This window comes from Nesterenkonia sp. K-15-9-6, from assembly GCF_052656005.1.
The window spans coordinates 1-228073 of the sequence record NZ_JBQYEY010000002.1 but is presented as its reverse complement, the minus strand read 5'-3'; the positions used below and the strand labels follow the sequence as shown (position 1 = coordinate 228073).

Below are 228073 nucleotides of genomic sequence, written 5' to 3'. Positions count from 1 at the left end.
GCCGTGGGGGCCAGCTCGGACGTCATCGCGCTCTCCGTGGCCGCCGGGCTGGTCAAGGCCGTGGTGGTCATGGTCGGCACTCCGCTGATCGCCCCGTTCATCGGGCTCAACAACCCCAAGTCCGCGATGGCCTACGGCGGCCTGATGGGCACCACCTCTGGGGTGGCCGGGGGACTGGCCGCCACCGACAAGCGGCTGGTGCCCTACGGAGCGATGACCGCCACTTTCTACACCGGCATGGGGTGCCTGCTCGGGCCCTCGGTGCTGTACGTGGCGCTGCGGGCGATCGCCGGCTGAGCCAGCCGGGAGGGCCACCACATCCGCCGGCCCAGCTCCAGGCCGAGCGCCGGCACCAGCAGAGTCCGCACGACGAACGTGTCGATGAGTACGCCGAGGGCGACCAGGAAGGCCAGCTGCACCATGAACATCAGCGGCAGCACGGCCAGGGCGGCGAAGGTCGCCGCGAGCACCAGCCCGGCCGAGGTGATCACCCCGCCGGTGACGACCAGGGCATGCAGCAGACCCTCCCGAGGGTCGCCGCGCAGGGTCTCCTCCCGGGCCCGGGTCATCAGGAAGATGGTGTAGTCCACGCCGAGGGCCACCAGGAACATGAAGCCGAACAGCGGGACCGTGGGGTCCGCGCCGGGGAAGCCGAGGACGTGGTTGAACACCAGCGCGGAGACTCCCAGCGCGGTCAGATAGGACAGGACGGTGGCGACCACCAGGATCACCGGCGCCACCACGGAGCGCAGCAGCACCATGAGGATGATCAGGATCGCGACCAGCACGATCGGGATGATCACCATCAGGTCCCGCTGAGCCGTGGTGGTGGTGTCCAGCTGAGTGGCGGTGGTGCCGCCCACCAAAGCCTCCCCCTCCAGGGCGTCCAGCTGGTCGCGCAGTGCGACGACGGCGGACTCGGCCTCCGAGGAGTCGGCGGCTGAGTCCAGGGTCGCAGAGATCTCCACCTGCCCGTCCACCTGGCGGGCCTGCGTGAGATCCCCGGCGGGAGCGCCGTCGGCGTCCACCAGGTGCGCCTCGGCCACTCCCTCGACGCCGGCGACCAGCTCGAGGGCCTGATCGGCCTCCACCGCCGGGACGAAGATCTCCGTGGGGGCACCGGTGCCCGCGTCGAAGTGCTTCTCCAGCATGGTCTGGCCGGCCTTGGTGTCCGTCTCGCCCAGCACCACCTCGGACTGGTCGATGCCGTCGGCGCGCAGCTGGGTCACGCCGGCCGCGCCCACCAGGAGCACCAGGGTGACGACCACCCAGATCGGACGGGGGTGGGCTCCGACCCACGAGGCCGTCCGGGCCCACAGGCCGCGGGAGGGGGTTCGGTCGGCGTCGTCGGTGCTGTGCCTGGTGGGGGAGTCGGTGGCGTGCGGGACGCGCGGCCAGAAGACGCGCCGGCCGGTCAGCGCCAGCAGTGCGGGCAGGAAGCTCAGCGTGGCGAGCATGGCGAAGACGATGCCCGCCGCGGCCACCGGGCCGAGTGCACGGTTGGAGTTCAGGTCCGAGACGAGCAGGCACATCAGCGCGACGGCCACCGTGCCTCCGGAGGCCAGAATCGGTGGAGTGGAGCGCTTCAGCGCGGTCCACAGGGCGGCGTGCCGGTCGGCCGCCCGCAGCAGCTCCTCCCGGTAGCGGGCCACCAGCAGCAGCGAGTAGTCCGTGGCCGCACCGATCACCAGGATCGACAGGATCCCCTGCACCTGGCCGTTGAGCTGGATCCACTCCAGCCGAGCCATCAGGTAGACCACGGTGATCGCCGTGCACAGCGCGCCCACCGAGGAGAGCAGCACCAGCAGCGGGAGGAACGGCGAGCGGTAGACCACGATCAGGATCAGGAACACCGCGACCACCGCCACCAGCAGGAGCATCCCATCGATGCCGGCGAAGGCCTCGGAGAGATCGGTGGACAGCGCCGCCGGCCCCGTGACATGGGCTGACCACGCCGCCTCGTCCAGCTCCCCGGCGACGGTGGCGCGCAGCGCGTCCACCGCGCCGTCGTCGACAGCGCCCTCGGCCAGCAGTACGATCAGCTGCACTGCGCCGGAGTCCTCGGCAGGCACCGGCCCGATCACGTCGGTCACCCCGTCCAACCCCTCGAGGGTGGACGCCAGCTCAGCGGCCTCGCCCATCGCGGTCTCGTCCAGCGAACCGGAGGTGCCGCCGTCGTGCTCTGCGATGACCGTGGCCGGCACAGCATCGGAGTCGGCGAACTGCTCCCGGAGCTCACCGGCTCGGGTGGACTCGGCATCGGCCGGGAGGAAGGTGGCCTGGTCATCGGTGGTGACCTCGGAGATCGCCCCGAACGTGGGGCCGCCGGCGCCGGTCCACGCCAGCCAGGCCAGGACGAGGACCACCGGCAGGAGCAGCCGTCGACCCCAGCGGGAACGGTGGGAGAGGCGAGAGGGATCGGCGGCGTGCAGCATCGAAGGCCCTGTTCTGTGTGGGGAAGGTCGGGATGGAGAGGGAAGAGGGGTCAGTTCATGACCGCGATGGAGAGGTTCAGCGTGGACGCGTAGAGGATCCACGCCAGATACGGCAGCAGTAGCATGGAGGCCAGGCCGCGCACGCGGCGGAAGGCCAGGATGGTCGCCACGACGGCGGCGATCATGGCCACGATGACGGCGAAGGCCAGCCACAGCGCGGCGGAGCCCCAGAGCGGGTATGCGCCGAAGAAGATCGGAGTCCACAGGCCGTTGAGCACCAGCTGGACTGCGAAGAGGCCCAGGGCGCGGGAGCGTCCGGGCGAGGTGCGTTCCCGCCACACCAGCCAGGCTGCGAGTCCCATCATCAGGTAGAGCACCGTCCACACGGGTCCGAAGACCCAGTTCGGCGGGTTCCATGGGGCGACGTCGGCCTGGGCGTACCAGCCGTCGATCTGCTCGGAGGTCAGGGCGCTGCCCAGGAACCCCACTCCCACCGGGATGGCGAGGAGCACCAGCAGCGCGAGGAGCTGGCCGGCCAGGCCTGGCCGGCGTGAGGTGGCGTCCGCGGAGTATGTCGTCATGAGTCCTCCTGGGGTGAGGCTGTGGTGGGTTCGGGCAGCGGGGCGACCATCGAGTCCGCCAGTGCGGTGAGGAACTCAGCGATGAGCTGGAGCTCCTCGTCGTTGCGAGCGTCGATGACCTCTCGCATGGCGGCCAGTCGTGCGCCGAAGTGGTGCTGGAAGGAGCGGCGAGCCAGGTCGGTGAGCTCCACGACACGCGAGCGCCGGTCACGGGGGTGGGGGCGCCGCCGCGCGTGGCCGGCGTCCACCAGCCGATCGACCAGCACGGTGGCCGAGGCCGTGGAGATCTGCAGGTGGCGGGCGATGTCCTGAGGCGTGACCGGCTGCCCCTGACGCTCGCGGATCACCAGCATCCGCAGGGCGGCCACGTCTGACGGGTTCATCTCCAGGGGGCCCTTGAGGGTGTTGTGCATGCGGTCCATGGAGTCGCTGAGCACCTGCACCGCCTCCAGGGTGTGCAGGACCTCGGGTCGCGCCCGGCCGTGTCCGGCGGAGTCCTTCGGTTGGTCTCTCACGCATCCATTTGACTAGATAATCTAGCTAATCGTCAAGCGCGGAGTGGGCGAAACGCCGGTGAAACATGCTCCGCACACACTGGTGCCATGCACATCCGCACTGATGACCCGCATACGCCTGACGTTCAGGGGCTGATCCTCGAGCATCTGCAGGAGATGCACGCGACCTCACCTCAGGAGAGCGTGCACGCCCTCGGCCTGGACCAGCTGCGCGCCGACGGCGTCACCCTGTGGACCGTCCGTCAGGACGACGGCGAGCTGCTGGGCTGCGGGGCGCTCAAGCGGCTGGACTCCCGGCATGGTGAGATCAAGGCGATGCGCACCGCCGTCGTCGCCCGCGGGCGGGGAGTGGCCGGTGCGCTGCTGGAGCACCTGATCGGCCACGCCCGCGGCCACGGGCTCCGGCGGCTGAGCCTGGAGACCGGCACGCAGGGGCACTTCGCCCCCGCGCGCCGGCTCTACGCCCGGCATGGCTTCACCGAGTGCCCGCCCTTCGGCGAGTACACCGAGGATCCGCACAGCGTGTTCATGACGCTGCCGCTGTGAGTTGGCTCAGGGCCATGGAGGTGCTCAGGACCTCGCGTGGGCGCGCGCCTGGTGCTCCAGCGGGACGGTCCACCGCTCGCCCGGGCTGAGCTGCTTGCGCTTGCCCTCCACATTGAGGTCGATCGGCTCCGCCGATCCCTCGGAGAGCTTCAGCGTCACGTTCTGGTGGTCCATGTGCACCAGGATCGGCTGGTTGCGGTACCGCATGCGGAACGTGGCCTCCGGCAGCTCGTCCGGCAGCAGCGGGTGCAGCCACAGCGCATCGGCGCGGGTCTCGACCCCTGCGTAGCAACGGATCACCATGTCCACGGTGCCGGCCATCGCGCCGAGGTGGATGCCTTCCCGGGTGGTGCCGCCCTGGGTGTCGGCGAGGTCGGCCTCCAACGCCTCCTTGAACAGGTTCCAGGAGCCGGAGCGGTCGAAGCGCGCGGCCACCCAGCCGTGCACCAGGCGGGAGAGCGTGGAGCCGTGCGAGGAGCGGGCCAGGTAGTACTCGATGGTCTTCCCGAAGTCCTCGATCGGCACCTCGTAGCCCATGTGCCGCATGGTGTCGATGAGCTCCTCGGAGGAGAACAGGTAGCACAGCATCAGCACGTCGGCCTGCTTGGAGAGCTTGTACCGGTTGGTGGCGTCACCCTCGGCCTGCAGGATCAGATCCAGACGTCCGATGTTGCCGTACTTCGCCTTGTAGCCCTCCCAGCCGAACTCCAGCAGGTCCTCGTAGCCGTCGAACTGGCTGATGACCCCGTCGGCATGGAAGTGCACGCGCAGCCGCCGGGAGATGTGCTCCCAGTGGTCCAGTTCGTCCTCGAAGATGTCCAGCCACTCGGAGAGCGGGTCGTCCCGGGAGTCCAGCTCGCGGACCAGCCGTGCGGTGTGCCGCAGCATCCAAGAGGTCAGCACATTGGTGTAGGCGTTGTTCCGCAGACCGGATCCGGGGGTGTCCGGGTAGCCGTCGTGGTACTCGTCGGGGCCCATCACACCCTCGATGTCGTACCGGTCGGCCTCGGTGTCGTACTGGGTCAGGGAGACGAAGAAGCGGCTGATCTCCACCAGCATCTCCGCGCCGTAGTCCGCCAGGAACGTGTAGTCCTGCGTGGTCTCGAAGTACTGCAGCACCGAGTACGCGATGGCCAGGGAGACGTGCCGCTGGCGGTGCGAGTTGTCCGGCATCCACGCCTGGGACCGCGGGTTCCACAGCTCGGTAGGGGTCTCCTCGCGGCCGTCGGAGCCGGCCTGCCAAGGGAACATGGCGCCGGCGTGCCCCTCGGCGCGGGCCATGGCGCGGGCTTCGCCGAGGCGCCGATACCGGTACATCAGCAGTCCGCGGGTCAGCTCCGGACGCCGCAGGGTGAGCATCGGGTAGACGAACATCTCGTCCCAGAACAGATGCCCCCGGTAGCCCTCGCCGTGCAGGCCGCGGGCGCCGACTCCGGCGTCGAGGTCGCGGCGGGCGCCGAAGGCGGTCTGCAGGACGTGGAAGGTGTGCAGGTTCAGCGCCATCTGCTGGCGGGAGGAGCGGGAGCCGATGGAGACGGCGAAGCGGTGCCACAGCACGCCCCACATCTCCTCGTGGTAGGTCAGCATGGTGCGGAAGCAGGAGGCCCGCTGGACCCGCTTGACCGCGGAGTGCCACACGGTGGAGATCGCGTGGTCGTGGGAGTTCGCCACCGAGGCGATCTTCTCCAGGGTCACCGGCGTGCCGGCCTCGAGGTTGATGGAGATGTCATGCCCGGCCACGAACTCGCCCTCCGAGACGGGGCGGCGCATCGGGTTGGTGTTCCCGGTGGAGGTCACCGAGGTGCGGGTGGCGACGGCGACCCGCACCTGGGACTGGTTCGTCATGGTCTCCAGCAGGACGGTCTCGCCGTCGATCTCCCGGGAGTCCACGGCGTCGAGGTGGTGTCCGGCGAGCTCCCGGTCTGCGGCGACGTTGCGGTTGGCGACGCGCCCGTCGATCATCGAGCGGACGGTGACGTTGCCGGACCAGTTCTCTGCCTCGATCTCCATCTCCAGGGCGGCCAGCTGGACCCCGGCCATGGACTGGAACTGGCGGGTGGTGAGGCGGGTGCGGCGGCCGTGCAGGTCCTGGAAGCGGGTCACCCGGGTGAGCAGCCCGCGGCGCATGTCCAGCTCCTGGCGGTAGTCGATGAGCTCGGGGGAGCCGGGCAGCAGCGGGTTCCCCGCCTCGGGGGTCACCTGCAGGTAGGTCCAGTCCGGGATGTTGACCATGTGCTCGGTCTCGACCGTCTTGCCCATGATGTCGGTCTTGAGCCGGTTGAACACTCCGGCGATGTAGGTGCCGGGGTAGTGGGTGGCGTCGGCGGAGGTGCCGGGGACGGCGCCACGGGTGCCCCAGTAGCCGTTGGCCAGGGCGCACAGGGCCTCCCGGGTGGGCTCCTCCTTGGGGTCGTACTCGTCATAGGCGAGCACCCAGTCCGGGTCGAAGGGCTTGGTGGTGCGTGTCGCCAGGTTCATCACGGACAGGTCCGTGACGACGACGTCGGCGCCGGCCTCCTTCAGGCGCCGCGGGTCCTCGCCGCGGTTGAGCCCGACGACCATCCCGTAGTTCCCGCGGTGTCCGGCCTGCACGCCGGAGGCGGCGTCCTCGATGACGATGGAGTCCTGGGCCTCCACACGCAGCAGCGTGGAGGCGTGCAGGAACATGGCCGGGTTCGGCTTGCCCGGCAGGTTCATCTCCAGGGCGTCGGTGCCGTCGACGATGGCGGTGAAGGCATCGAGCAGCCCGGCCACCTTGAGCACGTCGCGGCCGTTGCGGGAGGAGGTGACCAGGGCGGTGGGGATGCCGTCCTCGCGGAGCTGGTGGATCAGCTCCACGGTGGTGGGGAAGACGTCGACGCCGTCGCGGGCCAGCACCGCCTCGAAGAAGCCCTGCTTGCGGGCGGCCAGGCCGTGGATGGTGAGCTGGTCTGCGGCGTCGCCCGGCTCACCCTCGGGGACGAACACGCTGCGAGCCTGCAGGAAGGTCCGCACCCCGTCCTCGCGCGGGCGGCCGTCGACGAAGTTCAGGTAGTCCTCGTCGGTGAACTCGGGCTGCGGCTCCCCGGTGATCTCCTCCAGGGCGGTGTCGAAGAGCTCCTTCCACGCCGCGGCATGGACGCCGGCGGTGTCGGTGACCACCCCGTCCATGTCGAACAGGACGGCGCGGAAGTGCCGCAGGGCGTGACGCTTGGCCTCGGCGGAGTGCCGGAAGGGGTTCTCGAACGGGTGCATGGATACCTCACGGGGACTGTGGGCGATCAGGGCAGGGTGATCAGGTCGGCGTTCAGGACGGGGAGCCGGACCGGGGGTCCGGCGGGGTCGTGATGCGGAGCTGAGGTCTTCCTCATGCCGTACCGTCGGCAGGTGCCCATCACGGGGCCTGGTGCCTCGGCGGCGTCTCATCGGACGCCGGGCTGGCCTTGGGCTCGAACCCCATCGTAGGCAGTTTCGGCGCCGGGCCACAGGGTCAGCAGGATATCGGCCCATGAGCGTCCGGTCACATCGACGCCCTGGCGTGTTGTCGGGGCGTGCTGCCCGGGGTGTTGCCGGGTGCAGGATGCCGGGTGGTTCCGCCCGGGTCTCTCGTGCCGTCCCTGCCGTGCGGGCGCCGGTGGTGCTAGCGTCAGGGACATGTCGCGGCGCAGCACGATCGAACTGACCTTCCAAGAGGTCAAGGGCACCTCCAAGGAGACGACGGTGGCCGGCGGCGTCGTCGTGGACTGGATCGACAAGACCGCCTATGCGTGTGCGGCGTCGTGGACCCGCACCGCGTGCGTGACCTCCTATGTGGGCAATATGCACTTCACCACGCCGGTGCCGCGGGACACGCCTGTCACCGTGCAGGCGCGGGTGGTCCACACCGGGCGCACCTCCGTGCACATCCAGACCCGGGTGCTGGTGCAGCACCCGGAGCAGGGCTGGCTGGTGTGCACCGAGTGCTACATGATCTACGTGGCCGTGGGCGACGACGGCGAGGCGGTCACCGTGGCGCCCTTCGAGCCGAGCTCCGATCTGGAGCTGCGGCGCAGCGTGGACGCCACCCAGCGGATGGTCTACCGCCGACAGGTGGAGGAGACCATCAGCTCCATGCCCGAGGACATGGGCACCTCCGAGGCGCTGACCCTGCGGTTCCTGGCCGACACGGATGAGAAGTACCCGGACGGCAAGATCCGCGGCGGTGCGGTCATGAAGTGGATGGACCGGGCCGCCGAGATCTGCGCCGAGCGGTACTCGGGCTATGACGTGGCCGCGGTGCTCACCGGGGGCGTGCGGTTCTACCGGCCCATCACCACCGGGGACCTGGTGGAGGTGGACGCCCGGCTGGTGCTCACCGGCTCCAAGTCCATGCACGTGCTGGTGAGAGTCCGGGCCGGGGCGCGCTGGGAGAAGCATCCGGAGGTGGTCGCCTACGGCCTGCCGGTGATGGTCGCACCCGACGGCGCTGGCTCTGCCCGGCACATCACCCCCTGGCAGCCGATCAGCGACGAGGACCACGCCATCGCGGAGAAGGCCCGTCGGTTGCGGGACCTGCGCAATGCGACGCTGCTGTCCCCGAGCCCGCTCATCAGCTCCGGCTGAGGGCCGCTGGAGGCAGAGGGGCTAGACGAGGCAGAGGAGACTGGTGATGCGGCAGACCAGGAGCCAGCGGCGGTGGGGCGCCGTCCAGGGTGCCATCGCCGGGGTGGCTGTCCTGCTGCTGGGCCTCGCCCTCGTCTCCGGTGACGTTCACGTCGGGTCGGTGACGGTGGAGCGCAGCGTGCCGGTCGGCGTCGTGGTCCTGCTCTGCGGAGCGGCCTACGGAGTGGGCTCCGCCCTGACGTGGAGGCGTGCCCGACCAGGCCGGACGGAGGATCTGGCCGACTCTGGACGCCCTCGGTAGGATCACTGTCCTCGCAGCGTGAGGCGCCTGAGGCAGTGCGCCGGGGGAGGGGACGATCATGACGCAGCCGCCGCAGCACCAGCCCTACGGACAGCACCAGCCCTACGGACAGCACCAGCCCTACGGACAGCAGTCCGGCTGGTCCCAGCCCGGGTATCCGGGGCCTCCGCCCGGCGGTCCGCACCCCGGCTACCCGATGCCGAGCAGGCCGCGTCCGACGCGCGGGCCGTTGCCCATGACACTGGGCATCATCGGCGGCGTCCTCCTGCTGGGAGCTGTGGTGCTGTTCGTGCTGGCGGTGACGGTGTTCCGCTCCACGGTGCCGTTGGGGGTGTTGGACAGCGACGGCGGGCCCGGCGCCGATGCGCTGATCAGCGGGGATCCGCCCCTGGTGGCCGAGGCGCAGCTGGAGGCGGGGGAGAGCTACATGCTCTATGTGGTCCGCCCCACCGGTGCCAGCGCTCCGGGGCTGAGTGAGACGCCCGAAGTCGTCTCGCCCAGTGGGGAGAGAGGGTCGATGCGGTGGGCGGAGATCAGCTCCACCGCCACCCAGGGCGGCTCGAGCGCGGTGGGGGTGAACAGTTACTCCGCCGAGGAGTCCGGCCTGCATGAGTTCTCGATCAGCGGTTTCACCGACCCCGCCCTGGACGGATCGGGGGAGGCCTTCGTGGTGCTCGCCCCCGGCGGGGACTTCGCAGGTCTGGCCAGTGGGGTCTTCGGCGTGCTCGGTGCCGTCTTCGGCGGCATCGCCCTAGGGACCATCGGCCTGGGGCTGCTGATCGCCGGGATCGTCGTCGGCGTCGTGCGGCGACGCCGGCGCCGCGAGCAGGAAGGCGGGACTGGTCCGGGTGGGCTCCTAGGGCAGGGGCCTCGCCCAGCGTGGTGAGTCTCCCGCTGGCCACCTGTGATCACAGCGCGCCCACTAAGGGCAGTCCTGCCTCATCACGAGGGTCTGGTCGTGGGAGTCGCCCTGTCAGATGATGCTGGTAGGAGACTCGTGACCTCCTAGGTTCGGGGTGCCCTCTGACGTGGGCGGATATGACCTTTTGGGCAATGGTGCCGCCATGATTCACCTCTCTATTGTGAAGGGGGACGTTGAGGGGAGCAGGTCGTGGTGCCGATGGTCGAGGTGGTGAGGCAGGACGCCGCTGGTCTGCTGCGCCGCCGCTGCGTCCGACGCGGAGCCCTGTTCGGTGCGGTGCTGTACCTCGTCCCCGGCACGTCGCTCTCGGCCATCATGGCGTGGAGTCCTTCGGAGGGCACGGCCGCGGGGCAGTCCTTTCTTCTCCAGTGCGCAACGTTCGGGATGGTCCCTGCGCTCTGTGTGGTCGTTCCGCTCGTGGCACGACTGCTGCACCCGGCGGTGCGGCCCCACGGAGAGCTGGGGACGTACACGCTGGCGAGTCCGCATCACCGCTGGTGCGTCGTCGTGGGAGGCGCAGCGCTGGTGACGGGCGCGTCGTGGAGAGGCACGGCGTGCCCGAGATGTCGGGTGCTGTCCTCCAGGACGATGGGTGAGCTGCTGATCTGCTGTGATACTGAACAGTGACGAGTGTCGACCAGGACGAGTGTCGACCAGGACGAGTGTCGCCCAGGGCGAGACGGCGAACATGATGAGACGGAGGAGATCTGGTGGCCGAGGCCGAGACGACGCGGGTGCTGATCGTCGATGACCATGCGCTGGTCCGTGACGCCCTGCGGCTCTACCTGATGTCCGCGGAGGACATGGACTGCGTCGGAGAGGCCGCCGACGGCGCAGAGGCTGTGGAGCAGGTCGCCGACCTGACCCCGCACGTGGTCCTGATGGACATCCAGATGCCACGGGTGGACGGCGTGGCCGCCGCTCGCGAGATTCGCCGTCGATGGCCGGAGGTCGCGGTGCTGGCGCTGAGCACCTTCTCCGCGGAGCATCGGGTGGTGGAGATCCTGCGGGCAGGCGCCGTCGGCTACCTCATCAAGGATGCCCGCAAGGACCGCATCCTCGACGCCGTGCGGCAGGCTCGCGAGGGAGCGGTTCCGCTGTCCGCACGGGTCGCAGAGCTGCTGGCGCTCAGCGTGCTCGCTGACCGCTCGGCCTTCGAGGCTGCCGTGCAGCGGGCACAGCCTGTGCCGCAGCTCCCCCCGCGGGAGAGGGAGGCGCTGGGTCTGGCCGCCCGCGGGTTGAACAATGCCGAGATGGCGGCGGCGATGACGGTCACCGAACGGACGATCAAGGCGCACATGGCGAGCCTGTGTCGACGTCTCGGCGTCCGGGACCGCGTCCAGCTGGTGATCCGGGCCTTCGAACTCGGGATCGTCGAACCGCAGCTGGGACGCTGATGGTGGGCCCGCCGAAGGAAAGACTGTCCTTTCGGCCAATGTTCAGGAATCGTTCAGCTCAGTAGACTCGGGGCCGCTCGTCATGCCTCGATCCGCAGCGCGTGATTGTCGGCCTCATCACCATCCTGAGGGGGAGAATCCCATGTCTGTCTCACCGGTCCTATCACTCGTCTCCGTCCTGCTGCTCATCGCCGGAGGGCCGGTGAGCAGCAGTGGGGCGACGACTGCTGCGCCTGACCATGGGTCCGCGCCGAGTCATGTGATCGCCACGGCCGGGGCGGAGAACGTGCGGGCCGTCGTGGAGCGGATCGAATCGATCCCTGACTCTCGCTGGCTGCTCTGCAAGCGAAACTTCCTGCCCCCGGCCTTCTGTCGGTGACTCGCCGCCGGGAGCCGCCCACCAGGGTGAGCGAAGAGACGCTGCAGCCAGGCCGAGGACTTCTGGTGCCCTTCACTCTGGCGGTCTGCGGCTTCGTCCTGGTCGACCTGGTCGCTGCGTCGGCGACGGAAGGCTTCGGCCACGCCGCTGCCGACGTCTGGGGCCTCGCGCTGCTGATCTGCTGTGCCGCGCTGACCTGGGTGCGGGTGGAGGCCGCGGCATGGACCGCCGTCGTCGGCTCGCTGGTCCTGACCGCATTTCCCGGGATCTCCGTGCCCGGCTGGCTGCTGCCCCTGGCCTTCTTGGCCCTGATGTCCACGTGCGTCGGGCGGTGGCACAGCCGGTCCTATCTGGTCGCCGTCCTGGTCCTCGGAGTGCCCTATACCGTGGCGGACTACGGGGTCGTCGAGCGTGTGCTGTGGTTCCTCTGGACCTTCCTCATCCCGGGACTCATCGCCTACGCCCTGGGGCGAGGGTTCCGGCGGAGCCGCGTGGAGCGTCGGCGGCAGGAGGAGCGCCTCGAGGAGCAGCAGGTGGCCCGGGACCGGGCTCTGCAGGATCAGAAGAGGCACATCGCCCGAGACCTGCACGACATCGTGGCCCATGACCTCACGGTGATCTCCATGCACGCCCAGGCGCTGGACGTGGACTCCGCGGATCGGCTGACGCGCGCTGCCCTGGAGACCATCGGGGCGTCGTCGTCACGGGCGCTCCAGGATCTGCGACGCCTGCTGGACGTGCTGGACGATGAAGGTCTCATCGACGCAGAACCTTCGGACGCCGCTGTCATCCACCTCGAGGACGAACTGCAACGGTGCTCGGCGACCCTCCAGGACCTGGGATTCCGCGTGGAGTGTGACGTGCAGGGGAATCTCGACGGGCTCCCGCAGTCCCTGCAGACTGCCCTCAGTCGGATCCTTCAGGAATGCACCACGAATGTGATCAAGCATGGCGCCGCCGATCGGGACGGGCTGGCTTCGCCGGACTCCGAGCCGGACTGTGTGGTCCTGCTCGACGCCTCGTCCTACGAGGTGACCCTGGCTGTGAGCAACAGGGTGCCGCAGTCTCCCAGGCCCTGCGACGGGGGAGGCCTGGGCCTGGTCTCGCTGGCCGAGCGGGTGGACCAGCTGGGCGGCCGCTTCGCCGCTGGTCTGAGGGAGGGCGGCCGCTGGGAGGCCCGAGCGGAGAGCATCAGCATCTGTCGCTATGAGAAGTGACGGAAGGAAGCAGAACACTGTCCTTGAGGACGATGTGAGCAGTCTGCGCCGCGGCCTAACGTGGTCGCATGGTATTGCCCCTGATCCTCCTCGACATCGACGACCCTCGCGCCGCCTCGTCGGCTGAACGGCAGGTCCAGGCACTGGGGTTCTCGTGGCTGCGGGTCGGCTCCGGAGGTCGGCTGGGACATCACGTGGCGAAGTCCCAGAGTTCGGTGGCCGCGGCCGTCCTGGATACGTGCGACGGGCCCTGTGCGACCGTCGAGGCGGTGCGCTCCTTGCGCGGCGCGTTCGGGGCGCACCTGCCCGTCGTCGTGCTCCTCGATGAAGGGGGCGAGTCAGCCTTGCGGCCGCTGATCCGCGCAGGGGTCGAGAGCCTCATCGATCCTCGTCGTGTGGCGCAGGACGTGGGGCGGGCTGTCACGCATGCACTCCGCGGCGAAGCGTTCATGTCTCCTCGGGTGCTCGCAGAGGTCTGTGACCTGCTGAGGAGGACTTCCGAGCCTCGTCATCGCAGGAGGCTCAGCCCGGCGCAGGACCTGACGGCTCAGGAAGGCTGCGTGGTCGACCGGCTGCTGCTCGGCATGTCCAATGGGGCCATCGCTGAGGAGCTGGACGTCACCGAAGCGACCGTGAAATCGCATCTGAGCCAGGTGATGAAGAAGTGGCGCGTGTCGAGCCGTCTTCAGGTCGTGCTCCACGCGATGCGGGCGGAGATGGACGTCAGTCCTGTCGTGGAGACCCGCATCTTCCCTGAAGACTCCCCAGCTGCGACGAAAGTATGAATAAAATGGGTATTGAGTACAGTTTTTGGAATGAGGCAGTATTCATAGATTTGTTGACGTCATCCAGGAGATTGGATGATCTAAACATGTCTATGAAAGGTGTAATACATGCTGAGCTTCATCAGGTACGTTCTGCAGCAGGGGTGGCGCTACGGTGCGCGGGCGGTGCGGGCCGCCGCCGACTGGGCACGGGCGAACTGGCCGAGGGTGCGCACCTGGCTGCAGGGTGCGTCCGCGGCCGAGGTTCTGCGGATGATCCTGGAGATCCTGGGGTACCTCTGATCCCGGACCGCATCGACGGCGGCCGGCAGGCGTCCCGCTCGGGGTGCGCCGGCCGCCGCGGCGTGGAGACGGCATCGTGAGCGGACACGCTGTGACAAGGACAACGACAACGACAGCGACAGCGACAGCGACAACGACAACGACGACGGCGCCCGCGGCGCCGGATGCCGAGGAGTGCGCTCTGCCGCATCAGACCCTGAGTCTGATGAACCGCGTCGCCGTCGTCGCCGGCATCGCATTCTCCACCGGTGGTGCTGGCCTCGCACTGCTGCTGCTGTCCGGGGACCTCGCTCTCTGGTGCGCCGTCGGCGTGCTGGTCCTGGGGGCGCTGTCCACGGTGATCGATGTCATCGTCATCAATCCGCTGCGCGTGCGGCACACCCGCTACAGCATCACGCCCTGGGTCATCAGAATCCGACGAGGACGGCTCCTGCGTCGCGGCACGGCCATCGCCACCGCTCAGCTGCTCAACGTCACGGTGGTGCAGGGGCCGCTGCTGCGACGCTGGGGCCTCGCCCGCGTTCGATTCACCTGCATCGCGCATGTGGAGCCGCTCGGGCCTGTGCGGCTCGAGGAGGCGGAGCGGATCCGTGCTGAAGCGCTCGGCATCTATCTGGGGGTGGGCCGATGACCAGGCGTCACCAAGGACGACGGCTTCGTCCCTCCACGATGGCCGCCGCGTACCTGGGGGAGGCTCCTCGCCTGGTTCTCCTCGCCTGCGGCCTGGTCATTGCGATCAGGGTTCCCCCCTCCTGGCTGGGACACGCCCCCATGGTCGTGCTCGCGCTTCTCCTGCTGGGAGGGCTCGTCGGTCCGGCCTATGGCTGGGGGTCGCGGCGCTATGCCGTCACCAGCACCGGCCTCACCGAAGTCCGGGGCCTGTTCCGCATCCAGACCCGCAGCCTCGCATGGCGGGACATCTCCTCAGTGGAGGTCCTCGCTCCCTGGAATGCGCGCCCCTTCGGTCTGCGGGTCGTGGTGCTCGGCGCGGACGGCTCGGCGGACAGCACGATCCGGATCGAGGGGGTCCCCGTCGCGGATGCCGAGGACATCTCGCAGAGCGCGCGCCTGGGACACAGGGGGCCTCGGGGCGGCGAGGATCCTGCGCGCGTGCAGACCTCACGGTCGCAGGCTCCCGCCGACGAGGACCGCATCCACCGATCCAGCAGCCTCGACCTCATCATCTCAAGCCTCTGCTACGGACAGGCGGTCGTTCTCGCCGGCGCCGTCGTCGGAGCGGCAGTGCAGATCATGGAGCTCGCCGGCCACAGCGCCGAGGTGGTGCAGGCGCTGGCGACCCGTCCTGGTCCTGTCCTGGCGCTGCTGTGTCTGGTCGGTCTCACTGCAGGGGCGGTGCTCACCGCCGTCCGGTTCCATGGGCTCACGGTCGCCGTCGAGGATGGCAGGACCGTGCTGCGCCACGGACTGATCTCGACGACCACTCGGATCATCGGTCGAGACCAGGTCGTGGGGGTGCAGGTCCGGCGCAATCTGGTGGAGATGCTGCTGGACCGGGCGCGGGTCTCCCTGATCACTGCGGACTCCTCTCAGCAGTGGGACAGCAACCTGGCTCTGCCCTCGTTGTCGCGCCGGCGGATCCTCGTGCTGATGGCACGGCTCACCCCCGGTGCGAGGATCCCTCCGCCCTTGGTCGCGCCTGGGCCGGCGGTCCTTCCGGTGAGCCTGGCACTGGCCCTCCTTCCCGTCGCCGCGGGATCGGCCGTCGCATGGGGCGCGGCGCAGTGGTGGCCCGGCCGGGCCCTCATGACCATGGCCGTCGGGGCGGTGGTGCTGCTGCTGGGGCTGCTGATGACGCGGTGGTGCGCCGCACGGCTGGACACCGGCGACGCAGAGGCCGGCGTTCTCGCGTGGAGCACCGAGCTGGGCGGACAGACCATACGACTGCTGCGGTGCTCCGCAGTTCACGTGCTGACCACCGCCCATGTTCCGGGGCGGCGTGGGCTGCGTCTGATCACCGTGCACTACCACTCCGGGATGCCACGCGCGTGCCCGGCACTGACCACGTCCTCGGACGCCTCCGAGGCCATCACCCGTGCGGTGGGGGAGGCCGGTCCGAGGATCGCCCTGCACCGCACTCGAGGAAAGGCCGCATCATGTTCATCATCGACAGCCTGACGAAGACCTATGGAGGCAGCACCGTCCTCGACGACGTCTCCTTCTGCGCACCCGACGGCGCGATCACAGGCTTCGTCGGCCCCAATGGGGCGGGCAAGACGACCACCATGCGTATCATCACCGGGCTCACTCATGCCACCGCCGGGCATGTGGAGGTCGGCGGGGAGCCGTTCCCAGCAGCTCAGCGCCCGGCACGGCGGCTCGGGGTCTTCCTGTCGGCAGAGGGCATCCCGCCGAGCATGACCGCCCATGCCTACTTGGACTACGCCTGCCGGACCCAGGGAATGCCCACCTCCCGGGTCGCCCAGGTCCTCGCCGACGTCGACCTGAGCTGGGCGGCGCACCATCGGGTCACGTCCTTCTCCTTGGGGATGCGGCAGCGGCTCGGAATCGGAGCCGCAACTCTGACCGAGCCGTCGCACCTGATCCTGGACGAACCAGCCAACGGTCTGGACCCTGACGGCATCAGGTGGTTCCGAGACTTCGTGCGAGCCTCGGCCGACTCCGGGGTGAGCATCCTGCTCTCCTCACATCACATGCGGGAGCTCGGTGCGGTGGCCGACCAGGTCGTCATGATCGACGGCGGCCGCATCCTCGCCCACGGGTCGCTGCAGGAATTCCTCGCCGCCGCCCAGGCGCAGCACGGTGAGCAGCAGGTCGTCTATCTGGAGGTCTCGGATCCAGACACCGCCCGGCATGCGTTGCTGGCCCAGGGCATCACGGTGGAGCGGCAGCATCACGGGCTCATGGCGCACGGCGTGCCCCCGGAGCGGCTGGCCGCGCTGGTGGTGGAGTCCGGCGTCGGGCTCACCCACCTGGCCGCGCAGGCCCAGTCCCTGGAAGACACCTATTTCACCCTGCTGGGTGCCTCGAACGGAAGGAACTGACCCATGCACACTGCTCAGAAAGAGGCGCGTGGGAGCATCGGAGACGTCCGCGGACGGCAGACGGCCTTGATGGTCACTCGCGCCGAGATGCGCCGACACCTGCGGCGGGGCGGCATGCGCGGCGGCATCATCACGGCTGCTTCCCTGGGCGGAGGCCTCGGGCTGCTGATGCTGCTGATCGACAACGCCATGGATGGCGAGAGCATGCTGTTCCCGGTGATCGCCGTGGGAAGCGGTGCTGCGCTCGCGGCCTTCGTCCTGGCAGTGGCCACCGTGTTCCGCGTGGGAAGAGATGAGCAGGGGCAGATCGCACTGGCACTCACCTTGGTGCCGGACCGTCGGCGGCTCTACCTGGCCCGGGCGGCCGGATTCAGCCTCGTCGGAGCTGCGACATGCGCCGCCGTGGCCGTGGTGCTGTGCGCGACGGCTCTGCTCCTGCACGCCGGCGAGCCCGAGGTGCGGTGGAGTCTGCTGGCCATCCCCCTGGCGCTCTGCGGAGGGAGCCTGGCGGTCCTGTTCGGCTTCGGCCTGACCTCCCTGGTGCGTCGGTCCTCCGCCGGGATCCTGCTGTTCATCGGCGTCGTCGTGGTCCTGCCGCTCGGCTTCTTCGCGGTCGGATTCTCGCTGCCTGAGAGCATCGCCCCGGCGGCCGAGCTGCTGGCGATGAACACGCCCCTGCCGCATCTCGCCGAAGCCTTCGACGCCTCCTCGATGCCGAACCCCGAGTCCAGCGGGACGGACATCTTGGCGGGGATGACGGGTCTGCTGGCCTGGGGTCTGCTGCCGACCCTCGCGGCATGGCCGATCTTCAACCGCGGGGAGGCGCGATGACGCGGGACGAGCCCACTGGCCGGACGAGCGGTGCCGCACCGGAACCTGTGGCGCGCCATCGACAGGGCCCCTCCTCGGCAGGAGCAGTCAGCGCGGTGGTGCTGTTCGTCGTCATGCTGTCCATGCATCTCCTGCTGGCCCAGGCCACCGAGCTGGCAGGATGGGCGCGCACCGTGCTGGCGTTGGGAGCGGGTCTGGTGGCGGCGACGGCCACCCAGCACCTGGTGAGCAGGTCTCGCCGTCGTCGCTGAGCGGGGCCGGGCGAGCAGGGCCGGGACGTGCCCACGAGTCTCCGCCCTGAGGCTGACGTGGAGGTCAGCTCCATCTTCTACGCTGGGGCGATATGAGCACACCTCCGCAGGAGCCGGAACGCCACGGCCCCCCGCCGCACCCGCCTGGCCCCCCGCCGTACCCTCAGGCGCCCCATCTCTACGGCCACCCTCCCACCGGACAGCCCCACGGTCAGGGACCCTATGCGCCATCTGGGCCTGGGGCGGCGCCCTGGGGGACCCCCTACGCTCAGGGGCAGCACCCTGCGCCTCAGTACCCGACTCACCACCCGTCGCCGTTCCCCCCTCAGCCGCCGGCCCAGACGCCCCCGGACTCGAAGGACCGGTACTCGCGCGGCATCTGGCGGCAGCCGGACTCCCGGCCCGGTCGCTTCCTGTGGTGGGACCTGCTGCCGACGGTGCCGTATCTGGCCATCATCCTCGGCGCGAACCTCGTCACCATGATGTTCTTCCCCGGTGGGGACGAGGTCACGCTGACCAGCGCGGAATCGCGTCAGGAGTTCCTCATCAACGGGCTGATCTTCGGTTCGCTGACGGTGCTGATCCTGGCCGTCGCGGGCAAGGCCCTGTGGCGCTCACTGGTGGTCTTCACCCACCACGCCTTGGCCTGGCTGAAGCTCTTCCTCATCCCCGCGATGTGGCTGTCCATCGTGGTCCTCAATGTGATGCTGATGGCCCTGATCATGACGGTCACGGGGCAGGAGCCTGAGACCAGCGCCAATCAGGCCGGCATCGAGGCGATGCTGCAGGCCGTCCCGTTCTGGGCGGCTCTGCTGGTGCTGGGGCTGCTCGGTCCGCTCGTGGAGGAGTACATCTTCCGTCACCTGCTGATCGGCAAGCTCTCCCGGCATCTGAACATCTGGCTCTGCGCGGTGATCTCCGTGCTGCCGTTCGCGCTCATCCACGTCTCCTCGGAGATCATCTCCGGAGACCTGATGGGCGTGCTGACCACCGTGGTGCCGTATCTGACGATGTCGATCATCTTCACCCTGGCCTACATCTTCTCCGGCCGGTCTCTGCTGTTCGTCTGGTTGGTGCACGCGTTCAACAACTGCATGGCCGTCACCCTGCAGTACTGGCTCTCGCCGTTGCTGGAGGACATCGACGGCCTGGAGCCCACCGGCGTGATCCCGGCCCTCCTCCAGGCGGCCGCCGTGCCGCTGGGCGGGGCATGATCGCCTCCCCATGAAGGAGCTCACCACCGACCCGCGGCCCCTGCCGCGGCAGATCCTGGCCCTGGCCGTCCCCGCCCTGGGGGCGCTGGTGGCCGAGCCGCTGTTCCTGCTGGCCGACACCGCCATCATCGGCCGTCTCGGCGTCGATGAGCTCGCCGGCGCGGCCCTGGGCATCACCGTGATGCACACCGTCACCGGGCTGATGATCTTCCTGGCCTACTCCACCACCCCGGCGGTGGCCCGTTACGTGGGTGCCGGGAAGCTGGCCAAGGCGCTGGCCGCCGGGCGGGACGGGCTCTGGCTCGCGCTGATCCTGGGCGTCGTGCTGGCCGCCGCCGGCGTCGCCTTCGGGGAGGGTCTGCTGGCCTCCATGGGCAGCTCCGGGGAGATGCACAGCCATGCCTGGGACTACCTGGTGTGGTCCATGCCGGGGGTGCCGGCGATCCTGCTGGTCTTCGCCGCCACGGGGGTCCTGCGCGGCATGCAGGACACCACCACTCCGCTGATCGTCGCCGCGGCCGGGTTCGGCGCCAACATCGTGCTGAATCTGGTGCTGGTGCACCCGGTGGGACTCGGCGTGGCCGGCGCGGCCATCGGCACCTCCATCGCCCAGTGGGGCATGGCGGCGGTCTACCTGGTGATCATCGTGCCCCGGCTGCGCGCCCAGGCGGTGTCGCTGGGGGTGGACCCGATCGGCCTGCGCCGTGCCTTCTCCGTGGGGTCCTGGATGATGCTGCGCACCGTCAGCCTGCGCGCGGCCATCGTGGCCACGGTGCTGGTGGCCACCGACCTCGGTCCGGACACCCTGGCCGCCCACCAGGTGACCTTCACAGTGTTCTCCACGCTGGCCTTCGTGCTGGATGCCCTGGCCATCGCCGCTCAGGCGCTCATCGGCAAGGAGCTGGGCGCCTCCCGCCTCGACGTCGCCCGGCGGCTCACGCGTCTCATGATCCTCTGGGGGCTGGGCTTCGGCGTGGTCACCGGAGCCGTGATCGCGGCGCTCGCGCCCGTCTCGGCGGGTCTGTTCACCCCGGACGCCCACGTGGCGGCCATGATCACCGCCGCCCTGTTCGTCGTCGCGCTCGCCCAGCCGATCTCCGGCTACGTGTTCGTGCTCGACGGCGTCCTGATGGGCGCCGGCGATGTGAGATACCTCGCGATCGCGGGACTGGTGAACCTGGCGCTGTACTTCCCCGCCCTGTGGTGGATCTCCACCCGCGGGCTCACCGGAGTGGAGGCCGTGGTGTGGCTGTGGGTCGGCTACGCGGTGGTGTTCATCGGGGCCCGCGCGCTGACCCTCGGCGTCCGGGCCGCCGGTGGCCGATGGATGGTGGCCGGGGAGGCCCGCTGAGAGCTCGGCCGATCGGCTGAAGCCTCTGCGGACAGCGAGTAGACTCGCCTGCGTGCCAGTGAAGAGAATCCCCGCCCCCACCGCTGAAGCGCTGATCCGGCCGGTCTGGGTCCGCGCGGTCATCACCGCCGTCTTCGCCGCGGTGACCGTGTTCTGGCAGGACGAGACGCTCACCCTGCTCAAGGTCGCCGTGGCCGGCTACTTCGCCCTCGGCGCCACCGCCGTGTGGGACTACGCCAAGGACGAGGAGCTCGTGCCCGCCACAGTGCGCGGCCCGCTGGCCCTGGGCGCGGCGGCCTGGGTCCTCTCGGCCGTCGCAGTGATCTTCGTGGGCACGACGACGGCGGCCGCCGTCATCGCCGGTGTCGGTTTCGTGGCGATGGGTGTGGCCGAGCTGGTGGCCGGGATCCGCGGACGAGGGGCGTTCGTCCCGGCGCGCGACCAGCTGCTGCTCGGCGCCGTCGGGACCCTCACCGGGGCGGCGCTGCTGGTCGGCATGCAGCTCGACGTCCACGGCATCCTCGGCATCGCCGGCATGGGCGTGATCATCATGGCGGTGCTGCTGATGATCAGCGGCGGCGGCATGGTGCACGACGCCCGCCGCGGCCGGGACTGAGCACGACTCGCACGCGGTCTACTACACGGCGTAGAATGGCCGGGCGTCCGACGCGGACGCCGAGACCATCACCGGACGTCCTGGCAGACGTCCCCGTCTGACGAGGAACGAGGAGCCCTGTGGCAGAGGACAAGAAGGAGCGCCGCTCGCTGATCGAGTCGGTCAAGGCTCCGCTGATCTTCTCTGCGGCCCTGGCCTTCGTGGCCGGATTCGTCACCCTGATCTCCGCCTCCGGCGGCACGGACAACCCGGCCCGGGTGGACCTGGCGCTGATCGCGTTCGGCGTGGTGTTCATCGTCGCGCTGCTGGTGGTCTCCATGCTGCAGCTGGCCTCCCGGGACAATCCCGAGCACCTCTCCCAGGGGGCCGGGGTGAACCGGAAGTCTGAGGACCTCTACCGGCGGCAGGTGGCCGAGCGGCGTGCCGAAGCGGCCCGCAAGAAGGCCCAGGAGGCCCGTGAGGCCGAGGGCGACGAGCCGCGCTACGGCCGCGCCGAGGACGCCTGAGCGCTCGCACCGCCGTCGGGCTCTCGACACTGCGGCGAGTTGGTCTGACGTTCCCCATACTCGACTCGATCGACTCGAGTATGGGGAACTCTGGACCAACTCGCCGCAACGGTGGACGGAGCGGAGGAGCCGCTCAGGCGCTCACTTCTTCGCCTTCTTCTTGTCCTTCTTCTTCTTGGACTTCTTGTCCTTCTTCTCGCGCTTCTCCATCAGCTCATCGCGCATCCGGTCGCGGAACTCCTTGGCCGCCACCGCGGACTCGGAGGTGGGCTCGTTGATCTGGGCCGCCTTCTCCGCCGCACTGGGCTTGGCCAGCGTGGCCGAGGGCTCCGCCGCTTCACCGGCCAGCGCACGACGCCCGGCCTCCCGCAGGGCCGCCTGGCGGGCGCGGTAGGCCCGCACATGGGCCCGGTTGGCGCAGTTGCCGAAGTCGCAGAACAGCTTGGACCGGTTGCGCGTGAGGTCCACGATGACAGCGTCACACTCATCACCCTTGCAGGTGCGCATGCGGCCGGTCTCATCGTTGACCACCAGGAACTGGAGGGCGTCGGCGATGGCGGCCGTCATGACGTCGGCCAGCTGGGTGCTCACCGGGATCGGCACGGCACGGAACTGCGGTTCCTCGCCCCCCGAGGTGCGGACCACGCGAGTGCCCACTCCCTCCAGCAGCGTGTTGATCTTCTCCACCGGCTCCTTGGTGGTGATGGGGGCCGCACCCCAGATCTGGTGGACGGTGTCGCGCAGGTCGCGGACGGAGTCCACCTGGGCGCGGTCAAGGGTCGACGTCGGCCACTTCAGCTCCGAATCCTGGGAGGACAGGAACTTGCGCAGGCTCTCGATGCTGGTCAGCTGATCGGGTGAGGCCTGGGCGCTGTGAAGCCCCTCAGAGGTGTTCATGAGGTTGACGGCCGCCGTCAGGGTGCGATTGATCTCTGCGTGGAACATGCAGTGTTCTCCTGACAAGGTATGCGGGCGCAGGGGCCGGAAACGGCGGCCCCTGACCCTGGTGCAACGGGTCCTCCCAGTGTAACGATGTGACGCGTTGACGGGCTGAATGTGATGGAACTGTCACAATGTCCCCGCCCGTCCCGCGCAGTTGCCTTGTGCAACGAGGTTCGTCAGGGTGGGTCCTGTGCCCGTCAGGAGGAGGCGAAGCGGTCATGCAGCCGCTGCAGGGAGGCGCGGATGCCGCCGTCGTTCTCCCGGTGGACGCCGGCGATCTCCAGGGCCTTCCGCAGGGGAGCGGCCTGGCCGCTGAAGTCGTAGGACTCGGTGACGAGCGTGCCGCCGTCGTCAGCCGGCTCCAGCTCCCAGCGCCAGCGGTGTCCGCCGGGATGCCGCCACTCCACCACCCGATGCGGCTGGGCCCGGGTGGTGTGCATGGTGATCGCGTAGGGGATGCCGTACTTGCGCATGTCCACCCGGAACCTGTCGCCGGGCTGCAGCTCGCGCGGCCCGATCGCCGTGGTGCGCACCGTCCCTGAGCCGTCGAGCTCATGATGACGGTGCGGGTTCGCGATGATCGCGTACAGCTCCTCGGCCGAGGCCTCCACACGGATGCAGTGGGCGATCACCTGCGGTCCGCGCTCCACCGGTTCAGGGGTCATGCTCATGGTGCGCCAGTCTACGGCGAACCGGGGTGCGGGCGTGCGCCGCGTCCTCTGCGGTTGCATCCGCGCACCGGGCAGGTGAATCTGGTGGAGAGCATCGGCGTCGACAGGGTCGGGAGGGTCTTGGAACGATGGCACGGTCCCGCAGGTGGCAGGTCCGCCTGGATGACGACGCCGCCGAGACCGGCGAGCTTCCCGAGGTCACCGACACCACCCCCACCCACGGTGCGGCGCGGCGTCTGGCGGCCTTCGCGGCCAGCGAGGAGGCCGCCCACCCGGCGACCACCACCCCGGAGCAGCGGGAGTCTCAGGCCAAGCTGCAGGTGCTCATCGAGTCCCGGGCCATCTGGAGCGCCATCATCGGCGGAGTCCTGGGGCTGGGCTTCGGCCTGGTGGTCTTCCCCGGGGAACGGCCCGCGCTGGCGGGTGACGGGTCCATCCAGTTCTTCGGCGCGATCGTCGGTGGGGTGACCGCCGGGCTGGCGTTCCTGCTGGGCTATTCCCTCAACGCCCGCATGGCCAACATCTGGCTGGGGGAGCGGCCCCGGATCCGGCAGCTGCTGGACACGGTCTCGCTGTTGGTGGTGCACTCCTCCATCGCCGTCATGGGCGCCCTGGGCCTGTTCCGCGTGTTCCAGGAGGCCTTCGTGGGACTCACGGTGGACTACATCGCCGGCGCGGTGCTGCTGTGCATCGTCGGTGCGGTGGCCGCCTACTTCAGCTTCAACTCCGGCGCCCGCATCAACGCGTTCTCCCTGTCCACCCTGCTGGGGGTGTTCATGGCCTCCGGTGTGCTAGTGTCGATGCTGTTCGCAGAGAACCCGTTCTGGTGGCATGTGATGTTCTCCGAGCTCGGCACCGGACAGGCCGGACTGACCTCCTTCTGGACGTTCAACACCACCCTCGTCGTCTCCGGAGCGATCATCACCACGCTGACCGCGTTCATCACGCGGGACCTGGAGACCTGGGCCGAGCATGTCCGACGGCGGCACGTCCGCAGGCTGCAGCACGAACGGGAGGCCCGGCGCGCGGTCCGCGGAAAGGTGCCCCTGAGCCTGCCGCTGCGGCAGGCCGTGAGCAGACACATCCGCTCCCCGCGCATCCGGATGGTGCGGATCGGAATGATCGGCATGGGGGCCTCGCTGGCCGGAGTGGGGCTGGTGCCGGTGAACCTGCACAATGAGGTCCACGCGACCTTCACCGCCCTGTTCGGGCTGTTCTTCCTGATGCTGCTGATCGGCATGCCCTACTGGCTGCCCGGCTTCCCCCGCACCTTCTACCTGCTGAGCATCATCGCCGCCGGAGTGCTGCTCTTCGCCGGGAGCCTGTGGTGGCCTATCGGGTACTACAACCTGACCTCTCTGGAGCTGATCGGGGCCGCGATCCTGTTCTCCTGGCTGATCGTGTTCATCCGCAACATCGCCGCTGTGGTCGCCGAGCTGCAGGGTGAGGCGGATGCCGCCCGGCATCTGCCGGACGAGGAGCGGTCCGCGGGCGGCGGCTGAACGTCGCCTTCGGCCCAGGTGTCGCCAGTGGGCTGGCAGCGGGGCTGGTGCTGGCTGGGTGCCGAGGCCGCCGGTTCGGCCCCGGAGATCTCACCCCCAGAGCCCGGTGAAGTGCGCCACCGAGAGCAGCAGGGCCGCGCCGCTGGCGGCCACGGAGACCCCCAGCAGCCGGTGCGAGCCGTCCTTCCAGGTCAGCGCGCAGATCACCAGAGTGCCCAGGGCGACGGTGATCGCGAAATGCGGCATCCAGAACACCGTGCCGACGGCGATCAGCGAGGCGATCACCGGCAGCAGGGAGCCGGTCGGACGCGGTGAGGCGGTGGCGTGGGGAGTGTTCTCCGGGGTGCTCATGGGCACGACTCTAGAGCACCGGCCGGGCCTGTCTCCCGGCGCCAGGAGAAGGGGCCGGGTCACGGCACCGGTGACCCGGCGGCCAGACCGCGTTCGGCGGCCGAGGCCCGGACGGCGTCGATCACCAGTTCGAGGGAGCGTCGGGTCTGGGCGGTGCTGCGGTGAGCGATCGACACGGTACGCAGCACCGGCTCGGTCAGCGGTACGACGTCGACGCCGTCGGGCACCGAGTCCAGGACCAGGTCCGAGACCAGCGTGACCCCCAGGCCCCCGGCCACCATCGCCAGGGCCGTGGTCTGCTCCTCCACCTGGTGGACGATGCGCGGTTCGAAGCCATGGCGCCGGCAGGCGATGCGGATGGCCCGCCCGAAATGGGACGTCGGCCCCGCCAGCACCCAGGGGTGGTCGGCGAAGGCGGCCAGCGAGACCGGAGACTCCGGCGTCGCGCCCGAGGTGACCGCCGCATGCAGGCGCTCCACCGCGATGACGTCCCGGACCAGCCCCGGATCCCAGGGCAGGGCGTAGTCGGAGTACTCGATCACGAAGGACAGGTCCAGGCTGCCGTCCAGCACCGCGCTCGCCGTGGCCTCCGGAGGCAGCTCCACCGTGCGCACCTCGATGCCGGGGTGCTCCTCGGTCAGGCGGGTCAGCGCGGTCGGCAGCAGGCCCGAGGCCACCGAGGCCCACACGCCCACCCGCAGGCGCGAGGTCACGCCGCCCTGGGCCTGTTCCAGCGCCATCTCGGCATCCTCGACGGCGCCCAGGATGTCCTCGGCGTGCTCGGCCAGCACCGCCCCCAGCTCGGTGAGTCTGATCCGGCGGCCGAGGCGCTCGAACAGCGAGGCCCCCACCTCACGTTCCAGCTGCGCCAGCTGCTGGGAGACGGCCGAGGGGCTGTAGTGCAGACTCGCCGCCACCCCGGTGACCGTCCCACGCCGCTGCAGCTCGCGCAGCATCCGAAGTCGACGCAGTGACAGCTCCATGCGGTCAGCGTACCTGCGCGACCCCTATTCAGGACCCCTCTGCGGCCCTGGGCCATGGCGTGCTGAGGAGGGGTGACCGTCCCAGTTCACAAAAGCTGCAAGGTCCTGTGCATGAACCCGCATGGTCAGGCTATAGACCCCGGCATGCCCGGGGGCCCACAGTGAGAGTACTGGTGCAGGACCGCCGGACGGCGGCCACTTGACGCCACAACATCCGTAGATCTGGAGGTGATCGTGGTGACTCTCGACACGCGGTGGCAGACCCCCGCAGATGATGGGCAGGACGTCCTCGGCCTCGGCGTCGAGCAGGCGCCGCGGGACACCGAGCCGTATCGCAGGATCCACTGGACCGACCCCGTCACCGGGGCGCAGGGCCACCTGGTGGTCCACTCGCTGGTCGGCGGCCTCGCCACCGGCGGCACCCGGATGCGCAAGGGGTGCACGCTCCACGAGGTGGAGGACCTGGCGCGTGGCATGTCCGCCAAGACCGCGGTGTTCGGGCTGCCGGTCGGCGGAGCCAAGGGCGGCATCGACTTCGACCCCACCGACCCGCGCGCCCCGGAGGTGCTGGCCCGCTTCTTCGCCGAGATGAAGCCGTGGCTGGACGCGCACTGGGTCACCGCCGAGGACCTGGGGGTCACCCAGCAGCGCATCGACGAGGCCTTCGCCGCCGTCGGGCTCGGTCAGAGCTTCCACGCCGCCATCCAGCGGTCCACGGATCCTCAGGCCACCCTGCAGCGGGTGCGTGCGGGCCTGGAGATCCGCACCGACGACGGCTGCATCCTGGGTGACGTGATCGGCGGCTACGGCGTGGCCGAGGCCTGCCTGGGCGTGGTGCAGCACCGTGGCTGGAACCGCGCCACCACCGACGTCGCCGTCCAAGGTGTGGGCACGATGGGCGGGGCTGCTGCCTACTACCTGCACGGTGCCGGCGTGCGTGTGGTGGCCCTGGCCGACGTCCAGGGCACCCTCTACGACCCCTCCGGACTCGACGTCCCCGCCCTGCTGGACCTGCGGGACGACTACGGGGTCATCGACCGGGCCGGGGTCCCCGCCCATGTCACCCAGCTGCCGCGCGAGGCGGTGCTGGCCACCGACGCGGACATCTTCGTCCCGGCCGCGATCTCCTATGCGGTGCGGCCGGAGAACGCGCAGGACGTCGTCGCCTCAGTGATCGTGGAGGCCGCCAACACCGGCGTCACCCGGGAGGCTGAGGAGCTGCTGGCCCGCCGCGGGGTGATGGTCATCCCGGACGTGGTGGCCAACACCGGCGCCGCCGCCTGGGCCTGGTGGATGCTGTTCGGGGAGGTCGGCACCGACCCGGAGGACTCCTTCCAGCGACTGCACCTGGAGATGCGGGCCAAGGTGGCCCGGCTGCTCGCCGAGGCCGACCGGGCCGGCGTCTCCCCGCGGGACACCGCGTGGGACATCGCCGGGGTCAACCGGGCCGCGATGCAGAACCGTCCGCCGGCCTACATCCCCTGAGGCTGGCAGTGGTACGGCTGGGGCTGGTGCGGCTGCGCTGATGGAAGGCGTCACCGGCCGGGACTAGTCTGGAGCCATGGCACAGACTCCGTCCGAGACTCCGGCTGGCGCGACGGCGCGCCCCCACCCCGCGGTGGACCGGGTCACCGCCGAGCTGACGCGGCTCGGCGTCACCCCGGAGGTCCGGTGGTTCGACGACGCCGTCACCACGGCGCAGGCCGCCGCCGACGCCCTGGGCATCGACATCGGCCAGATCGCCAACTCGCTGGTCTTCCTGCGCGACGAGGTCCCCATCCTGGTGATGACCTCCGGGGCGCACCGGGTGGACACCGACTGGCTGGGGGAGCGGCTCGGCGGCACGATCAGCCGCGCCCCGAAGGACCGGGTGAAGCAGGCCACGGGTCAGACCATCGGGGGTGTCGCACCGGTGGGCCACCCGGCACCGGTGCCGACCTTCGTGGACACCATGCTGGCCGAGCACGAGGAGATCTGGGCCGCGGCAGGTCACCCCCGCACGGTCTTCCGAACCACCTGCGAGGAGCTGCTGAGGATCACCGGAGGCACCCCGGTCTCCGTGCGCCCGGCGGCCGGTCAGCCAGAGGCGGGCGCCTGAGATGGCCGCACGTCGTGGCGCGCGCCGTGCCGCCGTCGTCGGCTCCGGACCCAATGGGCTGACCGCGGCCTGCGTGCTGGCCCGCGCCGGCTGGGAGGTCACCGTCTATGAGGCCGCCGACGAGCCCGGCGGAGCGCTGCGCTCGGCCGAGCTGCTGGGCCCGGGTGTGGTCAGCGACCTCGGCGCCAGCGTGCACCCCTTCGGTGTCGGGTCCCCGGCCTTCGAGGAGCTGGATCTGACCGCCCACGGGCTGGAATGGATGCAGCCGGGCATCCAGGCCGCCCACGTCCTCGACGACGAGCCGCCGGCCCTGCTGCACAGCTCCCTGGAGCAGACCGCCGCCGAGCTCGGTGTGGACCACGACGCCTGGCGCCGGATCATCGGGCCGGTGGCCGCCCATTGGGAGGAGGTGCGGCGCGCCGCCATGGCCCCGGCGGTCCAGACCCTGCAGCACCTCGGCGGCGACTCCGCGCTCACCCGGATCGGCGCCCTGGCCCGGCTCGGGCTCGTCGGCGCCTGGCCCGCCGACGTCGCCGCCCGATGCTTCCGCACCCCGCGCGCCCGGGCGCTCTTCGCGGGCATGGCCGCCCACTCCACGGTCCCGTTCTCGCATCCGCTGACCGCCGCGTTCGGGGTGCTCTTCAGTGCGGCCGGACACGGCACCGGCTGGCCCGTGGCCCGTGGAGGGTCCCAGGGCATCGTCGATGCGCTGGTCTCGGTGCTGCATGCTGCCGGCGGGCGGATCGAAACCGAGTTCGAGGTCACCGGCGTCCGGCAGATCCCCGGACGCCACCGGGCCGCCCACCGGATCAGCGGGCGCCGCTCCGGCAGCGGTGCCGGCCGCGCCGTCGTCGCGGAGGAGCCGGCCGACGTCGTCATCGCGGACCTGACGCCCGCCCAGCTGCTGCGTCTCGAGGGACTGGAGCTGCCGGTCCGGTACCGGCGCGCCCTGAGCCGCTGGACGTACGGGCCGGCGATCGTGAAGATCGACTATCTGATCAACGGGCCCATCCCCTGGCGGGACCCGGAGGTGGCACGCGCGGGGACCGTGCACCTGGGCGGATCCCATGCACAGATCGGCGCCGCCGAGGCCGCCGCTGCGCGCGGTGTGCTGCCCGGACGGCCCTATGTGCTGCTCGCCCAGCCGTCCGCGGCGGACCCGTCCCGCGCGCCGGCGGGGCAGACGGTGGCGTGGGCCTACGCCCACGTCCCACACGGCCTGGCCGGGGGAGCCGCAGACCGGGCGGCGTCGATGATCGACGCCGAGATCGCCGCCGCCGCGCCCGGGTTCCGGGAGGCGGTGCGCGCCCGGACGGTCTGGACGCCTCAGGATCTGGAGGCCTTCGACGCCAACCTGGTGGGCGGGGCGATCAGCGGCGGCATGCCCACACTTCGCCAGTTCGTGGCCCGACCGGCCCTGCGCTGGGACCCCTACAGCACCGGGGTCGAGGGTGTGTGGCTCGGTTCCTCGTCCACCCCGCCCGGAGGAGGGGCCCACGGCATGAACGGCTATCACGCCGCGCAGGCGGCGCTGCGCGAGCATGGGTGAGGAGGAGCGCATGAGCCACGACGTCGAGGAGATCCTGACGGAGCTGCAGCAGCTCGCCGAGTATGAGGAGCGGGAGAAGACTCGGCGCCGCGTCCCCGAAGAGCTGGAGATCGTCGGGGTGCGGATGAAGCACGTCTTCGACCTCGCGGCCCGGGTGGAGCGCCAAAGGCAGCCCGTCGGCGACCTGGTTCCGCAGCTGCTCACCTGTCCCGACTACGAACGCCGGATGGTGGGGATCAGCATCCTGGACTTCCGAGCCCGCCGTCGGCTGACGGCGCAAGAGCGTGCCGAGCTGGCGGGCATCTACCTGGACCACCACGACCAGCTCGTGGTCTGGGACCTGGTGGACCGGGCGGCGCCGCGGGTGATCGGCGCCCACCTTTCTCTGGACCACCCACCGGAGGCTCGTCGCGCCCAGCTGGTCGCGCTGGCCGACTCACCGGACCCGATGCGCCGCCGGACCGCCGTCACCGCCACGTTCTGGATGGTCCGCCAGGGAGACTGCGACGACGCCCTGCATCTGGCCGAGCGTCTGGCGGCGGACACCTCGGAGCGGGTCGCCCAGCCGATCGGCACGGCGCTGCGGGAGGTCGGGAAGGTGGATCAGGACAGGCTCGTCGCGTTTCTGCGAGAGCAGGCGAGCCGCCTGCAGCGGGTGAGCATCCGGTTCGCCGTGGAGCGGCTGCCGCAGGAGCTGCGGGAGGAGTTCGTGCCGCCGCGGCGATGATCAGCCGCCGAAGGCCAGCAGGCCCGCCACCACCAGCATGGTCACGCCGACGCCGGCGTCGATGACCTGCCAGGTGCGCGGCCGGTTCAGCAGCCCGGCCAGGGCGGAGCCGCCGTAGCCCAGCAGGGTGAACCACAGGCACGAGGCGCCCAGCGCGCCGGCGGCGAAGAACCACTTCTCCGCGCCGAAGGAGTTGGCCATGGTGCCCAGCACCACCATGGTGTCCACCCAAGCGTGCGGGTTCAGCACGCTCACCGTCAGGCCGGTCCCGACGACGGCGCCCACGGTGCTCAGCGGACGGGCGCGGCGGCGTGTGCGCCCCTTCTGCGCCTTCCGCTCCACGCGCGGCAACGTCGCGGTGGTCGTGGCCGGCTCTGAGGAGGTGCCGCCGTGCTCGCCGGTGCCGTGCCCGCCCGGGACCCGGCCGGCGGACCGCTCGGCGTCAGGCTGGCCGACGTCGTCGCTGTCCAGGCCTGTGCGGGCCGTGGCCGCCGAGGCGAAGGACCGCCAGGCGAACCACAGCAGGTAGGCCACCCCGGCCCAGCGCAGCACCTGCAGCAGCCAGGGAGCGTGCTCCAGGACCGCCCCCACCCCGGCGGTGCCGAGGCCGATCAGCAGCAGGTCGCCGACCACGCAGCACAGCACCGCCAGGCCCACGCGATCGCGCAGCAGGCCCTGGCGCAGCAGCCAGGCGCTCTGCGGGCCGATCGCGACGATGAGGGCGAGGCAGGTGAGGAATCCAGTCAGCAGCACGGTCATGGTGACCATGCTCCTGGGAATCAGGCATCCGCACCAGCGCATGATTCTTCATCATCTGAAGGGGTCCTTCAGATGTGACGCGTATCATCGACGTCTATGAATACCGATCATCTTCGGGCCTTCGTGCTGGCCGTGGACGAGGGCACCTTCGAGGCGGCCTCGGCGCTGCTGGGGATCTCCGGCTCCGCCTTCTCCCAGCGGATCAAGGCGTTGGAACGGGAGGTCGGGCAGGTGCTGCTGACCCGCACCATCCCGGTGCGCACCACCGACGCCGGGGCGGTGCTGCTGCGCACGGCTCGGCAGATGATGCTGCTGGAGGACGAGGCCCGGCGCAGTCTGGGCTTCCGCGGGGAGGCCGCCGAGGTGGTGACGCTCTCGGTGGCGGTGAACGCGGACTCGCTGTTCACCTGGTTCCAGCGGGTGCTGCAGGAGGCCGCCACCTGGGACGACGTCGAGCTCCATGTGCACGCCGAGGACCAGGAGCACTCCCATGAGCTGCTGCGCAACGGCACGGTGGTGGCCGCGGTGGCCGAGACTCCGGTGCCGGTCTCCGGCTGCCGGTCCACCGCGCTGGGGACCATGCGGTATTGGCCGGTGGCCAGTGGAGAGCTGCTGGACCGGCATCGGCGTTCCGACGGCGTCGTCGACTGGGAGCGCGTCCCGCAGGTGGACTACAGCATCCGGGACTCGCTGCAGCGCAGCGGGCTGCGCCGGTTGGGCGTCACCCCGCGGGTGACGCATCTGATCCCGTCGGTGGAGGCCTACAATGCCGCCGTCGCCCACGGGCTGGGCTGGGGGATGATCCCGGAGGGGATGATGCCGCCCGGGGTGATGGAGGGTGAGCATCCGGATCTGCTGGTGGTCCAGGAGATCGGACCCACCGAGGCGCATCTGCACTGGCAGCGCTGGACCACCGGGACGCCGGCGCTGGACCGCCTCACCGAGAGTGTTCGACGTGCGGCGGCGCGCATGAAGTGAGGGTGAACAGAGTTGACCCCGGAACGATGGTCGGAATCCACGCACTGAAGCGAGGTTTAGCGACCAGCCCTCCGGGGTCAACGGATGTGGGAGATCAGCGGGAGCTGGGGGCACCGCTGGGTGCGGTGGCCCGGCGCGGACCACGACGGCGGCTGGTCGGCTGGGAGCTGGGGTCGGCCTCGGCCTGGCGTCGGGCGCCCTGGGCGGGGCGCGACTCCTGAGGGGAGGCGTGCGAGGGTCCGGACTGGGCGCCGGAGCGTCCCCGTCCGCCCGAGCTGCGTCCGCCCGAGTCCCGTGCTCCGGAGCGAGCCTGCTGGCCGCCACGTCCACCCTGGCCGCCACGTCCGTTCTGTCGGCCGCGTCCGCCCTGGCCGCCGCGTCCGCCCTGGCCGCCGCGTCCGCCCTGCGGGGCAAGCGCCGGCTGCACGGGGGCGGCGATCTCGCCGACCAGCTCGGCCACGGCCTCGGAGTCCGGGGACACCCGCTGCGGGGTGACCTTGATGGCGGCCTTCTTCAGCAGCGTCTGGGTGTCCCGGCGCTGTTCGGGCAGCATCACGGTGGCCACGTCGCCGGCGCTGCCGGCGCGGGCGGTGCGGCCGGAGCGGTGCAGGTACGCCTTGTGCTCGGCCGGCGGGTCCACGTGGACCACCAGCTCGATGCCGTCCACGTGCACGCCGCGGGCGGCGACGTCGGTGGCCACCAGCACCTGGACGCCGCCCTGGCCGAAGGCGGCCAGGTTCCGGTCGCGCTGGTTCTGGGAGAGGTTGCCGTGCAGGTCCACGGCCGGGATGCCCTGGCCGGTCAGCTGCTTGGCGAGCTTCTTGGCCTGGTGCTTGGTGCGGGTGAACAGGATGCGCTTGCCCGTGCCGGAGGCCAGGGTGCGCACCAGGTCCTTCTTCTCGTCGGGGTCGACCTCGAAGACGTGGTGGGTCATCGCGGAGACGTGCGAGGTGGGGTCGTCCACGGAGTGGAGGATCTGGTTGTGCAGGAACTGGCGGACCAGCTTGTCCACGCCGTTGTCCAGCGTGGCGGAGAAGAACATCCGCTGGCCGTGCTCGGGGGTCTTCTTCAGGATGCGGGTCACGCCGGGCAGGAAGCCGAGGTCGGCCATGTGGTCGGCCTCGTCCAGCACGGTGACCTCGACGGCCTCGAGGCTCAGGGCCTGCTGCTGCAGGAGATCCTCCAGGCGGCCGGGGCAGGCGACGACGACGTCGACGCCGGCGTTGAGCGCGTCGACCTGGCGCTTCTGGCTGATGCCGCCGTAGATGGTGGTGGTGCGCATCCCGTAGGCGGCGGCCAGGGGCTGCAGCACGGCGTCGATCTGGGTGGCCAGTTCCCGGGTGGGGGCCAGCACCAGTCCACGGGGGCGGCGCGGACGGCGGCGGGAGGCGGCGTCGTCGGTGCCCAGGCGGGCGATCATCGGGATGGAGAAGGCCAGCGTCTTGCCGGAGCCGGTCTTGCCGCGGCCGAGCACGTCGCGCCCGGCCAGGGTGTCGGGCAGGGTGTCCTGCTGGATGGGGAAGGCGGTGAACTTGCCTTCGGCTGCCAGCGACCGCACGAGGGGGGCGGGCACGCCGAGGTCAGTGAACGTGGTGTGTGACAAAGCGGTGTCGGGGCCTTTCATGGCGCCAGACGGCGGCGGCCCTGCGGTCCGGAGGACGGCGAGCGGCAGCTCTGGCTGAGGGGGCGGGAGCACCGGTCGGTGCTCTCGTTCGCCGCTAGAGAGAGGCTTCTTCGGCCGTGGACCGTGATGGCTCCAGAGGGCGAGGCGTCCTGGCGACGCAGGGAACCCATGAGAGGTTCGCAAGGATTCCCACTGTACCTGCTCGGACCCTGGAACAGCGATTCGTGCGTCTGGCGAGGCGTTCGAGTATGAATTTCAAATTTTGAGGAATGGAGGTGCGGCTCCTGTGGTTGTGCCTGCCATGACCACCTCGAACACTCCCCGCAGCGACCTCCAGGCCAGCGCCGACGTCGGCGGCCCCGACCGCTCCACCGAGCGGCAGGCGCCTCATGTCGAACTGGGACTGCATACCTTCGGCGACGTCACCGAGAGTCCCGACGGCACCCGTCGGCTCTCCCAGCCTGAGGTGCTGCGCAATGTCCTGGCCGAGGCGCGGTTGGCCGACTCGGTCGGCGTCGACGTCTTCGGTGTCGGTGAGCACCACCGTCCCGACTACGCGATCTCCGCACCGGACGTGGTCCTGTCCGCCATCGGTGCCGTCACGGAGCGGATGAAGCTCATCTCCGCGGTGACCGTGCTGTCCTCTGACGATCCGGTGCGTGTCTATCAGCGCTTCGCCACGATCGACGGGCTCACCGGAGGCCGGGCCGAGGTGTCCCTGGGGCGGGGATCGTTCATCGAGTCCTATCCCTTGTTCGGCTACGACCTGTCCGACTACGAGACGCTCTTCGAGGAGAAGGCCGAGCTGTTCACCGCCCTGCGCTCGGAGGGTCCGGTCACCTGGAGCGGCGCCACCCGATCGGGGCTGAAGGCGCAGCGGGTGTTCCCCACCACCGATCACGAGTTCGGCCTGCCCACCTGGGTGGCCGTGGGTGGGACCCCGGCCTCGGTGGTGCGGGCCGCGCGCCTGGGCGCCGGGCTGGAGCTGGCCATCATCGGCGGCGCGCCCGGGCGGTTCGCCCCGCTGGTGGAGCTCTACCACAAGGCCCTGCGCGAGTTCGGGCAGGAGGGTCCGCGGCGCATCGCCGTGCACTCGCACGGCTTCGTGGCCGAGACCGACCAGCAGGCGCGTGACACCTTCTACCCCTCCTGGGCGGACTCCATGGAGAAGCTCGGCGCCGAGCGCGGCTGGGGCACCGGCCGCCCGGGGCGTGACCAGTTCGACCAGGAGGTCGAGCACGGGTCGCTCTACGTCGGCTCTCCGGAGACCGTGGCGGCCAAGATCGTGAAGACCGTGCGGCTGCTCGGTGCCTCCCGCTTCGGCATGAAGTACGGCAACGGGTCCCTGGCGCATGAGCACATGATGCAGGCCGTGGAGCTCTACGGGGCGAAGGTCAGGCCGCTGGTGCTCGAGGCGCTCGGTCGGTGACGCTGATGGTGCCGGAGCGGCGACATCGCTGCCGGCACTCGCTAGGCTCGTAGTCGTGCCCGGCTGACGGGCGCGGACACGACGGCGGCGCACCACCACAGGGAGGCGAGCATGGCCGAGCAGACCCCCGAGGGAGTCTCAGCACGTGACGCGGAGGATCAGGGCGGACAGGACCAGCGCGGGCAGCAGGAGACGTCCAATCAGGGTCAGCGCACGCAGCACGAGGCCGAGCCCTCGGCCGAGGCAGAGGAGAAGCCGACCCTGGCGATCTACTCGGACCCGGGTCGCACCTCGATGCACGTGCGCAGACTCATCGAAGGGCGCACGCCCTGGGGTGAGGACCATGAGATCACCCACCAGCAGCTGCTGCTGCCGCTGCGCTCCGACGGCACCTTGGACCTGGACGAGGTCATCCGTTGGGCGGAGGAGGACGGCAGTGAGATCACGATCGTCGTCACCGAGATCCCCCGGCTGCAGGCCGGGCTGACCAAGAGCGTGGAGCTCGACTTCGAGAGTCAGCTCGCGGTGATCTCCATGGCCAGCCTGGGGCCGGTGGCCGTCATGCACTCGCTGCGCCGCGAGGCGGACCGAGCGGTGGAGGCCCTGGCCCACCGGTCCCTGGAGGAGGCCCGTGCCAAGGGCGGCCACGGCGTCCGGCTGGAGGAGGGCCGGGAGGGCCAGCGGGCCTACATCACGCCGAAGCACTCGCTGCCGGGTCGGGTCTGGATGACCCTGGGCATGGTGGCGAACAACGAGCCGCTGCTGTCCCTGCCGCGGCTCTCCGGCGTCTTCGCGGCGGCCTGCGCCACCGGCGCCTTCGGCATCTTCTACGACTCCATCTGGGACATGGCGATCAGCCTGCCGGGCTGGCGGCTGGCGGTCATCTCCTGCGCCGGGGTCATCTTCCTGGTGCTGTGGCTGATCTCCCGGAACCGACTGTGGGACCGGCCCTCCGCCGTCGGGGGCAAACGCCTGGCGCTGATGTACAACACCTCGACCGTGATCAGCCTGCTGGTCAGCGTGCTCTCGCTGTACGCGCTGCTCTATCTCGGGGTGCTGGTGATCTCCCTGGTGCTCATCGAGCCCGGGTACATGGCCGAGAGCCTGCAGGTGGAGGCGGCCTTCTCCAACTATCGGGACATCGCGTGGCTGGCGGCCTCCCTGGGGACCTTCGCCGGGGCGATCGGCTCCAACTTCGACGCCGATTCGGACCTGCGCAACCTCACGCAGGGGACCCGCGAGCGGCAGCGCTACCCGCGGGACGAGGAGCAGCAGTGAGGCGGGGCCAGGGTCCGCTCAGCTGATCGCCTCGTTCAGGTGATCAGCTGCAGGAAGCCCAGGCCCAGCAGGCCGAAGCCCGCACCCCAGAGGATGACGGAGACCAGCATCCACAGCATGACCGCCTGCCGGGAGGCGCCCAGCGAGACCATCAGCGGCGCGGTCACCTGGGAGGGCAGGGCCAGCGGCCCCAAGATGGAGACCCCCGGCACGCCGAAGCGGTTGAAGATCCGCATCACCCGCTCACGCTTGGCGGTCTTCTTGGTCTCGGCCGCCTCCGGGTCGCGCTTCTTCAGCACCGAGCCGCGCACCCAGTGCGCCGCGTAGACGACCAGAGCCAGGGAGAGCATGTTCCCGACGACGGCGGCGACGATGGCCACGGCCGGGTGGATCCCGGCGAGCACGCCCAGGAACCCGCCGCCGTAGGACTCCACCATGGGGATCGCGGCGATGAGGATGATGCCCAGCCACTGCCAGGCCGGGTGCAGCGCCATCGTCCACGCCTGGAGTCGGCCGTAGAAGCTGTCCTCCGGGACCATGGGGACGGCGGTGTCGGCGACGGCGGCGCCGGCGTGGGTCAGGTCAGCGAGGGCGAGGATGTCCATGGCCCTCATCCTTCCGGACGGGTCGGCGGAGGGCATCATCCTGAAGAAGGATCATCCGGATGATCCGTCATCCGCTCCGCCCGGCGGCTCCCCCGGGTGTTCCGCTCAGCGCTTCACTCAGCGCTTCACTCAGCGCTTCACTCGGCGCTGCACTCAGTGATCCGCCCAGCGCCGGTAGAGCTCCGGGCGGCGGTCCCGCAGGTACCAGGGTCCCTCCGGCGCCTCCTCGGGAGAGCGTCCCCCCTGGGCGGGGCCGACCTCGACGATCAGCAGCTCAGGTCCTGCACCCGCGGAGGCGAGCACCACGCCGTCGGGTCCGGCGACCACGCTGGCGCCGTCGAAGAGCAGCCCGTCCTCCATCCCGGCGTGGTTCGTGTAGGCCACGGTGAGCTGGTTCTCCAGGGCGCGGGCCGGGATCAGCGTGCCGGTGACCCCGGCGAAGCCCCCGGCCAGGGCAGTGGGGACCAGTACGACGTCGGCGCCGCGCCGGGCGAGCTCGCGCACCGTCTCCGGAAACTCGACGTCGTAGCAGACCACCAGCCCCAGCGTCAGACCGCCGAGCTCCGCCACCGGAGGGGCGCCCTCCCCGGGGACGAATGCGGCCCTCTCCTCGGGCCCGAAGAGGTGGATCTTGGTGTGGACGGCCAGGGTCTCGCCGTCGGGGGAGACCAGGGTGCCCTGGATGGGCCGGGCCTCGGCCGGGCCGTCGCCGGGGAGGCTGTGCACCAGCGCGATCCCCGCCTCGCGGGCGATGGTGGTGAGGCGCTCGCGGGCGTCGAGCACAGCCTCCGGCGTCACCGAGGCGCGGATCAGCGCCGGAGCGTACCCGGTGGCGAAGAGCTCCGGGGTGACCAGCAGCTCGGCGCCGGCGGCGCGCGCACGCTGGGCGGCGTCGGAGATCAGGCCCAGGTTGTGGTCGATGTCGAGCGGGACGGCGGTGTCCTGCAGCAGGGCGATGCGCATGCCTCCAGTGTGCCACCAGGGACCGTCGGGCGGCGCGCCGTGACGCGTGTGCTGTGACGCTTGACACAGCGATTCTGAGCGTTGATAGTTGGTCGGGAATGTTCAGTCCTGTTGGAATCGTGGGGTTGTGGAGGCGACTGTCCAGGGCCGGCCGGCCGGCGTCACTGCCTGACGGCACTGTTCCCTGACGGCACTGTTCCCTGACGGCTCGATCCCCTGAAGCACTGTGAGGTGACCGCTGATGACATCGCTCTCCCGCCGTCAGCTGCTCCGCGGCGGTCTCGGCCTCGGTCTGGGTGCCGGAGCGCTGGCGCTGTCCGGATGTGCGGTGCCCGGCACCACCTCCGTCAACGCCGAGCCCACCCGCCCGCCGGCCGGAGCAGGGGAGACCGTCACCCTCACCTACTGGGCGTGGCTGAAGGACCTTCAGCGGGTGGCCGACATCTGGAACGCCCAGAACCCCCACATCCAGGTGGAGATCGCCTGGATACCCGGCGGCAACGACGGCGGGTACCAGAAGCTCTACAGCGCGCTCGCCGCCGGTGCCGGGCCCGATCTGGCCCAGGTGGAGATGCGCACCATCCCCGAGTTCCTGATGGTCAACGGGCTGGTGGACCTCAGCCGCTATGACGTGGCACAGCACGAGGGCCGCTTCGACCCCACCCTCTGGGGGCAGGTGAGCTTCGCCGGCGGCGTCTATGGGATCCCTCAGGACTCCGGTCCCACTGCCATGTATTACCGCCCCGACCTGCTGGAGGAGGTCGGCGCGGAGCCGCCGCAGACCTGGGAGCAGTGGGCCGAGGTCGCCGCCGAGGTCCGCCAGGCGGGCATGTATATGGACTCCTTCCCGCTGGCGGACACCTCCGTGTTCACCGCTCATGCCATGCAGGCCGGAGCCACCTGGTTCCAGGCGGAGGAGGACGGCTGGGTCATCGACATGGCCGGGGAGCGCACCCTGGAGGTGGCCCGGTTCTTCGACGAGATCGTCGACGACGGCCTGGTCACCACCCAGCATCAGCCTTACAGCCCCGGCTGGTTCGCCGCCGCCGCGAACGACCAGATCGTCTCCCTGGCCTCCGCGAGCTGGGGCGACGCCCTGCTCTCCGGCGTCTCCGGGGCCGAAGGACGGTGGCGGGTCGCCCCGCTGCCCACCTGGCCCACCGGGTACGGCTCCTCGCATCTGGGCGGCTCCTCCACCGCCGTGCTGGCCAACAGCGCCCACCCCCATGAGGCCATGGAGTTCGCCGTCTGGCTCAACTCCAGCCCGGAGGGCATCGACGCGCTGATCGAGAACAGCGGCATCGGCTGGTCCACGAACCCCGATCACATCGGGACGCCGCGGGAGGGGTCCAGCGAGTTCTTCGGCGGGCAGCACTACAACACCGAGGTCTTCGAGCCCGCCGCAGGTGATCAGAACGGGGACTGGCAGTGGTGGCCCATCACGCAGCAGACCTTCAACATCCTCGCCGACGAGTTCCGCGGCAAGGCCCGCGGCGCCTCCCTGGTGGACGCCGTCGTCCGTGCCGAGCAGAGCACCATGGAGGTCTTCGCGACCAAGGGGCTGACCATCCGGAGGGCAGAACGATGAGCACACCCACCACGACGACGGCGGCCCCCGACGTCGCCCGATCGGGTGTCAGGAGGCGTCCGAGCCCCACGGCGGTGGCGCCGTGGATCCTGGTCACCCCGTTCCTGCTGCTGTTCCTCTTCACCTTCGTGCTGCCGATCCTCATGGCGCTCGGGCAGAGCTTCACCCTGGTGGAGCGGGAGGGACTCTTCGGCGAGGAAGGGGTCACCAGCACTTTCGCCTGGTTCGAGAACTACCGGCTGGCCCTGGCCGACGGGCAGTTCATCGCCTCCATCGGACGGATGCTGCTCTTCGGCGTGGTGCAGGTGCCGATCATGATCACCCTGGCCACCGTGCTGGCGCTGCTGCTGGAGTCGGCCTCGGCCCGCTGGCCGGGCTTCTTCCGAGCGGCCTATTTCATGCCCTACGGCGTGCCCGGGGTGTTGGCCACCATCCTGTGGTCCTTCCTCTACGTCCCGGGGCTGAGCCCCATCGTCGACACCGCCCATGCCTGGTTCGGACTGGAGATCGACTTCCTGGGTGCGGGCACCGTGCTGTGGTCCATCGCGAACATCGTGACCTGGACCTACACCGGCTACAACATGCTGATCATCATCGCTCAGCTCAAGGCGATCCCGCCCGAGCTCTACGAGGCCGCGCGCGTGGACGGCGCCGGGCCCGCCCGCCTGGCGTTCAGCATCCAGCTGCCGCTGATCCGCCCCGCCCTGGTGCTGACCACCGTCTTCTCCATCATCGGGACCCTGCAGCTCTTCGCCGAGCCGCAGCTGCTGGCCCAGGTGGCGCCGACCATCGACTCCCAGTACACGCCCAACCTGTCGGCATACACCACCGCGTTCGCCTACAACGACTACACGGTCGCCGCCGCCCAGGCGGTGCTGATCGCCCTGGTGGCGTTCGTGCTGTCCTTCGCCTTCCTCCGGCTGACGAACAGGAGCTCGCGATGACCCCGGCCGCCAGCACCGCCGAGACCGCCGCCGCGAAGGCCCACGAAGCCGACGTCGGGCCCCCTCCGCAGGGCGCCCGCGCTGAGCAGCCCCGCGGCACCGTCGTGCCGGGCGGCCGCGCCCGCGCGGCCCGGACGATCATCGTCACCGGGGTGCTGACCATCGTGGCCCTGTACTTCCTGGTGCCCGTGTACTGGGTGATCGTGGCGGCGTCGAAGACCACCGACGACCTCTTCGGCACCCACGGGTTCCTCTTCGCCGAGAACATCGCCCTGCTCAGCAACCTGAGCCAGGTGCTCAGCTACGACGGCGGCGTCTTCCTCCGCTGGCTGGGCAACTCGCTGCTCTACGCCGGCGTGGGCTCGCTGATCGCCACCTACCTGGCCGCCGCGGCCGGCTACGCCCTGTCGAAGTACATGTTCCGCGGCCGGAACCTCATCTTCGGCCTCGTGCTCGGCGGAGTGCTGGTGCCCGGCACCGCCACTGCGCTGCCGCTGTTCCTGCTGTTCAGCCAGCTGGGCATGGTCAACACCTACTGGAGCGTGCTGATCCCCTCCCTGGTCTCGCCGTTCGGCCTGTTCCTGTGCCGCATCTACGCCGACGCCACCGTGGACACCTCGCTGATCGAGGCGGCGCGGCTGGACGGGGTGGGGGAGATCCGCATCTTCCACGTCCTCGGCCTGCGGATCATGACCCCGGCGCTGGTGACGGTGTTCCTCTTCCAGCTGGTCGGGATCTGGAACAACTACTTCCTGCCGCTGGTCATGCTCACCGACGAGCGGCTCTTCCCCATCACCCTGGGGCTCAACCATTGGCGCAGCCAGACCGACCGGCTGCCCGAGTTCTACGAACTGACCACCGGCGGGGTGCTGCTGTCCATCATCCCGCTGGCCCTGGCCATGATCGTGCTGCAGCGCTTCTGGCGCGGCGGCCTGACGGAAGGTGCTGTGAAGTGACCTCTGCCCCGATGTCCACCCCGGTGTCCGCTCCCGTGGACCACGTCTCGTACCGGCCCGGCGCCGGTGCCCTGGAGGCTCCGCGGTCCTGGCTGGTGGAGGCCAGCGACGCCGAGAGACGGGACCTCAGCGGTCCCTGGCGGTTCCGCCTCTCTCCCGCCGTGCCGGGGACCCCTGGTGGACACGGTGTGCTGGGGGAGGAGGAGCCGGAGGCCTTCGCCGCCCCGGACTATGACGACGCCGGCTGGGACACCCTCGAGCTGCCCTGCCACTGGGTGCTCGACGGCCGGTACGGCAGTCCCGCCTACACCAATGTGCAGTACCCCTTCCCGGTGGAGCCGCCCCATGTGCCCGACGAGAATCCCACCGGCGACCACCGTCGGCAGATCGAGGTCCCGCAGAGCTGGCTGGACACCGGCCGAGTGCTGCTTCGCTTCGACGGGGTGGAGTCCTTCCTGCAGCTCTGGGTGAACGGGCATCGGATCGGGGAGGCCTTCGGCTCCCGGCTGGCCCATGAGTTCGACGTCACCGACGCCGTCGTCGCCGGCACCAACACGGTGGCGGTGCGGGTGGTGCAGTTCTCCGCCGGCAGCTACCTGGAGGACCAGGACCAGTGGTGGATGCCCGGCATCTTCCGCGAGGTCACCCTGCTGCATCGGCCCGCCGGCGGCATCGACGACGTCTGGCTCACCTCAGACTGTGACCCGGCCACCGGCCGGGGGATCGTCATCCCCGAGATCACGGCGGATCCTTCGGCCTATCCGGTGCGCCTGCAGATCCCTGAGCTGGCGGTGGACGTCCGATGGCAGGCCCCCGAGGAGGTGGCCGCCGTCGTCGTCGGGGGTGAGGAGGTGGGCGAGCAGGCGCAGGTGCGGCCCTGGTCCCCGGAGGAGCCGGTGCTCTACGACGTCCTGGTCTCCTCCGCCTCCGAGACCCTGACGCTGCGCACCGGGTTCCGCCGGGTGGAGATCGACGGCGACCGGCTGCTGGTCAACGGCAGGCCTGTGGTGTTCTCCGGGATGAACCGCCACGAGACCCACCCGGACCGGGGCAGGGTCTTCGACGAGGACCACGCCCGCGAGGACCTGGCGCTGATGAAGCGCCACAACGTCAATGCCATCCGCACCAGCCACTACCCGCCGCATCCGAAGCTGCTGGACCTCGCGGACGAATACGGCCTCTGGGTGGTGCTGGAGTGCGACCTGGAGACCCACGGGTTCGAGGCCGACGGCTGGGTGGACAACCCCAGCGACGACCCCCGCTGGCGGGAGGCCTACCTGGACCGGATCCGCCGCACCGTGGAGCGGGACAAGAACCATCCCTCGATCGTGCTCTGGTCCCTGGGCAACGAGTCCGGCACGGGGGAGAACCTCGCCGCCATGGCCGAATGGGTGCACCGCCGGGACCCCGGACGGCCCGTCCACTACGAAGGCGACTACACCGGGGCCTACACGGACGTGTACTCGCGCATGTACGCGAAGGTCCCAGAGACCGAGTCCATCGCCCGCGACGACGACCTCCGCCCGCTGCTGGGCTGCTCGACCGCCGAGTCCGCCCGGCAGCGGTCCAAGCCGTTCATCCACTGCGAGTACGCCCACGCCATGGGCAACGGCCCCGGAGCGCTGGACGCCTACCGGGAGCTGGTGGACCGCTACGACCGCCTCCACGGCGGGTTCATCTGGGAATGGCGGGACCACGGCATCCGCACCACGACGGCGGACGGTGTGGAGTATTTCGGCTACGGCGGAGACTTCGGCGAGGTGGTCCACGACGGGAACTTCGTCATGGACGGCATGGTCCTCTCCGACCACACGCCCACCCCAGGACTGGCCGAGTACGCCGCCGTCGAGCAGCCCATCCTGCTGGAGCCCGGGGAGGCGGCGCACGCTGCGGGGCAGGTGCGGATCCGCAGCCGGCGCTTCACGGCCGACACCTCGGACCTGCGGCTGCGCTGGGCCGTGGAGCTCGACGGCCGCCCGGTGGCCGACGGCGTCCAGCCCCTGACCGACGACGACGGCGCCCCCGTCCCGGCCGGAGGAGAGGGTCTGCTGACGCTGATCGGTGTGGGCGACCAGCTCGAGGTGCTCCGAGACGCCCCCCGCGAGGCCCCGTGGGGCGAGCTGCACCTGAGCCTCAGCGTCGAGCTGGCCGAGGAGACCTCCTGGGCGCCGGCCGGCCACGTGGTGGCCCGGGCCCAGTGGGAGCTGCCGGACCCGGCGCCGCGCATCCCGCAGCGGGGCGGTGCTCCGGCGGCGCTCGCGGACTCCCCGGCGCTGCTGGAGGGGCCCCGGCTGCGGGAGCTGGCCGGGGCCGCCGTCGTCGGCCCGGAGGTGGAGCTGTGGCGGGCCCCCACCGACAACGACGAAGGCGCGTCCTTCCCCAGCTACGATGCGGTGGACGCCGACGACTACCTGGCGGGAGAGGCCCGGCACGTCTCGGCGGCGGACCGCTGGCGGCAGGCCGGGCTCGACCGGCTGGTGCGCCGCGTGGTGTCGGTGGACGCCGGTGAGGAGGAGGTGACGGCGCGCCATCGGGTCTCCGCCGCGCAGAGCCGCGCCGCCCTGGACGTCACCGAGACCTGGACCGCCCAGCGGGCGGCGGACGGCGTCGTCGAGGCGGTGTGTGAGGTGACTGTGGTGCCGAACCGTGGCTGGCAGGACGTCTGGCCGCGCGTGGGGCTGCACCTGCAGCTGCCGGCAGACGTGGACGGCGCGTCCTGGTTCGGCCTGGGCCCGCATGACTCCTACCCGGACACGGCCCGGTCAGTTCGCGTGGGACGGTTCAGCGCGGGGATCGACGAGCTCACAGTGGACTACGCGCGGCCTCAGGAGTCGGGTCATCGCCCCGGGTTGCGGGAGCTGGTGCTGCGCCGGAACGGTGAGGACTGGCTGCAGGTGATCGCCGAGCCGGACGCCGCCGGTCGGCGCCCTGGGTTCACGCTGAGCCGGCACTCGGCCCACGAGATCGCCGCCGCCGGGCACCCGCATGAGCTGCCGGAGTCCGCGGTGACGCATCTGTACCTGGATGCCGCCCAGCACGGCCTGGGCTCGCGGGCCTGCGGTCCGGATGTGTGGCCCACCGCGATGCTGCGCCCCCAGGCGCGGACACTGAGGTTCCGGCTCCGAGCGCTCTGAGGGTCTCTTTCCCCGGTGGCCCCGGAGGGATTGTCGCTAAACGTCGCGTCAGTGGCGATATTCCGACAATCCCTCCGGGGCCACCGTGTGTGGGGGTGAATCGGGTCAACAGAATGCTCATACCCCGATGGGGTACACTGGTGCCGCACCTGAGGATGAGAGCGGTTCTCAGTACAGGGCGAAGCTCTCTGGAGCCGGAGTCCTCGGGTGGAACGATGCACTGCCGCCCACCCGAAAGGATGGATCACCATGCCCCGCCGCCGCACGCTGACCGCAACCACCTCTGTCGCTGCCCTCGGACTGCTGCTCCTCACCGCCTGCGACTCTGGGGAAGATGCCGCGCCCCAGGAGGAGCAGGGCCAGGAAGTCGAGCAGGAGGTCGAGCAGGATGAGGCTCACGACGCCGGCCATGACGCCGATCATGACGCCGATCGTGACGATGCTGCTGTCTCCGATGACCACAATGCCGCCGACGTCGACTACGCCCAGGGCATGATCGCCCACCACGAGCAGGCGATCGAGATGTCCGAGATCCTGCTGGAGAACGAAGGGCTCGATCCCGAGCTGGAGAGCCTGGCCGAGGACATCAAGGCCGCGCAGGGTCCCGAGATCGAGCAGATGAACTCCTGGCTCGAGGCCTGGGAGGATGGCGAGCATGCCGACCACGAGGCCGAGGGCCACGCCACGGACGGCCACGCCACAGACGGCCAGGACGGCCATGACGGGCACGGGGACTCGGAGGCGCATGGCGGGCACGACGGCATGCTCACCGAGGATCAGCTCCTGGAGTTCACCGATGCCGAGGGGGCGGAGGCCGAACGGCTGTTCCTGGAGGGCATGATCCTCCACCACGAGGGTGCCGTCGAGATGGCGGAGGAGCACCTGGAGCAGGGCCAGAACCCTGAGGCCCTTGAGCTCTCCGAGCAGGTCATCGAGGATCAGTCCGAGGAGATCGAGCTCATGGAAGGCCTCCTCGAGGACTACTGACCCCTCAAGAACGCGATGGCTCCGCGCTTTGGGCCCTTTTCAGCGCGGATCACGCGTCATAAGGGCCCAAAGCGCGGAGCCATTCTGTGTATGGGCGGGGGCTCAGTCTTCGACGGCCCAGAATCCGTCCATCAGGACGTCGGCCACCACGGTGTTGTCCACGTAGTCCCCGCGCACCGGATCGGTGCCCACGATCTCCTCGAAGAACGCCTCCGAGCCGGCGCCGCGGACGAAGAACGGCACCACCTGGTTGGTGTGGTCGCCCGAGTACCAGCCCAGGTCGGGCAGTTGGCCGGCCTCCCCGGTCATCGGGGTGAAGCCGGGTTGGTGATCGGGGCCGGCCAGGTATCCGGTCTCGTGGTCGGCGGTGACGATCACCAGGGTCTCCTCCCAGGAGGACTCGGTCTCCACCCACTCGACCACGGCGTCGACGGCATCGTTGAAGTCCTGGACCTCCTCGATGTCCCGGGCGGTGTCGTTGGCGTGGCCAGCCCAGTCGATGGCCCCACCTTCGACCATGAGGTGGAAGCCCTCGTCGTTCTGGCTCAGGATGTTCAGCGCGGCCTCGGACATGGTGGGCAGGTCCACCACGGTGTTCTGCTTCACGTCATAGGGCTCCTGTGAGTCCCCGGAGCGTCCGTGCTGCAGGGTGGAGGCGACCTGCGCGATGCCGAAGGCGCGCTCCGGCAGGTGCTGGGCCTTCCCACGGGCGTACGTGGCGAAGTCGGAGTCCTTGTCCGTGAACTCGAACTCCGTCTCACCGCCGGAGAGCCGCTCGTAGTCCTCTTCGGCGATGTAGGTGAACTCGGGGTCCTTGAGCTTCTTGCTGTCGTCGTCGTAGTGAGGGTGCCCGGCGCCGAAGATGACGTCCAGGTCGGAGTCGATCATCTCGTCGGCGATCTCGTGGTAGTTGTTCCGCGACTCATTGTGCGCAGCCCACGCGGCCGGGGTGGCGTGGCTGAAGGGGACGGAGGAGACGACGCCGGCGGAGCGGCCGGTGGCGATGGCCCGTTCGGAGAGGTTCTCGACGACCTCGCCGTCGGCGTCCAGCCCGATCGTGCCGTTGCTGGTCTTCTCTCCGGTGGCCATCGCGGTTCCTGCCGCCGCGGAGTCGGTGGCGCCGGTCTGCACCCAGTCGTGGTCGGACCATGCTGCCTGCGGGTCGTACTCTCCGCCGGCGGCGTAGGTGCTCAGGGCCAACATGTCCCAGTCCTCGTAGGTCTGCACCGCCTCGCCGGGGAGCTCCTCGAGAGTCTCGGGGTCGGCGTCGCCCTCGACCTGGTAGCGGGTCTGGCCGGTCTCGTACAGGTTGGTCGCGGCCAGGTGGTTGTAGCCCATGCCGTCGCCGATCATATAGATGACGTTCTTGGGGCCCTGTTCGGCATCGGCGCTGGCCGGTGCGGGGGCACCCACGCCGGCGAGGGCCGGGGCTGAGGCGCCCAGAGCTGCGGCGCCGAGCGCGACGGCGGCGGCGAGGCTGACGCCTCGGGACAGGTGGGACGGTGCGGGTGACATTCTGCTCCTTCATCGGGGCTGTGCGTTCCGTGGAGGACGTTAGGGCTCGGATGTTCACAGCCCATGGCGTGACGGTGAATCGATGGTGGCGGACGGGTGACCAGGAGATCGGGCGTCGCTGACACGGGCGTCAGGAGGCGGGGGTGTCAGGAGTCGAGGTCGTGTGAGGTGCCATCGGTGTGACGCATCAGACAGAAGTATGCACTTGTGCAAGTTTGCATGAGTGCATATTCTGTACGTGTGCAAGAACCAGTGATGTCTCAGCGAGAACGCAACCGGATCGACACGTGGAATGCGGTGCATGAGGCCGCCCAGGCCATCGCCTGGGACGAGGGCCCGCAGGCCGCCACGGTGGAGCGGATCGCCGCAAGCGCCGGCGTCTCCCGTCGGACGTTCTTCAACTACTTCCCCACCAAAGAGGACGCGATCCTCGGCACCCGGGCGCCCGAGGTCACCGAGGAGGCGATCCGGCGCTTCCGCGGCTCGGAGGCGGACGAGCTCACACGCGTCGTCCACCTCTTCGTCGCCGTCGTGCGCACTGCCATCCCGGAGAGCACCTCCGCGCAGCGGCGCCGCATCATCGCCGAACACCCGGGGCTGCAGAAGCGCGTGGCCCTGCTGCTCTCCGAGGTCGAGCGGCTCGTCGCCGAGGTGATCCAGGCGCGGGTCGACGACGGCGAGGACGTCGCGCTTGCCCAGCCTGACGACGACCAGCGCCTCGAGGCCCTGCTGATGCTCGCCGGCGTCATCGCCAAATTCGCCTTCCACCGTTATCAGGACTCTTCCTCCGCGGAGGACCCGCGCCACTTCCTGGAGGAGTCCATCGCCATGTTCAGAGAGGTCGTGGACACCACCCGATGAGCGCACCAGAGACTGACACGCAGGAGGAGCCCGCCGCACCGGCCCCCGAGTTCCCCCGGCCCGCGGGGCGCGGGCTGGCGCTGATCTTCGCCGCCCTGATGATCGCCATGCTCATGGCATCCCTGGGCCAGACCGTGCTCGCCACGGCGCTGCCCACGATCGTCGGGGAGCTTCACGGCGTGGAGCACATGGCCTGGGTCATCACCGCGTTCATCCTGTCCTCGACCATCATGATGCCGGTCTACGGCAAGCTCGGCGACATGTTCGGCCGCAAGCCGCTCTTCTTGGTGGCCATCAGCATCTTCGTCCTGGGCTCCGCCGTCGCCGGCGCGGCCCAGTCCATGGATGTGCTCATCGCCGCCCGCGTGGTGCAGGGCATCGGCGGCGGCGGTCTGATGATCCTCTCCCAGGCCACCATCGCCGACGTCGTCCCCGCCCGGGAACGCGGCCGCTACATGGGCGTCATGGGTGGGGTCTTCGCCTTCTCCTCGGTGGCCGGGCCGCTGCTGGGCGGTTGGCTCACCGACGGGCCCGGCTGGCGCTGGACCCTGTGGATGAACATCCCCCTGGGCGTGCTCGCGCTGCTCGGCGTTGCGCTGCTGCTGAAGCTGCCGAAGCCTCCGAAGGGCGAGGCAGGGCGGATCGACGTCTGGGGGATGACGCTGCTGGGTGCGGCCACCGCTGCCGTCGTGCTCGTGGCCACCTGGGGCGGAGGGGACTTCGCCTGGACGTCCCCGGTGATCCTGGCGCTGATCGCCGTCGCCCTGGTGGCCGGGCTGCTGTTCGTCTGGGTGGAGTCGCGCGTCGCCGAGCCGGTGCTGCCCCTGATGCTGTTCCGCAGCCGCAACTTCAACCTCACCATGGCCGCCGGGCTCATCACCGGGGTGGCGATGTTCGGCGCCCTGGGATACATGCCCACCTACCTGCAGATGGTCACCGGGTACAGCCCTGCCGAGGCCGGGCTGCTGATGATCCCGATGATGGGAACGCTGCTGATCACCTCGATCATCGTCGGCCGGCGGGTGACGATGACCGGACGGTACAAGCACTTCATGGTCATCGGCAGCATCATCACCGCCGCCGGCCTGGGGCTGCTCTCCACCGTCCACGCCGATTCGCCCATCGTGTTCGTCTGCCTGTACCTGGGTGTGATGGGCCTGGGGCTGGGCAGCACCATGCAGCTGCTGACCCTGGTGGCGCAGAACTCCTTCCCGCTGCGCGCCGTCGGGACCGCCACCGCCGGACAGAACTACTTCCGACAGGTCGGCGCAACCCTCGGTTCGGCGGTCATCGGCTCGCTGTTCGCCACGCGCCTGACCACCATCCTGGCGGACAAGATGCCGGCCGACGCCGTCGGAGAGGGAGGGTCCAGCTCGCTGACTCCGGCGCTGGTGTCTCAGCTTCCTGAGCCGATCCACACCCTGGTGGTGGAGTCCTACAACGAGGCGCTCATGCCGCTGTTCCTGGCGCTGGTGCCGCTGGCGCTGCTCGCCACGGTGTTCCTGCTCTTCGTGAAGGAGAAGGCGCTGGCCACCACCTTGGAGAGGTGAGTCAGACATCACCGTGGCGAGGTGAGTGAGACACTGGCACCGTGATGAGTCCGGTGAGGAGTCCAGCGTCGAGCCCCGTCATGAGGTCGGTGGTGGGCCTGTGGCGGTCCTCCCACCCCGGCCCGACGCTGGTCGTCACGACCCTGGCGGCGGCCCTGGCGCTCGCGGCGGGCGTGGAGACCTGGCGCCTCGTGATGCTCGCCGCGGCGGTGTTCGCGGGGCAGCTCTCCATCGGGATCTCCAACGACGCCATCGACGCCGACCGCGACCGGGCCGTGGGGCGGACGGACAAGCCGATCGCCTGCGGGGAGGTCGGTCTGCGCACCGCATGGACCGCCGCCGTCGTGCTGGCCCTGCTGGCCCTGGGGCTGTCGGTTCCCCTCGGTGCGGGGCTCGCCGCAGCCCATGCCGTGGTGCTGGTGAGCGGATGGTCCTACAACGCCGGTCTGAAGACGGGGCCGCTGTCCATCGCACCCTACATCCTCGCCTTCAGCTGCTTCCCCTCCCTGGCCACCCTGGCGGCCGAGGAGCCGCAGCTCGCTCCCGGCTGGGCGTGGCTCGCCGGAGGCGCGCTGGGCGCGGCGCTGCATCTGACCAACGTCCTGCCCGACCTGGACGACGACGCCCGCACCGGAGTCCGCGGCACGCCCCACCGGCTGGGGTCGAGGACCTCCGTCGGGCTGGCGGCGGCCGCGGTGCTGCTGGGCGCGGCCTCCGCCACATTCGGGCCCGCAGGGGGCAGCATCCCCGACGTCACGGTGATCGGCTGGGTGGTCCTGGTCCTCGTCGTGGCGGTCGTGCTGATCAGCCTGGTGCTCGCGCGGGCAGGGTCCACCGGCCGGGTGCTGTTCCGTCTCGTCATGCTCGCCGCCCTGCTGTTGGCCGCGCAGCTCGTGGCCTCCGGACACGCGCTGGCGCCGTGACATCACCTGCCGTGACATCACCTGCCGTGACATCACCTGCCCGGATCGCCCCCTGATCAGCCGTGACCGGGAGGTCGGCTCCACGTCCTGGCGCCGGCGTCGAATCCCATCGCGTAGGCGCGGGTGAAGAGCTCACGGGCTCCCGGACTCAGCATCGCCCGCAGGCCGCAGCGTCGGAGGGCGTCCCGAGCCGGCGTCGCTGGCCGGCCCAGACGCAGGTTGACTCCCGCCAGCAGCGCCGCCCGGCGGGCCGAGCGCATCCTGGAGAGCTCCCAGCGTCGCAGGTCGGCCTCAGGGGAGACGCCGGTGTGCAGCCAGGCGGCGAGCAGCGGAGCCAGGCCGACGGCGTCGAGCAGTCCCAGATTCATGCCCTGGCCCCCGATGGGGCTGACCTCATGGGCGGCGTCGCCGACGACGAACACCCGTCCCTGGCACATGGTCGGCGCCACCAGGCGCCGCACCGCGAAACCGGTGACCTCGCCGACGGTGGTCTCGCGGACGGTGATGTCGTCGCCGGTGGTCTCGCGGACGGCAGCCCGGCGTCCGGTGGCCGCTCCGCGGTCGGCCAGCGCCTGCTCCATGCGGCCCCGACGTGCGGGCGCATCCAGCGCCGCCCCCGGAGGGTCCCAGGCGACGAATCGCCGGCGCCCTCCAGGGAGGGGGAAGGACTCCAGCACGCCGGCCTCCGTGAGGTGCACCACGGCGGTGGCGCGGGAATCGTCGTCGGGCACCTCAGCATCGGTCATCAGGTAGCGGTCCGGGTAGGTATGGGCCTGCAGCCCCGGGTGTACGAGGTGCCGTGAGCGGGCCCCTCCGGCGAGGACGACCAGCGGGGCGTGCCGCTCCCCGGCGTCGGTGCTCAGCTGCACGGCATCACCGACGGAGGCCAGCCCGGTGACCCGAACCCCGCGCACCGGCTCCGGCGCTGATCGCGCCAGGACCGCCTCGGTGGCGGCCTGCGGGAGCGTCGCGACGAAGGGGAATCGCGCCGAGAGCCGGTCGAAGCGCACAGTGCCGAGCAGGCGCCCGCGGGAGCGTGCCTGCCCGTGGCCGACCCGTACGGCGTGCTCCAGGAGGCCTTCTGTGATCCCGGAGCCCTCCAGGGCGGTGAGCACCGGCGGGTGCACACCGATGGCGCGGGTGCCGGGGCTCGGCTCCGTCCGCTGTTCCAGCAGCTCGACGTCGACTCCGTGGCGCCGCAGCTCACCGGCCATCAACAGTCCCACGGGTCCCGCCCCGACGACGATCACCTCAGGCACGGCCGGGTGCCTCGGCGAGCAGGCGGAACGGTGTCGGCGCGGTGACGGTCCACTCCGGGCCCAGCGCGACCGCGAGCTCCTCGCGCCGGTGGCTGCGTCGGATCGAGCGCAGCCCGTCCGTCCGCAGGAAGGTGCCCGGAGCCAGCGGGGTGATGCCGACCGCGTAGAGCCAGTAGGCCCGTCGGCTCCGCGCGATGTCATTGTGCAGGACCACGCCCGAGGAGAGGGCGCGGGAGGCGCGGGCGAATTCGACCAGCTCGGGCGAGCCCAGGTGGTGGAGCACATGATTGGAGATCACGAGGTCGAAGACGTCACCCCGGTGGAGGAGGTCCTCGGCGTCGGCGCACACGAACGTGGCGCCGGGGATCGCTCGTGCGCATGCCGCCCGGTGCGCCCGCGGGTCCGGGTCGGCGCCCGTCCACTGCACGTCGAGCCGGTCTCGGGCCGCCAGGCCGGCCAGGCGGGCGATGACGTCCCCGCCGCCCGAGCCGAGGTCGAGCACCCGGGCAGGTCGGTCCAGGTCGGCCAGCAGGAGGCGCAGGCGAGCGCGGTAGAGGGAGTCCCAGCCGGAGACCACACGGTTGACGATTCCGAAGCGGCGAAGGGTCGCGTGCAGCCGCTCAGGGTCGCAGTCGGGATCGTCCATGAGTTCGCGCAGCGTGTCATCGCGTCGTGAGAGGTCCATCGGGGGAGGGATCACCTCGTCCTGTGCATCAGGGCGGACTCCACGGTCAGGCCGGGCCCGAAGGCAAGAGCGGCGATCGGACCCTCCACGGCCGGATCCTCCAGGAGTCGTCCCAGGATGAACAGGATCGTCGCGCTGGACATGTTGCCGCAGTCCCTCAGCACCGCGCGGGAGGCCTGCAGCGCCGTGGGCTGCAGCGCGAGCCCCGACTCGACCCTGTCCAGCACGCTGCGCCCTCCGGGGTGGACCGCCCAGATGCCCGGCCGGGCCTCGTCGCCCAGGAGGCGGTCCACGGCGTCGTGGATCTCGCGTCCGATGATCCGCGGGACCTCCGCCGAGAGGGTCATCCGGAAGCCGTGGTCCCCGATCGTCCAAGACATGTCCGACTCACCCTCCCTGGTCAGCGCGGTGGCGAAGCGGTCCAGGACCAGCCCGCCCGTGTCACGGGAGATGTCGCCGGCGGTGACCAGCGCCGCGGCCGCCCCGTCGGCGAACACGGAGGCCGCCACCACCTGCTCCGGGTCCGAGGTCTCGCGGACATGGAGCGAACACAGCTCCACGCACACGACCAGGACGACGGCGCGGGGTCGTCCCTCGGCGATCTGGGAAGCCAGGCGCAGCGCCGGCAGTGCCGCAGCGCAGCCCATGAATCCCAGGTGAGTGCGCTCGACGTCGGGTGGGAGGCCGAGATCACGCACGAGGTGGTAGTCGAGGCCGGGGGCGAAGAACCCGGTGCAGGACACCGTGATCACGTGGGTGATCTGATCGGCGGCGACGTCGCCGCGGGTCAGGGCGTCGCGGGCGGCTGCCGCGGCCAGCGGAGGGGCGGCGCGCCGGTAGAGGTCGTTGCGGACGCCGGTCGTCGGAGACAGCAGCGTGCCGTCCTCGTCGATGAACACCCCGTCGGGCGAACCTGCCAGGCTCTCCAGCGCGGTGTGCCTCGTCTGGATGCCCGAGGCGTCGAAGGCGCCCCCGATGAGGCGGCGGGTGAGCCGGTCCGCGCCGGGCTGACGGGAGAAGAAGGCGCGCAGATCCGACTGCGCCGCCGAGGTCCCCGGCAGCGCCGTCCCGATGGAGATGATCCGCGCAGACATGTGCCCACTTAACCATGCACACGACCTCGCCGTCGGGCTCCGGGGGAGGCGGCCCCCTTGCGTTAAATGAACGACAGTCATATTGTGAGGCATACCGCATGACGCGGGTCACAGGTGGCGGCCGCCTCAACGGCGCGGCGACCGTCACCCGACCCGCCCGCCCGGGCACCGCCGGGCGGGCGTCCCCTTCACCTGCGACGCCGCCGTCGAGCCGCACTCCGCCACCGCGCGGAGGTCCCGACTCGTCGCGCACCGTTCCACCGAAAGGCACCCCATGCCCGCCACACCCGTCGAGGAGCCGGAGACCCGGCTCGGACCGGCCGCGACCAGCGCCGGCGCCGCCCGACCGGCAGAGTCCGGAACACCCACCCAGCCGGAGACCCGAGGCATCGAGCTCATCGACGAGTCGAGCCGCCGGGGACGGCCCGGGGCCCTCTTCTGGGTCTGGGCCGCACCCAACGCCAGCTTCCTGACGTTCACCATGGGCGCGGTGATGATCGCCGTGCTGGGCCTCTCCCTGGTCCAGGCGTTCATCGTCATCGCCGCGGCCTCCGTGGGGTGGATCCTCACCGGGATCATCGCGGTCAGCGGCCCGGCCGCCGGCACCTCGGGGTCGGTCATCAGCCGAGCCATGTACGGCGTGCTGGGCAACAGGCTCGTCGTGGGCCTCTACGGCTGGCTGCTGGCCGCCGTCTACCTCTCGCTGACCTGGTCCGCGGCCTCCATCAACGGGCTCGGCCTGCTGGGCCGGATGGGTCTGGCGCAGACGGCGACCCTCGGGGTCGTCGTGGTGCTGGTGGTCTCCGGGCTCACCGTGCTGGTGGCCGTCTACGGGCATGGGCTGATCCTGAAGACCTACCCGTACATCACCAACTTCCTGGTGGTCATGTTCGTGATCACCTCGCTGTTCATGATCCCGCACTTCGACCTCAGCCACACCCCGGCCGAGCCGCTGGGCGGCATGCAGCTGGCCATGATGATGACCATCGGCTTCACCATGCTCGTGTCCACCCCGGTGTCCTTCATCAACAGCCCTGACATGGCCCGCTACCTGCCGAAGGAGACCCCCGGCTGGCGGGTGGCCGCCGCCACGGCCCTCGGCGGGTCGCTGCCCGGCATCGTCTTCACCTCGGTCGGGGCCCTGATCGCCACCGGGGCCGGCTTCGACATGGTCCTGGATCCCATGGGCGCCTTCGACGCCGGACTGCCCGGCTGGTTCTTCCCGCTGTTCACCATCGCGGTGATCGTGGCGGCCATCGCCCTGAACGCGATGACCACCTACAGCGCCTCGATGGCCCTGCAGGCCCTGGGCATCCCGATCCGCCGGATCCCCTCGGCGCTCATCATCGCCGTCATCGGCACCGCACTGACCATCGTCTCCGTGGCGATCTACGACTTCACCACGGCGGTCTCCCAGATGCTCCAGGTCATCGTGGTCGCCGCCGGTCCGCTCATGGCGGTCTTCGTGGCCGACGTACTGATGCGCCGCGGCCGGTACGACGGCGTTGACCTCCTGGACGCCTCGCCGTCGAGCAGCTTCTGGTACCGGAAGGGCTGGAACCTGGCCGGGCTGCTGAGCTTGGTGCTGGGCGGCGTCGCCTCCGCGATGTGCCTCAACAGTGAGGTCTACGTGGGTCCGGTGGCCGCGGCCACCGGGCTGGACCTGTCCATTCCGGCCGGGCTCGTGATCGCCGCCGGCAGCTACGTGCTGCTCTCCCGCACGCGCCTGACCGCCCATGTCGCCTGACCGCCCACGTCGCCTGACCACCTGTCTCGCCTGAGCCACGAGGAGCCTCACCCACCATGGTGACCACGATCTACCGCAATGCCACGATCTTCACAGCCGACGACGCCGGCACCCCCGGCGCCCCCGGTGCGCAGGCGGAGGCCTTCGCGGTCTCCGCGGGCCGGTTCACCCATGTGGGCGGCCTGGAACAGGTGCGGGAACAGGCGCGAGCCGGCGTCGCCGCCGACGGTGACGAGGTGCTCGAGGTGGACCTCGGCGGACGGTTCGTCGGACCCGGCATCATCGACTCCCACACGCACCTGACCACGTTCGGGGAGGCCGTGGGGAAGGTGCAGCTGCGGGACTGCCGCACGCTGGAGGAGATCCGCCAGCGGCTGCTCGCCGCCCATCGGGCCGACCCGCGGACGCCTCGGATCCTAGGTGCGGGCTGGCTCTTCGACGCCGTCGGGGACGAGCACCCCACGGCGGCGATGCTCGATGAGGTGCTCCCGGATGTGCCGGTGTACCTGGACGCCAACGATCTGCACTCGGTGTGGGTCAACACCGCCGCCCTGGAGGAGATGGGCATCGACGCCCACAGCCCGGACCCGGTGGGCGGACGCATCGCCCGGGACGCCGAAGGGCGCGCCACCGGCATGCTCTACGAGACCGCCGGCCGACAGTACGCGCGGAACTTCCTGGAGCGGATCACCACCCCCGAGGACCAGGTCCGATTCCTCGAGCTAGCCTTCGCGGCCTATCTGGAGTCGGGGGTGACCACAGTGACCGACATGGCCATGAACCGGGCCGACGTCGCCGCGATCCGTGCCCTGGTCGCCCGAGACGGCGGACTGCCGTTCCCGGTCACGGCGCATATGATCATCGAGCCAGGGGAGGACACCGCGGCGGATCTGGCCGGGATCGAGGAGATCGTGGCCCTGCAGCAGGAGATCGCCGTCGGGCCCGAGGCGGACTGGTTCCGGATCGCCGGGGTGAAATTCATCATGGACGGCGTCATCGACGCCTGCACGGCGACCATGCGGGCCCCCTACGCAGACGGGACGAACTGTGACCCGATCTGGACCGCCGAGCGGCTGCGTCCGGTGGCGCACGCGGCCGACGAGGCCGGACTGCAGATCGCGATGCATGCCATCGGGGACCGTACCAGCGAGATCGCCCTCGACCTGCTGGAGGACTGCGCGATGCGGCGGCACCCCCGGCGCCACCGCGTGGAGCACCTGGAGACCGTCACCGAGGAGACCATCGGACGCATGGCCCGACTCGGAGTGACCGCCTCCATGCAGCCGGTGCACTGCGACCCGGCCATCATGGACAACTGGAAGGCCGTGCTCGGAGACCACCGCAGCGAGGAGGGCTTCCCCTGGAAGATGGTCCGCGACGCCGGGGTGGCCATCACCCTGGGCACCGACGCCCCCACCGCGCCGCACGAGGCGCTGCCGAACCTCTACATCGCCCTGACCGGCGGCTCCGCGATGTCGCCCGAGCTGCCGCCGTACCACCCGGAGCGGGCCTTCACCCCGGAGGAGGCGCTGACCGCGCTCACCGCGGGGGGAGCCTGGGCCGGAGAGATGGAGCACCTGCGCGGACGGATCCGGCCCGGGCTGGAGGCGAACTTCCTGGTGCTCGACGCCGACCCGCGCCGGGAGGCGCCCGAGGCCCTGCTCAGCACACAGGTGCACAGCACCTACGTCCAGGGAGTGCAGCGGCACCGGCGCTGACTCGGAGCTGTCTCCCATACGGGGTGCGGAACGAGCCGGGACTCCTTCCTCGTGGGGCGGAGACGTGGTGGACTGCGCGGTGTGACCGAGTACAGGAGGTTCCCGCCGGCGGCGGCCCTGGCCCACGTCGTCGAGCACTACTGGTCTGTCGTCTCGGAAGCGCCGGTTTCGGAGGCGCCGATCCCTCCGGCGGCGTCGCCACGACTGGCCGCGGTGCTGGTCCCCAACGGTCGGCCCACACTCCAGTTCTGTCTCGGTGCCCCCGGGACCCGTCGCGCCCTGGACGCCCCGCCGGTGTCGAACGCGGACGTCTACCTGCCGGTGAGCACCCGCCCCTTGGTGATTGAGCAGGAGGGCCCCTCACACTATGTCGGTGTGCAGTGCACCCCGTGGGGAGGGCGGGCGCTGTTCCCGCAGCTCACGGGCGAGCAGCCCGTCCAGGTGGAGGACGCCGCCGGCTCGTTGCCGGACAGGCGAGGGCTCGCGGAGGACCCCATCGGCGCGCTCGACGCCTGGCTCAGCGCTCTGGGGTCCTCGCCGATCCCCCAGGAATCGCTGCTGGCCGCCGCCGTCAGGCGCATCGACGCCGATCCTTCCGAGGTGGAGGTCAGCGCCCTGTGCCGTGAGCTCGCGATCTCGGCATCCACGCTGTACCGCGCGTTCCGGCGCGGCATCGGCCTCGCCCCGAAGCAGTACATCCAGGTCATGCGACACCGGGCGTTCACCGACCGGCTCCTGGCCGAGACGGACGGGGAACCGGCCGCGCTGGCCGCCGCCCTGACCGGCTACGCCGACCAGCCGCATGCCGCGCGGGAGTTCGCCCGATTCACCGGTATGACGGTGTCCTCCTTCCGGGACACCTATGACGGCATCGCCCGGCTCATGGCCCGCACCGACGAGGTCGCCGCGCACTGACCGATTCGTTCAAGGCAGCCGCGCACGGCGTCCCTACGCTGGAGCCATGGGACACATCATGCACGTCGAGCTGACCAGTGCGGCGCCCCAGGCGACCGCAGACTTCTACTCCCGGGCCTTCGGGTGGCGCACGGAGGCGTCGCCCTTCCTCCCGGACTACCTGCTGGCGCAGACCGGTGACGGGCCCGGAATCGATGCGGCCATCATGAGCCGCGAGCACCAGGAGCAGGCCGCCATCATCTGGATCCAGGTGGAGGACATCGACGCCGCCCGCGCCGCCGTGACGGAGGCCGGAGGTGATGCGTCAGGAGAGGTCCATGACCTCCCCGGGGAGGGACGGGTCGGGTACGTCACCGACCCCGACGGCGTGGTGCTCGGACTCAAGCAGCCCGCCTGAGGGCTCCGGCGGCGGGCATGCCTCTACAGTGGAGGCATGGAGGAGACCCTCACCGGACGCCGCATCCAGCAGGTCGCCGCAGCCGCCGCCCGGCAGCTGCCCTGGGTCACGTGCACCCACCCGTTCGGGGAGGAGCACGACGTCTACAAGGTCCGCGAGAAGGTCTTCCTCATGGCCACCGACGTCACCGGAGAGCCGATCATCACCCTGAAGGCTCAGCCCGATGCCTCCGAGGTGCTACGCGAGGAGTTCCCCAGCATCCGCCCCGGCTATCACATGAACAAGCGGCACTGGATCTCCGTGGCCGAAGGACCGGGCGTGACCGCTGAGCTGATCGAGGAGCTGGTGGTGACCTCCTACGACCTGGTGGTCTCCACCATGGTCGTCTCACGCCAGCCGATCCGCTTCGGCCTGGGTCCCGACGACGGCTGATCGGGCAGGGTGCCCGTGGCGCCCGGGCGCCCGCTCACGGCGCCTCGGGGATCCAGGTCCCGCGCCGGGAATCGAACACGATGTGGGTCTCCGTGTTGCGGATCGCCGGGTGGACCGTGATGTGGTCCAGCACGAAGTTCTTCAGCTCCTCGGCGCTGCGCACCGCCACGGTGAGCATGAAGTCCGCCCGCCCGGTCAGGTGCACCACTTGCAGCACATGGGCCGTGGTGACCATGCTGTCCAGGAACTGGTCCACCGCTTCGCGGGAGTGGCTGCTCATATACACCGTGATGACGGCTTGGAGGGAATAGCCGAGCTGGGCATGGTCCAGGTCCAGCCGCGGAGGGCCGATGGTGCCCGCATCGCGCAGCCGCCGGCGTCGGTACGCGCAGGTGGACTCCGCCACGCCGAGCCGGGAGGCCAATGCCTTGTTGGTCAGCTCTGGGCTGGCGCTGAGTGCGGCGATGAGGGCGTGATCGAGCCCGTCCAGGGTCTCCGGCGTGAGTTGCCGACTCGACGACATGACCCCTCCTTCCGTTCGTCAACTATGCCGAGAACGCAGCATATCTCGTGATGGATGAGCATGTAAGCAAGATGTCTTGCTGAAGACTGTGTCCTCAGCAATCATCATGACCCATGAGACGCGAATCACACAGCCTGGACACGGCCGCGGTGCACGCCGGTCGTGACGACCTCGCCGCCCTCGGCGTCCACGCACTGCCCCTGGGCCTCTCCACCACGAACCCGCTGCCCGGCATCGAGGCCGGCGGGCTCTCCTATGAGGCGCTGGCCTCTGGGGGTGAGATGCCCGAGGGCGGCAGCGCGGTCTATGCGCGCCTCTGGAACCCGACCGTGGCGCGCTTCGAGGACGCCCTGGCCACCATGGAGAACGCCGAGGCCGGAGTGGCGTTCTCCTCCGGGATGGCCGCCGTCACCGCGTCGGTGCTGGCGCTGTGCCTGGGCGAACAGAAGCCGCATGTGGTCGCGGTCCGCCCACTCTACGGGGGCACCGATCACCTGCTGGCCTCTGGGATGGTGGGAACCGAGGTCACCTTCTGTGCCGCGCATGAGGTGGCCGCCGCGGTCCGTCCGGACACGGGGCTGATCATGCTGGAGACCCCGGCCAACCCGACCCTGGAGCTGGTGGACATCGCCGACGTCGTCGCCCAGGCCTCCGGCGTCCCGGTGCTGGTGGACAACACCTTCGCCACACCCGTGCTGCAGAACCCGCTGGACCACGGGGCCGCGCTGAGCCTGCACAGCGCCACCAAGTACCTCGGCGGCCACGGAGACGCCGTCGGCGGGGTGGTGGCCTGCTCGGAGGAGATCGCCGCCGGCCTGCGGCAGGTCCGGGCCATCACCGGCGGGATCCTGCACCCGCTGGCCGCCTACCTCTTCCACCGGGGGTTGGCCACGCTGCCGGTGCGGATGCGCGCGCAGCAGGACTCCGCCCGGCGGATCGTGGACTGGCTCTCCGGCCACGACGCCGTCGCCGAGGTCTGCTACCCGGGTCTCCACGGCGATCCCGCCGGGGTGCTCGGGAGGCAGATGCGGGGCACCGGTGCGATGATCGCCATCCGGCTGCGCGGCGGCTACGCGGCCGCCGAACGGCTCGCCGGGGACGTCTCCCTGTTCACCCACGCGGTCTCCCTGGGCGGGGTCGACTCCCTGATCCAGCACCCGGCGGCGCTGACCCACCGGCCCGTGGCCGCCGAGGCGAAGCCCGATGCCGACGTCGTCCGGCTCTCCATCGGGTTGGAGTCTCCGGAGGATCTGATCGCCGACCTCGCCGGTGCGCTGGTGTCTCCGGCGCTGATCGGGGAGGATCGGTGACGTGGACCACAGACCGATGACGACGCACCCGATGGACGAGGACCGGCAGTTCGAGACCTCGGACCAGTACGACCCGCCGACGACGAACTCGCGACCCCTGCGGGCCTCCTCCTCCGCCGACGCCACCGTGCTCGACGAGATCGCCCAGCGCGTGCTGTGGCTGGCCACCGGCATCATCGACGCCGCCAATCGCGGGCGGGAGAACACCGACGGGCTCAAGGTCGGCGGGCACCAGTCCTCCTCGGCCTCGATGGTCGGCATCATGACCGCCCTGTGGTTCTCCCAGCTGACCAGCCGGGACCGCGTCTCCGTGAAGCCGCATGCCTCCCCGGTGCTGCACGCCATCAACTACCTCCTCGGCGACCTCGACGCCTCCTATCTGACCCGGCTGCGGTCCCTGGGCGGGCTGCAGCCCTATCCCTCCCGGTCCAAGGACCCGGACACCGTGGACTTCTCCACGGGGTCGGTCGGCATCGGCGCCACCGCGCCCGTCTGGGCGGCCCTGTCTCACCGCTACCTGGCCAGCCGCATCGAGGACACCCCTCCGGCCGGGCGCTTCTACTCGCTGCTCGGGGACGCCGAGATGGACGAGGGTGCGGTGTGGGAGGCCATCATCGACCCCGAGGTGCGCCAGCTCGGCGAGGTCGTATGGATCGTGGACCTCAACCGCCAGTCCCTGGACCGCGTCATCCCGGACTCCCAGATCCAGCGGCTGCGGGGCATGTTCGCCGCCGCCGACTGGCAGGTCATCACCTGCCCGTGGGGCCGCCGACTCCAGGAGACCTTCTCCCGCCCCGGCGGCGAGGTGCTCGAGCAGCGCATGCGCACCATGCCCAACGAGGAGTACCAGCGGATCCTGCGCGCCCACCCTGCGGAGATCCGTGACCGTCTGCTGCGCGGCTGCCCCGCGCAGGACGCCGCCGCGCTGACCGAGCTCCTCGCCGGTCACGACGACGGCGCGCTCGCCGAGCTCGTGCGCGACCTCGGAGGTCATGACCTTCAAGAGCTGCAGGCCGCGTTCGCCGCCATCGACGACACGCGGCCCACGGTGGTGTTCGCCTACACGATCAAGGGCCGTGGACTGGCCACCGAGGGGCACCCGAACAACCACGCCGCACAGCTCACCGAGGAGCAGATGCAGGAGCTGGCCGAGGCCTCCGGCACGTCGCTCCAGGACCCGTGGGTCCGCTTCCCGGAGGACACTGCCGCCGGCCGGCTGTGCACCGAGGTGGCCCGGCGGCTGGCCCGAGAGCCCATCACCCCGGCCGTGCCCCCGACCGTCCCGGCCGAGCTCGGGTGGAGTCCGAAGGCGGTGACCTCCACTCAGGCCTCTCTGGGTCGTTTCCTCTCCGATCTGCGCCGCGCGTCACCCGAGGTGACGGATCGGGTGGTCACCGTCAGCCCCGACGTCGCCAGCTCCACCAACCTGGGCGGGTGGATCAACAAGACCGGGGTGTGGTCCCTGGCCGGGCGGCACGACTGGTTCTCGGATGACAGGGAGCGGCTGCTCAAATGGCAGGAGAAGCCGCAGGGCCAGCACATCGAGCTCGGGATCGCCGAGGTCAACCTGGTCAGCCTGGCCGGGGAGCTGGGGCTGACGGGAGAGCGCTGGGGTCAGCCGCTGATCCCCATCGGGGTGCTCTACGACCCGTTCATCAACCGGGCGCTGGAGCCGTGGACCTTCGGGCTCTACGCGGGAGGCCGCTCCCTCATGATCGGCACCCCCTCCGGGGTGACCCTGGCGCCCGAGGGCGGGGCGCATCAGTCCATCAACACACCCTCGGCGACCCTGGAGATCCCCGGGCTGACCAGCTGGGAGCCCGCCTTCGCCCAGGATGTGGAATGGGTGATGCTCGAGGCCATGCGGGACCTGCTGGACCCCGACGGCGGCTCCGCCTATCTGCGGCTGTCCACCCGTCCGGTGGACCAGTCCCTGGCGCAGGTGCCGGAGGACGAGCTGCTGCGCCGTCGTCGTCGGGAGCAGGTGGTGGCCGGCGGGTACCGGCTCTCCGCGCATCCTGCTGCCGAGGACGACGTGACCCTGGTGGGGGCCGGCGCGATCATGACCGAGGTGTGCGCGGCCGCCGACGCCCTGGCGGGGCACGGCGTGCGCGCCGGCGTGGTGTGCGTGACCAGTCCGAGCCGGCTGTTCCGTGCGCTGCGGGCCCGCCGCGAGGTGTCGGTGACGCCGCGCTCGGCGATCCTGGAGACGCTGTTCCCCGCGGCGCATCCCCGGCCGCTGGTCACCGTGATGGATGCCCACCCGCACACGCTCGCGTTCCTGGCCGGAGTGCGCGGCGATGAGACCCACACGCTGGGGGTCACCGCGTTCGGGCAGGCCGGCACCATGGCGGAGATGCACCGGCTGCACGGCATCGACGAGGACTCGATCGCCTCGGCCGCCCTGGGGCTCCTGGGCCGCTGAAGGGCTGTCCCTCCCGTCGGCTCCAGAGGCAACCTGGCCTAGCGCTGGGTGCGCAGCAGGTCCTCGGCGCGGACGGCCACGTCGGTCTCGCGGGCGGCCAGAGTGTCGATGAGCTTCTCCACATGGACCACGCGGGACTCCCAGTCCTCGCCGCGCTGCTCGCGGCGGGGGAGGCGCTCCAGGGCTTGGACCTCGCGCCAGGCGGTGGCCAGCGCGGCCTCGTGGAGGCGCTGGTCGGCCTCTTCGGCGCGGCCTGCGGTGGGGGAGTCGCCGCCCAGGACGGCGACCATGTCTAGCCGGGAGAGGTCGAGGCCGAGGGCCAGCTCGTCGAGCCGCGAGCGCAGTCCGGCCAGCTGACGCCGCACCCGGCGGGTCCCGATTCCGCGACGCCCGGCCTCGGCCACGGCGACGCCGATCATCAGCAGCGTCTGGGCGCCGGACCAGGTGGCGACCGCCACGAGCCAGAACAGGGAGGTGGTGTCCACCTTCACCGACTCCTGGTGGTTGTACTCCATGGCGCGGCCCAGGTCCTGCAGGGTGTTCGCCACCTGGTCGCCCAGGGTGATCTCGAAGTCGCCGCCGCCGGACACCAGCAGGTCCGTGGCGCGGAAGGAGTAGGCGCCCAGGCGGCTGTCCACGCCCGAGCTGATCTCTCCGGTCATCGTGTAGCCCACCGCGAAGGTGTTCTCGTCGAGCAGCCAGACCGGCAGGATCCCCTGACCCAGGGCCACCTCCCCGGTGGCGGGGTCCAGGGCCTCGGGGTCTTCGGCGCCGACCTCCTCCTTGATCCGCGCGTGAGCGTTCACGATGTCCCAGTAGTCGATGTCGATGCGGTAGTCGTGATCCGCGCGCGGCGTGTAGCTGATGTAGTCATCGGCGGGCAGCAGCGCCACATGCAGGTCGAGATGGTCCGGCAGCAGGGCGGCATCCTCGCTGAACTCGACGCTGCGGGCCATGGACTCCCGCACGTACTCCAGAGTCAGGGAGTCCTGGTTGGAGGGTCGGATGTCGGAGGGCTCCTCGAACTCCGGGACGGCGCCGAGGTCGCCGACGACGTCCAGGGCCGCCAGAGGCTGGTCGCCTTCCAGGGTCCGGCCGAAGGCGGTGTTCACGTCGGCGCGCTCGACGGCGGCCCATCCGGTGAGCAGCCCGGCCGCCACCGGGAGGATCATGCCGACGGTGGCGACCACGGCCTGCCAGCCCTCCTCGCTGATGCCGCCAGTCGAATGTTCTGCGGAGAGCTCGGTGTGGTCGAGTGCCGCCAGCACGCGCTCGGCGGACCACATCGGCCCACCCGCGGCGCCGTGCTGCAGTCCCAGGGTGGAGCGCAGCTCGTCCAGTGAGTCCGAGGCTCCTGCGGAGCTGGCCTGCACACGACGGCGGACCCGCTCCTCCGCGTCACGGCGGAGCGCCTTCTTCCCGGGGTGGTCCTCGCGGCGATGGGTCTTCAGGGCCCCGCTCAGGGCGGTGCAGGCGCCGACGATGCGCCGCTCCACCGCCTCCCACCTCTCCAGCAGCTCGGCGTGCTCGGCGACCAGACGCGCGCCGTCGCTGTCGCCGTCGTCACCGCCGCTTCTCGCGGGGATCGTCGCGGCCTCCTGGTTCAGGGCCAGCAACTCGTCGCGGGCACTGCGGAGGCGGTCCAGGCTCTCCCCGGTGCCCTCCCCTGCGGCCCGGGCGAGTCGACTTCGCTGGGCGAGCACCTCGTCCACCGACTGCAGCAGCGGCAGCGCCAGCCGGTCCAGCACCGAGCCGGAGCCGGCGTGCCCGGCGCGCAGCTCCGAGGCGGCGGCCAGGGCGTCGGCCCGCCGTTGAAGCTCGGCGGTCTCCTGGTCGAACTGTTCCAGGTCGGACCAGTCCGGAGTCTCACCGACGGTCTGGCCCGAGGAGCCGCGCGGAGCCGGGCCGCCCAGCCAGGCATGCTCCAGCTCCTGCTCCCGGCGGGCCAGGCGCAGACTGTCCGTCCGGATACGGTCCCAGTCGGACTCCAGGGCGGCCACGGCGTCGTCGTCGGATGCGCCTCCGGAGGGTGAGTCGGCGAGCGCGGCGCGGGCGGCCTCGAAACGCAGCTCGAGGACGTCGAGCTCCAGGACCACGCGGGCCAGGCGCAGCTTCGCCCGGGAGAGGCGTCGCAGGCGCCGTCGTTCCAGGCCCCGGGCGCGCACCCAGCCGAAGAGGAGCGCGACGCCGGCCAGCAGGGGCAGCGCGGCCGCGGAGACCCACGTCGCCGGCGAGCGGCCGCCCTCGTCGAAGTGCAGGTCCGCCGCCGTCAGCGCCGCCCCGACCACGGCGTTGGGCCCGTGGCCGATGGTGCGGTTGTTCACGAAGGTCTCGCGCACCGTGGAGGCCACCGAGTAGCGATCATCGGAGTCGAGGCCGCTGATGCCCACGCGGGTGGCGTCGGCGAGGAACAGGTCGGGGTCCTCCGGGTCGTCGCCCACGGAGAGGATCATCTCGGCGTCGTCGATCTCGCCGTGCATGTACTCGTCCCACTCGAGCTCGCGGTCCACCACCCGCACGGTGAACGGCTGGTAGCTGGCCACCCGGCCCTCGGCGGCGGCCTCCACCGTCTCCTGGGAGATCCCGTAGGGGAGGTCGTCCTCCACGATGAAGGACACCTCGGCCTCCGGCTCGGCGGTGACGCGCTCATAGCCCACGACGCCGATCCCCACGGAGGCGCCGGCCAGCCCGAGGGCCAGAGTGGGGGCGACCCAGGCGGGGAGTCGGCCGATGACGTCGACGGGCGAGGGTCCGCCGGAGGAGGTGCGCGTCATCGCCTCAGTGTACGAGATCCCGTCAGGCCTGGGCCGGTGCGGAGTCGGAGCAGTGGGCCTGGAGCGCACGCATCGCGGCCGCCACTCGCGGGTTCTCCTCCGAGCCTCGGCGACGGGCGAGCAGGATCCGACGTCGTGGCACGGGAGATCCGGCCAGGGGGACCTGGACGACGTCGGGATGCGGGATCGTCATCGCCAGCCGGGGCACCGCGGCGATGCCGGCACCGGCTGCCACCAGCGCGGTCGTGGCGGTGAACTCCTGCGCCAGGTGGGCGACCCGCGGGGCGTAGCCGACGGCCCGGGTGGCGGCCAGCAGCTCGGCATAGGCGTCCTGGTGCGGATGCCCGGTGATCCAGTCCTGGTGGGCGGCGTCCTGGAGGGTGACCGTCTCCGCCGCGGCGAAGGGGTGGGCCCGGGGGACCAGCAGGTCGAGGGGGTCATCCTGGAGGCCGGTCACCGTGAGGTGATCTGCGGACAGCCCGCCGGTGGAGTCGTCGGCCACGTAGATGCCGAGGTCCACCGCCCCGGACTCCAGGGCGGCCACGAGCTCGCCGGAGTAGACCTCCTTGACCACCGGGCGCAGCTGGGGGTGCTGAGCCCGCAGGCCGGGGAGGGCCGGGGCGATGATCGAGGAGATGGCCGTGGGGAACCCGCCGATGCTGATCGGTCCGCACAGCTGTGTGGCGGCGGTCGCCACATCACCGAGGGCGGTCTCCCACTGGGCGTTGAGCGCGCGGGCGTGGGCCACCAGCCGCTCGCCCGCCGGGGTGAGGCGGACGCGCCGCCCGTGACGTTCCAACAGGTCGACGTCGAGCTCGCGGGCCAGTTCCTTGAGCTGCCGGGAGACTCCGGAGGGGGTGCGGTACAGAGCCTCGGCGGCGGCCGTGACCGTGCCGTGCTCACAGACGGCGATGAGCAGCTGGAGGCGCGAATCAATCATGTACCTATAGTGCATGAAATCAGGAAAATGATGAACCTGGACTCCGTGATGATGTCCCCGTAGAACTGAAGGTATGACACCACATGCCCCCGCAGAGACGACTCTCGAGAGCCCGCGACGGCTGGCGGCCATCCTGCTGCTGTTCGCGGCGGTGATGCTGGTCGGCGGGACGGACATGACCAAGGTCGTGGTCGCCCTGCCGGAGCTGACTGCCGACGTCTCGCTCGACCCCGCCGGGTCGGTCTGGGTCGCTGACATCTACCCCCTGGCGGCCGGCGCCGTCCTGATGACCAGTGCCGTGCTCGCCGACCGCTTGGGGCGGCGACGCCTCTACCTGTCCGGGCTGGTGGTGGCCGTCCTCAGCGCCGCGCTGGTCGGCTTCTCCTCCACCGGTGCGGCGGTCATCGCCGGGCGGATTGGCCAGGGCGTCGGAGCGGCGCTTCTGATCGCCGGCACGGTCGCGATCATCCGGGTGACCTTCCCTGGGGGCCGTCTGCGCGCCCTGGCCTACGGGGTCTGGGTGGTCGGCTTCAGTGCGGGTTCGGCGCTCGGGCCGCTGGTGGGCGGGGTGCTGGTGGACCTGGCCGGCTGGCGCTGGGTCTTCTGGGTCAATGTGCCGGTGCTCGGCCTGTGTCTGGTGGCCGCCGCCGTCGTGTTGCGCGAGTCCCGCAATCCGGACCCGCCGCGCCTGGACGGGCTCAGCATCGTGTCTTCGATGGCCGCCGTCGGGCTGCTGGTGGTGGGGATGAAGACCCTGGCGCGGCCCGAGTCGCCGGCCTGGGCCAGTGTGGCGGCGCTGCTCGGCGGGGCGCTCCTCGCGGTGGTGTTCGTGGGCCGCCAGCTGCGCATGCCGCGGCCGTTCCTGGACGTGCGGCTGCTCGCCGACCCGCTGCTGGGCACCTCCGCGGTGATCATCCTCGCGACGCTCGGCGTCTTCAACGGCGCCCTGTATCTGCTCACGCAGCAGCACCAGCTGGTCGACGGACTCTCCGTCGTGCGCACCGGCATCGCCCTGCTCCCTCTGGTCGCCGCCAGTGCGGCCGGAGGGCTCCTGGGGCCGCTGCTGCACCGATGGATCTCGCAACGACCCCTCATCGTCGTCGGACTGGGCCTGGTCGCCGGCGGGCTGCTGACGGTGGCTGCGCTCGACGGCGTCGGCAGGTCGGCGGGCATGGTGCTGCTCGGGGTCGGGGCCGGGATCATCATGTCCATCGGGGCGAACGCGCTCATGAGCGCGGCGCCGGAGACCCGGACCGCCGACGCCGGCGCCATCCAGGAGACCGCCTTCGCACTCGGCGCCGGAGTCGGGATCGCCGCACTGGGGACGCTTGCGATCCATCACGGGGCGGAGGCGGCGACTGGGAGCTCCGCGGCGGTCCACGGTCCCGGCGCCGAGGCCGCCCTCGGGCTGGGTGCGGTCCTCTACGCCCTGTTCGCCATGGGCGCGGGCCTGATGATCCTCAGCACCGCCGACGGCGATCCGGAGACGGCCGCCGAACAGGAGCCTGTGCGCAAGGCTGTGGGGGAGGCGCAGCGTCATCAGGGTGCGCGGCGCGAGCGCGCGGATCGTCGCCCGCGGAATGCTGAGGGGGCCGACGTCCGGCGCGAGCCCGTCGAGGTCGGCGGTCGTCGCGGATCGGGCGTCACGTCCCGTGCGTCGTCGAGGTGACCGCCCTCCCCGTCTTCAGGGGCGGAGGCCGGAGCCCTTGTGGTGCGGGGGCCCATGGTATTGCCTGAAGGGATGAGTCCGGGCTCCTCTCCGCCGGCGCGCGACGCCACCCTCGACATCGCGAAGGCGCTGGCCATCATCCTCATCGTGGTCGGGCATGTGTGGCGCGCCCTGGAGCCGGCGGGCCTGGTGCAGGACCCCCTGCTGACTCCGGTGGACGGCGTCATCTATATGGCGCATCTGTCGGTCTTCGCGTTCACGGCGGGGCTGTTCGTGGCCGGCGGGATGCGCCGCGACGGACCCTGGCACTACGCGCGCGCCCGCACGGTCACCTTCCTGTGGCTCTACACCCTGTGGTCCACCCTGCAGCTGCTGATGAAGATGGCCGTGGGCTCGGTGGTCAACGACCCGGTCTCGCCGGTGGAGCTGCTGAGGATCTGGGAGCCGAAGGAGCAGTTCTGGTTCTTCGGGTGGCTCACCCTGATGATGCTGCTCGCGGCCGCAGCCCGGCCCTGGATCAGTCGTCGGGCCGCCGCAGTGACCCTCGGGGCCGCCGCCGTCGGCTCGCTGGCGGTGTGGGGGCTGAACTGGAACGTCCTCGGCGGTGAGGGCCTCGCGCTGACGGTCTTCTTCTTCGCGGGAGTGGTGCTGACCGGGCGCCGTCTGCTCGGCTGGATGCAGGGCCTCCGCGTCGTGCCGGTGCTCCTCGTGCTCGTCGTGGGCGGCGCCGTGTGGGTGGTGCTGGGCGCCACGCTGCTGGGGACACCGCCCACGGCCTACGGGAGTCTCCGCACCGTCTCCAGCGTGGCGCTCGGCGTCGTCGGCTCCAGCGCCGGCGTCGTCGCCGTCCTCGCGGTGTCCTGGCTGCTTGCGCGGAGGTCCGCGGGCATGCGCTGGCTGGCGTGGATCGGTGAGCGGTCGCTGGTGGTGTTCGTCGCGCATGTGTTCTTCACGGCGAGCACGCGCATCGCGCTCAGCGCGGTGGGAGTCGACTCCCTCGGCGTCCACGTGGTGGTGCCCACCCTCGCCGGCGTCGTCGGGCCGCTGGTGCTCTACGTCGTCGCACTGCGGCTGCGGCAGGACTGGGTGTTCGAGGCCCCGCGGTGGCTGAGACGCCTCACCCGTGCTGACCGGAGTCCCGCCCCGCGTCCCTGAAGGCGGGTGGGTTCTCGTGTCCCGGGGCGGGAATATGCACCCCATGCCCAAAGTTGAGTATCATTGACTCAAGTTTGCATGACAGGGCTCGCCGGACCTGATGTACTACAGGTGAGGGCCCGCCGAGGCGCTGAGAAAGGAGCCTTCACCCCATGGACGTCAAGCTCACCACGAAGTCGCAGGAGGCCGTGTCGGCCGCCGCGATGAACGCCAGCACCGCTGGGAACCCGCAGATCGAACCGGCCCACATCCTCAAGGCGCTGATGGACCAGCGGGAGTCCGTGGCCGTCGCGCTGCTCAAGGCCGCCGGGGCGGACCCCGACGCCGTCTCCACGCGGGCCTCCGCGGCCATCCGGCAGCTGCCGGCCACCAGCGGCGACGCCGTCGCGGCCCCGCAGTTCTCCCAGGCCGGGCTGTCCGTCATCAGGGCCGCGCAGGCAGAGGCCGAGCAGATGGGCGACGACTACGTCTCCACCGAGCACCTGCTGCTCGGTGTGGCCGCCGACGCCGGACCCGCCGGCCGCGCCCTGTCCGAGGCGCAGGCCGGCCCGGAGGCGCTGAAGGCCGAGCTGCCCGGACTGCGCGGCGACCGCAAGGTCACCACCCCGGATCCGGAGAACACCTTCCAGTCGCTGGAGAAGTTCGGCACCGACCTCACCGAGGTCGCCCGCTCCGGCAAGCTGGATCCCGTCATCGGGCGCGACTCCGAGATCCGCCGCGTGGTCCAGGTGCTCTCCCGGCGCACCAAGAACAACCCCGTGCTCATCGGTGAGCCCGGCGTCGGCAAGACCGCCGTCGTCGAGGGGCTGGCGCAGCGCATCGTGGCCGGCGACGTCCCCGAGTCCCTGCGGGACAAGACGCTGATCTCCCTGGACCTCGGGGCGATGATCGCCGGCGCGAAGTACCGCGGCGAGTTCGAGGAGCGGCTCAAGGCCGTCCTGGAGGAGATCAAGGCGGCCGAGGGCGGGATCATCACCTTCCTCGACGAGCTCCACACCGTGGTCGGCGCCGGCGCCTCCGAAGGCTCCATGGACGCGGGCAACATGCTCAAGCCCATGCTGGCCCGCGGCGAGCTGCGGCTCATCGGTGCCACCACCCTGGACGAGTACCGGGAGAACGTGGAGTCCGACGCCGCCCTGGAGCGCCGCTTCCAGCAGGTCTACGTGGGCGAGCCCTCCGTGGAGGACACCATCGGCATCCTCCGTGGCGTGAAGGAACGCTACGAGGCCCACCACAAGGTGGCCATCGCCGACAACGCCCTGGTGGCCGCCGCCTCGCTGTCCGACCGGTACATCAGCGGACGTCAGCTGCCGGACAAGGCCATCGACCTCATCGACGAGGCCGCCTCCCGGCTCCGCATGGAGATCGACTCCGCGCCGGTGGAGATCGATGAGCTGCGCCGGGTGGTGGACCGTCTGACCATGGAGGAGATGGCCCTGGCTGAGGAGACCGACGCCGGCTCCGCTGAGCGCCTGCAGGCGCTGCGGGACGACCTCGCGGACAAGAAGGAGGAGCTCGCCGAGCTCACTGCCCGCTGGGAGGCCGAGAAGTCTGAGCTCAACCGGGCCGGTGAGCTGCGCGTCCAGCTCGACGACCTGCGCAGCCAGGCCGAGCGCGCCCAGCGCGAGGGGGACCTCGCCGAGGCCTCCCGTCTGCTCTACGGGGAGATCCCCCAGCTGGAGCAGCGCCTGGCCGACGCCGAGGCCCAGGAGAGCTCGCCCGGGGAGGGCCGGGGTGCCCGCATGGTCTCCGAGGAGGTCGACGCCGACGGCATCGCCGAGGTCATCTCCGCCTGGACCGGGATCCCCGCGGGCCGTCTGATGCAGGGCGAGACCGAGAAGCTGCTCCACATGGAGGAGCTCATCGGCTCCCGGCTCATCGGTCAGCACAAGGCGGTCGCCAGCGTGGCCGACGCCGTCCGTCGGGCCCGCACCGGGGTCTCCGACCCGGACCGGCCCACCGGTTCCTTCCTGTTCCTGGGTCCCACCGGGGTGGGCAAGACCGAGCTGGCCAAGGCGCTGGCCGAGTTCCTCTTCGACGACGAGCGTTCCATGGTGCGCATCGACATGTCCGAGTACTCGGAGAAGCATTCTGTGGCCCGGCTGGTGGGTGCGCCTCCCGGGTACGTCGGCTTCGACGAGGGCGGTCAGCTCACCGAGGCGGTGCGGCGGCGCCCCTACTCGGTGGTGCTGCTGGACGAGGTGGAGAAGGCCCACCATGAGGTCTTCGACATCCTGCTCCAGGTCCTCGACGACGGCCGCCTCACCGACGGGCAGGGTCGCACCGTGGACTTCCGCAACGTGGTGCTGATCCTGACCTCCAACTTGGGCTCCCAGTTCCTGGTGGACCAGTCGCTGGAGGTCGACGCCCAGCGCAAGGCCGTCATGGAGGTGGTCAACCGGTCCTTCAAGCCGGAGTTCCTGAACCGCCTGGACGACATCGTGATGTTCGACCCGCTGTCCATGGAGCAGCTCAGCAGCATCGTGGACCTGCAGATCGGGTCCCTGCAGGAGCGGATGGCCTCCCGCCGTCTGGTCCTGGAGGTCACCGACCCGGCCCGCGAGTGGCTGGCCTTCACCGGCTACGACCCCGCCTACGGGGCGCGACCCCTGCGTCGGCTGGTGCAGCGGGAGATCGGTGACCAGCTGGCCAAGGCGCTGCTCTCCGGTGCGGTGGAGGACGGCGACACCGTCCTGGTGGACCGGCAGGAGCTCTCCCTGGAGGAGGATTCCGTGCACGGGCTCACCGTGGCGAAGAAGGATGCGGCAGTGACGGGCTGAGGCCGCGTCACCCCTCCATCGAGTGGCCGCGAATCCCGGCATCTGCCCAGTGACGCGCCGCGACACGGGTGAAAGTACCGTGATTCGTGGCCACTCGATGCTGCTGGGGGCTGCTCAGAGGTGGATGCCCTCGCGGGCCAGCAGTCGACGCTTGGTGCTCACCCCGCCGAAGCCGTAGCCGCCGATGGAGCCGTCCGCCAGGATCACCCGGTGGCAGGGGATCGCGAACGCCACCAGGTTGTTCGCACACGCGCTCGCCGCAGCCCGATGGGCCAGCGGGCGTCCCGCCATCTGTGCCAGCTCCGCGTAGGAGACTGTCTCACCGGCGGGCACCTCGCGCAGCGCCGACCACACCTGCTGTCGGTACTCCGAGCCCGGCTGGACGACGGCGAGTCCGTCGAAGGCGGCATGGTCGCCGTCGGCGTAGGCCGCCACGGCTTCGGCGACGGCGCCCCGGTCCGTGGGCAGCGGGTTCATCTCTCGGTCCGCGGTCTCCGGGGCGGTGGCCTCCAGGCGGTCCATCATCTGCTCCAGAGCGCGGCCGATCGCTGCCACCTCCGGCTCCCCGCCCACCGGATGGGCCAGGCTCGCGGCGCGGATGGTGTCATCCTCGGGGGAGTGGACGACGACGGCGGAGCCGAGCTCGCCCAGCGATGCGGAGGACCAGCGCAGCTCCGGCAGCGGCGTGAAAGGGTCGGTGGTCATCGGGTCTCCTGGCGTGGTGGAACATGGGGTGATTCCAGGGTCTCAGGCGCCGGCGTGCCGGTGCCGCAGATCAGGCGCAGGACATGTGTGCGCATCAGATGGTCTTCCCAGGTGGCGCTCTCGGGTCCGAGCTGACCGAAGCGCAGCATGTTCACCATGCCGAGAAGGCTCGCCCAGACGGAGACGGCCCGCAACGCTGAATGAGGGGGTATGGCCAGGCCGAGCTCGTCCAGGTCCCTGGCGAGCCAGAGCGCCGCCGGGTCCCGTGCCGCCGACTCGGAGGAGAGTCGGGGATCGTCGGTGGCGTCGTCAAGAGCTGCGACCAGCCGAGCCACCTGGATGGCGACGCGTGTCCCGGGGATGACAGTGTCCCGTGGTGCCCGGTAGTCCGCCACGGGGGACCCATGGATGAGTTCCCACCGTCGGGGATGGCGCCGGGACCAGTCCAACATCGCGAAGGCGACCGATTCCAAGGAGTCGTCACGTGCCACAGCGGCGTCGACCGTGTCCGCTAGGCGATCGTAGGCGTCGGTGATCAGGAGCGTCAGCAGCTCGTCCCGACTCCGCACGTAGCGGTAGACGGCACTGGAGACCACGCCGAGGTCTCGTGCCACCGCTCGGAGCGACAGGCTCTGGGCGCCGTCGGCGTCGAGGTGGCGGTTGGCGATCTCCAGCACGGCGGCCTCCGTGGCCTGCCTGTTCTTCTGGCGGGGCGTCATGCCGGCGTCGGACGTCATGGCACGAGGCTAGCAGGACGCCGAGATCACCAGTCACATATGAGAGCAGTGCTCTTGCTTTCGGGGGCTATGGGGAATAGGGTCGACTCGTCATCGGAGAGCAGTGCTCTCATACGTGGTGCGGGACATCGACAGGAGGCTGGCCATGCGCACAGCAACGGTCATCGGCTATGGGCAGATCGGGGCGCGGATCGTCGCCGATCTGCTGCGTCAGGGAGTGGAGACGACAGTGGTGACGCGCTCTGCGGGAGCTTCGGTGCCGGAAGCGGCCAGGCATGTGATCGGCGATGCCGGACGCCGGGACGACGTCGCCGGCGCCGCAGCGGGGGCTGAGGCGATCTTTGCCTGCTTCCACACCGGGTATGACTCCCGGCTATGGGCAGATGTCCTGCCCGGCTTGGAGCAGGTAGTGCTCGACGTCGCTGCCGAGCAGGGCAGCGTGGTGATCTTTCCCGAGTCGACGTACGCCTTCGCGGCCCGGGCGGAGGAGCTCAGAGACGACGCCGAGTTCGCGCCTGCAGAGGACAAGGGGCGGGTTCGTCAGCGGCTGATGGAGGCGCGGTCGGCCCATCCCGCTCCCGCGCTCAGCGTGCTGGCGGGAGACCTCGTCGGTCCTGATGCTGCGCCCGCGACGAGCGTGGTCCGCATGATGATCACGGACCGCGTGGCGGCGGGCCGGCGCCCCATCATTCCGGCAGACCCCGATGTGCCGCATGCCCTCACCGACATCGCCGATCTCAGTGCGGCGATGATCCACAGTGCGGAGCACGTCGAGGAACTGCTCGTGGGAGTGGCAGGAGCCGGTGGGCATCGGCTGCTGATCGCGCCGTCGCAGGCGCCGACCCTGCGCGACGTCGGCGAGCGTGCGGCTGGTGTCGCCGGGCGTCCTGCTGCGGCGCCGTGGGTGCTGCCTCATGGTGTGTTGCGTGCCGCAGGGCTGGTCAGTCGGACGGCGCTGGAACTCGCCCGGCTTCAGCCCATCTGGTGGCGTCGCTGCGTCCTGGTCCCGAGCGGAGAGTTCGCCGGTGCACTGCCTGGAACGCCCTGGAGGCGCAGCGTCGAACAGATGGTGAGGCAGAGCGTGGAAGGGGCACTTGTCTGAGGCTGGCCGCCGCCTCAGGCGTCGGCGTCAGTGCTGTCAGCGTCGTCCGTCTCGTCTTCGGTGTCCTCCGTGTCCTCGGTGTCTTCCTCGCCCTCGGCGTCATCTCCGGCGTCATCTCCGGAGCCGGGCTCGGCGTCTTCATCGTCGGCGGCGGAGGAGTGCTCCTCCGGGTCCACCACGAAGTTCCCCGTCATGGTGGTGCCGCCGGCGGGCTGCAGCAGGCAGTTCACCCGCCGGTCGCTTTCGCGACGCCAGGTGGACTCGGTCGGGTGGGAGATGCGGACCTCCAGTGCGAAGTCCACGGAGTCCACGGCGTCCTGGTCCAGCTGGCCGTTCTCCTCGCAGGCGCGGTGGGCCCGCTCCGAGATCTCCTCATCACCCGGGTACTCGCCCACCTCAAGGTCCTCCCAGTGGATCACCTGCACGTCATAGCTGTGGTCGCATTCGATGATCGTGGCAGGGGCGGATTCGTCATGCGGCTGGAAGCCGGTCAGGCAGTCGCCGGCCAACCACTGGTCCGGGGCGGCGTCGCGGAGGATCACCCCATCGATGCCGGGATCGTCCTCGCGCTCCGCGACCGTCTCAGGCAGCTCTGTGGGCTCCTCGCGGATCAGGAACCACCACAGCAGAGCCAGCGTGACGAGCACGACCAGCCCGCCGATGAAGACGAAGGGGAGCATGTTCGGTCGGTGTGGGTCGCGGTGAGCGGTCTCCCGGACGTCGAACTCCTCGAGCCCGGCAGGCTCCGCCTCCTCGGGCGTGCCGGTCGGGGTGTCAGCGGCCGGCCCGTCTGTGGCCGGCTCGTCGGCGGGCATCTTCTGCGCGGGTGTCTGACCCTCCCCGGAGGTGCGGGCGTCACGAGTCCCCTTCCCTCGGGCGGCGCGCTGGCGAGCCTCGCGGCGGGCCCGGCGCGTCTGCGGCGAGGACGTCCCGTCCTGGCCGTCGGTGCGGGATGTCGGGTCGGTGGTGCCGTCCTCGGTGCTGTCTTCCACTGCGGCGGTGCTCCTGTGCGCGTCGTGGCGGGTTCGGCGGGGGCCTCCGGCGGAGCCCCGCGGCGCGCCGCCGGGGTGATGTCCGTCCCATCCGGCCGTCATCCAGGGCGCCGTCAGGTGGTGACGGCACTCGGAAGAACAGCCTGTGAGCAGGTGGGGACCCCCGTGAACTGGACCTTCCCGGCGCGCGACACACTGCAGGACGGGCCAGAGTGGAGGGCTTCGTCCTGCGCGGACGTGCGACGCGCCGTTCCCAATCATGTTAACCTAGGAAGCACGAACCAGTTGATCGCAGAGATACTCCCGCGGTGGACCCTGCCCGGCATCGCGAGGACCAGAGAAGACAGAGGGGGTCTCGCTCATGGGGCGCGGCCGTCAGAAGGCGAAAGCAACGAAGCAGGCTCGGGAGATCAAGTACTTCACCCCGAACACTGACCTGTCAGCTCTCGAGCGAGAGCTGGCTCAGTCGCGTGGGGACAGCTCGGCGGATGACCTGACCTCATACGAGTCGGAGGACGAGTCGTACGGCTACGACGACCTCTCAGACCGCTACGGCCGCTGAGTCCGTGGAGCAGCGCAGCACCGCTCCGCTCAGCAGGTCGGCACAGATCAGCAGTCACGAATCCGACCCGGCGATGACCGCCGGGTCGGATTCTGCTGTGCCTGGACACGGCACCCTCTACACCGATTCCCCGGCCTTCACCACACCTGTGGCCAATGCGCATCGGGCCGCTCTGCGCTCCATCGCCCGAGTGGTGGAGGACACCGCCCCTCCGCAGCCTGCCGAGGAGGCCCGCGCCGGCATCCTGGAGCTGATGGGATCCCGTGGCATCCTGGTGGTCACCGGTGCCGGCGTCTCCACCGATTCCGGCATCCCTGACTATCGAGGCCCGCAGGGCTCACTGCACCGGCACCGGCCCATGACGTACCAGGAGTTCCAGCACGACGCCGGCGCTCGTCACCGGTACTGGGCCCGCAGCTATGTGGGCTGGCGTCACATGGACCAGGCTGCTCCGAACATGGCCCACCGCATCCTTGCCGCCTGGCAGCGCCGGGGGCTGCTCTCCGGCCTGGTGACGCAGAACGTGGACGGTCTGCACGCCCAGGCGAACCGCGAGGCCGGCATCGTCAGCCCCCTGATCCCGCTGCACGGGGACCTGGACACCGTGATGTGCCTGGCCTGCGGCAACCGGGAAGACAGGCGTCACTTGGACTCGCGGCTCGAGGAGGCCAACCCGGGCTATGCCGAGGAGGCGATCCACGCCGCCGAGAACGTCAATCCCGACGGCGACGTCAGCCTGGACGACTCCTGGGTCCAGCGGTTCCACATGGTGGCCTGCCTGGTCTGCGGCTCGACGCGTCTGAAGCCCGACGTGGTCTACTTCGGCGAAAGCGTCCCGCCGGAGCGCAAGGCCGCCGTCGACGAGCTCATCGACGCCTCCACCGGACTGCTCGTGGTGGGGTCCTCGATGGCCGTGATGAGCGGCTTCCGGATCGCCCTGCATATGCGGCGGGCCGGCCGTCCGATCGGGGTCATCAACGGGGGCCCCTCCCGTGCGGACGCGAAGGCGGACTGGCGCTGGCGCACGCGCATCGCCCCGGCGTTGCAGGACCTCGACGCCGCCCTCGCCTGAATCTCATTCGCTTGGCTGAACCTCAGCGGGGAGGAGACGTCTCCTCAGCCCTGCGAGTGTCCACCCGCGCCGAGCTTGACGATCGCCTCCACGATCGTGGCCCGCTGCGCTTCGGTGAAATGGCCCGGGGTCAGCGCTTCGTAGAACCACAGCCCGTCGGCGGCCAGTCGCGCCAGGAACGGCAGCAGGGCAGGGTCCGGCTCGGCGTCCCGGGAGGAGCCGCTGTCTCCTGCGCTGTCTCCTGCGCTGTCGCCACTCGTCGGGGCCGGAGCCCCGCTCGGGGCCGGAGGGGACCAGCGGTCGTGGACCCGGTCCCAGGCGGCCTGGGCGGCCGGATCACCGGCGGACTCCAGCATCAGCAGCAGCTCGGCCCGGTCCGGGTTCTGCGAGGCACGGATATAGGCGTCCAGGCGCTGCCCCGGCGTCAGCTCCTCATAGGGGCCGCCGGCTTCGGACTCCATGCAGGCCTCCCACTGCCCGGAGACGTGCTCATGCAGCGCCAGCAGCATGTCCTCCCGGGACGGGAAATGGTAGAGCAGCCCGCCCTTGGTGAGTCCGGCTTCGGAGGCCACCGATTCGTAGGTCAGGGCCGTGACGCCGTCGCGCTGGACGATGCGCGTGGCGGCCTGCAGGATCTCGGTGCGTTTGGACTGTCGCATGATGGTCAAGCCTAACCGTCGTGGAGCGCGGGGCGCTCAGGAGTGCCGGGCCCTCAGTGGTTGCCCGGATACGCCTGCGATGCGGTGCCGGGGGTGTAGCGGCGCAGCAGGGACAGCGTGGTCGCGGCGCCTGCCACCAGCACCACGGCGACGGCGACCAGCACCGCCACGAAGGCCCCGTCCATGGCGTCGGCGGCCGCGAGGACGACGTCGGACCGGCCGCTGGTCAGCGCCGCCGTCGGGCTGGCGTCGGCGAACTCGCCGGCACCGGTCGGCAGCACCAGGAACCGGAAGTAGGCGAAGTTCAGCAGGCTGCCCATCGTCGCCACGGCCACCAGGCCGCCGAACTCGTAGGAGACCTCCTCGATGGAGGCCGCCATCCCGGCCCGGCGCGGCGGGACGTTGCCCATGATCGCCGTGGAGGCCACGGAGATGGAGGCGCCGAGCCCGGCGCCCATGATCAGCAGCCCCAGCACCAGCACCGGCAGCAGGTGCTGCGCGGCCCCGACGACGGCGACGCCGGCGCCCACCGCCGCTGTGCTCAGTCCACCCCCGATGAGCAGCAGCAGACCGGTGCGCTGCAGGACCGCACCGCCGATCAGGGCCAGCGGCAGGGAGCCGACGGCGATCACGGAGACCAGCAGGCCCGCCTCCAGCGGGGTGTAGCCCTCCACGAGCTGGAAGCGCTGCGTGCTGGCCAGCTGAGCGCCCATGATGGCGAAGACGCTGGTCCCGGCCGCCACCATGCCTCCGGTGAAGGCCTTGTTCCGGAAGATCGTGAAGTCGATCAGCGGCTCCTGGAGCCGGGTCTGCCGCCGGCCGAAGACGGTCAGGGACGCGGCGGCGATGACGGCGGAGCCGATGACGAGCGGCCAGTTGATGTGGTTCTCCGCCAGGGACTTGATGGCCAGCACGGAGGCCGTGAGGCCGACCATCACCTGGGCCGAGGAGACCCCGTCCCAGTGCTTGCTGGGATTCCGGCGGTTGGGCGGGCCGATCAGGATGATGGCCAGCAGTCCCGCGACGGCGATGGGTACGTTGATCAGGAACACCGAGCCCCACCAGAAATGCTCCAGCAGCAGTCCGCCCACGATGGGGCCGATGGCCATGCCGACCAGCGAGACCGACGCCCACACGGCGATGGCGACGTTCCTCTCGCGCTCCATGGGGAAGCTGATCCGGATGAGCGCCAGGGTGGCGGGCATCATGGCGGCGGCCCCGACGGCGAGGAGCGCCCGGGCGGCGATGAGCGTCTCCGCAGTGGGGGAGAAGGCGGCCGCGAGCGAGGCGAGGCCGAAGATCACCAGCCCGTACTGGAAGAGCCGTTTGTGGCCGAGGCGGTCGCCCAGGGACCCGGATCCGGGCAGCAGCCCGGCGATGACCAGCGGATAGGCGTTGATGATCCACAACGACTGCGAGGTGGAGGCCTGGAGATCCTCGGTGAGCCGGGGCAGCGCCGTGTAGAGGACGGTGTTGTCCAGGGTGATCAGCAGCAGCGCGGAGGAGACGATGACGAGCACGCTCCAGCGCTGCCAGCGGGAGAGCTGCTGGCCGGGGCCGGTGCCCACGACAGGGAGGGAGGCGGTCGTCATGCCAGAAACTGTACCGGACGTATGGTGAAGTGTGGAGGGTTCTGGGACCGAGATCACCGGTGGGCGTGACGTGTGGTGCGGGCCCACGGCTGAGCGGAGCGCGGCTGACCAGGGCGTCCGCTCAGCGGCGCCCCGGGTCAGCGGCGGGACATGTACAGGGTGAACGCCTTCGTCAGCAGTCGGTCCACGGGGAAGTCCCACTCGCCGTAGGTCTGCACCACATCCGCCCCCATGGTGGTCTTGAACCGGGTGAGTCCGGCCAGCGGATACTCCGGGTCCAGGGACGGGCTGAGCCCGCCGAGGTCGTACCACCGGCAGCCGGCGGCCAGCGCGTCCTCGATCTGCCGCAGCTGCAGCGCCCGGGGTGCGTAGCGCTTGCGCTCCTCGGAGGAGGAGGCCCCGTAGACGTACCAGGCGAACTGCCCCTGCCGCACATAGATCGCCGCCGCCAGCAGCGTCTCCTCGTGGTGGGCGAAGTACAGCGTGCACTCGGTGTCCTCGGCGGCGTTGAGCTCGCGGAACATCCGCTGGAAGTAGCTCAACGGGCGACCGGTGAAGTCGTCACGCTCCGCGGTCTCCTCGTAGAGCGCCTGCCAGGCGGGCAGGTCCTCCTCCCCGCCGGTGCTGATGGTCAGCTCCGAGCGGGTGGACTTGCGGGTCTGCCGCCGCGAGGTCTGGTCCATGCGGGCCAGGACCGCGTCGACGTCGAGGGCGGCGCCGTCGTCGTCGGTCAGCGGGATGCGGGCCTGGAACTGCGGCTGACCGGCCTCGAACTCCTCCGATGCGGAAGGGGCCTGCCAGCCGAGGCGCTCCAGCTCGGCACGGACCGCGTCGGCGCCGTCGTGGACCGTCAAGGGCTCCAGCTCGGTGATGCTGCGGTGCTCCCCGGAGGCCAGCGCGCGGCGGACGTCCTGAGCCGCCCAGCGGCGGGTGACCCCGGGCAGGCCCATGCGGATCAGGAAGGCCCCCTGGCGCTTCAGGTGGTCGGTCAGGGCGGGCAGCAGCGCACGGAGCTCCACCTCGTCGGGGTCGAAGACCGGCCCCTCGGCCAGGTAGGCCAGACTCTTGCGGCCCAGCACCGGAACGGCCGCAGGGACGGGCAGCCGGCGGTGGAGGACCAGGGTCGCGGCCACGAGCCGGTCGCCGTCGAAGGCTCCCAGTGACTCGCCCCGCCAGTCGGTCTTGACCTGCGGCCAGCGGGGATTCTGGAGGAACGACGACGTCGGGTGCCGACGCAGGAAGGTGGCGTGGTCGGCGGTGCTGATCGGCGTCACCGAGAGCCGGCGCGGGCTCGTCGTCTGCCGGGAGGGCTGGGGTGGGGTGCTCACGGTCCCGATGATACCGGCCGGGCCTGCCGCTCCCGGGGACGCCGACAGGCGGTGCGGGGGATCGCGGCTCGGGCGGCGAGTCTCAGAGTGCGGGCTCCGCCGGGCGTCCCGCCGCCGGCCCTGTCACCCACGCTACGCTGTCGCCCGTGACCATCCTCTCGCTGATCTTCTTCGCGCTGGCGACCGCCGGCACGCCTGGCCCGAACAACACGATCGCCATGGCCTCGGGCGCGACCTACGGGCTGCGCCGCACGGTGCCGACGATCGCCGGGGTGAACATCGGTTTCCCGGTGATGATCGTGCTCGTCGGGCTGGGGCTGGGTCAGATCCTGGAGCAGCAGCCGGTGGTCCTGGACGTGCTGCGCCCGATCGGCATCGCCTACCTGCTGTACCTGGCGTGGAAGATCGCCTCCGGCCCCACGGACCTCTCGGCCCAGGACGGGGCCCGTCCGCCGTCGTTCGTGCAGATGGCGCTCTTCCAGTTCGTGAACCCGAAGGCGTGGACCATGGTGGTGGGCGCGATCGCCGCCTACACCGGATTCTGGGAGTCCTTCACCGTCGAGGTGCTGGTGATCGCCACCGTCTTCCTGCTGTTCGGGACCCCGTGCACGGTGAGCTGGGCGCTGCTCGGCGTCGGAGCGGGCAGGCTCATCTCCAAGCCCGCGCACCTGCGGGCCTTCAACCTGATCATGGCCGGCCTGCTGGTGGTCTCCCTGATCCCGGCCGCCGTGGAGACGGTGGCGTCCATGACGGGCTGAGGGCTCTGGCGAGGAGTGTCGTCCGCCGGTACCCTGACGCGGGACAGCATCGCCGTCGCGCAGAAGGGTCGCATGTCAGCGCAGAACCACACCTCCGCCCCGTATCCTCCGACGGACGGCTCGTGCCTGGGCCCGGATGAGGTGCGGCACCGGCTCAGTGACGACGACGCCCGGCGGCTCGGCCTGACCGGCTGGCGCCGCTGGACGGTCGGCCCCGCCGCCGGCACGCCCGGGCGGGCGAAGCTCCAGGTCGTGGCCGGGGTCGTGGGTGGCTCCCTGCAGCTGGCCTCGCAGCTCTACAACGTCGCCTCCGGGGTGGACACCGGGGTGTGGGCCACCGTGGTGATGATCAGCGGAATCCTCTTCTATGTCCTGGCCCTGGGCACCTATGTCACCTACCGCGGCAACATCGACCACGGCGTCTACGCGCGCCTCGATCAGGCGCGGCGCGAGGAGGCCGCCCGCTGGGAGGAGACCCACGGCCGCCGTCGCCAGCGGCTGCGGGACGCGGCTCAGGCTCAGCAGGCGCCGGAACGGGCCGCCCACCCACCCGGCGCGGGGGAGGGTGGACGGCCCGCGTGAACCGTCAGCGTGTGGATCACTGCATGTCTTCGAGCTGCTTGCCCTTCGTCTCCGGGACGAAGCGGAACACGAAGAACAGCGAGATCGCCGCGCAGATGGTGTAGAAACCGTAGGCCACACCCAGGCTCAGGTCCGCCATCATCGGGAAGGTCGTGGAGATGGCGAAGTTGGCCAGCCACTGGGCAGCGGCAGCGATGCCGAGGGCGGTGGCCCGGATGCGGTTGTTGAACATCTCGCCCAGCAGCACCCAGACCGCCGGACCCCAGGACATGCCGAAGAAGACCACAAAGCCGTTGGCGGCCAACAGGGCGATGACGCCGCCGGTGTCGGTCAGCTGCGGGGTGACGCTGCCGTCGGCGGCCTCCACCACCGGGGCTGTGGCGAAGATCCACGCCAGCAGACCGAGGGTGACGGTCATACCGGTGGACCCGATCATGAGCAGTCGACGGCGGCCGATCTTGTCCACCAGGGCGATCGCGATGATGGTGACCACGATGTTGGTCACGCCGGTGATCACGGTCTGCGCCAGCGCGTCGGCCTCGGTGAAGCCCACCGACTGCCACAGGGTGGAGGAGTAGTAGAAGATCACGTTGATGCCCACGAACTGCTGGAACGTGGAGAGCAGGATCCCGACCCAGACGATCGGCAGCAGGCCCAGGGCCGGGCCGCGCAGATGCTTCAGCCGGGTCCGCGTCTCGGTGCCCAGGCTGCGGCGGATCTCCTCGATGCGCTGGTCCACGCCCGTCTGGAGCACGCGGCTGAGCACCTCGCGGGCCTGGGCCGGGGAGCCCTTCTTCACCAGGAATCGCGGGGACTCGGGGATCATCAGGGCGAAGGCGCCGTAGGCCAGGGCGGGGACGACCTCCGCGAAGAACATCCATCGCCAGGTCTCCAGGCCGAACCACAGGGGCTCCGCCGCGCCTCCGGAGAGGCCGGCCAGCCAGGCGTTGGAGAGCAGGGCGACGAAGATGCCGACCACGATGGCCATCTGCTGCATGGAGCCGAGGCGGCCGCGGATCTGTGCCGGAGAGATCTCTGCGATGTAGGCCGGAGCGATCACCGAGGCCGTGCCGACGCCGAGACCACCGATGACCCGCCAGACGATCAGGTCGGTGGCGCCCACGGCGAAGGTGCAGCCGACCGCGCTGATGAGGAACAGCGAGGCCGCGATGAGCATGACCCGGACGCGGCCGATCCGGTCGGCCAGCTTGCCGGCGGTGAAGGCGCCGACCACGCAGCCCAGCAGGGCCGAGGAGACGACGAAGCCCGTGAGTGCGGGGCTGAGCTCGAAGCCGTCGCGGACGGCGGAGACGGTGCCGTTGATGACGGCGGTGTCGAAGCCGAAGAGGAATCCTCCGAGGGCGGCGACCGAGGCCAGCAGCAGCGCTTGGCCGGTATGGAATGACTCGGGGATTTGGCGGGTGTCACTCATGTGGCCCTCCTGCGCCTCGGGATGCGGCGGTCACCGGTGTGGCGCTGTCGAGCGGCGAAGCTGCCGGGCAGGCCCCAGGTGACGTGGTGCATGTCACTTTAGGCCTCACTCGAGAGGAAGTCCACGGTGCGGCGAGGCGACGAGGGAGGCCTCTGGTCATGACCTGCCCTTACCGATAGGCTGACGCGTGACAGCAAGGGCGCCGTGGATCCCACGCCACGGGCCGTGCCGGCGCCGTCGACGACGGGGAGAGGTTGGTCATGGTCGAACTGGATCACACCGGGGCCCATCTGACCCCGCAGGAGGTGCGGCACCGGCTGTCCGAGCACGACGCCGCCCGGCTCGGGCTGAGCGGCTGGCGCCGGTGGGGCCTGGGCACGGCCGCGGTCTCACCGGGACAGGTGAAGTTTCAGGTGGGGGCGTGTCTGTTCATCGCCTCGGCGCAGCTCATCGCGTTCCTGAGCCGCGCCACCAGCGGGCCCCTTGACGCCTGGGATCGCTGGTTGTCCTTGCCGGGTGTCACGGTGTTCTACGTCCTGGCCCTGGTGTTCTACGCGGCCTACCGAGGCAACGTCGACGACGGCGTCTACGAGCGTCTCGCCGAGGCCCGCCGCCTCGAGGCCCAGGAGCGCGTCGCGAGGTCTACGGCGGGCCAGTCCCGCTGACACGCATCGAGTGGGGGAATCCACTACAGCTAAGCCGCTCGTGAGACGATTTAGCTGTAGTGGATTCCCCCACTCGATGCGGGGTGGAGAGGAGGGGAGGACGGCTTAGTCGGCGTAGGCGCCGGTGAGCAGCACGCCGCCGCCGTCGACACCCTTGGCACCCTGGACGAAGTCCTCGCCGGCACCGGCCACATCCTCGGGCGAGTACGCGGAGACCTCGCCCATCACCCAGGCGGTCTGACCGGCGGCGGTCAGCTGGGCCACGGCGGCGTCGGCCTGCTCCGGGGCCACCACGGCCACCATCCCGACCCCCAGGTTCAGAGTCCGCTCCAGGTCCGCCTGCGGGACTCGGCCGAGCTCGGCGACCAGCGAGAACACCGCCGGCCAGGACCAGGTGGAGCGGTCCACGGTGGCCAGCAGGCCGGCCGGCAGCACGCGGGCCAGATTCGCGGCCAGGCCGCCGCCGGTCACGTGGCTGAACCCGCGCACCGGCAGGTCTGCGGGCAGCTCGCCCTGCGCCGGGTCGCCGTTGAGGGCCTTCACCAGGTCCAGGCAGGGCGTGGTGTACAGGCGGGTGGGTTCCAGCAGCTCCTCGCCCAGGGTGCGGCCGAACTCGGGGACCTCGCGCTCGTAGCCCCACCCGGCCGCGGACACCACCCGGCGGACCAGCGAATAGCCGTTGGAGTGGATGCCGGAGGACCCCATGCCGATGATCACGTCACCGGCGCGCACGCGCTCCGGACCCAGCACGGCGGAGGCGTCCACCATGCCGGTGGCGGCGCCGGCGACGTCGTACTCGTCCTCGGCCAGCAGACCCGGGTGCTCGGCGGTCTCGCCGCCCACCAGGGCGGTGCCGGCCTCCGCACAGGCCTTCGCGATCCCGGACACCACGGCGGCGATCCGGGTCGGCTCCACCTTCCCGGTGGCGATGTAGTCGGTCATGAACAGCGGCTCGGCGCCCATGACCACGATGTCATCCACCACCATCCCGACCAGGTCGAAGCCGATCGTGTCATGGACGTCCATCGCCTGGGCGATCGCCACCTTGGTGCCGACCCCGTCCGTGGAGGTGGCCAGCAGCGGCCGCGGCAGAGCCTTGAGGGCCGAGGCGTCGTAGAGGCCCGCGAACGCGCCGACCCCGCCCATCACCGCAGGCGTGTGCGTGGCTTCGATATGGGCCTTCATCAGTTCGACGGCGCGGTCTCCCGCCTCGACGTCGACCCCGGAGGCGGCGTAGGTGATGGGTGCGGGCTGGTCGGTCATGAAGTGGCCTCCGCGAGCGGCTGGTCGTCGACGTCGAACTCTGCATCCGGACCCGGCTCGCACCCCGAGGGGGCCGACCGGTCCATGCCGGGAAGCTCCGGCTGCTCCAGCAGCAGCTTGCCGCGGCGGTTCTCCGGCGGCAGCTCGATCGGGTACTCCCCGGAGAAGCAGGCGGTGCACAGGGTGGAGCGCGGCTGCTCGGTGGCGGCGATCATGCCCTCCTCCGAGATGTAGGCCAGGGAGTCGGCCCCCACGGCCTGCCGGATCTCATCCATGCTGGCCCCGTTGGCGATCAGCTCCGCCCGGGTGGCGAAGTCGATGCCGTAGAAGCAGGGCCACTTGATGGGCGGCGAGGAGATCTTCACGTGGACCTCCTTGGCCCCGGCCTCCTTGAGCATGCGCACGATCGCCCGCTGGGTGTTGCCGCGCACGATCGAGTCGTCCACCACCACCACGCGCTTGTCGCGGACCACGTGCTCCTGCACGTTGAGCTTCAGCCGGATGCCCAGCTGCCGCAGCGTCTGCGAGGGCTGGATGAAGGTGCGGCCCACATAGGCGTTCTTGATGAACCCCTGGGCGAAGGGCAGCCCGGAGGCCTCCGCATACCCGACTGCGGCCGGAGTGCCGGACTCGGGCACCGGGATGACGATGTCGGCGTCGTGGGTGTCCTCACGGGCCAGCTGGCGACCCATCTCCACGCGGGACTCGTACACCGAGCGGCCGTTGATGTTGGCGTCGGGCCGGGCCAGATAGACGTACTCGAACACGCAGCGCGCCGGCTTGGGGGAGGCGAAGTGCTGGGAGCGGATCCCGTCGGCGTCGATGGCGATGAACTCGCCGGGCTCGATCTCGCGGATCACCGAGGCGCCCACGGTGGCCAGCGCCGACTGCTCGGAGGCGACCACCCAGCCGCGGTCCAGGCGGCCCAGCACCAGGGGGCGCACACCCTGGGCGTCGCGCGCCGCGTAGAGCGTGTTCTCCGTCATGAAGACCAGGCAGAAGGCGCCCTTCAGCGTGGGCAGCAGCGCCATGGCCTGCTCCTCCAGGCTGGCGCCCTCCTCATCCTTGAGCAGCGCGGTCACCAGGGCGGTGTCCGTGGTGTTGCCCTGGGCGAGCTCCCCGAAGGAGGGGGTCGCCCCGCCGCTGCGTTCCACCAGGCGGTCGTAGAGCTCCGCCGAGTTGGTCAGGTTGCCGTTGTGGCCCAGCGCGACGGTGCCGTGCGGGGTGTCGCCGAGGGTCGGCTGGGCGTTGGACCACTGCCCGCCGCCGGTGGTGGAGTACCGGCAGTGGCCCACCGCGATGTGACCGTTGAGGGCGGTCAGAGTGGACTCGTCGAAGACCTGGGAGACCAGGCCGATGTCCTTGTAGACGCGGATGCTCTGACCGTCGGAGGCGGCGATGCCGGCCGACTCCTGGCCGCGGTGCTGGAGCGCGTACAGCCCGTAGTAGGCGAGCTTCGCGACCTCCTCACCGGGGGCCCAGACGCCGAACACTCCGCATTCGTCCTGCGGGGTCGCGTCGTCGTCGAGCAGATTGAAGGTCAGGCGACCGTCAGCGCGGGCCATGCTCGTCGGTCCTCTCGGAGGGTGCGGGGGTGGCGGGCACGGCACGGTATTCGCGCGTGCGCCGGCGAGAACGGCGGTCCAGGAACAGCCACGCAGTGGCCGCCAGGGCCAGTCCGGGCAGGGACAGCACGAACGTCACGAAGCCGATGCTTCCGGCGGTGGAGTAGTCGTCCGCCGGTCCGGTGATCAGGACCAGGACGACGGCGGCCACGAGGGCGACGACCACGCCCGCCACGAGGAACGGGACGAGACGGGGAGTGGGGCGGACCGTCACCTGGCGGTGCTGTTCGCTGGAGGGCATGGCTTCCAGTCTACTGGCTTCGCGCGGCCCGGAAGAACGCGCCGGTCCCCGGCCGCTACTGCGGAAGCTCCTCGCCGGTGAGGCGCCGATAGGCGTCCAGGTAGCGCTCCCGGGTGGCGGCGACGACGTCGGCGGGCAGCGCGGGCGGGGCGACGCCGGAGTCGCGGTCCCAGCCGGAGCGTGACGAGGTCAGCCAGTCACGGACGTACTGCTTGTCGAAGGACGGCTGAGCGGACCCCGGCTCCCAGGACTCGGCCGGCCAGAACCGGGAGGAGTCCGGGGTGAGCACCTCGTCACCGAGCACCAGCTCGCCGGTGGCGCGGTCCCGGCCGAACTCCAGCTTCGTGTCGGCCAGCACCACGCCGGCCTCCCGGCAGGTCTGCTCGGCCAGTCGGTAGATCCGCAGCGTGGCCTCACGGAGCTGCTCGGCCAGGTCCTCGCCCACCGAGGCGGCGAGCTCGGCGAAGCTGATGTTGACGTCGTGGCCTCCCTGCTCGGCCTTCGAGGACGGGGTGAAGATCGGCTCCGGCAGGCGGGAGCCGTCAGTGAGCCCCTCCGGCAGGGGGATGCCGGTGACGGTGCCCGACTCGCGGTACTCGGCCAGCCCGGAACCGGTGAGATACCCGCGGGCGATGCACTCGGCCTCCACCATCTCCAGGTCCCGGCAGATCATCGCCCGCCCGGCCACGGCCTCGGGCACCTCGGTGGAGACCACATGGGTGGCGATCCCTGCCTCGCGCAGCTGCTCGAACCACCACAGACTCAGCTGGGTGAGCACCCGGCCCTTGTCCGGGATCGGAGTGGAGAGCACGTGGTCGTAGGCGCTGATCCGGTCGCTGGCGACCACCAGCACCACGTCCTGGCCGTCCCAGGCGGAGCCGGGGGCCGGTCGATAGAGGTCACGGACCTTCCCGGAGGTCACATGGACCCAGCCGGGCAGCTGGGAGGAGACGCGGATGTCCCCGGCCAGCGCCTTCGCAGCGATGTCGGTGCGGTGCTGGGCGCCCCGCCAGCTGATGCGGGACACACCCTCGTAGGAGCGGCCCACCGCCTCGGCGAGCGTGGAGCCGGTGCCGACGACGGCGAGCACACGCCCGCCCGCGGTCAGCAGGTTCCCGTCCTCATCCCGGCCGGTGCCGGCGTGCAGCACGGCGACGCCGTCGAGGCCCTCCGCGGCATCCAAGCCCTGGATGACGTCGCCCTTGCGAGGCGAGTCGGGGTAGTTCTCGGCGGCCATGACGACGTCGACGGCGTAGCCGTCCCGCCAGTCCAAAGTGCGGTCCGCGCCCAGGGAGCCGGTGGCACAGTCCAGCAGCAGCCGGCCCAGGGGAGTGGCCAGCCGCTCCAGCACGGCCTGGGTCTCCGGGTCGCCGAAGCGGACGTTGAACTCCACCACCCGCACGCCGCGGGAGGTCACGGCCAGACCGCAGTACAGCACGCCCACGAAGGGGGTGCCTCGGCGGGCCATCTCCGCCACGGTGGGGCGGGCGACCCGGTCCATCACGGTGGCCACGAAGTCGCGGGTGACGCCGTCGTCGTGCGTCTCGGTGTAGCCGGTCAGCCAGTCCAGCGGGGTGTAGGCGCCCATGCCGCCGGTGTTGGGGCCGGCGTCGCCGTCGAAGATGCGCTTGAAGTCCTGGGCGGGGCTCAGCGGCACCAGGTGCTCGCCGTCGGCCAGGACGAACAGCGAGACCTCGGGGCCGTCGAGGAACTCCTCGATCACCACGGACCCGCCGGCGTCGAAGCAGGCCTGCGCGTGCGCCAGGGCGGCCTCACGGTCCTCGGTGACCACCACGCCCTTGCCGGCGGCCAGGCCGTCGTCCTTGACCACATGGGGAGCGCCGAAGCGGTCCAGTGCGGCCTCGGCGGCGGTCAGCTCGGTGGCGTGGACGGCGCCCGCAGTGGGCACCCCGGCGGCCTCCATGACCTCCTTGGCGAAGGCCTTGGAGGCCTCCAGCTGGGCGGCGGCACCGGAGGGCCCGAACACCGGCACCCCGGCCTCCCGGACGGCGTCGGCCACTCCGGCGGCCAGCGGGGCCTCCGGGCCGACGACCACCAGGTCATAGCCGTGGTCGGTCACCAGCTGGGCGACCGCCTCGCCGTCGGAGGCGTCCACCGGATGGCAGGCGACGTCCTGGGCGATCCCGGCGTTGCCAGGGGCTGCTTCGACCGTGTCGACGGCGTCGTCGCGCAGCAGTGCTCGGACAATGGCGTGCTCGCGGCCTCCCGGCCCCACAACTAGTACCTTCACGGTGGTCAAGACTACGTCATGGGGCTGCCATCAGGGCCGAGTTGGTCCGCAGTTGCGGGTACTCGACTCGATCGACTCGAGTACCCGCAACTGCGGACCAACTCGGCAGTTCGTCGCGCGACGGAGGCGCGGCATCTCTGCGGAGCGCCCTCTAGACTGGGCCGCATGAGCGCCGACCACCCCCAGAGCACCCGCACCGCCCGTGACGCCGCCCCTGCCTCGCCGGCTCCGGTGACCACGGGGACGCCGCCGCATACCGCCTCCGCCGCGGAGTCCGCGGAGCTGGCCTGGGTGACCAGGGCCGGGGCCGTGGAGTCCCGGCACATCGGCTCGGCGGTGCTGCTCGGCCCCGACGGTGCAGTGCTGGAGTCCCTCGGCGCCCCGCAGCGGCCGATCTTCCCGCGCTCCACGCTGAAGCCGTTCCAGGCGATCGCCTCCCTGCGGTCTGGTGCCCTGATCTCCCAGGAGGCGGTGGCCCTGGCCTGTGGGTCCCACAACGGGTCGCGGCGGCACCAGGAGGTGGCCGCGGCGGTGCTGGAGGCCGAGAAGCTCGACGAGTCCTACCTGCGCTGCCCGGCCGCCTACCCGGCCCGGGAGAAGGACCTGATCGACCACATCACGGCTGGCCGGGAGAAGACTCCGCTGGCGTTCAACTGCTCCGGCAAGCACGCCGGTTTCCTGGCGGCCACCCGCACCCAGGGGTGGCGGTTGGCCACGTACACGGATCCCAAGCACCCCATGCAGCAGGCGGTGATGACCGTGCTGGAGGAGTACTGCGAGGAGGTCCCGGGCGTGGTGGGCACCGACGGCTGCGGGGCGCCCGCGCCGTCGCTCACCCTGACGGGGCTGGCCCGCGGGTTCTCCAAGATCGCCTCCGCCACCTCCCGACGGGACGCGGAGGTCCACGCCTTCACCGTCTCCCAGGCGATGCTGGACTACCCCTGGGCGGTCCACGGGCGCGGAGAGGCCAACACGGTGGTGATGGAGGAGCTGGGGCTGCTCGCCAAGCTCGGCGCCGAGGGCGTGCTGATCGTCGGCGCCCCGGACGGCACGACGGCGGCGGTGAAGACCCTGGACGGCAGCCAGCGGGCCAACAACCTGGTGGCGCTGAGCCTGCTGGCCGCCCACGGCGTGATCGACGTCGACGCGCTCGGCGCGGTGCTGAAGAAGCTCATCCGGCCGATCACCGGCGGCGTCGACGAGGCCCAGGTGGGCAGCATCCGACTGTCCCACACGGTGCTCGACCGGCTCTGACGCGGCGGTCCGGGAAATCGATGGCACGACGACGCATCACCGCTGAAGCCGGGACGGCCGCACTGCGCCGGTGGGCTGAGGCCGGCGACGCCGATCGGCGCACCGTGGCCACGGCCGTCCGGTATCTGCTGGAGGAGCTGGCCGAGCGCGCCCCGGGGAACTCCGTGGAGGTCCGGGTGCCGCCCTTCGGCGTCACCCAGTGCGTGGAGGGGCCGACCCACACCCGCGGAACCCCGCCGAACGTCGTCGAGCTCGACGCCGCCACCTGGCTGGCGCTGGCCGTCGGCCGGCTGAGCTGGGATGAGGCGCGAGCGGAGGGCCGGATCTCCGCCTCCGGCATCCGCGCGGACCTGACCGAGGTGCTGCCGCTGGTGCACAGCTGAACCCACCCCTCACGTGGAGAGGGTGCGCCTCCGCCCGAATGACGCCCTGCGGCGGCTCAGTGCGGCGGAGACGCACCCTCTCAACGAGGCTGGTGATCAGTTCCGGCCCGGCGTGCCCTGGCCCGGACGGTCATCACCGTGGGGCGGACCATGGCCGGGGCGCTCGTCGTGGTCGGGCGGACCATGGCCGGGGCGATCATCTCCGCTGGGCGGGCCGTGGCCCGGGCGGTCCTGGCCGGTCTCGTCCTCGTCGAGGCCTTCGGGCCAGTTGACCAGCAGCTCGTCATCGCCGTCGTCGTCGACCTTCTCCACCGTGATCGAGTTGATCGTGTAGGCGCTGCCGCCTCCGCCGCCGCGCACGGCGATGTTGCCGATGAGCCCGTCGGCGGGCTCGGTGCCGTCCATCGTGAACTCGGTGACCAGGTCATACGTCCCCATGTTCACCAAGCCGCGGTTGAAGTAGGCCGGAATATGGGAGGCGACCTCGGAGGCGGAGTACTGGTGATCGTTCACCGCGGCGCCGTCGCCGGAGGTGTAGCCGCCGTTGGACTCATCATGGATCCATCGGATCCTCACCGATGTGGTGCCTGCCGGTGTGACGGTGACCGTGAGGCGGTAGGTGGCGTCGGGCTCGGGATCGAAGGCGACCTGGCCGTCCTCCCCAGCGGTCGACCATGGCCACTGGGAGGAGTCGTTCCCGAGGATGATGTTCGCTCCGGTGTATCCATCCCCGTGCTCCGCGTGGTAGACATGCACGCCGTCGATCGGGTCGTGCCCGTCGTCGTAGTCCGGTTCGATCCATTCGTGCTCCGCAAGGAACTCCTCGGGCCAGAGGATGCCCAGCAGAGCCTTCTTCGCGTGACCGTCGACGTCATAGGGCATGGCGTACTCGCCGCCTCGCCAGCCTTCCATGACGTCGCGGACCCCGGCGAGCTTCACTGTTGAGATGACCTTGGGGTTGTCGGTGGTGTTCCCCGGGCCGATCGCATAGTCCCGGAAGATTCGGAACAGCTCCGCATACTGGACGCCCTGGTTGTTCTCCTTGACCTCGTCGAACTCCCCCGGAGGCACCCCGACGTCCATCTCGGTGATGTGGATCTCCACCCCGGGCAGAGTGGCGAAGAGCTGGATGTTCTCCTCGACATCGCTGACGTCCGTGTTCAGACCGTAGTGGCCCTGCATGCCGATGACCTCGATCAGCTGCTTCCCATCCGGTCGAAGGCCTTCATGGGTCTCGTTGATCTCCCGGACCATGTCATGGACCACACGGGCCTTGTCCGGGTTGTTCAGGCCGAAGTCGTTATAGGTGAGTTTGACGTCCCATCCGTTCTCATCCACCACCTCGGCGGCTTTGAGGAACGCCATCTCCACCCAGTCAGGGCCGAGGGCCGGATACCAGCCCTGGCCGGTGGTCAACGACGCTCGCCAGTCGGAAGGATCCGCGCTCTCGATCGCCTCATTGACCACGTCGATCGCTTGGAGGTCTTCCCCGAAGTGTCCGAGGACCTCTTCGATGTGGGTCTCCAGGTTCTCCTGCGCCACTGCGGGGTCGTACTCGCCGGGCTGTCCGTAGCGGGCCGGGGGTGCGTCCCACATCCACGACGGCGTCTGGGAATGCCAGGCCAGCGTGTGCCCGGAGAAGAGCAGGTCCGGGTTGTGCTCCGCGTGCTGGGCCATGGCTGCCTCAGCGTTCTCGAATGTGAAGACGCCCTTCTCCGGCTGAGTGCTCTCCGGTTTCATCTCATTGCCCGGCGTGTAGGAGGCGTAGTTGTAGATCAGTCCTTCCATCTCTCCGCGCCCGAAGATGCCGAAGTGGAAGTAGTCCTCGTACTGATCCTTCAGGGCGGGGTAGTTCTCATAGGGCATGCCGGTGGGTGGCAGGTCGCTCTCTGGAGCTGCCTCCGCGGGTTGGTCCGGCGAACCGATGAGGGAAGCGCTTGCCAAAAGTCCGACGAGGGCCGCCGCTCCGAGGAGTCGGAGGGGCCGTCGTCGCGGTGGTCTGTCTTCGGCCTGTGGATGGTTGTGATGCCGCGGGATGGGCATGGGACTCTCTCCGTCAGTATCGGTGAGGCCGGGAGAACTGCCTCGCGTCCATTGGAATACGCTTTCCATCTCCCTGCGTTGAACCTACTGTGGCCTGGCTCACATTTCAAGGGTCTCGAAAAACAAAATCGTGTCAATGGAGTCGGGACAGCGAGAGAGTGCTCTCCGAGCTGGTCTGCGCGGGGCCCGAGCGCGCGTGAGTTGGTCTGGAGTTGTGGGTACTCGACTCGATCGAGTCGAGTACCCAAAACTCCAGACCAACTCAGCGCAGAGAGCCCGTGGACAGAGAAGGGGCCCTGGCCCGTCGGGTGACGTGGCCAGGGCCCCTGTCTCGGCAGAGGGATCTCAGCGTGCGGAGATCACTCCTCCTCGTCGTCCTTCTTCTCGACGACGAGCGTCTCGGTGGTCAGCACCAGCGCCGCGATGGAGGCGGCGTTCTGCAGGGCAGAGCGGGTGACCTTGACCGGGTCGATGACGCCGTCGGCGATCAGGTCGCCGTAGACGCCGGTCTTGGCGTTGAAGCCGTGGTTCGGCTCCAGGTCCGCGACCTTGGAGGCGACGACGAAGCCGTCCTCGCCGGCGTTCTGGGCGATCCAGCGCAGCGGCTGCACCAGCGCCCGGCGGACGATGCCCACCGCAGCGGCGGCGTCGCCCTCGAGCGCCTGGACGTTCGTGTCCTCGTCCAGGGCGGACAGCGCGTTGATCAGCGCGGTGCCACCGCCGGCGACGATGCCCTCCTCGAGCGCGGCACGCGTGGAGGACACGGCGTCCTCGATGCGGTGCTTGCGCTCCTTGAGCTCCACCTCGGTGGCCGCACCGACCTTGATGACGCCGATGCCGCCGGCCAGCTTGGCCAGCCGCTCCTGCAGCTTCTCACGGTCCCACTCGGAGTCGGTCGCGTCAGCCTGCGCCTTGATCGTGGCGGCACGGGCCTCGACGTCCTCCTTCGAGCCGGCGCCGTCGACGATGGTGGTGTTGTCCTTGGTGACGGTCACGCGGCGTGCGGAGCCGAGCACCTCGGTGCCCACCTGGTCCAGCTTCAGACCGAGGTCGGGGGAGACCACCTGGGCGCCGGTGAGGATCGCGATGTCCTCCAGCATGGCCTTGCGGCGGTCGCCGAAGCCCGGAGCCTTGACAGCCACAGCGTTCAGGGTGCCGCGGATCTTGTTCACCACCAGGGTGGAGAGCGCCTCGCCCTCGACGTCCTCGGCGATGATGAACAGCGGCTTCTTGGACTGCAGCACCTTCTCCAGCAGCGGCAGGAACTCCTGCATGTTGGAGATCTTGCCCTGGTGGATGAGGATCTGGGCATCCTCCAGCACGGCCTCCTGACGGTCAGCGTCAGTGACGAAGTGCGGGGAGAGGTAGCCCTTGTCGAACTGCATGCCCTCGGTGATGTCGAGCTCGGTCGACGTCGTGGAGGACTCCTCGATGGTGATCACGCCCTCGGTGCCCACTGCGTCGAAGGCGCGGGCGATGAGCTCGCCGACCTCGTCGTTCTGGGCGGAGATCGCGGCGACGTGGGCCACCTGGGGGCCCTCGACGTCGCGGGCGTTGGTCTTCAGACGCTCGGTCACCGCGGTGACGGCGGTCTCGATGCCGCGCTTGATCTCACCCGGAGCGGCACCGGCGGCCACGTTGCGCAGGCCTTCCTTGACCAGGGCCTGGGCGAGCACGGTGGCGGTGGTGGTGCCGTCGCCGGCGACGTCGTTGGTCTTGGTGGCGACCTCCTTGGCGAGCTGAGCGCCGAGGTTCTCGTAGGAGTCCTCGACCTCGATCTCGCGGGCGATCGTGACGCCGTCGTTGGTGATGGTCGGTGCGCCCCAGGACTTGTCCAGGACGACGTTGCGGCCCTTGGGGCCCAGCGTCACCTTGACGGTGTCGGCGAGCTTGTCGATGCCGGCCTCGAGTGCCTTCCGGGCGGCATCGTCGAACTCAAGCTGCTTTGCCATATGAGTTGCTTCCTTTGCGAGTCAGATGCGGGTCTCGAGAGGTGTGCGGAGGATCCGCGATCACTTCTCGACGACAGCCAGGACGTCGCGGGCGTTGAGGACGAGGAACTCGTCGCCGCCGACCTTGACCTCGGTGCCGCCGAACTTGGAGTAGATGACGACGTCGCCCTCGGCGACGTCGACCGGCACGCGGTTGCCCTTGTCGTCGACACGGCCCGGGCCCACGGCCACGACCTCGCCCTCCTGGGGCTTCTCCTTGGCGGTGTCCGGGATCACCAGACCGGAAGCGGTGGTCTGCTCAGCTTCCAGGGGGCGGACAACAATACGATCCTCGAGGGGCTTGATGGAGACTGACACGTCAGTACTCTCCTTTGCGTGATGTCGAATCGGGTCTGTTCACAGGCCCGGGCCGCGCGTCGTGTGACGCCGACGCCGTGCCCCAGGCCGGGGTTGTTGCGCGCCTTGGGAGTGACCGATCCGTCGTCGCGGTGCCGGACGGCGCCCCTTCAGGCCTTCGGCGCCGGTGACGCCGACGCCGCATCAGCACTCGATGGCCTCGAGTGCCAACACAAACTTTAGGACGGCCTTAGCACTCGGTCAAGCAGAGTGCTAAGGCCGTCCCTGTGACGTGCCGGACTGCGGGTCCGTGGCCTTCCCTGAGGGACCTGCTCAGCGGTACACCCCAGGGTTGGCGCGGCGATGCAGCCCAAGCTTGAACCCGACGCCGGCGGCGACGACCACGGCCGCGCCGAAGACCCAGCCGGAGAGCGCCATCGCCTGGGTCCCGGAGAGCAGTACGCCGATGGTGCAGCCCAGCCCGATCATCGAACCCCAGCCCAGCAGGACTCCGCCGATCACCGCGGTGAGCGAATTCCAGCCGGTCAGCGGCTCCACCTTGACCCGGCGCCCCGGCAGCGCGGCGGCCAGCGAGGCCAGCACGATGCCGGCGATCAGCCACCCGTTGGTGGTGATGGTGTGCACCACCACCGCCACGCAGCCGGCGAGGCGCTCGTCCAGGCCTGGCATGAAGTTCGGCAGCAGCCCGGCGGCGTCCATGCCGGTGCGGGTCAGTGAGGAGATCTGGCTGGTCACGCCCAGCGGCTGGTCCTTGTAGTAGGCCAGCACGGCCAGGATCCCGACGGCGGCACCGGTGGCCAGCGCCGGCCAGCGCTTGAAGAACACGAGGCGGCGGACCTCGGTGGCGTCGACCACGCGGTCCCCGCGGCCCGTCACCGGCGGGTTCCACCGCAGCAGCCAGATCCCGAGTCCGACCAGCACGCCCAGCTGCAGCACGACCGCGGTGGTGTAGCCGCCGCCGGCGGGCAGCCAGGGGACCGGCGCCCCGGCGATGAACCCGGAGTACATGGTGTCCCAGGAGAGGAATCCCGCGCCGAAGCCCAGCACGACGCCGACCAGCGCCGGCAGGGAGCGCAGGTGCCCTTCGGGGAGCCGATACAGGTGCCCGGCGATGCAGCCCCCGGAGATCACCATCCCGAGTCCGAAGGCCAGGCCGGCGATCACCAGCGCCAGGGAGACCGGGGCGATGTGGGCGTCCGAGGGAATGGTGCCCCCGGTGGGGTTGGACACACGCATGGAGAAGACGACGGCGTAGCCGATCATCCCCACGGCGATGGAGACCAGCACGGCGTAGAGTCCGCGCGAGTTCCCCTTCTCGAAGAAGTCACGGAACACGCAGAAGAAGCAGTAGCGGCCGCGTTCGAACAGGATGCCGAGGCCGGCACCGATCAGCAGGGCGAAGGCGGCGTTCGACCCTCCCAGACCCTCGCCGTCGGTGACGGTCAGCCAGCCGGCCAGTCCGAGCAGCAGCGCTGCGATCGCGAGCGCGACGGATGTGCGCACCGTGTCCGCCCGGGTCCAGCCCAGGGGACGGTCGGCACGGACCGAGACGGAGCCCGGTCCGCCGGAGTGGCGGACGGGCTCCGTCGAGGTGGTCTCAGCGGTGGCGCTCACGAGCCGCCGCTGCCCCACAGGCCGGCGCGCTGGTCGGTGTTGTTGGCCACCGGCACGCCCACCGAGTTGCCCCACTCGGTCCAGGAGCCGTCGTAGACCTGGGTGTCGGCTCCCAGGATCTGGCTCAGGGCGAACCAGGTGTGGGAGGCGCGCTCGCCGATGCGGCAGTAGGTGATGATCGGGCTGTCGAGGTCGACGCCGGCGTCCTCGTAGATGGCCCGGATCTCGTCGGCCGGCAGGAACTGGCCGGTCTCCTCATCGACGATGGTGCCCCAGGAGACGTTGACCGAGCCGGGGATGTGCCCCCAGATGGAGGTGGACTCGCCCTCGAAGATCTCCGGGTCCACGCCGATCGCGCCGTCGTGCTCGTCGGCGGAGCGGATGTCCACCAGGGTGGTGGCGGACTCGCCGTCGACGTTCTCCTCGGCCACCTCGAGGACTTCGGGCTGCAGGGCGCGGATGTCGAGGTTCTGCGGCTGGGCCTCCCAGGTGCCTTCGGCGACGTCGGGGACCTCCTCGGTCAGCTCGCGCTCGTCGTAGACCTCCCACTTGTGCAGGCCGCCGTCGAGCAGGCGGACGTCCTCGGCGCCGTAGAGCTTGAACACCCAGGCGGCGTAGGCGGCGAACCAGTTGTTGGAGTCGCCGTAGAGCACGACGGTGTCGCCGTCGTCGATGCCCAGGGACTGGGCCAGCTCGGTGAACTCGTCCTGGGAGATGAACTCGCGGGTGTTGGGCTGGGTGAACTCGGTGGACCAGTTCACGTACTGCGCCTGGGGGATGTGGGCCTCGGAGTAGGGGGTCAGCTCGGAGGTGGGCAGCTCCTCGGAGACGTCGATCAGGACGATGCCCTGCTCGGCGAGGTCGCCCTCGTCCAGGCGGTCGGCCAGCCAGTCGGTGGAGACCAGGACGTTCTCCAGGTCCTCGTCGCCGCCCTGGTGGACCTCGTCGTAGCCGCGGTGTTCGCCCGCGACCTGAACATTCGCCACGGTGGTGGCCTGATCGCCGCCGCCGGAGCCGGTGCCGGCGCTGGCGGCGTCGTCCCCGCCGCCGATGCTGTTGGTGACCACGCCTCCGGCGGTGGCGGCCAGGGCGGCCACCGCCACGAAGGCGAGGGCCAGCTTGCCGCTGGATCCTCGGCCGGAGCCCGGCGTCTGCTCGGGGGAGGGTGCCTCGTCGGTGCTCATGATGTGCTGGTGCCTTTCGCTGCGAGTCTGTGTGGTGCTGCTTCCGGTGCAGAAGTGCCTGACACCACTATGCGGGATATCTTCATAAATATGAACAGATAAGTTCATATGCTGTCACATTGGGTGAGCTGAAGGGCTCCGGACGGGGTGCACGGCCGCGTCCTGAGGCGGAATCGGGCGCGCCGCACAGGAATCCTCGCGGCAGTAGACTTGTTGTGGCCCGAACACCGACGACGCCGCAGCCGCCGGTCCTCAAGCGACCCGCATCGACGACACCCTGGAGAGGCGACACCCGTGACAGAGACCACCGCAGAGGAACACGACCCCTTCGGCTTCGTAGGGCTGACCTACGACGACGTCCTCCTGCTGCCCGGCGCCACCGACGTGATCCCGTCCGACGCCGACACCTCCACGCAGTTCACCCGGAACATCACGCTGAACACGCCGGTGGCCTCGGCCGCCATGGACACCGTCACCGAGGCGCCGATGGCGATCGCGCTCGCCCGGCTCGGCGGCGTCGGCATCCTGCACCGCAACCTCTCCATCGACGAGCAGGCCAAGCAGATCGACCAGGTCAAGCGGTCGGAGTCCGGCATGATCTCCGACCCGGTGACCATCACCCCGGACGCGACGCTGAAGGACCTCGACGACCTCTGCGCCCACTACCGCGTCTCCGGGCTGCCGGTGGTCGACGCCGAGCGGAAGCTGCTGGGCATCATCACCAACCGGGACATCCGCTTCGTGGCGCCCGAGGACTTCCTGACCACCAAGGTCTACGAGAAGATGACCCCGCAGCCGCTCATCACGGCTCAGGAGGGCATCGCGCGCGAGGAGGTCATCGCTCTCTTCTCCGAGCATCGGGTGGAGAAGCTGCCGCTGGTCGACGACGACGGCCGCCTCACCGGCCTGATCACCATCAAGGACTTCGACAAGGCGGACAAGTACCCCGAGGCCACCAAGGACTCCGAGGGACGGCTGCGCGTGGGTGCGGCCGTCGGGTTCTTCGGCGAGGGCTTCGAGCGGGCCATGACGCTGATCGAGGCCGGCGCGGACGTGCTGGTGGTGGACACCGCCAACGGTCACACCCGTGGCGTGCTGGACATGATCGCCAAGCTCAAGGCCGAGCCTCGCGCCGCCGGCGTGGACGTCATCGGCGGCCAGGCCGCGACCCGTGAGGGCGCCCAGGCGCTGATCGACGCCGGCGCGGACGCCGTCAAGGTCGGCGTCGGCCCGGGCTCCATCTGCACCACCCGCGTGGTCGCCGGCGTCGGCGTCCCGCAGGTCACCGCCATCCACGAGGCCGCCAAGGCCGCGATCCCGGCCGGAGTGCCGCTGATCGCCGACGGCGGGCTGCAGCACTCGGGCGACATCGGCAAGGCTCTGGTGGCCGGTGCGAGCTCCGTGATGCTCGGCTCCCTGCTGGCCGGCGCCGCCGAGTCCCCGGGCGACCTGGTGTTCTACAACGGCAAGCAGTTCAAGGCCTACCGCGGCATGGGTTCGCTGGGGGCGATGCAGACCCGCGGCAAGAACACCTCCTACTCCAAGGACCGCTACTTCCAGGCCGACGTCCCTGACGACGAGAAGCTCATCCCCGAGGGCATCGAGGGGCAGGTGCCCTACCGCGGTCCGCTCTCCGCCGTGGTCCACCAGCTCACCGGCGGTCTGCGCCAGACCATGTTCTACGTGGGCGCGCACACCATCGGCGAGCTCAAGACCAAGGGCAAGTTCGTGCGCATCACCTCGGCCGGGCTCAAGGAGTCCCACCCGCACGACGTGATGATGACGGTCGAGTCGCCGAACTACCGGCGTCGCTGACCGGCGGTCGCGATGAGCACCACCGATTCCCGCCCCGGCGCTGCCGCGGGCCTGGCCCCGTACGTAGACTCCCCGGCGCTGAGCGCCGGGGAGCACGGGCTCGCGGCCTGGCGGCGCTCCCGAGCCGCGCTCGCTGAGATCTCCTGCCTGGAGTTCCTCGCCGAGCTGGCCGCGGGTACGCTGCCGGCCGAGACCTTCGTGCACTACCTGCTGCAGGACTCCGCCTACCTGGCCGGGTACGGGCAGGCGATGACTCTGCTGGCGGCGCGTGCGCCCTCGGCGGAGCACCGCCGGTTCTGGGCTCGCGCCACCTCGGACACCATCGCCGAGGAGCAGACCATGCAGGCCGAGCTGATGGACTCTGCTGAGTTCTCCGGGCTGGCCGAGCGACTGACGGACGAGGGCGGCGCCCCGGTGCCCTCGCCGACCACTCAGGGCTACACCTCCTGGCTGGTGGCCTCCGCCGCCGTCGACGAGCATGAGGTGGCGGTGGCCGCCGTGCTGCCCTGCTTCTGGGTGTATGCGGAAGTGGGTCGGCACCTGGTGGACAGCATCGGAGAAGCGATGGCCGAGCACCCCTACCGCAGCTGGGTGGAGGTCTACTCGGATCCGGAGTTCGACCGCGCGGTGGAGGAGGCCATCGGCATCTTCGAGGAGCTCTACGAGGCCGCCGACGACGCCCTGCGCGCCCGCATGCTGGCCGCCTTCGAGAGAGGATGCGCCTATGAGCACCGCTTCTGGGCCGCGTCCCATGTCCGCGAGTCCTGGAGCACCCCGCCGGCGAGCTGAGCACACGGGGGAAACGTCCCCCGGCGGCGAGCCGGGGCGGCGCCCGCACAGCAGCGGTGAGAAGCTGGCCGCAAGACCCTCGGGGACCGCACAGGCCCCGCTGACCACGTCCTGACAACCCCTGCGAGAGCAAGGAGCACCAGTTGAGCAACGAGATCCCCATCGGCCTGGCCAAGAGCGGGCGACGCGCCTGGGCGCTGGACGACGTCGCCGTCGTCCCGACCCGGCGCACGCGCAGCCCCCAGGACGTCAACCTCGACTGGCAGATCGACGCCTACACCTTCCAGACGCCGGTGATCGGGGCGCCGATGGACTCGGTGATGTCGCCGGAGACGGCGATCGAGCTGGGTCGGCTCGGAGGTCTCGGAGTGCTCAACCTCGAGGGTCTGTGGACCCGATACGAGGACCCGCAGCCGGTGCTCGACGAGATCGCCCGGCTCACCGAGGACGAGGTCTCCCCGGAGAACACCCGGCGGCTGCAGCAGCTCTACGCGGAGCCGATCAAGGCTGAGCTGATCAAGGCCCGGCTGGCGGAGATCCGCGAGGCCGGCGTCGTCGTCTCCGGTTCGCTGACCCCGCAGCGCACCCAGGAGTTCTACCAGACCGTGGTCGAGGCCGGGGTGGACATGTTCGTCATCCGCGGCACCACCGTCTCCGCGGAGCACGTGGCGCAGAACGGCGACCCGCTGAACCTCAAGGAGTTCATCTACGAGCTCGACGTCCCGGTGATCGTGGGCGGCGCGGCCGGCTACACCCCGGCGCTGCACCTGATGCGCACCGGCGCCGCCGGCGTGCTGGTCGGCTTCGGGGGCGGCTCCTCGACCACCACTCGTCGGGCGATGGGGATCCGAGTGCCGATGGCCACGGCGATCTCCGACATCGCAGCGGCCCGCCGTGACTACCTGGACGAGTCCGGCGGCCGGTACGTCCACGTCATCGCCGACGGCGGTCTGGGCTCCTCCGGGGACATCGTCAAGGCGCTGGCCATGGGTGCCGACGCCGTCATGCTGGGCACCACGCTGGCCCGCGCCGAGGAGGCGCCCGGTCGGGGTTGGCACTGGGGCCCGGAGGCTGTCCACCCGGACTTCCCGCGCGGCCACCGCACCCGTGTGGGCACAGTGGGCCCGCTGGAGGAGGTCCTCTGGGGCCCGAGCCACCACACCGACGGTTCCTCGAACCTGATGGGCGGACTGCGCCGGGCGATGGCCGCCACCGGGTACTCGGACCTGAAGTCCTTCCAGCGGGTGGATTCGATCGTGTCCCCGCTGGGCCAGCAGTCCCGCTGAGCCTCCAGCCGCCCCTGCGTCGAGCGGGTGTGCTTCGGCCGGAACAGGCGCTCTGAGAGTGTCATTCGGGTCGCAACACACCCTCTCAACTGTCTGATCGAGAAGCCTTGGCGTTCTCACTCATGGTTGCTATCGTGAATTCCACGAATCAGAGAGAGCTACGGGGTGAGGACTGTGAACGGGATGCCGCAGCATGAGGTTTCGACGTATGAGCAGCACACTGAGCAGACGCGCCGCTGGGTCAGGTGTGTGGAGAGTTTGACTGCGGCAGGTGCCGTGGTCGCCCTGGCAGCGGCCTGCGGCGGCGACGACGCCGATGCGGAGGCGGACGCCGAGGGCGACGTCGAGGTCGCCGATGAGGCCGACGACGGTGGGGTCGAGGAGGTCGAGGATGACGGCGCGGCCGCCGAGTCGGACGATGCGGAGGATGGTGCTGAGGACGTGGACGTCTGCGGTCTGATCACCGCCGAAGAGATCAGCGGCATCTTCGGGGTCGAGTTCGCCGAGGGGGAGACCAACGACGACGGGATGATCCCCGGGGAGTGCCACTGGGAGACCGACGACGGCGCCGCCCTGTTCATCGGCGTCCTCACCGAGGACAGCAGCGTGGCCCGCACCCCCGAGGCCGCCTTCGAACAGACTCTCGAGGCGGTGGAGGAGCAGTACGAGGCCGCCGACCAGGAGGACCAGATCCTCGAGCTGGACCTCGGCGAGCAGGGGGCGCACTTCCCGGGCGGGCTGAAGGTGCTCGACGACGGCGGCACGGTCTACCTGGAGTTCCGCGCCATGGGTCTCGACGAGCAGTGGGACGCCGCTCCGGAGGCGGCCGAGACGGTGCTCGGGGCGCTCTGAGCGGCCCCCTCAAGACGAGTTGAGCTGGTGTGTTTCCGCCGGCAAGGGGCACTTGAAGGCCTCATTCAGGCGGAAACACACCAGCTCAACGTGGGATGGGCGAGGGGTCAGTCCGCGCGGCCGTGACCGTGCCCGTTGCCGTTGTTGCTGCCGGGACCGTTGCCGGGGTGGTCCTGCCGTTCGTGGCCGCGGCCCTCATCCGGGCCGTGCCCGTTGCCGTTGTTGTTGCCGGGGCCGCGCGGAGGTCCGGTCTCGCCGTCGTCGCCGGAGCCGTCGTCATCTCCGTCGTCATCTCCGTCACCAGGTTCCTCGGCGCCGCCGAGGCGGACGTCGGCCACGATCGGGTCATGGTCCGAGGAGCGCCACAGGTCATAGGTGAACAGGTCCGAGGCGTTCCCGTTGTACCGGCTGTACTCCAGCGCGATCGGCTCCACTGCGTTGATGTTCCAGATCTCCGCCTGGGAGATGCTCTCCGCGGCGGCCTCCGAGGCGAACAGGTGGTCCAGTGAGCCGACCCGACCGTCGAACATATAGCTGTGCTGACCGGTCTCGGCCGAGACGTTGGTGTACCCGGCGCCGAGGATCTCCTGCAGCGGGTCCTCCATCTCGTAGGAGTTGAAGTCGCCCATCAGGTAGACCTTGTCGGTGCCGGTGTCCTCCTCCAGCGCATCGGCGAACGCCACCAGGGCGCGGGCCTGCTCCACGCGGTCGGCGTTCCAAGCTCCCTGGCCGTCGCCGGCGTCGGCGTTGGCTCCGCCGTCGGGGGCTGAGCCCTTGGACTTGAAATGGTTGACGATCGCGAAGAACCGCTCATCCTCGGAGGCGCCGACCGGCTGGAACTGTTGGGCCAGCGGTTCGCGGGCGTTGGAGTAGACCTCGGCGAGGTCGAAGGCCTCGAGCTCCGGGGTCATGATGTCGGCGACGCCCTCGTCGAAGAGGATCACGGAGTCTCCCACGGGCTCCACAGCATCGGAGCGGTAGATGAACCCATTGCGGATCACATCCTCGTCCTCCGGAGCCGGAGCGGCCTCGGGGCTGGCGACGAACTCCCAATCCGCTGAGCCGAGATCCTCGTTCAGGGCCTCCACCAGGCGCTCATGGGCGAGGTCGCGGTCGGCGTCGTCGGTGAAGTGAACCGAGTTCTCCATCTCCTGCAGGGCGACGACGTCGGCGTCCATGGCGTTGATCGCATCGACGATCTTCGCCTGCTGGCGCTCGAAGGATTCCGTGGACCACGCCCCGCGGACCTCGCACCAGTCAGCTGTCGTGGGCTCGCCGTCCCGGTCCGCGTAGTATTCGCAGCCTTCCTCATCCTCGCCGAGGGTGACGAAGTAGTTCAGCACGTTGAATCCGGCGATGCGCAGGTCGCCGTCCCGCTCCATCGGAGTCTCCCGGCCTTCGCGGGTGTCCTCGAAGCTGGCCGGCTGGACGGCGTCGGCGGTCTCCGGAGTCAGGTGACCGGTGGGCTGCAGCCGCCACTCGTCGAACCTGCGGTCCATGACGACGGTGTTCTGCCACAGCACCTCGGCACCCACACGCACCGGGTCCTCGGCCGTCAGGTACGGCAGCTCCTCGTCCCAGCCCGGGGACCGGGTGAAGTTGGTGGTGGCGGCGTCGTCGAGGTAGATGATCCGCTGCGCGTTCTCCTCGGCGTGGGCGTCCGCCTCAGGCCCGGGACGGTGCGCGGAGGTCGGGTTGATCAGCGGCTCCTCGCCGAGCACGATGCCGATCTCCCCGAACTGGTTGAGTGTGTAGTGGTCGGTGACGGTGTAGGTGCCCTGCGGGTCGATCAGCATCCCCAGCAGGGACTCTCGCTCGGCGTCGGTCTCCGGGATCTCGACGACGGCCGGCTTGACCTCCTCGTGGGGCTCGTCCGCGATCAGCGCGAACTTATGCTCGGGCGTCTGCGAGGAGCCCGGGTACAGGGAGAGCTGGACCTGACCGGAGTAGGTGGTGACGTCTGCGGTGATCTCCACGAAGTCGCCGACCTCCACCTCGTCCGCACGCCACGGCGAATAGACGAAGATCCCGTCCGAGGCCTCGTGGGCGTCCAGGTCGAGGTCTCCGCCGGTGCCCTCGGTCTGCAGGGTGAAGCCGTCGAAGCCGCCGGTCGGGTAGGCGGCGGTGACCACGCCGCGCACGGTCACCGGCTGCTCCAGCAGGTCGTTCTCCGCCGGATCCACGGTGCGTGGGATCTCATTGATCGCCAGATCCGTGGGCTCCTGCCGCTCGCGCTCCTCCGGCTCATGGACGGCCTGTTCGCCGGCGCTGTTGGTGGGGGTGATGATCTCCGAGAGGGTGAAGTCGGCGGAGTTGTCGTCAGTGTCCGTGCCGTCCTCGGCCCGCGCGATCGAGCGTACGTCCGTGCCGCCGGAGGGCGACGGCGCGGCGGCCGTCTCGTAGGTGTTCGCTCCGCCGTAGCCGATCAGGTCGACGACATCCTCCTGGTCCTGCACATCGCCCAGGGGCACATCCAGACGCTCCTCGGTGGAGGACAGCCAGATCACGCCGTCGCGGATGGCCGTGCCGCCGGAGAGGCGGGCGTCGGGCTCGGGGAGGTCGGCGCCGTCCCCGGCGCTGAGCCCCGGATTGGCGATCAGGTAGTGGCCGCCCGCCTCGATGGTTCCTGAGAGGGTCACATGCCCCGACGGCGTCAGGTTGTCCTCGCCGCGGGAGGCGGGACGGTAGGAGACGGACCAGCCGTCCAGCTCCACGGCCTCGTCACCGGGGTTGTGCAGCTCGATGAACCGCTCGTCGAAGGCGGCGTCTGCGCCCGCTCCGGTGGTGTAGACCTCGCTGATGACGACGTGGTCGCCGTCGGCGGCCTCGGACGCGTCGGCGGAGGTGGTCGTAGCGGCGGCCGGGGCGGGGCCGATGAGCGAGACGGTCAGTCCCGCGGCGGCGAGTCCGGCGAGCACGCGGGGTCGGCGCGCTACGGGGGTGGCTTCACCTGGTGTGTGCATGGGGCGGCGGTGTCCTCATCCTCAGTCGGTGCGGTGGCCAACGGTGTGCAGTGATCGTTGTCCATCCAAACAGAGCCGAGCGAACGAGAACAGACCTCGGAGTGAACTGGGGGCGGCCGGGCGGTGCGCGGCCGCAGGGCCGCAGAAGTTGCCGCAGCCCGGGCAGGTCTGCATGAATGTCCCCATGAGCACCCCAGCCCACCGGGCGTCCGGAGAGCGGATCGTCGAACCTTCCGGGCAGCTCGACGCCGTGCTGCGCGAGGTGCCGTTCCGGCAGCGTGACGACGGCGTCCTGGCCACCACCCGACTCGCCCAGACCTTCCCCATCTCTGCAGTGGAGCTGTGGGCCTGCTGTACGGCGGAGGGCCGGCTGGCTCAGTGGTTCGCCCCGGTGGCCGGCGAGCTGCGGCTCGGCGGGCGGTTCACGGTGGAGGGCAACGCCTCCGGCACCGTGGAACGGTGTGTGCCGCCGGGTGATGGGGGCGCGGGGGAGATGCAGCTGAGCTGGGAGTTCGGTGAAGACGTCTCTCAGCTGGTGGTCCGTTGCGGGCAGGCTGTGGCGGACGACGTGGTGTCCGGTGGGTCGGGCGATCACTCCGGCGGCCGTGAGCGGTCCCGCCTGGTGGTGGAGCATCGCGGACTCGTGCCGCTGGACTTCTGGGCGGACTACGGCCCCGGCGCCGGAGGAGTGGGCTGGGACCTGGCGCTGCTCGGGCTCGCACATCACCTCAGGACCGGCAGCACCGTCCCGGCCGAGCAGTCGCTGTGGGTGACCACTCCGGCGGCAGGCGAGTTCATCGCCGGCAGCAGCGATGCCTGGGGGCGTGCCGCGGTGGTTGCTGGCAGCCCGGAGGATGCCGCCCGGACGGCGGCTCGGCGCACCACCGTCTTCTATACGACCCCTGACGCTGAGGGGTGACGCCCATGCCGACGCGTGACATTCGGCCCGTGGGGGATCTGCCTGACAGGCTCGGTAAGACGGCGGTGCGCGAGCTGGCGCACCACGGCGTCCGGAGCCTCGCCGAGGCGGCCGCGCACACGCCGAAGGAGCTGCTGGCCATCCACGGGGTGGGGCCCAAGGCGATCCGCATCCTGACAGAGGTGTTCGAGGAGAAGGGGCTCTCCTGGCGTCAGGAATGAGGCGACGTTCGGCTGATCCTGGCCACAGGAGCGACGTTCGGCAGAAGTTGACTGCTCAGGGTGCTTGGAATGCGCATGCCCATGGTGAACTTCCGCCGAACATGTCTGCGCTCGGCGTGTGTGATGAATTCACCGGGGCCTGGGGAGGCGCCCACCCTGGGGAGGCGCTCGCCCACAAAGCGAAGGCCCCTGACCAGAAATCCCTGGTCAGGGGCCTGCAAGCTGGCGGTGACGGTGGGATTTGAACCCACGGTACGGGGTTACCGTACACGACATTTCGAGTGTCGCACCTTCGGCCGCTCGGACACGTCACCTCAGACCTGAAGATGCTACCGAAGATGCGCGCGCGACTCCAATCGTGGCTGTCTCCGGCCTGAGCGGACTCAGCCGCCGGTGCGGAAGAGCGAATGTACGGCCCCGGCGTGACGGCGCCCGCCGAGCTCCTCGAGCTCCAGCACGACGGCGGCGCCGGTCACGTCGCCGCCGAGCTCGGCGATGATCTGCCGGGAGGCGGCCAGGGTGCCACCGGTGGCCAGCACGTCGTCGACCAGCAGCACCCGGGCCCCGGGCTCCAGCACCCCGGGGGCCTCGATCACTGCGGAGCCGTACTCCAGGTGGTACTCGATGCTCGCAGCCGGGTTCGGCAGCTTGCCCGCCTTGCGGATGGGCAGCGTCCCCACTCCTGCGGCGATCGCGATGGACCCGGCCAGGAGGAATCCGCGGGCTTCGATGCCGGCGACGACGTCGAAGGCTCCACGGAACGGCTGGATGAGCCCTGTCGTCACAGCTTCCAGCGCGGCGGCGTCCACCAGCAGCGGAGAGATGTCACGGAACAGCACCCCCGGCTCGGGGTAGTCCGGCGTCAGCGCGATCAGGGACTCGGCACGTGCCAGGGCGACGGTGAGATCGGGGGAGGGGTCTGCGGAGAGCACCGCGCAACTCTAGCAATCCGCGTGACTGACCGGCACGCGCCTGCCGCCACCCGCGGGCGGGGCCCGGTCTCAGTCCTCGTTCTCAGCCCTCGTTCTCAGCCCTCGGTCTCGGAGGCCGTCCCGCCCTCCCGCAGCCGCGTGGCGAAGAACCCGCTGAGCTGTGCGGAGCACTCCTCGGCGCGCACCTCCGGGTGGACCTCCACCCAGTGGTTCAGCCGCGGCTCCCGCAGAATGTCGAACACGGACCCTGCCCCGCCGGCCTTCTCATCCCAGGCGCCGAAGATCACCCGACGGATGCGGGCGAGCACGATGGCGCCGGCGCACATGGGGCACGGCTCCAGGGTGACGGCCAGCGTGCAGTCGTCCAGGCGCCAGGTGCCGCGGTGTCGTGCGGCCTCGCGCAGGGCGATCAGCTCCGCGTGGCCGGCCGGATCGGCGTCGGCCTCCCGGGTGTTGTGGCCCTCACCGATGATCTGGCCGTCCGGGTCCACGACGACGGCGCCCACCGGCACGTCCCCGCCGGCGGCCGCCCGTTCGGCCAGGTCCAGGCAACGGCCTATGAGCTCGTGCTGCACTCCGGCGTCGCGGGCGTCCCGGGTGATCCGGCCACCCGGCGGTGCGGCGTCCGAGCGGACCGGCACGGCCGAGTCGCGGGGGTCGCCGTCGCCGCTGTGCCCGGGGCGGACCGGCTCCTGGTGCGCGGCGCGACGCGCGTCACGGCGCGGATCGGGGCGGACGGGGGATGCCATGGGCCCAGCCTACTGGCGTCCCTGCGCCCTGGTAGTTTGGTCCCATGCGTGTACAGGTCGTGGAACACCCGCTCATCGCCCATAAGCTCACCCAGCTCCGGCGGGTGGAGACCAGCTCCAACCACTTCAGGCAGCTCACCAAGGAGCTGGTGATGCTGCTCTCCTATGAGGCCAGCGATTCGATCGCCACCGAGCCGATCACCATCACCACCCCGGTCACCGAGACCGAAGGGACTCAGCTGGCCGGCCCCACTCCGCTGGTGGTCCCGATCCTGCGCGCGGGACTCGGCATGCTGGACGGTATGACCTCCATGATCCCCACCGCGGAGGTCGGCTTCCTGGGTATGGCCCGCAATGAGGAGACCCTCGACATCATCACCTACGCCGAGCGGCTCCCCGACGACCTGACCGGACGGCACGTCTTCGTGCTGGATCCGATGCTGGCCACGGGCGGCACCTTGGCCGAGGCCATCCGCTTCCTCAAGCGTCGCAACGCCAAGGAGGTCACCTGCATCTGTCTGCTCGCCGCTCCGGAGGGCATCGAGCGGCTGCAGAAGGACGTGGGCGATCTGGAGGTGGACCTCTATTTGGCCGCCATCGACGAGAAGCTCGATGAGAACGCCTACATCGTGCCCGGGCTCGGCGACGCCGGGGATCGCCTCTACGGCCTCGCGGAGTGAGTTCCGAGCTCTGCTGAGCATCTCCCCAGCCCCTGCGCGGCCGGACGCGCTATTATTCGCGCTCGCCTCGCGCATCGTCCGATGTCAGCTCGCTGGTGCGGATCCCGGTCTCCGAGCTGACCCGTTCGCCGCGTCCCGCGACGCCATGCGGCATCGGGGGTGTCGACGGCGTCCGCGGCGCACTCGCCGTCGGGGGCTCGTCCACTCGTGATTCCCGCCCCAAAAGTGTGAGCCTGCTCACAAACACGCCGCATCGTCTCAGAATGTGGAATATTCCATGCTTTGTTACTTGCATTTTTCTTATGTGACGTGGAGTCTGGAGTCCGAATCGACCGGTCGGCAGCCAGGGAGAACCACCTCATGTCCGCACATCCGAGTCAGGCCCAGAATCCGGGGTATGTCCACGTGTCCGTCCGCAATGCGGCACGTCGTGCGGAGATCGCCCGCCGGATGCGCGACGGCGATGACCAGCAGGCCGGCCGTCGGGCAGGACGAGGCCGCTCCTCGAGCCAGCCGCGCACCGGGCCCGTTCCGGTGGTCGCCCAGAACGGCGGCGGCCCCCAGCTGGTCCAGCCCGACGTCGTCGCCCGCGGCTTCGTGGTCTACGTGGGCCTCGACGAGGACACCGCGACCGCGGCCGGCACCTCGTTGCACAAGATCGCCACCGACCTCCGCGACTACGTAGAGTCGATCGCCCCCGAGTCCCAGGTCCACATCGCCATGGCGATGGCCTCCGCGGCCGCCGAAGGCAGCGACCTCGACGTCGTCCGTCAGGCGCTCGGCGACCCTACGGTCACCCACCGCACCATGGAGGTGCCCGTGGCAGCCCCTCAGGCTCCCTCAAGCTCCGGGGTGCTGATCGACCTCTCGCGCCGCGAGGTCAAGCTGGACGGGGACAACCTGAACCTCACCTACAAGGAGTTCGAGCTGCTGAACTACCTGGTGGAGAACGGGACCCGCACCGTGGGTCGGGAGGAGCTCCTCAAGGCCCTGTGGCGCAACGCCGACACCGAGCAGATGCCGAACGAGCGCACCATCGACGTGCACATCCGGCGCCTGCGCTCGAAGCTGGGCCGCCTGGCCAACACGGTCCGTACGGTTCGCGGCCAGGGCTACCGGTTCTACGAGCACCCCGAGGTCACGGTCTGGGCCGCCCCCGAGTACAGCATCTGATCCGCATCTGAACGGCGCCCGGCGCCGCGGGAGGGGACCATGGACGACGCCGTCGAGCTGCTCATCCTGCGCCATGCTCAGGCCGGACACGCCTTCTCGGAGGACGACCACGGTCGCACTCTCACCGACCGCGGCGCCGAGCAGGCCCGTGCCGTGGGACAGCGGCTGCTGGCCGAGCAGGTCCTGCCGGACGCGACCATCTGCTCCGATGCCATGCGCACCCGTCAGACGTGCATCTGGATCAACCACGAGCTGGAGGAGAAGGCCCCCACCCCGTACCTGGACGGCAGGCTCTACGGGGCGGGGTCCCGCCATATGCTCTCCGTGATCAACGAGACCCCGGAGACGGTGCGCCGGCTGCTGGTCATCGGGCACCTGCCCACCGTCCAGGACCTCGGCATGGAACTCGCCTCGGTGCACTCCGCCGAGGATCCCGTGCTGCGCCTGGCCTCGCGCTTCCCGACCGCCGGCCTGGCCCGTTTCGTCGTGGAGAAGCCGTGGGCGGAGCTCGACGGCCGTGACGCCCGGCTCATCGACTTCTGGGACTGAGCCCCCAGGGCAGCCGCAGAGCCACGCCCAGGCGGGCTGGCCGCTGTCCAGACATGCAGCGTTCTGTCCAGAGAGGAAGAGGCCGGTGCACAGGTCGCCATGACCCGTGCACCGGCCTCTTCTCAACGTCGCGGGGAGCGCTGCTCGCCGCTGAGCCGCTCAGTCGTCCTGTTCGGTCTCCAGGATGCGCACCAGCTCGTCGAGGGCGGCCTCCGCGCCGTCGCCCTCGGCGGAGAGCACCACCTGGTCGCCGTACTCGGCGCCGATGCCCATCAGGCCCAGGATGCTGCCGGCCTCGAAGGTCTCTTCAGGGCTGTCCGCCTTGGCGATGCTCACCTCCACCGGCTGTGAGCCTGCCGCCTCGGCGAAGACGGCGGCTGGACGGGCGTGCAGTCCTGCCTTGGAGCCGATGGTTGCGGTCCTCTGGGCCATGGTTCTCCTCCTGCTGATCTGGAGTCGTGCTCGGATGAGCGTCGTGTCCTGCGACGCCGGCGCCGCAGGTCTGTACACATCTTATGGGGTGCCGGGGCCGGCGCGCCCTGCAGATGGCGCCAGGAGACGGCCTCAGGCGAGGCCGAGCTCCTGCAGCGCCGGCAGCTGGGCGACGACGGCGGCGCGTGCCTCCCCGGAGCTCCGCGCGGCCGTGGCGACGGCGGCCAGCTCCTTCGCCTGCTCAGGGCTGACGGTGCGCAGCACGGCCGCCACTGCGGGCAGGGCGGCCGCGCTCATGGACAGTGAGGTCGCACCGAGACCCACCAGAACAGGAGCCAGGGCCGGATCTGCCGCGGCTTCGCCGCACACACCCACCGGCCCGTGTGAGGCGGCTCCGGTGGCGCCGATGAGCTGCAGCACCGCCGGCTGCCAGGCGTCGTTGAGGGCCGCCAGGGAGCCCAGCTGTCGGTCCGAGGCCATCGTGTACTGGGTGAGGTCGTTGGTGCCGATGGAGACGAACTCCACCTCCTCGGTGATCGGGCCCGCGGTGAGCGCGGCGGCCGGAACCTCGATCATCACGCCCGGAGTCTTCAGTCCTGCCTCGGCGGCCATGGTGCGGAAGCTCGCGGCCTCCTCAGCGGTGGAGATCATCGGGGCCATCACCCAGACGTCCACGCCGTCACCGGCGGCGGCCTCCGCCTCGGCGACGGCGGCCAGCTGCCGACCCAGCACACCGGGGGAGGCGAGCTCGGTGCGGAAGCCCCGCACACCCAGCGCCGGGTTGGGCTCTTCGGCGTCGGTGAGGAAGGGCAGCGGCTTGTCGGCGCCGGCGTCGAGGGTGCGCAGCACGACCTTCGCGGGCTGCTCGGCGGTGCCACGGGCCGCGAAGGCCTCGAAGACCTCGCGGTAGGCGGATACCTGCTCCTCGTGTCCGGGCTCGGAGTCGCGGTCGAAGAACAGGAACTCGGTGCGGAACAGCCCCACACCTTGGGCGCCCGCCTCGGCGGCGGCCCGGGCATCGGCTCCGTTGCCCACGTTGGCCAGCAGCGGCAGGGCGGTGCCGTCGGCCAGGCGACCGTCGCCGTCGAACGCGGCGATCTGGGCCCGGCGCTCCCGATGGGCCTGCACCTCGGCTTTCAGCTCGTCGGTGACGGAGGTGTCGATGACGCCGGCGGCGCCGTCGACGTGCACTTCGGTGCCGTCCGGGATCTGCAGCACGCCCGGGGCGGCCACCACAGCAGGCAGGTCAAGGGACCGGGCGATGATGGCGGTGTGGGACTGCGGACCGCCTTCCTGGGTGACCAGGGCCAGGACCTTCTCCGGGTCCAGGGTGGCGGTGTCGGCGGGCGCGAGGTCCTCGGCCAGCAGGATGAACGGAGTCTCGCTGTGGGGGATGCCCGGGGGCGTGACGCCCCGCAGCTGGGCGATGACCCGGTCGCGCACGTCACGGACGTCGCGCTGCCGCTCGGCCATCTTTCCACCGAGTGCTGCCAGCATCTGGGTGACCTCCGCGGCCGCCTCGTAGAAGGACCGCTCCTCGGTCTTGCCCCCGGAGATGCGCTTGATCGCGGCCTTCTTCAGCATCGAGTCGGTGGCCATCAGGGCGGTCGCCTCGAGCACCCCTTTGGCGTCGCCGGCGGCCTCGGCGGCCCGGGCGCGCAGCTGCTCGGCCACCGCGGCGGTGGCCGCCTCCAGGGACTCCACAGCGCTGGCCTCGGAGATGCCGGAGTCCCGCGGGGAGTTCTCCGGCTCGGCGATCGCGTCCGGCATGGACAGCACCGGTCCGACGGCGCGCCCGGGGCAGACCCCGACCCCGGTGAACCGGGTGCCGGGCAGCGTGCTCGCCTGGTCAGCGGGGGCGGAGGGGAGGTTCTCGGGGGAGGTCATGGGTGAATCCTAGGTGGTGCGGGTCGGGTGCGGGGACGCGGGGCGGCCGTCTGTGCGCTCGCGCGGCGGCCGTCTGTGGGCCCGGCGGGCCGATGGCCGACCGCTCCGGTGAGACTCCGGGGCGGCCGGCCATCGGGCGCGGGGGTCAGGCGGTGGCGGTCGCCGGCTCGGCGGCGGCCGGTGCGCCGGGCAGGCTGCGCCGGGTCCACCGCTTCAGGGCGATGACGCAGAGGGCCGTGACCACGGCACCGGCCAGGACGGCCAGGATGAACAGCACGAACGAGTCGATCGCGAAGAACACGAAGGCTCCGCCGTGCGGGGCCAGCGAGGTGATGCCGAAGGCCATGGTCAGCGCCCCGGTGACGGCGCCGCCGGCCATCGCAGAGGGCAGCACCCGCAGCGGGTCGGCCGCGGCGAATGGGATGGCGCCCTCGGAGATGAAGGCTGCGCCCAGCAGCACTGCGGTCTTGCCGTTCTCCCGCTCCACCGGGGTGAACAGCCGCCGGTCCAGGAAGGTGGCCAAGGCCAGGCCCAGCGGCGGAACCATGCCGGCGGCCATGACCGCGGCCATGATCATCAGCGGCCCCGGGTTGTCGGCCACGGACCCCGCGGAGATGCCGGCGACCGCAAAGGAGTAGGCGACCTTGTTGATCGGTCCACCCAGGTCGATGCACATCATCAGGCCCAGGACGACACCCAGCAGGACGGCGGCCGTGCCGGTCATCCCGGACAGCCAACTCTCCAGGGACGCGGTCAGACTGGCGATGGGTCCGCCCAGCAGCAGGAACATCAGGCCGGAGGAGACCAGAGTGGCGATGAGCGGGATGATCACCACCGGCATCAGTCCGGCGAGCCAGCGGGGGACCTCCAGACGGCGGAACCCGGCGGCGACGGCGCCGGCCAGCACACCGCCGACGATGCCGCCGATGAACCCGGCGTCCATGGACACGGCGACCATGCCGGCGGTGAAGCCCGGGGCGATGCCGGGGCGGTCAGCCATGCCGTAGGCGATGTAGCCCGAGAGAGCTGGCACCAAGAACCCCATCGAGGTGGCGCCGATGGTGAACGCGACGGCGCCGAGGTACGTGAGGAGGCCGCCGTCGGGGAGATTGAACAGAGTATTGCCGAACACGACGTCGTCGGCGACGTCCGTGATGTCATGGCCGCCCAGAAGGAAGCCCAGGGCGATGAGCAGACCGCCCGCGGCGACGAACGGGATCATGTAGGAGACACCGGTCATCAGCACACGCTGGGTCTTTTTGCCGAAGCTCTCCTCAGCCCCGGAATGTGACTCCTCGCCGGACTCTTCAGCGGAGACGCGCGGGGCGGAGGGGTCGTCCACGGCCGCCAGGGCCCGGTCGATCAGCGCGGCGGACTCGTCGATGCCGCGCTTGACGGGCACGTGCACCACGGGCTTGCCGGCGAAGCGGGCCTTGTCCCGGACGTCGACGTCGACGGCGAAGATCACCGCGTCGGCACCGGCGACGACGTCGGCGGGCAGGGCGGTGGCCCCGGCAGAGCCCTGGGTCTCCACATGGATCTCCACGCCCTTCTCCTCGGCGGCCTGCTTCAGGGCGTCGGCGGCCATGTAGGTGTGGGCGATCCCCGTGGGACAGGCGGTCACGGCCACGATCCGGCGGCCCCCGGAGGTGGCCGAAGCAGCCGTGCCTGCGGCTGCGGCCGGGGCGGTGTCGGCGGGCGCACCCGCAGCCCCCTCGAGCTCGGCCACGGCAGGAGCGACGGCCTCGGTGACCCGGTCCACCACCCCCTGGGAGTCCTCGGCCTCGCGCAGGGCGGCGACGAAGTCCTTCTTGACCAGGGAGCGGGCCAGGGCGGCGAGGATCTTCAGATGAGCCTTGTCGGCGCCGTCGGGGGCGGCGATGAAGAACACCAGGTCGGCAGGGCCGTCCTTGGCGCCGAAGTCCACCGGCTCGGGCAGTCGGGCGAAGGCCAGGGTGGCCTCCGTGACGGCCGAGGTGCGGCAGTGGGGGATCGCCACGCCGCCGGGCATACCGGTGGCGGACTTCTCCTCGCGTGCCCAGGCGTCGGCCACCAGGGTCTCGGCGGCCGCGGTACGACCTGCCTGCTGGATGCGGGAGGCGAGCTGCTCGATGACCTCTCGCTTCGCGCTGCTGCGGATCTCGTCGAGGCTGACGAGCTCCGGGGTGATGATGCTCTTCATGGCGGGTCCCTCGCAGTTCGGGTGCGGTGTTCCGGGGTGGTGTTCCAGGGATGGATCCGGCTGACGCGGGGTCAGACGGAGAGTGGCTCCACGACGACGACGTCGAGGTCGAGATCATCCGGGGTCGGCATGACCGATCCGGGGAGTGCGGCGGCGGCACGGCCCTGGGCTGCGGCCTGCCGAAGCCGGCCGGCAGGACCTTGGCCCTGCTGAGCGGCCAGCAGCAGCCCGGCCAGGGAGGCGTCGCCGGCGCCGACGGTGGAGCGGGCGAGAAGCTCCGGGCCCCAGGCCCGCAGCACCTCGTCGCCAGGGCGGTCGGGGACGAGCAGGGCGCCGTGGGCGCCCAGGGTGACCAGGGCGGTGCGCACGCCGTGGTCCTGGGCGATACGGACCAGGCGGAGCACTTCGGCCGGGCGGCTCTCCAGCTCCTCGGGCTCCATGGTGCGGCCGTCGGAGAAGCGGGGGCTGGAGCCGGTGAGCAGGGTGACCAGCTCCAGCAGCTCCTCACCGTTGGGCTTGATCAGGTCCGGCTCGGCGGCCACGGCTCGGGCGAGCGCCGGACCGGAGGAGTCCAGGGCGATCTGCGGAGCCTCCGGCCCGAGGTTCCTTCGCAGCCGCCCGATGACCTGGGCGTAGAAGTCGACGGGCACGCCCGGGGGCAGCGAGCCGGCCAGGGCCGCCCAGCTGGCGCCCTCGGCGGCGTCCAGGGCGAGGGAGAGCAGCGCCTCGGTCCGGACCTCGTCGAAGGCTGGGCCGGGCTCGTTGATCTTCGTGGTGGTGCCTGCCGGATCGGTGACGGTGATGTTGGTGCGCAGCGCTTCGCTCAGGGACAGGCCACGATGCGGGACGCGCAGCTGGGTGAGCGCGGTGAGCACTGGGTCAGTGTGGTCTCCGGGGAGGACCGCCAGGGTCTCCTGCCCGGCGGCGACCAGGGCGCGCGAGATGTTCACGCCTTTGCCACCGGGTTCGGTGGAGGTTCGGACGGCGCGCTGCACGGCCCCCGGAGCCAGGGGGGCGTCCAGTTCGACGGTCTTGTCGAGACTGGGGTTCGGAGTCAGGGTGAGGATCATCGCGGCACCGCCACGACGACGGTCACATCGGCGGCGTCCAGGGCGTCCTGCAGCCCGGGGTCGGGCTCGGCGTCGGTGATGAGCACGGAGATCTCCTTCAGCTGGGCGAAGCGGACGAGGGTGGAGCGGCCGAGCTTGGAGGAGTCAGCCAGCAGCACGGAGGTGCGGGCTGCGCGGATCAGGGCGGCTTTCATGGCTGCTTCGGCGGCGTCCGGGGTGGAGAGGCCGAACTCGGCGTCGATCCCGTTGGTGCCGATGAATGCGACGTCGGCCTGGCGGCCGGCCAGCGTCTCCAGGGCGCGGTCACCGACGACGGCGCCGGTGAGCCCCCGCACCTGACCGCCGAGGATCTCCAGGTCGACGGCGGTGACGTCGCTGAGCTTCTGGGCGATCGGCACGGCGTTGGTGATCACCACGCGGGACTCGGCCGGGCCGGCGTCGCGTGACTCGGCGGCGATGAGGTCGGCCAGCGCTTCGGTGGAGGTGCCGGCGTCCATCATCAGGGAGCCGGTGCCGACGGGAGGCAGGAAGTCGACGGCGGCCCGAGCGATGGCCTGCTTCTGCGCGGCGCGGCTGGCCTGCCGGTCCCGCCAGGAGGTCTCGGTGCGAGAGGAGGGGGAGGCGGGGACTGCACCGCCGTGGACCCGGCGGAGGGCTCCGGCGTTCTCCAGGTGGTCCAGGTCCCTGCGGACGGTCTCGCGGGTGACGGACAGATCTTCGGCGATCTGCTGGACCGTCACGGTGCCGTGGGTGCGAAGGTGGGCCAGGATGCGGTCGTGGCGCTCGGGTGCGAGCAGGGCCATCGTGTCCTCCGATCTGGCGGGTGCTGCCGGTGGGGCGGGTCACGGAGCCGGTGGCTCCTGGAAGTGCCCGTGAGTGTGATTCTACCCACGTTCGTTGGGATTTACCAGACTTTATCTGTGTTTTTCTGTGCTCGCAACGTGGGCCGTTGGGAGTTCACCCGGCCCGACGCGGAGGATTCGCCCGTGTCTCGGCGGCGAGGCGGCGTCGTTCTGCACACCAGAATCACGTCTGCCCCATCAGATGTGGTGAGGCAGACGTGATGTGATGGTGCAGATCGTCCGGCGGGGGCGATCAGGAAGGATCCGGCCCATGGCGTGGAGCATCGAGCTGCTGGCCGCTGCGCACCGGGACCGCCTGCTGAGCTTCGAGGAGCGCAACCGCGAGTACTTCGCCCAGTCCATCCCGGATCGCGGCGACGACTTCTTCGCGCAGTTCGACCACCGGCTGCAGGTGCTGCTGGAGGCGCAGGACGCAGGGATAGACCTGTTCCATGTGATCCTCGGTCCCGAAGGCGGGCAGCCGATCATCGGCCGGATCAACCTGACCGACGTCGACGCCGGCGGTGCGAGCCTCGGATACCGGGTGGCGGAGGCCGCCGCAGGACGCGGCGTGGCTACTTGGGCGGTGGGACGGATCTGCGAGCTGGCCGTCGGCTCCTACGGGCTGTGCACTCTCACCGCGGAGGTGTCCCATGGGAACGTGGCCTCCCGGCGGGTGCTGGAGCGCAACGGGTTCCGGGTCCAGGGCTCGGCCAGCTGGGACGGCGGCACCGGGGTGCGTCTCCTGCGCAGCCTCTGAGCGCACTGCCCCGTATGAGGGCGCAGGTCTTGTCGTCGAGTCGGTCTCCGGTTCCGGCGGCAGACGGAATGGCCGCGGAGCGCATCACGGACGTGGAGGGGGAGCATCGTGGAGACCATGCAGGCTCAGTCGGACTGATCATCGCCCGGCGACGCCACCGCCTCCTCCGAAGGAACCGGCGGAGAACCCCGGCGATCCTGTTGAACCCGCGCCGGAGGAACTGTGCGAGGCGCCGATCGTATGCTGCATGCTTGTGGCCAGCAGAAACCAGCTGCCGGCCGAGAGGCCCTGGGGGCGGAGGGTGCTGTCACCGGCTGCGGCGGAGCCTTCGGCGATCGCGGCCCAGCGTTTCGCCTCGCCCAGAGCCATGGCGTACGGCAGCTGCGAAGTGATCTGATCCGGCGTCAGCTCGGAGGTCGGTCCCGTGCCGTCGGAGGTCTCGACGACGGCGGCCTGAGCGGCCTGCAGTCCGCGCAGCTGCTCCACGTGGGCCCGGCCGAGTGCAGTGCGTCGGGTGCCCATCGTCGCGGTCGCCGCCCAGAGGACCCCCAGCAGGAGGAGGGCCCCGGTGATCCCGGTGAGCAGCAGGCTCAGCGAGGTCGGCATGGTCAAGGCCCAGGCGAGGATCGTCACGACGAGCAGCACCGTGATGCCGGCGGCCGCGGTCCAGTCCCACAGGCTGCCTGCTCCGCCCAACCGCCGACTGAGCAGGTGCCGCGCGTCGAAGCAGGCCAGGGCCTTCGCCTGGGCCTTCTGTGCCGCGGTGGAGAACTCATCGCCCAGCTCGGAAAGTCGGATCGGTTCGCCGTCCCCTTCGGCGTCGAGGGCCGCGAGAAGATCCTGCTCATCGTCGGGCAGGCCGCTCCGGTCGGCGATCGTGGTGGAGGCCAGCCAGTCGCGGCTGTCGTCGTCGTGCTCGGCAGTCGTCTCCTCCAGGTGGAGGTGGCCGCGGGCGGCCAGATCCACCAGCGTGAGTGTGGTGAAGTCGGCCGGAAGAAACAGGGCGGACTTCCTCCAGAGCAGGGCTGCCTCGTAGGGGCTCAGGTCGTCCGGCACCGCATGACGGGGGACGGCCGGGGGCTCCTGCTCCAGGCGCGCGATCCCCAGAGTGGCCCCTGGCTCCGGGAGCGCTCCGGGAGCGAGGAGGGGGAAGTGCTCATCGCGGCCGGAGCGGCGCCGCAGCAGGAAGATTCCGGCGACGGCGGCGACCCCCGCGGCCGCCGCGGCCCACCAGGCCTGCAGCACCGCGTGGCCGATGCGGTCCGAGACCGGGGCGATGGTGTCGGCGAGACGCTCTGAGGCGGTGGGCTCCGCATAGACCGGAGTCGCTGCCGAGAAGGTGCCTTCCGGGACGGTGACCTCCACGCCCTGCCACCCGCCCGGCTCCAGGGTCGTGGCCGTGGCGGTCATCGTCTCGCCGTCGATCTCTGCCGGACAGGGGCGGCCGTCGTCCAGGTCGGAGTCGGTGCCCTGCCAGCAGGCGCCGTCGAGTATCTCCTCCGGTGCGGTGACCTCGGTGGTGACCCGCTCGATGGAGACGTCCTGGTCCGGACCGGCGACGATCCAGTCCCAGGACGAGGGGTTGACGGCACCATGGACGGTGTAGCTGAGCTCATAGGTCTGCAGTCCGGTGCGAGTGTCCTCGGACCCTTCCGGAGCCCCGAGGCTGAGCTGGAGGGCGTCCCTCGACTCCTCGATGTCCGCGACGGCGGCGGGCGCTCCGGTGGGGCTGGTCAGGGCGAAGTCCTCATAGTCGACGACGCGGGGTCCTTCGTCGGAGGGCATCTGGGTGCTCAGCGTGCGGAAGAAGCCCAGGCCCTCTCGCTCACCGAAGTCCCAGTCGTAGGTCTCCTTCACGTGCATCACCCCGTCCTCGTCGAGGTCGATGCTGATGGACAGATCCCGGACCACATCATCGGTGGGATCGCCGGACGCCGCTGCGGCCGGCGCGGGCAGAAGGGCGGCGGCCAGGCCCAGCATGACGACGGCGGGACCAGCTGTCAGGGTGCGCAGAGCGTGCATGTCGGCCAGCTTAGAGAAACGCCTGGGGTGGGGGATCATCCGCGGGGAGTATTCCGCAGACGGACAGAGCGCGTGATCCTCGTCTGCCAAGGTAGCGTCGCCGCGGCCTACCACCAAGCCGCCCGTCGCAGGAGGCTTCTATACTGTACGTATCCGTCACCTAAGGAAGGACGTCGTCCCCCGTGGACTGTGATCAACCGTCGGCCGCCCGCCATCTGCATCGGGCGGCCATGTTGCACCGTTCGGGCCTCCAGCCCACTCCCGTCATCTCTCAGGGGAGGTTTTCGGCTCAGGGTGCCGGGACCTCCGACTGGGCAATCGAGGGCGGCAGTCGATGACGACCCTCCTCCTGCTGCTGGTGGGATGCCTGGTCATCCTGCTGATCATCGCCGCCAACGCCTACTTCGTGGCCCAAGAGTTCGCCTACATGTCGGTGGACCGGAACCAGCTGAGGACGCGTGCCGCGAGTGGTGAGGTTGCGGCCGCGAAGGCGCTGAAGGTCACCAACCGCACATCGTTCATGCTCTCCGGCGCCCAACTGGGCATCACCGTGACTGGACTGCTCGTCGGCTACGTCGCAGAACCCCTTGTGGGTGAGGCGCTGGGGGACCTGTTCGGACTGGTCGACGTCCCCCGGGCCGCGGCCGTCGGCGCCGGAACCGTGGTGGCCCTCGCCGTCTCGACAGTGGTACAGATGATCTTCGGCGAGCTCTTCCCCAAGAACTACGCGATCGCGAACCCCACAGTACTTGCCTTGAGGCTCGCCGGATCCACGCATCTGTATCTGGTGGCGTTCGGGTGGCTCATCACGTTCTTCGACCGGTCGGCCAACGTGCTCCTGCGTCTGCTCGGGATTCAGCCCGTTCATGATGTCGACTCCACAGCCGATGCCGATGACCTGGAACAGATCGTCGACGATTCGCGACAGAGCGGAGATCTCCCGGAGGATCTGTTCCTCGTGCTCGACCGTCTGTTGGACTTCCCTGACCATGATGTGGAGCACGCCATGATTCCTCGTTCTCGGGCGGGCGTCGTCACGCCTGAGACCACGATCGACGGCGTTCGTGAGCTCATGGCTCGGGAGCACACCCGCTATCCGGTCATCGATGAGTCAGACGCCCCGGTAGGGGTGGTTCATCTCCTCGATGTCCTCGCCGCAGAGCAGCCGTGGAACAGGCCGGTCTCGGATCTCATGAGGCCTCCTGTCATCCTGCCGACATTGATGACTATGCCTGACGCCGTCGATGAACTTCGACGCCAGCGGACACAGTTCGCGTGTGTGATCGATGAGTATGGTGGGTTCGCGGGCGTGATCTCTCTGGAGGATCTCGCTGAGGAGGTCCTCGGTGAGCTGACTGATGAGCATGATGAGGAGATCCCCCTGGACATCGTGTCCGTTGCTGAGTCGACGTGGCACGTCAACGGATCTGTGCATGTCGATGAGGTGGAACGGGCGATCGGATATGATCTGCCACGGGGCGACTTCGAGACGCTGTCGGGTCTCATCATCCACGTCTCTGGGGGATTGCCTGCTCCAGGTGACCGCGTGCGGATTGATCTGCACAGCGGCGCAGTGCCCCTGACCGGAGCGACGCCGGTGCTGCGCTTCCTCGAGGCGGATATCAGATCCCTCGACCGCCACGTGCCGCACTCCGTCGTCCTCGAGCTCAGGGAGGAGACGCTGTGACTGAGTGGCTGATTCCAACGATCGCCACAGTGGTGGTCATCGCGCTGTCGGCGTTCTTCGTCGTCATCGAGTTCTCTCTGCTGGCCGCGCGGCGGCACCGCCTGGAGACGAAGTCTCAGCACAGCGCCTCGGCCCGCGCGGCGATCCGAGGTCTGGACCAGCTCACGCTGATGCTTGCCGCCGCGCAGCTGGGCATCACAGCCTGCACATTCGCCCTCGGCGCTGTGACCAAGCCGGCAGTCCATCATCTGCTGATGCCGGTGTTCGGCTTCCTGCCCGCATGGGTCGCTGACGCTGTGAGCTTCGGATTGGCGCTGCTGCTGGTGACGTTCCTGCATCTAGTGGTCGGGGAGATGGCGCCCAAGTCCTGGGCGATCGCCGATCCGGAGCGCTCCGCGACTCTCGTCGCCCTGCCGGCCCAGGTGATCGTGTCGATCCTGGGTCCCCTGCTGCGGGCCATCAACGGCTTGGCCAACCGTCTGGTCGCAGCGGCGGGTGTCGAGCCTGTGGATCGGGCCGCCGTCGCCGGCTACGACTCAGACACCATTCGCACCCTGGTGGAACGGTCCACGAAGGCCGGAACGCTGGACCGGGAGTCCGGGCGCCAGATCTCGGATCTGCTGGCCCTTGGCGTGCAGACAGTGGATGACGTCGTCGAGTCCCCGCAGCAGGCTGTGCCCACGCTTCGCGACGGGGCCACGATGGCGGAGGTGCAGGAAGCGTGTCGGGCGTCCGGGAGGCTGAGGGTGCTGGTGGGGCGCTCCGGGACCGCTGGCCTCGGGGTGGTCCACGTGCGCGACACCCTGCGCGCGCGGCCTGAGGAGCCTGCCGAGCGCGTGGCACGCAAGCCGCTTCTGATGGTGTCCGGGACCACTGTCTTCGACGCCCTCCAGGAGATGCGAGCCGCCGGTGAGCAATTCGCCGTGGTGCGGGCCCCTGGAAAGACGGTCGGCATCATCACGTGGAAGGACATCTTGGACCAGATCTGGCCCGGAGCGTCCAGAACTCGGTGACACGTGCTCCGTTCGTCCGTCGTCGGACGAGGTGTGGAGTGGCGGCGTCATCGGGTGCGCGTGCGCGATGACTGGACGCACGAGCGGACCGGCGTCGCCCATCGAAACCTTCGCCGAGCATGAGAAGAGCCCCGATCCCTGGCGTTCCAGGGTTCGGGGCTTTCCTCATCGGTGCGCCCATAGGGATTCGAACCCCAGACCTTCGGTTCCGTAGACCGACGCTCTATCCAGCTGAGCTATAGGCGCATCTTCTGTTGTCCGCCGATCCCGCTGTCGCGATCTCGACCAGAAAGACTATACACGGGTGCCGGAGGGAGGGCAAAATCGTCGGCTCAGACGTGGCGATCCTCACGAAAATCGGTTCACTCCGCACCTGGTGACCACTATGTGGACTTTCGGTGCGTGGCGGGGATCGCGGACCAGTACAGTGGAAGGTATCCGGTCCCTCAAGGCCTCGACGGGCTCGGTGTCCACGATGAGGTGAACACCAGCCGGCGCGCGTCACCGTCGACGCACGATGTCCGCCGTCGTCGCCGCACACAGGAGTGCGATTGAGCGGGCCGTGCACTGAAGAACCCAATGGAGGGAAACGATGGTCGACACCGTTGCAAAGGCGCCCGGTGCGGAGGACATCCAGGCGGATGCCCCCACGACACACGAGAAGCTGATCCAGTTCGTCAGCGACATCGCAGAACTGACCACGCCGGATCGGATCCACTGGGTGGACGGCAGCGATGCGGAATATGGCCAGCTGACTGATGAGCTCGTCCAGTCGGGCACGTTCACCCGGCTCACCAGCCCCGACTTCCCCGACTCCTTCGCGGCCTTCTCTGACCCCGCAGACGTCGCCCGGGTGGAGTCCCGCACCTTCATCTGCTCGGAGAACGAGCGCGACGCCGGTTTCACCAACAACTGGGTGGACCCCGCGGAGATGCGCTCTACGCTGGCCGGAGTGTTCGACGGCGCCATGCGCGGTCGAACGATGTACGTGATCCCCTTCGTCATGGGCCCGCTCGACGCCGAGGACCCCAAGTTCGGCGTGGAGGTCACGGACTCCGCCTACGTGGTGACCTCGATGCGGATCATGGCCCGCATCGGCACCGACGTGCTGCGCCGCATGGAGGAGCTCGACGCGTTCTTCGTCCCCGCCGTGCACTCGGTGGGCGCCCCGCTGGCTCCGGGTCAGCAGGACGTCCCGTGGCCCTGCAACGAGGAGAAGTACATCGTCCACTTCCCGGAGACCCGGGAGATCTGGTCCTACGGCTCCGGCTACGGCGGCAACGCCCTGCTGGGCAAGAAGTGCTACGCGCTGCGCATCGCCTCGGCCATGGCCCGGGACGAAGGCTGGCTGGCCGAGCACATGCTCATCCTCAAGCTCACCAGCCCTGAGGGCCGCAGCTACTTCATCTCCGGGGCCTTCCCCTCGGCCTGCGGCAAGACCAACCTCGCGCTGATCGACCCCACGCTGGAGGGCTGGACCGCCGAGACCCTCGGGGACGACATCACCTGGATCCGTCCCGGCAAGGACGGCGAGTTCCGGGTGGTCAATCCGGAGGCCGGCTACTTCGGCGTGGCCCCCGGCACCGGGTGGCACACCAACGCCAATGCGATGCGCGCCATCGCCAAGGGCAACTCCATCTTCACCAACTGCGCGCTCACCGACGACGGCGGCGTCTGGTGGGAGGGCATGACGGAGGAGCCGCCGTCGCACCTGATCGACTGGCAGGGCAAGGAGTGGACTCCCGACGCCGACAGGCCGGCGGCCCACCCCAACGCCCGGTTCTGCACGCCGATCGATCAGACCGACATGCTGGCGGAGGAGTACTACTCCCCGGACGGCGTGAAGTTGGACGCCATCCTCTTCGGCGGCCGCCGCAAGACCACCGTCCCGCTGGTCACCGAGTCCCGGGACTGGAACCACGGGATCTTCTTCGGCGCCACGCTCTCCTCGGAGACCACCGCCGCCGCCGAAGGTGCGGTCGGCCAGGTCCGCCGGGACCCGATGGCGATGCTGCCGTTCATCGGCTACGACGCCGGCGACTACCTCAACCACTGGGTGCGGGTGTCCGGCAAGGCCGACCCGGAGAAGCTGCCCAAGATCTTCCTGGTCAACTGGTTCCGGCGCAACCGCGACGGCCGCTTCGCCTGGCCCGGCTTCGCGGAGAACTCCCGGGTACTCAAGTGGGTGGTGGAGCGCATCGAAGGCCGCGGCGAAGCCGTGGAGACCCCGATCGGCCTCACCCCGACCCCGGAGGCGCTGGACACCACCGGTCTCGACATCAGCGCCGAGGACCTCCATGACGCGCTGTGGGTGGACCCGCAGGAATGGACCGCCGAACTGGCCGACATCGAGCAGTGGTTCGACCGCTTCGGGGAGTCGCTGCCGGAGTCCATCCAGGCGGAGCTGCAGCAGCTGCGCGACCGCGTCGGAGACTGACGCCCTCGCGGAGACGCGGACTCTACGATGCCCGGTGCCGGACCATGACACGTCCGGCACCGGGCATCGTCGTGCGGGGCCCCTGGGTGCGGCCTTCTCGGAGCTCCGAGGTGACCCCGCACGGCCGGAGCTGACGACCGGAGCCTGCCGGGGTGATGTGACAGCGTCGTGTCGAGCGACCTCGGCGGCGTGGAGGCCCCGCATCACACGGATCCACCACGATGGTAGGCACCTCCGCGGCGCCCTCGATGACGGATTCACCGTATGTCTTAGGTGAACCTATGCTTGATTGAGTAAGATGCAGATGTGCAAAATGACCCCGTGCAGTCGAACCTCACGCGCCTGAACTCGGCGCCGACGTCCCGGACCTCGCTCCGCGCCAGCGAGGTGTCCGTGTCCTACGGCCCCCACCGTATCGTCCACGGCGTCGACGTCGAGCTGCTGCCCGGCGGCGTCACCGCGCTGATCGGTCCCAACGGCAGCGGCAAGACCACGCTGCTGCGCGGCATGTGCCGGCTGGCCGACACCGAGGGCCAGGTGAGCCTCGACGACGTCGACATCACCAGCTTCTCTCCCCGCAGCTTCGCCAAGCGGCTCACCATCCTCGCCCAGCAGCGCCCCACGCCCACGGGGCTGACGGTGGCCGAGGTGGTCGAGCTCGGACGTCATCCGCATCGGGGCCGGTTCCGCCGCACCGACCCCGGGGGCGCGGAGGCGGTCGACCGGGCACTGGCCCTCGCCGGACTGGAGGAGCTGTCCCACCGGCCGGTCACCGAGCTCTCCGGCGGCCAGCTGCAGCGGGTCTGGCTGGCCACCTGCCTGGCCCAGCAGACCGACGTGCTGCTGCTGGACGAGCCCACCACCTTCCTGGACCTGAAGCACCAGTTGAGTCTGCTGGACCTCATCCGGGACCTCGCCGACGTCCACGGCCTGACCATCGGCGTGGTCCTGCATGACCTGGAGCAGGCCGCCGACATCGCCGACCACGTGGTCCTCCTCCACGAGGGTGAGGTCGTCTCCGCCGGGCCCCCGGCGGCGGTGATGACCTCGGAGCGGCTCACCGAGGTCTATCGCGTGCCGATCGACGTCATGCCCCTGCCCGAGGGCGGGCTGGCCGTCCGGGCCCGGCGCGCCGGACGCCACGGTCGCCGCCTCGACGATCGGCCCGCGGCCCAGTCCGTGGCCGTCCCGGCCTGATCTCACGCAGAACCTCCCGCACCCGGTCAGGCCGCCTCGTGCTGCCGTGGCCGGCTGCGGGCGTCGCACCCGAGCAGCCCTGACCCTTCACTGTTCCGAAAGGACACCATGACCCTCACCGACACCTCTTCCGCCCGTTGGCTGCTCTCCCTGGCGGCGATCGGATCCCTGGCGCTGACCGCCTGCGGCACCACCGACGTCGACACCGACGACGACGGCGGCGCCGACGCCGAGTCCGGACCGGTCACCGTCACCGACCACTCCGGCGAGGAGATCACCCTCGACGCTCCCGCCCAGCGCGTCGTCACTCTCGAATGGGCCCAGACCGAGAACGTCGCTCTGCTCGGCGGCAACCTCGTGGGCGTGGCCGACCTGGAGGGCTATGAGGCCTGGGCCTCCGCCGCGGAGATCGACGACGAGGACGTCGTCGACGTCGGTCTGCGGACCGAGCCCAGCATCGAAGCCATCGGCCAGGCGAATCCGGACCTCATCATCGGTGCCGAGGAGTCCGTGCCGGACGGCATGCTCGAGGATCTGGAGGAGATCGCCCCGGTGGTGCTCCAGGAGTCCGCCGACGCCGGCGACCCGCTGGGCCACATGGAGCGCACGTTCTTCCAGGTCGGGGAGCTGATCGGTGCGCAGGACGAGGCCGAACAGGTCTGGGACGACTATGAGCAGACCCTCGCCGACGCCCGCGAGACCCTCGCCGAGGCCGACGCCGAGGACACCCCCTTCGTGGTCGTCTACCCCTCGGTGGAGGGCAACACCGCCACCTTCCGGCTCCACGGTCCCGGGGCGATGGTCAGCGCCGTCGGTGAGGAGATCGGCCTGGCCCCGGCCTGGGAGGAGGAGGGCGACGCCGGCTGGGCGATCAGCTCCTCCGACGTCGAGGGCCTGACCGCACTGCCGGAGGACACCGAGTTCTTCTGGTGGACCGCCTCCACCGAGCCGGAGGACCCCTTCGCCCCGCTGGAGGACAACTCCACCTGGAACTCGCTGGGCTTCGTGGAGAACGACCGCATGCACGTCATCGAGCGCACCTGGCTCTACGGCGGTCCCGGCTCGGCCATGCAGTGGACCGACCAGCTCGCTGAGACCGTCGCCGACGACGCCTGAGCGCAGCTGCGGCTTCGACTGACACGAGACGACGGCGGACACCTGTGACCCAGCAGAAGGACGCTCTGGCGGTGCGCACCAGTGCCGCCGCCGAGCGCGGCACCCCCGCGAAGGCCCGTTCCCTGGTGCTGCTCACCCTGGCGGCAGGGCTGGGGCTCCTGGTGGTGCTCTCCGCGGTGCACCTGACCCAGGGCACCTCCGGGGTCAGCGCCCGGGACCTGCTGTCCGCCGTCGTCACCGGTGAGGATGCCCAGCTCACCTCCATCGCGTTGGACTCGCGCCTGCCGCGGCTGGTGGGCGGGCTCGTGGTGGGCGTGGTGCTGGGCATCGCCGGCTGCGCGCTGCAGGCCATGACCCGCAACCCGCTGGCCTCCCCGGACACGCTGGCCGTCAACGCCGGGGCGCACCTGGCGCTGACCACGGCGGCGGCCTTCGGGCTGTCGCTGCCGCTGCTGAGCTCCGCCGCCCTGGCCTTCGTCGGGGGCTTCGCCGCCGCGGGACTGGTGCTGGCGCTGACCGGCTTCTCCGAGTCCGCGCCCATCCGCCTGGTGCTGGCCGGCACCGTGGTGGCCATGGGGCTGGCCTCGGTGACCTCGGCGCTGCTGATGATCCACGCCCAGTCCACCCAGGGGCTGTTCCTGTGGGGATCCGGCACCCTGAACCTCTCCGGGATCGGCGCGGTGCTGCGCCTGCTGCCGGTGGTGCTCGTGGCCCTGGCCGTACTGGTGGTGCTGTCCCGGGCCACCGATGTGCTCTCCCTGGGCAGCGACACCGCCCAGTCGATGGGCGTGCGCGTCGGCCTGGTCCGCGGCGGGCTGTTGGTCTGCTCGGTGCTGCTCGCCTCCTCCGCGGTGACCATGGTGGGGCCGTTGGGCTTCGTGGGGCTGTGCGCCCCGGCCATCGTGCGGCTGCTGTCCACCCGGGTGATCCGCTTCGGCCGCTTCGGCTGGGCCATGGCCGGCTCCGGCCTGCTCGGGGCCCTGATCGTCCTCGGAGCTGACGTCGGGGTGCGGGCGATCTTCCTGGGCGGCATCTTCGGCTTCACGGATCTCAACCTGGCGGTCGGCATCCCCACCGGGGTGGTGACCTCCCTGATCGGGGCCGTGTTCCTGGTGGTGCTCGCGCTGCGCATGCGCAGCGGCGGCAGCAGCCAGGAGATCGCGGCCCTGGGACTGCCGTCGGGGGTGCGGCTGTCCCGGCGGATCGCCGTCGTCGTCACCGTGGGCGTGCTGCTGGTGGGGCTGGTGGCCGCCGGCATGCTGCTGGGCGACTGGTGGCTGCGCCTGGGTGACCTGGCGATCTGGCTGCAGGGGCAGGCTCCGCGGGCCATCGAGATCTCGCTGGACTTCCGGGCACCGCGCGTGGCGGCCGCTCTGCTGGCCGGCGCGGTGCTGGCGGTGGCCGGCGGACTGGTGCAGACCGTGACGCGGAATCCGCTGGCCGAACCCGGCATCCTCGGTGTCGCGGCCTCCGGAGGAGCGGGTGCGGTGATCGCGCTGATCGTGCTGCCGGCCTCCTCAGCGTGGACCATGTCTGCGGGCGCCGCGGCGGGCGCGGTCCTGGCCGGGCTGATCGTCTTCTCGCTGGCCAGCTCGCGCACCAGCGCCCCGGAGACGGTGGTGCTGGTGGGCATCGGCGTGATGACCGCCGCACAGGCGATCACCCAGCTGCTCATCGCCACCACGCACCCGCACAATCAGGCCATGGCGATCTCCTGGCTCGGCGGGTCCACCTTCGGCACCGCCTGGCGGGATCTGGGGCCGATGCTGGTCGTGCTGGTGCTCGCCGTGCCGCTGCTGGTGGCGCTGCGCCGGGAGCTGGACCTGGTGGGCATCGACGACGTCACCCCGCGGATCCTCGGAGTCTCCCTGCCGGTGGTGCGCGGCACGGCGCTGAGCATCGCGGTGCTGCTGGCCGCCGTCGCGGTGATCGCCGTCGGGGTGATCAGTTTCGTCGGACTGGCCGCCCCGCACCTGGCGCGAATGCTGGTGGGCCGGGAGCATCGGTGGTTCCTGCCGGTCTCCGCCATGCTCGGCGCAGCGCTGGTCTCGCTGTCGGACACCTTCGGACGGACCGTCATCGCACCCGATCAGCTGCCGGCGGGCCTGGTGGTCGCGGTCATCGGCCCGCCGTACCTGCTGTGGCTGCTCAAGCGGTCCACCTCCCGCACCACACGGGCGACGACGCCGTCGCGGACCTGAGCACCCGCCGCAGCCGGACGGCGCCGGACGGCGCCGGTCGTCGCCGATGAAGCCCGTCACGTCGGGTCGGCTAGAGTCTGAGGGGAGAAGCGGACCCGCGGCGAGGATGTGAGGGTGGGACATGCCGGAGACGATGCCAGACCAGACTCCCGACCAGGGGCCGGAGCAGATGCCTGACTCGAGGCTGGTTCCGCCCGCCGCCGCAGTGGTGACGGAGCCCAGCCATGAGGACCTGGCCCGTCAGTTCGCCCAGGCGTTCACCGTCACCGAGCCGACGCTGCTGGGCGCCACCGGTCCGGAGATCCCCTTGCGCTCCATTGACGCCGTCCCGGACCGCGAGCAGGCGCTGCGCCGCAATGACGGTGGCTACCGCCTGCGCAATGTCACCCGGCCCACCCTGATCCCGTACCTTCCCGAACCAGGCACGGCCACCGGTGCGGCGGTGCTCATCGCTCCCGGTGGGGCCTTTCTGAAGCTGTCCATGGACAGCGAGGGTGCCGACGTCGCCCACCTGCTGAGGGAGCGTGGGGTGGCCGCCTTCGTGCTGAAGTACCGGCTGGGCCACAGCGGCGAGACACTGGAGGACTTCGGGGCCCACCTGGCCAGCGCCTTCGCCCCGAGCGAAGACTCGGACGTGGTGGACACCCGGGGTGGGCATCAGCGGATGGCTGTCGACGACGTCGAAGACGCGCTGGCGCTGATCCGACGCCGGGCAGGCCAGTGGGGAGTGGACCCCGGCCGGGTGAGCGCCATCGGCTTCTCCGCGGGTGCCTACGCGGTCTCCGCCGCCGTCGCCGCCGAGGACCCGCAGAAGCGGCCGGGCTCCTTGGCCTGCATCTACGGGGGTCGGCTCCCGGAGGCCGGCTTCGAGGTGGAGCCGGGACTGCCGGACCTGTTCACCCTCGTGGACGTGCACGATCCGCTGTGCGCCGGCGACGTGCTGGAGCTCATCGACACGTGGCGCCTGAGCGGTGCCGCAGTGGAGGGCCACATCTACCCGGGGGCGCTGCACGGTTTCGGGGCGCGCGCCACCGGCACTCCCGTGGATGCGTGGATCGATCTCTGGTTCGACTGGCTGGAGCGCCAAGGGCTGCTCAGCCGAGTGTGATCGCGCGGGGCAGGGGATGCGTCCTCGCGTCCCCGAACCAGTCGTTCCGCCCCGTCCAGGTTCCTGAGCCCCTCGCATCTGGGAGGGGCGGGAGAATCTTGTGGGGGCGTGGGAGTCTGCGTGGGGTGAGCTCGCTTCCGCTCAGGCGAACAGCCCCAGCGCGTTGATCGCCGTCTGCAGCACCCCGTAGGCCAGGGGGATCGCAACGACGGCCCAGGGCAGCCACAGAGGCACCCGCGGGGCGCCGGCCGGTTCGACCTGCGGCGTCGCGGAGCTCTGGGCCGTCGTCGTCGGGCCCGCGGAGGAGGTGCTGACGTGGTGCTTCTCGTCCACGGCGCGGACCAGGATGTTGGCGATCAGTCCGATCACCAGCAGTCCCACCATGGTGAGCAGGGCCGGCCGGTAGTCCGCGGCGGTGAGGCTCCCGGGCTCGCCCCGGGCGTCCAGGAAGCCGTTGATGATCAGCGGGCCCATCACGCCGGCGCAGGACCAGGCGGTGAGCAGCCGCCCGTGGATGGCCCCGACCTCCAGGGTGCCGAACAGGTCACGCAGATACGCGGGGATGGTGGCGAATCCGCCGCCGTAGAAGCTGAGGATGATGCCGGCCAGCAGGATGAACAGGATCACTGAGCCCGATCCTTGGAGTGCCAGCACGGTGTAGAGGACGACGCCGCCGCCCAGGTAGAGCAGGTAGATGTTCTTCCGGCCCACGAGGTCGGAGGTGGAGGACCAGACGAAGCGGCCGGCCATATTGGTCAGGCTGAGGAAGCCGACGAATCCGGCCGCCGCGGCCCCGGCGATCACCGTGGTCCCGTCCGAGCGGAAGAAGTCCTGGATCATCGGAGCGGCCTGCTCCAGGATGCCGATGCCGGCGGTGACGTTGCAGAACAGGATGATCCACAGCAGCCAGAACTGCGGGGTGCGCAGGGCTCGGTTCGCGGTCACGTGACCGCTGGTGACCAGAGCCTTCTTCTTCTCCCGAGAGGGGTCGTAGCCCTCGGGCGTCCAGCCGGGGGCGGGGACGCGCACCAGCCAGGCGCCGAAGAGCATCACCGCCAGGTAGACGGCGCCGAGGGTGAGGAACAGCCCGGCGACGGCGGCCCCGGAGTACACGCCGGTGGCGGGGTCATAGGTCGGGTCATAGAGGCTCAGCAGGGAGGAGGACACGGGGCTGGCGATCATCGCGCCGCCTCCGAAACCCATGATCGCCATCCCGGTGGCCAGCCCGGGCCGATCCGGGAACCACTTCATCAGGGTGGAGACCGGAGAGATGTACCCGATGCCCAGCCCGACGCCGCCGATCACTCCATAGCCGAGGTAGACCAGCCACAGCTGGGAGGTGAAGATCCCGGCCGCTCCGACGAAGAACCCGGTGGCCCAGCACACCGCCGAGGCGATCATGGCCCGCCGAGGACCGTTGCGATCCACCCAGGTGCCGAAGATCGCCGCGGAGAGGCCCAGCATGACGATCGCCAGGGAGAAGATCACCCCGACGGCGGTCAGGCTGGTCTCGAAGTGGGCCACCAGCGAGGTCTTGTACACGCTGGTGGCATACGCCTGTCCGATGCACAGATGGATCGACAGCGCCGCCGGTGGGATCAGCCAGCGGTTGAACCCTGGGCCGGCGGTGATGCGCTGCAGGGGAGCGGACCGCTCGGCGACGGCGACGGACATGGGGCCTCCCGGGGAGTGTGTGGCAGATCACTGATCCATCGGTGATAGTACGCCCCTGTCCGTTGAATCTGTCAACTGGTGTGACCCGGAGATGGCCCTGACAGTCGGTTCAGCCCCGGACGATGCCCAGGACCTCGTCACGCACGGCCTCCATGACCTCGGTACTGTGCGCCTCGCCGTTGTAGCGCAGGAACGGCTCCGTGTTCGACGGACGCAGATTGAACCACCAGGTGCCGTCCTCGGCGCGGACCGTCAGGCCGTCCATGTGGGAGACGACGGCGTCCCGGTCGGCGAATGCCGTCAGCACCCGCTCGGCGGCGGCCTGCTTGTCCTCGACCTCGGAGTTGATCTCCCCGGAGGCCGCATAGGGGTTGTACTCGGCCGCCAGCTCGGACAGCGGAAGCTCCTGCTGCCCCAGTGCGGCCAGCACGTGCATGGCCGCGAGCATGCCGGTGTCTGCGTTGAAGAAGTCCCGGAAGTAGTAGTGGGCCGAGTGCTCCCCGCCGAACACGGCCTGCTCCTCGGCCATGACCGCCTTGATGAAGGAGTGTCCCACGCGGGTCTCGACCGCTCGGCCGCCTTCGGACTCCACCAGCTCCGGCACCGCCCGGGAGGTGATGAGGTTGTGGATGATCACCGGGGCCTGCTCACCCTCGGTGCGTGCCCGGGCGATCTCCCGGCGCGCCACCAGTGCCGTCACGGCCGAGGGGGAGACCGGCTCGCCGCGCTCGTCGATGACGAAGCACCGGTCGGCGTCGCCGTCGAAGGCCAGTCCGATGTCCGCCCCGTGCTCCCGCACCGCGGCCTGCAGATCCCGCAGGTTCTCCGACTCCAGCGGATTCGCCGGATGGTTCGGGAAGGTCCCGTCGAGCTCGAAGTACAGCGGCACGACCTCCAAGGGCAGCGCCGGCAGGATCTGGTCGCCCAGCACGGCGGGCGTGGTCAGCCCGGCCATGCCGTTGGCGGCGTCCACCACCACCTTCAGGGGCCGGACCCCCGAGAGGTCCACCAGGGAGCGCAGATACTCCGCATAGCCGGTCAGCTGGTCGGCCGACTCCACGGAGCCGATCCGCCCGGCGGTCGGGATCGTCACCCCCGCGCAGCCGGCGGCGTCCAGGTGCGCCTGGGCGGCGTCACGGATCTCCAGCAGCCCGGTGTCCGCGGACAGCGGCACCGCACCGGCCCGGGACATCTTCATCCCGTTGTAGGCCGCCGGATTGTGGGAGGCGGTGAACACCACCCCCGGGGCCTGCAGGCTGCCAGAGGCGAAGTACAGCATGTCCGTGGAGATCAGGCCCAGCTGCACGACGTCGGCGCCCCGGGTCCGGGCGCCTTCGGTGAAGGCGGCCGCAAAGGCCTCGGAGGAGGGGCGCATGTCCCCGCCCACCAGCACCCGACTGCCGGCGAGTCCCAGCACGTCCACGAACGCGGCGCCCACCGCCCGGACGGAGTCTTCTGTGATGGTCTCGCCGACGAGACCGCGGACGTCATAGGCCTTGAATGAGGCGGAAAGATCGATGCTCACCAGATCATCGTAAGCCAGCACCGTCACAGATCGGGCCATCCCGCCGGGGTCAGGTCGCCCGGCGTACAGTGAGATGAGTGACAGCCGACGACGCGCGCGCCCCCGGCCCGGACCGCTCCGGTGCAGAGCCCGGGACACCCGCCTACCGCCGGCTGCTGGCCGCCCTGTTCGTCATCGGCGTCGCGACCTTCGCCCAGCTGTACTCCCCGCAGGGACTGCTGCCCGTCATCGCCGCCGATCAGGGCGTCTCCGCCGACCAGGCCGCCCTGATGATCTCCACCGCCACGCTCGGCCTGGCTCTGGGCGTGATCCCCTGGTCCTACATCGGAGACGCGAAGGGGAGGAAGCCCGCCATGGGCTGGGCCGTCGGACTGGCCTGTCTGTTCGCGCTCGCCGCCGTCGTCGTGCCCGAGTTCTGGATGGCGCTGGGTGTGCGCTTCCTGGTAGGGCTCATGCTGGGCGGAGTCCCGGCGCTGGCGGTGGCCTATCTCAGCGAGGAGGTCCACCCGCGGGCCGCGGCGGTGGCCGCGGGCACCTACATCTCCGGCACCACAGTGGGCGGACTCACTGGGCGGCTGGTGGCGGCTCCGGTGGGGGAGCAGCTGGGATGGCGCCTCGGCATGCTCGCCGTCACGGCGTTGGCGGTGGTGTGCGTGGTGGCGTTCCTGCGGCTGGCGCCTCCGGCGGTGCGCTTCACCCCGCGCCGGAGCCGCATCCGGGAGGCGCTGGCCGCGCTGACCGGCAACCTCCGCTCGGCGGCCCTGTGGGTCATCTACCTCCAAGGCTTCCTCACCATGGGCGGCTTCGTGGCGATGTACAACTACCTGGGCTTCCAACTGGCGGGGCCGCCGTTCCAGCTGCCGGTGTGGCTGGCCTCCTTCGTGTTCCTGGCCTACCTGGCCGGCACCTGGTCATCGCCGCGGGCCGGTCGGCTGGCGGCCCGGCGTTCGCGTCGGTCGGTGCTGCTGCTGGGCAACGCGGTGATGGCCTCCGGGGTGCTGCTGACGCTGGTGCCGAGCCTGCCGGTGGTGATCCTCGGCATGGTGGTGCTGACCGCCGGGTTCTTCGGCGCCCACGCGGTGGCAGCCGGATGGGCCGGCGCGTCCGCTGTTGCGGGGCGGGCCCAGTCGGCGTCGCTGTACAACCTGGGTTACTACGCCGGGTCCTCGGTGTTCGGATTCCTGGGCGGCACCTTCCTCCACCTGGCCGGATGGCCGGGGACGGTGGGCATGGTGTTGGCGCTGGTCGCCGTGGCGACGGCGGCGGCGGCCCTGGTGCTTCCGCGGGACTGAGCGCAGCCACGGCACCGGATGTGACCCCGCAGACACCGTCCAGGTGCCTGTCCTAGACTGGCCGTGTGGAGTTTCTCGCAGTTATCGCACTGGCCGTCCTGCTGTTCCTCGGGATCCGCCTGCTCCTTCAGCGCCAGGGGCAGCGCCTGAACAAGCGGATCAATGAGGCCGTCACCCCGGAGAACGCCCGGATGGCGGCGAAGGTGCTCACCGATGAGCAGCATCGCGAGGTTTATCAGGCCATCGCCGCCGACGATGGGCAACGGGCCCTGGCGCTGTTCAAGCACGCCACCGGGGCACCGGTGAAGGACTGCATCATCGCGGTGCAGGCCCTGCATCGTTACCCGCAGGCCTCCCCGTCGGAGCTGCGTCTCCAGGAGGAGCTGGACGGCGGGGCACCGGCCCCGGGCTCGGACACGGCCTCCTCGGCCGCCTCGCCTGCCGGATCTGCCGCCAGCGCAGACGACGGCGAGTACGTCGAGGACGTCATCGACGGGGTCCGCGACGAGGCCGGCCGGGAGGAGGGGCCCATCGCCGAGGCCGACCCGGAGACCGGAGAGATCCTGGGCGACAACAGCCAGGACGTGCCGGACATCCCCGGCGGCCGCCCCCGGATGACGGATCCGCACGGCTCAGCGGTCTCCGGAGGGTCCGCGGACTCGGCCGCGTCGGCCGCCTCCGCCGAGTCTGCCGGCGAGGATGAGGTGGACGCGAAGGCACGCCGCCTGATGGAGGAGTCCGGCTTCTCCCTGGACGAGGAGCTCACCATCCCGGAGGACTGGGCCCAGGAGGATCAGGAGCTGGCGGGGTTCCACCTGGAGGTCCAGCGCGGAGATGAGAAGATCACGCTGTCCCACGAGGACCTCGAGCCGTGGGTCCATGACCAGCTCTATGCTCTGCTGCGCGACGACCACGTGGACGAGGCCGCCACGCTGCTGGCGGACCACTCGCCGCTCACCCAGGAAGAGGCACATAAGTTCCTGGTGGTGTTCAAGGATCAGAGCTGACCTGCCGGAGCTGATCCGCCGGCGCTGACAGGTCTGGGCCGGCGGCGAGCTCAGTCGCCGGAGAGCTGCTGCTCGAGCTCTCGCTGCAGGCGCTCCAGCTCCTCCTCGTCGATCTCGCCGCCCCACTGCTCCAGCAGCTGCCGGACGTCGTCGGCATCGGCGTCCTCGATCTGCTGTTCGATGTCGTCGAGCACATCCTGGGGCAGGAGGTCGGCGGGGCCGCCGCCGTCGTCCTCAGCGGGCTCCAGCGGGCCCTCCTCGTGCTGGTCGGCGTCCTCGACCAGGTTCTCCTGGAGCAGATCGACCTCCTCGAAGATGGCGGTGATGAATATGCCGCTGATGATGTGCACCGCGAGGGAGATGGCGGTCCCCAGTGCACCGGTGATGAGCCCGGCGATGCCGAACCCGCGCCCGTTGCGGCGCATGATCGCGATGATGCCCAGGATGACCGCCAGGGGGCCGAGAAGCAGGCTGAGCAGTCCGATGAGCGGGAGGACGCTCAGCAGCAGGGCGATGATGCCGAAGACCATGGAGGTGACGCCCAGGCCGGTGGGCGGAGTCGGGGCGGGGACGTAGCCGCCCCAGGTGGGCTGACCGGGGGCATAGCCGTACCCGTATCCCGCGGGCTGCCCCGCGCTGTCCCCAGGTCCGCCTCCCGACGGAACGGCGGAGTGGCCCTGAGGCTTCGGAGAGGGGTGCCGGGACCAGTCAGCGTGCGGGTCATGGGGCGTCGGATAGCGGGGTTCCTGGCCGGGATCCTGGCCGGGGTGGCGGCTGTGGTCATGACCCACGGGCCCGGGAGGGGCGGCCTCGTAGGGGGACGGGTCGTACGGCGCGTGGCTGTGCGGGGACGGGTCGTGCGGGGACGGATAGTGCGGCCCGGAGCCGAACTCCTCGGGCTCACCCGATCGGCGCGGATCGTGCGGTGCGTCTGACATCGTCCCCTCCGTAGGTCCTGGACCGGTGTGGTCGGCCGCTGGACACCAGTGTGCCAGCATCCCCCGGACGTGCCTGACGGACGCCGCCCGGTGGTCAGGGCCGGTGTTCACCGCCCGGGTTCGGAGCCCGTGGGCGGTGACGGGAGGAGCCGATTCGCGGCGTCGTATGAGGAGGATTACACTCCTTGCGGGTCTGTCGCCGCCGCCACCCGGGAGCCGTCAGCCCTGCCCGCCCGACCCCGGCGGATCCGACTCGGGACGGACCGTCCCGGATGTGCGAAGGAGCATGCCTGTGTCGACACCCACCCACGCCGTGCCGCCGGAGAAGGCCATCCCCGAGGCGTCGGACGTCCCGCGATGGAACCAGTTCGACACCAGCTGGACGATCGCCCTCTTCGGCACCGCGGTGGGGGCCGGTGTCCTGTTCCTGCCCATCAATGCGGGCCTGGGCGGCCTGTGGCCCCTGCTGGTGGCCACGCTGCTGATCGGGCCGATGACGTACTTCTCCCACCGAGCGCTCTCCCGGATCATCTGCGCCTCCCCGCGGCCGGACCAGGACATCACCGGTGTGGTCCGGGCCTACTTCGGCGAGAACGCCGGCCGGGTGATGACGGTGCTGTACTTCCTGGCCATCTATCCCATCGTCCTCATCTACGGGGTCGGCATCACCAACACGGTGGAGAGCCTCATGGTCAACCAGCTGGGGCTGGAGCCGTGGCCCCGCTGGCTGCTCGCCGCGGTGCTGGTGCTGGCGATGTCGGCGGTCATGGTGGCCGGTCGTCGGGTCATGCTGGTGGTCACCCAGGCGCTGGTGTACCCGCTGATCGCCGTGCTGTTCGCAGTGACGCTGATGCTGATCCCGTCCTGGTCCCTGGACGGCTTCGGCGCCGCCCCGGCGTTGGGGGACTTCTCCCTGGCCGTGTGGATGATGATCCCGGTGCTGGTCTTCGCGTTCAACCACTCCCCGGCGATCTCCCAGTTCTCCGTCTCACTGCGTCAGCGCTACGGAACGGGCTCGGTGCGTAAGGCGTCGTCTGTGCTGCGCGTCACCACCCTGCTGCTGGTGGTGTTCACCATGGGATTCGTCTGGTCCTGCGTGCTGGCCCTCGGGCCCGAGGGGCTGCAGGAGGCCCGCGATGCCAACCTGCCGGTGCTGGCGCACCTGGCCAATGTCATGGACATGCCGATCATCGCCTGGCTGGGCCCTGCGGTGGCCATCGCCGCCATCGGCTCCTCCTTCTTCGGGCACTGGCTGGGTGCCGCCGAAGGGGCCAAGGGCATCGTCCGCGGGATGGCCGACCGCACGGGCGACCGGATCGGCGACCGTGCGCTGACCATCGGGGTGAGCGTGTTCCTCATCCTCACCACATGGTTGGCGGGCGTGCTGAACCCCAGCATCCTCTCCCTGATCGAATCTCTTGCCGGCCCGGTCATCGCCGCGGTCCTGTACCTGATGCCGATGTATGCGATCCACCGGGTGCCAGCCCTGGCCCGGTTCCGTGGCCGGGCCTCGAACGTGTTCGTCGTGGTGGCCGGCGTCGTCGCCGTCAGCGGGATCCTGCTGGGCCTACTGCGCTGAACGGCCGCGGCGGTGAACAGCAAGAAACCGGGTGAGGCGCCGGCGCCGACGGAGTTGACGCCCCAACGGGCCAAGCGTTGACTGAAGACATGGCCACTGTGACGCTGCTCAATGGAGCTCCTGCCAGCGGCAAATCGACGTTGGCCGGCCTGCTCGCCCGTGACCGGGCCATGACGCTCGTCCTGGATGTCGATTCCGTCCGTGGGGCATTGGCGCGCTGGGAGGAGGACCCGACGGAGGCGGGCTGGTCCGCTCGTCGGCTCGCCCTGGCGATGTGCGAATGCCACCTCGCGGCTGGTCATGACGTGATCGTTCCCCAGTTCCTTCAGCGCGAGGAGTTCATCGACGAACTCGAAGACGTGGCTGCCCAGGCAGGTGCCCGATTCCTGGAGCTGTGCCTGGTGAGTTCGCGCGACCAGGCTGCGGCACAGTTCGACGCACGAGCCGGTTCCTTGCAGGCGAATCACCGTGCAGCCACGATGCTCCAGTCCGCGACAGACGCGCGGCCGGTTGAGGAGCTCTACGACGCGATGATCGCCATGATCGAGAACCGCCCCCAGACGCTTCGGGTGAACATCGTTCCGGGGGACGTGCACGAGTCCCTCATCCGGCTGCGGGACGCCACGGCACAGGGAGCACGCTGATGCGGCACCTTCACGCTGGTCGGCTCCGGAGCTCTTCTCGTGCTCGCACAGGACAGGCCCCTGACCAGAAATCCCTGGTCAGGGGCCTGCTCATGAGCGGAGCGCGTGGGATTCGAACCCACGGTACGGGGTTGCCGCACACCGGTTTTCAAGACCGGCTCCTTCGGCCGCTCGGACAGCGCTCCCGGTCATCAGGGTCCTCGACACGCTGGCGCGCTCGGAGATTCCTCCGCGGACGCACCTGCCGATGTGAAAACCTAGGCTCAGACTATACGTGAGACCCCGCCCCGGCATCGAGTCGGACGGCGTGGGCCGACGTCGGCCGGTCAGCGCCGGAGCGGCCCACTCCCGCAGCGGTGGGGCCGCACGTCCAGGAGGACCACCGATGATCGACTTCACCGCGGCACACAACGCACGCACCTACTCCGGGCGGCGCGCCCACCCCAGCTGGTCTGCGCACGTCACCGGGCTCGTGGACCCGCGCGCCTCCGTCGTCGTGGACCTGGGCTGCGGGGGCGGCATCTACAGCCGAGCCTGGCGGGAGCTCGGTGCGGAACGCGTCATCGGCGTGGACTCCAGCGCCCCCATCCTGGCCAGTGCGACGGCGGAGCACGGTGCCGATCCGCAGATCACCTTCCACCGGGGTGACGCCACCGCCACCGGCCTTCCGGAGGCCTGCGCCGACGTCGTGTTCTCCCGGGCCCTGGTCCATCACCTCCCGGACCTGCGGGCCTTCGCCGAGGAAGCCCGGCGCCTGCTGCGGCCGGGCGGGACGCTCATCGTCCAGGACCGCACCGTCGAGGACGTCTCCCAGCCCGCCGACGTCGACCTCGCCGCCGCGCACCTCACTGCGGCCGCCCTCCCGGGCGATGCCCGGCACGTGCGAGGCTGGTTCTTCGAGGCCTTTCCCCGCCTGCTGCAGGTGGAGGCCGCCCGTCGGCCCGGTGCTCAGGAGCTGACCGAGGCGCTGGAGGAGGCCGGGGTCCACGTGGAGGTGAGCACGCTCTGGGAGGTCCGCGCCGAGCATCCGGATCGCGAGAGCCTGCTGGCCGACGTCGCCGCCCGCACCGGACGCAGCATCCTGCATGAACTGGATGACGCCGAGCTGGCCCGCTTGGTGGACGTCCTGCGGGCCCAGCTGCCGGAGGGCGGAGTCACCGAGGTCGACCGCTGGACGCTGTGGACGGCCCGGACCCCGCAGTCGTCGTCCAGTGGCCAGCAATGACGCCGTCTGGCCTGTCGGACCGGCGTGTCAGAGCGCAGATGCCGTCTTCCGAGGCCACTCGTTCCAGAGGAAGGGAGCACCATGAGAGCAGTCGAATACACCGACGCCGGCGGCCCGGAGGTCGTCGCGCTCACGGAAGTGTCGGATCCGGTCCCTGCCGCCGGGGAGGTTCTCATCGACGTCGCCGCGGCCGGACTCAACAGAGCTGACGTCATGCAGCGCCGCGGCGTCTACCCGCCCCCGGCAGGGGCTTCCCCGATCCCCGGGCTGGAGGTCTCGGGTCGCGTGGCGGCCGCCGGACTGGGCAGCCCCGCGGCCGTGCAGGAGCTCGTCGGCGTCGACGTCGTCGCCCTGCTGGCCGGCGGAGGCTACGCGGAGAAGGTGGTCGTCGATGCCCGGCACGTGCTCCCCGTGCCGGCGGGTGTGGACGTGGTGGACGCCGCCGGGCTCATCGAGGTGGCCGCCACCGTGCACTCCAACCTGCGCGGAGAGGCCCGGGTGCAGCCGGGGGAGACCGTCCTGGTGCACGGCGGCACCGGCGGCATCGGCAGCTTCGCGCTGCAGTATCTGCACGCCCTCGGGGCCAGGACCCTCACCACCGTGGGCAGTCCGGAGAAGGCGCGGCTGGCCCGCAGCCTGGGGGCCGATCACGTCATCGACTACCGCGAGGAGGACATCGGTGACCGGGTCTCCGAGATCACCGACGGCCGTGGCGCCGACGTGATCCTGGACGTCATCGGAGCCAAGTACCTGCAGACCAACCTGCGCAGCCTGGCGGTGGACGGACGGCTGGTGATCATCGGGCTGCAGGGCGGGCGGAAGGCCGAGGCTGACCTGGGACTCATGCTCGCCCGCCGACTGCGGATCATCGCCACCACGCTGCGCTCCCGGGACGCGGCGACCAAGGCCGGCATCGTCTCCGGAGTGGGGGAGGAGCTCTGGCCGCTGATCGAGCAGGGACGGATCCGCGTGCAGACCGACCGCGTCTTCGCCGCTGACGACGCAGCGGCTGCCCACGACTACTTCGACAGCGGTGCCCACAGCGGCAAGATCCTACTGAGGTTCTGACGGGCTCCTGTCCTCTCCCCACGGCCCTGTGCTGACGTGGGTAGACTGTCTGATCGACGACGTCCGTCGCAGGTCCGACCGTCCGGCGCCGCCGGCCCAGCACGCAGGTGGAGGGAAGCATGAAGCTCTTCGCAGGCCGCCGTCGTGCCCGCCGACTGGAGAAGGAGCTGGGCGACGGACTCTGGCGGCAGGCCCACGACCGGTTCGTCCGGGGCCTGGATCGCTATCACCAGGTGGTCGAGGGTGTGGACGACGACGTCGTGCACAATCACCTGGTCGCCATCGGGGACGAGCTGGCCGACCAGCTCCCCGCGGTGCGAGACCTCTGCCGCCACGCCCACCGGCTCTTCCCCGCTGAGGGGATGAACATCCCGGGCCGGGCCTCGGAGCTGCACTCATGCCTGTCCAAGGCCGCCAACCACGTAGCCACCACGGCCGAGGCCGCCGCGATGGTGCGCGTGGGCAGTGCGGAGGTGCTCTCCGTGCGCCGCCGCGCGGACCGGGTGCTGGCCAGCCTCCAGGACGCGGAGTCCGCTCTGGAGCGGGCGCACTGAGCGGCGCCCGCGACTGCGGGGTCTTCTGGTGATATCCCCGGCGCTGGCCTATAGTGGCCGGGCTGGAGCCCACGGGCACCGGCCCGCCCCCACATCAGGACCCAAGGAGCATGAGACCGCATGAGCACCCAGGATCCCCGTGCTCTTGCCGAGGACATCCTCGACGGCGTGGGCGGCGCCGCGAACGTCACCTCCTCCGCGCACTGCGCCACCCGGGTCAGGGTGGTGCTGCGCGACGAATCCGCCGTCCGTGCTGAGACGCTGAGGGCGCTGCCCGGTGTCATCACCGTGATCCGAGCCCACGGGGAGCTTCACGTGGTCACCGGGGAAGGCGCTGAGCTCGTCCACCAGGAGCTGGAGCTGCTGACCCGCCGTCCCGCCGGACCCATGCCGGAGCTGGAGCTCTCCACCGCGGTGCTGTCGGTCCGCGGGCTGGGCAGCCGCATCGTCACCATGCTCGCCGCGGTGTTCACCCCGGTGATCTGGCCGTTGGCCGCCGCAGGGCTGCTCAAGACCGTCGTCGTGGTGCTCGGCGAGCTCGGATGGCTGAACCCTGAGGCCGGGACGTTCACCGTGCTCAGCGCCGTCTCGGAGGGCATCTTCCTGTTCCTTCCTCTCTTCTTGGCGGTGACCGCGGCACGACGGTTCGGTGCCCAGCCGTTCACGGCCATGGCGGTGGCCGCCGCCTTGGTGTACCCCTCGATCCTGGACCTGGGGGAGGCCCAGTCACATACCGCCGCCCCCACGGGATCGTTGCTGGGGGTGCCGTTCCCGATCATGGTCTTCGCCGCCTCGGTGATCCCGATCCTGCTGGTGGTGTTCGTCCAGGCCTGGGTGGAGCGCACGCTGGACCGCATGCTGCCGGCCGCCGTGCGCAGCGTGGGCACCCCGCTGGTGACCCTGCTGCTGGTGGTCACCGGGGCGCTGGTGCTGCTGGGCCCCATGGTGGTGATCACTGGGGAGGCCTTGGTGGCGCTCGTGGTGGGCGTGCTGGAGTCCACCCCGTGGCTGGCCGGAGCAGTGCTCGGCGGCCTGTGGCACGTGCTGACCATCCTGGGGCTGCAGTGGGGCATGCTCGGGACCATCGCCGAGTCCGTGGGCACCGGCATCGCGGGAGTCCCGACGGCGGCGACGCTGCCCGCGGTCATCGCCGCCGCGGTGGTGGCCCAGGCCGGGGCCGCCGGTGCGGTGCTGCTGCGCACCCGTTCTGCCGCGCGTCGGAAGATCGCCGGGGCCTCCTCGGTGGCGGGCCTGGTGGGCGGGGTCTCCGAGCCGATGATCTACGGGGTCACCCTTCCGCTGAAGAAGCCGTTCCTGTTCGGCATGCTCGGCGGAGCGGTCGGCGGTGCGCTCACGGCGGCCTCCGGGGCGGCCGCCGTGAGCGCAGTCCCGCCCGCGCTGGCCGGTGTGCCCGCAATGACGGCCCACGGGTCAGCAGCGCTGCTGCTGGGCGGGCTGGCGCTGGCTCTGGCGGTCGGATTCGTGCCCACCCTGCTGCTGGTGGACCGGGAGGGACCCGACGAGGACCCCGACGCCGAACCCGACCCCGAACCGCCGACCACCACCTCGATGTCGCCGGTGGTGACGCCGACGCCCGCCGCGGCGGAGCAGCGGGGAGGGCGGGCCGACACGCCGTCGATGGTGGAGGTCATGGCCCCGTTGCCCGGGCGGCTGCTCCCACTGGACGCGATGGACGATGAGCTCTTCGCAGACGGCACCATGGGCCCCGGCGTGGCGATCCGCCCGGTCAGTGGCCACCTGGTGGCTCCGGTGGCAGGAGTGGTGATCGCCGCACCGTCCGGCGGGTACGCCTACGGGATCCGGACGGACGACGGCGTCGACATCCTGGTCCACTGCGGAAGCCGCACCCCGACGTTGAAGGGTGAGGGCTTCACCCCGGCGGTGCGTCCCGGGGACCGGGTGGAGGTCAGCCAGCCGTTGGTGGATGTGGATCTGGAGCTCGTGCACGGGGTCGGCTTCGACGCGATCACCGCAGTGGTGGTGACCAACGCGCAGGACTTCGCCTCGGTGACGCCCGTCGCTGTCGACGAGGTCGAGCCCGGTGACCTGGTGATGACCGTGATCACCGGGGAGAAGGAGCAGCCCGCGGACCAGGCCGACGAGGAGCGCGACGCCGGCGCTCAGGGCTGAGGCCGGTGCATCCTCAGCCGGTCCTCGCCACGGATCCTGAAGTAGTCGGCCGGCCCGCCGCCGCGCAGCAGCGGGTCCGCGGCCGCCGTCTGGTAGACCCCGTCGTCGAGCAGCGACTCGTCGAGGTGGACGCCGACGACCTCCCCGAAGACCATCCTCGCCGGGGTGTCCTCACCGGAGGCGTCCGTCAGGCGCAGGATCTGGGTGCGGCGGCACTCGAAGACCACGCGGGCCTGGCCCACATGCGGCACGCTCACCACCCGGGAGGGCGCGGCGGTGAGCCCGGCCAGCTCGAACTCGTCGATCTCGGTGTCGACGGCCGCCGAGGTGGCGTTCATCTGCTCGCCCAGCTCCGTGGTCACCAGGTTCCAGCAGAACTCGCCGGTGGCTTCGATGTTGGCGACGGTGTCCTTGTGCCCGATGCTGGAGAACGCGATGAGCGGCGGCGTGTAGTTGACCGCGTTGAAGAAGCTGTAGGGTGCCAGGTTCAGCCCTCCCTGCCCCGAGCTGGTGGACACCCAGCCGATCGGGCGCGGGGCGACGATGGCGTTGAACGGGTCGTGGGGCAGCCCGTGCCCGGCGGAGGGCTCGTAGAAGTATGAGGTGCGCACGTGCGTGAGCCTAGCAGCGGCCTCGGCCGCGGACTCAGGCGGAGGTGAGCAGGCCGGCCCGGCGACGGGCCAGGTCCACCAGGTCCACTCGGTCCAGCATGTCGATCTCCTCGGGAGCGAACCATGCGACGTCGTCGGTGGTGCCGTCCTGCTCCACGCGCAGGGAGCCGCCGGTGATGCGGGCGCGGTAGATGATCCGCAGCGCCTGCAGCGGGGTGCCGCCGTGCTCGGCCCGACGCCGGTCGCCGGGGATGATGAGGCTGCCGACGTCGAGGAGCTCGCCGGGCTCGATCTCGTAGCCCGTCTCCTCCATGACCTCCCGCACCACGGTGTCGTGCGGGTGCTCCCCGGGGTCCATGCCTCCTCCGGGCAGGGTCCAGCCCGAGCCCAGGGTCTCGTCGCGCCAGTGGGGCAGCAGCATGCGGCCCTCGTCGTCCATGATCACGGCGTACGCGCCCACTCTCAGGTCCACGATCCCGCACTCTAGCATCGTGGACCGCGCGGAGCCGGTCCAGGTCGGAGCCTCACGACCGGTCGCTCGGGAGCGTCCACGCTCCATGGTCGTCAGTGGGTGGCGATAGTCTCGGCCGATGACGTCCTCCCGCCGACACACCGGCCGCCCCGCCAGCCGCCCAGCGGCCCGCTCCAGCTCCCGTCGCACCTCCTCCGGCGAGATCCCGAAACCGCACCCACCGCGACTGGACCTCGCGGCGCCGACGGGCCTGGTCGACGGTGACGCCTCCGAGCTGCTGTTCAGCCAGCATGCCGAAGGCCTGCGCCTCATCGGTGAGACGCTCCACGGGGAGGACCTCACTGGGGCCCGGATCGTCGACAGCGAGCTCATCGACATCGTGCTGCAGGAGGTGACGCTGACGGGGGCGACGGTGGCGGAGACCCGTCTGCAGCGGCTGGCGAGTCCTCATCTGGCTGCGCCTCGCTCCACCTGGCGCGCGGTGGAGGTCCTCGGCTCCCGGGTGGGAGTGGCGGAGCTCTATGAGTCCGGCCTGTCAGAGGTCCGGGTGGCCGAGTCCAAGATGGATCTGGTGAACCTGCGCGGCGCGTCCCTGACAGACGTCGAGCTCAGCGGGTGCACGCTGACCGAGCTGGACCTGGGTGGGGCCAGCGTGCGTCGGCTGCGCGTGACGGACACCGGCATAGGCACCCTGGACCTCAGCGGAGCGTCTCTGGATCATGTGGACCTCCGGGGCGCTCGGCTGGAGCGCATCATCGGGCTCACCGGACTGCGTGGGGCGACCATCAGTCCGGAGCAGCTCGTGGAGCTGGCCCCTGCGCTTGCCGAGCATCTGGGGCTGGATGTGCGGGTCTGACGGGCGTCGTCGCGCGTCCCGGATTCGGGGCCGGTCAGTCCTCCGCGGTGCGCCACCGGGCGAAACCGCCCTCGGTGTGCAGCACCTGCCCGGTGATCCATTCGGCCTCTGGGGTCATCAGCCACGCGATGAGGCGGGCCGGATCGTCGGGCTCTCCGAACCGGCCGCGGGGGAACATCGAAGCCACCTGGCTCCAGAGCTGGGGTGTCATGTAGCCGGTGTCCACCGGCCCGGGGTTGACGGTGTTCACGCGGATTCCTGTGGGGGCGACCTGTGCGGCGATCGTGGTGGTGATGCCGGCCAGTGCGGCTTTGGCCGCGCCGTAGGCGATCTCTCCGGTCAGCGGGCCCTGGCCCTGCCCCGAGGTCATGAAGACGATCGAGGCGTCCCTGCCGTCCCGGTGGTGGTGCAGGAATCGCTGGGCCAGCAGGATCGAGGCGCGAGCGTCCACGGCCCAGTGGCGGTCCAGCAGCTGCTCGGTCAGCTCACCGAGGCCGCCGTCCGAGCCGTTGAGCGCCTGGTTGCACACCAACCCGTCCAGGCCGCCGAAGGTCTCGACGGCGGCGTCGACCACGCGGTCTGGGGCGCCGGTCTCCGTGAGGTCGGCTCCGAGCTCCTCGATCCGCGCTCCCGGGATCGCATGGGAGGCCACGCTGGCCAGCACCGCCTCGAGATCGTCGGCGCCGTAGGGCTGGTCGGCGTCGTGGGGGCTGTGATGGTGGCAGAAGACGTCGGCGCCGTAGGCGGCGAGCCGGCAGGCGACGGCATGACCGATGCCGTCCCGGCGACTCACGCCGGTGACCAGCATCCGTCGACCCCGCAGGGGGAGAGGATCTCGGCGCAGGGGGCTGGGACTGTCGGTCATGCGCCCATCGTAGATGCGGTTCGTCGGGGAGCGGCATGAGTCGGCGAGTGGTGAGCTGGTCACGCGCCGGCGGAGCCGCCGCCGGCGTCGGGGTCGGCGTCCGTGTCGGCGTCGGTGTCCTTCCCCGCGTCCGCATCGGCGACCGTGTCGTGGCGGCGGTAGACGGGGATCAGGCGCCCCTCGGGGTCGAGACGGTCCAGCATGGCTTCGGCGATCTCCCGCAGCTGGTCGACCTGCTCGGCGGTGAGTGCATCGATGACGTGGTGACGCACCGTGGCCACGTGGCCCGGGGCGGACGCCTTCACCTTCTCCCAGCCGATCTCGGTGAGTTCCACATGGGTGGCGCGCGCGTCGTCCGGACGACGGCGGCGCCGGACGAGGCCGCGGTCCTCCATGCGTCGGATGACATGGGACAGGCGGGGAAGTGTGGCGTTGGTGCGCACGGCGAGCGTGCTCATCTGCAGGGACTGGCCTTCGGTCTCGGAGAGCACCGCGAGCACGTAGTACTCGAAGTGGGTCAGGCCGGCGTCGTGGCGGAGCTGGGAGTCCAGCACGCCGGGGAGCAGTTCGAGCACGGCGGTCAGCCGCACCCAGGCGGCCAGCTGTCGGGAGTCCAACCATTGCGCGTCCACAGGTCGATTCTTGCGCACCGGGGTTGATGGGACAACTGTTGTACCCTACATTGGTTGTCGCAACAACCTGCGAGTCGCGGGTCGGCCCGGTGTGTTCCGGGGCCCGCGGACGATTCTGTGTCTGCTGCGGCAGGTGCTGACGAAGGGACGTTCTGAGATGAAGACGCTGCTCAACCCGTCGGCCGGTGTCCCGGCGCTGACGGATCTGGCCCTGCTGGTCGCGCGAGTGGCGCTGGGGGTGATCCTGGTGGCCCATGGCTGGCAGAAGTTCGACGAGTGGACCGTGGCCGGCACGGCCGCCTCCTTCGAGGGGATGGGTGTGCCGGCCGCATCGGTGAGTGCTGCGGTGGTCACGGGTGCGGAACTGATCGGCGGCGTGCTGCTGATCGTGGGGCTGTTCACCCCGATCGCCGCGGCGGTCAACGCGGTCTCCATGGTGGTGGCCCTGTTCCTGGTCCATGCGCCGGCGGGCCTGTTCGTCTCTGAGGGCGGCTACGAGCTGGTCCTGGCGATCTTCGCCGGTCTGGTCATCCTGGTCGCCACAGGGGCCGGCCGCTTCAGTGTGGACCGGCTCATCGCCCCGGCACCGCGGCGTCGTGCGAAGGTGCGCAGTTGAGCTGTGCGAAGGTGCGCAGTTGAGCTGTGCGAAGGCGCGGAGTTGACCTGTGTGAGCCGGTGGACCGGAGGCTCGTCTCGGGCGTCCTGTCGGTGCGCGGTGGTAGCCTCCGTGGCATGAGGACGACGTGGGTCACGGTGGCGTGGGTCGCTGCGGCGCTCGTGGCGGTCGGATGTTCGAAGGACCTCGACCCCAGCGAGCTGGAGGTGACGGATGCCCGGCATGGCGCGGACCCCGGCGGGGACCTCGGGGAGCTGGAGGTGACCCTGGGTGGGGAGACTCATCGGGTCGCCCCGTCGGAGGTCCTGTGCTCAGGACCCCCGGGGGAGGTCCATCACCTGATCGCGACCACCGGTGACGACTCCTCGCGTGTCGAGGTCGCGGGCGAGGATTTCGCCCAGGTGCGCCTGGAGGGCGCCGAGCGTCCGCAGGAGACGACGTCTCCCGACGGCATCGAGCTGGGGGAGGCGCAGGTGGAGTTCGCCACCGCGGCAGTGGGCGATGCCGAGGTGGAGGGCACGTTGCACTGCTCGGAGTGGGAGGACTGAGGATGACCACGGAGCTGGGACGGGAGCCCCTGCGCGGGCCGGCCCTGGTGCGTGCGGCAGCGCAGATCGCCGCCGAGGCGCACCGCGGGCAGGTGGACAAGCTGGGGGTGGACTACATCGGGCATCCGGAGCGGGTGGCCGGGCATGCCGAGGTGGCCGGTGCGGCGCCGGAGGTGGTGGCGGCGGCCTGGCTGCACGACGTCATCGAGGACACGTCGGTCACGGCCGTCGATCTGCTGGCCAGTCGGATGCCCGAGGAGGTCGTCGCCGCGGTGGAGGCGGTCTCCCGAGGCGAGGGAGAGTCGTCCGAGGACTACTACCGCCGTGTGCGGTCTGATGAACTGGCGCTGCAGGTCAAGGCGGCGGACCTCGCGGACAACACCGATCCTGCACGGACCTCTCAGCTGGACCCGGAGACCCGTGACCGTCTGGCCGCGAAGTACGCGAAGGCCCGGGAGCTGCTGGGCCTCTGAGCACGCCCGACAGATGACAGAACCCCCGGCCAGCGTGCCTGACCGGGGGTTCTGCTGCATCCACGGAGCCACCTGCCGGAATCGAACCGGCGACCTATTCATTACGAGTGAATCGCTCTACCGACTGAGCTAAGGTGGCCTGCTCGCGTGGGCCGCGTGCCCTCGCGCGCGATGCACAACATTACTCGGCTTAGGGCGGACTGGTCAAAACGGCTGCGCGATCTCTGCTGTCCAGGCCTTTCAGCTCGGACGCGCCGGCTCAGGTCGCGACATCTTCCCGTGTCTCAGAGCACGGGTTCGTGCTCTCCGTGGTCGTTGAGACGGCGATCGGTCAGCATCGGGACGATCTCCACGGGCCCGTGGGCCTCCATCAGCACGCTGCGGGACACCGAGCCCAGCAGTGCGCTGGTGATGCTTCCCCGGCCGCGGGTCCCGAGCACCGTGAGCTGGGCGCGTTCGGTGGCGTGGGCCATCACCTGGGTCGGCGAGCCCTGTTCGATGATTCCCTCGATGCTCAGGTCCGGGAAATGTCCGGTGAGCCAGCGGACGTCCCCGTCCAGCCGTTCCTGCAGGCCCTGCATCTCCAGTTCGGTGATGCCGGACTCCTTCGCGGTGCGGCCCGCGTACCAGAGCAGGGAGGAGTCGATCGTCGGCAGCGCGAGCAGCAGCTGCAGGGAGGTGCCTCGCAGCCCGGCGGCCTCGGCGGCGTGCAGTGCGGCCACTCGTCCGTGGGCGGAGCCGTCGACGCCTACGATCACCGGTCGTGCGTCCCGACGCGCGGTGAATCGGGTGTCGCCGCCCACCAGGTCGGGATCGTAGCGGCGGTTGACCACGGTGGTGGGGCAGTGGGCGTGGGCGGGCAGCGCCGAGGACACCGAACCCAGCAGGCGTCCGACGAAACCACCGCGTCCGCGGCCGCCGACGACGGCGTGGGTGGCGTTCTCGGACCTCGCGATCATCACTCCGGCGGCATCCCCGTGCTCCACCCGGTATTCGACGTGGCCGGGATAGCCGTGGAGCTGGTCGCGTGCCTCGTCGAGGACCTCCTCGGCGCCCCGCCGGGCCAGAGAGTCTCCGGTGATCTCCGCGGCGGAGTCCACATAGCCGGCGACGGCGCGCGGCACCGTGAAGGCGCTGATGACTGTCAGCTGGAGATCGCGCCGATGAGCCTCGACGGCGGCGTAGTGCAGCGCACGGGACCCCTGGTCCGAGCCGTCGAATCCGACGATCACGCCCAGTGCCCGGGATGCGGGGGTGTAGGGGACAGCTTTTCGATGCCGGGAATCCTCGTTCATGGCGACCTCCTGGACACGACGACGGTCAGAGCTGTCGACGACGGTGCGGCCACCGAGGCGACGTCACCGTCACCCAGCTGCCGCCATTCTAGCGGCGGCATGCCGCTCACCAGGAGGGATGCTGGCCGGGGTCAGCAGTCCTGGCGGCCCTCGAAGAGCGCCCCGTCGAGGAGGTAGGAGTCGACGATCTCGGTCACGCAGGTGTTGCCGGGCCGGTAGGCCAGGTGGCCCTCGCCGTCGTAGACCAACAGGGAGGAGGTGGGCGCCATGGCGTGCATGTCTTCGGCCCAGGACACCGGGGTGGCCGGATCCCCGGTGGTGCCGATGAAGAGGATCTCCTCCACCTCGTCCAGCTGCGGCTCCCGCGGCTCGCCCACCGGCTCGAAGGGCCACTCGGAGCACGCGATGCCGGCGTGCCCCAGGTACGGGCCGAACGTGGGGGCGGCCTCCACGGTCTCCTCATACTCCGCCTCGATGGTCTCGGAGTCTTCCGAGACCGGGTGGTCCAGGCACATGATCGCGCGGAAGGCGAGCTGACTCTTCCACCCGTAGCTGCCGTCGGGCTCGCGGCCTGCGGCCAGGTCAGCCCACTGCTGGAAGGAGGAGAAGTCCTCCTCGTCGAGGGCGGCGCCCAGCGCCTGGTTCAGCATCGGCCAGCCCCCGGAGAAGTACATGGGCTGGATGAACCCGCTCACCAGCACGCTCACGGAGATGGTCCGCCCGTCGGGGCCTTCTGAGGGCTCCTCGGCGACATCCTCGAACAGGCCCGCCACGGCGTCGACGACGTCCTCAGCCTCACCGTCCACCGGACAGTCGGACTGCTCGACGCACCATGCTGCGTAGCCCTGCAGCGCCTCCTCGAACCCGACCGCCTGGTCCAGGGAGAGCTCGTGGTCGCTCAGAGCGGTGTTCATCATCCCGTCGAGCACGAACCGTCCCACCGAAGCCGGATGCTGTTCCGCGTAGGTCACCCCCAGGTGGGTCCCGTAGGAGAAGCCGAGGTAGTTGAGTCGCTCCTCGCCCAGGGCGGCACGGATGATGTCCATGTCTCGGGCGGCGGAGGCGGTGTCCACGTGTCCGAGCACCTCGCCGGTCTGCTCGAGGCACTGTTCACCCAGCCAGCGGGCGTCCTCGCGGGCCTGTTCGACGGCGGCCTCGTCGTCGAGCTCCTCGTCCCCTTCAGCGACCTGCTCCCGGTTCTCGTCCATCTGCTCGTCCGTGAGGCACTCCACGGGCGCCGACCGGTGGACTCCTCGCGGGTCGAAGCCGACGATGTCATAGTCGTCCAACAGGGCTGGGGTGAAGAAGTACTGCAGGTCTTCGGCCACCGAGTCATATCCGGAGGACCCGGGGCCGCCAGGGTTGATGAGCAGATGCGGGGCGTCGGGCCCGCCGGTGCCGGAGCTGATGATGCGGATCTGGAGAGTCTCGCCGTCGGGCTCGGCGTGGTCCAGGGGGACCTCCACATCGGCGCATCGCGCCCCGCGCTCGCAGTCCTCCCAGTCCAGCTCCTGATCGTAGAACCTGGCGTAGGCGGGGTCTGTGGCGTTCCCGCGCCCCACGTCCTCGGCGGTGTCGCCGGGGGAGGGCTGCTGCGTCTCGGGCGGTTCGCCCAGCGGCACGCAGCCGCTGAGCAGCATCGCGGCGACGCCGAGGGTCGCCGCATGGCGGAGCACAGGGCCTGCGGTGGTCTCCATGGGAAGGGCTCCCTTCAGCGTCGGTGGGCCTCCACGGGCAGGAAGGACATCATGAGAGCTTCCATGGCCAACAGCGGCGGGACGTTCTGACCGATCCTGGTGCGTGCGGCGCCGATCGCATCCAGGCAGCCCAGGGCATGCTCCGGGCTGAGGCTCTCGGCGTAGTCGGCCAGTTGATCGCGCAGGTGGTCGTTGATGAGCTCGACGTCGGCGTCGAGCTTCAGGCTCAGCACGTCCCGGTACACCGCGGTCAGGTCGATCAGAGCCCGGTCGAGCGAGTCGGCCACGGCGCGTTTGGCGCGCCGGGTGTTCTCCTCTTCGAGCCTCTTGAACTGGCTGCGCAGCTTGGGCGGGATCTTCTCCTCCGGCTCCAGCCCCAACGAGCGCCGCAGCGCGGCCTGCTCCTCGGCGAGGCGGGCGTCGGCCGTCGCCTCGGCGTCGGCCTGGGTCATCGCCACCAGTGTGCCGGCGGCCCGGACGGCGTCGGTGGAGCTGCGCACCCGCAGCGGCAGCGTCACCACATCTTCCCGCCGCTGGCGCGCCTCGGGGTCGCGGGCCAGGCGCCGGGCCACCCCCACGTGGTTCTGCGACACCCGGGCAGCGAAGTGCGCCTGCTGGGCGTTGAGTCCGTCCCGCTCCACCAGCAGCCGGGCGACGGCGTCGGCCGGGGGGATCCGCAGGCTCACCAGTCGACAGCGTGAGCGGATGGTGACCAGGACGTCGGCGGGGCTCGGGGCGCACAGCACCCAGAGCGTGTGCGGCGGCGGTTCCTCGATGGCCTTGAGGAGCACGTTGGTGGCGCGCTCGGTCATCCGGTCTGCGTCCTCGACGACGATGACTCGCCAGCGTGCCCCCTGCGGGCTGTCCTGGGCGGTGGTGACGAGCTCGCGGACGTCATCGATCCGGTAGGTGACGTTCTCGGTGGAGACCAGCTTCACCGAGGGGTGGGCGCCGGAGGCGACCAGTCGGCAGGAGCGACAGGTCCCGCAGCCGCGCTCCGTCGGCTCTGCCACCTCACAGTTCAGTGCGGCGGCGAAGGCCCGGGCGGCGTTGGACCGACCCGATCCGGGCGGCCCCGTGACCAGCCAGGCATGGGCCGGAGCGCTCGCGGCCACGGCCCGGCGCAGCTGGTCCACCACGGGCTCCTGGCCCACCAGTTCGGCGAAGACCGCTGGCAGTTCGGCGAAGACGGCGGGCTCAGCCAAGACCGGCCTCCCCGGAGCTCTCGCTCAGCTCGGGTTCGTTCAGCTCGGGATCTGCGGCCTCGGACCCGGCGGGCCGGGCGGCGCGCAGAGGCTCGCCGATCAGCGCGGCGACTCGGCGCCGGATCTGCCGTTGCACGGCATCGACGTCGTCGTCGGCGTCGATGACGAGATAGCGGTCCGGCTCGGCCTCGGCCCGGCTGCGGAAGGCCTCTCGGATGCGGGCTCGGAAAGCGTCGTCGGCGGACTCCATACGGTCCCCGGGGCCGCCGTCGCGTCCGGCCCGCCGCCGCTGGGAGATCGTCGGGTCCACATCCAGCAGGATCGTCAGGTCCGCCTGCAGTCCGGAGGTGGCCCAGCCGTTGATCTCCGCCACCTTCTCCGGGCCCAGGCCGCGTCCCACGCCCTGGTAGGCCACCGAGGAGTCGATGTACCGGTCGCAGAGCACCGTGGCCCCGGACTCCAGAGCCGGAAGGATCCGCTGCACCACGTGGGCCGCGCGTGAGGCCGCGAAGAGCAGCGCTTCGGTGCGGGGGTCCACCTCACCGTGGCCGTGCTCCAGGACCAGCGCCCGGATCCGCTCGCCGATGGGGGTGCCTCCGGGCTCCCGGGTCCGCTCACAGGCGACGTCGTGGGCGCTCAGCCAGGATTCCAACAGGTCCAGCTGCGTGGTCTTCCCGGCCCCGTCGCCGCCTTCGACGACGATGAAGGCTCCGCGCGTGCTCGCTGGCTTCGTCTGTGTCACGCGGACAGCCTATCGGCTTCCGGTGACGCTTCCGGTGACGCTTCCGGTGACGCGATCATCGAACGTCACCGGAGGCCTGTGTGAGCACCTCCGCCGGCGCCCCGCGAGCCCTGCCGGCGTCTCAGAGCCTGGACGCGGCCCGGCGGGCGGCCCTCGTGACGGGGGAGTCGACTACCGTGGCTGATGTGACTGACGAACGCACCTACCTCGTGTCCGGAGGCCGCGGCATCCATGAGGCCGGCTCCCCGGTGAATCCCCCGGTGGACTTCACCTCCACCTACAGCTATCGGCCCGGCGGCGACAACCGCTGGGAGTACGCCCGAGAAGGCGTGCCCTCCTGGCAGCCGCTCGAGGAGCTGCTGGCCCACCTGGAGGCCGGCACGCGCCGGGGCCACAGCGGTCAGGGCTTCGTCACCACCGCCGAGGAACACCCGGTGCCGGTGCTGCCGGGTCTGCTGTTCTCCTCCGGGATGGCCGCGATCTCCGCGGTGGTGCATCTGCTGCCCCCGGGCGGCCACCTGATCCTGCCCCGGCACAGCTATATGGGCTTCTCCACGTTGGCCCAGGAGATGGCGGACCGGGGCCTGCTGACCCTGCACCGGGTGGACATCGCCGAGACCGAGGCGGTGAGGACCACCATCGCCGACGTCGCCACCCTCGCCCAGGCGCAGGACGCGCCGGTGATGCTCTGGATCGAGTCCCCCACCAACCCGATGCTCGAGGTCGCCGACCTGCCGGCGCTGCTCGCCGAGGCGAAGCGGCGCGGCATCCTCACCGTGGTGGACAACACCTTCGCCACCCCGCTGCGGCAGCAGCCGCTGAAGCACGGAGCCGACGTCGTGGTCCACTCCGTGACCAAGTTCCTGGCCGGACACTCGGACCTGATCATGGGGGCGGCGATCACGGCCGATGAGCAGCTGCATCAGAGGCTGCACCAGCACCGCACCCTCCATGGCGCGGTACCCGGGCCCATGGAGGTCTTCCTGGCCCTGCGCGGGGTGCGGACGTTGGCGGTGCGCCTCGACGCCGCGGAGTCCAACGCCGCCGAGCTCGCCCGGCGGTTCGCCGCGCTGCTCCCCACCGGGGAGACGCCCCTGCGCGGCGTCCGGTACCCGGGGCTGGAGAGCCACCCGCAGCATGCGCGGGCCGCGGCCCAGCTGGGCGGCTTCGGAGCGATCCTCACCATCGAGCTGCCCGACGCCGCCACCGCCGACGCCGTCCTCCAGCACCTGACCCTGTGGACCCCGGCCACGAGCCTCGGAGGAGTGGAGTCCCTGGCGGAGCGCCGCCGTCGGCATTCCACCGAACCGGAGACGGTGCCGGACGGGCTGATCCGGCTCTCGGTGGGCATCGAGCACGTGGACGACCTGTATGCCGACCTGCTGCAGGCGCTGCGGCTGGTCGCCTCGGAAAACCGCGACGAGAAGCGATAGCATCGACACATGTCCGGAATCTGGTACGCCGTCCTCGTCTCTGAGATCTACCTCTTCCTCGCCTTCGCCGTCGTCTGCCTGATCGTGGCGGGCGTGGCGCTGCTGAAATGCCTGCCGAAGAACGCGCAGCGCTTCGACATCGCATTCAAGCGCACCAAGGGGTTCTGGCTCGGCATGACCGGCGGCGCGGCGCTGCTGTGCCTGTTCGGCGTCTACTCCCAGCTGTTCGGAGGCCCCTTCGGCTTCCTGTTCCCGGTCATCGGCGCGACCATGGCCGCCGTCTACCTGGCCGACGTCGAGCCCGCCGTCTCCGAGTGAGCCGGATGAGCTGACGCGATCGCCGTTCCACTCCGCGCCCGCCGACGTGCGCCCTGACCACCGACGTTCCACCCACATCACGCATCGGAAGGGATCACCGCCAGATGAGCTATGACCTCATTCTGCTCCGTCACGGACAGAGCGACTGGAACCAGAAGAACCTGTTCACCGGCTGGGTCGACGTGCCGCTGACCGACCAGGGCAGGGCCGAGGCCGCCCGCGGCGGCGAGCTGCTGGCCGAGAACGACCTGCTGCCCGACGTCGTCCACACCTCGCTGCTGCAGCGGGCCATCACCACCGCGCACCTGTCCCTGGAGGCGGCGGACCGGCTCTGGATCCCGGTCAAGCGGGACTGGCGGCTCAACGAGCGCCACTACGGCGCGCTGCAGGGCAAGGACAAGACCCAGGTGCGTGAGCAGTACGGCGACGACCAGTTCATGACCTGGCGCCGCTCCTACGACACTCCGCCGCCGGAGCTCGACGCCGACGACGAGTACTCGCAGATCGGCGACCCCCGCTATGCGGACCTCGGTGACGCCGCCCCGCGCACCGAATGCCTCAAGGACGTCGTCGAGCGCATGCTGCCGTACTGGGAGTCCGCGGTGATCCCGGACCTGAAGGCCGGCAGGACGGTGCTGCTCGCCGCGCACGGCAACTCGCTGCGCGCCCTGGTGAAGTACCTGGACGGCATCAGCGACGAGGACATCGCCGGGCTGAACATCCCCACCGGCATCCCGCTGCACTACCAGCTGGACGAGGACTTCCGGCCTGTGAAGCCCGGGGGCACCTACCTGGACCCTGAGGCCGCGAAGGAGGCCATCGAGGCGGTGGCCAACCAGGGCAAGAAGTGAGGCTGTCCGGGCCGCCCTGCTGAGCGGGACGGCCGCGCGACGCGCGAGCACCGTCCCAGCGACATCATCGAGCGGGAGACCCGACCACGGGTCTCCCGCTCGATGACGTCGGGGCCGTCTTCCTCACCTGCTCGGGCGGTCACATCCGGGCCGGAGAGCCGACTCAGCTCATTCGGCGTGGGCCTTCACGTCCCACTCTCCGGTGACCAGGTAGGCGACCTTCTTGGCCACGGAGACGCCGTGGTCCCCGAAGCGCTCGAAGTATCGGCTGGCCAGCGTGCAGTCCGCCGTGGTGGCCGGGCTAGCATCCCATTCGTCCTCGGCGATCAGGCGGAACACGGAGGCGTGGAGCGCATTGATGGCCTCGTTCTCCGCGGTGATCTCGTCCACGAGGGCGAGGTCCCGGGTCTGCAGGAGCCTCACGACCTTCTCAGCGAGGTCCTGCGCGTGCTGGGCCATCCGCGCGTACACCGGCTTCAGGTGCTCCGGAGAGACGTGGTCCGGGTAGCGCAGGCGGACCAGCTGCCCGATGTGGCGCGCCAGATCCCCCATGCGTTCCAGCGAGGTGCTCATCCGCAGGGCGCCGACGATGGTGCGCAGATCGGAGGCCACGGGCCCCTGCAGCGCCAGCAGGTCGATGGCACGCTCGTCCAGGTCGTTCTGCAGCGCGTCGATCCGCTGATCCGCGGCGATGACCTCCTCCGCCAGCTGCACGTCGGCCGTCTCGAAGGATCGGTAGGCCTTCTGCATCGCCTGGGAGACCAGGGTGGCGATGTCGATCAGCTGCTCGCCGAGGTTCTGGAGGTCTTCCTGAAAGAGCTTGCGCACGGGTGACGGTCCTTTCGTCGTGAGGGGGCCGCGGCCTGCCGTGGGCGCGCCGGGTCGTCCCGGAGCATCCCGACGCTCCAGGCTCACCGACGGACGTGAACGCGGGGCCGCGCCCCAGTCAACCACCAGGTGAACGCTCGTTGAACCCCTTGACGCATCGGGGCCCTGCGGCGACGAGCGCATGAACACATGCCTAAGCTGTAGGCGTGGACTCCCTGCTCATCGCCATCGTCTCCGGCCTGGTCGGCCTGCTCCTGGGCGTCGCCGGGATGCACGCGTTCCGGGTCAGCGAGCTGCAGCGCGCCGCCGGGATCGACGTGGACGAGCCGACCATGCCCGCCGGCGCCACCGAGGTGCTCGCCTCGCTGGGCCTGGCCTACATCGTCGTCGACACCGTCGACGGCGTGGTGCGCGCCAATCCGGCCGCCTACGCCTTCGGCCTGGTGCGCGGCCACACCGTGGTGCACCAGGAGCTGCTCGCCCTCACCGCGCGGGTCCGGGCCGACGGCGTCATCATCGATCAGGACCATGAGCTGCCGCGCGGGCTGCAGGGGGAGTCCTCCATCGTGGTGCATCTGCGTGTGGCTCCGCTGGGGGACGAGTACATCCTGGTCCTGGCCGACGACCGCACCGAGTTCTCCCGCACCCAGGCGGTGCGGCATGACTTCGTCGCCAACGTCTCGCACGAGCTGAAGACCCCGGTGGGCGCCATCTCGCTGCTGACCGAGACCATCGAGGACGCCGCCGACGACGAGGAGGCGGTGCGGCACTTCGCCCAGCGCCTGCAGCGCGAGTCGGCCCGCCTGGCGGCACTGGTCCAGGACATCATCGAGCTCTCCCGCGTGCAGGGCAAGAACGTGGTCCACTCGGGGCGCCCCGTGGACCTGGGAGAGGTCATCTCGGAGGCGGTGGACCGCTCCACGCTGCCCGCGGAGGCCAAAGACATCACCATCAAGGTCGGGGGCAGCCTGACCCGCTCGGTCCACGGGGACCATGATCAGCTGACCATGGCTTTCCGGAACCTCATCGACAACGCCGTGCGCTACTCCCCGGAGGGAACCCGCATCGGGATCGGGCTGTCCTCCCGCGACGGGATCGCGCAGGTGACCATCACGGACCAGGGCATCGGCATCGCCCCGGAGGACCAGGAGCGGATCTTCGAGCGCTTCTACCGTGTCGACGCCGCCCGTTCGCGTCAGACCGGGGGCACCGGTCTGGGGCTGAGCATCGTCAAGCACGTCATCACCAACCACGGGGGAGAGGTCTCCCTCTGGTCCCAGCAGGGCAAGGGGTCCACGTTCACCGTGCGGATCCCGGAGCTCGAGGAGGGCCAGGGGCCCGGGGAGCCCGAGGAGGGCGCCCCGGAGGCCGACGCCGACGGCGCCCCCCGCACCGACCATCAACAGTCCGACCGCGCTCGCGCCGGTGAAGGAGGAACAGCGTGACCAGGATTCTCATCGTCGAAGACGAGACCTCGTTCTCCGAGGCCCTGTCGTACACCCTGCAGAAGGAGGGGTATGACGTCTCGGTCGCCGACGACGGCCTGCAGGCCGTGGAGCTCTTCGACAAGGAGAGCCCCGACCTGGTCCTGCTGGACCTGATGCTGCCGGGCCAGCCCGGCACGGAGGTGTGCCGGCAGATCCGCCAGCGCTCCAATGTGCCGGTCATCATGCTCACCGCCAAGGACTCGGAGATCGACAAGGTGGTGGGCCTGGAGCTCGGCGCCGACGACTACGTGACCAAGCCGTACTCCTCCCGGGAGCTGCTGGCCCGGGTGCGTGCGGTGCTGCGCCGGCACGTGGACACCGAGGTGGATGACACCTCCTCCGTCGCGGCCGGGCCCGTCCGCATGGACGTGGAGCGGCACACGGTGGAGGTCCGCGGAGACGGCGTGAGCCTGCCGCTGAAGGAGTTCGAGCTGCTGGAGATGCTGCTGCGCAACGCCGGACGTGTGCTGACCCGGGGTCAGCTGATCGACAGAGTGTGGGGCTCCGACTACGTCGGGGACACCAAGACCCTCGACGTGCATGTGAAGCGGCTGCGCGCCAAGATCGAGCCGGACCCCTCCCGGCCTCAGCACCTGATCACGGTGCGCGGCCTGGGCTACAAGTTCGAGGAGTGAGGCGCAGGCCAGTGCCGGGGCGCTAGACTGATCGAGGTCCGCCGCGCCCTCGTCCAGGGCGCCCGGGCCGCCGTGCCCCGCAGCGGCGGGACCCGCAGCGGTCCTGCCCTCCAGCCGTGTCGGAGAGTAAGGAGCGTGCGTGTCGAACGTGCAGAACACCAGTCCCAGCCCTGAGGAGAACTCCTCCGCCACGGATCGGCAGCCCATCCGCCGCGCCCTGGTCTCCGTCTTCGACAAGACGGGGCTGACGGAGCTCGCCCAGGGGCTGCACGCGGCCGGCGTCGAGCTGGTCTCCACCGGCTCCACCGCCCAGCGCATCGCCGACGCCGGCGTGCCGGTCACCGAGGTCTCCGAGGTCACCGGCTTCGCCGAGTGTCTGGACGGCCGGGTCAAGACGCTGCACCCCCGCGTCCATGCAGGCATCCTGGCCGACCGGCGGCGCGAGGACCACCGGGCGCAGCTCGACGAGCTGGAGATCCGGCCCTTCGACCTGGTGGTGGTCAACCTCTATCCGTTCGCGGAGACCGTGGCCTCCGGCGCGTCGGAGGATGAGATCGTCGAGAAGATCGACATCGGCGGGCCCTCCATGGTGCGCGCCGCGGCGAAGAACCACGCCTCGGTCGCCGTCGTCGTGGATCCGCTGCGCTACGGGGAGGTCATCACCGCCGCCGAGCAGGGCGGCTTCACCCTGGCCACCCGCCAGCGGCTGGCGGCCCTGGCCTTCGCCCACACCGCCGCCTACGACACCGCGGTGGCCCGCTGGACCTCCCAGCAGTACGACGACGACTTCGACGCCGCCTCGGTGCCGGCGCCCCCTCTGCCCCGGAAGGACAAGGCGCTGCAGTTCCCGCCCTACGCCGGGCTGGCCCTCCAGCGGATCACCGGGCTGCGCTATGGGGAGAACTCGCACCAGCCGGCGGCCCTGTACACGGAGACGCACGCCGCCCCTGGCCTGGCCCAGGCGGAGACGCTCCACGGCAAGGCCATGAGCTACAACAACTACGTCGACGCGGACGCGGCCGTCCGCACCGCCTACGACTTCGCGGGCCCGGCGGTGGCCATCATCAAGCACGCCAACCCGTGCGGCGTCGCGGTGGGGGAGACGGTCGCCGAGGCGCATCGTCGGGCCCACGCCTGCGACCCGCTCTCGGCCTTCGGCGGGGTCATCGCCGCCAACCGCACGATCACCGCCGAGATGGCCGGCACGGTCGCCGAGATCTTCACCGAGGTCGTCGTCGCCCCGGACTTCGAGCCGGAGGCTCTGGAGATCCTCACCCGGAAGAAGAACATCCGGCTGCTGCGGCTGCCGGAGGGCCACCGGCGGGACCGGGTGGAGTACAAGCAGATCTCCGGGGGGATGCTCCTGCAGGCCTCGGATGCCCTGGACGCCGAGGGCGACGTCGTCGACTCCTGGAAGCTGGTCTCCGGGGAGGCCGCCGACGAGGCCACGCTGGCAGACCTCGAGTTCGCCTGGCGCGCGGTGCGCTCGGTGAAGTCCAATGCGATCCTGCTGGCCCGTGAGGGCGCGACGGTCGGCATCGGGATGGGCCAGGTCAACCGCCTGGACTCGTGCCGTCTGGCGGTGCAGCGGGCCAACACGCTCGCAGGTGACGGCGTGGACCGCGCCCGCGGCTCGGTGGCCGCCTCGGATGCGTTCTTCCCGTTCGCGGACGGGCTGCAGAGCCTGATCGCCGCCGGGGTGCGCGCCGTCGTGCAGCCGGGCGGCTCGCAGCGGGACCAGGAGGTCGTCGACGCCGCCGAAGAGGCGGGCCTGACGATGTACCTCACCGGCGCGCGACATTTCTTCCACTGACCTGAGGGGCCGCGAGCCCCTCAGCGTGCGGGCCCGCTCGGCACCGGCCGGCGGATCCCGCCGGCGATGACCACTCATCGGTGCCAACACCCTCGGAAGGGGTGATGTCAGTGTCAGAGAGACTGGATGAGCTCGCAGACCTGGTCCGCCATGAGCGGCTGCGAGATCTGCGCGAGGCGCTGGACGACCTTCCGGTCGGCGAGATCGTCGACTTCCTGGAGCGCCTCGGCGTGCAGGACCGGGCCGTGGCCTTCCGCCTGCTCCCCAAGGACCGGGCGGTGGAGGTCTTCGACCTGCTCGACCAGGCGCTGCAGCACGAGATCATCGAGGGCCTGAAGGACGTCGACGTCGCGCTGTACTTCGACTCACTCGACCCCGACGACCGTGTGCGTCTGATGGACGAGATGCCGGCCTCGGTGGCGCGCAAGATGATGCGGCATCTGGACCCGCGCGAGCGGAGCCTGACCAACATCGTGCTGGGCTACCCCTCCGGCACGATCGGTCGCCAGATGAGCCCCGAATTCGTGGCGATCCCGGAGCACTGGTCGGTGGGGCAGGCGATGGAGAAGATCCGCCGGGCCGGGGATGAGGCGGAGACCCTCTACACGTTGCCGGTGGTGGACCGGCAGCGGCTGCTGAAGGGGGTCGTCTCGCTGCGGGACCTGGTCGCCGCTGACGCTGACGTGAGCATCTCCTCCCTGACCACGGAGGCGGACTCGGTGGATGCGGACCATGACGCCGAGGACGCGGCCCGTCTGTGTGCGGACCGCAAGCACCTGGCGATGCCGGTCACCGACTCCGAGCACCGGGTCGTGGGGATCTTCACCGTCGATGACGCCCTGGACATCCTCGAGCGCGCCGAGTCGGAGGACGCCGCCCGTCACGGCGGTGCCGAGCCGCTGCACCGGCCGTACCTGTCGACACCGGTGCTGACGATCATGCGCTCGCGCATCGTATGGCTGCTGGTCCTGGCGATCGGGGCCACGCTGACGGTGCAGGTCCTCGACGTCTTCGAGGAGACGCTGGAGGCCGTCGTCGTGCTGGCGCTGTTCGTCCCGCTGCTGATCGGCACCGGAGGCAACACCGGCAATCAGGCGGCCACCACCGTCACGCGCGCCATGGCGCTGGGCGATGTCACCACCCGGGACGTGTTCAAGGTGTTCTGGCGGGAGATCAGGGTCGGCATCACGCTGGGCTCCGTGTTGGGGGTCCTCGGGTTCCTGCTGGTCAGCTGGCGGTGGGAATGGCATGTGGGGGCGGTGATCGGGCTCACGCTGCTGGCCATCTGCACCCTGGCGGCCTCGGCCGGCGGACTCATGCCGATCCTGGGCAAGAAGCTGGGTGCGGATCCCGCCGTGTTCGCCAATCCGTTCATCTCCACCTTCGTGGACGCGACCGGACTGATCGTCTACTTCCTCATCGCCCGCGCCGTGCTCGGTATATGACCCGGGACATGACCCGGGAGATGAGCGCGTCGCCGCAGGCGACGAAACGGAGCACGGGCTCAAGCCCGCACTCCGGTAGATTTGGATCGTCGACTGACCGAAAACAGGCCGGGGCGACGCTCCAGCCTGTTCCCTGACCCCAGACCTCGAGGGAGATCACGCGCCGATGGCCAAGATCATCTACACCCACACCGACGAAGCGCCGATGCTGGCGACCTACTCGTTCAAACCGATCGTGGAGGCCTTCGCCTCGACCGCAGGCGTGGAGGTGGAGACCCGAGACATCTCGCTGGCCGGTCGCATCATCTCCCAGTTCCCGGACCACCTCACCGAGGAGCAGCGTGAGGCGGACGCCCTGGCCGAGCTGGGCGAGCTGGCCAAGACCCCCGAGGCGAACATCATCAAGCTGCCGAACATCTCCGCCTCGGTGCCGCAGCTGAAGGCCGCGGTCGCCGAGCTGCAGTCCCAGGGCTACGCCCTGCCCGACTACCCGGAGTCCCCCTCCACCGAGGAGGAGAAGGACATCCGCGCCCGGTACGACCGGGTCAAGGGCTCGGCCGTGAACCCGGTGCTGCGTGAGGGCAACTCGGACCGCCGTGCTCCCGAGTCCGTGAAGGCCTACGTCCGGGCCAACCCGCACCGGATGGGCGAGTGGACCTCCGAGTCGAAGACCAACGTGGCCACCATGGGTGCCGACGACTTCGCCTCCAATGAGCAGTCGGTGGTCCTGGCTTCCGAGGACACGCTGACGATCCAGCTGGTCACCGACTCCGGCGAGACCGTGGTGCTGAAGGACGCTCTGCCGGTGCAGGCCGGGGAGGTCGTGGACGCCACCGTGATGCGCGCCGCCGCCCTGGACGAGTTCCTGGCCGCTCAGGTGGCACGCGCCAAGGAGGAGGACGTGCTCTTCTCCGCGCACCTGAAGGCCACCATGATGAAGGTCTCCGACCCGATCATCTTCGGCCACATCGTCAAGGCCTACTTCCCGCAGCTGTTCGCCCAGTACGGGGAGCAGCTCGCCCAGGCGGGCCTGTCGGCCAACGACGGGCTGGCCTCGATCCTCTCCGGCGTGGAGGACCTCGACGCCGACGTCGCGGAGGGTGTCAAGGCCGAGATCGAGAAGGGCCTCTCTGAGGGACCGCGGCTGGCCATGGTCGACTCTGACCGCGGCATCACGAACCTCCACGTACCCTCCGACGTGATCGTCGACGCCTCCATGCCGGCGATGATCCGCAACGGCGGCCACATGTGGGGCCCCTCCAACGAGGAGGACGACACTCTCGCCGTCATCCCGGACTCCTCCTACGCGGGTGTCTACCAGGCCGTCATCGAGGACTGCCGCGCCCATGGGACTCTGGACCCGGCCACGATGGGCACGGTGCCCAACGTCGGCCTGATGGCGCAGAAGGCCGAGGAGTACGGCTCCCACGACAAGACCTTCGAGATCTCCCAGCCGGGCACCGTGCAGGTGCTCGACGCCGCCGGTTCGGTGCTCATGGAGCACCAGGTGGCCGCCGGAGACGTCTGGCGCGCCTGCCAGACCAAGGACGCCCCGATCCAGGACTGGGTCAAGCTGGCCGTGACCCGGGCCCGCGAGTCCGGCACGCCCGCCGTCTTCTGGCTGGACGCGGAGCGTGCCCACGACGCCAACCTCATCGCGAAGGTGGAGGCCTACCTGGGCGACCACGACACCGAGGGCCTGGACATCCGGATCCTCAACCCTGTGGAGGCCACGAAGCTCTCCATGGAGCGCATCCGCCGCGGCGAGGACACCATCTCGGTGACCGGCAACGTGCTGCGCGACTACCTGACCGACCTCTTCCCGATCCTGGAGCTGGGAACCTCGGCGAAGATGCTCTCCATCGTGCCGCTGATGGCCGGCGGCGGCCTGTTCGAGACCGGGGCCGGCGGATCCGCTCCGAAGCACGTCCAGCAGCTGGTCCAGGAGGACTACCTGCGGTGGGACTCCCTGGGAGAGTTCTTCGCGCTGGTGCCCTCGCTGGAGAAGTACGCCGAGCAGGCCGATGCCCCCAAGGCGAAGGTGCTGGCCTCCGCGCTGGACCGCGCCACCGCGACGTTCCTGATGGAGAACCGCTCCCCGGGCCGGAAGCTGGGCACGATCGACAACCGCGGCTCGCACTTCTATCTGGCCCAGTACTGGGCCCAGGAGCTGGCCGCCCAGACCGAGGACGCCGAGCTGGCGGAGATCTTCGGTCCCGTGGCCGAGCAGCTGGTCTCCCAGGAGGAGACCATCCTCGCGGAGCTCAACGGCGTGCAGGGCCAGTCCGTGGAGCTGGACGGCTACTACCGGCCCGACGACGCCAAGGCGGCTGCGGCCATGCGCCCCTCGGCCACGCTCAACACGATCGTGGACGGCCTGAAGGGCTGACCGCCGCCCTCGGCTGAGACATGACGGGCCCGGGCTCCCTGAACAGGGAGCCCGGGCCCGTCACGTGTTCCGACGTCGGTGGCCTTGACCTCGTAGGATGGTGAGCCGGACCACCCCAGACGCGCCCGGACATGCTCAGGCATGATCGGGGGCCGACAAGTTCGAGACGCGGACGGAGACCTCGTGACCTCACGCATCCACCTCATGCCCGACGGCGAGCCGGAGCTCGTCGCCGGCCTCCAGGCCCAGGGAGCCGAGATCGTCGGCGCGGACGAGCAGCCGACGGCGGTGGTGGTCACCGGCATGTTCCGCAGCTTCAACCTGGCGGAGGTCCTCGAGGCCAACCCGCAGATCTCCTGGATCCAGCTGCCCAGCGCCGGCATCGAGAAGTACGGCGAGATCCTGCGTCGGTTCCCGGACCGGCTCTGGACCTCCGCCAAGGGCTCCTACGCCAAGCCCGTCGGCGAGCACGGGCTGCTGCTGACCCTGGCGGCCCTGCGCGGACTCAAGGTCCGGGCCCGGGCCACCAGCTGGGGCACCGAGGGCGGGATCTCGCTGAACGGACTGCGCTGCGTCGTGGTCGGGGCCGGAGGCGTGGCTGCGGAGATGGTGCGCCTCTACAAGGCCTTCGACACGCATGTCACGGTGGTCCGGCGCACCCAGGAGCCGCTGCAGGGCGCAGATCGGACCGTCTCCCAGGACCAGTTGGACGAGGTGCTCGACGGTGCTGACGTCCTGGCCCTCGCCGCCGCCGTCACCCCGGACACGGAGAACATGATCGGGGCCCGCCAGCTCGGTCTGCTGGCCGACGGCGCGGTGGTCGCCAACGTGGGGCGCGGTCGACTGATCGACCATGACGCCCTGGTGGACGCGCTGCGTGCCGGACGGCTGCGAGGAGCCGGGCTAGACGTCACGGAGCCGGAACCGCTGCCTGACGGCCACCCGCTGTGGGAGCTGGAGACCTGTCTGATCACGCCGCACACCGCGGACACCAAGGCCATGGTGGTTCCGCTGCTGCGGGACCGCGTGCTGGAGAACCACCGTCGCCTGCGCGACGGCGAGCCGCCGGTCGGCGTCGTCGACACCACCGCCGGGTACTGAGCGGGGAGAGGCCCCGCTGGACCGCAGGATCCGATCAAGGAGGACCGGAGCATGGCACACATCCTGACCGTCAGAGGCAAGACCCCCAGCATCGGTGCCGGGGTGTTCCTGGCACCCACCGCCGCGATCACCGGCGACGTCGTCCTGGAGCCGGACTCCTCGGCGTTCTACGGCGTCTCGGCTCGGGGCGACTCGGCACGCATCACCGTCGGCGCCGGGACGAACCTGCAGGACAATGTGGTGCTCCACGCGGACGAGGGGTACCCCTGCACGCTGGGGGCAGGCGTCTCCGTCGGCCACGGCGCCGTCGTGCACGGGGCGACGGTCGGGGCCGACAGTCTCATCGGCATGGGAGCGACCCTGCTCAACGGCTCCATGGTGGGCGAACAGAGCCTTGTGGCGGCGGGCGCCCTGGTGCTGGAGGGCACCGTCATTCCGCCCCGGTCCTTGGTGGCCGGCGTGCCCGCGAAGGTGCGGCGCGAGCTCACCGAGGATGAGGTCGCCGGGCTGAGGGAGAACGCTCAGACCTACCTGGAGCTGAAGGACGCCCACATCCACGCCGAACCGGCCTGAGCCGCCGGGCCGTGCGCGCATGCCGCGGCTCGTGGCAGACTGCGCACCGAGTCGTGACAGGTGACCAGGAGGGCGCATGGCAGAGGAGATCGCTGGCCTGCCTCACCCGCGCGTGGGGTTCCACGCCTCGCAGGAGCAGATCCCTCCGTCCCAGCTGCTGCGCGACGTGCAGCTGGCCGAGCAGGTGGGGTTCGACGCGGCCATGAGCTCGGACCACTTCATGCCCTGGTCCACCCGACAGGGGCATTCAGGCTTCACGCTGGCGTGGCTGGGGGCGGCGCTGGCCACCACCAGCTTCTCCCTGGGCGCGGTCACGGCACCCGGACAGCGCCATCATCCGGCCGTCGTCGCGCAGGCCTACGCCACCTTGGCGGAGATGTTCCCCGGCCGGGTCTGGGCGGCCCTGGGCGCCGGCCAGGCGATGAACGAACATATCACCGGGGACCCCTGGCCTGACCGGGAGACCCGACGGCGCCGACTGGCCGAATGCGCCGACATCATCCGTCGTCTGCATCGGGGGGAGCGGGTCAGCCACGACGGCCTGGTCCGCGTGGACGACGCCGTCCTCTACGACCTGCCCACCGACCCCGTGCCGCTCTACGCGGCCTGCATCACGGTGGAGTCTGCGCAGCGGGCCGCCGAGTGGGCGGAGGGCGTGATCACGCTGAACCAGCCCGACCACGCCGAACGGGACGTGCTGCAGGCCTATCGGGAGGCCGGCGGCGTCGGCCCGGCGATGCTGCAGGTCCACCTCAGCTGGGCGGAGACCAGAGCCGAGGCGGAGGCTCTGGCCCATGACCAATGGCGGACCAACGTCTTCGGGCCCCCGGTGGATCAGGACCTGCCCTCCCCGGAGCATTTCGACGCCGTCGCCGAGGATGTTCCGCTGGCGAGGGTCCGGGAGGCGGTGCGTATCTCGGAGTCCCCGCAGTGGCACCTGGAGCACCTGGTCGAGGACGTGGAGGCCGGCTTCGACACCCTGTACCTGCACCACGTGGGCCAGGATCAGCGCCCCTGGCTCGACACCGCCGGAGAGCACGTGCTCCCCGGGCTCCGGTCCGGCTGAGTCAGCACCGGCCGCCGCCGTAGGAGGACCCCAACATGCGTATCGCCGACACCGCCGACCTCTGGTACAAGAACGCCGTGGTCTACTGCCTGGATGTGGAGACCTTTCTGGACGCGGACGGAGACGGCGTCGGGGACTTCGCCGGGCTCACTCAGCGGGTGGACTACCTGGCCGAGCTGGGGGTGACCTGCCTGTGGCTCATGCCCTTCTACCCGTCTCCGCGGCGCGATGACGGCTACGACGTGCAGGACATGTACGGGGTGGATCCGCGCTACGGCGACCACGGCGACGTCGTCGAGTTCATCCGGGTGGCCCATGACCGCGGCATCCGGGTGATCATCGACCTGGTCATCAACCACACCTCGGACCGGCACCCGTGGTTCCGACGGGCCCGGTCCTCGAAGGACAGCCCGTACCGGGACTTCTACGTATGGCGCGCGGACACCCCTCCGGACACCTCCGATCAGACCATGTTCCCCGATGTGGAGGACGGGATCTGGACCCGTGATGAGAAGACCGGCGAGCACTACCTGCATCACTTCTTCCGTCATCAGCCGGATCTGAACACCGCCAATCCGCAGGTGCGGGAGGCGATCGAGCGGACCATGGGGTTCTGGCTGCAGATGGGCGTCGACGGCTTTCGGGTGGACGCCGTGCCCTTCGCGCTGAACGAGAACACCATCGACCTGCAGCAGCACCATGCCTTCGACGAGCCGCATGACTATCTGCGGGCTCTGCGCGGCTTCCTGCAACGACGCTCCTCCGGCAACGGCGCGGGGATCATGCTCGGTGAGGTCAACCTCCCGCATGAGGAACAGGTGGAGTTCTTCGGCGGCGACGGCGGCGACGGCGGCGACCAGCTGACCATGCAGTTCGACTTCCTCACCAACCAGAAGGTGTTCCTGGCCATGGCGCGGCAGGACGCCCGGCCGATCGCGGAGGCGCTGCGCAGCCGCCCCACCGGCCTTCCGGAGACCTGCCAGTATGCGACCTTCCTGCGCAACCATGACGAGCTCACCCTCGACCTGCTCGACACGGACGAGCGGGAGGAGATCTTCGCCGCGTTCGGCCCTGCGGAGGAGATGCAGCTCTTCGGCCGCGGACTGCGCAGGAGACTCCCGCCCATGGTGGACGGAGACCCCCGGCGCCTGAAGATGGCGTACTCGCTGCTGTTCGCCCTGCCCGGCACTCCGGTGCTGTTCTACGGTGAGGAGATCGGCATGGGGGAGGAGCTCTCCCTGGAGGGGCGGGCCGCGGTGCGCACCCCTATGCAGTGGTCCGCAGAGAAGAACGGCGGCTTCTCCGCGGCTCGTCCCAGCCGGCTGCCGCGGCCGGTGGTGAAGGGCCCCTATGGCCCGGAGCATGTCAATGCGGCCGATGCCCGCCGGGACGCCGGCTCGCTGCTGCAGCACATCACGCGGCTCTGCCAGCGCTACCGGGAGTCACCGGAGCTGGGCTGGGGCACGATGGAGATCATCGAGCAGCCGCACCAGCAGGTGCTGGCCCACCGGATGGTCTGGCGGGGCTCCTCCATGGTCCTGCTGCACAATCTGAGCCCGGAGCCGGTGGTCGTCGGCTTCGAGCTCGAGGACCTGTCGGAGGGCACGGAGCTGGTGGATCTGCTGCAGCCCGGGGCCTGCCGGCTGGATGCCGGCCGTCGCTCCGAGATCGACCTGGAGGGCTATGGGCACCGCTGGCTGCGTGTCAGGAGGCAGGAGGACCCGCGGCTCGTCTGAGGCCCCAGGTCATGTGGAGGCACGGACCAGGTTCCGTGGGTATAGTCACGCTTCGGACCACTCTGCCGCGAGGCGTCGGTGGTCCGACAGCACCCTGTGATCCGTTGCTGAGAGGCACCTGACGATGAAGCCCACCGCCGTGACGTCCCTGGCGATCGCCGGGACCCTGCTGCTCACCTCCTGCGCGTCGAACCCCTTCGCGGACGACGCCCCCGAGGACTCCGACGACGGCACCGTCGCTGAGGCCGAAGTCCCCAGTCTCGGCGAGATCCAGGACGAGATGTGGGAGACGATGCTCGCCGCCGAGACCGTCACCATCGAGGGGCAGGTCGAAGCCGGGGAGGCCGATCTGGACGAGCTGTTCGAGCAGATCGACGAGGACGCGGTCGGCGACATCACGATCACGGGTGCCCTGGACGGGACGGATTCGGAGATGAGCTACGCGGCCGGGGAGGGCAACACCTTCACCCAGCGTGCGGTCGGTGGTGTCGAGTACTTCCGCGGGGAGGACTTCGGCGCCCTGCTGTACGGCAACCTGGACGACGACGTCGCCGCCGCGGTGGAGCCGGAGTTCATCGAGGACCTGGTCGCCGACCAGTGGGTGGAGTTCTCCGCCGACGGCTCGGCCTCCATCTTCTCCGCCGAGGACTTCCTGGGCATCTGGCAGCGCGAGCTGCGCGAGGAGGACACGGACGCGATCTCGGGAGTCCGGGAGACCCGAGACGGGCAGGAGGTCTACGTCTACGCGCAGCAGGACGGCGAGACCGAGTACGTGGTGGCCGCGGACGGACAGCCGCACCTCCTGGAGCTGCGGGATGAGGACAGCACGTACACCTTCACCGACTGGAACTCCGCGGACATTCCCGAGGAGCCTGAGAACGTCATCACCCTGGACGACATCTTCGACGCCATCGCCGACCATCAGGGGTGGCCCACCGAGGAGGACGTCTCGGACCAGTGATGGGGTCGCGCGGCGACGCGCGGCGGAACGGAAGAATCATGCACCGCCTGAAGGAGGCACGACGTGACTGAGGAGATGGAGACCGCTGCGGTCCCGACCACGGTGAGGACGCTGGGGATCGTGGGGATCGCCCTGCTGGCCCTCACCGGCTGTGGGGCCGGCGAGGCCGAGGAGGACGCCGGCGAGCAGGACGCCGGTCAGGAGGATGTGGATCCGGACGGCGCCGAGGACCAGGGCGACGAGCCGGACGAGATCGCCGAGGACGGGGCCGACGAGGAGCCCGAGGACGAGACGGAGGCTGAGGCGGGAGACGCTCCGGCCATCGAGGAGATCGAAGCCGACCTGTGGCGTGCCATGGAGGAGGCCGAGTCCGTGGTGCTCGACGCCGAGGTGCCCGCCGGCGCCGAGGAGGTCGAGGCCGACATCGACGCCGAAGAGGGTGCGGACACCATCGTCCAGCACTACTCGGGGCAGATGGACGGCTCGGCGCTGACCCTGCGGGAGGAGGCAGGCGGCGCCTCGGCCGAGTACATCTCCTTCGACGACGGCACCTATCTGCGCGGCGAGGACGAGCTGGCCGCCGTGGCGCGACAGTTCCCGGGTGAGATCGACGAGGACGAGCTGGCCGGTGAGTTCGAGGGCAAGTGGGTGGACTACTCGCAGATCTTCCCCGAGGGCTTCACGGTGGACGAGTGGATGGCCGACTTCCGCGGCAGCCTCGAGGAGGCCGGAGGATTCGGCGAGCTCGAGGCGGAGGCGGACACCCGCGACGGCGAGGACGTGTGGATCTACACCGATGACCGCCGGGAGATCGTGGTCCGGGCCGGGGATGACCCGGTGCTGCTGTCGGTCTACGCGGACAATGACGGCGACGTCTTCGACGTCCGGTTCAGCGACTGGGACGAGGCTGCCGAGCCGGAGCGACCCGCTGACGAGGACATCCTGACCGTCGACGATATGGAGGACATCCTCAGCTGATCGGTGCGTCGACCCGGCGCCCCGGTTCAGCGGAGCTGTTGCTCGAGTGAACCGACCGCCGAGTGGACGTTCAGGTTCCGTCCAGATTCAGCGTGATCCGGGCGACAACCTGGACGATTCATGGGAGCGTCCTCATAGATTCGCGAGAAAGCTTTTGCAGAGCTTTCTTTCAGGGAAGTTCTATGGTGAGAATGGTCACGAGTCATCTGGTCGAAGGCAGGCGACTGCCGCAGAACGGTCAGATCAGGTGACCAGCGGAAAGCCCGCGATGCATCGAGAATGCACCTGGACGGAGGTACTGATCCTATGGTTACCACCGACGACAACAAGCTTCGCTCCCTGGCTGCCGCCATCGGAGTCGGATCCCTGGCACTGTTCGGCGTCACAGCCTGTGACACCAACGGGGACACCGGCGAAGAGGACCCGGCGGTCGAAGAGGAAGAGGGTATGGAGGAGGACCCGGCCGAGGACCCGGCTGAGGACCCGGCCGAGGAGGAAGAGGAGGGCTGATCCCTTCTCCGACGTCCGGTTGAGGTCGTCTCCTGCAGGGCACGGTCCCGGCGGGAGAGCTTCTCCAGTACGACGATGGTCGGTGCGGCTCGGCCCATGGTGGACCGAGCCCACCGATCCAGTGCGGCCCCGGCGGTGCATACCGCCGGGGCCGTTCTGTGTCCGGAGGGCGTGCCCGTGGTCACCCCGGCGCGTCGCTGCGCACGTCCAGCGCACACCCCGGGGCTCTCCAGGGCCTTTTCGGCGGGCCTCCTGAGGGTGGTCTTCGGGCGGCTCCCTACCCCGTATCGGCCTGTACCCAGGGTCTGACCAGGGAGGATTGCCAAGGTGGGCACTTCCTCGATGCTCCGTAAGAGGTTCCCGAGAGTTTCCCGATCTGCCCGTGCTGAGCTTTTCCGAGCCCCTCTCCGTGTGGTGATGATGGGGACAAGCCATCCGGACGGCGTCGCGGTCAGCGGCCGAGGCGCCAGGCTCGGAAGGCCTGGAAGACAGACGCGGAGAGTCCGCGGAGCATCACACACGATGCATGACCACGGAGGTGCACACCATGGCTGCAACCGACGCGAACAAGCTTCGTTCCCTGGCCGCCGCCGTCGGCGTCGGCTCGCTGGCGCTTTTCGGCGTGACCGCATGCGACACCGAGGGCGAGGCCCCGGAGGACGCACCGGTCGAGGAGGAGGGCGCTCCCGAGGAGGGTGCTCCCGAGGAGGACCCGGCTGACGAGGGCCTCCCGGAGGAGGACCCGGCTGAGGAGGACCCCGCCGAGGGTGACGCCGGCCTCGAGGAGGACGGTGCCGCTGAGGACGACGCCGCCGACGAGGAGCTTGAGGGCGGCCTGGAGGACGAGGGTGCTGAGGAGGAGGACGGCCTGGACGGCTGACCCTCTCCGACGCGTCCAGGGCGTCGCAGGCACTGTGACGCTCCGTCCGCACAGACAAGGAGGCCCCCGCACCGGCGAGCTGCCGGGCGGGGGCCTCCTTCTGTGTCCACCTGCGTCCATCCGCCGCTGAGACGCCAGGTCTCAGCGACGTCAGGACTCAGCCGAGGACGGCCGCCGGATCAGTTGGTGGTGACGGCGTCCTGGAGCGGCTGAGCGGCACCGGACACGGTGTCCTGGATGCGCTGGCCGATCTCGGCGTCGACGTTCTTCCAGTACTGGAAGGCGTTGGACAGGACCGGCTCGCGCACACCGTCGAGGGCGCCGGAGACGGTCTCCACCAGGCGGTCCCGGGCGGCGTCGTCGAAGACCTCACGCACCAGGATGCCCGGCTGGGTGAAGTCGTCGTCCTGCTCGCGCAGGGTGTAGGCGGAGCGGACCAGCTCGCCGTCGGCCTCCCAGCCGTTGTCCACCGGGCCCTGCTCGTCGGACCAGGTCGAGCCCTCCACCGTGTTCGGGGCGTAGACCGGCCGGTCGCCGCTGTGGTCGTACCACATGTTGCCCTCGAAGTTGTAGGTGTGGACCTCGTTCTTCGGGCGGTTGACCGGCAGCTGCTGGAAGTTGGTGCCGATGCGGTAGCGGTGGGCGTCCGCGTAGGCGAAGTTGCGGCCCAGCAGCATCTTGTCCGGAGAGTTGCCGGTGCCCGGCACCATGTTGGCCGGCGAGAACGCGGCCTGCTCGATCTCCGCGAAGAAGTTCTTCGGGTTGCGGTTCAGGGTCAGCGTGCCGACCTTGATGCGCGGGTAGTCCGCCTGCGGCCAGGTCTTGGTCAGGTCGAACGGGTTGATCTTGTAGGTCTTGGCGTCCTCGTACGGCATGATCTGGACGTACAGCGTCCAGGTGGGGTGCTCGCCGCGGGCGATGGCGTCGAAGAGGTCACGGCGGTGGAAGTCGGCGTCGGCGCCGGCCAGCTTCTCGGCCTCGTCGTTGGTCATCGTGTCGAAGCCGGCGTCATTGATGAAGTGGTACTTCACCCAGAAGCGCTCGCCGTCGGCGTTGTTCCACTGGTAGGTGTGGGAGCCGTAGCCGTTCATGCGGCGCCAGGTGGCGGGCAGGCCGCGGTCGCCCATCAGGTAGGTGACCTGGTGGGCGGACTCGGGGTTCTGGGTCCAGAAGTCCCACTGCATGTGGGCGTCACGCAGCCCGGAGTCTGGAAGGCGCTTCTGGGAGCGGATGAAGTGGGGGAACTTCATGGGGTCGCGGACGAAGAACACCGGGGTGTTGTTCCCGACGATGTCCAGGTTCCCCTCCTCCGTGTAGAACTTCAGCGCGAAGCCGCGCACGTCGCGCCAGGTGTCCGGGGAGCCGAGCTCGCCGGCCACCGTCGAGAAGCGCAGCAGGGTCTCCGTGGTGCGGCCCGGCTGGAAGACGTCGGCCTTGGTGTACTTCGAGACGTCCTCGGTGACCTCGAAGGTGCCGAAGGCACCGGCGCCCTTGGCGTGCGGACGACGCTCGGGGACGTTCATCCGGTTGAAGTGCGCCAGGGTCTCGACCAGGTGGTGGTCATGCAGCAGCAGGGGACCGTCTGCGCCGACGCTGAGCGAGTGGCGGTCGCTCACCGCGGGGATGCCGGCCTGGGTCGTCGACCCGGTGGCGTTCGGGGTGTTGCCAGTGGTCATCACTGTTCCCTTTCTCTCTTCCTTGGGTGTTTCTCGGGTGAGGCAGGTCTGGTCGGCCGCGCGCCGTGGGCCACGACGGCGGACAGCAGGCTCAGCGGGCGGTTGAGCTCTCGGCGGGGGAGGCGGGCGCGCTCTGACGGGCGGCGCACTCGTCGCAGATGCCGCGGAACACGACGTCGGCGACCTCCACGGTCATGCCGAGACCGGGAGGCGGCTGCAGGCATGGGGCCTCACCGGGGACGCATTCGACGTCCTCGATCCGCCCGCACACCGTGCAGATGGCGTGGTGGTGATTGTCATGGGTGCGCGTCTCGTAGCAGGCGGGCGAGCCCGGCGGATCGAAGCGGCGCAGCAGGTCGTGGGCGGTGAGGTCGTGCAGCACGGTGTACACCGACTGCACGGTGATCTCCGGGAGATGCTCGGTGACCTTGGCGTGGATGGCCTCCGCCGGGCGGTGCGGCTCATCGGCGACGGCGTCGAGCACGGCCAGGCGCTGGCGGGTGACGCGCAGTCCGCGGTCGCGCAGCTGGGAGGGCCAGTCGGTCGTCAGGGTCACGAACACCAGTCTGCCCTAGATCTGAGTGATTCACAATTACTGGGGAGCCGTAAGTTCGGCAGGGTTGGCGCCGTTCACCCTCCAAAGGCTGTCGAGTCGACCGCAGGGCTACTTCTTCGCAGGTCAGGTGGATTTCAACTGGCGTTCACGCCTCGTCTGCGTCACCTCTTCCCGCCCCTGGCATCGTGAGGGCGTTCTGCCCCGTCGTCAGTGAGAGGATCCATCACGATGCCCGTCCGAGAGCTGCTCCCCATGCTCGGTCATGTCCGCGGCAAGCGCAGCGCCGTCACCTGCGCGCTGAAGTGCGCCAACGCCTGCGCTGGAGAGGTCTGCAACACCTCCGGCAATGAGACCTTCCGGGAGGTCGCCTCGGCGGCCCTGACCCGACGCCAGCTGCTCGGCGCCTCCGCCGCGGGCGCGCTGGCCATCGCGGTGGGGGCGGCCGCCGGGCCGCAGGCGGTACCGGCGTCCGCGAGCACAGGATCCCGGCTGACGTTCCGTCCGATCAGCCCCGTCCACCGCGACGTCGACGGGCTGATCGTGCCGGAGGGCTACACCTGGGAGCCCGTCATCCGCTGGGGCGACAAGGTCTTCGCCGACGCCCCGGAGTTCGACGCTGGACACCAGACCGCCGAGGCGCAGGCGAAGCAGTTCGGGTACAACAACGACTACCTCGAGATCGTGGAGGTCCCCGGATCGAAGGGGCGTCGGGCGGTGCTGTTCGCCAACCACGAGTACACCAACGAAGACATCATGTTCCCCGAGGGCACCGACGAGGCCACCCGCCGGTCCGTGGGCATGGCCGCCCACGGGCTGACCGTCGTCGAGGTGACGCGGAAGAATCGGAACCACGCCTGGCAGGTCGACGTCGACGGCGTGCGCAACCGCCGCTTCCTGCTGGACACCGAGTTCGAGCTCACCGGTCCGGCCGCCGGCTCGGAGCTGCTGGTCACCGCCGACGACCCCGAGGGCCGGAGGGTCCGCGGCACGCTGAACAACTGCGCCGGCGGTCTCACCCCCTGGGGCACGTTCCTCTCCGGGGAGGAGAACTTCCACGGGTACTTCGTCTCCGAGGGGACCTCCGAGGCGGACCGTCGGTATGGCATCGACGCCGAGCCCACGGTCCGCGGCTGGGAGCAGGACGAGCCCCGATTCGACACCCGGAACCCGGGGTATGAGAACGAGAAGAACCGTTTCGGCTGGATCGTGGAGGTCGACCCCTGGGACCCGGAGTCCACCCCCGTGAAGCACACCAGCCTGGGCCGGTTCAAGCATGAAGGCGCCACCGTCATCCTCTCGGAGTCCGGCCATGCGGTGGCCTACGCCGGTGATGACGAGCGCTTCGACTACCTGTACAAGTTCGTCTCGCGCGGGACCTACGTCGAGGGGGACCGGGCGCACAACAAGACCCTGCTGACGGAAGGCGATCTGTACGTCGCGAAGTTCACCGGGAACTCCCCGGCGGCCGAGATCGACGGGACTGGGGCGCTGCCCTCCGACGGCGCCTTCGACGGCACCGGTGAGTGGCTCCCGCTGCTGGTGGACGGCGAGCCTCAGGTGCCGGGCTTCACCGCCGAGGAGGTGCTGGTCCATACGCGGCTGGCCGCCGACGCCGCGGGGGCCACGGCGATGGACCGCCCCGAGGATGTGGAGCCCAACCCGCACACCGGCAAGGTCTACATGGCCTGCACCAACAACTCTCAGCGCGGGCCGGACGGCGCCGCCGGCGCCGACGAGGCGAACCCGCGGACGGCGAATCGCGACGGGCACGTCGTGGAGATCACCGAACGCGGCGGTCAGACCTCCACGGTGTTCGACTGGACGCTGCTGCTGGTCTGCGGAGACCCCTCCCGGGATGACTCCACCTACTTCAGCGGGTTCCCGGCGGACCAGGTCTCTCCGATCTCCTGTCCGGACAACGTCGCCTTCGACTCCCAGGGGAACCTATGGATCTCCACCGACGGCGCCCCCAGCGGGATCGGTCTCTGCGACGGGCTGTTCAAGGTCCACCTGGATGGGGAGGCCCGCGGCAAGGTGGAGCAGTTCCTGTCCGTGCCCGCCGACGCCGAGACCTGCGGGCCGGTGATCCACGATGACCAGCGCAGCGTCTTCGTGGCCGTCCAGCACCCCGGCGAGGACGGCGTCTGGGGCGACCAGCGGTCGGCGTTCCCGGACTATGTGGGCGAGGACGGGCCGGGGCTGGCCGCCGTGCCGCGCCCCGCCGTGGTGCAGGTGCTCCCCGGCAGGCCGAAGAAGGGAACGTCCGACGCCCGACAGCGCCGGCTCATCGGCGACGTCCACGCCGGGGAGGAGCTGAAGCACGGCCTCGCCACGGGCTGAGGCGCCGGGAGGGATGCGTCGGACCCCGCCGCTAGACTGGTCGCGGAGTCCGACGGATGAGGAGACGACGTGCAGCGACAGGTGCGCCGACAGGTCACCGCGGCGGACGTCGCCGCCCGGGCCGGGGCGTCACGCAGCGCCGTGTCGCTGGTGCTCAACGGGCGTGCCGACGGCAACGTCGCGCCAGCGCTCCAGGAGCGCATCCGAGCCGCCGTCGAGGAGCTCGGCTACATCCCGCAGAGCGTCGGGCAGTCGCTGCGCAGCCGCAGCACCCGGACCATCGGCGTCATCACCGATGAGATCGTGACCTCGCCCTTCGCCGGCGGCATCATCAGCGGGGCCGACGCCGTCGCGCGGGAGTCCGGCTACATGGTCATGGTGGCCGACACGGAGGGCGAGGAGGCGCGCATCGGGCGGATGTGCGAGGTCTTCTTCGCCCGCAACGTCGACGCGCTCATGCTCGCCACCGGAGGGCTGGTGACGGTGGACCCTGCGGAGACGTTCTTCTCCGCGCCCGCCGTGCTGGCCAACTGTCTGGATCCCTCACGACGTGCTCCCGCGGTGATTGCCGACGAGGCCGACGGATCGGTGCAGGCGGTGCGCCATCTGCTGGAGCTCGGTCACCGGGACATCGCCCTGCTGTGCGGCACCGAGGAGTCACCGGCCACCCCCCTGCGCAGGGACGGTTTCCTGCAGGCCGCCGGGGAGGTGGCCACGCAGGTGGTCCCCTGCGGCTGGGAGATCGCCGAGGGCTACCGTGCTGCCTCCGCGTTTCTCGACGGCGCCGCGCCGCCCACCGCCGTGCTGGCCTCGAACGACCGCACGGCGGTGGGAGTCCTGCTGGCTGCCGCGCATCGCGGCGTGGACGTCCCCGGTGACCTCTCGGTGGTCGGGGTGGACGACCAGGCACATGTGGCCGCTCAGGTGGTCCCTGCGCTGACCACGGTGGCGCTGCCCCACCAGGACATCGGGCGACGGGCCATGGAGATCCTGCTGGCCGGGATCTCCAGGGCGGACACGCAGGCGCCTCACGAGCCGGAGCTGCTGCCGACTCAACTGATCAGGCGGGACTCCACGGGCGCAGCGCCCACCAGGTGACGGCGGCACCCTGGGGGATCAGCTGCCACTGCTGCCCCGGCGCGGGTTCCGCCCGCACCGTGCGCGCCGGCCCGTCCTCCCGGTAGACCTCGATGATCGACCGGTCGATCACGATCCGGGAGGCGGGCCCGCTGTAGACCGTCTCGGCCGTCTCCGATCCCGTGTCCGATCCCGTCTCCGACCCCGTCAGCGGACTCGTGGGCATCCGCAGCGTCACGACTGCCGGGCTCCCCGTCGAGCCGTGGGGCTCGACGACGACGTCACAGGCGTCCGGGAGGACGACGACGTCGTCGTCGGCACGGTGCGCCGGGCCCTCGCGCCATCCCTCGCATTCCGGGGCGGGCCGGCTGACCAGTGCGCCGTCCTGCAGCGTGAGCTCCCGCGGCCAGGTGAGCAGTCCCGACCACCCGGCCGCGTCGCTGAGCTCCTGAGCACGGCGCTCGCGGGCCCACCCGATCATCAGCGCCCGGTCGGGCTCGGCGAGCACCTGCGGCGCGTAGAAGCTGGGGCCGTCGTCGACCGCCGAGGTGCCGACGATGCGCGGAGTGGGGACCGTCGTGGGGGCTCCATGCGGCGCGGCGTCTGCAGGGGCGGCGTCCTCGATCTCGAGCAGCAGAGCCTGGGTGTCGCCGAGCTCGTGGCCGCCGTCGGGCCTGCGGTGCCACCGGGACACGACCAACGCCCAGGTCTCGGTGTCCGTCAGCCGCACCAGCTGCGGGCACTCCCAGATGTCGGCGTCGACGGCGGCGGGAGCCTGACCGGAGCTCAGCCAGACGCCGTGATACGTCCACCGGTCCAGATCCTCGGCGTCATAGAGCAGGACGGCGGCCTGTCCGTCCGCCAGTCCTGCGCCCTGCAGCGCCCACCGGCGTCCCGCGATGCGCACCAGGAACGGATCCCGCACCCCGATGACCCGATCGTCCTCGGGCATGCCGGCGGCCACGTGACGCTCGGCCGACCACTCACGCAGGTCCGCGGAGCCTCGGGCCAGGGTCACCTCCGAGGCGTTCTCGATGCCCTGGACCCCGCTGTAGACGGCCACGGGGGCGCCGTCGTCGTCGAAGCCCATGACGCCGGACCAGCACCCGTCGCGGTCCGGACCGTCGGTCGAGGGGACGAGTGCCACGGGTTCCTCGGTCCAGTCCACGAGGTCCGGGGAGGAGAGGTGGCCCCAGTGGATCCGGTCGTGTCGGGCGGAGTGCGGATTGTGCTGGAAGAACACGTGCCAGACGCCGTCCACCCGGCACAGGCCGTTGGGGTCGTTGAGCCACCCCCTCGCGGGCCGGGGGTGAGCCACGGGGAAGGCGGGGTCCGGGTGGGAGGCGGTGGGGCTGGGCATGGAGTCCTTTCCGTGGGTGGCCACGAGCGGGTCGGTGGTGAGAGGGGCGGCAACGGTCATTTGCCGGCTCCGGCGGTGAGGCCTTCGCGCAGATAGCGCTGCCCGAAGAGGAACACGATGAGCGCCGGAATCATGGAGAGCACCACACCGGCCAGCACCACTGAGATGCTCCCGGTCCCGAGGTGCCCCTGCAGGGAGACCAGGCCCAGGGGCAGCGTGAAGTTCTCCTCCGAGTTGACCAGCACCAGCGGTCGGAAGAACTCGTTCCAGTGGTAGTTGAAGGCCAGGATGCCCACGATCGCCATGCCGGGAGCGGAGAGCGGCAGGTACACGGAGAAGAACACTCGCCACGGCCCGGCGCCGTCCAGGGAGGCGGCTTCGGCGTAGTCGCCGGGGAGGTTGAGGAAGTACTGCCGCATCAGAAACGTCCCGAAGGCCGTCGGGACCGCCGGGATGATGAGCGCCAGCAGGGTGTCGGCCAGCCCCATGCCCCGGATGAGCATGAACACCGGGACGATCGTGACCTGCACGGGGATCATCATGGTGGCCAGCACCAGGGCGAAGAGGAGCCCGGAGCCCCGGAACCGCATGCGGGCGAAGACGTAGCCGGCCATCGCGGCGGTGAGCATCTGCCCGCCGGCGATCAGCGCGGTGACCAGCGCGGAGTTCAGCACCAGCCGGGTGACGTCGATCTGGGTGAAGACCTCGCGGTACGCCGAGACGTCGAAGCCGAGGGGGATGAAGTGCGGCGGCAGGTCGAAGGACTCCGCCGGCGCTCGCAGGGAGGTGGACAGCGTCCACATCACCGGGCCGAGCACGGCCACGGCGGCGACGATCATGAACAGCAGGGCGGCGGCCCGCGAGGGAGAGGGCAGGCGCAGGCGCCGGCGGGGTCTGTCGGTGACAGGCTGGAGGGTGGTCATGGGTTCAGAGCTCCTTCGTCCACGGCGCGACGGCACGGAGGCGGCGGCGTCGGACGGTTCACTGGTAGAAGACGAATCGGCGGGAGAGGCGGAACTGCGCCCAGGTGATGAGCATGATGATGAGCATCAGCACCAGTCCGGCGGCCGAGGCCAGCCCGAACTCCAGGCGCTGGAAGGCGGCCTCGAAGACCACCATGACGGCGGAGCGGGTGGAGTCGCCGGGCCCTCCGCGGGTGAGCACGTAGGGCTGGTCGAAGACCTGCAGGGCCATGATCATCGCGGTGACGGAGGCGACCAGCAGCGAGGGGGAGACCAGCGGGAAGGTGACGTTCCTGAAGGCTCCCCAGCCGCGGGCGCCGTCGAGCTCGGCGGCCTCGTAGAGCTCCTTCGGGATGGAGGCGATCCCGCCCAGCAGGATGAGGAAGGAGAATCCGAAGTTCTGCCAGACGAAGACGAAGATGACGACGGCGGCGGCACCGGTCGGCGTCGTCAGCCAGGGGACGTTCGGGATGCCGACCAGGCCCAGCAGCCAGTTCACGACGCCGAACTGCTCGTTGAACAGGTAGCTCATGAAGATGGAGACCCCTGCGGCCGAGAGGACCAGCGGGAAGAAGAACGTGGAGCGGAAGAACAGCCGCAGCCACTCGGGCATCCGGGACTGGACCATCACGGCCAGGAACATCGCGAGGCTGAGCTGCAGCGTCACGGCGACGATCACGAACACGATGGTGTTCAGGAAGGCCGTGCGCACCGTGGGGTCGGCGCCGAGGGTGAGGAAGTTGTCCACGCCGGCGAATTCGGGGGCTGAGAGCAGGTCCCAGCGGAAGAACGCCAGGGCCAGGGAGCCGGCGATCGGCAGCAGGGTGAAGATCCCCATGCCGACCACGGTGGGGGCCAGCAGAAGTAGGATCACCCAGCGTTCGGAGCGGGAGCGGCGACGGGGAGCGGGGGAGGGCTTCGCCGACGACGCCGCGGCGTCGGCGGGTCCGGCCGGCGGTGTGACAGGTGCGGTGGTGGTCATGTGGTCTTCTCCATGGCGACGGTGAGTTCACGGTCGAGGCGGTCCAGGGCCGTCTCCAGCTGGGCGGGACCTCCGCTCATGCCGAGGGCGACGTTGCGGGCCAGGGCGTTCTCCACCTCCGCCTGCTGGGGCGGGGCGGGAATGGGCCCGGAGGAGGGGAACTCGTCGAGGGTGTCGTAGAAGACCTTCCAACTGCGGGGCCCGGTCTCGCGGTAGAAGGCCTCGTTCACCATCGAGCGGCGGGTCGGGGTGGTCGTGGGCTCTGGCATCGCCAGCTCCATGGACTCCTTGCGCGTGGTGAACTCCAGCCAGCGCCAGGCCTGGTCCTTGCGCTCGGAGGTGCGCATGATCGAGTAGCCGGCGGTGCCGAACTGGTGGCGCTGGCTCCGCCACCGAGGGAAGTACTGGACGTCGAAGTCTTCCTCCGACATCCCGTTCTCATGCAGCCCCTGGGCCCAGTAGCCGCCGGCCGGGGTGGCGCCGATGCGGTCTGCGGCGAACAGGCCGATCAGCGATGTCCCGCCGCCCTCCTCCGGGCGGATGCTCAGCCCCTCGGAGACCCAGCCCTGCAGCCGCTCGAAGGTCTCCACGACGCGGGGGTCGCCGACGTTGGAGGACGTCCACCGGTAGCCGCCCTGGCGGCCTGCCGTCTGCTCCGGGGTGTAGAACCGGTCCCAGAGCCAGTCGCCCCCGTCGAACCGCTCCTCGGTGAGGATGCTGGTGTCGTTGGCGTAGAGCCAGGGGACGATTCCGCCGAAGAGCCGGTTGGTCCAGAAATAGGGGACGAACCCGCCGTCTGCGGTGTCCCGCATGGTGCGCAGCATGTGCTCGAACTCGTCGATGTCCCAGCCCGGGGAGGGCATGTCCAGCCCCGCCCGTTCCAGGGTCGGCAGGTTGAGGTACATGTTGGCCGCGTTGAAGTCCAGCGGCAGCACGTAGAGGCTGCCGTGGTACATGAAGGCTTCGATGAGGGATGGGTGGACGTCGCTGAAGTAGTCGGTCAGCCGTGTCTGGTCCTGGGTGATCCAGTCGTCCAGCGGTTCGGCGAGCCGCTCGGCGAAGAGCTGCGCGCCCTCGGTGGCGACGTAGACGACGTCGGGTGCGGTGCCCGCGGCCACCATGGTCAGGATCTTGGTGAAGAAGTCGCCCCAGTCCACGGCCTGGATCGCCTCGATTCGGACCGGAATGTCCGGGTGCTCGGCGGTGAACTCGTCCGCCAGGGCCTGGCGGGCGGCGGCGTCCGCGGCGGTGCCCTGGACGGCGACGCGCAGGACGTCCTCGCCGCGGCCCGGGATGTCCTGGCCGGAGAGCCGGGGCCACGCGGCGACCGTGCCGCCCAGGGCGGCGAGCCCGCCGACGCCGAGCAGCGTGCGCCGGGTGATGGTCCGTGACTGTAATGAGATGTGCATCCTGCCTCCTAACACGTGTGAGGAAATGTACTGTGAGTCAGAGCACACGTCAAGCCGCGCAGGTCAGCGCTGCGAGATGCGGGCCGGAGTCGTGATGCGGCAGATCGACGCGGAGAGATTCCGCAGGAGTGTGGGACGAGGAGGCGTCGCGGCGATAGACTGTCTCGGGACTGCGGCCGGGAGCCGGAGCTCCGTCTCCCACGGCATGTCTCTGCGACGTGCCAAGCGCCCCTCCACGAGGCCGGGCCGCGGTCGTCCCTGAACGCACAGCGAGGAGACCGCGTCGATGACCACTGCCGAGTCCACCGTGAACATCAACACTGCGCCACTGTCCGAGGTCGACCCCGAGATCGCCCAGGCGATCTCCGACGAGCTGGGGCGCCAGCGGGGGACTCTCGAGATGATCGCCTCCGAGAACTTCGTGCCGCGAGCGGTGCTCGAGGCGCAGGGGTCGGTGCTGACCAACAAGTACGCCGAGGGGTACCCGGGTCGGCGCTACTACGGCGGCTGCGAGTTCGTCGACGTCGCGGAGAACCTCGCGATCGAGCGCGCCAAGGCGCTCTTCGGCGCGGACCACGCCAACGTCCAGCCCCACGCCGGCGCGCAGGCCAACGTCGCCGTGATGACGGCCTTCCTCAAGCCCGGGGACAAGCTCATGGGCCTCTCGCTGGCCCACGGCGGACACCTGACCCATGGCATGAAGCTGAACTACTCGGGCAAGTTCCACGAGGTCGCCGCCTATGAGGTGGACCCGGAGACCGGTCTGATCGACATGGAGAAGGTTCGGGAGCAGGCGCTCGCCGAGCGTCCGGACATGATCGTGGCCGGCTGGTCCGCCTACCCGCGGCAGCTCGACTTCGCCGCGTTCCGTGAGATCGCCGACGAGGTCGGCGCCATCCTCTGGGTGGACATGGCCCACTTCGCCGGCCTGGTGGCCGCCGGCCTGCACCCGAACCCGGTGCCTCACGCCGACGTCGTCACCACCACGGTGCATAAGACGCTGGCGGGCCCTCGCTCCGGCATGATCCTCTGCAAGGAGGAGCACAAGAAGAAGATCAACTCCGCGGTGTTCCCCGGCCAGCAGGGCGGCCCGCTCATGCACGCCATCGCCGCGAAGGCCATCGCGTTCAAGATCGCGGCCTCCGAGGACTTCGCGGCGCGCCAGCGGCGCACGGTCGCCGGCGCACAGATCCTCGCCGAGCGCCTGGTGGCCGACGACGTCACCGCCCACGGGGTCAACGTGCTCACCGGGGGCACCGACGTCCACCTGGTGCTGGTGGACCTGCGGAACTCGGAGATGGACGGCAAGCAGGCCGAGGACCTGCTCCACGAGGTCGGCATCACCGTCAACCGCAATGCTGTGCCGAACGACCCGCGCCCGCCGATGGTGACTTCCGGGCTGCGCATCGGCACCCCGGCGCTGGCCTCCCGCGGCTTCGGCGACGTGGAGTTCGCCGAGGTGGCGGACATCATCGCGGAAGTGCTCAAGCAGGGGGCCGCCGGCCAGCCCGACCTTGAGCCGCTCAAGGCCCGGGTCGCCGCGCTGGCCGCCGACTTCCCGCTCTACGAGGGCCTCGAGGAGTGGTGATGGCTCAGCAGGACACGACGACGGCACGTCGCCTCGACGGCAAGGCGGCCTCCGCACAGATCCGCGCGGAGCTGACCGAACGGGTGGCGGCGCTCAAGGAGCAGGGCGTCACTCCGGGCATCGCCACCGTGCTGGTGGGCGCGGACCCGGCGTCGCAGCTCTACGTGGGGATGAAGCACAAGCAGTCCCAGGCCATCGGGATGAACTCGATCCAGCGGGAGCTGCCGGAGGACGCCACACAGGAGCAGGTCGAGGCGCTGATCGACGAGCTCAACGCGGATCCGGCCTGCCACGGCTACATCATCCAGCTGCCGCTGCCGAAGCATCTCGACACCGACCGGGTGCTGGAACGCATCGACCCGGCCAAGGACGCCGACGGGCTGCACCCGGTCAACCTGGGTCGTCTGGTGCTCAACGTCAACGAGCCGATCCACACTCCGCTGCCCTGTACTCCGCGCGGAGTCATCGAGCTGCTGCTGCGCCATGACTATGACCTCGCCGGCAAGCACGTGGTCGTCGTCGGCCGCGGCGTGACCATCGGCCGCTCCATCGGGCTGCTGCTGACGCGTCGGGAGCTCAACGCTACGGTGACCCTCACCCACACCGGCACGGTGGACATGTCTCACCACCTGCGGCAGGCTGACGTCATCGTGGCCGCCGCCGGAGTGAAGCACCTGGTGCGTCCGGAGGACGTCAAGCCCGGCGCCGCGGTGCTCGACGTCGGCGTCACCCGGGAGCCGGACCCTGACGGAGGCAAGGCGAAGGTCTACGGGGACGTCCACCCCGACGTCGCCGACGTCGCCGGCTGGCTCTCCCCGAACCCCGGGGGAGTGGGCCCCATGACGGTGGCGCTGCTGATGACCAATGTGGTGGAGGCCGCCGAGCTGCAGGCGGGCTGAGGCGGCCGTTCCTCCCCCATCGAGTGGCCACGAATCCCGGCTTCTCCCCACGCGACACGGCGTGTCCTCGGGGAGATCGCGGGATTCGTGGCCACTCGCGTGTCACCCGTCGGCAGTGTCACCGGCCGGCAGTGTCAGGTTGCTCGTAGGCCCGCCCAGTTGAGGCGGGTCAGCCGGGCCGCCTCCTCGGCGTCGCCGGCGCGCAGCGCTGTCAGGATCTGCTCATGCTGGGCGGGGGAGTCGGCGCCGGTGAGGCTGCCGAAGTGGAGGTGCTCGGTGCGTCGCAGCAGGGCGACCACCTGGTCCAGGGCGTCATCCAGGACCGGGTTCTCCGCCCGCTGCAGCGCCACGGCGTGGAACGCCTCGTCCGCGGCGACGGCGGCGGGCGCGTCCCGGTCCTCCAGCGCCCGGGCCAGTCTGCCGTTGGCCGCGGCCATCTGCTCCAGATCCTCGGGTGTGATCCGGGGTGCGGCGCTGCGGACGGCCAGCTCGTGGAGTGCTGCGGCGACGTCACGGGCATGGGCCACACGCTCCGGATCCTCCTCGGCCACGGTGGTGCGGCGACCCGGCTGGGCGTCGACGAGCCCCTCTCGCTCCAGGCGCAGCAGGGCTTCCCGGATCGGAGTGCGGGAGACTCCCAGCCAGTCCTCCAGGTCGGCATCGCGCAGCAGCTCACCGGGGGAGAGATCCCCGGTGACGATCGCCTGACGGATGGTGCGGTGGACCTCGTCGCGCAGCAGGGTGCGGCGGTGGACGCCGCGAGCCGCGGGGACGGGCATGGTCGGCTCCTCAACAGGTGGGGCGGCGTCGGGGGCCGCGGGCGGGCAGGGTCGTCTCGGGCAGGAACGTCTCGAGCAGAATCGCGACTCGAGCAGGGCCTTGACATCATCGCATCCACCGCGTGGAATGCTGAGTGCAATATATCGCATATCGTCGGGACGGCCGGTGCCGCCCTGGCCCATCCCGAGGAGCCCCATGGCCATCACCGACTTTCCCCGCTACGAGCTGACCTTCGGCCCCAGCCCCGTCCATCGGCTGGATCGGCTCACGGCTCATCTGGGCGGGGCACAGATCTGGGCGAAGCGGGAGGACGTGAACTCAGGCCTGGCCTTCGGCGGCAACAAGACGCGGAAGCTGGAGTACATCGTCCCGGACATCCTGGCCTCCGGTGCGGACACGCTCGTCTCGATCGGTGGCTACCAGTCCAACCACACCCGTCAGGTGGCCGCCGTCGCCGCGCGGCTCGGCCTGAAGGCGCGTCTGGTCCAGGAGCGCTGGGTGGACTGGGACGACCCCGTCAACGACAGGGTCGGCAACATCCTGCTCTCCCGCCTCATGGGCGCCGACGTCCGTCTGGACGACGCCGGCTTCGACATCGGCATCCGCTCCAGTTGGGAGGAGGCCATCGCGGAGGTCGAGGCCTTGGGTGGCACGCCCTACCCCATCCCGGCCGGCGCCTCGGAGCACCCGCTCGGTGGCCTGGGCTTCGCGAACTGGGCCTATGAGGTCGCCGCCCAGGAGCGCGAGCTCGGCGTCTTCTTCGACACGATCGTGGTCTGCACGGTCACCGGATCCACCCATGCCGGGATGATCGCCGGATTCGCGGCCCTCGAAGAGGCCGGCGGTCGCCCCCGGCGGGTGATCGGCATCGACGCCTCCGCCACGCTGGAGAAGACCCGCGCCCAGGTCGAGCGGATCGCCCGGCACACCGCCGAGCTGATCGGGCTGGGTCGGGAGCTGCGCGCCGAGGAGATCACCGTGCTGCCCGGCTGGGCGGGTGAGGAGTACGGCATCCCGGTGGAGTCCACCGTCGAGGCGATCCGCACCACCGCCCAGCTGGAGGGTGTCATCCTCGACCCGGTCTACGAGGGCAAGTCCATGGCAGGGCTGATGGACCTGGTCCGCGAATCCGAGATCCCCGCCGACTCGACGGTGCTCTATGCGCACCTCGGCGGGCAGCCGGCGCTCAACGCCTACAGCCAGGTCTTCTGAACGGCGCCCCGGCTGGGCAGCTGTCCAGGGCCGCAGCCGCTCAGCGCAGGAACAGCCGACGCATCCGCAGCGTCGCCACGGTCATCCCGACGGCGACCATCACCAGGTAGTAGCCGATGTGCACCAGGGTGAGCCCGCTGAAGGAGAAGGCGGCGATGTCCCGCATCAGCTCCACCGCGTGCCACAGCGGCAGCGCCTGGATCATCCACTGGACACCGGCCGGGTAGACGTCGATGGGGAACAGCGTGGCCGAGAACAGGAACATCGGCATCATGACCATCATCATCCAGTCCATCTGCTGGAACCGGCTCATGAAGGAGGTCACCGCCATGCCCACCGACGCGAAGCCCAGGGCGATGAACAGGGCCGTGACCAGCATGATCACGGCGGCCAGCGGACTCACCAGGCCTGCGGCCACCAGCACCGTGAGGAAGCCGAGCGCGTAGATCCCGCCGCGGAACAGCGCCAGCAGGATCTCCCCGACGGCGACGTCCAACGGGCCCAGCGAGGTTGCCATCATCGACTGGTAGAGCTTGGTGATCTTCAGCTTGAAGAACACGTTCCAGGTGGAGTCGAAGACCGCGCCGTTCATCGCGGAGACCGCCAGCAGAGCGGGCGCGATGAACGCCGCGTAGCTCATCTCGCCGCCGTCGGCGGCCTGCACTCCGGAGATCATGGGGCTGATGCCCAGGCCGAAGGAGGTCAGGAACAGCACGGGCTCCAGGAATCCGGAGAGGAAGATGACCCCGCGGTTGTTCCGGATGGCCGACATCCCCCGGGAGAACACCGCCCGGATGTTGCCCGAGTAGTAGTTGCCGACCGGTCCGGTGCGGACCTTCACCGGTGGGGTGCCCGGTGCGGGCGGCCCGGCCGCCAGGTCCTTGGCCTCCAGTCGGGCCTCCCGCTTCAGTCGAGACTTCTCGCCAGGGGTGCGGCCCCGCCATTCGCTCAGCCCGAGACGTCGGATGTAGATCCTCCGCACCCACAGCCAGGCCGCGCCGGCCAGGACCAGCAGGTAGCCCAGATGCACCGCGGCCATCCCCAGGGTCATCGGCTGCCCGAAGGCCAGCAGGCGCCCGAGCTCATTGGCATGCCAGATGGGGGAGACCCAACCGATGAGCTGCAGCGGTCCGGGCAGGTTGGTCAACGGGTAGAACGTGCCGGAGAACAGGAACAGCGGCATGATGATGAACCGCTGGATCAGCGCCGCGTGGCCCTTCTCATCCCGCAGGGAGGCGATGTAGGCCATGATAGGCAGCCCCAGGGCCAGCGACCCCAGGGCTGCGGTGAACACCTGCAGCCAGGCCCAGGGGCTCGTGGTGGCCCCGAAGGCGACCAGCACGGCGGTGAACACCACGCCGTGGACGCCGAACCGTGCGCAGACGGCCAGAATGTGCCCTGAGGCGATCTGGGTGGGCGTCAGCGGGGAGGCCTGCGCACCGTAGTAGATGCGCCGCCACTTGAACTTCTCCATGACCGGAAAGGTGAACTCGATGCCCGCTGACATCGCCATGGTGGAGGCCAGGATCGCCGGACCGATGTACATCAGGTAGGACTCGGCGCCGTAGGCGGTCAGGTCCGCGCGGTCGCCCACCAGCACACCGAGGCCCAGGCCCATGGCCAGGATGTACAGGATCGGCTGGGCGATGGAGCTGGTCAGGATCACCACCGCATAGGCGCGCATGCCGCGCAGCGTGTGCTCCGCCTGGTACAGGATCCCGCGGGACCGCACCCGGGAGGCCAGCGCCGCCTTGTCCGCGGCCGGCGACGACGGCGCGGCGCCGGGTCCCGAGGAGGTGACGTCGGAGGGCCGCGTCTCAGTCAATGAGGCTCCTCCCGGTCAGCCGCAGGAACACGTCCTCCAACGAGGACCGGCGCACCAGGGAGGTCACCGGACGGTGACCGGCGGCGTGGACCTGCTCCAGGGCCTCCTCGGCCCGCTCGGCGTAGACCAGCAGGCGGTCCGGCAGCACCTCGATGCGGTCGAAGCCGGCGTCGCCGGGCGTCAGGACGCCGGTGAGCTCCTCTGCCTGCTCGGCGTTGCGGTCCATGCCGAAGCGCAGTTCCAGGACCTCCCGGGTGGAGTGCTCCCGGATCAGCCCCGAGGGGCTGCCCTCGGCCATGATCCGGCCGTGATCCACCACGATGAGCCGGTCGCAGAGCTGCTCGGCCTCATCCATGTGGTGGGTGGTCAGCACCAGGGTGGTGCCGGTCTCCTTGAGCCTGAAGAGGCGGTCCCACAGCACATGGCGGGCCTGCGGGTCCAGCCCGGTGGTGGGCTCGTCCAGCAGCAGCACGTCAGGCTCGTTGACCAGGGCGCGGGCGATCGTCAGACGCCGCTTCATGCCTCCGGAGAGGTCCTCCACCCTGGCCTTGGCCTTCTGGGTCAGCTGCGCGAACTCCAGCAGCTCCTCGGCCTTGCCCAGCAGCCAGCGGCGCGGCAGGCCGAAGTAGCGGCCGTACATGATGATGTTCTCCCGGACCGTGAGCTCCTCGTCCAGGTTGTCCTGCTGGGGGATCACGCCCAGCCGGGCGCGGACCTCCGGGCCCTGCTTCTCGGGGTCCAGGCCGGCCACGGACAGCTCGCCGGCGGTGCGGGAGGCGACGGCGGCGATCATCCGCATCGTGGTGGACTTTCCGGCACCGTTGGGCCCCAGCAGACCGAAGGACTCGCCGCGGGCCACGCTGAAGTCGATTCCGTCGACGGCGGTGAATTCGCCGTAGCGCTTCGTCAGGCCGACGGCGGTGATGGCGTCGGAGGGGGCGGCTCCGCCGTCGGGGCGGGAGCTGACGGCGTCGGCGGCCGCGGGCGCACGGGTGGCACGGGCAGAATCGGGCATGTGGCGCAGTTTACGCGGGCAACCACCGCCTGACCAGGGCTCCGCCGGGTTCTCCGCTGTCAGCGGCGGCGGGTGAATCATCCTCACGGTCGATGTGCCCGGCGCCCTCATCCTGAAGAATGATCACCGTTCCATCACCCGCTTCCATCCCATGGAGAGGACATCATCATGTCCACCCCTGTCCTCGAGACGGAGAACCTGGTCAAGGTGTACGGCCGAGGGGCCGCACGCTTCGACGCGCTGAAGGGGCTGACCTTCGAGATCCACGACGGCGAGTCCGTGGCGATCGTCGGCAAGTCCGGCTCCGGCAAATCCACCCTCATGCATCTGCTGGCCCTGCTGGACGAGCCGACCGCCGGCGTCGTCGCCCTGGAGGGCAGGCCGGTCTCGCAGCTGGACCCGAAGAAGGTCTCCCGCCTGCGCAACGAGACCTTCGGCTTCGTGTTCCAGCAGTTCTTCCTCAACGCGAACCAGTCTGTGCTGGACAATGTGACCCTGCCGCTGAAGATCGGCGGGTGGGGCCGGTCCCAGCGCAACGAGCGCGGCATGGAGGTCCTGGAGCAGCTGGAGATCGCCGACAAGGCGAAGAACCGCGCCACGGACCTCTCCGGCGGGCAGAAGCAGCGCGTCTGCATCGCCCGCGCCCTGGTGAACCGGCCTTCGGTGATCTTCGCCGACGAGCCCACCGGCAACTTGGACACCGCCACCTCCGAGGTGGTGGAGGACATCCTGTTCGGCCTGCACCGTGATCAGGGGATCACGCTGGTGGTCGTCACCCACGACGAGGATCTGGCCGGCCGGTGCGAACGCCGCCTGCATATGCAGGACGGGCTCATCGTGGCCGAGGAGCACGGCGTCATCACGCCCGGGCAGCTGGACACGACGTTCGACCCGGCCCAGCTGGGCCTCGAGGATGAGGAGGACCGGGCATGAGGGCTCTCGACGTCACCCGGACCGCACTGGGGAACACCATGCGGTCCAAGCTCCGCACGTTCCTGACCGTGATCGCCATCGTCATCGGCGCGTTCACGCTGGCGGTGACCACAGGGCTGGCCGCCGGTGTGAACCAGACCATCGAGGACATGGTCGACGGCTACGGAGACCAGGACCAGATCTATGTGATGCAGGCCAGCGCCATGGGCCAGGGAGAGGACACCGGTCCGGGCCCTCAGGAGTACGACCCGGACACCGCCGGCCAGCAGAGCGAGTTCGGTCAGGCGATGCTCACCGAGGAGGACATCGAGACGATCGAGGGGATCGACGGGATCACGAACGTGGACCCGATCTTCTTCGTCTCGCCGGACTACCTCGAGGCCCCTGACGGCGGGCAGTACCTGCTCAGCGAGCTGGGGCTTCCTGCCGACGCCTCGGGCATGGAGCTCGTGGCCGGCGAGACCCCGGCCCGGGACTCCATGGAGATCACGGTCCCGGAGACCTGGCTGGCCATCTTCGACGACGGGGCCGACGACTACGAGGACGTCGACCCGGAGTCGGTCCTGGGCGAGACGGTGGAGCTGGGCATCTCGGACATGGTCCGCGAGTCGCACACCGTCGAGGCCGAGGTGGTCGGCGTCTCGGTGCAGAACCTGGCCGGCATCGGCGGGTCACCCATGCCCTCGCACGCTCTGAACGATGAGCTCTACGAGATCCAGAGCTCCGGGCTGGACGTGGAGCAGGACGACGCCTTCGTCCAGGCCGCCGCCGACGTCGAGGACATGGAGGCCTTTGAGGACTCCATCAAGGAGGCCCTGCAGGAGGAGGGCCTGGTCGGTCTCACGGTCGAGGACTTCATGGGCATCATCCAGACCGTCATCGACGCCATCGCGTGGGTCCTCTACGGCTTCGCGGTGATCGCCCTCATCGCGGCCTCCTTCGGCATCGTGAACACTCTGCTGATGTCGGTGCAGGAGCGGACCCGGGAGATCGGGCTGATGAAGGCGCTGGGCATGTCCGGCGGCCGGATCTTCGGGCTGTTCTCCATGGAGGCCGTGATGATCGGTCTGCTCGGATCGCTCATCGGCGTCGGCGGCGGTGTGCTCACCGGTGTGGTGGCCAATGCCCTGCTCACCGGCAGCGGCGGGCCGCTCGGCGACGTCGGCGGACTCATCCTCTATGCGGTGAGCCCCGTGGCGATCCTCAGCATCACCGGGCTGGTGGTGGGCATCGCCTTCCTGGCAGGAACCCTGCCGGCGGCGCGTGCGGCGAAGAAGGACCCGATCGAGGCCCTACGCTACGAGTAGGCGCCCAGGTAGTGTGAAGGACATCATCGTGAGAAGGAGAGAGTCGTGACCAGCTCGCCCTATGGGGACCCCCAGCATCCGAACCCGCAGGACCCGAACCAGCAGCCGGGTCAGAACCCCTACCAGCAGCCGAGCCCCGAGGGGCCCAAGTTCGGCACCGACCCCTATGACCCGAACGCGGTCGGCGGGCCGATGGCCGAGCCGACCAAGTTCGGCCTGCTGAAGAAGCTCACCCTCGTCTCTCTGGGGATCTACGTCCTCTCGGGACTCGTCGGGATGTTCCAGGCGACGGATGAGGACGCGGTGCGTGAGCAGTTGGCGGCCCAGGGCATGGCCGTGGACGAGGAGACACTCTCCTTCGCCATGGTCGGGGGGATGATCTTCGCCGCCGTCATGCTCATCATCCCGGTGGTGCTCTACATCGTGGCCTACCTCGGCATCACCAAGGTGAAGAACTGGGGCAGGATCCTCGGCACCGTGTTCGCCGCACTCGGCACCCTGTTCACGCTGTGGGGCCTCACCGGCATCGGGATGATGCTGGACACGGGGGCGATCGGCATCCTCTCGCTGGTGCTGTCCATCGCGTTCATCGCGGTGAACGTCTACTGGTTCCTCACTGCGTTCACCAAGGACGTCAGCAGGTACTTCGAGCAGGGGAAGGTCGCCTGACGGCCCACAATCGCTGGAGAGCATCAGAAGGGGCGGGGTCCACCACAGGGGTGGGTCCCGCCCCTTCTGCCGTCCGGGGTCGCACACGGTCGGGAACCGGCCCGGAACCGTTGCCCGGGGACCGGGCGTCGGGAAGACTGCTTCCGACCATCGCCGACCGGAGGGCAGATCCATGACCATGGAGTTCACGGTGGACGAGCAGGGGCGCCCGGAGGCCCCGCTCGCCGGCGGGGAGCTGGAGACCCTTCTGGGGTTCCTGGAGTTCCATCGGGCGACCCTCGCCCACAAATGCGCGGGGCTCGACGCCGCGGGGCTGGCTCAGCGGGTGGAACCCTCCACCATGACGCTGGGCGGGCTGTTCAAGCATCTGGCCTTGGTGGAAGACCACTGGTTCTCCGTCACGCTCTTCGCCCGCGAACCGGCGGAGCCCTGGCTCAGCGCGGACTGGGAGGCAGACGAGGACTGGGAGTGGCACTCCGCGGCCGCAGATTCTCCCCAGGAGCTGCGGGCCCTGTGGGAGCGGTCTGTGGAGGCGTCGCGGCGGCTCACCCAGCAGGCCCTCGACGACGGCGGCCTGGAGAGATCCGCCGACCGCGCCCGGCCCGACGGCGCCGTGGTCACGCTGCGGTTCATCCTGGTGCACGCGATCGAGGAGTACAGCCGGCACAATGGCCACGCAGATCTGCTGCGCGAGTCGATCGACGGTCAGCGGGGGGGGGAATGACGAGCCAGGGGTGAACCGATCAGATGCCGGTGCCGGCCGACGCCCCGTCATCTCACGTCCCGTACTGATCAGCCTACGTACTGATCAGCCCATGTACTGATCAGCCCACGCGCTGATGATCTTCCCTGCCCGCGCGGCCTGGCCGTCAGCAGTCAGCAGGTGGTCCGAGCCCTCGAGGGCGACGAAGCTGCGGGGATGCTTCGTGGCCCAGAAGAGCGTGCTGGCGTTGTCGATGCTGACGGTGTTGTCCGTGGGGGAGTGCATCACCATGAACGGCAGGGACAGGGCGCGGATCTTGTCATCGATGTCCGCACGGCGCACGTCCTCGACGAAATCACGTTTCAGCGTGAGCGCTCGGCCGCCGACCAGCCACTCGGCCTCACCGTCAGCCACAGCACGGTCGGCGATCGCGTCGAAGTGATGCTCCACATGGCTCGGATCGGCGGGCGCCCCGATGCTCACCACGGCGCGGGTGCCGGGGGATCGCTCGGCTGCGGCGATCACCGCGGCCCCGCCCCAAGAGTGGCCCACGAGGATGTCCGCCGGGGTGCCTCGCTCCGCCATGAACTGGCACGCCCGGACGGTGTCGTCGACCTTCACGGTGAAGGATCCGTCGCCCCAATCGCCGTCTGAGTCTCGGAGGCCGAGGGCATCGAAGCGGAGCATGCCGATCCCTTCGGCGGCGAGCTGCTTGCACATCCGCGAGGCGGCCGGAGTGTCCTTGCCGAGGGTGAAGCCGTGGACGAACACGCCCCACCCGCGGACAGCACCCTCGGGCAGGTCGATCCGGCCGGCCAGCATCGGCCCGGTCGAACTCGGAAACTGGACTGATTCACCCATGATCACTCCCGACGACAGACACCATCATCAGCGCCAGCCTAGCGGGGGTGCCACCGCGGTGAGGATCGACTCCATCAGGTGCGCGTTGTAGTCCACCCCGAGCTGGTTCGGCACGGTGATCAGCAGCGTGTCCGCGGCGGCGACGGCCTCGTCGCGGGCCAGCTCCTGCACCAGCTCCTCGGGCTCGCCGATGTAGCTGCGCCCGAAGATCGCCCGCGTCCTCTCGTCGAGCATGCCGACCTGGTCCTGGGCCTCGCGCTGCCCGAGGAAGTAGGCCCGGTCCTGGTCGCTGGTGAGCGCCACGATCGACCGACTCACCGAGACGCGCGGAGCGAAGCCGTGATCGTGGCCCTCCCACTCGTGGCGGAAGGCCTCGATCTGTCGCCGCTGCTGGACGTGGAAGGGCTCCCCGGTCTCGTCGTCCTTCAGGGTCGAGCTCATCAGATTCATCCCCTGCCGGGCAGCCCACCGAGCCGTGGCGTCGGAGCCCGCGCCCCACCAGAGGCGTTCCCGCAGTCCGGGGGAGTGCGGTTCGGGCCGCAGCAGCCCGGGAGGGTTCGGGAACATCGGCCGTGGATTCGGCTCGGCGAAGCCTTCACCGGTGAGCACCTGCAGGGCTGCCTCGGTGTGGCGGCGGGCCATGTCGGCGTCGGACTCGCCCTCGGCGGGACGATGCCCGAAGTGTCGCCAGCCGTCGATGACCTGCTCGGGGGATCCCCGGGAGATGCCGAGCTGCAGCCGGCCCCCGGAGATCAGATCCGCCGCCCCGGCGTCCTCGGCGAAGTGCAGGGGGTTCTCGTAGCGCATGTCGATCACCCCGGTGCCGATCTCGATCCGGCTGGTGCGTGCGCCGATCGCGGCCAACAGCGGGAACGGGGAGGCCAGCTGGCGCGCGAAGTGGTGGACCCGGTAGTACGCCCCGTCGGCGCCGAGCTCCTCGGCGGCCACGGCCAGGTCGATGGACTGCAGCAGCGCGTCCTGCGCTGACTGCGTCCTCGAATGGGGCGAGGGCGTCCAGTGTCCGAAGGAGAGGAATCCGATGCTCTTCACCTCCGCAGGAACCGGCGACGGCACCGGGGTATTCCTCCTGCCGAGAGGGGTGGGCCGAGCGGAGACAGCGGCGGGCCTCGACCGCGGAGCGGGGTGACGTGTTGCGCGTCACGTCATACGACCCTAAAATGAATCACGATCATTAAAGCGGGGTGCGGAGTCTCTGGCCTTCCGGCCGGCCTCGTCCCTCGGCATCACAAGACATCACCACAGGAACAGGAGCGTCATCATGGGTGAGCGGTTGGAGAACTTCATCGATGGTCGGTTCGTGCCGGCTCAGGGGCAGGAGGTCTTCGAGGTGGTGGATCCGGCCACTGGGGAGATGGTGGCGGTCTCGCCGATCTCGGGGGCCGCTGATGTGGATGCCGCGTTCGAGGCGGCTGAGCGGGCTTTCACCGGGTGGAAGCAGGTGACCCCGTCGGTGCGGCAGAAGCATCTGCTGGCGTTGGCCGATGCCATCGAGGCCCACAGTGAGGAGCTGGTTCAGGCTCAGCATCGCAACACTGGTCAGCCGCGGGGGATCATCGCTGAGGAGGAGGTCGCTGCGGGGGCGGATCAGCTGCGGTTCTTCGCGGGGGCGGCCCGGATGCTGGAGGGCCGGGGTGCCGCGGAGTATATGGAGGGTCATACCTCTTATGTGCGGCGGGAGCCGGTGGGGGTGGTGGCGCAGATCGCGCCGTGGAACTTCCCGTTGATGATGGCGATCTGGAAGATCGGCCCGGCTCTGGCGGCGGGGAACACGGTGGTGCTCAAGCCCTCGGAGACGACTCCGGAGTCCACCCTGGTGTTGGCCCGGTTGGCTGGGGAGATCTTCCCGGCCGGGGTGGTCAATGTGGTCCTCGGTGATGGTTCGACCGGGCGGCTGCTCACGGAGCATCGGGCTGCGGCGATGGTCTCGTTGACCGGGTCGGTGCGGGCCGGGGAGGCGGTGGCCGCCTCGGCGGGGTTGAAGCGCACGCATCTGGAGCTGGGTGGGAAGGCTCCGGCGGTGGTCTTCGGTGATGTGGATCTTGCGGCGGTGGCGAAGGCTGTGGTGGAGTTCGGCACGTTCAATGCGGGGCAGGACTGTACGGCGGTGACTCGGGTGTTGGTCGAGGAGTCAGCTCATGATGAGTTGGTGGAGCATCTGGTGGCTGCGGCGGAAGCGACCCGGACCGGCAATGTCGATGATGGGCTCAATGATTATGGGCCGTTGAACAATGCGCGGCATTTCGCGGCGGTGCAGGCCAAGATCGAGGGGTTGCCGGGGCATGCGCGGATCCTCACCGGGGGTGGCCCGGTGGAGGGCAGTCCGGGGTTCTTCTTTGAGCCCACGATCATCACGGGGGTTGAGCAGTCGGATGCGATTGTGCAGGAGGAGGTCTTCGGGCCGGTGCTCACGGTGCAGTCGTTCGCCTCGGAGCAGGAGGCGTTGGAGCTGGCCAATGGGGTGGAGTATGCGTTGGCTTCGAGTGTGTGGACGGCTGATGGGGCGCGGGCGATGCGGTTCACTCGGGATCTGGACTTCGGGTGTGTGTGGGTCAATACGCATCTGTTGTTGGTCGCGGAGATGCCTCATGGGGGGTTCAAGGCTTCTGGGCATGGGAAGGATCTCTCCGGGTATGCGGTGGAGGAATACACCCGGGTCAAGCACGTCATGCACGCCATCGGCGCCTGAGCAGCCGCTCCTGAGCATCCGCCCGAGCGGCCGCCCGAGGGGCTCATGCCCGCGCCTCCCCAGAGGTCGCGCGACGCTCACTCGGTGGCCACGCGGCGGCGCAGTCCGTCGATCAGAGAGTCCAAGGTGAACAGGAAGGCGCGGTCCGCCGCGGCGCGGGCGTCCTCGTCCCGCGCCGCAGCGGCCCGGCCGAAGCGCGGGGCCAGGTCCGCCCGGCGCCCGGGGTCGAAGATGTCGGCCGGTGCCGAGGCGTCGTAGGCGGCGCCGAAGACGAGGGCCTCGACGCCGACGATCACGTCCACGGCGTCCGGCCCGGGGATGCCGGCGTCCTCCAGCGCGGCGGTGACACGTTCGTACATCACCAGCGTCTGGGGCGCGTCGGCCACCGGGAGGACAGCCATGATCGGGATCAGCTCGGTGTGCCGGATGTAGCAGTCCCGGTAGGAGATCGCCCACCGGCGCAGCGCCTGGTCCCAGGGCAGGGACTGGAAGCCGGTGGTGTCGATCTGTTCGTTGAGCCGATCCTGCAGGAGCAGCATCACATCTCGCTTGGAGGAGACGTGGTTGTACAGCGCCGAGGTGGAGACGCCGAGCTCGCGGGCGAGGGATGCCATCGTCAGGTCCCGGTAGCCACGGGTGCTCACGATCCGGATCGCCGCGGTGGTGATGCCCTCGCGGGAGAGTACGGGGGAGGACGGTCGGCCGCGTCGTCGGGGTCGGGTCTGCTCCGGGCTCACGGTGGTCCTTCGGGTCGAGGTCAGCTGGCGCCCTCAGTGTAGGCGGCGCCTGGGTGAGAACCACGACGACGGCCCGCAGGGCGGGGGAAGTCATCGCAGGGCTTGACAAGGTGGGTGTCCATGCCCGTTAATGAATATAGTTCATTTAATTGTGAAGGAGAGCACAGTGACAGGGATCCGCTCCGTGGGAAGCATCGAGGCACTCGACCGTGACGTCGTCGTGGTGGGGGCCGGACCGGCCGGGCTGCGCGCCGCCCGCGCCCTGCAGCAGCAGGGCCGCAGCGTCGCCGTCCTGGAGGCTCGCGACCGCGTGGGAGGCCGCACCTGGTCGCAGGAGATCGACGGCGCCTTCCTGGAGGTCGGGGGCCAGTGGGTCTCGCCGGACCAGACCGAGCTGCTGGGTCTCCTCGACGAGCTTGGGCTGGAGACCTTCCAGCGCCACCGCGACGGGGCCAACGTCTACCTGGCCACCGACGGCACCCGCCACGAGTTCACCGGTGAGATGTTCCCCGTCGGGGAGCACACCGAGGCCGAGATGGAGCGCGTCATCGAGATCCTCGATCGGCTGGCCGCCGAGATCGGGGCCCAGGAGCCGTGGGCGCACCCGCAGGCCCGGGAGCTGGACTCGGTCACGTTCGCCGAGTGGCTGCGGCAGCAGACCGACGACGCCCCGGCCCGCGAGAACCTCGCGATCTTCCTGGCCGGCGGCATGCTGACCAAGCCGGACCACGCCTTCTCCGCGCTGCAGGCGGTGCTGATGGCCGCCTCCGCAGGCTCCTTCAGCCACCTGGTCGATGAGGACTTCATCCTGGACCGTCGCGTGGTCGGCGGCATGCAGAGCGTCTCCGAGACGATGGCCGCTCAGCTCGAGCCGGGCACCGTGCACCTGGAGACCCCGGTGCGCACCATCGCCTGGGAGGAGCCGCACGGGGTCACCGTGTGGTCGGACCGGGTCACCGTCCGCGCGCAGCAGGTGATCGTGGCCGTCCCGCCGAACCTGTACTCCCGCATCAGCTTCGAACCGGCCCTGCCACGACTGCAGCACCAGATGCACCAGCACCAGTCCATGGGCCTGGTCATCAAGGTCCACGCCGTCTACGACCGCCCCTTCTGGCGCGAAGCAGGCCTCTCCGGCACCGGGTTCGGGGCCGCGGAGATCTGCCAGGAGGTCTACGACAACACCAACCACGGGGACTCCCGCGGAACCCTGGTCGCCTTCGTCTCCGACGAGAAGGCCGACGAGATGTTCGCCCTCCCGGAGGAGGAGCGTCGTCGGCGGATCCTGGAGTCGCTCGCGCACTACCTGGGTGAGCAGGCGCTGAGCCCAGAGGTCTACTACGAGTCCGACTTCGGCTCGGAGGAGTGGACCCGCGGAGCCTACGCCGCCAGCTTCGACCTCGGCGGACTGAGCCGCTACGGCGCCCACCAGCGTGAGGCCGTCGGTCCGATCCACTGGGCCTGCTCGGACCTGGCCGCCGAGGGCTATCAGCACGTCGACGGCGCCCTGCGCCAGGGCCGTCGGGCCGCCGAGGACGTCCTGGCCGCGCTGCCGACGTCAGCCGCCACGGTGTGAGCGACGAGCCCGCGAGAGGAGAACACCGATGAGCCCCCACCCAGACACCGGAACAGACACCGCAACCGGCACTGAGGCCGTCACCGTCACGGAGACGGAGACCCCGCCCGCGGTGACGGCCCCCGCCCTGCGGCGCATCCTGGTCGGATACGGCGGTGACGAGCGCAGCCGCGATGCGGTGCGACTCGGCGTCGCCCTCGCCCGGGCCGCCGACGCACACCTGCACCTGCAGCTGATCCTGCGGCAGGACTCCGCCTTCACCCCGGCGTACCCGCCGGTGGGCGACGTCGGCGGGATCATCGCCGACCAGGCACGCGGCTGGCTTGCCGAGGCGCAGCAGATGATCCCCGACGACGTCGCGCACAGCAGCGCGATCAGCCCCGCCCCCTCGGTGGCCGAAGGTCTGATCGCCGCCGCCGAGGAGCACGGAGCCGACCTGCTGGTCACCGGCTCCGGAGTGGGCGCCCGTCGGCTCACCACCCATCCGGCGGTGGATGCTCTGCTGCACAGCTCACCGGTTCCGCTGGCGCTGGCGCCGGCCGGTCACTGCGGCGAGACACCGGTCGGCCACGTGCTGGCCGCCGTCTCCCCGGGCGGTGGCGTGCACCAGGTCGCCGACGACGCCGCCGCCTGGGCGGCCCAGCTCCAGGTGCCGGTGACCCAGGTGACCTTCCCCCAGGGCGGGGACCCCGCCCGCGCCGTCGCCGCGCACGACTGGCCCGAAGGCGGGCTGCTGATGATGGGCTCCTCCCGCCTGGCCGGCCGACGTCGGCTCTTCCTGGGTGACACGGCCGCCCGCATCCTCACGCAGCTGCCGATCCCGCTGATCGTCATGCCGCGACACGACACCCCTGACCACCGGAACGACCACCCGAACCCCGCGGATTCCGTCCGTTGAGGGAGGACACCACCATGACCCAGATCGGCAGCGGCGCCGCCACCGGCGCCCCCGGATCCGCACCCGCAGGGACGGACCACAGGAAAGGCCTGAGTGCCGGAGCGATCGGCACACTCGGCGCCGTCGTCATCGGCGTCTCCACGATCGCCCCGGCCTACACGCTCTCCGGCGCGGTCGGACCCACCGCCTCGGCCGTGGGTGAGCACCTGCCGGCGGTGCTGATCGTCGGGTTCATCCCGATGCTGCTGGTGGCCCTGGGCTACCGCCAGCTCAACCGGGCCATGCCCGACTCCGGCACCACCTTCACCTGGGCCTCCCGGGCCTTCGGCCCATGGATCGGGTGGATGGGCAGCTGGTGCCTGCTGGCCTCCACGATCCTGGTGCTGTCCAACCTGGCCGGCATCGCCGTGGACTTCTTCTACCTGGCGATCAGCCAGCTCACCGGCCTGGACTGGATCGCGGACCTGACACGCAACGTGCCGGTCAACATCCTCACCTGCCTGGCCTTCATGGCCGTGGCCGCCTACATCTCCTACCGCGGACTGGAGGCCACCAAGGCGTTCCAGTACCTGCTGGTGTCCTTCCAGATGGTCGTGCTGGTCTGGTTCTCCGTGGTGGCCTTCCGCCACGTGGGCAGCGGCACCGCCTTCGACGCGACCCACTTCAGCTGGGACTGGTTCAACCCGTTCGGTGTGGAGACCTTCTCCGCCTTCGCCGCCGGCATCGCCCTGTCGGTGTTCATCTACTGGGGCTGGGACGTCGTACTGACGATGAACGAGGAGTCCAAGGGCACCACCACCACGCCCGGCAAGGCGGCCGTGCTGACCATCCTGGTCGTCGTCGGGCTCTACACCCTGGTGACGCTGGCGACCCTGTCCTACGCGGGCGTCTCCACCGGGGACTTCGGCCTGGGCAACCCGGACATCCAGGAGAACGTCTTCGCCGCGCTGGCCGGCCCGGTGATGGGGCCCTTCGCGATCCTCATCTCCCTGGCGGTCCTGTCCTCCTCCGCCTCCTCGCTGCAGTCCACCATGATCTCCCCGGCGCGGACCATGCTCGCCATGGGCCACTACGGAGCGCTGAGCCCCAAGTACGCGAAGGTCAGCCCCAAGCACCAGACGCCGGCCTACGCGACGATCGTCTCGGTGGTCATCGCCGCGGTCTTCTACGCGGTGATGCGCGTGATCTCGGAGAACGTCCTGTGGGACACCATCACCACTCTGGGCATGATGGTCTGCTTCTACTACGGCGTCACGGCGCTGGCCTGCGTGTGGTACTTCCGTGCCGAGGCCACCGCCTCCGTGGGATCCTTCATCAACAAGCTGCTGGCCCCGCTGCTGGGCGGCATCCTGCTGCTGATCTTCTTCTTCCAGACCGCCTGGGACTCGATGGACCCGGCCTACGGCTCCGGCTCCGAGATCGGCGGCGTCGGCCTGGTGTTCATCCTGGGGGTGCTGATCTTCGTGCTCGGCGTGGCCGCGATGCTCTACCAGCACCGCCGCAACCCGGAGTTCTTCCGCCGTCGCTTCGAGACCACCGAGTACCCCACCGAGCACCCGACCGCCTGACCGCCCCGCGGAGGACCCTGAGGAGAGACATGGACACCCCCATCTCACAGCCGACGACGGCGCAGCCGGTCGGCGCCACGACGGAGACGACCGTGATGCCGCCCGAGTGGGCGCCGCATGAGCGCACCTGGATGGCCTTCCCACCGGCCAACGAGACCTTCGGTCCGCACGGCTCGCAGTCGCTGGCACGCGCCCGGCGGGCCTGGTCCCAGGTGGCGCGTACCATCGCCGCCGTCGAACCGGTCACCGTGGTGGCCGACCCGGCGGACGAGCAGGCCGCCCGGGAAGCGCTCGGCGAGGTCGCCGAGATCGTCACCATCGCCCTCGACGACGCCTGGATGCGTGACATCGGGCTGACCTTCGTCCACACCGCCTCGGGCGCCGTCGCCGGAGTGGACTGGATCTTCAACGGCTGGGGCGACCAGCCCTGGGCCCCCCATGAGCGGGACGCCAAGGTCGGAGTGGAGATGGTCGGTCCCGCCGGCGTCGAACGGATCGGCAGCCCGCTGGTCAACGAAGGCGGGGCCTTCCACGTGGACGGCCGCGGCACCGTGCTGCTCACCGAGACCGTCCAGCAGGATCCGGGGCGGAACCCCGGGCTGAGCAGGGAGCAGATCGAGGCGGAGCTGCACGCGAAGCTGGGCACCCGCCACGCCGTCTGGTTCCCCCGTGGTCTCACCCGGGACTACGAGGAGTTCGGCACCCGCGGTCATGTGGACATGTTCGCCTGCTTCACCCCGTCCGGCAGCGTGCTGCTGCACCGGCAGGACGACCCCCGGCACCCGGACCACGCGGTCACCCGCCGGCTGCGCGAGGTCCTGGAGGCGGCGCGCGACGCGGAGGGGAACCCGTTCGAGATCATCGACGTCCCGGCCCCGCGCACCATCGTGGACGCCGACGAAGAGTTCGTGGACTGGACCTACATCAACCACTACGTGGCCGACGGCCTGGTGGTGCTGTGCGGCTACGACGACCCCCACGACGCGCAGGCCGCCGAGATCCTGGCCCGGGCCTACCCGGACCACCGGATCCAGCTGGTGGACGCCCGGGACATCCTCTGCTTCGGGGGCGGCATCCACTGCATCACCCAGCAGCAGCCGCGGCCGCGCCTCCGCCCGGAAGCACCCGGCCGGGCGCAGGCGACCCCTCACGCGTGAAAGGAACAGATCAGCGATGACGGCAGCATTCGACGTCGTGGAGGCCACGATCCCGCAGATGCGCGCGGCTCTGGAGCGCGGCGAGACCACCAGTGAGGAGCTGGTGGGCGCCCACCTGGCGCGCATCGAGGCCTACGACCAACAGGGGCCGCGGCTCAACGCCGTGGTGGTGCGCAACGAGCAGGCCCTCGCCGAGGCCCGCGCCTCGGACGCCCGCCGTGCCCGCGGCGAGCTCCTGGGTCCGCTCGACGGCATCCCCTACACCGCCAAGGAGAGCTACCAGGCCTCCGGGCTGACCGTCTCGGCCGGCTCGCCGGCCTTCGCCGAGCTGGTCGCGCAGCGGGACTCCTTCACCGTGGAGCGGCTGCGAGCCTCAGGGGCGGTCCTGCTGGGCCTGACCACCATGCCTCCGATGGCCAACGGCGGCATGCAGCGAGGTCTGCGCGGCCGGGCCGAGAGCCCGTACAGCGCCGAGCACCTCACCTCCGCCTTCGCCTCCGGCTCCTCCAACGGATCCGGCACGGCGACGGCGGCCAGCTTCGCGGCCTTCGGCCTGGCGGAGGAGACCTGGTCCTCCGGGCGCGCGCCGGCGTCGAACAACGCCCTGTGCGCCTACACCCCGTCTTGGGGGATGATCTCGATCCGGGGGAACTGGCCGCTGGTGCCCACCATGGACGTGGTGGTGCCGCACACCCGCAGCATGGAGGACATGCTGGAGGTGCTCGACGTCATCATGGTCGACGACGCCGAGACCCGGGGCGACTTCTGGCGGGTGCAGCCGTGGGTGGAGATCCCGAAGACCTCTGCGGTGCGTCCGGAGAGCTTCACAGACCTGCGTCCGGCCGATCCCGCGGAGGCCGCGCGGCTGCTCGCGGGGCTGCGGATCGGGGCGCCCGCCCTGTACTTGGGCCTGGACGCCTCGGCCGGGACCGCTGAGCCGTCGCCCGAAGGGGTCACGGGCATCGGCGGCTCCACCGGGCGGCCGATCACCCCGCGGCCCAGTGTGCTCGACCTCTGGGAGCAGGCGCGCGCGGACATGGAGTGCCACGGGGCCGACGTACGCATCACGGACCTGCCGGTGGTCACCAACTACGAGGGAGACCGCCCAGGGGCCCCGACGATCCGCACCCGAGGGCTGGTCAGCTCCGAGTATCTGGACCGAGAGATCCTCGACCTCTCCGCCTGGGGGTGGGAGGACTTCCTGAACGCCAACGGGGACCCCGGGCTGTCCAGCCTCGCGGCGGTGGACGGGACGCAGATCTTCCCGCACCCGGAGGGCGCCCTGGAGGACCGGTACCACGGCTTCGACGACGACATCGCCGCCTACCCGCAGTTCATCCGGGACAACCCCGAGCTGTCGATGCATCAGATCCCGCACCTTCAGGAGGGCCTGCGCGGTCTGGTGCGCACCCGGGAGGTCGATCTGGAGGCCTGGATGGACCGGCTGGGCCTGGACGTCATCGCTTTCCCCGCGGTGGCCGACGTCGGACCTGCGGATGCGGACGTCAACCCAGACTCGGCGGAGCTCGCGTGGCGCAACGGCGTCTGGGTGGCCAACGGGAACCTGGTCTGGCGGCACCTGGGGGTGCCGACCGTCACCGTGCCGATGGGCACCATGGCCGACACCGGGATGCCGGTGGGGCTGACCTTCGCCGGGCGCGCCCACGACGACGTCAGGCTGCTGCAGATCGCCGCGGCCTTCGAGGCCACCGGGCGCCGCCGCACCGAGCCGCCGCGGACGCCGCGGCTGGATGCTTCGTAGGATGGAGGCGCGGCGGGTCAGCGGGAGCCGGCCCGCCGCGAGTCGGGGCTGACCTGCTCCGGCCCGCCAGACGCCCCGTCCTTGCGAGGAGAGACATGACCGAGCTTCCTGAGACCACCGTCGGCGCCGAGGAGACCCGGCGCACCACCTGGATGCGCCGCTACAGGCTGGACCCGGAGCTGGCGCAGGAGTTCGTCGCGTTCCTGCGCGACGAGGTCTTCCCCGCCCGGGAGGAGCGCGGCTTCACCGTCGAGTCGGTGTGGCTCGCCGCGGACAGCACCGAGCTGACCTGGTATGTCAGCCGCTTCGGCACTGCCGAGGAGTTCGCGGCCGCCGAGAAGGAGTGGGAGGAGTCCGAGGAACGGGCTCGGATCTTCTCCGGCCGGCCGAAGTACGTGCTCGACAAGGACCTCACCCAGGTCACGCGCCTGCGCTGACCGGGCCCCTCACGAGGCGGCCGCCGGGGCCCGTCGCGCCCGGCGGGCCGCCAGCACTGCGGCGAGCACGGCGCTGAGCATGCATGCGGCGATCGCCAGGGAGGCCACCAGCACGGCGGCATGGTGGTCCACGGCTGCCGCGATGCTGAAGTAGACCCCGGTGACCAGAGCGATGCCGACCGCCGTGAACAGCCTCTGGGAGGTCTGCGCGACGCCGCCGGCCGCGCCTGCCATGCGCGCCGGCACATCCTGCATGGACAGGGTCTGCGCGCTGGGGATGATCAGCGCCTGGGAGAGCCCGTTGAGCGCCAGGGCGGCTCCCACCAGCCACAGGGACCCGGAGCCGGCGCCCATCAATGCGGTGGCCCCGGCCAGGGCGAGCATGGAGAGCACGGCGATCACCGTGCCGACCACCAGCATCCGAGGGCCCGAGGTCTCCACGCGGCGCCCCACCGCGGTGGAGAGCAGCATGACCATCACCGCCGAGGGCAGGGTCACGACGCCGGCCACCAGCGCCCCATGGCCCAGCCCCTGCTGCACATAGACCGCGACGACCGCCCACACAGCCGGCATTCCGAGGAAGTACAGGGACAGCACCAGGGTGTTGAGGGTGTAGCTGGGACGGGTGAACAGGGCCAGGTTCACCATGGGCGCCTCGGCGTCGAGCCGTCCCAGGCGGCGCTCCCAGAACGCCCAGACGGTCATCAGCGCCAGACCAGCGGCGCCGAGGAACGCTCCGGTTCCGGAGCGGAACTGGATGAACGGCAGCATGACCAGCACCACGGCCGCGGAGAGCAGCGCCACGCCCAGCGGATCCAGCGCGGCCAGGCCTCGGCGGCCGCCGCTGCCGGTGCGGGTGCCGGTGCTGCTGGTGGTGCCGGTGACGGCCCCTCCACCGGTGCGCGGGAGCCACAGGAAGGCGAGCACGAAGGCCAGCAGGGTCAGCGGCACATTGATCAGGAACGTCGTCCGCCAGCCCAGGTCGTCACCGACGACGTCGATGATCAGCCCGCCGATCGCCGGTCCGGCCGCCACGGCCACGCCGATGACGGTGCTCATCAGCCCGTAGGCCCGGCCGCGGGCCGACCCACGGAACAGCTGCTGGATCATGCCGATGATCTGTGGGGTCAGCAGCCCCGCCCCGACTCCCATGAGCACGCGGGCGATGTTGAGCACCATCGGGGTGGGCGCCAGGGCGGACATCAGGGAGGCCAGCCCGAACACCGCCACGCCCAGCAGGAAGAAGCGGCGGCGGCCCCACAGGTCGCCGGCCCGGCCCGCAGGCACCAGCACCACCCCGAAGGCCAGGGCGTAGCCGGACAGGACCCACTGCAGATCCGAGGACCCGGCGCCCAGCCCTGATTCGATCGCCGGCAGCGCCACGTTGACGATGCTGATGCTCATCAGCGCGGCGAACAGCGGAGTCAGCAGCGCCACCATCACCCGGCGGGCCGGGGGATCAGGCGGCGCGCCGTCCGGGGCGGCTGAGCCGGCGTCGTCGGGTGTGGGGGAGGCTGAGGTCACACTCTGCCCAACCGTGCTGACTCGGGAGATCTTCCCCCGGGTGTGACCCCGGGCCTACACTCACCGGCACAGCCGTCGCCGGTGAAGGAACAGGGGTGAGGGAGATGCTGAGAGCCACGTTGATCCTGGAGGTCCCACGCGGGCTGCTGATCAAACAGGAGGAGCACCACGACAACGACGTCGAGGGCTACACCGGGCAGCACCTGATCCGCGGGGAGGAGGGGTTCACCTTCACAGTGGACCAGTACACCTACTCGCAGCATGAGGAGCACGTCGACATCAGGCTCTCTGAGCCGGTGGACGACGAGGGTCTCCACCGCGATCCCATGCAGGCGCTCCCGAGGCACGGCTGGGAGCACCATCTGACCTGGCCGACCCGCTGACGCGATTCGCCGTCCCACCCCGGTCTCGGAGATAATCGGGACCATGAGTTCGCAGCCTCCTCTCGAATCCGGGTCCACGGGCCGTCGTGCCGACGACGCCCTCCGCAGCTTCGGGCGCCGATCCTCCGGCATCACCTTCGCCGTGATGATCACGGTGCTGCTGGTGGCGCTGGTGTTCGCCGCCAACCAGAACGACGTGATCGGGTGGATCATCGTCGCCATCTCCGCCGGCTGGCTGATCCTCGCCGCGATCCTGGTGACCTCGGTGCGCCGAGGGGCGCAGAAGATGAGCCAGACGCTCGACTCGGCGCGGGCCGACGCCGCCGCGCGCCACAGCCAGGACGCAGGCGGAACCGCCGTCGTGGACGAGGACGCCCACACCCGCAATATGAAGCTGGACCACTCCTTCAAGATCGTGCAGGTCCAGCGCAGGGTCATCGGACAGGAGCTCGCCAAGGGCGAGGAGGCCGACCTGGAGATGGTCGAGCGTGCCCTGGACACCATCGAGATGACCGCGACCAACGGTCGTGACATGCTCGCCGAGCACGTCGGCCGCGGCGGTGAGGAGCAGCGCCGCGGGCGGGAGCAGCGTGACGACCGCCCGCGCGATGACGATCGGCCCATCAGCGGCGAAGTCGTCGACTGAGCCGCACCGGCCGGAGCCGGCGTCGCGGGCCGCGGCGCCGGTGCACACCAGACTGAGCTGACAGACGAGAGGATCCTCCGTGCCTGACGAGACCACCCCCTTCGGCGAGTTCCCGCATCGCGTCGTCGACCCCAAGCCCGAGGGCCTGACCCGCGTGGCGTCGGTGAACGTCAACGGCATCCGCGCCGCCCACCGCAAGGGGATGGGGGAGTGGCTGGCCTCCCGCGACGTCGACATCCTCGCCCTGCAGGAGGTCCGTGCCGACGAGTCCATCGTCACCAAGCTCATCGGAGAGATGACCGAGCCCACAGGCGTGGCATGGCACATCCACGAGGAGGAGGCCGCACAGAAGGGGCGGGCCGGCGTCGCCATCGTCTCCCGCACCGAGCCCACCGAGGTCCGCAGCGGCATCGGCGACGGCCACCCGGAGGACCAGGGCCGGTGGGTGGAGGCGGACTTCACCCTCGGAGACGGCAGCACGCTGACCGTGGTCAGCGTCTACGTGCATTCGGGCGAGGTCGGCTCCGTGAAGCAGGAGCACAAGATGCGGTTCCTGGAGTACATGCGTCACCACCTGCCGCAACTCGCCCGCACCAAGGACCACGTGCTGGTGGTCGGGGACCTCAACGTCGGGCACACCGAGCTCGACATCAAGAACTGGAAGGGCAACGTGAAGAACTCGGGCTTCCTGCCGGAGGAACGGGCGTACTTCGACGGCTACTTCGGCGACGAGGGCGGATACGTCGACGTCGCCCGCACCCTGGCCGGTCCCGTGGAAGGGCCCTACACCTGGTGGTCCTACCGCGGGAAGGCCTTCGACAACGACACCGGCTGGCGCATCGACTACCAGATGGCGACCCCCGCACTCGCGGAGACGGCCGAGAAGTCCGCCGTGGACCGGGCGCTGGACTATTCGCTGCGCTGGTCCGACCATGCGCCCCTCGTGGTGGACTACCGCCTCCCGTAGGCTGAGCGGGCCACCCCACTGATCACGAGAACTCGATGAGGAGCATGCGATGGTCACAGCCTTCGTGATGATCAAGACCGACCCCCAGGGCATCCCGGAGGCCGGCCAGCAGATCGCCGACATCGACGGCGTCCAGGCCGTCTATTCGGTCACCGGACCCTGGGACCTGGTCGCGATGGTCAAGGGCCCCAGCTTCGACGAGCTCGCCGAACTGATCCCGGACCGCATCTCCAAGGTCTCCGGGATCCGGGACACCGAGACCCTGCTGGCGTTCCGCACGTACTCCGATCAGGACCTCGAGGCCGGATTCGCCCTCGGGCTGGACGACTGAGTCCCGGTCCGGGGCAGAGAGGCGCCATGACAGAGTCGTCGACGGCCCGACCCAGTGAGACGGCCGAGCACAACGAACGTGAGCTTGAGGCCGGGATCCACACCGACCTGCGGGACCGCATGACCTACGGGTCCTATCTGGGGCTGGAGCGGCTGCTCTCCGCCCAGCATCCGGTCAGCGAGCCCGAGCACCATGACGAGCTGCTGTTCATCATCCAGCACCAGACCACCGAGCTGTGGCTGAAGCTGGTCATCCATGAGCTGCGCGCCGCCCGGGACCTGATCGCGGCCGATCAGCTGCAGCCCGCGCTGAAGTGCATCGCCCGGGTCAAGCACATCCAGCGGACGCTGACCGAGCAGTGGTCGGTGCTGGCCACGCTCACTCCCAGCGAGTACGCGGAGTTCCGCGACTTCCTGGGCAGCTCCTCGGGATTCCAGTCCTGGCAGTACCGGGCCGTGGAGTTCCTGCTCGGCAACAAGAACGCCGGCATGCTGAAGGTCTTCGACGCCGAGCCCGAGGCACAGCGTCAGCTGGCCGAGCTGTTGGAGCAGCCCAGCATTTATGACGAGTTCATCCGCCATCTGGCCCGCCTGGGGCACCCGGTGCCCCAGGAGCTGCTGGCCCGGGACGTCTCACGGGCCCACACCGCCCACGACGGCCTCACGGAGCTCTTCCGCGGCATCTACGAGGATCGCGAGCAGCACTGGCTGATCTATGAGAGCTGCGAGGAGCTGGTGGACCTGGAGGAGAACTTCCAGACCTGGCGGTTCCGCCACCTGCGCACCGTGATGCGGATCATCGGCGGAAAACCCGGCACCGGCGGCTCCAGCGGGGTCGCGTTCCTGCAGAAGGCACTGGAGCTGACCTTCTTCCCTGAGCTGTTCGCCGTCCGCTCCGAGATCGGACGCTGAGGTCACCGAGGAGATGCCCATGGACGCCCAGCAGCCTACCCAGCACCACGCCCGGCAGCACGCACCAGCCGCAGCGCCGGCCGCCGTCGACCGCGCCGCCGTCGACCGTGCCCTCGTCGACCGTGCCGCCGCGCTCGACGCCGCCGATCCGTTGGCCCACCTCCGGGACGAGTTCGTCCTGGACGAGCAGGTCCGCTCCTACCTGGACGGCAACTCCCTCGGGCGGCCCACCAGGACGGCGGCCGAGCGACTGGGCCGCTTCGCCGTCGAGGAATGGGGCGCTCGGCTGATCCGCGCCTGGGACGAGTCCTGGATGGAGCTGCCGCTGCGCCTCGGGGACCGGATCGCCCGGCTCACCCTGGGAGCCGCCGAGGGGCAGACCTTCGTCGGGGACTCCACCACCGTCATCCTGTACAAGCTGCTGCGCGCCGCCGTCGACGCCCAGGCCGCGGCCGGCCGTCATGAGATCATCCTGGACACCGGTAACTTCCCCACCGACCGGTATCTGCTGGAGGGCATCGCGGCCGAACGCGGCATGACGCTGCGCTGGATCGACACCGACCCGGTGGAGGGCGTGGCCCTGGCAGACGTCGAGGCGCTGCTGGGGGAGCGGACCGCCGTCGTCGTGCTCAGCCACGTGGAGTACCGCTCCGGGCATCTGGCGGATCTTCCGGGCATCACCGCCGCGGCGCACCGGCACGGCGCGCTGGTGCTGTGGGACCTGTGCCATTCGGTCGGGTCGGTGCCGATCACCTTGGACGCCCATGAGGTGGACCTGGCGGTGGGCTGCACCTATAAGTACCTCAACGGCGGCCCGGGCTCCCCGGCCTTCGGCTATGTGGCTCGCCGTCACCTGGGCCGCCTGCGGCAGCCGGTCCAGGGCTGGATGGGCGCGGCAGACCCGTTCGCCATGGGGCCGGAGTATGCCCCGCACCCGGGCATCCGGGGGTTCATCAGCGGCACCCCGCCGGTGACCGGCATGCTCGCCATGGAGGGGATGCTGGACCTCATCGAGCAGGCCGGGATGGAGGCGGTGCGGGAGAAGTCGGTGGCGCTGACGGGCTTCGCCGAGGAGCTGGTGGACGAGCTGCTGACACCGCTGGGCGTGCGTCTCTCCTCCCCACGGGATCCGCAGCGGCGCGGGTCCCACGTCACCGTGGACCACGAGGACTTCGCCGCCGTGCTGCCGCGGCTCTGGTCCCAGGGCGTGATCCCCGACTTCCGGCCTCCGCACGGGCTCCGGCTGGGCCTGTCCCCGCTGTCCACCAGTTTCGCGGAGGTGGAGGTCGGCATCCGCGCCATCCGGGACAGCCTGGTGGAGGTTCGCGACGGCGCAGGGTCGGCATGAGCCGCGCCGGCACGCGCAGGGTCGGCGCGGGACATGACGGTACGACGCCGGCGCAGGGGGAGTCCGCCCAGCTGGCCTCCCTGCTGGCCCGCGGGATCGCCGCCGGGACGCGCCATACCTACGGGGACCGGCCCGATCAGCACCTGGAGCTCTACGGCGACCCGGCCACCGCCGAACAGGGGATCATCCTGATCCACGGCGGGTACTTCCGTCAGCGTGTCGACCTCACCCACGCGCGCCCTCTGGCCGCCGAGCTCGCCGGGGGAGACGCGTCCGGGCGAGGGGGCGCCGTCGTGGCCCTGCTGGAGTACCGGCGGGCCGGCGGAGACGGCGGGCATCCGCGCACGCTGGAGGACGTCAGCACTGCGGTGGCGCACTGTGTCCGGCTGTGGCAGGAGCTCGGGATGCGTCCCGAGGGGGCCGCCGCCCCGCTGATCGCCGGACATTCGGCCGGAGGCTGTCTGGCCCTGGCCTGGGCCACCCACCACGGGGCGGACCTGCCGCAGGCCCGGGTCCGGGCGCTGGCGCCCATCACCGACCTCATCCGTGAGGCGCGCGGTGGGCTCGCCGAGGGCGCGGTGCTCGACTACATGGGTGCGCTCCCGGACGAGGCGCCGGAGGCGTACCGCTGGGAGGATCCGCGCTCGCGGGCCGCGCTGCTGCCGGACGGATTCGACGCGCGGATCATCCATGGCACCGATGACGCCACCGTGGACATCGGATTCTCCCGAGACATGCCGCTGCCGCGCACCGAGCTCGACGGCGCCTGCCACTTCGACGTCATCGACCCGGCGTCGCCGTACTTCGCCGGCGTGCGGGACTGGCTGGCGGGCTGAGGCGCGGTCCGCCCTCGCGGCACCCGACGCGCTGGTAATCTGACGGAGGCAGCGACACACCACGCCAGGGACTCCTGGCACGATCGATGAGGGAGAACATGGCCGAGCAGAGTGCGCAGCTGGTGGGCATCTCCGACGAGCACCGGGTGCTCTCCGGGATGCAGCCCTCCGGAGACTCCCTGCACCTGGGGAACTACGTGGGCGCACTGGTCAACTGGGTGACGATGCAGGAAGACTATGACGCCTTCTTCTTCATCCCGGATCTGCACGGCATCACCGTCCCCCACGACCCGGCGGAGCTGCGGCATCGCACCCGAATGACCGCCGCCCAGTTCCTGGCAGGCGGGATCGACGTCGAGCGCTCCACCCTGTTCGTGCAGTCCCATATGCCGGAGCATGCCCAGCTGGCGTGGGTGCTGACCTGCCTCACCGGTATGGGCGAAGCCTCCCGGATGACCCAGTTCAAGGACAAGTCCGCCAAACAGGGCGCGGACTCCGCCGGAGTGGGTCTGCTGACCTACCCGATGCTCATGGCCGCCGATATCCTGCTCTACCAGCCCGACGGCGTGCCGGTGGGCGATGACCAGAAGCAGCACGTGGAGCTGGCCCGGAACCTGGCCCAGCGGTTCAACCACCGGTTCGGAGAGACCTTCCGGGTCCCGGAGCCCTTCATCCCTCAGGTCGGAGCCCGCATCTATGATCTGCAGGACCCCACCACCAAGATGAGCAAGTCCGCCTCCTCACCGAACGGGCTGCTCAACATCATGGACACGGATAAGAAGATCGCCAAGAAGATCAAGTCCGCGGTCACCGACGACGGCACCGAGATCCGCTTCGACCGGGAGTCCAAGCCGGGGGTGTCGAACCTGCTCAGCATCTATTCGGCGGTCTCCGGAAAGAGCATCGACGAGCTGGTCGAGGAGTACCAGGGGAAGATGTACGGGCACCTCAAGGTGGACCTGGCCGACGCCGTGGTGGCCACGCTGGGACCCATCCGCGACCGTACCCTGGAGCTGCTGGAGGACCCCGCGGAGCTCGACGCGCTGCTCGCCCGCGGTGCGGAGAAGGCACGCGGCATCGCCGGACCGCTGCTGGCCGACGTCTATGAGAAGGTCGGCTTCCTGCCCGCTGCGGGCTCCTGAGGCGGGCGGGCGGCGAGGACCGGAGGTGAGGAGCAGGTGACCACGAACCCTTCCCGCCTCCGGCCGCGGAACTCCCACCACAACGCGCTGCTGCAGTCGGCCCGCACCCGGATCGAGAAGATCGACGACCGCACCGAGGTGCACGCCCGCCCGGACCCGATCGACGCCGCCGCCCTGAAGCAGGAGGAGCTGCGCGCCCGGATGGCGTTCGGCCGTGCCCGCCGCGAGGCCCGGGGCCCCATGGCTGTGGGGATGGCCCTGGTGGAGTGGGGGCTGGCCCGCTGGGCACGGATCCGCCCGGTCCGCGCGCTCAACCTGTTCTTCTTCCACTACGGCACGGTCATGGCCGCCGGTGCCGCGTACATGATGTTCTTCTCCGTGGCTGCCATGCTGGTGGCGGTCTTCTCCGTGGCCGGTCTGGTGATCGGCGGGGACGAGGAGATGCAGGACTTCATCGTGGAGGCCGTCGAGACGGCGGTGCCCGGGGTGATCGACACCGGCGACGGTGGACTGGCCCGGCCGGAGACCCTCTTCGACACCGCCGGGTTCAATGCCGCCCTGGTGGTCTCGCTGATCGTCATGGTGGTCGCCTCGCTGAGCTGGATCCACGGCCTGCGCTCGGGCATCCGCAGCATCTTCGACCGGCCGCTGATGGCCGAGTACATCTGGGTGGTGAAGTCCCGGGACTTCCTGATCATGCTGGTGCTCGGTGCGGTGCTGGCCACCACGACGGCGGCGAACCTGCTGACCACGGTGTTCTTGGACGCCACTCTGGGCTTCTTGGGCTGGGAGGTGCTGGACGGGCCGCTGACGCGGCTGACCACCATCGGAGTGTCCTTCGTGCTGGACGTCCTGGTGGCGGTGCTGCTGATGCGGGTGGCCTCGCGCATCGTCATTCCCGTCTCGGCGCTGTGGCAGGCCGCGATCATCGCCGGGCTGGGGTCCTCGCTGCTGCGACAGCTCTCCACCCAGCTGATCTCCGGGGCCACCGCCAACGAGCTGCTGCTGCCGTTCGCCACGGTGTTGGGGCTCTTCTTCTACTTCTACGTGTTCAGCCTGGTGTACCTGCTGGCCGCCGCCTGGGGCGCCGTCGTCGCGGCTGACCGCTCCTCGACGGCCTGAGCCGCCTCCCCCGACTCGCCCGTCGTGCGCCGCCCAGCACGACACCGAGCGAAAGATCGTCCCTCTATGAGAGATCGTGCCTGTATGGACGGGCGATTTCTCATAGAGAGACGATCTGTGAGGACGGCAGCCGCGGGACGCCGGCGGCACACAGACGCGTGCCGAGTGTGGTGGGGCGTCGCAGGTCCTCCCATCCCCATCGCACCACCGTGCGGCCGGTGCGGCGGATCCCGTCCTCGCGGATCTTCTCTTCATAGACGGCCAGGGCCGCGCTCCGTCCCGTCTGATCCTGCTGGCTGAGGTACTTGATCCGGCCGTCGAACTCTCCGACGACGCCGGCGTCACGCCATTCGAAGTCCAGTCGGGCGTGTCCCGTCTCCAGTGCCACTCGGGTCTGAAGCTCCGGCGTGACGAACCCCAGCTCATGGATCCTCACGCGCGACCATGATTCTCCCGGAGATTCGGCCCGCGGGTCGGCGAATGCGAGACGCCTCTGCAGCAGAGCGCGCCGGCGTCGTGAGCTGACGTGCTCCTTCCACGCGAGAAGCCGACGCCGCGCCTCATCTTCCTCCGTACCTTGCGCCATGAGCCGGGCGAGCACGGCATCGAGGATGACGACGGCGTCCGCGGCGGGTAAGCGGGTCGCTGTGTCCACCGCGGCGAGTTCCAGAGGCTCAGCTCGGTACCCGACGGCAGGGCCCTGGCAGATTCTCAGCGCCGTGGGCGGGAGCATCTGCTGGGGGAGGAGCAGCTCTTCGGCAGATCGCCTGTCCTGCTGGGCCTGAGACCGCATGGCAGAGCGGTGCTGGTCAGGTGGAATCATCGGCTCATGGCGCTGTGTGGGCATGCCCTGCAGAATCGCTGCCCGTGCCGGAGGATGGCGGTGCTTGGCCAGAACGGCGTCAGCGGAGAGCCGGCCCGTCATCGGCGTCTGCCGTGTGATGCGCACGGAACTCCTGCGCATCGTCCGCACGTGGATGCGCTGAGGAGGATGCAGCAGCGGGATGCCGTGCAGAAGCAGGGCGCTGGTGCGGCAGAAGACCGTCTCAGGGTCGGCCAGGGCCGTGGCTGCGATCATCAGGACGGGTCTTTCCCACGGTGCGGCGTCGAGCCATTCCTGCGCGGGGACGTAGACGCCGCGTCGCAGCCTGAGCATGTCGCCCGTCCGCACTCCGTAGCTGAGGTCGGTGCCGGTGTGCAGACCGTCAGGGGTGGGCCGGGCGAGGTGCAGGGGGATCTGGGGCCGGGAGGGGATCTCCATGGAAGCACTCTGCCGCACATCGGCCTGATGCCGCCCACGTTATCCACAGGTCCGGGGGCACCGGCCGCTGGGGGGGGAGGGGCGGCGAAGGAGCAGACGCAGAGGGTGCAGACGCAGAAAGTGCAGACGCCAGGAGGGGCCCGCCGCATCATGCGGCGAGCCCCTCCTGGTGCCTGGGAACGTAGGTCAGCCGGTCACATGGCCCGGGTCAGGATGGCCGTCTTGACCTCCTGGATGGCCTTGGTGACCTCGATCCCGCGCGGGCAGGCGTCCGAGCAGTTGAAGGTGGTGCGGCAGCGCCACACGCCCTCCTTGTCGTTGAGGACCTCCAGGCGCATGTCGCCGGCGTCGTCGCGGGAGTCGAAGATGAAGCGGTGGGCGTTCACGATCGCCGCGGGGCCGAAGTACTGGCCGTCGGTCCAGAACACCGGGCAGGAGGACGTGCAGGCCGCGCACAGGATGCACTTGGTGGTGTCGTCGAACCGCTCGCGGTCCTCCGGGGACTGCAGCCGTTCCGCCGTCGGGGCGGGGGAGTTGTTGACCAGGAACGGCATGATCTCCCGGTAGGACTGGAAGAACGGCTCCATGTCCACGATCAGGTCCTTCTCCACCGGGAGGCCCTTGATCGGCTCCACCGTGATCGGCTTGGAGGTGTCGAGGTCCTTCAGCAGGGTCTTGCAGGCCAGGCGGTTGCGGCCGTTGATGCGCATGGCGTCGGAGCCGCAGATGCCGTGGGCGCAGGAACGACGGAACGTCAGCGAGCCGTCGATCTCCCACTTGACCTTGTGCAGGGCGTCCAGCACACGGTCCGTGCCGTACATGGTCAGGGTCCACTCGTCCCAACGGGCCTCATCCGAGAACTCGGGATCGTAGCGGCGCACCTTCAGGGTGATGTCGAAGCTGGGGATCTCCCCGCCTCCGCCCGAGCTCTGGGCGAGATCGACCTTGGAGGCAGGCTCTGCGACGTCTTGGGTGGGGGTGCTCATCAGTACTTTCGCTCCATCGGCTCGTAGCGGGTGAAGACGACCGGCTTGGTCTCGAAGCGGATGCCCTTCGTGCCCTCGGTCTCCGCCTCGGGGTCCTGGTAGAGCATCGAGTGCAGCATGAAGTTCTCGTCGTCGCGGTCGGGGAAGTCCTCGCGGTAGTGACCTCCGCGGGACTCCTGCCGGTGCAGCGCGGCCACGGTCATGACCTCGGCCATGTCCAGCAGGAAGCCGAGCTCCACGGCCTCGAGCAGGTCGAGGTTGAACCGGCGGCCCTTGTCCTGGATCTGCACCTGCTGGTAACGCTCCCGCAGGTTCTCGATGACGCCGAGGGCCTCCTTGATGGTCTCCTCGGAACGGAACACCTGCATGTTGGCGTCCATGGTCTCCTGGAGCTCGGCACGGATGGCGGCCACCCGCTCTCCGCCGTTGCCGTTGCGGACCGTGGCGAGCATCTCCTCGGTGCGGGCGGTCGGGTTCTCCGGCAGCTCCACGAACTCGGCGGTGGAGGCGTACTCGGCGGCGGCGATGCCGGCGCGCTTGCCGAACACGTTGATGTCCAGCAGGGAGTTGGTGCCCAGACGGTTGGACCCGTGGACGGAGACGCAGGCGACCTCGCCGGCGGCGTAGAGGCCGGGGACGGTGGTGTCGTTGTCCTGCAGCACCTCGGAGGTCACCGTGGTGGGCACGCCGCCCATGGCGTAGTGGCAGGTGGGGAACACCGGAACCGGCTCCGTGTACGGCTCCACACCGAGGTAGGTGCGGGCGAACTCGGTGATGTCCGGCAGCTTGGCGTCGATGTGCGCCGGCTCCAGGTGGGTCAGGTCCAGCAGCACGTAGTCCTTGTTCGGGCCGCAGCCGCGCCCCTCCCGCACCTCGTTGGCCATGGACCGGGCGACGATGTCACGCGGGGCCAGGTCCTTGATGGTGGGGGCGTAGCGCTCCATGAAGCGTTCACCCTCGGAGTTGCGCAGGATGCCGCCCTCACCGCGGGCCGCCTCGGAGAGCAGAATGCCCAGCCCGGCCAGTCCGGTCGGGTGGAACTGCACGAACTCCATGTCCTCCAGCGGGATGCCGGCGCGGTAGGCGATGGCCATGCCGTCCCCGGTCAGCGTGTGCGCGTTGGAGGTGGTCTTGAAGATCTTGCCCAACCCGCCGGTGGCGAACACCACGGACTTGGCCTGGAAGACGTGGATCTCACCGTTGGCGAGGTCGTAGGAGACGACGCCGGCGACGCGCTTCTGCTTGTAGGGGGTGCCGTCCTCGCGGGTGGCGTCCTCCTCCACGGTGAGCAGGTCCAGCACGTAGTACTCGTTGTGGAACTCCACGTTGTGCTTGACGCAGTTCTGGTAGAGCGTCTGCAGGATCATGTGGCCGGTGCGGTCGGCCGCATAGCAGGCGCGGCGCACGGCGGCCTTGCCGTGGTCGCGCGTGTGGCCGCCGAAGCGACGCTGGTCGATCTTGCCCTCGGGGGTGCGGTTGAAGGGCAGCCCCATCTTCTCCAGGTCGAGGACGGCGTCGATGGCCTCCTTGGCCATGACCTCGGCCGCGTCCTGGTCGACCAGGTAGTCACCGCCCTTGACGGTGTCGAAGGTGTGCCACTCCCAGTTGTCCTCCTCGACGTTCGCGAGGGCGGCGCACATGCCGCCCTGGGCGGCGCCGGTGTGGGAGCGGGTCGGATAGAGCTTCGTCAGCACGGCGGTGTGGGCGCGCTGGCCGGATTCGATGGCGGCGCGCATCCCCGCGCCGCCGGCGCCGACGATGACGACGTCATACTTGTGAACCTGCATCAGCTTGGGTGTCTCTCTTCGGTCGGAAGTGGTGGAGGCGTCTCGGACGGGGCCCGCGCTCCCCGCCGTCGTCGTGCCCTGGGCGGAGCCCGGGGTCAGCCCGGCGGGGAGGGGCGCTCGTCGATCAGTTCGGGCAGACCGCCCGCGGCAGCGGCTCGCCGGTGGTGCTGTCCAGCAGGCACGGCTCGAAGGTGAAGATCACCATGGTGCCCAGGATGATGATCACCGTGCTGCCGATGTAGAGGATCGACTTCAGCCACAGGCGGGTCGAGTCCTTCTCGGCGTAGTCGTTGATGATGGTGCGCATGCCGTTGGTGCCGTGCAGCATGGCCAGCCAGAGCATGGTCAGGTCCCAGAACTGCCAGACCGGGTTGGCCCACTTGCCGGCGACGAAGCCGAAGTCGACCTGGTGGATGCCGTCACCCACCATGAGGTTCACCCACAGGTGCACGAAGATGAGCACCACCAGGGCGATGCCGGAGACGCGCATGAAGACCCAGGCGGCCATCTCGAAGCTGCCGGAGGTCGTCTTGCTGCGCAGGTACTTGGGGTCCACTCGTCCCGAGCGGGGGGCCTCGATGCCCTGTGCCGGGAGGACTGCTTCAGAGTTGGTGGCGGTCATCGATCAGTTCCACCCTTCCAGGAAGAGCATCAGGTGACGGGCGCTGAAGGCGACCATCGTCACGATCCAGAGGGCGAGCACGCCCCAGAGCATCTGCTTGTGGTAGCGCGTGCCCTTCTTCCAGAAGTCCACCAGGATGATCCGCAGACCGTTGAAGGCGTGGAAGACGATCGCGCCGACCAGGCCGATCTCGCCCATGATCATGATGGGGTTCTTATAGGCGCCGATGACGGCATCGTAGGCCTCCGGAGACACGCGCACGAGCGAAGTGTCGAGCACGTGGACCAGGAGGAAGAAGAAGATGCCGACGCCGGTGATCCTGTGGCCGACCCAGGACCACATGCCTTCTCGGCCCCTGTACAGGGTGCCTTTGGATTGCGTCACGTGTGTAAACCTCCCTGCATCGTCGCATGGCGTTCCGCCCGCCCTTCCTTGGGTGCGCATCTGATCGCAGTTGGCGGAGCGGATGTGTGTGACGCCTGTGCGAGTGCGATCTACGTACCAGGGTAAGCCACCGTCGCCGGTGACGCGGGCGTCGGCACATTCCTGGACGCAATGTTGCGCGGATCATCGTAGACCTTCCGCCCGGGAGGAGATGAATCATGACCTTCGCCACAGGACGGACCGCCAATATTTCTACGTGACGTAGAAATTCGACTTTCCCGGGGGCGCGAGAGCGGCCACAGGAAGGGATGCGGGCCCGAGAGGGAGGCTCACGTCGCTCCGGGCGGGAGAGGACCCGCAGCGCCGGAACGGGCCGATGTCGCCGGACACGTCTACCCTGGGGGAGTGACTTTCGCACATGATGCCTCTCTGGCCGGGGCCGAGGCCCGGCACGCCGGGGACCACGACGCCGTCGCGGCCTCTGCTGCGCCCCCCGTCAGCTTCGAGCGCTTCTACACCGTGATCCCCGCCGGAGGCGTGGGCACCCGGCTGTGGCCGCTCTCGCGCGCGAACGCGCCGAAGTTCCTGCATGACCTTACGGGCTCCGGCACCACCCTGATCCGGGGCACCTACGAGCGGCTGGCTCCGCTGACCGGGGAACGCGTGGTGGTGGTCACCGGTGAGCAGCACCGGGACGCGGTGCGCGCCCAGCTGCCCGAGGTGGACGAGGACGATCTGGTCCTCGAGCCCTCGCCGAAGGACTCTGCGGCCGCAATCGGACTGGCCGCGGCGATCCTGCACCGGCGCAGTCCGGACATCATCATGGGGTCCTTTGCCGCCGACCAGGTCATCGCCCCGGTGGACGCCTTCCAGGCGGCCGTCCGGGAGGCCGTCGCCACGGCGGCCACCGGCAAGATCGTGACCATCGGGATCACCCCCACCCATCCCTCCACCGCCTTCGGCTACATCCGCCGCGGGGAGCGGCTCGAGGTGGACCACGCGCCGAGCGCTCGTCAGGTGGCCGAGTTCGTGGAGAAGCCGGGGGAGGCGCGGGCCGCCCAGTACGTGGCCGACGGCGACTACCTGTGGAACGCGGGAATGTTCGTGGCCCCGGTGGGGCTGCTGCTGCAGCATCTGCGGGCCGCCGAGCCGCAGCTGCACGCCGGTCTGGTGGAGATCGCCGAGGCCTGGGGCACATCGCGGCAGGACGAGGTCATGCAGCGGATCTGGCCGTCGTTGCCGAAGACCGCCATCGACTATGCCGTGGCGGAGCCGGCCGCCGACGCCGGGGACGTGGCCGTCATCCCCGGGGACTTCACCTGGGACGACGTCGGCGACTTCGCCGCCATCGCCCGACTGAACCCCGCGCATGAGCAGGATGAGATGACCGTGCTGGGAGAGAAAGCACGCGTCTATTCGGACCAGTCCAGCGGCGTGGTGGTCTCCGACACCCAGCGGGTCGTCGCGCTCATCGGCGTCCAGGACATCGTGGTGGTGGACACCGAGGACGCCCTGCTGGTGACCACCACCGATCACGCCCAGTCCGTCAAGCAGGCGGTGGAGGCGCTGCGTGAGAAGGGAGACTCCGATGTCCTCTAGCCCTGTCACCACCGATGAGGCGCTCCACGGGGCGGCCGCCGTCGTCGAGGACCTGGAGCCCCGGCTGCTGGCCATGCGCCGGGAGATCCACTCCCATCCGGAGCTCTCCTGGCAGGAGGTGGAGACCACGAACCGGATCGCCGCCTGGCTGCGGGAGGTCGGACTGGAGCCGCAGATGCTGCCGGAGACCACCGGGCTGTTCGTCGACGTCGGCGACGGGCCGCTGGTCGCCGGATTCCGCGGGGACATCGACGCGCTGCCGGTCACCGAGCTGACGGACCTGGACTACGCCTCGCAGCACCCCGACGTCGCCCACGCCTGCGGCCATGACATCCACACCACCGTCATGCTGGGGCTGGCACTGAGCCTGCAGCGGCTGCACGACGAGCGGCCCCATGGGTTGGGCGGCAGCGTGCGGATCATCTTCCAACCGGCGGAGGAGACCATGCCCGGCGGCGCGCTGGAGGTGATCCGTCGCGGCGTGCTGGAGCCGGTGCCGCGGGTCTTCGCGCTGCACGCGGACCCGCGCATCGACGTGGAGACCATCGGCACCCGCATCGGTGCGATCACGTCGGCGGCCGACGTGGTGCGCATCGAGGTCACCGGCCGCGGCGGACACACCTCCCGGCCACACCTGACCGAGGACGTGGTCTCCGCCCTGGCGCACATCGCCACCACCGCCCCCAGCGTGCTGTCCCGCCGGGTGGACGTCCGCTCAGCGGTCTCCCTGGTGTGGGGCCAGATCCAGGCCGGCAGCGCGCACAACGCCATCCCGTCGACCGGCACGCTGGTGGGCACCATGCGGGTCCTCGACGCCGAGGCCTGGCGCGGTGCCGGAGAGCTGCTGGAGGAGATCATCGGCCAATGCGCGGCACCCTTCGGCGTGGACGTCGCCCTGGAGCATGTCCGGGGCGTGCCGCCGGTGAACAACGCCGAGGCGGAGACCATGCTGCTGGAGGAGTGCGGACGGGCCATGCTGGGCGCCGACGCCGTCGAACTGGCCCCGCAGTCCATGGGCGGAGAGGACTTCGCCTGGATGACCCAGGAACGGCCCGGAGCGATGTTCCGGCTGGGAACCCGCACCCCCGGCGGGGAGGACTTCGACCTCCACCGCGGAGACTACGCCCCGGACGAGCGGGCGCTGGCGGTCGGCACCAAGGTCATGGTCGCCACGGCGCTGCGCTGCCTGGCCGCCGGGCCGTCCGGAGCCTTCGGCAGGACCTCATGACGCCACCCGCCCCGGTCCACTCCCTGTCCGTACCACCCGTAGGATGACCCCATGAACGTCGATCACCCCCGCGACTCCGCCGAGCGCTCGACAGATCCGGCCGGCGGCCCTTCCGCGGAGCATGAGGATCTGGACTTCACCGGCAGCCTCCGGCTGGCCCCCGGCGGGGGCTCCGTGGACTGGGATGCATTGCACACCCAGGCGCGGATCGCCATGACCAAGGCCTATGTGCCGTACTCGAAGTACCCGGTGGGAGCGGCGGGGCTGCTGGACACCGGCAGCATCGTCTCCGGCTGCAATGTGGAGAACGCCTCCTACGGGCTGACGCTGTGTGCGGAATGCACCATGGTGGGCCAGCTGCAGATGTCCGGAGGCGGCCGTCTGGTGGCGTTCACCTGCGTCAATGGCGACGGCGAGCCGATCACCCCGTGCGGCAGGTGCCGTCAGCTGCTCCATGAGTTCGCCGCCGAGACGCTGTTCATCCGGACCGCGGACGGCGTGACCACGCTGCAGGACCTTCTGCCGCAGGCCTTCGGCCCGTGGGACCTCGAGGACTGAGCCCTCCCGCGCCGCCCTGTCCGATCCACGACACCGTCCACTCGAGAGGACACCTCCCCATGACCTCTGACGTCACCTCCGCACCGACCGGCTTCGACCCGCAGGCCTTCGACGTCGTCGACCTGATCCGCACCAAGCGCGACGGCGGGGTGCTCTCCTCGGCGGAGATCGACTGGGTGATCGCCGCCTACACCGCCGGCCGGGTGGCCGATGAGCAGATGTCGGCCATGGCCATGGCGATCCTGCTGCGCGGCATGGGCCGGGACGAGATCTCCTCGTGGACCCGGGCGATGATCGCCTCGGGGGAGCGGATGGACTTCTCCTCGCTGACCACTGCCGACGGCGCCCGCCGCCGCACGGCGGACAAGCACTCCACCGGCGGGGTAGGGGACAAGATCACCCTGCCGCTGGCTCCGCTGGTAGCGAGCTTCGGGGTGCCGGTGCCGCAGCTCTCCGGCCGCGGCCTGGGCCACACCGGCGGCACGCTGGACAAGCTGGAGGCCATCCCCGGCTGGCGGGCGTCGCTGAGCAATGAGGAGATGCTCGCCCAGCTGGACGACGTCGGCGCGGTGATCTGCGCGGCCGGAGCCGGGCTGGCACCGGCGGACAAGAAGCTCTATGCCTTGCGGGACGTCACCGGCACCGTGGAGGCGATCCCGCTGATCGCCAGTTCCATCATGTCCAAGAAGATCGCCGAGGGCACCGATGCGCTCGTGCTGGACGTGAAGGTCGGCTCCGGTGCCTTCATGAAGTCCCGCGAGGACGCCGAGGAACTGGCCCGCACCATGGTCGCCCTGGGCACCGACGCCGGAGTGGCGACCACCGCCCTGATCACGGCCATGGAGACCCCTCTGGGACTGACTGCCGGCAATGCCATCGAAGTTCAGGAGTCGGTGGAGGTGCTCGCCGGGGGCGGACCGTCCGACGTCGTGGAGCTGACCGTGGCACTGGCGCAGGAGATGCTCACCGCCGCCGGGGTTCCGGATGCGGACCCTGCGGAGGCGCTGCAGGACGGACGGGCCATGGACACCTGGCGGCGGATGATCGCCGCCCAGGGCGGCGATCCGGACGCGGACCTGCCGACTGCGGCGCATCAGCACACGGTGACCGCAGGGGTCTCCGGGACGGTGACCCGGATGGATGCGATGGCGGTGGGCCTGGCCGCCTGGCGTCTGGGGGCGGGGCGCGCCCGCAAGGAGGACGCCGTGCAGGCCGGAGCTGGGGTGCGTATGCACGTCAAGCCCGGTGAGGTGGTCCAGGAGGGCCAGCCGCTGTTCACGCTGCTCACCGATGAGGAATCGCGGATGGCCCGTGCCGAGGAGGCGCTGCAGGGAGCGGTCGACGTCGATGCGGAGGGTGGTCCGGTGGAGCTCGGGGACCTGGTGCTGGACCGCATCAGCGCCGAGGACCTCTAAGCGGCACCGGCCGCGGCGCTGCTGAGGGGACCCCGATGACGCGTTTCCAGGAGTGGAGCGAGTTCTTCAACGCGCTGGTCATCGAGGTGGCCTCCGGCTGGTGGACCCTTCTGGGCCTCGGGGGCTTCGTCTTCATCAATGGGGTCTTCCCGCCGCTGCCGTCGGATTCGCTGATCATCACACTCGGCTCGGTCCAGGACCAGCCGGGGACGCCCTGGTGGCTGTGGGTGATCCTGGTGGCAGCAGGCGCCGCCGTGCTGGGTGACTTCGTGGCCTACCTGTTGGGCCGACGGATCGGCACCGATCGGTGGGCATGGCTGCGTCGCCCGGCGATGCAGCGGACCCTGACCTGGTCCCGCCATGAGCTGGACAAACGGGGAGTGCTGCTGATCTTCGTGGGTCGCTTCATCCCGGGCGCGCGGGTGGCGATCAATTTCGTGGCCGGGTCCACTCGGTACTCCAAGCGACGGTTCCTGCTGATCGACGCGGTCGCCTCCCTCGTCTGGGCGAGCTGGCTCATCGTGCTGGGTGCAGTGGGCACCGAGCTGCTGGGCAGCCAGCTGCTGGCGATGCTGGTGGGCATCGGGGTGGCGGTGCTGCTGGGTCTGCTCTGCGACCGGCTCTTCCGCCTGCTGTCCGTCTGGCTCGATCGCAAGGGTGTGCACATCGACCCGGAGGGCTATCAGGACACCGGTGTCATCGAGGTGGAGCGGCCGATCCGGCTGCGGCGACACCATCGGGAGCACGACGACGAGGGGTGACCGGGCTCTCCGAGCGCTGACGGTGGGTCGGTTTGACGGACACGGTCATGTCGGTGTGAGCTGTTCGGGGTGAGCAGCAGGCCAGGGGGGACTGGTCTGCTCACGTACTGGTCGAGTCCTGAACGGGAGGGAACGGGCGTTGGTCTTCTACGACGTCAACGTGTCGCAGTGCATCACGATCTTCGGTGCGGCAGAGGATGAACCGCCCTGGGTTCTGTTCCGGTCTTTATGCGGGTGCCCGGGCGGGCTCGTGTGATTGATAGTAGGCGGCCTCGGCCTCTGCTGGGGTGCGATAGTCGAGCGCTTCGTGCAGGCGCTGCGTGTTCCACCAGTTGACCCAGTTCATGGTCTGGAACTCGACCTCGGTCGTCGAAGGCCAGGCGGGTCGAGCGTGGATGAGTTCGGCCTTGTAGAGGCCGTTCACGGCCTCAGCGAGGGCGTTGTCATAGCTGTCTCCGACGGTGCCGACCGAACCGGTGATCCCGACCTCGGCGAGGCGTTCGGAGTAGCGGATGGACACGTACTGACTCCCGCGATCGGAATGATGCACGAGCCCATCTAGGGCGTGTTGCTAAAGGGTGGAGCGTCGGTCGTCGGCGAGTCTGTCCTTGTGGCACGCAGAGAGATATCTGACGAGACCTGGGCAGTGATCGGCCCGTTGTTCCCGGAGGCGAAGTCCACCGGCAGGCCTCCGGTGGATCCACGTACAGTCGTCGAGGCTGCCGCCTGGCGGTACAGGACCGGCTCACCTTGGCGGGAGATCCCGGAGAGGTTCGGCAGCTGGAACACGATCTATAAGAACTTCTCTCGGTGGGCCTCGCAGGGCGTCTGGGCCCGAGTGCTCGAGACGGTGCAGTCGCTGACTCACCAGCGCGGGGAGCTGGACTG

The 228073-nt window shown here is 70.1% G+C and carries 203 protein-coding genes, 4 tRNA genes and 1 pseudogene (1 of these 208 cut by a window edge); 129 read left to right on the top strand and 79 right to left on the bottom strand.

Annotated features, from left to right (window positions below; all coding sequences use genetic code 11):
• On the top strand, window positions 1–297 hold the final stretch of the coding sequence (gene madM / locus SD455_RS02270; protein ID WP_070159611.1) for a malonate transporter subunit MadM. 465 nt of this gene lie to the left of the window's left edge; 297 of the gene's 762 nt are visible here — the last part of the coding sequence; the start codon falls outside the window, past its left edge; it ends in the stop codon at window positions 295–297.
• Here madM and SD455_RS02265 read toward each other — a convergent pair.
• Genes SD455_RS02265 through SD455_RS02255 form a run of 3 tightly spaced genes read right to left on the bottom strand, consistent with a single transcriptional unit; the run spans window position 228 to window position 3531 of the window.
• A complete protein-coding gene (locus tag SD455_RS02265) occupies window positions 228–2435 on the bottom strand; it encodes an MMPL family transporter (RefSeq protein ID WP_445507112.1) in 2208 nt (735 codons plus the stop codon). The genes madM and SD455_RS02265 overlap by 70 nt on opposite strands.
• Window positions 2436–2485: 50 nt before the next feature.
• A complete protein-coding gene (locus SD455_RS02260) occupies window positions 2486–3016 on the bottom strand; it encodes a TspO/MBR family protein (protein ID WP_445507111.1) in 531 nt (176 codons plus the stop codon).
• Window positions 3013–3531: a MarR family winged helix-turn-helix transcriptional regulator gene (locus SD455_RS02255; protein ID WP_445507110.1), complete on the bottom strand. Its 519-nt coding sequence runs from the start codon at window positions 3529–3531 to the stop codon at window positions 3013–3015. Before SD455_RS02255 ends, SD455_RS02260 begins: the two co-directional genes overlap by 4 nt.
• 87 nt (window positions 3532–3618) lie before the next feature.
• Here SD455_RS02255 and SD455_RS02250 point away from each other — a divergent pair, with 87 nt between their 5' ends.
• Window positions 3619–4077 carry a GNAT family N-acetyltransferase gene (locus SD455_RS02250; protein ID WP_311025060.1) on the top strand — a complete coding sequence of 153 codons (459 nt, stop codon included), beginning with the start codon at window positions 3619–3621 and terminating at the stop codon, window positions 4075–4077.
• A gap of 24 nt (window positions 4078–4101) precedes the next feature.
• Here the strand turns inward: SD455_RS02250 and SD455_RS02245 are convergent, their stop codons facing one another.
• Window positions 4102–7311 (bottom strand): beta-phosphoglucomutase family hydrolase, encoded by a 3210-nt coding sequence (locus SD455_RS02245; protein ID WP_445507109.1) that lies wholly within the window; start codon window positions 7309–7311, stop codon window positions 4102–4104.
• 399 nt (window positions 7312–7710) lie between these two features.
• On the opposite strand from SD455_RS02245, the gene SD455_RS02240 reads away from it, so the two are divergent.
• From SD455_RS02240 to SD455_RS02160, 17 genes are all read left to right on the top strand, one after another.
• Window positions 7711–8658: an acyl-CoA thioesterase gene (locus SD455_RS02240; RefSeq protein WP_070159605.1), complete on the top strand. Its 948-nt coding sequence runs from the start codon at window positions 7711–7713 to the stop codon at window positions 8656–8658.
• 46 nt (window positions 8659–8704) lie between these two features.
• Window positions 8705–8959 carry a hypothetical protein gene (locus SD455_RS02235; RefSeq protein ID WP_085437720.1) on the top strand — a complete coding sequence of 85 codons (255 nt, stop codon included), beginning with the start codon at window positions 8705–8707 and terminating at the stop codon, window positions 8957–8959.
• A gap of 58 nt (window positions 8960–9017) precedes the next feature.
• Window positions 9018–9845 carry a hypothetical protein gene (locus tag SD455_RS02230; protein WP_445507108.1) on the top strand — a complete coding sequence of 276 codons (828 nt, stop codon included), beginning with the start codon at window positions 9018–9020 and terminating at the stop codon, window positions 9843–9845.
• Window positions 9846–10591: 746 nt separating this feature from the next.
• Entirely contained in the window at window positions 10592–11278 is a 687-nt protein-coding gene (locus SD455_RS02225) for a response regulator (RefSeq protein ID WP_070159595.1), read from the top strand.
• A gap of 142 nt (window positions 11279–11420) precedes the next feature.
• A complete protein-coding gene (locus SD455_RS02220) occupies window positions 11421–11657 on the top strand; it encodes a hypothetical protein (protein WP_070159593.1) in 237 nt (78 codons plus the stop codon).
• 65 nt (window positions 11658–11722) lie between these two features.
• Complete coding sequence (locus SD455_RS02215) at window positions 11723–12874, top strand: sensor histidine kinase (protein WP_445507107.1); 1152 nt, start codon at window positions 11723–11725, stop codon at window positions 12872–12874.
• A 68-nt stretch (window positions 12875–12942) separates the two neighbouring features.
• Window positions 12943–13659, top strand: a complete 717-nt coding sequence (locus tag SD455_RS02210) for a response regulator transcription factor (protein WP_085437721.1) — start codon at window positions 12943–12945, stop codon at window positions 13657–13659.
• Window positions 13660–13767: 108 nt separating this feature from the next.
• The gene (locus SD455_RS02205; protein ID WP_170922678.1) at window positions 13768–13941 is read left to right on the top strand and encodes an aureocin A53 family class IId bacteriocin; all 174 of its coding nucleotides are present in this window, start codon (window positions 13768–13770) and stop codon (window positions 13939–13941) included.
• Window positions 13942–14146: 205 nt separating this feature from the next.
• On the top strand, window positions 14147–14572 hold the full coding sequence (locus SD455_RS02200) for a PH domain-containing protein (RefSeq protein WP_445507106.1): 426 nt from the start codon (window positions 14147–14149) through the stop codon (window positions 14570–14572).
• Window positions 14569–16077: a PH domain-containing protein gene (locus SD455_RS02195; protein ID WP_445507105.1), complete on the top strand. Its 1509-nt coding sequence runs from the start codon at window positions 14569–14571 to the stop codon at window positions 16075–16077. The genes SD455_RS02200 and SD455_RS02195 overlap by 4 nt, the downstream gene beginning before the upstream one ends.
• Window positions 16056–16964: an ABC transporter ATP-binding protein gene (locus tag SD455_RS02190; RefSeq protein WP_085437724.1), complete on the top strand. Its 909-nt coding sequence runs from the start codon at window positions 16056–16058 to the stop codon at window positions 16962–16964. The genes SD455_RS02195 and SD455_RS02190 overlap by 22 nt, the downstream gene beginning before the upstream one ends.
• A gap of 3 nt (window positions 16965–16967) precedes the next feature.
• Window positions 16968–17795 (top strand): hypothetical protein, encoded by an 828-nt coding sequence (locus SD455_RS02185; protein WP_085437725.1) that lies wholly within the window; start codon window positions 16968–16970, stop codon window positions 17793–17795.
• Window positions 17792–18046: a hypothetical protein gene (locus tag SD455_RS02180; protein WP_445507104.1), complete on the top strand. Its 255-nt coding sequence runs from the start codon at window positions 17792–17794 to the stop codon at window positions 18044–18046. The genes SD455_RS02185 and SD455_RS02180 overlap by 4 nt, the downstream gene beginning before the upstream one ends.
• Window positions 18047–18138: 92 nt before the next feature.
• Window positions 18139–19260 carry a lysostaphin resistance A-like protein gene (locus SD455_RS02175; protein ID WP_445507103.1) on the top strand — a complete coding sequence of 374 codons (1122 nt, stop codon included), beginning with the start codon at window positions 18139–18141 and terminating at the stop codon, window positions 19258–19260.
• Window positions 19261–19270: 10 nt separating this feature from the next.
• A complete protein-coding gene (locus tag SD455_RS02170; RefSeq protein ID WP_311025067.1) occupies window positions 19271–20611 on the top strand; it encodes an MATE family efflux transporter in 1341 nt (446 codons plus the stop codon).
• A gap of 52 nt (window positions 20612–20663) precedes the next feature.
• Window positions 20664–21227 carry a hypothetical protein gene (locus tag SD455_RS02165; protein WP_070159560.1) on the top strand — a complete coding sequence of 188 codons (564 nt, stop codon included), beginning with the start codon at window positions 20664–20666 and terminating at the stop codon, window positions 21225–21227.
• Window positions 21228–21346: 119 nt separating this feature from the next.
• Entirely contained in the window at window positions 21347–21733 is a 387-nt protein-coding gene (locus SD455_RS02160) for a hypothetical protein (RefSeq protein WP_201791125.1), read from the top strand.
• A 141-nt stretch (window positions 21734–21874) separates the two neighbouring features.
• On the opposite strand, the gene SD455_RS02155 is transcribed toward SD455_RS02160, so the two are convergent.
• Together SD455_RS02155 and SD455_RS02150 are read right to left on the bottom strand one after the other, a co-directional pair.
• A complete protein-coding gene (locus SD455_RS02155; RefSeq protein WP_070159557.1) occupies window positions 21875–22678 on the bottom strand; it encodes a CGNR zinc finger domain-containing protein in 804 nt (267 codons plus the stop codon).
• 194 nt (window positions 22679–22872) lie between these two features.
• Window positions 22873–23346, bottom strand: a complete 474-nt coding sequence (locus SD455_RS02150; RefSeq protein ID WP_083277441.1) for an SRPBCC family protein — start codon at window positions 23344–23346, stop codon at window positions 22873–22875.
• 128 nt (window positions 23347–23474) lie between these two features.
• On the opposite strand from SD455_RS02150, the gene SD455_RS02145 reads away from it, so the two are divergent.
• Window positions 23475–24848: a hypothetical protein gene (locus SD455_RS02145; RefSeq protein ID WP_445507102.1), complete on the top strand. Its 1374-nt coding sequence runs from the start codon at window positions 23475–23477 to the stop codon at window positions 24846–24848.
• Window positions 24849–24938: 90 nt separating this feature from the next.
• Here the strand turns inward: SD455_RS02145 and SD455_RS02140 are convergent, their stop codons facing one another.
• Together SD455_RS02140 and SD455_RS02135 are read right to left on the bottom strand one after the other, a co-directional pair.
• Complete coding sequence (locus tag SD455_RS02140) at window positions 24939–25199, bottom strand: hypothetical protein (protein ID WP_070159550.1); 261 nt, start codon at window positions 25197–25199, stop codon at window positions 24939–24941.
• Between the two features lie 59 nt (window positions 25200–25258).
• Complete coding sequence (locus SD455_RS02135; RefSeq protein ID WP_070159547.1) at window positions 25259–26182, bottom strand: LysR family transcriptional regulator; 924 nt, start codon at window positions 26180–26182, stop codon at window positions 25259–25261.
• Window positions 26183–26419: 237 nt separating this feature from the next.
• On the opposite strand from SD455_RS02135, the gene SD455_RS02130 reads away from it, so the two are divergent.
• From SD455_RS02130 to SD455_RS02115, 4 genes are all read left to right on the top strand, one after another.
• Window positions 26420–27667: a Glu/Leu/Phe/Val dehydrogenase dimerization domain-containing protein gene (locus SD455_RS02130; protein WP_083277440.1), complete on the top strand. Its 1248-nt coding sequence runs from the start codon at window positions 26420–26422 to the stop codon at window positions 27665–27667.
• 76 nt (window positions 27668–27743) lie between these two features.
• Window positions 27744–28280, top strand: a complete 537-nt coding sequence (locus SD455_RS02125) for a YbaK/EbsC family protein (protein ID WP_085437727.1) — start codon at window positions 27744–27746, stop codon at window positions 28278–28280.
• A 1-nt stretch (window position 28281) separates the two neighbouring features.
• A complete protein-coding gene (locus tag SD455_RS02120; protein WP_445507101.1) occupies window positions 28282–29829 on the top strand; it encodes a phytoene desaturase family protein in 1548 nt (515 codons plus the stop codon).
• Between the two features lie 10 nt (window positions 29830–29839).
• Window positions 29840–30556, top strand: coding sequence for a DNA alkylation repair protein (locus SD455_RS02115; protein WP_070159452.1), 717 nt, complete (start codon window positions 29840–29842; stop codon window positions 30554–30556).
• On the opposite strand, the gene SD455_RS02110 is transcribed toward SD455_RS02115, so the two are convergent.
• Window positions 30557–31315 carry a LysE/ArgO family amino acid transporter gene (locus SD455_RS02110; RefSeq protein WP_445507100.1) on the bottom strand — a complete coding sequence of 253 codons (759 nt, stop codon included), beginning with the start codon at window positions 31313–31315 and terminating at the stop codon, window positions 30557–30559.
• A gap of 96 nt (window positions 31316–31411) precedes the next feature.
• Here SD455_RS02110 and SD455_RS02105 point away from each other — a divergent pair, with 96 nt between their 5' ends.
• On the top strand, window positions 31412–32293 hold the full coding sequence (locus tag SD455_RS02105; protein ID WP_070159454.1) for an ArgP/LysG family DNA-binding transcriptional regulator: 882 nt from the start codon (window positions 31412–31414) through the stop codon (window positions 32291–32293).
• A 94-nt stretch (window positions 32294–32387) separates the two neighbouring features.
• Here the strand turns inward: SD455_RS02105 and SD455_RS02100 are convergent, their stop codons facing one another.
• Window positions 32388–33896, bottom strand: coding sequence for a DEAD/DEAH box helicase (locus SD455_RS02100; RefSeq protein ID WP_445507122.1), 1509 nt, complete (start codon window positions 33894–33896; stop codon window positions 32388–32390).
• A gap of 322 nt (window positions 33897–34218) precedes the next feature.
• On the opposite strand from SD455_RS02100, the gene SD455_RS02095 reads away from it, so the two are divergent.
• On the top strand, window positions 34219–35346 hold the full coding sequence (locus tag SD455_RS02095; RefSeq protein ID WP_083277218.1) for an Atu2307/SP_0267 family LLM class monooxygenase: 1128 nt from the start codon (window positions 34219–34221) through the stop codon (window positions 35344–35346).
• A 111-nt stretch (window positions 35347–35457) separates the two neighbouring features.
• Entirely contained in the window at window positions 35458–36624 is a 1167-nt protein-coding gene (locus SD455_RS02090) for an oligosaccharide repeat unit polymerase (protein WP_083277219.1), read from the top strand.
• 35 nt (window positions 36625–36659) lie between these two features.
• Here SD455_RS02090 and SD455_RS02085 read toward each other — a convergent pair whose 3' ends face one another.
• Together SD455_RS02085 and SD455_RS02080 are read right to left on the bottom strand one after the other, a co-directional pair.
• Window positions 36660–37229: a hypothetical protein gene (locus SD455_RS02085; protein ID WP_237090234.1), complete on the bottom strand. Its 570-nt coding sequence runs from the start codon at window positions 37227–37229 to the stop codon at window positions 36660–36662.
• A 153-nt stretch (window positions 37230–37382) separates the two neighbouring features.
• Complete coding sequence (locus SD455_RS02080) at window positions 37383–38192, bottom strand: nitrilase-related carbon-nitrogen hydrolase (RefSeq protein WP_445507099.1); 810 nt, start codon at window positions 38190–38192, stop codon at window positions 37383–37385.
• A 241-nt stretch (window positions 38193–38433) separates the two neighbouring features.
• Here SD455_RS02080 and SD455_RS02075 point away from each other — a divergent pair, with 241 nt between their 5' ends.
• The 5 genes from SD455_RS02075 to SD455_RS02055 all read left to right on the top strand — a co-directional run bounded on the left by SD455_RS02075 (window position 38434) and on the right by SD455_RS02055 (window position 45801).
• Window positions 38434–39780: an extracellular solute-binding protein gene (locus SD455_RS02075; RefSeq protein ID WP_445507098.1), complete on the top strand. Its 1347-nt coding sequence runs from the start codon at window positions 38434–38436 to the stop codon at window positions 39778–39780.
• Window positions 39777–40724, top strand: coding sequence for a carbohydrate ABC transporter permease (locus tag SD455_RS02070; protein ID WP_070158518.1), 948 nt, complete (start codon window positions 39777–39779; stop codon window positions 40722–40724). The genes SD455_RS02075 and SD455_RS02070 overlap by 4 nt, the downstream gene beginning before the upstream one ends.
• On the top strand, window positions 40721–41680 hold the full coding sequence (locus tag SD455_RS02065) for a carbohydrate ABC transporter permease (RefSeq protein ID WP_445507097.1): 960 nt from the start codon (window positions 40721–40723) through the stop codon (window positions 41678–41680). The genes SD455_RS02070 and SD455_RS02065 overlap by 4 nt, the downstream gene beginning before the upstream one ends.
• Before the next feature lie 11 nt (window positions 41681–41691).
• Window positions 41692–44814, top strand: a complete 3123-nt coding sequence (locus SD455_RS02060) for a glycoside hydrolase family 2 TIM barrel-domain containing protein (RefSeq protein ID WP_445507121.1) — start codon at window positions 41692–41694, stop codon at window positions 44812–44814.
• Between the two features lie 249 nt (window positions 44815–45063).
• Window positions 45064–45801: a DUF305 domain-containing protein gene (locus SD455_RS02055; RefSeq protein ID WP_445507096.1), complete on the top strand. Its 738-nt coding sequence runs from the start codon at window positions 45064–45066 to the stop codon at window positions 45799–45801.
• 102 nt (window positions 45802–45903) lie between these two features.
• On the opposite strand, the gene SD455_RS02050 is transcribed toward SD455_RS02055, so the two are convergent.
• The gene (locus SD455_RS02050; RefSeq protein WP_445507095.1) at window positions 45904–47316 is read right to left on the bottom strand and encodes an alkaline phosphatase; all 1413 of its coding nucleotides are present in this window, start codon (window positions 47314–47316) and stop codon (window positions 45904–45906) included.
• Between the two features lie 255 nt (window positions 47317–47571).
• Between SD455_RS02050 and SD455_RS02045 the strand changes: the two genes are divergently transcribed.
• From SD455_RS02045 to SD455_RS02035, 3 genes are all read left to right on the top strand, one after another.
• Window positions 47572–48177, top strand: coding sequence for a TetR family transcriptional regulator (locus SD455_RS02045; protein WP_070158899.1), 606 nt, complete (start codon window positions 47572–47574; stop codon window positions 48175–48177).
• Window positions 48174–49727: an MDR family MFS transporter gene (locus SD455_RS02040; RefSeq protein WP_445507094.1), complete on the top strand. Its 1554-nt coding sequence runs from the start codon at window positions 48174–48176 to the stop codon at window positions 49725–49727. The genes SD455_RS02045 and SD455_RS02040 overlap by 4 nt, the downstream gene beginning before the upstream one ends.
• An 80-nt stretch (window positions 49728–49807) precedes the next feature.
• Complete coding sequence (locus SD455_RS02035) at window positions 49808–50650, top strand: UbiA family prenyltransferase (protein ID WP_085437794.1); 843 nt, start codon at window positions 49808–49810, stop codon at window positions 50648–50650.
• A 56-nt stretch (window positions 50651–50706) separates the two neighbouring features.
• On the opposite strand, the gene SD455_RS02030 is transcribed toward SD455_RS02035, so the two are convergent.
• From SD455_RS02030 to SD455_RS02020, 3 genes are read right to left on the bottom strand one after another with little or no spacing between them, the layout of a single operon-like run.
• On the bottom strand, window positions 50707–51909 hold the full coding sequence (locus tag SD455_RS02030) for an FAD-dependent oxidoreductase (RefSeq protein ID WP_445507093.1): 1203 nt from the start codon (window positions 51907–51909) through the stop codon (window positions 50707–50709).
• The gene (locus SD455_RS02025; RefSeq protein ID WP_445507092.1) at window positions 51902–52594 is read right to left on the bottom strand and encodes a methyltransferase domain-containing protein; all 693 of its coding nucleotides are present in this window, start codon (window positions 52592–52594) and stop codon (window positions 51902–51904) included. The genes SD455_RS02030 and SD455_RS02025 overlap by 8 nt, the downstream gene beginning before the upstream one ends.
• A gap of 11 nt (window positions 52595–52605) precedes the next feature.
• Window positions 52606–53688 carry a type III polyketide synthase gene (locus SD455_RS02020; RefSeq protein ID WP_445507091.1) on the bottom strand — a complete coding sequence of 361 codons (1083 nt, stop codon included), beginning with the start codon at window positions 53686–53688 and terminating at the stop codon, window positions 52606–52608.
• A 274-nt stretch (window positions 53689–53962) separates the two neighbouring features.
• Between SD455_RS02020 and SD455_RS02015 the strand changes: the two genes are divergently transcribed.
• The 5 genes from SD455_RS02015 (at window position 53963) to SD455_RS01995 (ending at window position 58897) form a co-directional block, all read left to right on the top strand.
• Window positions 53963–55435: a purine-cytosine permease family protein gene (locus SD455_RS02015; RefSeq protein ID WP_445507090.1), complete on the top strand. Its 1473-nt coding sequence runs from the start codon at window positions 53963–53965 to the stop codon at window positions 55433–55435.
• 56 nt (window positions 55436–55491) lie between these two features.
• Entirely contained in the window at window positions 55492–57153 is a 1662-nt protein-coding gene (locus SD455_RS02010) for an amidohydrolase (RefSeq protein ID WP_445507089.1), read from the top strand.
• A gap of 81 nt (window positions 57154–57234) precedes the next feature.
• Window positions 57235–58068 (top strand): helix-turn-helix domain-containing protein, encoded by an 834-nt coding sequence (locus SD455_RS02005; RefSeq protein WP_070162479.1) that lies wholly within the window; start codon window positions 57235–57237, stop codon window positions 58066–58068.
• Window positions 58069–58114: 46 nt separating this feature from the next.
• Complete coding sequence (locus tag SD455_RS02000) at window positions 58115–58465, top strand: VOC family protein (RefSeq protein ID WP_070162477.1); 351 nt, start codon at window positions 58115–58117, stop codon at window positions 58463–58465.
• A 36-nt stretch (window positions 58466–58501) separates the two neighbouring features.
• Entirely contained in the window at window positions 58502–58897 is a 396-nt protein-coding gene (locus SD455_RS01995) for an MmcQ/YjbR family DNA-binding protein (protein ID WP_085437792.1), read from the top strand.
• A 34-nt stretch (window positions 58898–58931) separates the two neighbouring features.
• Here the strand turns inward: SD455_RS01995 and SD455_RS01990 are convergent, their stop codons facing one another.
• Complete coding sequence (locus tag SD455_RS01990) at window positions 58932–59420, bottom strand: Lrp/AsnC family transcriptional regulator (RefSeq protein WP_070162475.1); 489 nt, start codon at window positions 59418–59420, stop codon at window positions 58932–58934.
• 113 nt (window positions 59421–59533) lie between these two features.
• Between SD455_RS01990 and SD455_RS01985 the strand changes: the two genes are divergently transcribed.
• Window positions 59534–60730 (top strand): trans-sulfuration enzyme family protein, encoded by a 1197-nt coding sequence (locus SD455_RS01985; protein ID WP_070162473.1) that lies wholly within the window; start codon window positions 59534–59536, stop codon window positions 60728–60730.
• A 16-nt stretch (window positions 60731–60746) separates the two neighbouring features.
• A complete protein-coding gene (locus SD455_RS01980) occupies window positions 60747–63155 on the top strand; it encodes a transketolase-like TK C-terminal-containing protein (RefSeq protein ID WP_445507120.1) in 2409 nt (802 codons plus the stop codon).
• Between the two features lie 38 nt (window positions 63156–63193).
• Here SD455_RS01980 and SD455_RS01975 read toward each other — a convergent pair whose 3' ends face one another.
• Window positions 63194–65929: a hypothetical protein gene (locus SD455_RS01975; protein ID WP_445507088.1), complete on the bottom strand. Its 2736-nt coding sequence runs from the start codon at window positions 65927–65929 to the stop codon at window positions 63194–63196.
• Window positions 65930–65951: 22 nt separating this feature from the next.
• Window positions 65952–66869, bottom strand: a complete 918-nt coding sequence (locus SD455_RS01970) for a LysR family transcriptional regulator (protein WP_070159037.1) — start codon at window positions 66867–66869, stop codon at window positions 65952–65954.
• A gap of 73 nt (window positions 66870–66942) precedes the next feature.
• On the opposite strand from SD455_RS01970, the gene SD455_RS01965 reads away from it, so the two are divergent.
• The 3 genes from SD455_RS01965 to clpB all read left to right on the top strand — a co-directional run bounded on the left by SD455_RS01965 (window position 66943) and on the right by clpB (window position 72473).
• Window positions 66943–68538, top strand: coding sequence for an MFS transporter (locus tag SD455_RS01965; protein ID WP_070159038.1), 1596 nt, complete (start codon window positions 66943–66945; stop codon window positions 68536–68538).
• 54 nt (window positions 68539–68592) lie between these two features.
• The gene (locus SD455_RS01960; RefSeq protein WP_445507087.1) at window positions 68593–69693 is read left to right on the top strand and encodes an acyltransferase family protein; all 1101 of its coding nucleotides are present in this window, start codon (window positions 68593–68595) and stop codon (window positions 69691–69693) included.
• Between the two features lie 152 nt (window positions 69694–69845).
• The gene (clpB, locus tag SD455_RS01955; protein WP_445507086.1) at window positions 69846–72473 is read left to right on the top strand and encodes an ATP-dependent chaperone ClpB; all 2628 of its coding nucleotides are present in this window, start codon (window positions 69846–69848) and stop codon (window positions 72471–72473) included.
• A 114-nt stretch (window positions 72474–72587) separates the two neighbouring features.
• Here clpB and SD455_RS01950 read toward each other — a convergent pair whose 3' ends face one another.
• Both SD455_RS01950 and SD455_RS01945 read right to left on the bottom strand, forming a co-directional pair.
• The gene (locus SD455_RS01950) at window positions 72588–73178 is read right to left on the bottom strand and encodes a methylated-DNA--[protein]-cysteine S-methyltransferase (RefSeq protein ID WP_445507085.1); all 591 of its coding nucleotides are present in this window, start codon (window positions 73176–73178) and stop codon (window positions 72588–72590) included.
• Complete coding sequence (locus SD455_RS01945; RefSeq protein WP_070160591.1) at window positions 73175–73915, bottom strand: TetR/AcrR family transcriptional regulator; 741 nt, start codon at window positions 73913–73915, stop codon at window positions 73175–73177. The genes SD455_RS01950 and SD455_RS01945 overlap by 4 nt, the downstream gene beginning before the upstream one ends.
• Window positions 73916–74060: 145 nt before the next feature.
• Here SD455_RS01945 and SD455_RS01940 point away from each other — a divergent pair, with 145 nt between their 5' ends.
• Window positions 74061–75017, top strand: coding sequence for an NAD(P)H-binding protein (locus tag SD455_RS01940; protein ID WP_070160593.1), 957 nt, complete (start codon window positions 74061–74063; stop codon window positions 75015–75017).
• A 14-nt stretch (window positions 75018–75031) separates the two neighbouring features.
• Here the strand turns inward: SD455_RS01940 and SD455_RS01935 are convergent, their stop codons facing one another.
• On the bottom strand, window positions 75032–76009 hold the full coding sequence (locus SD455_RS01935; RefSeq protein ID WP_070160595.1) for a hypothetical protein: 978 nt from the start codon (window positions 76007–76009) through the stop codon (window positions 75032–75034).
• A 361-nt stretch (window positions 76010–76370) separates the two neighbouring features.
• Between SD455_RS01935 and SD455_RS01930 the strand changes: the two genes are divergently transcribed.
• Window positions 76371–76571 (top strand): DUF3073 domain-containing protein, encoded by a 201-nt coding sequence (locus SD455_RS01930; protein WP_070160596.1) that lies wholly within the window; start codon window positions 76371–76373, stop codon window positions 76569–76571.
• Between the two features lie 97 nt (window positions 76572–76668).
• On the top strand, window positions 76669–77643 hold the full coding sequence (locus SD455_RS01925; protein WP_445507084.1) for a Sir2 family NAD-dependent protein deacetylase: 975 nt from the start codon (window positions 76669–76671) through the stop codon (window positions 77641–77643).
• A 44-nt stretch (window positions 77644–77687) separates the two neighbouring features.
• Here SD455_RS01925 and SD455_RS01920 read toward each other — a convergent pair whose 3' ends face one another.
• The 3 genes from SD455_RS01920 to SD455_RS01910 all read right to left on the bottom strand — a co-directional run bounded on the left by SD455_RS01920 (window position 77688) and on the right by SD455_RS01910 (window position 81222).
• Complete coding sequence (locus tag SD455_RS01920) at window positions 77688–78302, bottom strand: TetR family transcriptional regulator (protein WP_445507083.1); 615 nt, start codon at window positions 78300–78302, stop codon at window positions 77688–77690.
• Window positions 78303–78355: 53 nt separating this feature from the next.
• The gene (locus SD455_RS01915; RefSeq protein WP_445507082.1) at window positions 78356–79894 is read right to left on the bottom strand and encodes an MFS transporter; all 1539 of its coding nucleotides are present in this window, start codon (window positions 79892–79894) and stop codon (window positions 78356–78358) included.
• A 137-nt stretch (window positions 79895–80031) separates the two neighbouring features.
• Entirely contained in the window at window positions 80032–81222 is a 1191-nt protein-coding gene (locus SD455_RS01910; protein WP_311025111.1) for a lipid II:glycine glycyltransferase FemX, read from the bottom strand.
• Window positions 81223–81368: 146 nt separating this feature from the next.
• Here SD455_RS01910 and SD455_RS01905 point away from each other — a divergent pair, with 146 nt between their 5' ends.
• Together SD455_RS01905 and SD455_RS01900 are read left to right on the top strand one after the other, a co-directional pair.
• A complete protein-coding gene (locus SD455_RS01905) occupies window positions 81369–81980 on the top strand; it encodes a LysE family translocator (protein WP_201791074.1) in 612 nt (203 codons plus the stop codon).
• A gap of 72 nt (window positions 81981–82052) precedes the next feature.
• On the top strand, window positions 82053–82562 hold the full coding sequence (locus SD455_RS01900) for a hypothetical protein (protein ID WP_445507081.1): 510 nt from the start codon (window positions 82053–82055) through the stop codon (window positions 82560–82562).
• A gap of 16 nt (window positions 82563–82578) precedes the next feature.
• On the opposite strand, the gene SD455_RS01895 is transcribed toward SD455_RS01900, so the two are convergent.
• On the bottom strand, window positions 82579–83994 hold the full coding sequence (locus SD455_RS01895; protein ID WP_445507080.1) for a sugar porter family MFS transporter: 1416 nt from the start codon (window positions 83992–83994) through the stop codon (window positions 82579–82581).
• A 260-nt stretch (window positions 83995–84254) separates the two neighbouring features.
• Between SD455_RS01895 and SD455_RS01890 the strand changes: the two genes are divergently transcribed.
• Complete coding sequence (locus tag SD455_RS01890) at window positions 84255–84659, top strand: hypothetical protein (RefSeq protein WP_445507079.1); 405 nt, start codon at window positions 84255–84257, stop codon at window positions 84657–84659.
• A gap of 105 nt (window positions 84660–84764) precedes the next feature.
• Here SD455_RS01890 and purM read toward each other — a convergent pair whose 3' ends face one another.
• From purM to purD, 4 genes are read right to left on the bottom strand one after another with little or no spacing between them, the layout of a single operon-like run.
• Entirely contained in the window at window positions 84765–85922 is a 1158-nt protein-coding gene (gene purM, locus SD455_RS01885) for a phosphoribosylformylglycinamidine cyclo-ligase (protein WP_070160607.1), read from the bottom strand.
• A complete protein-coding gene (gene purF, locus SD455_RS01880) occupies window positions 85919–87487 on the bottom strand; it encodes an amidophosphoribosyltransferase (RefSeq protein WP_085437215.1) in 1569 nt (522 codons plus the stop codon). Before purF ends, purM begins: the two co-directional genes overlap by 4 nt.
• Entirely contained in the window at window positions 87474–87788 is a 315-nt protein-coding gene (locus SD455_RS01875) for a hypothetical protein (RefSeq protein ID WP_070160609.1), read from the bottom strand. The genes purF and SD455_RS01875 overlap by 14 nt, the downstream gene beginning before the upstream one ends.
• A 55-nt stretch (window positions 87789–87843) precedes the next feature.
• On the bottom strand, window positions 87844–90039 hold the full coding sequence (gene purD, locus SD455_RS01870) for a phosphoribosylamine--glycine ligase (RefSeq protein ID WP_311025122.1): 2196 nt from the start codon (window positions 90037–90039) through the stop codon (window positions 87844–87846).
• Window positions 90040–90204: 165 nt separating this feature from the next.
• On the opposite strand from purD, the gene SD455_RS01865 reads away from it, so the two are divergent.
• Window positions 90205–91293 (top strand): asparaginase, encoded by a 1089-nt coding sequence (locus SD455_RS01865; RefSeq protein WP_445507078.1) that lies wholly within the window; start codon window positions 90205–90207, stop codon window positions 91291–91293.
• A gap of 20 nt (window positions 91294–91313) precedes the next feature.
• A complete protein-coding gene (locus tag SD455_RS01860; RefSeq protein ID WP_070160613.1) occupies window positions 91314–91676 on the top strand; it encodes a sterol carrier family protein in 363 nt (120 codons plus the stop codon).
• A 96-nt stretch (window positions 91677–91772) separates the two neighbouring features.
• Here SD455_RS01860 and SD455_RS01855 read toward each other — a convergent pair whose 3' ends face one another.
• The 5 genes from SD455_RS01855 to SD455_RS01835 form a co-directional block, all read right to left on the bottom strand.
• Window positions 91773–93542 (bottom strand): endo-1,4-beta-xylanase, encoded by a 1770-nt coding sequence (locus SD455_RS01855; RefSeq protein ID WP_445507077.1) that lies wholly within the window; start codon window positions 93540–93542, stop codon window positions 91773–91775.
• A 536-nt stretch (window positions 93543–94078) separates the two neighbouring features.
• Window positions 94079–95671 (bottom strand): chaperonin GroEL, encoded by a 1593-nt coding sequence (gene groL / locus SD455_RS01850; protein ID WP_445507076.1) that lies wholly within the window; start codon window positions 95669–95671, stop codon window positions 94079–94081.
• Window positions 95672–95731: 60 nt separating this feature from the next.
• Window positions 95732–96028, bottom strand: coding sequence for a co-chaperone GroES (groES, locus tag SD455_RS01845; protein WP_070160649.1), 297 nt, complete (start codon window positions 96026–96028; stop codon window positions 95732–95734).
• Between the two features lie 312 nt (window positions 96029–96340).
• Window positions 96341–97642, bottom strand: a complete 1302-nt coding sequence (locus SD455_RS01840; protein WP_445507075.1) for a YeeE/YedE family protein — start codon at window positions 97640–97642, stop codon at window positions 96341–96343.
• Window positions 97639–98826, bottom strand: coding sequence for a sulfurtransferase (locus SD455_RS01835; protein ID WP_445507074.1), 1188 nt, complete (start codon window positions 98824–98826; stop codon window positions 97639–97641). Before SD455_RS01835 ends, SD455_RS01840 begins: the two co-directional genes overlap by 4 nt.
• A 294-nt stretch (window positions 98827–99120) precedes the next feature.
• Between SD455_RS01835 and guaB the strand changes: the two genes are divergently transcribed.
• The 4 genes from guaB to SD455_RS01815 all read left to right on the top strand — a co-directional run bounded on the left by guaB (window position 99121) and on the right by SD455_RS01815 (window position 103568).
• Window positions 99121–100641: an IMP dehydrogenase gene (gene guaB, locus SD455_RS01830; protein ID WP_445507073.1), complete on the top strand. Its 1521-nt coding sequence runs from the start codon at window positions 99121–99123 to the stop codon at window positions 100639–100641.
• A gap of 12 nt (window positions 100642–100653) precedes the next feature.
• Entirely contained in the window at window positions 100654–101430 is a 777-nt protein-coding gene (locus SD455_RS01825) for a TenA family protein (RefSeq protein WP_445507072.1), read from the top strand.
• A gap of 143 nt (window positions 101431–101573) precedes the next feature.
• Window positions 101574–102716, top strand: coding sequence for a GuaB3 family IMP dehydrogenase-related protein (locus tag SD455_RS01820; protein ID WP_445507071.1), 1143 nt, complete (start codon window positions 101574–101576; stop codon window positions 102714–102716).
• 183 nt (window positions 102717–102899) lie between these two features.
• Window positions 102900–103568: a hypothetical protein gene (locus tag SD455_RS01815; RefSeq protein WP_445507070.1), complete on the top strand. Its 669-nt coding sequence runs from the start codon at window positions 102900–102902 to the stop codon at window positions 103566–103568.
• Window positions 103569–103675: 107 nt separating this feature from the next.
• On the opposite strand, the gene SD455_RS01810 is transcribed toward SD455_RS01815, so the two are convergent.
• Window positions 103676–106531 carry an ExeM/NucH family extracellular endonuclease gene (locus SD455_RS01810; RefSeq protein ID WP_445507069.1) on the bottom strand — a complete coding sequence of 952 codons (2856 nt, stop codon included), beginning with the start codon at window positions 106529–106531 and terminating at the stop codon, window positions 103676–103678.
• A 184-nt stretch (window positions 106532–106715) separates the two neighbouring features.
• On the opposite strand from SD455_RS01810, the gene SD455_RS01805 reads away from it, so the two are divergent.
• Together SD455_RS01805 and SD455_RS01800 are read left to right on the top strand one after the other, a co-directional pair.
• The gene (locus SD455_RS01805; RefSeq protein ID WP_445507068.1) at window positions 106716–107450 is read left to right on the top strand and encodes a polyketide cyclase; all 735 of its coding nucleotides are present in this window, start codon (window positions 106716–106718) and stop codon (window positions 107448–107450) included.
• Between the two features lie 5 nt (window positions 107451–107455).
• Window positions 107456–107671 carry a hypothetical protein gene (locus SD455_RS01800; RefSeq protein WP_445507067.1) on the top strand — a complete coding sequence of 72 codons (216 nt, stop codon included), beginning with the start codon at window positions 107456–107458 and terminating at the stop codon, window positions 107669–107671.
• 223 nt (window positions 107672–107894) lie between these two features.
• On the opposite strand, the gene SD455_RS01795 is transcribed toward SD455_RS01800, so the two are convergent.
• From SD455_RS01795 to tadA, 3 genes are all read right to left on the bottom strand, one after another.
• Window positions 107895–107985, bottom strand: a tRNA-Ser gene (locus SD455_RS01795).
• A gap of 69 nt (window positions 107986–108054) precedes the next feature.
• Window positions 108055–108603, bottom strand: a complete 549-nt coding sequence (locus SD455_RS01790; RefSeq protein WP_445507066.1) for an adenine phosphoribosyltransferase — start codon at window positions 108601–108603, stop codon at window positions 108055–108057.
• A 95-nt stretch (window positions 108604–108698) separates the two neighbouring features.
• Window positions 108699–109178, bottom strand: coding sequence for a tRNA adenosine(34) deaminase TadA (tadA, locus tag SD455_RS01785; protein ID WP_311025881.1), 480 nt, complete (start codon window positions 109176–109178; stop codon window positions 108699–108701).
• Between the two features lie 218 nt (window positions 109179–109396).
• Here tadA and upp point away from each other — a divergent pair, with 218 nt between their 5' ends.
• The 3 genes from upp to SD455_RS01770 all read left to right on the top strand — a co-directional run bounded on the left by upp (window position 109397) and on the right by SD455_RS01770 (window position 111754).
• Window positions 109397–110032: a uracil phosphoribosyltransferase gene (upp, locus tag SD455_RS01780; protein WP_070158983.1), complete on the top strand. Its 636-nt coding sequence runs from the start codon at window positions 109397–109399 to the stop codon at window positions 110030–110032.
• Window positions 110033–110392: 360 nt separating this feature from the next.
• On the top strand, window positions 110393–111205 hold the full coding sequence (locus tag SD455_RS01775; protein WP_070158984.1) for a winged helix-turn-helix domain-containing protein: 813 nt from the start codon (window positions 110393–110395) through the stop codon (window positions 111203–111205).
• A gap of 39 nt (window positions 111206–111244) precedes the next feature.
• Window positions 111245–111754 (top strand): SixA phosphatase family protein, encoded by a 510-nt coding sequence (locus tag SD455_RS01770; RefSeq protein WP_070158985.1) that lies wholly within the window; start codon window positions 111245–111247, stop codon window positions 111752–111754.
• Between the two features lie 159 nt (window positions 111755–111913).
• Here the strand turns inward: SD455_RS01770 and SD455_RS01765 are convergent, their stop codons facing one another.
• From SD455_RS01765 to SD455_RS01745, 5 genes are all read right to left on the bottom strand, one after another.
• Window positions 111914–112186: an HPr family phosphocarrier protein gene (locus tag SD455_RS01765; RefSeq protein WP_070158986.1), complete on the bottom strand. Its 273-nt coding sequence runs from the start codon at window positions 112184–112186 to the stop codon at window positions 111914–111916.
• 132 nt (window positions 112187–112318) lie between these two features.
• On the bottom strand, window positions 112319–114073 hold the full coding sequence (ptsP, locus tag SD455_RS01760; protein ID WP_445507065.1) for a phosphoenolpyruvate--protein phosphotransferase: 1755 nt from the start codon (window positions 114071–114073) through the stop codon (window positions 112319–112321).
• 145 nt (window positions 114074–114218) lie between these two features.
• Window positions 114219–116255, bottom strand: coding sequence for a PTS fructose transporter subunit IIABC (locus tag SD455_RS01755; RefSeq protein ID WP_445507064.1), 2037 nt, complete (start codon window positions 116253–116255; stop codon window positions 114219–114221).
• Between the two features lie 71 nt (window positions 116256–116326).
• A complete protein-coding gene (locus SD455_RS01750; RefSeq protein WP_445507063.1) occupies window positions 116327–117325 on the bottom strand; it encodes a 1-phosphofructokinase family hexose kinase in 999 nt (332 codons plus the stop codon).
• Window positions 117322–118128, bottom strand: a complete 807-nt coding sequence (locus tag SD455_RS01745) for a DeoR/GlpR family DNA-binding transcription regulator (RefSeq protein WP_139827689.1) — start codon at window positions 118126–118128, stop codon at window positions 117322–117324. The genes SD455_RS01750 and SD455_RS01745 overlap by 4 nt, the downstream gene beginning before the upstream one ends.
• A 310-nt stretch (window positions 118129–118438) precedes the next feature.
• On the opposite strand from SD455_RS01745, the gene SD455_RS01740 reads away from it, so the two are divergent.
• Window positions 118439–118927 (top strand): GNAT family N-acetyltransferase, encoded by a 489-nt coding sequence (locus SD455_RS01740; protein ID WP_445507062.1) that lies wholly within the window; start codon window positions 118439–118441, stop codon window positions 118925–118927.
• Between the two features lie 138 nt (window positions 118928–119065).
• Here SD455_RS01740 and SD455_RS01735 read toward each other — a convergent pair whose 3' ends face one another.
• On the bottom strand, window positions 119066–120949 hold the full coding sequence (locus SD455_RS01735) for a DUF2207 family protein (protein WP_445507061.1): 1884 nt from the start codon (window positions 120947–120949) through the stop codon (window positions 119066–119068).
• 334 nt (window positions 120950–121283) lie between these two features.
• Here SD455_RS01735 and SD455_RS01730 point away from each other — a divergent pair, with 334 nt between their 5' ends.
• Together SD455_RS01730 and SD455_RS01725 are read left to right on the top strand one after the other, a co-directional pair.
• Window positions 121284–122636, top strand: a complete 1353-nt coding sequence (locus SD455_RS01730; protein ID WP_070158423.1) for a hemolysin family protein — start codon at window positions 121284–121286, stop codon at window positions 122634–122636.
• The gene (locus SD455_RS01725; protein ID WP_070158424.1) at window positions 122633–123649 is read left to right on the top strand and encodes a CNNM domain-containing protein; all 1017 of its coding nucleotides are present in this window, start codon (window positions 122633–122635) and stop codon (window positions 123647–123649) included. Before SD455_RS01730 ends, SD455_RS01725 begins: the two co-directional genes overlap by 4 nt.
• Window positions 123650–123821: 172 nt before the next feature.
• Here the strand turns inward: SD455_RS01725 and SD455_RS01720 are convergent.
• Window positions 123822–123895, bottom strand: a tRNA-Arg gene (locus SD455_RS01720).
• 346 nt (window positions 123896–124241) lie between these two features.
• On the opposite strand from SD455_RS01720, the gene SD455_RS01715 reads away from it, so the two are divergent.
• The 5 genes from SD455_RS01715 (at window position 124242) to SD455_RS01695 (ending at window position 131708) form a co-directional block, all read left to right on the top strand.
• A complete protein-coding gene (locus SD455_RS01715; protein WP_445507060.1) occupies window positions 124242–126086 on the top strand; it encodes a phosphoenolpyruvate carboxykinase (GTP) in 1845 nt (614 codons plus the stop codon).
• Between the two features lie 306 nt (window positions 126087–126392).
• Window positions 126393–127283 carry an ABC transporter ATP-binding protein gene (locus SD455_RS01710; protein WP_445507059.1) on the top strand — a complete coding sequence of 297 codons (891 nt, stop codon included), beginning with the start codon at window positions 126393–126395 and terminating at the stop codon, window positions 127281–127283.
• Window positions 127284–127391: 108 nt separating this feature from the next.
• Window positions 127392–128399 carry an ABC transporter substrate-binding protein gene (locus SD455_RS01705; protein ID WP_445507058.1) on the top strand — a complete coding sequence of 336 codons (1008 nt, stop codon included), beginning with the start codon at window positions 127392–127394 and terminating at the stop codon, window positions 128397–128399.
• Window positions 128400–128443: 44 nt separating this feature from the next.
• Window positions 128444–130600 carry an iron ABC transporter permease gene (locus tag SD455_RS01700; protein WP_445507057.1) on the top strand — a complete coding sequence of 719 codons (2157 nt, stop codon included), beginning with the start codon at window positions 128444–128446 and terminating at the stop codon, window positions 130598–130600.
• 121 nt (window positions 130601–130721) lie between these two features.
• A complete protein-coding gene (locus SD455_RS01695) occupies window positions 130722–131708 on the top strand; it encodes an alpha/beta hydrolase (RefSeq protein WP_445507056.1) in 987 nt (328 codons plus the stop codon).
• A 141-nt stretch (window positions 131709–131849) separates the two neighbouring features.
• Here the strand turns inward: SD455_RS01695 and SD455_RS01690 are convergent, their stop codons facing one another.
• The gene (locus tag SD455_RS01690) at window positions 131850–133382 is read right to left on the bottom strand and encodes an OFA family MFS transporter (protein WP_445507055.1); all 1533 of its coding nucleotides are present in this window, start codon (window positions 133380–133382) and stop codon (window positions 131850–131852) included.
• Window positions 133383–133491: 109 nt separating this feature from the next.
• Window positions 133492–134946, bottom strand: coding sequence for a phosphomannomutase/phosphoglucomutase (locus tag SD455_RS01685; RefSeq protein ID WP_445507054.1), 1455 nt, complete (start codon window positions 134944–134946; stop codon window positions 133492–133494).
• Window positions 134947–134984: 38 nt separating this feature from the next.
• Between SD455_RS01685 and SD455_RS01680 the strand changes: the two genes are divergently transcribed.
• Window positions 134985–136199, top strand: a complete 1215-nt coding sequence (locus SD455_RS01680) for an MFS transporter (RefSeq protein ID WP_445507053.1) — start codon at window positions 134985–134987, stop codon at window positions 136197–136199.
• A gap of 65 nt (window positions 136200–136264) precedes the next feature.
• On the top strand, window positions 136265–137206 hold the full coding sequence (locus tag SD455_RS01675) for a hypothetical protein (protein WP_344681563.1): 942 nt from the start codon (window positions 136265–136267) through the stop codon (window positions 137204–137206).
• A gap of 50 nt (window positions 137207–137256) precedes the next feature.
• Here the strand turns inward: SD455_RS01675 and SD455_RS01670 are convergent, their stop codons facing one another.
• Complete coding sequence (locus tag SD455_RS01670) at window positions 137257–138144, bottom strand: hypothetical protein (protein ID WP_445507052.1); 888 nt, start codon at window positions 138142–138144, stop codon at window positions 137257–137259.
• A gap of 286 nt (window positions 138145–138430) precedes the next feature.
• Between SD455_RS01670 and SD455_RS01665 the strand changes: the two genes are divergently transcribed.
• Both SD455_RS01665 and SD455_RS01660 read left to right on the top strand, forming a co-directional pair.
• Complete coding sequence (locus SD455_RS01665) at window positions 138431–139723, top strand: HAAAP family serine/threonine permease (RefSeq protein ID WP_139827587.1); 1293 nt, start codon at window positions 138431–138433, stop codon at window positions 139721–139723.
• A gap of 89 nt (window positions 139724–139812) precedes the next feature.
• Entirely contained in the window at window positions 139813–140367 is a 555-nt protein-coding gene (locus tag SD455_RS01660; RefSeq protein ID WP_311025847.1) for an AAA family ATPase, read from the top strand.
• Window positions 140368–140464: 97 nt separating this feature from the next.
• Here the strand turns inward: SD455_RS01660 and SD455_RS01655 are convergent.
• A tRNA-Ser gene (locus SD455_RS01655) sits at window positions 140465–140552 on the bottom strand.
• 200 nt (window positions 140553–140752) lie between these two features.
• On the opposite strand from SD455_RS01655, the gene SD455_RS01650 reads away from it, so the two are divergent.
• The 4 genes from SD455_RS01650 to SD455_RS01635 all read left to right on the top strand — a co-directional run bounded on the left by SD455_RS01650 (window position 140753) and on the right by SD455_RS01635 (window position 145365).
• On the top strand, window positions 140753–141592 hold the full coding sequence (locus SD455_RS01650; RefSeq protein ID WP_445507051.1) for a class I SAM-dependent methyltransferase: 840 nt from the start codon (window positions 140753–140755) through the stop codon (window positions 141590–141592).
• Between the two features lie 81 nt (window positions 141593–141673).
• The gene (locus SD455_RS01645; RefSeq protein ID WP_070160322.1) at window positions 141674–142660 is read left to right on the top strand and encodes an NAD(P)H-quinone oxidoreductase; all 987 of its coding nucleotides are present in this window, start codon (window positions 141674–141676) and stop codon (window positions 142658–142660) included.
• 119 nt (window positions 142661–142779) lie between these two features.
• On the top strand, window positions 142780–143214 hold the full coding sequence (locus tag SD455_RS01640; protein WP_311025849.1) for a hypothetical protein: 435 nt from the start codon (window positions 142780–142782) through the stop codon (window positions 143212–143214).
• A gap of 120 nt (window positions 143215–143334) precedes the next feature.
• A complete protein-coding gene (locus SD455_RS01635) occupies window positions 143335–145365 on the top strand; it encodes a glucose PTS transporter subunit IIA (protein WP_445507050.1) in 2031 nt (676 codons plus the stop codon).
• Here SD455_RS01635 and SD455_RS01630 read toward each other — a convergent pair.
• Together SD455_RS01630 and SD455_RS01625 are read right to left on the bottom strand one after the other, a co-directional pair.
• Window positions 145356–145976, bottom strand: coding sequence for a flavin reductase family protein (locus SD455_RS01630; protein ID WP_445507049.1), 621 nt, complete (start codon window positions 145974–145976; stop codon window positions 145356–145358). The genes SD455_RS01635 and SD455_RS01630 overlap by 10 nt on opposite strands.
• Window positions 145977–146010: 34 nt before the next feature.
• Window positions 146011–146448 carry an NUDIX hydrolase gene (locus SD455_RS01625; protein WP_445507048.1) on the bottom strand — a complete coding sequence of 146 codons (438 nt, stop codon included), beginning with the start codon at window positions 146446–146448 and terminating at the stop codon, window positions 146011–146013.
• Window positions 146449–146566: 118 nt separating this feature from the next.
• Between SD455_RS01625 and SD455_RS01620 the strand changes: the two genes are divergently transcribed.
• A complete protein-coding gene (locus tag SD455_RS01620) occupies window positions 146567–147304 on the top strand; it encodes a pentapeptide repeat-containing protein (protein WP_445507047.1) in 738 nt (245 codons plus the stop codon).
• 34 nt (window positions 147305–147338) lie between these two features.
• Here the strand turns inward: SD455_RS01620 and SD455_RS01615 are convergent, their stop codons facing one another.
• Together SD455_RS01615 and SD455_RS01610 are read right to left on the bottom strand one after the other, a co-directional pair.
• Complete coding sequence (locus SD455_RS01615) at window positions 147339–148169, bottom strand: SDR family oxidoreductase (RefSeq protein ID WP_070159683.1); 831 nt, start codon at window positions 148167–148169, stop codon at window positions 147339–147341.
• A 59-nt stretch (window positions 148170–148228) separates the two neighbouring features.
• Window positions 148229–148801: a MarR family winged helix-turn-helix transcriptional regulator gene (locus SD455_RS01610; RefSeq protein ID WP_445507046.1), complete on the bottom strand. Its 573-nt coding sequence runs from the start codon at window positions 148799–148801 to the stop codon at window positions 148229–148231.
• A 157-nt stretch (window positions 148802–148958) separates the two neighbouring features.
• Here SD455_RS01610 and SD455_RS01605 point away from each other — a divergent pair, with 157 nt between their 5' ends.
• From SD455_RS01605 to SD455_RS01595, 3 genes are all read left to right on the top strand, one after another.
• A complete protein-coding gene (locus SD455_RS01605; protein ID WP_070159681.1) occupies window positions 148959–149417 on the top strand; it encodes a DoxX family protein in 459 nt (152 codons plus the stop codon).
• Window positions 149418–149533: 116 nt separating this feature from the next.
• Window positions 149534–149965, top strand: coding sequence for a hypothetical protein (locus SD455_RS01600; protein ID WP_139827586.1), 432 nt, complete (start codon window positions 149534–149536; stop codon window positions 149963–149965).
• A gap of 2 nt (window positions 149966–149967) precedes the next feature.
• Window positions 149968–150438, top strand: a complete 471-nt coding sequence (locus SD455_RS01595) for an HD domain-containing protein (protein ID WP_445507045.1) — start codon at window positions 149968–149970, stop codon at window positions 150436–150438.
• A 66-nt stretch (window positions 150439–150504) separates the two neighbouring features.
• Here SD455_RS01595 and SD455_RS01590 read toward each other — a convergent pair.
• The 5 genes from SD455_RS01590 to tmk all read right to left on the bottom strand — a co-directional run bounded on the left by SD455_RS01590 (window position 150505) and on the right by tmk (window position 155377).
• Window positions 150505–150577, bottom strand: a tRNA-Thr gene (locus SD455_RS01590).
• Between the two features lie 145 nt (window positions 150578–150722).
• Window positions 150723–151733, bottom strand: a complete 1011-nt coding sequence (locus tag SD455_RS01585) for a universal stress protein (RefSeq protein ID WP_445507044.1) — start codon at window positions 151731–151733, stop codon at window positions 150723–150725.
• 131 nt (window positions 151734–151864) lie between these two features.
• Window positions 151865–153430 carry an alpha/beta hydrolase gene (locus tag SD455_RS01580; RefSeq protein ID WP_070159677.1) on the bottom strand — a complete coding sequence of 522 codons (1566 nt, stop codon included), beginning with the start codon at window positions 153428–153430 and terminating at the stop codon, window positions 151865–151867.
• Between the two features lie 14 nt (window positions 153431–153444).
• Window positions 153445–154635, bottom strand: a complete 1191-nt coding sequence (locus SD455_RS01575) for a DNA polymerase III subunit delta' (RefSeq protein ID WP_445507043.1) — start codon at window positions 154633–154635, stop codon at window positions 153445–153447.
• Window positions 154628–155377, bottom strand: coding sequence for a dTMP kinase (gene tmk, locus SD455_RS01570; protein ID WP_070159675.1), 750 nt, complete (start codon window positions 155375–155377; stop codon window positions 154628–154630). The genes SD455_RS01575 and tmk overlap by 8 nt, the downstream gene beginning before the upstream one ends.
• A gap of 176 nt (window positions 155378–155553) precedes the next feature.
• Between tmk and SD455_RS01565 the strand changes: the two genes are divergently transcribed.
• The 3 genes from SD455_RS01565 to SD455_RS01555 all read left to right on the top strand — a co-directional run bounded on the left by SD455_RS01565 (window position 155554) and on the right by SD455_RS01555 (window position 157979).
• On the top strand, window positions 155554–156810 hold the full coding sequence (locus SD455_RS01565; RefSeq protein WP_070159692.1) for a trans-sulfuration enzyme family protein: 1257 nt from the start codon (window positions 155554–155556) through the stop codon (window positions 156808–156810).
• Between the two features lie 9 nt (window positions 156811–156819).
• Complete coding sequence (locus SD455_RS01560) at window positions 156820–157128, top strand: DUF2516 family protein (protein WP_070159673.1); 309 nt, start codon at window positions 156820–156822, stop codon at window positions 157126–157128.
• Window positions 157129–157232: 104 nt separating this feature from the next.
• A complete protein-coding gene (locus tag SD455_RS01555; protein WP_070159671.1) occupies window positions 157233–157979 on the top strand; it encodes a phosphoglyceromutase in 747 nt (248 codons plus the stop codon).
• A gap of 168 nt (window positions 157980–158147) precedes the next feature.
• On the opposite strand, the gene phoU is transcribed toward SD455_RS01555, so the two are convergent.
• Window positions 158148–158807, bottom strand: a complete 660-nt coding sequence (phoU, locus tag SD455_RS01550; RefSeq protein ID WP_070159669.1) for a phosphate signaling complex protein PhoU — start codon at window positions 158805–158807, stop codon at window positions 158148–158150.
• A 206-nt stretch (window positions 158808–159013) separates the two neighbouring features.
• Between phoU and SD455_RS01545 the strand changes: the two genes are divergently transcribed.
• The 13 genes from SD455_RS01545 to SD455_RS01485 all read left to right on the top strand — a co-directional run bounded on the left by SD455_RS01545 (window position 159014) and on the right by SD455_RS01485 (window position 174381).
• Window positions 159014–160252: a sensor histidine kinase gene (locus SD455_RS01545; protein ID WP_083277443.1), complete on the top strand. Its 1239-nt coding sequence runs from the start codon at window positions 159014–159016 to the stop codon at window positions 160250–160252.
• A complete protein-coding gene (locus SD455_RS01540; protein WP_070159667.1) occupies window positions 160249–160929 on the top strand; it encodes a response regulator transcription factor in 681 nt (226 codons plus the stop codon). Before SD455_RS01545 ends, SD455_RS01540 begins: the two co-directional genes overlap by 4 nt.
• 148 nt (window positions 160930–161077) lie before the next feature.
• The gene (gene purH / locus SD455_RS01535) at window positions 161078–162742 is read left to right on the top strand and encodes a bifunctional phosphoribosylaminoimidazolecarboxamide formyltransferase/IMP cyclohydrolase (protein ID WP_070159690.1); all 1665 of its coding nucleotides are present in this window, start codon (window positions 161078–161080) and stop codon (window positions 162740–162742) included.
• Window positions 162743–162846: 104 nt separating this feature from the next.
• Window positions 162847–164187 carry a magnesium transporter gene (gene mgtE, locus SD455_RS01530; RefSeq protein WP_070159665.1) on the top strand — a complete coding sequence of 447 codons (1341 nt, stop codon included), beginning with the start codon at window positions 162847–162849 and terminating at the stop codon, window positions 164185–164187.
• Window positions 164188–164353: 166 nt separating this feature from the next.
• Window positions 164354–166576 (top strand): NADP-dependent isocitrate dehydrogenase, encoded by a 2223-nt coding sequence (locus SD455_RS01525; RefSeq protein WP_445507042.1) that lies wholly within the window; start codon window positions 164354–164356, stop codon window positions 166574–166576.
• Between the two features lie 183 nt (window positions 166577–166759).
• Window positions 166760–167677 carry an NAD(P)-dependent oxidoreductase gene (locus SD455_RS01520; RefSeq protein ID WP_139827585.1) on the top strand — a complete coding sequence of 306 codons (918 nt, stop codon included), beginning with the start codon at window positions 166760–166762 and terminating at the stop codon, window positions 167675–167677.
• Window positions 167678–167728: 51 nt separating this feature from the next.
• The gene (locus SD455_RS01515) at window positions 167729–168250 is read left to right on the top strand and encodes a gamma carbonic anhydrase family protein (protein ID WP_070159659.1); all 522 of its coding nucleotides are present in this window, start codon (window positions 167729–167731) and stop codon (window positions 168248–168250) included.
• 76 nt (window positions 168251–168326) lie between these two features.
• Window positions 168327–169316: a TIGR03885 family FMN-dependent LLM class oxidoreductase gene (locus SD455_RS01510; protein WP_070159657.1), complete on the top strand. Its 990-nt coding sequence runs from the start codon at window positions 168327–168329 to the stop codon at window positions 169314–169316.
• A gap of 35 nt (window positions 169317–169351) precedes the next feature.
• Entirely contained in the window at window positions 169352–171052 is a 1701-nt protein-coding gene (locus tag SD455_RS01505; protein ID WP_445507041.1) for an alpha-amylase family protein, read from the top strand.
• Window positions 171053–171176: 124 nt separating this feature from the next.
• Window positions 171177–172013: a hypothetical protein gene (locus SD455_RS01500; protein WP_070159653.1), complete on the top strand. Its 837-nt coding sequence runs from the start codon at window positions 171177–171179 to the stop codon at window positions 172011–172013.
• Between the two features lie 63 nt (window positions 172014–172076).
• Window positions 172077–172991, top strand: a complete 915-nt coding sequence (locus SD455_RS01495; RefSeq protein ID WP_070159651.1) for a hypothetical protein — start codon at window positions 172077–172079, stop codon at window positions 172989–172991.
• A gap of 306 nt (window positions 172992–173297) precedes the next feature.
• Window positions 173298–173501: a hypothetical protein gene (locus tag SD455_RS01490; protein WP_070159649.1), complete on the top strand. Its 204-nt coding sequence runs from the start codon at window positions 173298–173300 to the stop codon at window positions 173499–173501.
• A gap of 547 nt (window positions 173502–174048) precedes the next feature.
• Window positions 174049–174381 (top strand): hypothetical protein, encoded by a 333-nt coding sequence (locus SD455_RS01485; protein ID WP_311025865.1) that lies wholly within the window; start codon window positions 174049–174051, stop codon window positions 174379–174381.
• A 179-nt stretch (window positions 174382–174560) separates the two neighbouring features.
• Here SD455_RS01485 and SD455_RS01480 read toward each other — a convergent pair whose 3' ends face one another.
• Window positions 174561–176057, bottom strand: a complete 1497-nt coding sequence (locus SD455_RS01480; RefSeq protein ID WP_445507040.1) for a catalase — start codon at window positions 176055–176057, stop codon at window positions 174561–174563.
• A gap of 91 nt (window positions 176058–176148) precedes the next feature.
• On the bottom strand, window positions 176149–176613 hold the full coding sequence (locus SD455_RS01475) for a Fur family transcriptional regulator (RefSeq protein ID WP_445507039.1): 465 nt from the start codon (window positions 176611–176613) through the stop codon (window positions 176149–176151).
• Window positions 176614–176841: 228 nt separating this feature from the next.
• Between SD455_RS01475 and SD455_RS01470 the strand changes: the two genes are divergently transcribed.
• On the top strand, window positions 176842–178953 hold the full coding sequence (locus SD455_RS01470) for a PhoX family protein (protein ID WP_445507038.1): 2112 nt from the start codon (window positions 176842–176844) through the stop codon (window positions 178951–178953).
• 69 nt (window positions 178954–179022) lie between these two features.
• Window positions 179023–180051, top strand: a complete 1029-nt coding sequence (locus SD455_RS01465) for a LacI family DNA-binding transcriptional regulator (protein WP_445507037.1) — start codon at window positions 179023–179025, stop codon at window positions 180049–180051.
• Here SD455_RS01465 and SD455_RS01460 read toward each other — a convergent pair.
• Genes SD455_RS01460 through SD455_RS01445 form a run of 4 tightly spaced genes read right to left on the bottom strand, consistent with a single transcriptional unit; the run spans window position 180014 to window position 184743 of the window.
• Window positions 180014–181450, bottom strand: coding sequence for a glycoside hydrolase family 32 protein (locus SD455_RS01460; protein ID WP_445507036.1), 1437 nt, complete (start codon window positions 181448–181450; stop codon window positions 180014–180016). The genes SD455_RS01465 and SD455_RS01460 overlap by 38 nt on opposite strands.
• Window positions 181447–182313, bottom strand: coding sequence for a carbohydrate ABC transporter permease (locus SD455_RS01455; protein ID WP_311025870.1), 867 nt, complete (start codon window positions 182311–182313; stop codon window positions 181447–181449). The genes SD455_RS01460 and SD455_RS01455 overlap by 4 nt, the downstream gene beginning before the upstream one ends.
• Window positions 182314–182371: 58 nt before the next feature.
• Window positions 182372–183334 carry a carbohydrate ABC transporter permease gene (locus tag SD455_RS01450; protein WP_070158764.1) on the bottom strand — a complete coding sequence of 321 codons (963 nt, stop codon included), beginning with the start codon at window positions 183332–183334 and terminating at the stop codon, window positions 182372–182374.
• On the bottom strand, window positions 183331–184743 hold the full coding sequence (locus tag SD455_RS01445; protein ID WP_445507035.1) for an extracellular solute-binding protein: 1413 nt from the start codon (window positions 184741–184743) through the stop codon (window positions 183331–183333). Before SD455_RS01445 ends, SD455_RS01450 begins: the two co-directional genes overlap by 4 nt.
• A gap of 286 nt (window positions 184744–185029) precedes the next feature.
• Between SD455_RS01445 and glyA the strand changes: the two genes are divergently transcribed.
• Together glyA and SD455_RS01435 are read left to right on the top strand one after the other, a co-directional pair.
• Window positions 185030–186331: a serine hydroxymethyltransferase gene (glyA, locus tag SD455_RS01440; RefSeq protein WP_070162518.1), complete on the top strand. Its 1302-nt coding sequence runs from the start codon at window positions 185030–185032 to the stop codon at window positions 186329–186331.
• Window positions 186331–187230 carry a bifunctional methylenetetrahydrofolate dehydrogenase/methenyltetrahydrofolate cyclohydrolase gene (locus tag SD455_RS01435; RefSeq protein ID WP_311025873.1) on the top strand — a complete coding sequence of 300 codons (900 nt, stop codon included), beginning with the start codon at window positions 186331–186333 and terminating at the stop codon, window positions 187228–187230. Before glyA ends, SD455_RS01435 begins: the two co-directional genes overlap by 1 nt.
• A gap of 134 nt (window positions 187231–187364) precedes the next feature.
• Here SD455_RS01435 and SD455_RS01430 read toward each other — a convergent pair whose 3' ends face one another.
• Window positions 187365–188009, bottom strand: a complete 645-nt coding sequence (locus SD455_RS01430) for a GntR family transcriptional regulator (RefSeq protein WP_445507034.1) — start codon at window positions 188007–188009, stop codon at window positions 187365–187367.
• A 196-nt stretch (window positions 188010–188205) separates the two neighbouring features.
• On the opposite strand from SD455_RS01430, the gene SD455_RS01425 reads away from it, so the two are divergent.
• Complete coding sequence (locus SD455_RS01425; RefSeq protein ID WP_445507033.1) at window positions 188206–189222, top strand: 1-aminocyclopropane-1-carboxylate deaminase; 1017 nt, start codon at window positions 188206–188208, stop codon at window positions 189220–189222.
• A 40-nt stretch (window positions 189223–189262) separates the two neighbouring features.
• On the opposite strand, the gene SD455_RS01420 is transcribed toward SD455_RS01425, so the two are convergent.
• Together SD455_RS01420 and SD455_RS01415 are read right to left on the bottom strand one after the other, a co-directional pair.
• Window positions 189263–191047 carry an ABC transporter permease gene (locus SD455_RS01420; protein WP_237089928.1) on the bottom strand — a complete coding sequence of 595 codons (1785 nt, stop codon included), beginning with the start codon at window positions 191045–191047 and terminating at the stop codon, window positions 189263–189265.
• Window positions 191040–192062: an ABC transporter ATP-binding protein gene (locus tag SD455_RS01415; protein WP_445507032.1), complete on the bottom strand. Its 1023-nt coding sequence runs from the start codon at window positions 192060–192062 to the stop codon at window positions 191040–191042. The genes SD455_RS01420 and SD455_RS01415 overlap by 8 nt, the downstream gene beginning before the upstream one ends.
• A 168-nt stretch (window positions 192063–192230) precedes the next feature.
• On the opposite strand from SD455_RS01415, the gene SD455_RS01410 reads away from it, so the two are divergent.
• From SD455_RS01410 to SD455_RS01395, 4 genes are all read left to right on the top strand, one after another.
• A complete protein-coding gene (locus SD455_RS01410; RefSeq protein WP_083277796.1) occupies window positions 192231–192995 on the top strand; it encodes an ABC transporter ATP-binding protein in 765 nt (254 codons plus the stop codon).
• The gene (locus SD455_RS01405; RefSeq protein WP_311025876.1) at window positions 192992–194302 is read left to right on the top strand and encodes an ABC transporter permease; all 1311 of its coding nucleotides are present in this window, start codon (window positions 192992–192994) and stop codon (window positions 194300–194302) included. Before SD455_RS01410 ends, SD455_RS01405 begins: the two co-directional genes overlap by 4 nt.
• 45 nt (window positions 194303–194347) lie before the next feature.
• On the top strand, window positions 194348–194971 hold the full coding sequence (locus SD455_RS01400; RefSeq protein ID WP_311025877.1) for a DUF3824 domain-containing protein: 624 nt from the start codon (window positions 194348–194350) through the stop codon (window positions 194969–194971).
• Window positions 194972–195143: 172 nt separating this feature from the next.
• Window positions 195144–195695, top strand: coding sequence for a DinB family protein (locus tag SD455_RS01395; protein WP_445507031.1), 552 nt, complete (start codon window positions 195144–195146; stop codon window positions 195693–195695).
• Window positions 195696–195779: 84 nt separating this feature from the next.
• Here SD455_RS01395 and SD455_RS01390 read toward each other — a convergent pair whose 3' ends face one another.
• A complete protein-coding gene (locus SD455_RS01390; RefSeq protein WP_311025879.1) occupies window positions 195780–196535 on the bottom strand; it encodes an alpha/beta hydrolase family protein in 756 nt (251 codons plus the stop codon).
• Window positions 196536–196562: 27 nt separating this feature from the next.
• The gene (locus tag SD455_RS01385) at window positions 196563–197585 is read right to left on the bottom strand and encodes an LLM class flavin-dependent oxidoreductase (RefSeq protein WP_445507030.1); all 1023 of its coding nucleotides are present in this window, start codon (window positions 197583–197585) and stop codon (window positions 196563–196565) included.
• Window positions 197586–197814: 229 nt separating this feature from the next.
• Here SD455_RS01385 and SD455_RS01380 point away from each other — a divergent pair, with 229 nt between their 5' ends.
• Complete coding sequence (locus SD455_RS01380; protein WP_445507029.1) at window positions 197815–199242, top strand: gamma-aminobutyraldehyde dehydrogenase; 1428 nt, start codon at window positions 197815–197817, stop codon at window positions 199240–199242.
• 77 nt (window positions 199243–199319) lie between these two features.
• Here SD455_RS01380 and SD455_RS01375 read toward each other — a convergent pair whose 3' ends face one another.
• Complete coding sequence (locus tag SD455_RS01375) at window positions 199320–199979, bottom strand: TetR/AcrR family transcriptional regulator (RefSeq protein ID WP_311025991.1); 660 nt, start codon at window positions 199977–199979, stop codon at window positions 199320–199322.
• Between the two features lie 166 nt (window positions 199980–200145).
• Here SD455_RS01375 and SD455_RS01370 point away from each other — a divergent pair, with 166 nt between their 5' ends.
• From SD455_RS01370 to SD455_RS01345, 6 genes are all read left to right on the top strand, one after another.
• On the top strand, window positions 200146–201552 hold the full coding sequence (locus SD455_RS01370) for a flavin monoamine oxidase family protein (RefSeq protein ID WP_445507028.1): 1407 nt from the start codon (window positions 200146–200148) through the stop codon (window positions 201550–201552).
• A gap of 28 nt (window positions 201553–201580) precedes the next feature.
• Window positions 201581–202450, top strand: a complete 870-nt coding sequence (locus tag SD455_RS01365) for a universal stress protein (RefSeq protein ID WP_445507027.1) — start codon at window positions 201581–201583, stop codon at window positions 202448–202450.
• 14 nt (window positions 202451–202464) lie between these two features.
• Window positions 202465–204018 carry an APC family permease gene (locus SD455_RS01360; protein ID WP_311025994.1) on the top strand — a complete coding sequence of 518 codons (1554 nt, stop codon included), beginning with the start codon at window positions 202465–202467 and terminating at the stop codon, window positions 204016–204018.
• Window positions 204019–204047: 29 nt separating this feature from the next.
• Entirely contained in the window at window positions 204048–205175 is a 1128-nt protein-coding gene (locus SD455_RS01355) for an agmatine deiminase family protein (protein ID WP_445507026.1), read from the top strand.
• Window positions 205176–205191: 16 nt separating this feature from the next.
• On the top strand, window positions 205192–206937 hold the full coding sequence (locus tag SD455_RS01350; RefSeq protein ID WP_445507025.1) for an amidase: 1746 nt from the start codon (window positions 205192–205194) through the stop codon (window positions 206935–206937).
• Between the two features lie 95 nt (window positions 206938–207032).
• A complete protein-coding gene (locus SD455_RS01345; RefSeq protein WP_070158746.1) occupies window positions 207033–207374 on the top strand; it encodes a hypothetical protein in 342 nt (113 codons plus the stop codon).
• Between the two features lie 9 nt (window positions 207375–207383).
• Here SD455_RS01345 and SD455_RS01340 read toward each other — a convergent pair whose 3' ends face one another.
• Window positions 207384–208898, bottom strand: coding sequence for an MFS transporter (locus SD455_RS01340; RefSeq protein WP_445507024.1), 1515 nt, complete (start codon window positions 208896–208898; stop codon window positions 207384–207386).
• 95 nt (window positions 208899–208993) lie between these two features.
• Between SD455_RS01340 and SD455_RS01335 the strand changes: the two genes are divergently transcribed.
• The 9 genes from SD455_RS01335 (at window position 208994) to SD455_RS01295 (ending at window position 216584) form a co-directional block, all read left to right on the top strand.
• Entirely contained in the window at window positions 208994–209281 is a 288-nt protein-coding gene (locus tag SD455_RS01335; protein WP_070161518.1) for a hypothetical protein, read from the top strand.
• A 43-nt stretch (window positions 209282–209324) separates the two neighbouring features.
• A complete protein-coding gene (locus SD455_RS01330) occupies window positions 209325–209927 on the top strand; it encodes a hypothetical protein (protein WP_445507023.1) in 603 nt (200 codons plus the stop codon).
• Between the two features lie 202 nt (window positions 209928–210129).
• Entirely contained in the window at window positions 210130–210894 is a 765-nt protein-coding gene (locus SD455_RS01325; protein ID WP_396954381.1) for an exodeoxyribonuclease III, read from the top strand.
• Between the two features lie 49 nt (window positions 210895–210943).
• Window positions 210944–211225: an Lrp/AsnC family transcriptional regulator gene (locus SD455_RS01320; protein WP_070161514.1), complete on the top strand. Its 282-nt coding sequence runs from the start codon at window positions 210944–210946 to the stop codon at window positions 211223–211225.
• A 26-nt stretch (window positions 211226–211251) separates the two neighbouring features.
• Window positions 211252–212136, top strand: coding sequence for a tryptophan 2,3-dioxygenase (locus tag SD455_RS01315; RefSeq protein WP_070161512.1), 885 nt, complete (start codon window positions 211252–211254; stop codon window positions 212134–212136).
• A gap of 19 nt (window positions 212137–212155) precedes the next feature.
• A complete protein-coding gene (gene kynU, locus SD455_RS01310; protein WP_445507022.1) occupies window positions 212156–213484 on the top strand; it encodes a kynureninase in 1329 nt (442 codons plus the stop codon).
• Window positions 213481–214320: an alpha/beta hydrolase gene (locus tag SD455_RS01305; protein ID WP_445507021.1), complete on the top strand. Its 840-nt coding sequence runs from the start codon at window positions 213481–213483 to the stop codon at window positions 214318–214320. The genes kynU and SD455_RS01305 overlap by 4 nt, the downstream gene beginning before the upstream one ends.
• 98 nt (window positions 214321–214418) lie before the next feature.
• The gene (gene trpS / locus SD455_RS01300; protein WP_311026003.1) at window positions 214419–215462 is read left to right on the top strand and encodes a tryptophan--tRNA ligase; all 1044 of its coding nucleotides are present in this window, start codon (window positions 214419–214421) and stop codon (window positions 215460–215462) included.
• Window positions 215463–215498: 36 nt separating this feature from the next.
• Window positions 215499–216584 (top strand): YihY/virulence factor BrkB family protein, encoded by a 1086-nt coding sequence (locus SD455_RS01295; protein ID WP_445507020.1) that lies wholly within the window; start codon window positions 215499–215501, stop codon window positions 216582–216584.
• Window positions 216585–216684: 100 nt separating this feature from the next.
• Here the strand turns inward: SD455_RS01295 and SD455_RS01290 are convergent, their stop codons facing one another.
• The 5 genes from SD455_RS01290 to sdhC form a co-directional block, all read right to left on the bottom strand.
• A complete protein-coding gene (locus SD455_RS01290; protein ID WP_445507019.1) occupies window positions 216685–217845 on the bottom strand; it encodes a hypothetical protein in 1161 nt (386 codons plus the stop codon).
• 194 nt (window positions 217846–218039) lie between these two features.
• On the bottom strand, window positions 218040–218831 hold the full coding sequence (locus tag SD455_RS01285) for a succinate dehydrogenase iron-sulfur subunit (RefSeq protein ID WP_070161503.1): 792 nt from the start codon (window positions 218829–218831) through the stop codon (window positions 218040–218042).
• Window positions 218831–220618 carry a succinate dehydrogenase flavoprotein subunit gene (gene sdhA / locus SD455_RS01280; protein WP_070161501.1) on the bottom strand — a complete coding sequence of 596 codons (1788 nt, stop codon included), beginning with the start codon at window positions 220616–220618 and terminating at the stop codon, window positions 218831–218833. The genes SD455_RS01285 and sdhA overlap by 1 nt, the downstream gene beginning before the upstream one ends.
• A gap of 124 nt (window positions 220619–220742) precedes the next feature.
• Window positions 220743–221240, bottom strand: coding sequence for a succinate dehydrogenase hydrophobic membrane anchor subunit (locus SD455_RS01275; RefSeq protein WP_070161499.1), 498 nt, complete (start codon window positions 221238–221240; stop codon window positions 220743–220745).
• Between the two features lie 3 nt (window positions 221241–221243).
• Entirely contained in the window at window positions 221244–221624 is a 381-nt protein-coding gene (gene sdhC / locus SD455_RS01270; RefSeq protein WP_139827581.1) for a succinate dehydrogenase, cytochrome b556 subunit, read from the bottom strand.
• A 519-nt stretch (window positions 221625–222143) separates the two neighbouring features.
• Between sdhC and SD455_RS01265 the strand changes: the two genes are divergently transcribed.
• The 5 genes from SD455_RS01265 to SD455_RS01245 are packed head-to-tail and all read left to right on the top strand — an operon-like array spanning window position 222144 to window position 227185.
• Window positions 222144–223223, top strand: a complete 1080-nt coding sequence (locus tag SD455_RS01265; protein ID WP_237089936.1) for a mannose-1-phosphate guanylyltransferase — start codon at window positions 222144–222146, stop codon at window positions 223221–223223.
• On the top strand, window positions 223213–224451 hold the full coding sequence (locus SD455_RS01260; protein ID WP_070161494.1) for an amidohydrolase: 1239 nt from the start codon (window positions 223213–223215) through the stop codon (window positions 224449–224451). Before SD455_RS01265 ends, SD455_RS01260 begins: the two co-directional genes overlap by 11 nt.
• A gap of 51 nt (window positions 224452–224502) precedes the next feature.
• Window positions 224503–225009 (top strand): cytidine deaminase, encoded by a 507-nt coding sequence (locus tag SD455_RS01255; RefSeq protein WP_445507018.1) that lies wholly within the window; start codon window positions 224503–224505, stop codon window positions 225007–225009.
• A 59-nt stretch (window positions 225010–225068) separates the two neighbouring features.
• A complete protein-coding gene (locus SD455_RS01250; RefSeq protein ID WP_445507017.1) occupies window positions 225069–226424 on the top strand; it encodes a thymidine phosphorylase in 1356 nt (451 codons plus the stop codon).
• A gap of 35 nt (window positions 226425–226459) precedes the next feature.
• Complete coding sequence (locus SD455_RS01245) at window positions 226460–227185, top strand: DedA family protein (protein ID WP_070161492.1); 726 nt, start codon at window positions 226460–226462, stop codon at window positions 227183–227185.
• Between the two features lie 226 nt (window positions 227186–227411).
• Here the strand turns inward: SD455_RS01245 and SD455_RS01240 are convergent.
• Window positions 227412–227741, bottom strand: a pseudogene (locus tag SD455_RS01240) (integrase core domain-containing protein); the annotation flags it as partial.
• A 54-nt stretch (window positions 227742–227795) separates the two neighbouring features.
• Here SD455_RS01240 and SD455_RS01235 point away from each other — a divergent pair.
• Window positions 227796–228073 (top strand): transposase (locus tag SD455_RS01235; protein ID WP_445507016.1); only part of this gene is annotated, 278 nt, incomplete at its 3' end.

Coding starts and splice junctions, on each gene's coding strand:
- SD455_RS02265 (WP_445507112.1), bottom strand. CDS start 2,435: ATGCTGCACGCCGCCGATCCCTCTCGCCTCTCCCACCGTTCCCGCTGG.
- SD455_RS02260 (WP_445507111.1), bottom strand. CDS start 3,016: ATGACGACATACTCCGCGGACGCCACCTCACGCCGGCCAGGCCTGGCC.
- SD455_RS02250 (WP_311025060.1), top strand. CDS start 3,619: ATGCACATCCGCACTGATGACCCGCATACGCCTGACGTTCAGGGGCTG.
- SD455_RS02245 (WP_445507109.1), bottom strand. CDS start 7,311: ATGCACCCGTTCGAGAACCCCTTCCGGCACTCCGCCGAGGCCAAGCGT.
- SD455_RS02240 (WP_070159605.1), top strand. CDS start 7,711: ATGTCGCGGCGCAGCACGATCGAACTGACCTTCCAAGAGGTCAAGGGC.
- SD455_RS02235 (WP_085437720.1), top strand. CDS start 8,705: ATGCGGCAGACCAGGAGCCAGCGGCGGTGGGGCGCCGTCCAGGGTGCC.
- SD455_RS02230 (WP_445507108.1), top strand. CDS start 9,018: ATGACGCAGCCGCCGCAGCACCAGCCCTACGGACAGCACCAGCCCTAC.
- SD455_RS02220 (WP_070159593.1), top strand. CDS start 11,421: ATGTCTGTCTCACCGGTCCTATCACTCGTCTCCGTCCTGCTGCTCATC.
- SD455_RS02210 (WP_085437721.1), top strand. CDS start 12,943: ATGGTATTGCCCCTGATCCTCCTCGACATCGACGACCCTCGCGCCGCC.
- SD455_RS02205 (WP_170922678.1), top strand. CDS start 13,768: ATGCTGAGCTTCATCAGGTACGTTCTGCAGCAGGGGTGGCGCTACGGT.
- SD455_RS02200 (WP_445507106.1), top strand. CDS start 14,147: ATGAACCGCGTCGCCGTCGTCGCCGGCATCGCATTCTCCACCGGTGGT.
- SD455_RS02195 (WP_445507105.1), top strand. CDS start 14,569: ATGACCAGGCGTCACCAAGGACGACGGCTTCGTCCCTCCACGATGGCC.
- SD455_RS02190 (WP_085437724.1), top strand. CDS start 16,056: ATGTTCATCATCGACAGCCTGACGAAGACCTATGGAGGCAGCACCGTC.
- SD455_RS02185 (WP_085437725.1), top strand. CDS start 16,968: ATGCACACTGCTCAGAAAGAGGCGCGTGGGAGCATCGGAGACGTCCGC.
- SD455_RS02180 (WP_445507104.1), top strand. CDS start 17,792: ATGACGCGGGACGAGCCCACTGGCCGGACGAGCGGTGCCGCACCGGAA.
- SD455_RS02175 (WP_445507103.1), top strand. CDS start 18,139: ATGAGCACACCTCCGCAGGAGCCGGAACGCCACGGCCCCCCGCCGCAC.
- SD455_RS02170 (WP_311025067.1), top strand. CDS start 19,271: ATGAAGGAGCTCACCACCGACCCGCGGCCCCTGCCGCGGCAGATCCTG.
- SD455_RS02155 (WP_070159557.1), bottom strand. CDS start 22,678: ATGTTCCACGCAGAGATCAATCGCACCCTGACGGCGGCCGTCAACCTC.
- SD455_RS02150 (WP_083277441.1), bottom strand. CDS start 23,346: ATGAGCATGACCCCTGAACCGGTGGAGCGCGGACCGCAGGTGATCGCC.
- SD455_RS02145 (WP_445507102.1), top strand. CDS start 23,475: ATGGCACGGTCCCGCAGGTGGCAGGTCCGCCTGGATGACGACGCCGCC.
- SD455_RS02140 (WP_070159550.1), bottom strand. CDS start 25,199: ATGAGCACCCCGGAGAACACTCCCCACGCCACCGCCTCACCGCGTCCG.
- SD455_RS02135 (WP_070159547.1), bottom strand. CDS start 26,182: ATGGAGCTGTCACTGCGTCGACTTCGGATGCTGCGCGAGCTGCAGCGG.
- SD455_RS02125 (WP_085437727.1), top strand. CDS start 27,744: ATGGCACAGACTCCGTCCGAGACTCCGGCTGGCGCGACGGCGCGCCCC.
- SD455_RS02120 (WP_445507101.1), top strand. CDS start 28,282: ATGGCCGCACGTCGTGGCGCGCGCCGTGCCGCCGTCGTCGGCTCCGGA.
- SD455_RS02115 (WP_070159452.1), top strand. CDS start 29,840: ATGAGCCACGACGTCGAGGAGATCCTGACGGAGCTGCAGCAGCTCGCC.
- SD455_RS02110 (WP_445507100.1), bottom strand. CDS start 31,315: ATGACCGTGCTGCTGACTGGATTCCTCACCTGCCTCGCCCTCATCGTC.
- SD455_RS02105 (WP_070159454.1), top strand. CDS start 31,412: ATGAATACCGATCATCTTCGGGCCTTCGTGCTGGCCGTGGACGAGGGC.
- SD455_RS02095 (WP_083277218.1), top strand. CDS start 34,219: ATGACCACCTCGAACACTCCCCGCAGCGACCTCCAGGCCAGCGCCGAC.
- SD455_RS02090 (WP_083277219.1), top strand. CDS start 35,458: ATGGCCGAGCAGACCCCCGAGGGAGTCTCAGCACGTGACGCGGAGGAT.
- SD455_RS02085 (WP_237090234.1), bottom strand. CDS start 37,229: ATGGACATCCTCGCCCTCGCTGACCTGACCCACGCCGGCGCCGCCGTC.
- SD455_RS02080 (WP_445507099.1), bottom strand. CDS start 38,192: ATGCGCATCGCCCTGCTGCAGGACACCGCCGTCCCGCTCGACATCGAC.
- SD455_RS02075 (WP_445507098.1), top strand. CDS start 38,434: ATGACATCGCTCTCCCGCCGTCAGCTGCTCCGCGGCGGTCTCGGCCTC.
- SD455_RS02070 (WP_070158518.1), top strand. CDS start 39,777: ATGAGCACACCCACCACGACGACGGCGGCCCCCGACGTCGCCCGATCG.
- SD455_RS02065 (WP_445507097.1), top strand. CDS start 40,721: ATGACCCCGGCCGCCAGCACCGCCGAGACCGCCGCCGCGAAGGCCCAC.
- SD455_RS02060 (WP_445507121.1), top strand. CDS start 41,692: ATGTCCACCCCGGTGTCCGCTCCCGTGGACCACGTCTCGTACCGGCCC.
- SD455_RS02055 (WP_445507096.1), top strand. CDS start 45,064: ATGCCCCGCCGCCGCACGCTGACCGCAACCACCTCTGTCGCTGCCCTC.
- SD455_RS02050 (WP_445507095.1), bottom strand. CDS start 47,316: ATGTCACCCGCACCGTCCCACCTGTCCCGAGGCGTCAGCCTCGCCGCC.
- SD455_RS02045 (WP_070158899.1), top strand. CDS start 47,572: ATGTCTCAGCGAGAACGCAACCGGATCGACACGTGGAATGCGGTGCAT.
- SD455_RS02040 (WP_445507094.1), top strand. CDS start 48,174: ATGAGCGCACCAGAGACTGACACGCAGGAGGAGCCCGCCGCACCGGCC.
- SD455_RS02035 (WP_085437794.1), top strand. CDS start 49,808: ATGAGGTCGGTGGTGGGCCTGTGGCGGTCCTCCCACCCCGGCCCGACG.
- SD455_RS02025 (WP_445507092.1), bottom strand. CDS start 52,594: ATGGACCTCTCACGACGCGATGACACGCTGCGCGAACTCATGGACGAT.
- SD455_RS02020 (WP_445507091.1), bottom strand. CDS start 53,688: ATGTCTGCGCGGATCATCTCCATCGGGACGGCGCTGCCGGGGACCTCG.
- SD455_RS02015 (WP_445507090.1), top strand. CDS start 53,963: ATGCCCGCCACACCCGTCGAGGAGCCGGAGACCCGGCTCGGACCGGCC.
- SD455_RS02010 (WP_445507089.1), top strand. CDS start 55,492: ATGGTGACCACGATCTACCGCAATGCCACGATCTTCACAGCCGACGAC.
- SD455_RS02000 (WP_070162477.1), top strand. CDS start 58,115: ATGGGACACATCATGCACGTCGAGCTGACCAGTGCGGCGCCCCAGGCG.
- SD455_RS01995 (WP_085437792.1), top strand. CDS start 58,502: ATGGAGGAGACCCTCACCGGACGCCGCATCCAGCAGGTCGCCGCAGCC.
- SD455_RS01990 (WP_070162475.1), bottom strand. CDS start 59,420: ATGTCGTCGAGTCGGCAACTCACGCCGGAGACCCTGGACGGGCTCGAT.
- SD455_RS01985 (WP_070162473.1), top strand. CDS start 59,534: ATGAGACGCGAATCACACAGCCTGGACACGGCCGCGGTGCACGCCGGT.
- SD455_RS01980 (WP_445507120.1), top strand. CDS start 60,747: ATGACGACGCACCCGATGGACGAGGACCGGCAGTTCGAGACCTCGGAC.
- SD455_RS01975 (WP_445507088.1), bottom strand. CDS start 65,929: ATGACGCGCACCTCCTCCGGCGGACCCTCGCCCGTCGACGTCATCGGC.
- SD455_RS01970 (WP_070159037.1), bottom strand. CDS start 66,869: ATGATTGATTCGCGCCTCCAGCTGCTCATCGCCGTCTGTGAGCACGGC.
- SD455_RS01965 (WP_070159038.1), top strand. CDS start 66,943: ATGACACCACATGCCCCCGCAGAGACGACTCTCGAGAGCCCGCGACGG.
- SD455_RS01960 (WP_445507087.1), top strand. CDS start 68,593: ATGGTATTGCCTGAAGGGATGAGTCCGGGCTCCTCTCCGCCGGCGCGC.
- clpB (WP_445507086.1), top strand. CDS start 69,846: ATGGACGTCAAGCTCACCACGAAGTCGCAGGAGGCCGTGTCGGCCGCC.
- SD455_RS01950 (WP_445507085.1), bottom strand. CDS start 73,178: ATGACCACCGACCCTTTCACGCCGCTGCCGGAGCTGCGCTGGTCCTCC.
- SD455_RS01945 (WP_070160591.1), bottom strand. CDS start 73,915: ATGACGTCCGACGCCGGCATGACGCCCCGCCAGAAGAACAGGCAGGCC.
- SD455_RS01940 (WP_070160593.1), top strand. CDS start 74,061: ATGCGCACAGCAACGGTCATCGGCTATGGGCAGATCGGGGCGCGGATC.
- SD455_RS01930 (WP_070160596.1), top strand. CDS start 76,371: ATGGGGCGCGGCCGTCAGAAGGCGAAAGCAACGAAGCAGGCTCGGGAG.
- SD455_RS01920 (WP_445507083.1), bottom strand. CDS start 78,302: ATGCGACAGTCCAAACGCACCGAGATCCTGCAGGCCGCCACGCGCATC.
- SD455_RS01915 (WP_445507082.1), bottom strand. CDS start 79,894: ATGACGACCGCCTCCCTCCCTGTCGTGGGCACCGGCCCCGGCCAGCAG.
- SD455_RS01900 (WP_445507081.1), top strand. CDS start 82,053: ATGTCAGCGCAGAACCACACCTCCGCCCCGTATCCTCCGACGGACGGC.
- SD455_RS01895 (WP_445507080.1), bottom strand. CDS start 83,994: ATGAGTGACACCCGCCAAATCCCCGAGTCATTCCATACCGGCCAAGCG.
- SD455_RS01890 (WP_445507079.1), top strand. CDS start 84,255: ATGGTCGAACTGGATCACACCGGGGCCCATCTGACCCCGCAGGAGGTG.
- purM (WP_070160607.1), bottom strand. CDS start 85,922: ATGACCGACCAGCCCGCACCCATCACCTACGCCGCCTCCGGGGTCGAC.
- purF (WP_085437215.1), bottom strand. CDS start 87,487: ATGGCCCGCGCTGACGGTCGCCTGACCTTCAATCTGCTCGACGACGAC.
- SD455_RS01875 (WP_070160609.1), bottom strand. CDS start 87,788: ATGCCCTCCAGCGAACAGCACCGCCAGGTGACGGTCCGCCCCACTCCC.
- SD455_RS01865 (WP_445507078.1), top strand. CDS start 90,205: ATGAGCGCCGACCACCCCCAGAGCACCCGCACCGCCCGTGACGCCGCC.
- SD455_RS01860 (WP_070160613.1), top strand. CDS start 91,314: ATGGCACGACGACGCATCACCGCTGAAGCCGGGACGGCCGCACTGCGC.
- SD455_RS01855 (WP_445507077.1), bottom strand. CDS start 93,542: ATGCCCTATGAGAACTACCCCGCCCTGAAGGATCAGTACGAGGACTAC.
- groL (WP_445507076.1), bottom strand. CDS start 95,671: ATGGCAAAGCAGCTTGAGTTCGACGATGCCGCCCGGAAGGCACTCGAG.
- SD455_RS01835 (WP_445507074.1), bottom strand. CDS start 98,826: ATGAGCACCGACGAGGCACCCTCCCCCGAGCAGACGCCGGGCTCCGGC.
- SD455_RS01825 (WP_445507072.1), top strand. CDS start 100,654: ATGAGCACCACCGATTCCCGCCCCGGCGCTGCCGCGGGCCTGGCCCCG.
- SD455_RS01815 (WP_445507070.1), top strand. CDS start 102,900: ATGCCGCAGCATGAGGTTTCGACGTATGAGCAGCACACTGAGCAGACG.
- SD455_RS01810 (WP_445507069.1), bottom strand. CDS start 106,531: ATGCACACACCAGGTGAAGCCACCCCCGTAGCGCGCCGACCCCGCGTG.
- SD455_RS01805 (WP_445507068.1), top strand. CDS start 106,716: ATGAGCACCCCAGCCCACCGGGCGTCCGGAGAGCGGATCGTCGAACCT.
- SD455_RS01800 (WP_445507067.1), top strand. CDS start 107,456: ATGCCGACGCGTGACATTCGGCCCGTGGGGGATCTGCCTGACAGGCTC.
- upp (WP_070158983.1), top strand. CDS start 109,397: ATGCGTGTACAGGTCGTGGAACACCCGCTCATCGCCCATAAGCTCACC.
- SD455_RS01775 (WP_070158984.1), top strand. CDS start 110,393: ATGTCCGCACATCCGAGTCAGGCCCAGAATCCGGGGTATGTCCACGTG.
- SD455_RS01770 (WP_070158985.1), top strand. CDS start 111,245: ATGGACGACGCCGTCGAGCTGCTCATCCTGCGCCATGCTCAGGCCGGA.
- SD455_RS01765 (WP_070158986.1), bottom strand. CDS start 112,186: ATGGCCCAGAGGACCGCAACCATCGGCTCCAAGGCAGGACTGCACGCC.
- ptsP (WP_445507065.1), bottom strand. CDS start 114,073: ATGACCTCCCCCGAGAACCTCCCCTCCGCCCCCGCTGACCAGGCGAGC.
- SD455_RS01755 (WP_445507064.1), bottom strand. CDS start 116,255: ATGAAGAGCATCATCACCCCGGAGCTCGTCAGCCTCGACGAGATCCGC.
- SD455_RS01750 (WP_445507063.1), bottom strand. CDS start 117,325: ATGATCCTCACCCTGACTCCGAACCCCAGTCTCGACAAGACCGTCGAA.
- SD455_RS01745 (WP_139827689.1), bottom strand. CDS start 118,128: ATGGCCCTGCTCGCACCCGAGCGCCACGACCGCATCCTGGCCCACCTT.
- SD455_RS01740 (WP_445507062.1), top strand. CDS start 118,439: ATGGCGTGGAGCATCGAGCTGCTGGCCGCTGCGCACCGGGACCGCCTG.
- SD455_RS01735 (WP_445507061.1), bottom strand. CDS start 120,949: ATGCACGCTCTGCGCACCCTGACAGCTGGTCCCGCCGTCGTCATGCTG.
- SD455_RS01730 (WP_070158423.1), top strand. CDS start 121,284: ATGACGACCCTCCTCCTGCTGCTGGTGGGATGCCTGGTCATCCTGCTG.
- SD455_RS01715 (WP_445507060.1), top strand. CDS start 124,242: ATGGTCGACACCGTTGCAAAGGCGCCCGGTGCGGAGGACATCCAGGCG.
- SD455_RS01705 (WP_445507058.1), top strand. CDS start 127,392: ATGACCCTCACCGACACCTCTTCCGCCCGTTGGCTGCTCTCCCTGGCG.
- SD455_RS01695 (WP_445507056.1), top strand. CDS start 130,722: ATGCCGGAGACGATGCCAGACCAGACTCCCGACCAGGGGCCGGAGCAG.
- SD455_RS01690 (WP_445507055.1), bottom strand. CDS start 133,382: ATGTCCGTCGCCGTCGCCGAGCGGTCCGCTCCCCTGCAGCGCATCACC.
- SD455_RS01685 (WP_445507054.1), bottom strand. CDS start 134,946: ATGGCCCGATCTGTGACGGTGCTGGCTTACGATGATCTGGTGAGCATC.
- SD455_RS01670 (WP_445507052.1), bottom strand. CDS start 138,144: ATGTCAGACGCACCGCACGATCCGCGCCGATCGGGTGAGCCCGAGGAG.
- SD455_RS01665 (WP_139827587.1), top strand. CDS start 138,431: ATGCCTGTGTCGACACCCACCCACGCCGTGCCGCCGGAGAAGGCCATC.
- SD455_RS01660 (WP_311025847.1), top strand. CDS start 139,813: ATGGCCACTGTGACGCTGCTCAATGGAGCTCCTGCCAGCGGCAAATCG.
- SD455_RS01650 (WP_445507051.1), top strand. CDS start 140,753: ATGATCGACTTCACCGCGGCACACAACGCACGCACCTACTCCGGGCGG.
- SD455_RS01645 (WP_070160322.1), top strand. CDS start 141,674: ATGAGAGCAGTCGAATACACCGACGCCGGCGGCCCGGAGGTCGTCGCG.
- SD455_RS01640 (WP_311025849.1), top strand. CDS start 142,780: ATGAAGCTCTTCGCAGGCCGCCGTCGTGCCCGCCGACTGGAGAAGGAG.
- SD455_RS01635 (WP_445507050.1), top strand. CDS start 143,335: ATGAGCACCCAGGATCCCCGTGCTCTTGCCGAGGACATCCTCGACGGC.
- SD455_RS01620 (WP_445507047.1), top strand. CDS start 146,567: ATGACGTCCTCCCGCCGACACACCGGCCGCCCCGCCAGCCGCCCAGCG.
- SD455_RS01615 (WP_070159683.1), bottom strand. CDS start 148,169: ATGACCGACAGTCCCAGCCCCCTGCGCCGAGATCCTCTCCCCCTGCGG.
- SD455_RS01605 (WP_070159681.1), top strand. CDS start 148,959: ATGAAGACGCTGCTCAACCCGTCGGCCGGTGTCCCGGCGCTGACGGAT.
- SD455_RS01600 (WP_139827586.1), top strand. CDS start 149,534: ATGAGGACGACGTGGGTCACGGTGGCGTGGGTCGCTGCGGCGCTCGTG.
- SD455_RS01595 (WP_445507045.1), top strand. CDS start 149,968: ATGACCACGGAGCTGGGACGGGAGCCCCTGCGCGGGCCGGCCCTGGTG.
- SD455_RS01585 (WP_445507044.1), bottom strand. CDS start 151,733: ATGAACGAGGATTCCCGGCATCGAAAAGCTGTCCCCTACACCCCCGCA.
- SD455_RS01580 (WP_070159677.1), bottom strand. CDS start 153,430: ATGGAGACCACCGCAGGCCCTGTGCTCCGCCATGCGGCGACCCTCGGC.
- SD455_RS01560 (WP_070159673.1), top strand. CDS start 156,820: ATGTCCGGAATCTGGTACGCCGTCCTCGTCTCTGAGATCTACCTCTTC.
- SD455_RS01555 (WP_070159671.1), top strand. CDS start 157,233: ATGAGCTATGACCTCATTCTGCTCCGTCACGGACAGAGCGACTGGAAC.
- mgtE (WP_070159665.1), top strand. CDS start 162,847: ATGTCAGTGTCAGAGAGACTGGATGAGCTCGCAGACCTGGTCCGCCAT.
- SD455_RS01525 (WP_445507042.1), top strand. CDS start 164,354: ATGGCCAAGATCATCTACACCCACACCGACGAAGCGCCGATGCTGGCG.
- SD455_RS01515 (WP_070159659.1), top strand. CDS start 167,729: ATGGCACACATCCTGACCGTCAGAGGCAAGACCCCCAGCATCGGTGCC.
- SD455_RS01510 (WP_070159657.1), top strand. CDS start 168,327: ATGGCAGAGGAGATCGCTGGCCTGCCTCACCCGCGCGTGGGGTTCCAC.
- SD455_RS01505 (WP_445507041.1), top strand. CDS start 169,352: ATGCGTATCGCCGACACCGCCGACCTCTGGTACAAGAACGCCGTGGTC.
- SD455_RS01500 (WP_070159653.1), top strand. CDS start 171,177: ATGAAGCCCACCGCCGTGACGTCCCTGGCGATCGCCGGGACCCTGCTG.
- SD455_RS01490 (WP_070159649.1), top strand. CDS start 173,298: ATGGTTACCACCGACGACAACAAGCTTCGCTCCCTGGCTGCCGCCATC.
- SD455_RS01485 (WP_311025865.1), top strand. CDS start 174,049: ATGGCTGCAACCGACGCGAACAAGCTTCGTTCCCTGGCCGCCGCCGTC.
- SD455_RS01480 (WP_445507040.1), bottom strand. CDS start 176,057: ATGACCACTGGCAACACCCCGAACGCCACCGGGTCGACGACCCAGGCC.
- SD455_RS01470 (WP_445507038.1), top strand. CDS start 176,842: ATGCCCGTCCGAGAGCTGCTCCCCATGCTCGGTCATGTCCGCGGCAAG.
- SD455_RS01460 (WP_445507036.1), bottom strand. CDS start 181,450: ATGACCGTTGCCGCCCCTCTCACCACCGACCCGCTCGTGGCCACCCAC.
- SD455_RS01455 (WP_311025870.1), bottom strand. CDS start 182,313: ATGACCACCCTCCAGCCTGTCACCGACAGACCCCGCCGGCGCCTGCGC.
- SD455_RS01450 (WP_070158764.1), bottom strand. CDS start 183,334: ATGACCACCACCGCACCTGTCACACCGCCGGCCGGACCCGCCGACGCC.
- SD455_RS01445 (WP_445507035.1), bottom strand. CDS start 184,743: ATGCACATCTCATTACAGTCACGGACCATCACCCGGCGCACGCTGCTC.
- glyA (WP_070162518.1), top strand. CDS start 185,030: ATGACCACTGCCGAGTCCACCGTGAACATCAACACTGCGCCACTGTCC.
- SD455_RS01435 (WP_311025873.1), top strand. CDS start 186,331: ATGGCTCAGCAGGACACGACGACGGCACGTCGCCTCGACGGCAAGGCG.
- SD455_RS01430 (WP_445507034.1), bottom strand. CDS start 188,009: ATGCCCGTCCCCGCGGCTCGCGGCGTCCACCGCCGCACCCTGCTGCGC.
- SD455_RS01425 (WP_445507033.1), top strand. CDS start 188,206: ATGGCCATCACCGACTTTCCCCGCTACGAGCTGACCTTCGGCCCCAGC.
- SD455_RS01415 (WP_445507032.1), bottom strand. CDS start 192,062: ATGCCCGATTCTGCCCGTGCCACCCGTGCGCCCGCGGCCGCCGACGCC.
- SD455_RS01410 (WP_083277796.1), top strand. CDS start 192,231: ATGTCCACCCCTGTCCTCGAGACGGAGAACCTGGTCAAGGTGTACGGC.
- SD455_RS01405 (WP_311025876.1), top strand. CDS start 192,992: ATGAGGGCTCTCGACGTCACCCGGACCGCACTGGGGAACACCATGCGG.
- SD455_RS01395 (WP_445507031.1), top strand. CDS start 195,144: ATGACCATGGAGTTCACGGTGGACGAGCAGGGGCGCCCGGAGGCCCCG.
- SD455_RS01390 (WP_311025879.1), bottom strand. CDS start 196,535: ATGGGTGAATCAGTCCAGTTTCCGAGTTCGACCGGGCCGATGCTGGCC.
- SD455_RS01380 (WP_445507029.1), top strand. CDS start 197,815: ATGGGTGAGCGGTTGGAGAACTTCATCGATGGTCGGTTCGTGCCGGCT.
- SD455_RS01365 (WP_445507027.1), top strand. CDS start 201,581: ATGAGCCCCCACCCAGACACCGGAACAGACACCGCAACCGGCACTGAG.
- SD455_RS01360 (WP_311025994.1), top strand. CDS start 202,465: ATGACCCAGATCGGCAGCGGCGCCGCCACCGGCGCCCCCGGATCCGCA.
- SD455_RS01355 (WP_445507026.1), top strand. CDS start 204,048: ATGGACACCCCCATCTCACAGCCGACGACGGCGCAGCCGGTCGGCGCC.
- SD455_RS01350 (WP_445507025.1), top strand. CDS start 205,192: ATGACGGCAGCATTCGACGTCGTGGAGGCCACGATCCCGCAGATGCGC.
- SD455_RS01345 (WP_070158746.1), top strand. CDS start 207,033: ATGACCGAGCTTCCTGAGACCACCGTCGGCGCCGAGGAGACCCGGCGC.
- SD455_RS01330 (WP_445507023.1), top strand. CDS start 209,325: ATGAGTTCGCAGCCTCCTCTCGAATCCGGGTCCACGGGCCGTCGTGCC.
- SD455_RS01325 (WP_396954381.1), top strand. CDS start 210,130: ATGGGGGAGTGGCTGGCCTCCCGCGACGTCGACATCCTCGCCCTGCAG.
- SD455_RS01320 (WP_070161514.1), top strand. CDS start 210,944: ATGGTCACAGCCTTCGTGATGATCAAGACCGACCCCCAGGGCATCCCG.
- SD455_RS01315 (WP_070161512.1), top strand. CDS start 211,252: ATGACAGAGTCGTCGACGGCCCGACCCAGTGAGACGGCCGAGCACAAC.
- kynU (WP_445507022.1), top strand. CDS start 212,156: ATGGACGCCCAGCAGCCTACCCAGCACCACGCCCGGCAGCACGCACCA.
- SD455_RS01305 (WP_445507021.1), top strand. CDS start 213,481: ATGAGCCGCGCCGGCACGCGCAGGGTCGGCGCGGGACATGACGGTACG.
- trpS (WP_311026003.1), top strand. CDS start 214,419: ATGGCCGAGCAGAGTGCGCAGCTGGTGGGCATCTCCGACGAGCACCGG.
- SD455_RS01290 (WP_445507019.1), bottom strand. CDS start 217,845: ATGGAGATCCCCTCCCGGCCCCAGATCCCCCTGCACCTCGCCCGGCCC.
- SD455_RS01285 (WP_070161503.1), bottom strand. CDS start 218,831: ATGAGCACCCCCACCCAAGACGTCGCAGAGCCTGCCTCCAAGGTCGAT.
- sdhA (WP_070161501.1), bottom strand. CDS start 220,618: ATGCAGGTTCACAAGTATGACGTCGTCATCGTCGGCGCCGGCGGCGCG.
- SD455_RS01275 (WP_070161499.1), bottom strand. CDS start 221,240: ATGACCGCCACCAACTCTGAAGCAGTCCTCCCGGCACAGGGCATCGAG.
- SD455_RS01260 (WP_070161494.1), top strand. CDS start 223,213: ATGTCCTCTAGCCCTGTCACCACCGATGAGGCGCTCCACGGGGCGGCC.
- SD455_RS01255 (WP_445507018.1), top strand. CDS start 224,503: ATGAACGTCGATCACCCCCGCGACTCCGCCGAGCGCTCGACAGATCCG.
- SD455_RS01250 (WP_445507017.1), top strand. CDS start 225,069: ATGACCTCTGACGTCACCTCCGCACCGACCGGCTTCGACCCGCAGGCC.
- SD455_RS01245 (WP_070161492.1), top strand. CDS start 226,460: ATGACGCGTTTCCAGGAGTGGAGCGAGTTCTTCAACGCGCTGGTCATC.